Source organism: Actinomadura meridiana (assembly GCF_039537545.1).
GTDB classification, from domain to species: Bacteria; Actinomycetota; Actinomycetes; order Streptosporangiales; family Streptosporangiaceae; genus Spirillospora; species Spirillospora meridiana.
Window position 1 is genome coordinate 55210 of the sequence record NZ_BAABAS010000026.1, and the last position, 230686, is coordinate 285895.

Annotated in this window: 206 protein-coding genes, 2 tRNA genes and 3 pseudogenes (2 of these 211 running past the window's edge); 107 read left to right on the forward strand and 104 right to left on the reverse strand. The window is 69.9% G+C overall.

What is annotated here, in order from left to right:
• Together ABD808_RS32175 and ABD808_RS32180 are read right to left on the reverse strand one after the other, a co-directional pair.
• Positions 1–425: the 5' portion of a Clp protease N-terminal domain-containing protein gene (locus ABD808_RS32175; RefSeq protein ID WP_344904969.1), read on the reverse strand. It extends 316 nt beyond the left edge of the window; 425 of the gene's 741 nt are visible here — the first part of the coding sequence; its start codon is at positions 423–425; the stop codon falls past the left edge of the window.
• Between the two features lie 49 nt (positions 426–474).
• Positions 475–888 (reverse strand): SCO2583/SCO2584 N-terminal domain-containing protein, encoded by a 414-nt coding sequence (locus ABD808_RS32180; RefSeq protein WP_344904972.1) that lies wholly within the window; start codon positions 886–888, stop codon positions 475–477.
• Between the two features lie 220 nt (positions 889–1108).
• Between ABD808_RS32180 and ABD808_RS32185 the strand changes: the two genes are divergently transcribed.
• From ABD808_RS32185 to ABD808_RS32195, 3 genes are read left to right on the forward strand one after another with little or no spacing between them, the layout of a single operon-like run.
• Positions 1109–2332 (forward strand): glycosyltransferase family 4 protein, encoded by a 1224-nt coding sequence (locus tag ABD808_RS32185; RefSeq protein ID WP_425549008.1) that lies wholly within the window; start codon positions 1109–1111, stop codon positions 2330–2332.
• A 41-nt stretch (positions 2333–2373) separates the two neighbouring features.
• On the forward strand, positions 2374–3138 hold the full coding sequence (locus ABD808_RS32190; protein WP_344905925.1) for a class I SAM-dependent methyltransferase: 765 nt from the start codon (positions 2374–2376) through the stop codon (positions 3136–3138).
• Positions 3128–4240 carry a prenyltransferase gene (locus ABD808_RS32195; RefSeq protein WP_344904977.1) on the forward strand — a complete coding sequence of 371 codons (1113 nt, stop codon included), beginning with the start codon at positions 3128–3130 and terminating at the stop codon, positions 4238–4240. Before ABD808_RS32190 ends, ABD808_RS32195 begins: the two co-directional genes overlap by 11 nt.
• Here ABD808_RS32195 and ABD808_RS32200 read toward each other — a convergent pair.
• Complete coding sequence (locus ABD808_RS32200) at positions 4221–4901, reverse strand: class I SAM-dependent methyltransferase (protein ID WP_344904980.1); 681 nt, start codon at positions 4899–4901, stop codon at positions 4221–4223. The genes ABD808_RS32195 and ABD808_RS32200 overlap by 20 nt on opposite strands.
• A gap of 115 nt (positions 4902–5016) precedes the next feature.
• Here ABD808_RS32200 and ABD808_RS32205 point away from each other — a divergent pair, with 115 nt between their 5' ends.
• From ABD808_RS32205 to ABD808_RS32215, 3 genes are all read left to right on the forward strand, one after another.
• Positions 5017–5208, forward strand: a complete 192-nt coding sequence (locus ABD808_RS32205; protein WP_344904984.1) for a ferredoxin — start codon at positions 5017–5019, stop codon at positions 5206–5208.
• 96 nt (positions 5209–5304) lie between these two features.
• Positions 5305–6390, forward strand: a complete 1086-nt coding sequence (locus ABD808_RS32210; protein ID WP_344904986.1) for an alcohol dehydrogenase catalytic domain-containing protein — start codon at positions 5305–5307, stop codon at positions 6388–6390.
• A gap of 145 nt (positions 6391–6535) precedes the next feature.
• Positions 6536–6721, forward strand: coding sequence for a hypothetical protein (locus tag ABD808_RS32215; RefSeq protein WP_344904988.1), 186 nt, complete (start codon positions 6536–6538; stop codon positions 6719–6721).
• Positions 6722–6927: 206 nt separating this feature from the next.
• Here ABD808_RS32215 and ABD808_RS32220 read toward each other — a convergent pair whose 3' ends face one another.
• A complete protein-coding gene (locus ABD808_RS32220) occupies positions 6928–9465 on the reverse strand; it encodes a hypothetical protein (protein ID WP_344904991.1) in 2538 nt (845 codons plus the stop codon).
• Between the two features lie 111 nt (positions 9466–9576).
• Positions 9577–10140 carry a DUF1707 SHOCT-like domain-containing protein gene (locus ABD808_RS32225; protein ID WP_344904993.1) on the reverse strand — a complete coding sequence of 188 codons (564 nt, stop codon included), beginning with the start codon at positions 10138–10140 and terminating at the stop codon, positions 9577–9579.
• Between the two features lie 198 nt (positions 10141–10338).
• On the opposite strand from ABD808_RS32225, the gene ABD808_RS32230 reads away from it, so the two are divergent.
• Both ABD808_RS32230 and ABD808_RS32235 read left to right on the forward strand, forming a co-directional pair.
• Positions 10339–10923 (forward strand): Uma2 family endonuclease, encoded by a 585-nt coding sequence (locus ABD808_RS32230; protein ID WP_344904996.1) that lies wholly within the window; start codon positions 10339–10341, stop codon positions 10921–10923.
• A gap of 11 nt (positions 10924–10934) precedes the next feature.
• A complete protein-coding gene (locus tag ABD808_RS32235) occupies positions 10935–11621 on the forward strand; it encodes a cupin domain-containing protein (protein ID WP_344904999.1) in 687 nt (228 codons plus the stop codon).
• 27 nt (positions 11622–11648) lie between these two features.
• Here ABD808_RS32235 and ABD808_RS32240 read toward each other — a convergent pair whose 3' ends face one another.
• The 4 genes from ABD808_RS32240 to ABD808_RS32255 are packed head-to-tail and all read right to left on the reverse strand — an operon-like array spanning position 11649 to position 15623.
• On the reverse strand, positions 11649–12257 hold the full coding sequence (locus ABD808_RS32240) for a GTP-binding protein (protein ID WP_344905002.1): 609 nt from the start codon (positions 12255–12257) through the stop codon (positions 11649–11651).
• Positions 12238–12630, reverse strand: a complete 393-nt coding sequence (locus ABD808_RS32245) for a DUF742 domain-containing protein (protein WP_344905006.1) — start codon at positions 12628–12630, stop codon at positions 12238–12240. Before ABD808_RS32245 ends, ABD808_RS32240 begins: the two co-directional genes overlap by 20 nt.
• A 3-nt stretch (positions 12631–12633) precedes the next feature.
• Positions 12634–13080: a roadblock/LC7 domain-containing protein gene (locus tag ABD808_RS32250; protein WP_344905009.1), complete on the reverse strand. Its 447-nt coding sequence runs from the start codon at positions 13078–13080 to the stop codon at positions 12634–12636.
• A complete protein-coding gene (locus ABD808_RS32255; RefSeq protein WP_344905012.1) occupies positions 13077–15623 on the reverse strand; it encodes a sensor histidine kinase in 2547 nt (848 codons plus the stop codon). Before ABD808_RS32255 ends, ABD808_RS32250 begins: the two co-directional genes overlap by 4 nt.
• A 429-nt stretch (positions 15624–16052) precedes the next feature.
• Between ABD808_RS32255 and ABD808_RS32260 the strand changes: the two genes are divergently transcribed.
• From ABD808_RS32260 to ABD808_RS32295, 8 genes are all read left to right on the forward strand, one after another.
• On the forward strand, positions 16053–16898 hold the full coding sequence (locus tag ABD808_RS32260; RefSeq protein ID WP_344905015.1) for a sirohydrochlorin chelatase: 846 nt from the start codon (positions 16053–16055) through the stop codon (positions 16896–16898).
• Positions 16899–17108: 210 nt separating this feature from the next.
• Entirely contained in the window at positions 17109–18176 is a 1068-nt protein-coding gene (locus tag ABD808_RS32265; protein WP_344905018.1) for an NAD(P)H-dependent amine dehydrogenase family protein, read from the forward strand.
• 43 nt (positions 18177–18219) lie between these two features.
• Positions 18220–19131: a glutathione S-transferase family protein gene (locus ABD808_RS32270; RefSeq protein ID WP_344905021.1), complete on the forward strand. Its 912-nt coding sequence runs from the start codon at positions 18220–18222 to the stop codon at positions 19129–19131.
• A 62-nt stretch (positions 19132–19193) separates the two neighbouring features.
• A complete protein-coding gene (locus ABD808_RS32275; protein WP_344905025.1) occupies positions 19194–19865 on the forward strand; it encodes an AIM24 family protein in 672 nt (223 codons plus the stop codon).
• 106 nt (positions 19866–19971) lie between these two features.
• Positions 19972–23679: a multifunctional oxoglutarate decarboxylase/oxoglutarate dehydrogenase thiamine pyrophosphate-binding subunit/dihydrolipoyllysine-residue succinyltransferase subunit gene (locus ABD808_RS32280; RefSeq protein ID WP_344905028.1), complete on the forward strand. Its 3708-nt coding sequence runs from the start codon at positions 19972–19974 to the stop codon at positions 23677–23679.
• Between the two features lie 99 nt (positions 23680–23778).
• On the forward strand, positions 23779–23958 hold the full coding sequence (locus tag ABD808_RS32285) for a DUF6104 family protein (RefSeq protein ID WP_344905031.1): 180 nt from the start codon (positions 23779–23781) through the stop codon (positions 23956–23958).
• 84 nt (positions 23959–24042) lie between these two features.
• Positions 24043–24867: a DUF4097 family beta strand repeat-containing protein gene (locus tag ABD808_RS32290; protein WP_344905034.1), complete on the forward strand. Its 825-nt coding sequence runs from the start codon at positions 24043–24045 to the stop codon at positions 24865–24867.
• Positions 24868–24874: 7 nt separating this feature from the next.
• A complete protein-coding gene (locus ABD808_RS32295) occupies positions 24875–25600 on the forward strand; it encodes a PadR family transcriptional regulator (RefSeq protein ID WP_344905037.1) in 726 nt (241 codons plus the stop codon).
• 39 nt (positions 25601–25639) lie between these two features.
• On the opposite strand, the gene ABD808_RS32300 is transcribed toward ABD808_RS32295, so the two are convergent.
• The 4 genes from ABD808_RS32300 to ABD808_RS32315 form a co-directional block, all read right to left on the reverse strand.
• Positions 25640–26608, reverse strand: a complete 969-nt coding sequence (locus ABD808_RS32300) for a zinc-binding dehydrogenase (RefSeq protein ID WP_344905040.1) — start codon at positions 26606–26608, stop codon at positions 25640–25642.
• 66 nt (positions 26609–26674) lie between these two features.
• On the reverse strand, positions 26675–27466 hold the full coding sequence (locus ABD808_RS32305; RefSeq protein WP_344905043.1) for an amino acid ABC transporter ATP-binding protein: 792 nt from the start codon (positions 27464–27466) through the stop codon (positions 26675–26677).
• Complete coding sequence (locus ABD808_RS32310) at positions 27463–28401, reverse strand: amino acid ABC transporter permease (protein WP_344905046.1); 939 nt, start codon at positions 28399–28401, stop codon at positions 27463–27465. Before ABD808_RS32310 ends, ABD808_RS32305 begins: the two co-directional genes overlap by 4 nt.
• A 3-nt stretch (positions 28402–28404) precedes the next feature.
• Positions 28405–29277, reverse strand: coding sequence for an ABC transporter substrate-binding protein (locus tag ABD808_RS32315; protein ID WP_344905049.1), 873 nt, complete (start codon positions 29275–29277; stop codon positions 28405–28407).
• A 379-nt stretch (positions 29278–29656) separates the two neighbouring features.
• Here ABD808_RS32315 and ABD808_RS32320 point away from each other — a divergent pair, with 379 nt between their 5' ends.
• Positions 29657–30847: an NAD(P)-dependent malic enzyme gene (locus ABD808_RS32320; protein ID WP_344905052.1), complete on the forward strand. Its 1191-nt coding sequence runs from the start codon at positions 29657–29659 to the stop codon at positions 30845–30847.
• A 93-nt stretch (positions 30848–30940) separates the two neighbouring features.
• Here ABD808_RS32320 and sodX read toward each other — a convergent pair whose 3' ends face one another.
• Complete coding sequence (gene sodX, locus ABD808_RS32325) at positions 30941–31363, reverse strand: nickel-type superoxide dismutase maturation protease (RefSeq protein WP_344905055.1); 423 nt, start codon at positions 31361–31363, stop codon at positions 30941–30943.
• Positions 31364–31518: 155 nt separating this feature from the next.
• Here sodX and sodN point away from each other — a divergent pair, with 155 nt between their 5' ends.
• Both sodN and ABD808_RS32335 read left to right on the forward strand, forming a co-directional pair.
• Positions 31519–31920 carry a superoxide dismutase, Ni gene (gene sodN, locus ABD808_RS32330; protein ID WP_344905927.1) on the forward strand — a complete coding sequence of 134 codons (402 nt, stop codon included), beginning with the start codon at positions 31519–31521 and terminating at the stop codon, positions 31918–31920.
• Positions 31921–32161: 241 nt separating this feature from the next.
• A complete protein-coding gene (locus ABD808_RS32335; RefSeq protein WP_344905058.1) occupies positions 32162–32458 on the forward strand; it encodes a hypothetical protein in 297 nt (98 codons plus the stop codon).
• On the opposite strand, the gene ABD808_RS32340 is transcribed toward ABD808_RS32335, so the two are convergent.
• Entirely contained in the window at positions 32413–32913 is a 501-nt protein-coding gene (locus ABD808_RS32340; RefSeq protein ID WP_344905061.1) for a GNAT family N-acetyltransferase, read from the reverse strand. The genes ABD808_RS32335 and ABD808_RS32340 overlap by 46 nt on opposite strands.
• Before the next feature lie 343 nt (positions 32914–33256).
• On the opposite strand from ABD808_RS32340, the gene ABD808_RS32345 reads away from it, so the two are divergent.
• Both ABD808_RS32345 and ABD808_RS32350 read left to right on the forward strand, forming a co-directional pair.
• Positions 33257–33685: an ATP-binding protein gene (locus ABD808_RS32345; RefSeq protein WP_344905065.1), complete on the forward strand. Its 429-nt coding sequence runs from the start codon at positions 33257–33259 to the stop codon at positions 33683–33685.
• Between the two features lie 50 nt (positions 33686–33735).
• Entirely contained in the window at positions 33736–34494 is a 759-nt protein-coding gene (locus ABD808_RS32350) for an RNA polymerase sigma factor SigF (RefSeq protein WP_344905930.1), read from the forward strand.
• Positions 34495–34510: 16 nt separating this feature from the next.
• Here ABD808_RS32350 and ABD808_RS32355 read toward each other — a convergent pair whose 3' ends face one another.
• Complete coding sequence (locus ABD808_RS32355; RefSeq protein ID WP_344905068.1) at positions 34511–35047, reverse strand: hypothetical protein; 537 nt, start codon at positions 35045–35047, stop codon at positions 34511–34513.
• Positions 35048–35145: 98 nt separating this feature from the next.
• Here ABD808_RS32355 and ABD808_RS32360 point away from each other — a divergent pair, with 98 nt between their 5' ends.
• Positions 35146–36078, forward strand: coding sequence for a diacylglycerol/lipid kinase family protein (locus ABD808_RS32360; RefSeq protein ID WP_344905932.1), 933 nt, complete (start codon positions 35146–35148; stop codon positions 36076–36078).
• Between the two features lie 293 nt (positions 36079–36371).
• Positions 36372–36620: a WhiB family transcriptional regulator gene (locus ABD808_RS32365; protein ID WP_344905071.1), complete on the forward strand. Its 249-nt coding sequence runs from the start codon at positions 36372–36374 to the stop codon at positions 36618–36620.
• Between the two features lie 104 nt (positions 36621–36724).
• On the opposite strand, the gene ABD808_RS32370 is transcribed toward ABD808_RS32365, so the two are convergent.
• Complete coding sequence (locus ABD808_RS32370) at positions 36725–38380, reverse strand: sensor histidine kinase (protein ID WP_344905074.1); 1656 nt, start codon at positions 38378–38380, stop codon at positions 36725–36727.
• 73 nt (positions 38381–38453) lie between these two features.
• Here ABD808_RS32370 and ABD808_RS32375 point away from each other — a divergent pair, with 73 nt between their 5' ends.
• The 4 genes from ABD808_RS32375 (at position 38454) to ABD808_RS32390 (ending at position 41540) form a co-directional block, all read left to right on the forward strand.
• Positions 38454–39626 carry an 8-amino-7-oxononanoate synthase gene (locus tag ABD808_RS32375; RefSeq protein WP_344905077.1) on the forward strand — a complete coding sequence of 391 codons (1173 nt, stop codon included), beginning with the start codon at positions 38454–38456 and terminating at the stop codon, positions 39624–39626.
• A 96-nt stretch (positions 39627–39722) separates the two neighbouring features.
• Positions 39723–40466 (forward strand): GntR family transcriptional regulator, encoded by a 744-nt coding sequence (locus ABD808_RS32380; protein ID WP_344905935.1) that lies wholly within the window; start codon positions 39723–39725, stop codon positions 40464–40466.
• A 151-nt stretch (positions 40467–40617) separates the two neighbouring features.
• Entirely contained in the window at positions 40618–41253 is a 636-nt protein-coding gene (locus ABD808_RS32385; protein WP_344905080.1) for a Uma2 family endonuclease, read from the forward strand.
• An 11-nt stretch (positions 41254–41264) separates the two neighbouring features.
• A complete protein-coding gene (locus tag ABD808_RS32390) occupies positions 41265–41540 on the forward strand; it encodes a hypothetical protein (RefSeq protein WP_344905083.1) in 276 nt (91 codons plus the stop codon).
• 22 nt (positions 41541–41562) lie between these two features.
• Here ABD808_RS32390 and bioD read toward each other — a convergent pair whose 3' ends face one another.
• The gene (gene bioD / locus ABD808_RS32395; RefSeq protein WP_344905086.1) at positions 41563–42288 is read right to left on the reverse strand and encodes a dethiobiotin synthase; all 726 of its coding nucleotides are present in this window, start codon (positions 42286–42288) and stop codon (positions 41563–41565) included.
• 87 nt (positions 42289–42375) lie between these two features.
• Between bioD and ABD808_RS32400 the strand changes: the two genes are divergently transcribed.
• Both ABD808_RS32400 and ABD808_RS32405 read left to right on the forward strand, forming a co-directional pair.
• Entirely contained in the window at positions 42376–43152 is a 777-nt protein-coding gene (locus ABD808_RS32400; RefSeq protein WP_344905088.1) for a hypothetical protein, read from the forward strand.
• An 82-nt stretch (positions 43153–43234) separates the two neighbouring features.
• Positions 43235–43729: a GNAT family N-acetyltransferase gene (locus ABD808_RS32405; RefSeq protein ID WP_344905091.1), complete on the forward strand. Its 495-nt coding sequence runs from the start codon at positions 43235–43237 to the stop codon at positions 43727–43729.
• Here the strand turns inward: ABD808_RS32405 and ABD808_RS32410 are convergent.
• From ABD808_RS32410 to ABD808_RS32470, 13 genes are all read right to left on the reverse strand, one after another.
• Positions 43726–45054 (reverse strand): acetyl-CoA carboxylase biotin carboxylase subunit, encoded by a 1329-nt coding sequence (locus tag ABD808_RS32410; RefSeq protein ID WP_344905093.1) that lies wholly within the window; start codon positions 45052–45054, stop codon positions 43726–43728. The two genes, ABD808_RS32405 and ABD808_RS32410, sit on opposite strands and share 4 nt — an antisense overlap.
• A gap of 68 nt (positions 45055–45122) precedes the next feature.
• The gene (locus ABD808_RS32415) at positions 45123–46073 is read right to left on the reverse strand and encodes a catechol 2,3-dioxygenase (protein WP_344905097.1); all 951 of its coding nucleotides are present in this window, start codon (positions 46071–46073) and stop codon (positions 45123–45125) included.
• A complete protein-coding gene (locus ABD808_RS32420; RefSeq protein ID WP_344905100.1) occupies positions 46070–47116 on the reverse strand; it encodes a 4-oxalomesaconate tautomerase in 1047 nt (348 codons plus the stop codon). The genes ABD808_RS32415 and ABD808_RS32420 overlap by 4 nt, the downstream gene beginning before the upstream one ends.
• Positions 47113–47802, reverse strand: coding sequence for a 4-carboxy-4-hydroxy-2-oxoadipate aldolase/oxaloacetate decarboxylase (locus ABD808_RS32425; RefSeq protein ID WP_344905103.1), 690 nt, complete (start codon positions 47800–47802; stop codon positions 47113–47115). The genes ABD808_RS32420 and ABD808_RS32425 overlap by 4 nt, the downstream gene beginning before the upstream one ends.
• Positions 47799–48539: a PIG-L deacetylase family protein gene (locus ABD808_RS32430; protein ID WP_344905106.1), complete on the reverse strand. Its 741-nt coding sequence runs from the start codon at positions 48537–48539 to the stop codon at positions 47799–47801. The genes ABD808_RS32425 and ABD808_RS32430 overlap by 4 nt, the downstream gene beginning before the upstream one ends.
• Positions 48540–48680: 141 nt before the next feature.
• Positions 48681–49487 (reverse strand): VOC family protein, encoded by an 807-nt coding sequence (locus ABD808_RS32435; RefSeq protein WP_344905109.1) that lies wholly within the window; start codon positions 49485–49487, stop codon positions 48681–48683.
• A 90-nt stretch (positions 49488–49577) separates the two neighbouring features.
• Entirely contained in the window at positions 49578–50537 is a 960-nt protein-coding gene (locus tag ABD808_RS32440) for a DUF5954 family protein (RefSeq protein WP_344905112.1), read from the reverse strand.
• 114 nt (positions 50538–50651) lie between these two features.
• On the reverse strand, positions 50652–51878 hold the full coding sequence (locus ABD808_RS32445; protein ID WP_344905116.1) for a TIGR02679 family protein: 1227 nt from the start codon (positions 51876–51878) through the stop codon (positions 50652–50654).
• Positions 51875–55939: a TIGR02680 family protein gene (locus tag ABD808_RS32450; RefSeq protein WP_344905120.1), complete on the reverse strand. Its 4065-nt coding sequence runs from the start codon at positions 55937–55939 to the stop codon at positions 51875–51877. Before ABD808_RS32450 ends, ABD808_RS32445 begins: the two co-directional genes overlap by 4 nt.
• Positions 55936–57114, reverse strand: coding sequence for a TIGR02678 family protein (locus ABD808_RS32455; protein WP_344905123.1), 1179 nt, complete (start codon positions 57112–57114; stop codon positions 55936–55938). Before ABD808_RS32455 ends, ABD808_RS32450 begins: the two co-directional genes overlap by 4 nt.
• Entirely contained in the window at positions 57111–58658 is a 1548-nt protein-coding gene (locus ABD808_RS32460; protein WP_344905126.1) for a TIGR02677 family protein, read from the reverse strand. The genes ABD808_RS32455 and ABD808_RS32460 overlap by 4 nt, the downstream gene beginning before the upstream one ends.
• Positions 58655–59653: a CBS domain-containing anti-phage protein gene (locus ABD808_RS32465; RefSeq protein ID WP_344905129.1), complete on the reverse strand. Its 999-nt coding sequence runs from the start codon at positions 59651–59653 to the stop codon at positions 58655–58657. The genes ABD808_RS32460 and ABD808_RS32465 overlap by 4 nt, the downstream gene beginning before the upstream one ends.
• A complete protein-coding gene (locus ABD808_RS32470; RefSeq protein ID WP_344905132.1) occupies positions 59650–61395 on the reverse strand; it encodes a GmrSD restriction endonuclease domain-containing protein in 1746 nt (581 codons plus the stop codon). Before ABD808_RS32470 ends, ABD808_RS32465 begins: the two co-directional genes overlap by 4 nt.
• A gap of 122 nt (positions 61396–61517) precedes the next feature.
• Here ABD808_RS32470 and pglW point away from each other — a divergent pair, with 122 nt between their 5' ends.
• Together pglW and pglX are read left to right on the forward strand one after the other, a co-directional pair.
• A complete protein-coding gene (pglW, locus tag ABD808_RS32475) occupies positions 61518–65789 on the forward strand; it encodes a BREX system serine/threonine kinase PglW (protein WP_344905136.1) in 4272 nt (1423 codons plus the stop codon).
• Positions 65786–69463: a BREX-2 system adenine-specific DNA-methyltransferase PglX gene (gene pglX, locus ABD808_RS32480; protein ID WP_344905139.1), complete on the forward strand. Its 3678-nt coding sequence runs from the start codon at positions 65786–65788 to the stop codon at positions 69461–69463. Before pglW ends, pglX begins: the two co-directional genes overlap by 4 nt.
• Positions 69464–69477: 14 nt before the next feature.
• Here pglX and ABD808_RS32485 read toward each other — a convergent pair whose 3' ends face one another.
• Genes ABD808_RS32485 through ABD808_RS32495 form a run of 3 tightly spaced genes read right to left on the reverse strand, consistent with a single transcriptional unit; the run spans position 69478 to position 70207 of the window.
• Positions 69478–69651, reverse strand: coding sequence for a hypothetical protein (locus tag ABD808_RS32485; RefSeq protein ID WP_344905142.1), 174 nt, complete (start codon positions 69649–69651; stop codon positions 69478–69480).
• Positions 69652–69677: 26 nt separating this feature from the next.
• Complete coding sequence (locus ABD808_RS32490; protein ID WP_344905145.1) at positions 69678–70010, reverse strand: hypothetical protein; 333 nt, start codon at positions 70008–70010, stop codon at positions 69678–69680.
• Positions 70007–70207 carry a hypothetical protein gene (locus tag ABD808_RS32495; RefSeq protein ID WP_344905147.1) on the reverse strand — a complete coding sequence of 67 codons (201 nt, stop codon included), beginning with the start codon at positions 70205–70207 and terminating at the stop codon, positions 70007–70009. The genes ABD808_RS32490 and ABD808_RS32495 overlap by 4 nt, the downstream gene beginning before the upstream one ends.
• A 209-nt stretch (positions 70208–70416) precedes the next feature.
• Here ABD808_RS32495 and ABD808_RS32500 point away from each other — a divergent pair, with 209 nt between their 5' ends.
• Positions 70417–71211: a helix-turn-helix domain-containing protein gene (locus ABD808_RS32500; RefSeq protein WP_344905150.1), complete on the forward strand. Its 795-nt coding sequence runs from the start codon at positions 70417–70419 to the stop codon at positions 71209–71211.
• Positions 71208–71411: a DUF397 domain-containing protein gene (locus tag ABD808_RS32505; RefSeq protein WP_344905153.1), complete on the forward strand. Its 204-nt coding sequence runs from the start codon at positions 71208–71210 to the stop codon at positions 71409–71411. The genes ABD808_RS32500 and ABD808_RS32505 overlap by 4 nt, the downstream gene beginning before the upstream one ends.
• A gap of 143 nt (positions 71412–71554) precedes the next feature.
• Here ABD808_RS32505 and ABD808_RS32510 read toward each other — a convergent pair whose 3' ends face one another.
• The 4 genes from ABD808_RS32510 to ABD808_RS32525 all read right to left on the reverse strand — a co-directional run bounded on the left by ABD808_RS32510 (position 71555) and on the right by ABD808_RS32525 (position 76662).
• The gene (locus tag ABD808_RS32510; RefSeq protein WP_344905155.1) at positions 71555–73162 is read right to left on the reverse strand and encodes a hypothetical protein; all 1608 of its coding nucleotides are present in this window, start codon (positions 73160–73162) and stop codon (positions 71555–71557) included.
• A gap of 253 nt (positions 73163–73415) precedes the next feature.
• Complete coding sequence (locus tag ABD808_RS32515; protein ID WP_344905157.1) at positions 73416–75767, reverse strand: ATP-binding protein; 2352 nt, start codon at positions 75765–75767, stop codon at positions 73416–73418.
• A gap of 3 nt (positions 75768–75770) precedes the next feature.
• Positions 75771–76400: a DUF6879 family protein gene (locus ABD808_RS32520; protein WP_344905160.1), complete on the reverse strand. Its 630-nt coding sequence runs from the start codon at positions 76398–76400 to the stop codon at positions 75771–75773.
• Entirely contained in the window at positions 76393–76662 is a 270-nt protein-coding gene (locus ABD808_RS32525; RefSeq protein WP_344905163.1) for a hypothetical protein, read from the reverse strand. Before ABD808_RS32525 ends, ABD808_RS32520 begins: the two co-directional genes overlap by 8 nt.
• Positions 76663–77150: 488 nt before the next feature.
• On the opposite strand from ABD808_RS32525, the gene ABD808_RS32530 reads away from it, so the two are divergent.
• From ABD808_RS32530 to ABD808_RS32545, 4 genes and pseudogenes are all read left to right on the forward strand, one after another.
• The gene (locus ABD808_RS32530; protein ID WP_344905166.1) at positions 77151–80843 is read left to right on the forward strand and encodes a BREX-2 system ATPase PglY family protein; all 3693 of its coding nucleotides are present in this window, start codon (positions 77151–77153) and stop codon (positions 80841–80843) included.
• On the forward strand, positions 80840–83578 hold the full coding sequence (pglZ, locus tag ABD808_RS32535) for a BREX-2 system phosphatase PglZ (protein WP_344905169.1): 2739 nt from the start codon (positions 80840–80842) through the stop codon (positions 83576–83578). Before ABD808_RS32530 ends, pglZ begins: the two co-directional genes overlap by 4 nt.
• Positions 83578–84921 (forward strand): BREX system ATP-binding protein BrxD, encoded by a 1344-nt coding sequence (gene brxD / locus ABD808_RS32540; RefSeq protein ID WP_344905172.1) that lies wholly within the window; start codon positions 83578–83580, stop codon positions 84919–84921. Before pglZ ends, brxD begins: the two co-directional genes overlap by 1 nt.
• 14 nt (positions 84922–84935) lie before the next feature.
• Positions 84936–85421, forward strand: a pseudogene (locus ABD808_RS32545) (DEAD/DEAH box helicase); the annotation flags it as partial.
• A 98-nt stretch (positions 85422–85519) separates the two neighbouring features.
• On the opposite strand, the gene ABD808_RS32550 reads toward ABD808_RS32545, so the two are convergent.
• Positions 85520–86488, reverse strand: a complete 969-nt coding sequence (locus tag ABD808_RS32550) for a TIGR03557 family F420-dependent LLM class oxidoreductase (protein ID WP_344905176.1) — start codon at positions 86486–86488, stop codon at positions 85520–85522.
• A 185-nt stretch (positions 86489–86673) separates the two neighbouring features.
• On the opposite strand from ABD808_RS32550, the gene ABD808_RS32555 reads away from it, so the two are divergent.
• The 3 genes from ABD808_RS32555 (at position 86674) to ABD808_RS32565 (ending at position 88676) form a co-directional block, all read left to right on the forward strand.
• Positions 86674–86973, forward strand: coding sequence for a hypothetical protein (locus ABD808_RS32555; RefSeq protein ID WP_344905179.1), 300 nt, complete (start codon positions 86674–86676; stop codon positions 86971–86973).
• Positions 86974–87072: 99 nt separating this feature from the next.
• Positions 87073–87330, forward strand: a complete 258-nt coding sequence (locus tag ABD808_RS32560; protein WP_344905182.1) for a hypothetical protein — start codon at positions 87073–87075, stop codon at positions 87328–87330.
• Complete coding sequence (locus ABD808_RS32565) at positions 87330–88676, forward strand: hypothetical protein (RefSeq protein ID WP_344905185.1); 1347 nt, start codon at positions 87330–87332, stop codon at positions 88674–88676. The genes ABD808_RS32560 and ABD808_RS32565 overlap by 1 nt, the downstream gene beginning before the upstream one ends.
• A gap of 42 nt (positions 88677–88718) precedes the next feature.
• On the opposite strand, the gene ABD808_RS32570 is transcribed toward ABD808_RS32565, so the two are convergent.
• Genes ABD808_RS32570 through ABD808_RS32595 form a run of 6 tightly spaced genes read right to left on the reverse strand, consistent with a single transcriptional unit; the run spans position 88719 to position 94145 of the window.
• Positions 88719–89951 (reverse strand): PP2C family protein-serine/threonine phosphatase, encoded by a 1233-nt coding sequence (locus tag ABD808_RS32570; RefSeq protein ID WP_344905188.1) that lies wholly within the window; start codon positions 89949–89951, stop codon positions 88719–88721.
• Between the two features lie 56 nt (positions 89952–90007).
• Complete coding sequence (locus ABD808_RS32575) at positions 90008–90592, reverse strand: antibiotic biosynthesis monooxygenase (RefSeq protein WP_344905191.1); 585 nt, start codon at positions 90590–90592, stop codon at positions 90008–90010.
• A gap of 58 nt (positions 90593–90650) precedes the next feature.
• The gene (locus tag ABD808_RS32580) at positions 90651–91826 is read right to left on the reverse strand and encodes an ABC transporter permease (protein ID WP_344905938.1); all 1176 of its coding nucleotides are present in this window, start codon (positions 91824–91826) and stop codon (positions 90651–90653) included.
• A gap of 26 nt (positions 91827–91852) precedes the next feature.
• Entirely contained in the window at positions 91853–92578 is a 726-nt protein-coding gene (locus tag ABD808_RS32585; RefSeq protein ID WP_344905195.1) for an ABC transporter ATP-binding protein, read from the reverse strand.
• Complete coding sequence (locus ABD808_RS32590) at positions 92575–93630, reverse strand: peptidoglycan-binding protein (protein ID WP_344905198.1); 1056 nt, start codon at positions 93628–93630, stop codon at positions 92575–92577. The genes ABD808_RS32585 and ABD808_RS32590 overlap by 4 nt, the downstream gene beginning before the upstream one ends.
• Positions 93627–94145, reverse strand: coding sequence for a hypothetical protein (locus ABD808_RS32595; RefSeq protein WP_344905201.1), 519 nt, complete (start codon positions 94143–94145; stop codon positions 93627–93629). The genes ABD808_RS32590 and ABD808_RS32595 overlap by 4 nt, the downstream gene beginning before the upstream one ends.
• A gap of 194 nt (positions 94146–94339) precedes the next feature.
• Between ABD808_RS32595 and ABD808_RS32600 the strand changes: the two genes are divergently transcribed.
• From ABD808_RS32600 to ABD808_RS32615, 4 genes are all read left to right on the forward strand, one after another.
• On the forward strand, positions 94340–94996 hold the full coding sequence (locus ABD808_RS32600) for a response regulator transcription factor (RefSeq protein WP_344905203.1): 657 nt from the start codon (positions 94340–94342) through the stop codon (positions 94994–94996).
• Entirely contained in the window at positions 94993–96204 is a 1212-nt protein-coding gene (locus tag ABD808_RS32605) for a sensor histidine kinase (RefSeq protein WP_344905206.1), read from the forward strand. The genes ABD808_RS32600 and ABD808_RS32605 overlap by 4 nt, the downstream gene beginning before the upstream one ends.
• A gap of 321 nt (positions 96205–96525) precedes the next feature.
• On the forward strand, positions 96526–97038 hold the full coding sequence (locus ABD808_RS32610; protein ID WP_344905209.1) for a papain-like cysteine protease family protein: 513 nt from the start codon (positions 96526–96528) through the stop codon (positions 97036–97038).
• 1 nt (position 97039) lies between these two features.
• Complete coding sequence (locus ABD808_RS32615) at positions 97040–97834, forward strand: hypothetical protein (RefSeq protein WP_344905212.1); 795 nt, start codon at positions 97040–97042, stop codon at positions 97832–97834.
• Here the strand turns inward: ABD808_RS32615 and ABD808_RS32620 are convergent.
• Both ABD808_RS32620 and ABD808_RS32625 read right to left on the reverse strand, forming a co-directional pair.
• The gene (locus ABD808_RS32620; RefSeq protein ID WP_344905215.1) at positions 97831–98865 is read right to left on the reverse strand and encodes a LysR family transcriptional regulator; all 1035 of its coding nucleotides are present in this window, start codon (positions 98863–98865) and stop codon (positions 97831–97833) included. The two genes, ABD808_RS32615 and ABD808_RS32620, sit on opposite strands and share 4 nt — an antisense overlap.
• Before the next feature lie 196 nt (positions 98866–99061).
• A complete protein-coding gene (locus ABD808_RS32625; RefSeq protein ID WP_344905218.1) occupies positions 99062–99988 on the reverse strand; it encodes a helix-turn-helix domain-containing protein in 927 nt (308 codons plus the stop codon).
• A 186-nt stretch (positions 99989–100174) separates the two neighbouring features.
• On the opposite strand from ABD808_RS32625, the gene ABD808_RS32630 reads away from it, so the two are divergent.
• From ABD808_RS32630 to ABD808_RS32655, 6 genes and pseudogenes are all read left to right on the forward strand, one after another.
• The gene (locus ABD808_RS32630) at positions 100175–101506 is read left to right on the forward strand and encodes an ATP-binding protein (protein ID WP_344905221.1); all 1332 of its coding nucleotides are present in this window, start codon (positions 100175–100177) and stop codon (positions 101504–101506) included.
• The gene (locus ABD808_RS32635; RefSeq protein WP_344905224.1) at positions 101503–102042 is read left to right on the forward strand and encodes a roadblock/LC7 domain-containing protein; all 540 of its coding nucleotides are present in this window, start codon (positions 101503–101505) and stop codon (positions 102040–102042) included. The genes ABD808_RS32630 and ABD808_RS32635 overlap by 4 nt, the downstream gene beginning before the upstream one ends.
• Positions 102039–102446 carry a DUF742 domain-containing protein gene (locus ABD808_RS32640; protein ID WP_344905227.1) on the forward strand — a complete coding sequence of 136 codons (408 nt, stop codon included), beginning with the start codon at positions 102039–102041 and terminating at the stop codon, positions 102444–102446. Before ABD808_RS32635 ends, ABD808_RS32640 begins: the two co-directional genes overlap by 4 nt.
• Complete coding sequence (locus ABD808_RS32645; protein WP_344905230.1) at positions 102424–103020, forward strand: GTP-binding protein; 597 nt, start codon at positions 102424–102426, stop codon at positions 103018–103020. The genes ABD808_RS32640 and ABD808_RS32645 overlap by 23 nt, the downstream gene beginning before the upstream one ends.
• Positions 103017–104252: a cytochrome P450 gene (locus ABD808_RS32650; protein ID WP_344905233.1), complete on the forward strand. Its 1236-nt coding sequence runs from the start codon at positions 103017–103019 to the stop codon at positions 104250–104252. Before ABD808_RS32645 ends, ABD808_RS32650 begins: the two co-directional genes overlap by 4 nt.
• 423 nt (positions 104253–104675) lie before the next feature.
• Positions 104676–106043: pseudogene (locus ABD808_RS32655) on the forward strand (bifunctional copper resistance protein CopD/cytochrome c oxidase assembly protein); the annotation flags it as partial.
• A gap of 14 nt (positions 106044–106057) precedes the next feature.
• Here ABD808_RS32655 and ABD808_RS32660 read toward each other — a convergent pair.
• The 5 genes from ABD808_RS32660 to ABD808_RS32680 all read right to left on the reverse strand — a co-directional run bounded on the left by ABD808_RS32660 (position 106058) and on the right by ABD808_RS32680 (position 111378).
• A complete protein-coding gene (locus ABD808_RS32660) occupies positions 106058–107401 on the reverse strand; it encodes an HD-GYP domain-containing protein (protein WP_344905236.1) in 1344 nt (447 codons plus the stop codon).
• A 55-nt stretch (positions 107402–107456) separates the two neighbouring features.
• The gene (locus ABD808_RS32665; RefSeq protein ID WP_344905239.1) at positions 107457–108833 is read right to left on the reverse strand and encodes an HD-GYP domain-containing protein; all 1377 of its coding nucleotides are present in this window, start codon (positions 108831–108833) and stop codon (positions 107457–107459) included.
• 586 nt (positions 108834–109419) lie between these two features.
• On the reverse strand, positions 109420–110349 hold the full coding sequence (locus ABD808_RS32670) for an NAD-dependent epimerase/dehydratase family protein (protein WP_344905243.1): 930 nt from the start codon (positions 110347–110349) through the stop codon (positions 109420–109422).
• Positions 110350–110371: 22 nt separating this feature from the next.
• Entirely contained in the window at positions 110372–110668 is a 297-nt protein-coding gene (gene rsrA / locus ABD808_RS32675; RefSeq protein ID WP_344905246.1) for a mycothiol system anti-sigma-R factor, read from the reverse strand.
• Positions 110669–110721: 53 nt separating this feature from the next.
• Positions 110722–111378, reverse strand: coding sequence for a sigma-70 family RNA polymerase sigma factor (locus ABD808_RS32680; RefSeq protein WP_425549002.1), 657 nt, complete (start codon positions 111376–111378; stop codon positions 110722–110724).
• A gap of 270 nt (positions 111379–111648) precedes the next feature.
• On the opposite strand from ABD808_RS32680, the gene ABD808_RS32685 reads away from it, so the two are divergent.
• Positions 111649–112506, forward strand: coding sequence for a class I SAM-dependent methyltransferase (locus ABD808_RS32685; RefSeq protein WP_344905253.1), 858 nt, complete (start codon positions 111649–111651; stop codon positions 112504–112506).
• A 10-nt stretch (positions 112507–112516) separates the two neighbouring features.
• Here the strand turns inward: ABD808_RS32685 and ABD808_RS32690 are convergent, their stop codons facing one another.
• Together ABD808_RS32690 and ABD808_RS32695 are read right to left on the reverse strand one after the other, a co-directional pair.
• Positions 112517–112846 (reverse strand): TraR/DksA family transcriptional regulator, encoded by a 330-nt coding sequence (locus tag ABD808_RS32690; RefSeq protein ID WP_344905256.1) that lies wholly within the window; start codon positions 112844–112846, stop codon positions 112517–112519.
• A 33-nt stretch (positions 112847–112879) separates the two neighbouring features.
• The gene (locus ABD808_RS32695) at positions 112880–113695 is read right to left on the reverse strand and encodes an SOS response-associated peptidase (RefSeq protein WP_344905260.1); all 816 of its coding nucleotides are present in this window, start codon (positions 113693–113695) and stop codon (positions 112880–112882) included.
• On the opposite strand from ABD808_RS32695, the gene ABD808_RS32700 reads away from it, so the two are divergent.
• The 6 genes from ABD808_RS32700 to ABD808_RS32725 all read left to right on the forward strand — a co-directional run bounded on the left by ABD808_RS32700 (position 113694) and on the right by ABD808_RS32725 (position 119714).
• The gene (locus ABD808_RS32700) at positions 113694–114395 is read left to right on the forward strand and encodes a DoxX family membrane protein (RefSeq protein WP_344905263.1); all 702 of its coding nucleotides are present in this window, start codon (positions 113694–113696) and stop codon (positions 114393–114395) included. The two genes, ABD808_RS32695 and ABD808_RS32700, sit on opposite strands and share 2 nt — an antisense overlap.
• Positions 114396–114515: 120 nt before the next feature.
• Positions 114516–115100, forward strand: a complete 585-nt coding sequence (locus ABD808_RS32705) for a sigma-70 family RNA polymerase sigma factor (RefSeq protein ID WP_344905266.1) — start codon at positions 114516–114518, stop codon at positions 115098–115100.
• Positions 115097–115777 carry an anti-sigma factor family protein gene (locus ABD808_RS32710; RefSeq protein WP_344905270.1) on the forward strand — a complete coding sequence of 227 codons (681 nt, stop codon included), beginning with the start codon at positions 115097–115099 and terminating at the stop codon, positions 115775–115777. The genes ABD808_RS32705 and ABD808_RS32710 overlap by 4 nt, the downstream gene beginning before the upstream one ends.
• A 74-nt stretch (positions 115778–115851) precedes the next feature.
• On the forward strand, positions 115852–117123 hold the full coding sequence (aroA, locus tag ABD808_RS32715) for a 3-phosphoshikimate 1-carboxyvinyltransferase (RefSeq protein WP_344905275.1): 1272 nt from the start codon (positions 115852–115854) through the stop codon (positions 117121–117123).
• A 58-nt stretch (positions 117124–117181) separates the two neighbouring features.
• The gene (rsgA, locus tag ABD808_RS32720; protein WP_344905278.1) at positions 117182–118147 is read left to right on the forward strand and encodes a ribosome small subunit-dependent GTPase A; all 966 of its coding nucleotides are present in this window, start codon (positions 117182–117184) and stop codon (positions 118145–118147) included.
• 52 nt (positions 118148–118199) lie between these two features.
• Complete coding sequence (locus ABD808_RS32725; RefSeq protein ID WP_344905282.1) at positions 118200–119714, forward strand: serine/threonine-protein kinase; 1515 nt, start codon at positions 118200–118202, stop codon at positions 119712–119714.
• A 5-nt stretch (positions 119715–119719) separates the two neighbouring features.
• On the opposite strand, the gene ABD808_RS32730 is transcribed toward ABD808_RS32725, so the two are convergent.
• A complete protein-coding gene (locus tag ABD808_RS32730) occupies positions 119720–120571 on the reverse strand; it encodes a hypothetical protein (RefSeq protein ID WP_344905287.1) in 852 nt (283 codons plus the stop codon).
• Positions 120572–120706: 135 nt separating this feature from the next.
• On the opposite strand from ABD808_RS32730, the gene hisN reads away from it, so the two are divergent.
• The 3 genes from hisN (at position 120707) to lhgO (ending at position 123146) form a co-directional block, all read left to right on the forward strand.
• Entirely contained in the window at positions 120707–121510 is an 804-nt protein-coding gene (gene hisN / locus ABD808_RS32735; protein WP_344905291.1) for a histidinol-phosphatase, read from the forward strand.
• Positions 121511–121744: 234 nt separating this feature from the next.
• Positions 121745–121936, forward strand: coding sequence for a hypothetical protein (locus ABD808_RS32740; protein ID WP_344905295.1), 192 nt, complete (start codon positions 121745–121747; stop codon positions 121934–121936).
• Between the two features lie 22 nt (positions 121937–121958).
• Positions 121959–123146, forward strand: a complete 1188-nt coding sequence (gene lhgO / locus ABD808_RS32745) for an L-2-hydroxyglutarate oxidase (RefSeq protein WP_344905299.1) — start codon at positions 121959–121961, stop codon at positions 123144–123146.
• On the opposite strand, the gene ABD808_RS32750 is transcribed toward lhgO, so the two are convergent.
• The 7 genes from ABD808_RS32750 to ABD808_RS32780 form a co-directional block, all read right to left on the reverse strand.
• Complete coding sequence (locus ABD808_RS32750; RefSeq protein WP_344905304.1) at positions 123143–124486, reverse strand: cytochrome P450; 1344 nt, start codon at positions 124484–124486, stop codon at positions 123143–123145. The genes lhgO and ABD808_RS32750 overlap by 4 nt on opposite strands.
• Before the next feature lie 73 nt (positions 124487–124559).
• Positions 124560–127472 (reverse strand): AMP-binding protein, encoded by a 2913-nt coding sequence (locus tag ABD808_RS32755; RefSeq protein WP_344905309.1) that lies wholly within the window; start codon positions 127470–127472, stop codon positions 124560–124562.
• 56 nt (positions 127473–127528) lie between these two features.
• Positions 127529–129178 (reverse strand): AMP-binding protein, encoded by a 1650-nt coding sequence (locus tag ABD808_RS32760; RefSeq protein ID WP_344905313.1) that lies wholly within the window; start codon positions 129176–129178, stop codon positions 127529–127531.
• A 138-nt stretch (positions 129179–129316) separates the two neighbouring features.
• Positions 129317–129667, reverse strand: a complete 351-nt coding sequence (locus ABD808_RS32765) for a DUF3054 domain-containing protein (protein ID WP_344905317.1) — start codon at positions 129665–129667, stop codon at positions 129317–129319.
• Positions 129668–129842: 175 nt separating this feature from the next.
• Positions 129843–129916, reverse strand: a tRNA-Met gene (locus ABD808_RS32770).
• A gap of 70 nt (positions 129917–129986) precedes the next feature.
• Entirely contained in the window at positions 129987–131618 is a 1632-nt protein-coding gene (gene pruA / locus ABD808_RS32775; RefSeq protein ID WP_344905321.1) for an L-glutamate gamma-semialdehyde dehydrogenase, read from the reverse strand.
• 20 nt (positions 131619–131638) lie between these two features.
• Positions 131639–132547 carry a proline dehydrogenase family protein gene (locus ABD808_RS32780; RefSeq protein WP_344905324.1) on the reverse strand — a complete coding sequence of 303 codons (909 nt, stop codon included), beginning with the start codon at positions 132545–132547 and terminating at the stop codon, positions 131639–131641.
• A gap of 114 nt (positions 132548–132661) precedes the next feature.
• On the opposite strand from ABD808_RS32780, the gene ABD808_RS32785 reads away from it, so the two are divergent.
• The gene (locus ABD808_RS32785; protein ID WP_344905328.1) at positions 132662–133750 is read left to right on the forward strand and encodes a PucR family transcriptional regulator; all 1089 of its coding nucleotides are present in this window, start codon (positions 132662–132664) and stop codon (positions 133748–133750) included.
• 151 nt (positions 133751–133901) lie between these two features.
• Here the strand turns inward: ABD808_RS32785 and ABD808_RS32790 are convergent.
• The 4 genes from ABD808_RS32790 to ABD808_RS32805 all read right to left on the reverse strand — a co-directional run bounded on the left by ABD808_RS32790 (position 133902) and on the right by ABD808_RS32805 (position 136132).
• A tRNA-Met gene (locus ABD808_RS32790) sits at positions 133902–133975 on the reverse strand.
• 47 nt (positions 133976–134022) lie between these two features.
• Positions 134023–135069 (reverse strand): YlbL family protein, encoded by a 1047-nt coding sequence (locus tag ABD808_RS32795; protein WP_344905331.1) that lies wholly within the window; start codon positions 135067–135069, stop codon positions 134023–134025.
• A gap of 72 nt (positions 135070–135141) precedes the next feature.
• Entirely contained in the window at positions 135142–135588 is a 447-nt protein-coding gene (locus tag ABD808_RS32800; RefSeq protein ID WP_344905335.1) for a molybdenum cofactor biosynthesis protein MoaE, read from the reverse strand.
• Between the two features lie 10 nt (positions 135589–135598).
• Positions 135599–136132, reverse strand: a complete 534-nt coding sequence (locus tag ABD808_RS32805) for a PPA1309 family protein (RefSeq protein ID WP_344905340.1) — start codon at positions 136130–136132, stop codon at positions 135599–135601.
• A 108-nt stretch (positions 136133–136240) separates the two neighbouring features.
• On the opposite strand from ABD808_RS32805, the gene ABD808_RS32810 reads away from it, so the two are divergent.
• A complete protein-coding gene (locus ABD808_RS32810; protein WP_344905345.1) occupies positions 136241–139156 on the forward strand; it encodes a UPF0182 family membrane protein in 2916 nt (971 codons plus the stop codon).
• A gap of 26 nt (positions 139157–139182) precedes the next feature.
• On the opposite strand, the gene ABD808_RS32815 is transcribed toward ABD808_RS32810, so the two are convergent.
• Positions 139183–140265: an NAD-dependent epimerase/dehydratase family protein gene (locus ABD808_RS32815; RefSeq protein WP_344905349.1), complete on the reverse strand. Its 1083-nt coding sequence runs from the start codon at positions 140263–140265 to the stop codon at positions 139183–139185.
• Between the two features lie 89 nt (positions 140266–140354).
• On the opposite strand from ABD808_RS32815, the gene ABD808_RS32820 reads away from it, so the two are divergent.
• From ABD808_RS32820 to ABD808_RS32830, 3 genes are read left to right on the forward strand one after another with little or no spacing between them, the layout of a single operon-like run.
• The gene (locus ABD808_RS32820; protein ID WP_344905352.1) at positions 140355–141833 is read left to right on the forward strand and encodes a zinc-dependent metalloprotease; all 1479 of its coding nucleotides are present in this window, start codon (positions 140355–140357) and stop codon (positions 141831–141833) included.
• Entirely contained in the window at positions 141830–142024 is a 195-nt protein-coding gene (locus tag ABD808_RS32825; RefSeq protein ID WP_344905355.1) for a hypothetical protein, read from the forward strand. The genes ABD808_RS32820 and ABD808_RS32825 overlap by 4 nt, the downstream gene beginning before the upstream one ends.
• Positions 142024–142581 (forward strand): NUDIX hydrolase, encoded by a 558-nt coding sequence (locus ABD808_RS32830; RefSeq protein WP_344905358.1) that lies wholly within the window; start codon positions 142024–142026, stop codon positions 142579–142581. Before ABD808_RS32825 ends, ABD808_RS32830 begins: the two co-directional genes overlap by 1 nt.
• Here the strand turns inward: ABD808_RS32830 and ABD808_RS32835 are convergent.
• Positions 142571–143203 (reverse strand): hypothetical protein, encoded by a 633-nt coding sequence (locus ABD808_RS32835; protein ID WP_344905361.1) that lies wholly within the window; start codon positions 143201–143203, stop codon positions 142571–142573. The genes ABD808_RS32830 and ABD808_RS32835 overlap by 11 nt on opposite strands.
• 62 nt (positions 143204–143265) lie before the next feature.
• Positions 143266–143847 carry a M48 metallopeptidase family protein gene (locus ABD808_RS32840; protein WP_344905364.1) on the reverse strand — a complete coding sequence of 194 codons (582 nt, stop codon included), beginning with the start codon at positions 143845–143847 and terminating at the stop codon, positions 143266–143268.
• A gap of 278 nt (positions 143848–144125) precedes the next feature.
• Here ABD808_RS32840 and ABD808_RS32845 point away from each other — a divergent pair, with 278 nt between their 5' ends.
• Complete coding sequence (locus ABD808_RS32845; protein ID WP_344905367.1) at positions 144126–145457, forward strand: ABC1 kinase family protein; 1332 nt, start codon at positions 144126–144128, stop codon at positions 145455–145457.
• A gap of 236 nt (positions 145458–145693) precedes the next feature.
• Here ABD808_RS32845 and ABD808_RS32850 read toward each other — a convergent pair whose 3' ends face one another.
• The 6 genes from ABD808_RS32850 to ABD808_RS32875 form a co-directional block, all read right to left on the reverse strand.
• The gene (locus ABD808_RS32850; protein WP_344905370.1) at positions 145694–145963 is read right to left on the reverse strand and encodes a hypothetical protein; all 270 of its coding nucleotides are present in this window, start codon (positions 145961–145963) and stop codon (positions 145694–145696) included.
• On the reverse strand, positions 145963–146241 hold the full coding sequence (locus ABD808_RS32855; protein ID WP_344905941.1) for a WhiB family transcriptional regulator: 279 nt from the start codon (positions 146239–146241) through the stop codon (positions 145963–145965). The genes ABD808_RS32850 and ABD808_RS32855 overlap by 1 nt, the downstream gene beginning before the upstream one ends.
• 115 nt (positions 146242–146356) lie before the next feature.
• Positions 146357–146665, reverse strand: a complete 309-nt coding sequence (locus ABD808_RS32860; protein ID WP_344905373.1) for a hypothetical protein — start codon at positions 146663–146665, stop codon at positions 146357–146359.
• 262 nt (positions 146666–146927) lie between these two features.
• Positions 146928–148742, reverse strand: a complete 1815-nt coding sequence (locus ABD808_RS32865) for an alpha/beta hydrolase (RefSeq protein ID WP_344905376.1) — start codon at positions 148740–148742, stop codon at positions 146928–146930.
• 235 nt (positions 148743–148977) lie between these two features.
• The gene (gene tesB, locus ABD808_RS32870) at positions 148978–149841 is read right to left on the reverse strand and encodes an acyl-CoA thioesterase II (protein WP_344905379.1); all 864 of its coding nucleotides are present in this window, start codon (positions 149839–149841) and stop codon (positions 148978–148980) included.
• 83 nt (positions 149842–149924) lie between these two features.
• A complete protein-coding gene (locus tag ABD808_RS32875) occupies positions 149925–152036 on the reverse strand; it encodes an ATP-dependent DNA helicase UvrD2 (RefSeq protein WP_344905382.1) in 2112 nt (703 codons plus the stop codon).
• Between the two features lie 131 nt (positions 152037–152167).
• Between ABD808_RS32875 and ABD808_RS32880 the strand changes: the two genes are divergently transcribed.
• Positions 152168–152449 (forward strand): mycoredoxin, encoded by a 282-nt coding sequence (locus ABD808_RS32880; RefSeq protein WP_344905385.1) that lies wholly within the window; start codon positions 152168–152170, stop codon positions 152447–152449.
• Positions 152450–152516: 67 nt separating this feature from the next.
• Here the strand turns inward: ABD808_RS32880 and nudC are convergent, their stop codons facing one another.
• The 3 genes from nudC to ABD808_RS32895 all read right to left on the reverse strand — a co-directional run bounded on the left by nudC (position 152517) and on the right by ABD808_RS32895 (position 155562).
• The gene (gene nudC / locus ABD808_RS32885) at positions 152517–153431 is read right to left on the reverse strand and encodes an NAD(+) diphosphatase (RefSeq protein WP_344905388.1); all 915 of its coding nucleotides are present in this window, start codon (positions 153429–153431) and stop codon (positions 152517–152519) included.
• Positions 153432–153448: 17 nt separating this feature from the next.
• The gene (locus ABD808_RS32890) at positions 153449–154834 is read right to left on the reverse strand and encodes a dipeptidase (RefSeq protein WP_344905391.1); all 1386 of its coding nucleotides are present in this window, start codon (positions 154832–154834) and stop codon (positions 153449–153451) included.
• A 119-nt stretch (positions 154835–154953) separates the two neighbouring features.
• Positions 154954–155562 (reverse strand): HD domain-containing protein, encoded by a 609-nt coding sequence (locus ABD808_RS32895; protein ID WP_344905394.1) that lies wholly within the window; start codon positions 155560–155562, stop codon positions 154954–154956.
• A 189-nt stretch (positions 155563–155751) separates the two neighbouring features.
• Here ABD808_RS32895 and ABD808_RS32900 point away from each other — a divergent pair, with 189 nt between their 5' ends.
• The 5 genes from ABD808_RS32900 (at position 155752) to ABD808_RS32920 (ending at position 162934) form a co-directional block, all read left to right on the forward strand.
• Positions 155752–156903 (forward strand): ATP-grasp domain-containing protein, encoded by a 1152-nt coding sequence (locus ABD808_RS32900; RefSeq protein WP_344905397.1) that lies wholly within the window; start codon positions 155752–155754, stop codon positions 156901–156903.
• Positions 156900–158498: an IucA/IucC family protein gene (locus ABD808_RS32905; protein WP_344905400.1), complete on the forward strand. Its 1599-nt coding sequence runs from the start codon at positions 156900–156902 to the stop codon at positions 158496–158498. Before ABD808_RS32900 ends, ABD808_RS32905 begins: the two co-directional genes overlap by 4 nt.
• Entirely contained in the window at positions 158489–160117 is a 1629-nt protein-coding gene (locus ABD808_RS32910; protein ID WP_344905403.1) for an IucA/IucC family protein, read from the forward strand. The genes ABD808_RS32905 and ABD808_RS32910 overlap by 10 nt, the downstream gene beginning before the upstream one ends.
• Positions 160114–161193 (forward strand): alanine racemase, encoded by a 1080-nt coding sequence (locus tag ABD808_RS32915; protein ID WP_344905406.1) that lies wholly within the window; start codon positions 160114–160116, stop codon positions 161191–161193. Before ABD808_RS32910 ends, ABD808_RS32915 begins: the two co-directional genes overlap by 4 nt.
• A gap of 226 nt (positions 161194–161419) precedes the next feature.
• Complete coding sequence (locus tag ABD808_RS32920; protein ID WP_344905944.1) at positions 161420–162934, forward strand: AMP-binding protein; 1515 nt, start codon at positions 161420–161422, stop codon at positions 162932–162934.
• 21 nt (positions 162935–162955) lie between these two features.
• On the opposite strand, the gene ABD808_RS32925 is transcribed toward ABD808_RS32920, so the two are convergent.
• From ABD808_RS32925 to ABD808_RS32940, 4 genes are all read right to left on the reverse strand, one after another.
• Positions 162956–163246, reverse strand: a complete 291-nt coding sequence (locus tag ABD808_RS32925; RefSeq protein WP_344905409.1) for a hypothetical protein — start codon at positions 163244–163246, stop codon at positions 162956–162958.
• Positions 163247–163305: 59 nt separating this feature from the next.
• Entirely contained in the window at positions 163306–164085 is a 780-nt protein-coding gene (locus ABD808_RS32930; RefSeq protein WP_344905412.1) for a class I SAM-dependent methyltransferase, read from the reverse strand.
• A 496-nt stretch (positions 164086–164581) separates the two neighbouring features.
• Positions 164582–164770 carry a DUF397 domain-containing protein gene (locus ABD808_RS32935; RefSeq protein ID WP_344905415.1) on the reverse strand — a complete coding sequence of 63 codons (189 nt, stop codon included), beginning with the start codon at positions 164768–164770 and terminating at the stop codon, positions 164582–164584.
• Positions 164767–165579 (reverse strand): Scr1 family TA system antitoxin-like transcriptional regulator, encoded by an 813-nt coding sequence (locus ABD808_RS32940; protein ID WP_344905418.1) that lies wholly within the window; start codon positions 165577–165579, stop codon positions 164767–164769. Before ABD808_RS32940 ends, ABD808_RS32935 begins: the two co-directional genes overlap by 4 nt.
• Before the next feature lie 100 nt (positions 165580–165679).
• Here ABD808_RS32940 and ABD808_RS32945 point away from each other — a divergent pair, with 100 nt between their 5' ends.
• Positions 165680–166105: an ATP-binding protein gene (locus ABD808_RS32945; protein ID WP_344905421.1), complete on the forward strand. Its 426-nt coding sequence runs from the start codon at positions 165680–165682 to the stop codon at positions 166103–166105.
• A 23-nt stretch (positions 166106–166128) separates the two neighbouring features.
• Here ABD808_RS32945 and ABD808_RS32950 read toward each other — a convergent pair whose 3' ends face one another.
• Genes ABD808_RS32950 through ABD808_RS32965 form a run of 4 tightly spaced genes read right to left on the reverse strand, consistent with a single transcriptional unit; the run spans position 166129 to position 168178 of the window.
• Positions 166129–166674 (reverse strand): hypothetical protein, encoded by a 546-nt coding sequence (locus tag ABD808_RS32950; RefSeq protein ID WP_344905424.1) that lies wholly within the window; start codon positions 166672–166674, stop codon positions 166129–166131.
• The gene (locus ABD808_RS32955) at positions 166671–167318 is read right to left on the reverse strand and encodes a hypothetical protein (RefSeq protein ID WP_344905427.1); all 648 of its coding nucleotides are present in this window, start codon (positions 167316–167318) and stop codon (positions 166671–166673) included. Before ABD808_RS32955 ends, ABD808_RS32950 begins: the two co-directional genes overlap by 4 nt.
• Positions 167242–167766, reverse strand: a complete 525-nt coding sequence (locus ABD808_RS32960; RefSeq protein WP_344905430.1) for a hypothetical protein — start codon at positions 167764–167766, stop codon at positions 167242–167244. Before ABD808_RS32960 ends, ABD808_RS32955 begins: the two co-directional genes overlap by 77 nt.
• A gap of 1 nt (position 167767) precedes the next feature.
• Positions 167768–168178 (reverse strand): WXG100 family type VII secretion target, encoded by a 411-nt coding sequence (locus ABD808_RS32965; RefSeq protein WP_344905433.1) that lies wholly within the window; start codon positions 168176–168178, stop codon positions 167768–167770.
• A 160-nt stretch (positions 168179–168338) separates the two neighbouring features.
• Here ABD808_RS32965 and ABD808_RS32970 point away from each other — a divergent pair, with 160 nt between their 5' ends.
• Complete coding sequence (locus tag ABD808_RS32970; protein WP_344905436.1) at positions 168339–168920, forward strand: AAA family ATPase; 582 nt, start codon at positions 168339–168341, stop codon at positions 168918–168920.
• 122 nt (positions 168921–169042) lie between these two features.
• Positions 169043–169432, forward strand: coding sequence for a hypothetical protein (locus tag ABD808_RS32975; protein WP_344905439.1), 390 nt, complete (start codon positions 169043–169045; stop codon positions 169430–169432).
• Between the two features lie 22 nt (positions 169433–169454).
• Here ABD808_RS32975 and ABD808_RS32980 read toward each other — a convergent pair whose 3' ends face one another.
• The 5 genes from ABD808_RS32980 to ABD808_RS33000 form a co-directional block, all read right to left on the reverse strand.
• A complete protein-coding gene (locus ABD808_RS32980; protein WP_344905442.1) occupies positions 169455–172802 on the reverse strand; it encodes an ATP-dependent helicase in 3348 nt (1115 codons plus the stop codon).
• 95 nt (positions 172803–172897) lie between these two features.
• Entirely contained in the window at positions 172898–176008 is a 3111-nt protein-coding gene (locus ABD808_RS32985) for an ATP-dependent helicase (protein ID WP_344905947.1), read from the reverse strand.
• Positions 176009–176173: 165 nt separating this feature from the next.
• On the reverse strand, positions 176174–176482 hold the full coding sequence (locus ABD808_RS32990) for an MGMT family protein (RefSeq protein ID WP_344905445.1): 309 nt from the start codon (positions 176480–176482) through the stop codon (positions 176174–176176).
• 18 nt (positions 176483–176500) lie between these two features.
• Positions 176501–178348, reverse strand: coding sequence for a S8 family peptidase (locus ABD808_RS32995; protein WP_344905448.1), 1848 nt, complete (start codon positions 178346–178348; stop codon positions 176501–176503).
• Positions 178349–178395: 47 nt separating this feature from the next.
• Positions 178396–179166: a hypothetical protein gene (locus ABD808_RS33000; protein WP_344905450.1), complete on the reverse strand. Its 771-nt coding sequence runs from the start codon at positions 179164–179166 to the stop codon at positions 178396–178398.
• Between the two features lie 375 nt (positions 179167–179541).
• Between ABD808_RS33000 and moeZ the strand changes: the two genes are divergently transcribed.
• Together moeZ and ABD808_RS33010 are read left to right on the forward strand one after the other, a co-directional pair.
• Complete coding sequence (gene moeZ / locus ABD808_RS33005; protein WP_344905452.1) at positions 179542–180723, forward strand: adenylyltransferase/sulfurtransferase MoeZ; 1182 nt, start codon at positions 179542–179544, stop codon at positions 180721–180723.
• 73 nt (positions 180724–180796) lie between these two features.
• On the forward strand, positions 180797–181522 hold the full coding sequence (locus tag ABD808_RS33010; protein WP_344905454.1) for a hypothetical protein: 726 nt from the start codon (positions 180797–180799) through the stop codon (positions 181520–181522).
• Positions 181523–181615: 93 nt separating this feature from the next.
• Here ABD808_RS33010 and ABD808_RS33015 read toward each other — a convergent pair whose 3' ends face one another.
• Entirely contained in the window at positions 181616–181900 is a 285-nt protein-coding gene (locus ABD808_RS33015; RefSeq protein ID WP_344905456.1) for a hypothetical protein, read from the reverse strand.
• 187 nt (positions 181901–182087) lie between these two features.
• Between ABD808_RS33015 and ABD808_RS33020 the strand changes: the two genes are divergently transcribed.
• The 5 genes from ABD808_RS33020 (at position 182088) to ABD808_RS33040 (ending at position 185297) form a co-directional block, all read left to right on the forward strand.
• Positions 182088–182942 carry a helix-turn-helix domain-containing protein gene (locus ABD808_RS33020; protein WP_344905459.1) on the forward strand — a complete coding sequence of 285 codons (855 nt, stop codon included), beginning with the start codon at positions 182088–182090 and terminating at the stop codon, positions 182940–182942.
• Positions 182942–183193: a DUF397 domain-containing protein gene (locus ABD808_RS33025; protein WP_344905462.1), complete on the forward strand. Its 252-nt coding sequence runs from the start codon at positions 182942–182944 to the stop codon at positions 183191–183193. The genes ABD808_RS33020 and ABD808_RS33025 overlap by 1 nt, the downstream gene beginning before the upstream one ends.
• A 136-nt stretch (positions 183194–183329) precedes the next feature.
• On the forward strand, positions 183330–183956 hold the full coding sequence (gene darT / locus ABD808_RS33030; protein WP_344905465.1) for a type II toxin-antitoxin system toxin DNA ADP-ribosyl transferase DarT: 627 nt from the start codon (positions 183330–183332) through the stop codon (positions 183954–183956).
• Positions 183957–184012: 56 nt separating this feature from the next.
• Positions 184013–185065: a type II toxin-antitoxin system antitoxin DNA ADP-ribosyl glycohydrolase DarG gene (darG, locus tag ABD808_RS33035; protein ID WP_344905468.1), complete on the forward strand. Its 1053-nt coding sequence runs from the start codon at positions 184013–184015 to the stop codon at positions 185063–185065.
• Positions 185066–185123: 58 nt separating this feature from the next.
• Positions 185124–185297, forward strand: a complete 174-nt coding sequence (locus ABD808_RS33040; protein WP_344905471.1) for a hypothetical protein — start codon at positions 185124–185126, stop codon at positions 185295–185297.
• 686 nt (positions 185298–185983) lie between these two features.
• On the opposite strand, the gene ABD808_RS38710 is transcribed toward ABD808_RS33040, so the two are convergent.
• From ABD808_RS38710 to ABD808_RS33055, 4 genes are all read right to left on the reverse strand, one after another.
• Complete coding sequence (locus tag ABD808_RS38710) at positions 185984–186367, reverse strand: CPCC family cysteine-rich protein (protein WP_425549003.1); 384 nt, start codon at positions 186365–186367, stop codon at positions 185984–185986.
• Between the two features lie 704 nt (positions 186368–187071).
• Entirely contained in the window at positions 187072–193788 is a 6717-nt protein-coding gene (locus ABD808_RS33045) for an RHS repeat-associated core domain-containing protein (RefSeq protein ID WP_344905474.1), read from the reverse strand.
• 338 nt (positions 193789–194126) lie between these two features.
• Positions 194127–197654, reverse strand: coding sequence for a LamG-like jellyroll fold domain-containing protein (locus ABD808_RS33050; RefSeq protein ID WP_344905477.1), 3528 nt, complete (start codon positions 197652–197654; stop codon positions 194127–194129).
• A gap of 259 nt (positions 197655–197913) precedes the next feature.
• The gene (locus tag ABD808_RS33055) at positions 197914–198357 is read right to left on the reverse strand and encodes a MarR family winged helix-turn-helix transcriptional regulator (RefSeq protein WP_344905480.1); all 444 of its coding nucleotides are present in this window, start codon (positions 198355–198357) and stop codon (positions 197914–197916) included.
• Between the two features lie 115 nt (positions 198358–198472).
• Between ABD808_RS33055 and ABD808_RS33060 the strand changes: the two genes are divergently transcribed.
• Positions 198473–199486, forward strand: a complete 1014-nt coding sequence (locus tag ABD808_RS33060; protein WP_344905483.1) for an ABC transporter substrate-binding protein — start codon at positions 198473–198475, stop codon at positions 199484–199486.
• Between the two features lie 95 nt (positions 199487–199581).
• Positions 199582–201006, forward strand: coding sequence for an APC family permease (locus tag ABD808_RS33065; RefSeq protein ID WP_344905486.1), 1425 nt, complete (start codon positions 199582–199584; stop codon positions 201004–201006).
• Positions 201007–201042: 36 nt separating this feature from the next.
• Here the strand turns inward: ABD808_RS33065 and ABD808_RS33070 are convergent, their stop codons facing one another.
• Positions 201043–201729 (reverse strand): sulfotransferase family protein, encoded by a 687-nt coding sequence (locus ABD808_RS33070; protein WP_344905489.1) that lies wholly within the window; start codon positions 201727–201729, stop codon positions 201043–201045.
• Positions 201730–201818: 89 nt separating this feature from the next.
• On the opposite strand from ABD808_RS33070, the gene ABD808_RS33075 reads away from it, so the two are divergent.
• From ABD808_RS33075 to ABD808_RS33105, 7 genes and pseudogenes are all read left to right on the forward strand, one after another.
• Positions 201819–203345, forward strand: coding sequence for a class I adenylate-forming enzyme family protein (locus ABD808_RS33075; RefSeq protein ID WP_344905492.1), 1527 nt, complete (start codon positions 201819–201821; stop codon positions 203343–203345).
• 68 nt (positions 203346–203413) lie between these two features.
• On the forward strand, positions 203414–205003 hold the full coding sequence (locus ABD808_RS33080; RefSeq protein WP_344905495.1) for an NAD(P)-binding domain-containing protein: 1590 nt from the start codon (positions 203414–203416) through the stop codon (positions 205001–205003).
• A 5-nt stretch (positions 205004–205008) separates the two neighbouring features.
• Complete coding sequence (locus ABD808_RS33085; RefSeq protein WP_344905498.1) at positions 205009–206061, forward strand: alpha-hydroxy acid oxidase; 1053 nt, start codon at positions 205009–205011, stop codon at positions 206059–206061.
• Positions 206055–207443 (forward strand): cytochrome P450, encoded by a 1389-nt coding sequence (locus ABD808_RS33090; protein ID WP_344905501.1) that lies wholly within the window; start codon positions 206055–206057, stop codon positions 207441–207443. Before ABD808_RS33085 ends, ABD808_RS33090 begins: the two co-directional genes overlap by 7 nt.
• Positions 207418–208728 carry a cation:proton antiporter gene (locus ABD808_RS33095; RefSeq protein WP_344905504.1) on the forward strand — a complete coding sequence of 437 codons (1311 nt, stop codon included), beginning with the start codon at positions 207418–207420 and terminating at the stop codon, positions 208726–208728. The genes ABD808_RS33090 and ABD808_RS33095 overlap by 26 nt, the downstream gene beginning before the upstream one ends.
• Before the next feature lie 131 nt (positions 208729–208859).
• Complete coding sequence (locus tag ABD808_RS33100; RefSeq protein ID WP_344905507.1) at positions 208860–209546, forward strand: response regulator transcription factor; 687 nt, start codon at positions 208860–208862, stop codon at positions 209544–209546.
• 197 nt (positions 209547–209743) lie between these two features.
• Positions 209744–210400 (forward strand): annotated as a pseudogene (locus ABD808_RS33105) (sensor histidine kinase); the annotation flags it as partial.
• 37 nt (positions 210401–210437) lie between these two features.
• Here ABD808_RS33105 and ABD808_RS33110 read toward each other — a convergent pair.
• Positions 210438–211196: a TetR/AcrR family transcriptional regulator gene (locus ABD808_RS33110; protein ID WP_344905510.1), complete on the reverse strand. Its 759-nt coding sequence runs from the start codon at positions 211194–211196 to the stop codon at positions 210438–210440.
• A 161-nt stretch (positions 211197–211357) separates the two neighbouring features.
• Here ABD808_RS33110 and ABD808_RS33115 point away from each other — a divergent pair, with 161 nt between their 5' ends.
• From ABD808_RS33115 to ABD808_RS33125, 3 genes are all read left to right on the forward strand, one after another.
• Positions 211358–213529 (forward strand): MMPL family transporter, encoded by a 2172-nt coding sequence (locus ABD808_RS33115; RefSeq protein ID WP_344905513.1) that lies wholly within the window; start codon positions 211358–211360, stop codon positions 213527–213529.
• A 169-nt stretch (positions 213530–213698) separates the two neighbouring features.
• Positions 213699–214001: a hypothetical protein gene (locus ABD808_RS33120; protein WP_344905517.1), complete on the forward strand. Its 303-nt coding sequence runs from the start codon at positions 213699–213701 to the stop codon at positions 213999–214001.
• A gap of 143 nt (positions 214002–214144) precedes the next feature.
• Positions 214145–214663, forward strand: a complete 519-nt coding sequence (locus tag ABD808_RS33125) for a hypothetical protein (protein WP_344905520.1) — start codon at positions 214145–214147, stop codon at positions 214661–214663.
• A 67-nt stretch (positions 214664–214730) separates the two neighbouring features.
• Here ABD808_RS33125 and ku read toward each other — a convergent pair whose 3' ends face one another.
• Complete coding sequence (gene ku / locus ABD808_RS33130; protein WP_344905523.1) at positions 214731–215621, reverse strand: non-homologous end joining protein Ku; 891 nt, start codon at positions 215619–215621, stop codon at positions 214731–214733.
• A gap of 112 nt (positions 215622–215733) precedes the next feature.
• Between ku and ligD (ABD808_RS33135) the strand changes: the two genes are divergently transcribed.
• The 7 genes from ligD (ABD808_RS33135) (at position 215734) to ABD808_RS33165 (ending at position 221720) form a co-directional block, all read left to right on the forward strand.
• Complete coding sequence (gene ligD, locus ABD808_RS33135) at positions 215734–216714, forward strand: non-homologous end-joining DNA ligase (RefSeq protein ID WP_344905526.1); 981 nt, start codon at positions 215734–215736, stop codon at positions 216712–216714.
• 150 nt (positions 216715–216864) lie between these two features.
• Positions 216865–217776, forward strand: coding sequence for a non-homologous end-joining DNA ligase (gene ligD, locus ABD808_RS33140; RefSeq protein ID WP_344905529.1), 912 nt, complete (start codon positions 216865–216867; stop codon positions 217774–217776).
• Between the two features lie 48 nt (positions 217777–217824).
• Positions 217825–218016, forward strand: a complete 192-nt coding sequence (locus tag ABD808_RS33145) for a hypothetical protein (RefSeq protein ID WP_344905532.1) — start codon at positions 217825–217827, stop codon at positions 218014–218016.
• Positions 218017–218205: 189 nt separating this feature from the next.
• Entirely contained in the window at positions 218206–218835 is a 630-nt protein-coding gene (locus tag ABD808_RS33150) for a TetR/AcrR family transcriptional regulator (RefSeq protein WP_344905535.1), read from the forward strand.
• 92 nt (positions 218836–218927) lie between these two features.
• Positions 218928–219152, forward strand: coding sequence for a DUF3107 domain-containing protein (locus tag ABD808_RS33155; protein ID WP_344905538.1), 225 nt, complete (start codon positions 218928–218930; stop codon positions 219150–219152).
• Positions 219153–219331: 179 nt separating this feature from the next.
• Entirely contained in the window at positions 219332–219619 is a 288-nt protein-coding gene (locus tag ABD808_RS33160; protein WP_344905540.1) for a GlsB/YeaQ/YmgE family stress response membrane protein, read from the forward strand.
• A 460-nt stretch (positions 219620–220079) separates the two neighbouring features.
• Positions 220080–221720 (forward strand): DEAD/DEAH box helicase, encoded by a 1641-nt coding sequence (locus ABD808_RS33165; protein ID WP_344905543.1) that lies wholly within the window; start codon positions 220080–220082, stop codon positions 221718–221720.
• Between the two features lie 97 nt (positions 221721–221817).
• Here ABD808_RS33165 and ABD808_RS33170 read toward each other — a convergent pair whose 3' ends face one another.
• Complete coding sequence (locus tag ABD808_RS33170; protein WP_344905546.1) at positions 221818–222498, reverse strand: glycerophosphodiester phosphodiesterase; 681 nt, start codon at positions 222496–222498, stop codon at positions 221818–221820.
• A 188-nt stretch (positions 222499–222686) separates the two neighbouring features.
• Here ABD808_RS33170 and ABD808_RS33175 point away from each other — a divergent pair, with 188 nt between their 5' ends.
• The 3 genes from ABD808_RS33175 (at position 222687) to ABD808_RS33185 (ending at position 225829) form a co-directional block, all read left to right on the forward strand.
• Positions 222687–223946: an RNA-guided endonuclease InsQ/TnpB family protein gene (locus ABD808_RS33175; RefSeq protein WP_344905549.1), complete on the forward strand. Its 1260-nt coding sequence runs from the start codon at positions 222687–222689 to the stop codon at positions 223944–223946.
• Positions 223947–224050: 104 nt separating this feature from the next.
• The gene (locus tag ABD808_RS33180; protein WP_344905552.1) at positions 224051–224929 is read left to right on the forward strand and encodes an alpha/beta fold hydrolase; all 879 of its coding nucleotides are present in this window, start codon (positions 224051–224053) and stop codon (positions 224927–224929) included.
• Between the two features lie 63 nt (positions 224930–224992).
• Entirely contained in the window at positions 224993–225829 is an 837-nt protein-coding gene (locus ABD808_RS33185) for a helix-turn-helix domain-containing protein (RefSeq protein WP_344905555.1), read from the forward strand.
• Between the two features lie 2 nt (positions 225830–225831).
• Here ABD808_RS33185 and ABD808_RS33190 read toward each other — a convergent pair whose 3' ends face one another.
• From ABD808_RS33190 to ABD808_RS33200, 3 genes are read right to left on the reverse strand one after another with little or no spacing between them, the layout of a single operon-like run.
• Positions 225832–226611, reverse strand: coding sequence for an ABC transporter permease (locus tag ABD808_RS33190; protein WP_344905558.1), 780 nt, complete (start codon positions 226609–226611; stop codon positions 225832–225834).
• A complete protein-coding gene (locus tag ABD808_RS33195) occupies positions 226608–227546 on the reverse strand; it encodes an ATP-binding cassette domain-containing protein (RefSeq protein WP_344905561.1) in 939 nt (312 codons plus the stop codon). Before ABD808_RS33195 ends, ABD808_RS33190 begins: the two co-directional genes overlap by 4 nt.
• 12 nt (positions 227547–227558) lie before the next feature.
• The gene (locus ABD808_RS33200; RefSeq protein ID WP_344905564.1) at positions 227559–228209 is read right to left on the reverse strand and encodes a DUF4097 family beta strand repeat-containing protein; all 651 of its coding nucleotides are present in this window, start codon (positions 228207–228209) and stop codon (positions 227559–227561) included.
• 223 nt (positions 228210–228432) lie between these two features.
• On the opposite strand from ABD808_RS33200, the gene ABD808_RS33205 reads away from it, so the two are divergent.
• Positions 228433–229158 (forward strand): helix-turn-helix domain-containing protein, encoded by a 726-nt coding sequence (locus tag ABD808_RS33205; RefSeq protein ID WP_344905567.1) that lies wholly within the window; start codon positions 228433–228435, stop codon positions 229156–229158.
• A gap of 16 nt (positions 229159–229174) precedes the next feature.
• Here the strand turns inward: ABD808_RS33205 and ABD808_RS33210 are convergent, their stop codons facing one another.
• Positions 229175–229990 (reverse strand): S1 family peptidase, encoded by an 816-nt coding sequence (locus tag ABD808_RS33210; RefSeq protein ID WP_344905570.1) that lies wholly within the window; start codon positions 229988–229990, stop codon positions 229175–229177.
• 202 nt (positions 229991–230192) lie between these two features.
• Between ABD808_RS33210 and ABD808_RS33215 the strand changes: the two genes are divergently transcribed.
• Both ABD808_RS33215 and ABD808_RS33220 read left to right on the forward strand, forming a co-directional pair.
• The gene (locus tag ABD808_RS33215; protein WP_344905573.1) at positions 230193–230597 is read left to right on the forward strand and encodes a hypothetical protein; all 405 of its coding nucleotides are present in this window, start codon (positions 230193–230195) and stop codon (positions 230595–230597) included.
• Positions 230594–230686, forward strand: partial view of a hypothetical protein gene (locus ABD808_RS33220; RefSeq protein ID WP_344905576.1) — the start only. Its footprint extends 1641 nt past the window's final position; 93 of the gene's 1734 nt are visible here — the first part of the coding sequence; its start codon is at positions 230594–230596; its stop codon lies off the right edge, out of view. The genes ABD808_RS33215 and ABD808_RS33220 overlap by 4 nt, the downstream gene beginning before the upstream one ends.

Below are 230686 nucleotides of genomic sequence, written 5' to 3' on the forward strand. Positions count from 1 at the left end.
AGCGACTCCGGCTCGGCCAGCAGGCCGAGGACGAGGTGCACGGGACGGATCTGGTCGTTGCCCGCCGCCCGCGCCTCGTTCATCGACGCCACGACGACGTTGCGGGCCCGCGTGGTGAAGCGGGAGAAGTCCTGGGCGAGGTCGCCCTCGGACGCCCGCCCCTTGGGCACGAACCGTTTCTGCGCGGCCTGCTTGGTGACGCCCATGCTCTGCCCGATGTCCGTCCACGACGCGCCGGACCGCCGGGCCTGGTCGACGAAGTGGCCGATCAGGTGGTCGGCGACGTCGCCGAGGTGTTCGGCCGCGATGACGGCGCCGCTGAGCTGGTCGAGGGCGTCGGTGTGGACCTTCTTGATCGCGTTGATCAGGTCGTCGAGGCGGACCTGGGCGACCGCGGGAGTGGGCTCCGGAGTGGATTCCGTCATGCGTCAACCATAGGTTGACGATCAGTCCCCGTCAACCCAAGGTTGACGATCAGACCTCGGGGATGTCGGTCGGCGCGGCGGTCGTCGGGGCGGGGACGGGCGAGTTCGTGATCGTCGGGACGATCGGCCGCACCGGCTCCTCGTCCCTGGACCCCGAGTTCCACCACCAGAGCGCGAACGAGATCGCGAACAGCACCAGCACGCCCGCGACCACCTGGAGTACCGCCGTGCGATGGCTCGGCACGCGGTTCCGGCGGCGCCACGGAAGCCGGGAGCCGGTGACCCGCCCCTGGGCCCGCCCCTGGGAACGGCGCGCGGCCCGGCGGGCGCGCCGCCGTTGGCGCCTGCTGGGCGGCCGCGCCCGTTCTCGCGCGGACGGCTCGGTGAACGTGGCGCCCTTGACGAAGTCGTCATCGAACACCGGCTCGTCATCGAACAGCGGCTCGTCGAACTCTGCGGCCATGAGGGTCTCCGGCGCGGGGGCGGCGGTCGGATGTCCCAGGCTAGTTGACGCGGTGTCGCGCTGACCCGGAGTCAGCCGGGGTGTCGAACCGAGCGGTAACGTATGGAAGCTAAGGTCTAGTTCAGCGACGGACGGGAGACGTGTGTGGGCGGGGGCTGGCGTGGGTGAGTCAGGCGGATCGAGCACACCACCGCGCCGGGACGACCCGCTGCGGGTGGCGATGCTCTCCTACCGGAGCAAGCCGCACTGCGGCGGTCAGGGCGTCTACCTGCGGCATCTCACCCGGGAGCTGATCGACCTCGGGCACACGGTGGAGGTGCTGTCCGGGCAGCCCTACCCCGAGCTGGACCGCGACGAGATCGTCCTCACCAAGATCCCCAGCCTGGACCTGTACGCGGACGAGAACCCGTTCCGCACCCCGTCCCTGCACGAGTTCCGCGACTGGGTGGACGTCCTGGAGTTCGCGCACATGCGCACGGGCGGCTTCCCCGAGCCGCTGACGTTCAGCCTGCGGGCGCTGCGCGAGCTGCGGCGGCGGCGCCGCGACTTCGACATCGTCCACGACAACCAGGTCCTCGGCCTCGGCAACCTCGGCATCGGACGGCTCGGGCTGCCGCTGGTCACCAGCATCCACCATCCGATCAGCGTCGACCGCCGGATCGAGCTTGAGGTGGCGCGCGGCCTCAAGGAGCGGCTCGGCAAGCGCCGCTGGTACGGGTTCGTCGCGATGCAGTCGCAGGTGTCGCGGCGGATCGGGACGGTGCTGACCGTGTCGGAGTCGTCCAAGGTCGACATCGTCAAGGACTTCAAGGTCGACCCGCGCCACATCGAGATCCTGCCGCTCGGCGTCGACACCCAGATCTTCCACCCGCGCGGCGAGCGCGTCCCCGGCCGGATCGTCGCGATGGCCAGCGCGGACGCGCCGATCAAGGGCGTGGACGTGCTGCTGCGCGCGGTCGCCAAGCTCGCCACCGAGCGGGACGTGCACGTGATCGTCGTGAGCCGTCCGCAGAAGGACGGGCCGACCGAGCGGCTGGTGCGCGAGCTGGCGCTCGGCGAGCGGGTCCGGTTCGTCGGCGGCATCGGCGACGACGAGCTGGGCGAGCTGCTGGCGTCGGCGGAGATCGCCGTCGTCCCGTCCCGCTACGAGGGGTTCTCGCTGCCCGCCGTGGAGCACATGGCGTCCGGGACTCCGCTGGTCGCGAGCCGCGCCGGGGCGCTGCCCGAGGTCGTCGGCGACGCGGGCGCCCTCGTCCGCCCCGGCGACCCCGAGGAGCTGGCCGCGACGTTGCTGCGCCTGCACGACTCCGCCGCCGAGCGCGAGCGGCTCGGCGCGGCCGGGTTCGCCCGCGTCCAGGAGCGTTTCGCCTGGCCCGCCGTCGCCAAGGCCACGGTCGGGCACTACCGGGCCGCGCGGGAACGGACGCGGACGCGGGCCAAGTAAGGGCGCGCCTTCCGGCGTCCCTGTAAGGAAGGAGCACGACCCTGCTGACCGTGGATTTCGAGCGGTTCCGTGTCGGCCCCGGAGACCGCGTCCTCGACATGGGCTGCGGCGCCGGACGGCACGCCTTCGAGCTGTACCGCAGGGGCGCGCACGTCGTGGCGTTCGACCAGGACGCGGGCGAGCTGGACGGCGTCGAGAAGATGTTCGGCGCGATGCGCCTCGAAGGCGAGGTGCCCGAGGGCGCGTCCGCCGAGACCGTCCAGGGTGACGCGCTCGACCTGCCGTTCCCCGACGACCACTTCGACGCGATCGTCGCCTCCGAGGTGCTGGAGCACATCCCCGACGACATGCGGGCCATGCGCGAACTGCTGCGCGTGCTGCGGCCGGGCGGAAAGCTCGCGGTGACGGTGCCGAGCTGGCTGCCCGAGCGGGTGTGCTGGGCCCTCTCGGAGGACTACCACACCGCGCCCGGCGGGCACGTGCGGATCTACACGCGCGCCGAGCTGGAGGCCAAGCTGAAGTCGATCGGGTTCCGGGTCGGCGGCCACCACCACGCGCACGGCCTGCACGCCCCCTACTGGTGGATCAAGTGCGCGGTCGGCGTGAACAACGACGCACACCCGCTCGCCAAGGCGTACCACCAGGTCCTCGTCTGGGACATCATGAGACGTCCCCTCGCCACCCGCCTCGCCGAACGCGCGCTGAACCCGCTGATCGGCAAGAGCGTCGTCGTCTACTTCGCCAAGCCCGCGTCCCCGGTCGCGCCGCCCGCCGCCCCGGTCGAGGAGACGGCGGATGCGGGCTGAGACCGGCCCGCCCTCGCTCCCGGGCGTCGTGTCCGGCGCCGACGTCACCGCGACCGCGCGGAGCATCGCGGCGCAGCAGGAGGCGTCCGGCGCGATCCCCTGGTTCGCCCCGACGGCGGGCGTCCCCGGCCATGTCGACGTCTGGAACCACGTCGAGGCGGCGATGGCGCTGACCGTCACCGGGTTCGGCGCAGAGGCACGGCGGGCGTACGAGTGGCTGCGCGGCGTCCAGCGGCCGGACGGGTCCTGGCCCGCCAAATGGGTGCTGGGCGAGGTCACCGAACCGCCCGCCGAGTCCAACCACGCCGCGTACGTCGCGGTCGGCGTCTGGCACGACCTCGTCGTGACCGGCGACGAGGAGTTCGCGCTGCGGATGTGGCCGTCGGTGCGGCGCGCGATCGACTTCACGGTCGGGTTGCAGACCCGGCGCGGCGAGGTCATCTGGATGCGGGACGAGGACGGCCGCCCGTCCGACCACGCGCTGCTCACCGGCTGCTCGTCGATCTACCAGTCGCTGCGCTGCGCGGTCGCGCTCGCCGAGCGTCTCGGCGAGCCGAGGCCGGAGTGGGAGCTGGCCGCCGACCAGCTCGGCCATGTGGTCGCCGCGCATCCGGAGGCGTTCGCCGACAAGAGCCGCTGGTCGATGGACTGGTACTACCCGGTGCTCGGCGGGCCCGTCCGCGGCGGCGACGCGGCGCGCCGGTTCGCGGACCGCTGGGACGCCTTCGTCGTGCCGGGCCTCGGCTGCCGCTGCGTGTCCGACCAGCCGTGGGTGACGGCGGCGGAGAGCTGCGAGCTGGTGCTGGCGCTGGACGCGGCGGGCGACCGCGACCGGGCCCTGGAGCTGTTCACGACCATCCAGCACCTGCGGCACGAGGACGGCTCGTACTGGACGGGCTGGCAGTTCGAGCACCGGCGGCACTTCCCCGGCGACCGGTCCACCTACACGGCGGCGGCGGTGATCCTCGCGGCGGACGCGCTGGCGGGCGCCTCCCCCGGCGCCCGGCTGTTCAAGGAGATCGCCGGACGGCCCCTCGGACCGGCCGCCGCCTCCGACCCGATCGCGTGCGGCTGCGCCCTCGTCACGGTCGGCCGCCCGTGACGGGCCCCGGCGTCAGCGGGTCGGTGTCGCCCGTGCGCTCCAGGACGCGGAGCGAGCCGACCGCGCGGCGCTCCTCGAACGCGCCGCTGGCCAGGGCCCGCAGGTAGACGTGGTACGGGGGCTGCCCACCGTCCCTCGGGTCGGGGAAGACGTCGTGGATGACGAGGGCCCCGCCGACGGCGACATGCGGCGCCCAGCCCTCGTAGTCGCCCTGCGCGTGCTCCTCGGCGTGACCGCCGTCGATGAACAGCAGCGCGAGGGGCGTCCGCCAGAAGGCCGACACCGTCCTGGACTGCCCGACGACCGCGACCACCTCGCCTTCGAGTCCGGCGGCGGCGAGCGTCACGCGGAACGTGGGCAGCGTGTCCATCCGTCCGGTGCGCGGGTCGACGAGCGACGGGTCGTGGTGCTCCCAGCCCGCCTGGTTCTCCTCCGACCCGTGGTGGTGGTCGACGGTGACGACGACCGTCCCGGCCGTCCTGGCGGCGGCGCCCAGGTAGACGGCGGACTTGCCGCAGTAGGTGCCGACCTCCAGCAGCGGGCCGGTGCCCGCGAGGCGCTTCCCGTACTCCAGGGCCGTCTCGTACAGGGCGAGGCCCTCGTCGTCGGGCATGAAGCCCTTGGCGCTGCGCGCGACCCGCAACAGGTCCGTGTCGGTCATCGGCCCCCCTTCGCTGAGGCACTCTATAGAAAAACCGTGCCGGGGAATGTGGTGGGTCGCCCCTATGAAAGACGACGCGAAAGACGACGTGTTCTGACAGGCGACAGGAGGGGCGATGCGAGTACGAGTCGATCCGATGGTGTGCGAGGCGAACGCCGTGTGCGTGGGGCTCGCGCCCGACGTCTTCGACCTCGATGACGATGACCAGTTGCGGATCCTGACACCGGACGTCCCGCCGGAGCAGTGGGACCGCGTCCGGCACGCCGTGCGCTCGTGTCCGAAGCTGGCGTTGACGCTGGAGGAATGACCGTGGAGTGAAACGGGACACAGGGGCTTTGATCCTCCGTAGGCCCATGGATACTCTTTGTTCTCACGCAGACCATAGAGTATAGAAGGAGGCCCCATGGCACTCGCCGCGGTCCTGCATGCGGTCGGCGACGAACTCGATCTACGCGACGACATCACGACGGTGGACCCCGGCCCGGACCAGGTGAAGGTCAGGATCAAGGCCACCGGGGTCTGTCACACCGATCTGTCACTGATCAGCGGCATCCTGCGGCAGCCTCTGCCCATGGTCATCGGCCACGAGGGCGCGGGCATCGTGACCGAGGTCGGCGACCGGGTGACCGGCGTCCGGCCCGGCGACCACGTCGTGATCAGCTGGATGCCCGACTGCGGCGAGTGCGTCGAGTGCGTGCGCGGCACCCCGTGGCTCTGCACGACCCTCCGCAACGCGGCCCGCACCGACCCCCGGTTCCGGCTCGGGGACGGCGCCGAGGCCTACGGCATGTCGGGCACCGGCACCTGGGCCGAGGAGCTGATCACGCACCACCGCAGCGTGATCCCGATCGCGCAGGACGTCCCGTTCGAGTACGCGGCGCTGCTCGGCTGCGGCATCCCGACCGGCGTCGGCGCCGTCATCAACGTCGCGAAGGTGACGCCGGGCTCGACGGTCGCGGTGGTCGGCGCGGGCGGCGTCGGGCTCGCGGTCATCCAGGGCGCCCGGCTCGCGGGCGCGACCACGATCCTCGCGATCGACCCGAACGAGGCCAAGCACGCGGTCGCCGAGCGGTTCGGCGCCACGCACGCCACGACCCCGGCCGCGCTGGAGGAGACCAAGGAGCGGCTGACCGGCGGCGCGGGCTTCGACTACGCCTTCGAGGTCGTCGGGAAGTCGGTCGCGGTCAACACGGCGTGGAACGCGACACGGCGCGGCGGCGACGTCATCATGGTCGGCGCTGGCGCGACCGACGACATCTGGAACGTGCCCACGTCCGCGCTGCTGTTCGACGGCAAGTCCATGAAGCCCGCCATGTACGGCGGCTGCGACCTCAGGCGCGACATCCCCCGGTTCGTCGACCTGTGGCGGGCGGGCAGGCTCGACATCGAGGGCCTCATCACCGGCCGGATCGGCTTCGGCGAGCTCAACAAGGCCGTCCAGGCGCTGGCCGACGGCGAGGTCATTCGCCAGATCGTCCAGTTCGACTAGCGCCGCTGGACGTGTGACAGGCGAAGCGGGATTCAGGACGTACCGAAAGAACGTATCGACCTGACCCTAATTACGGTGGCGTTTTCTCCCGTTCCGGTGGGGCACCGACCGGTCGCCAGCCCCCCAACGGGAGGAGACGCCGCCCATGGCGACCCGATACCGTCCGCACATCGGCATCGTCGGCCTCCTTTACCTGGCCATTGGGCTGTTCATCGCCTGGGACCGGGGTTATATCGACGGGAGCCTGATCCGGCAGGTCGGCAGTGCCCTTCTTGCCGTTTTCCTCTGGTTCCTCGTCCTGCTGGGCGTGGACCTGCACATCCGCGCCTAGCTCGCCGACCGGGCATGGGCCGTCCACACCCCGCCATGGGGCGGCCCGTGTCCCGGGCGACAGGTCGGCGTCGCGGCTCAGCCATAGACCGCAAAGTCCGACAAGAGTTACTTTTCACCTCATGATGAAAAAAGACTGTAGTTGCGGACATGGCGGCGGCTGCTCCTGCCCGAAGGGATGCTCCTGCGGCTGCAACGGCTGACTCATCACTCCGGGACGGGCGCCCACCAGAGCAGGGGCGTCTCCGAGCGGGCGTCGACCATGACGCCCGTGCCCAGGACCGCGAGGCCCGTGGTGGTCAGCGCCGTGAGGTGCTGACCACCGGGCCCCGACAGGCCCGGTACCTGGAGGAGCCGCCACGAGACGCCGTCGGCGGACGCGAGGACGGCCCCGTCCTGTCCCGACGTGCTCGCCGCCAGGACGAACCCGGCCTGCGTGGCGGTGACGGCGGTGGCCGTGATGCCCGCCCCGAGGGGTTGCGGCGTCCAGGTCGTCCCGCCGTCCGTGGAGACCAGCGCCGTCGCGCCCGCCCCGATCGCCACCAGCGCGTCACCGTGCGCGGCGACCTGGGTGAGCCGGCCCGTGGCGAGACCGCTCGGAAGCTTGGCGGGCGTCCAGGACGCGCCGTCCGGTGACGTCCACACGGCCGGTGCGGTGTCGCTGCCGCCGACCGCGACGTACCCGCGGGTCGTCGCCGTCACGTCGGCCGCGGCTCCGGTCAGGGCGGTGCGCGTCCACGTGGTGAGGTCGGTGGAACGCCATGCCGCGCCGAGACCGACCGCGACATAGCCGGACGGTCCCGAGGCGGCGGCCACGGGCGGCGGTCCGCCGGGGAACTCCGATCGTTCCCACAACGACCCGTCCTGCGACGTCATCGCCAGCGGGCCGGGCGCCGAGCCGGAGGTGCGACCCACCGCGAGCCACCCCTTGCCTCCCCGGACGACGTCCGAGAGCCAGCCGGGGGCGGCGGGAAACCGGGCCCGGCTCCACGCGTGGCCGTCGGGGGCGGTCCAGATCGCGGAACCGCCGTTCGTGCTGCCCACCGCCACGCCCCGGTCGGGCCCGGCGGCGAGCGCCCTGATCGAGCGTTCCGGACGGACGGCCCCCGGCACCGTCCGCAGGTCGACGCCGGACAGGTAGGCGTCGCCGCCCTCCCGTCCGGCGATCACCAGCGTTCCGTCCGCGACCGCCAGGCCGCTGCTGTCCACCCGCGCGGCGACGGTTCCGCCGGGCCGCCAGGCGCGACCGTCGTCGGTGCGCAGCACGGCGTGCGCGCCCTTCGCGCCCCGGACGAGGACCGCGAGGCCGCCGTCCGGCGCCCCGCCGAACAGCTCGACTCCGGAGCCGCCGAACCGGCTCGCGGCCTGCCAGCGCTGACCGTCCGCCGAGGTGAACAGCACCCCGAAGCGGGCCAGCCTGCGACGATTCTTGGGCCCGGTCGCCCGCCTGCCCTCGCGGACGACGGCGAACCCGCCCGGCCCGAACGTCAGGCCCTTGATGGGACCGTACGAGCCCTGGGCCTGCGGGACCGTGACGGGCGTCCAGGTCTTTCCGGCGTCGGTGGAGCGCCAGAGGCCGTCGCTCCGCACCGTGCGCGTGACCTTCTTCTTGCCCTTCTTCTTGGTGACCTTCCGCGCGCTCGCGCCATGCGTCACCAGGATGTCCGCGAACGAGGTCACGCCGTCGAGGCTCGCGGCGCCCGGGATGCCCGCGGTGCGCTGCCAGGCGGCGCCGTCCGCCGACGTCCAGACGACGGCGCGCCCGCCGGAGACGCCGACCGCGACGAAGCCGCCTCGGGTGCGGGTCACGCCGGTCACCCGGTCGGACGGGGTGAACGCCGCGCCGAGCTGGTGCCGCGTCCAGGTCGCGGCGTCCCTGCTCGTCCAGGCCACGGCGCCGCCGCCGGACGACGTGCCGAACGCGATCCAGTGACCGGACCAGCCGGAGACGTGCCGCGGGCTGTCACCGGACGGAGGCATCGAACCGTTGGCCGCGCGCACGTCGGCGACGGACCACTTGTGTCCCGCGTCGGTGGAGACGAGGAAGCGGGCCCGTGAACCACCGGGGCCGCCCGCGCTCGCGCTTCCGGCGGCCACGACGGTCGAGCCGGTGGAGGCGACGTCGGAGAGTTCCTGGACGAGCCCGTCCGTCGCGGCGGCCGGATCGGCTGCGAACAGCGAACCCACCGCCACCACGCCCGGCAGGACCGTCTCCCCGGAGTCGATGGGCTCGTCGCCGCCCCGCCGGGACGCGCCGACGATCACACCGCCCGCGAGCACGACGAGGCCCACCACGACCGCCGTCCGCGTCCGCCGCTTCGAGGACGGCCCCGAGCCCCCAGGCGGCGCCACCGTTCTTGAAGAACTCGACGGCCTCGAAGGTCTCACCGGTCTCGACTCCGCGCGTCTCGAAGGTGCGGCGCTCGGTTGTCCGGCGCTCGGTTGTCCGGCGCTCGGCTGCTCAGGACTCGGCTGCTCAGGACTCGGCTGCTCAGGGCTCGGCTGCTCAGGGCTCGGCTGTTCGGGTTGTTCGCCGCGTTTCCGGGGCGGGGCGCCGTGGCCCCAGGTCAGACCGGCCGCGCGCCACGCCTCGTACGCGCGCTGCCAGGGCGACAGCGCGGCGGGCAGGCCCGCGAGATCACCGGCGACGCCGAACGTCAGCCGCCGCCGCGCCCGGCGGGAGTCCGCGGGCTCCTCCTCGGCCGTCCGCCGGGCCTCGTTCTGCTCCGGGGTCCTCGCCGTCACACGCGCTCCTTCACGGTCCTCTCGGACCACCATCAAATCGCGCCACGCTCATCCATGTGTGGACATCCGCGCGAACGGCGGCCAATGGGGCCGCTGGAGCGTTCTATCACTTCAAGCTCGGCGTATACGATCTTTTGCCTGGATCGACCCCTTGTAGGCGTATCCCCTGATGTGGACGACCGGGGCGTCGGCGGGCGGGGCGGCGTGCACCTCGGCGGAGACGCCGACACCGTCCGCCTCCACCCGGACACCCGGCGGCACGATGATCTCGACCGTGGACTTGTAGGCCAGCACCCGCAGGGTCGTGACGCGGCGGGTCAGCTCGGCGGCGCGCAGGTCCAGCAGGCCGGTGCCCTTGTACACCGCGACCGTGTACCGCTCGGGCGGCCGCCAGCGTCCGGCCCGCGTGACCGAGCTCTTGTACGCGACCTGGAAGCGGCCCGCCGGGGTGCGTTCGGCGTCGTCCGGGACGGTCCCGACGCACCCGGACGGAAGGTCGGCGGCGACGGCCCCGAGTTCCCCGTGCGTGCGGGCGGCGAGCACCAGGTCGATGCGTTCGTCCAGCTCAGGCTCGCTCAGCCGCCCCTCAGCGAAGGCCGTGTGCAGCCGGACGAGCATCGCGTCTCGATCTTGGTCCGAGGCTCGTACGGCCTGGGGATGTTGGTCGGCGCCCATCGCGTCTCTCCCTTCGGCCCGCACAGACTCCTCCCTCCACCGGCGGGAGAGTCAAGGCCAAGACGAGATGTATCTTAACCACCCGCCGCTCGGTTTTCGAGACATTGACCGCATCCCGACGCGCGATCATGAATGCGTCGCCCCCGGACGTCCGTCCGCTAGATTCGGAAACGGCGGTGGAGCGAGGGAGGACGACTCATGGGCGGGACGCCCGGCCGCGCGCACGGCCCGTACACGCTGTACGACCTGGACGCGCTCCCCGAGGACGGCCGCCGCTACGAACTCGCCGACGGCTGGCTGAGCGAACTGCCGGGCGACCTGTGGCACGACCACGCCGCCGCCCAGCTCAAGGCCGTGCTGAAGGAGGCGGCGAGTCAGGCGGACGCCGACGTCCACATCGCCGGTGCCCCGCAGGACGTGACCACCCCGGCGGGCGTCCGCAAGCCCGACGTCTTCGCCGTGACCCGCGACACCGCCCGCGCCGCCCTGGAGCGCCGCACCCGCACCTACTACGGCCCCGACCTCATCCTGGTCGCCGAGATCGTCACGCCCCGCACCGGCAGCGAGCGGACCGACCGCGTCCGCAAGGTCGACGAGTACGCCGCCACCGGCATCCCCCACTACTGGCTCGTCGACCTGGAGCCGCGCCCCACGATCACGCTCCTGGAACTCGCGGACGGCCAGTACGAGTTGACCGGCAAGGCACGCTCCGGCGAGACCGTCACCCTCGACCACCCCTATCCCATGACGTTCGACCCCGCCCGACTCTCCGAAATGGACTAATGCTGCTCCTGATGACGCTCGAAGGCTGGGAGGCCCAGCCGGGGCCTCGGTTCGTGCTGGACGAGGCGGGCGCCGTGTGGGCCCCCGACGACGAGGGTGCGCTGGCCGTCGCCGACGACGTGTTCACCACCGGCCAGGTCGTCGCGGTAACGCTCGATCCGGCGCCCGGCGCGATGCCGCCACGCGGGGTGATCGACCGGACGACGGCGTCCCGCGTCCGGTATGTCCGGCGCGGCCCGGACGGCGAACACGTCGCGCTCCTCGACCAGCCCGCCACCGCCAAGGCCCTGAACCTGCTGCCGCACCCGGAGGGCGGCTGGTTCCGTGAGACGTGGCGGTCGGACGTGACGTTCACACCGTCCGGCTACCCGGGCGAGCGGGCGAGCGGCACCGCGATCTACTTTCTGCTACCGCCGGGCGAGGAGTCGATGTGGCACACCGTCCGGTCGGCCGAGCTGTGGCTGTGGCACCGGGGCGGCCCGCTCACGCTGTTCCTCGGCGGGGACGGGGAAAAGGCGTCCGGCACTCGCGAGCCCGTCACGCTGGGCCCGGACGTGGCGGACGGCCAGACACCGCAGGCGGTCGTGCCGCCGGGTGTCTGGCAGTCCGCGCGTCCGGCCGGTCCGGAGGAGGTCCTCGTCAGCTGCGTGGTCTCGCCGGGCTTCGACTTCGGCGACTTCCGCGCGCCCGACCAGTAGCCGATCCGGCCCGGCGAACGACCCGCGCTAGTAGCTGATCGTCGCCTGCCGGGTGCTCATCGTCCGCATGATGTGCTCGATGAGGGTGATGAGCACCTGCTTGGCGTCCTCCCGGTCGCGCACGTCGCAGAAGGTCACCGGGATGTCGGGCGCCAGGTCGAGCGCGTCGCGGACCTGCTCGGCCGAGTGCTGCCCGGCCCCGTCGAACCGGTTCACCCCGATGATGAACGGGACGCCGCGCCGCTCGAAGTAGTCGACCGAGGCGAAGCAGTCGGCGAGCCTGCGGGTGTCGACGAGGACGACGGCGCCGAGCGCCCCCTTGGACAGCTCGTCCCACATGAACCAGAACCGGTCCTGTCCGGGCGTCCCGAACACGAACAGCACCAGGCCGTTGGGCAGGGTGATGCGCCCGAAGTCCATCGCGACGGTCGTCGTCGTCTTGGCGGCCACCGCGCTGGTGTCGTCGATCCCGATGCTCTTCTCGGTCAACGCCTCCTCGGTGCGCAGCGGGCGGATCTCGCTGACCGCGCTGACGAGGGTGGTCTTGCCGACACCGAAACCACCGGCGACGAGGATCTTCACCGTCAGCGCGGAGTCGCCTCGCTCGGCGTCCGCGTCAGAGCGCACGGATTCCATCGATCACATCCTTGAGTACGCGCTCGCTGGGGAACTGCGCCACCGGCGCGGGACGCCGGACCTGTATCAGCGAACGGTCGAGCAGGTCGCCGAGCAGGACACGGACGACCCCGAGGGGCAGGCCCAGATCCGACGCTATCTCGGCGACCGACAGCGGTGTGCGGCAAAGCTCCAAGATCATGTCATGTTCCGGCGCCCAGGACGGCTCGGAGACCGAATCGTCCACGGGTCCCGGAGCGGGGGCCACGGCGGAGATCAGGGCGACGAGGTCGAGGTCCTCGCCGTCGTAGTGCGTGCGTCCTCCGGTGAGCGCGTAGGGGCGGACGACCGGGCCCGCCGCGTCATCGTCGTCGTACCAGGAGCCGTCGCCCACGGGTCACCCGCCGCTCGTCTCGGCCGCGGCGACCCGCGGATTCGCCGACAGGTGCTGCCCGACGCGGGTGACGAGCATCGCCATCTCGTAGGCGATGACGCCGAGGTCGGCGTCGGCGTCGGCGAGGACGGCGAGGCACGCGCCCCGCCCGGCGGCGGTGACGAACAGGAACGCCGACTCCATCTCCACGATCGTCTGCCGGACGGCGCCGCCGCCGAACGACTCCCCCGCGCCGCGCGCGAGGCTCTGGAAGCTGGCCGCCACCGCGGACAGGTGGTCGGACTCCTCACGCGCCAGCCCGCTGGACGCCGCCATCCGCAGGCCGTCGCTCGACAGCACGACGGCGTTCTGCACGGGGGCCACCCGCTGGACGAGGCTGTCGAGCAGCCAGTCGAGCTCACCTGCGGCACCGCCCGGGCCCTCCGCGCCGGAGTACTGGGCCTCTGTCATGGGGTGTCGTCCTCCTGGTCGCCGGGTTTCCGCGCGGCCTCCGCCTCGGCGTCGGCCGCGTCCTGCCTACCGCGCTGCCAGCCGCGCTGCATGGCGGACAGCATGGATCGCATCGTCTCGGGCGAGCGTTCGTCCTCCGTGGCCGCCGGGGCCGTCTCGGGGGTCTTCTCCGTGGCCTTCCGCTCCGTGGCCTTCTTCTCCGGCGCCTGCTCCCCCGCCGTGTCCGCGGGGACGGGCGCGGCGAGCGGGACCGTCTCGCGCGTGGCCCGCTGGGCGGCCCGGCGCGCGTCGACCCGCTCCTTGAGCTGGGGCGCCAGATGCTGCTGGCGGCGCCGCTTGGGCAGTTCGCCCTCCTTCGACGGCGCGGCGGGCTCGGCCTTCGGCTCGGTGGTGGACCCGACCTCGGCCTGGAGCGCGGCCCTGAGCGCGTCGCCGACCTCGACCTCGGGCTCGGCCTCGGCGACCAGCCGGACCGTCCCGGCGGGGGCGGGCAGCGCGGGGGCCGGGCCGGGCAGCGTCTGCAACGGCCCGGTCGGGCGGCGCGGCGAGGGGTCCACGGCGCCGTCCACGACGATCGCGGCCGGGATCAGCGTGACCGCGGTCGTCCCGCCGTAGGGGGACGGGCGGAGCGTGACCGTGATGCCGTGCCGTTCCGCCAGCCGCGCCACGACGAACAGCCCGAGCTGGGCGGTGTCGGACGGGTCGAACTCCGGCGGCTCCGCGAGCCGCTCGTTGGCGGCGCGCAGCGCCTCCTCGGTCATGCCGAGACCGCGGTCCTCGACCTCGATCGCGAACCCGTTGGCGACGGCCTGGCCGCTGACCCGCACCGGCGACTGCGGGGGCGAGAACGTGGTGGCGTTCTCCACCACCTCGGCGAGCAGGTGGATGACGTCGGCGACGGCGGAGCCGAGCAGCGCGACCCGGGGCAGCGGCTGCACCTGGACGCGCGGGTAGTCCTCGACCTCGGCGACCGAGCCGCGGACGACGTCCACCAGCGGGACCGGACGGCGCCAGCCGCGCCCCGCCGTCTTCCCGGCGAGGATGACCAGGCCCTCGGCGTGCCGCCGCATCCGGGTCGCGAGGTGGTCGAGGCGGAACAGGTCCGACAGCTCGGACGGGTCCTCGGTGCGGCGCTCCATCGTGTCGAGCAGGCTGAGCTGGCGGTGCAGCAGCGCCTGGTTGCGGCGGGCGAGGTTGACGAACACCTCGCTGATGCCGCGCCGCGCCGCCGCCTCGCCCTCGGCGGACAGCCGGACGGCGTCGCGGGCGCGGTCGAACGACTCGGCGATCTGCCGGATCTCGTCGATGCGGTAGCCGATGTCCGGCACCGGCTCGAGCTCGACGGGGCGTCCGGTGCGGATCTGCTCGGCCATCTTCGGGAGCCGGTCGAGGGTGAAGTCGACGACCCCGGCGGCGATCGTCCGGCATTCCAGCAGCAGCCGCCGCGAGACGCGCGCAGCGATCAGGGTGGACAGGACGATCGCGATCAGGCCGAGGCCGCCCGCGAAGCCGAGCCGCAGGAACGCGGAGACCGCGATGTGCCTGGCGTGCATGGAGACGTCGTCGAGGACCTTGTTCTCCAGGGCGAACATGTCGGCGTTGACGGAGTCGGCGGTCGTCCGCCACACGAACGGGTCGATGACCTCGAGCTGGGTCGTGGCGAACCCGTCGGCCTGCCCGTTCACCTGCGCGTTCGGCTGCCCGACGGTCCGCTTGGCGCGGGCCTTGCGCGCCGCCTTGGCGGCCTGCGGCGTCGTCGCGCCCCGGATGACCGCGTCCTCCATCTCCCGGAGCCGGAGGGCCCCCGGGGAGGACATGAGACGTTCGTAGCGGGCGCGGTCGCTGACCGAAAGGTTCTCCGCCGTGTCGGAGTACATCATCCGCTGGGCCCCGACGAGCTGCGCGAACTGGCCCCGGTCCTCGGTGGAGATGCGCCCGACGGCGAGGGCCCCGGTCAGCAGCGCGTCCTCGCGGGCCATGAACTCGCGGGCCCGGCCGAACGAGGTGAGGGTGCGGGCGTGCGCGGTGACGGCCCCGTTGCCCGGCGCCGTCGCGTTGTAGACGGCGAAGCCCGAGTCGATGAGCGCGTTGTAGTCGCGCAGGACCTGGACGCGGTCGGAGACCCGCTCGTCGACGTTGCGGCGGAGCGTGCCGAGGGTGCCGAGGTCTTGGACGAGCCCGTCGAGACGGTCGACGATCTGGGGCAGGAGCGCGTCGCGCAGGCCCGAGTCGCGGCTGCCCGCGCGGACGTCCGCGATCGCCTTGTCGGTGGTGCGCCGCTGCTCCCGCATCGCCCCGGACGCGGCGAGCTGCGTGCCGCCGTACTCGGCCACCGACAGGCGCCGCTCCGTCTGGAGCCCGTGGATGACCCGCTGCAACGGCAGCAGCGTCTTCTGCTGGAACTTGCGGCTCTGGAGGAGCTCGTTCGCGTCGCCGTAGGTCGTGCCGGTGAGGAACACCCACAGCGAGACGAGTGCCAGCAGCGGCACGAGGACCAACAGGGTGATCCTCGTCCGGATCGAGGAGAAACGAGGGATCGTCACCGCGATGGCCTTCGGAGGCGGGGCATGCGAGGCATTCCTCCCGATCTGTGGGAGTAAGGGGGTCTGCCGGAGCCTACTACGTCACGGACGTTCCGGGCCGAAATCCCCACTTGCCGCACGGCGATAACCCGGCGCGCCGCCAGCCCGCCCTCCGCCCTGCCGACACTCCGCCGACACACCGCCGACGCACTCCGCCAACAACGCCGAGAACGGACGAATCACAACCAACGAGATAACGGCAAATCAGGACAATTTACATCATCTCGCTCTGTTGTCCCGGGCCATTGCGCCATACTCTGCTTCTTCACCCTTTGCCAGCCCCGCGGCCGGCACGGGAAGGAGACGACGATTCACACGAGCAGTCACGCAGACGGCGGGGGCCGGGACGGGAGGCCGACGTCCCGGGCCGAGGACGTTACGATGCCCGCCGTGAGTCCCGAAAGCCAGGCATCCGACGCACTGCCGTCGCGACGGCGCCGCGCACCGCGCGGCGGCCGACATCGCGGCGACGAGTCATTCCTGTTGCCCCCCGGAGCCCCCACCCTCGTCCTCGCCGTGCCCGGCGCGGCCCGGCCGGGCGCCGCCGACCTCGCCACCGAACTCGCCCGGCTCGTCGAGATCGAGCACACCGGCCAGCCCGCCCGCGTCGCGTTCCTCGAAGGGGACGAGGCGGGCCTGCACTCGGTCCTCGCCGGGCTGCGCGGCGAGGAGGACGACGAGCTGGAGGCGGTGGTCGTCCCGATGTCCACCGGCCCCGACCCGGTCATGGACGCGGAGCTGCACGCCGCCGTGGCGGACGCCCCGGCCCTCGCGGTCGCAGCCGAGCCGCTCGGCCCGCACCCGCTCATCGCCGAGGCCCTGCACGACCGGCTCGCCGACGCCGGGCTCGTCCGCGCCGACCGGATCCGGCTGATGACGATGGTGACCGCCGCGTCCGGCGTGATCGTCGCCACCCCCGGCGACGCGACCGCGGTCCGGCAGGCCGAGGTCACCGGGGTGCTGCTGGCGTCCCGGCTCGCGGCGCCCGTCTTCACCGCGTCGCTGAACGACGAGTCGTCGGTCAAGGCGGCGGCGGACCAGCTCAGGGCGGCGGGAGCCGCGTCCGTCGTGCTCGCCCCGCACCTGGTCGGCCCCGAGCCGGACGCCGCGCTCGTGGCGTCGGCGGCGGGGATCGTGGGCTGCCCCCACTCGGCACCGCTGGGCGCCCACCCGGCGCTCGCCCGCCTCGCCGCGCTCCGCTACGTCGAGGCGCTCTCCATGGCGCTGGCCGACTAGCGGCCGTTCGACCCACGGGCCCCCTGGTCGGGCAGGTCACCGTACGACCTGCCCGACCGGGGGGCCCTTTCGCTTCCCATGCCGCCATCCGCTGGACGGGAAATCTTGCCCGCGTACGATGGGACATAGAGAGAAAGTTGCATCGAAAGCCGCGTTTCGACTAATGCTCTGCGTAGGCTCCTCGCGAGGAGCAACGGAGGTCCCGTCCCGATGAGCACTTCCGACGCACTCCCTCCCGCACCCCGCACCCACCGGGTCGTCCAGTGGGCCACGGGCACGCTGGGACGCAGCGTGATCAGGGGCGTCCTGGACCGGCCCGACATGACCCTGGCCGGAGCCTGGGTGCACACCCCGGCCAAGGTCGGCGTCGACGCCGGCACCCTCGCCGGCCGCGACCCCGTCGGCGTCATCGCGACCAACGACGTGCGGGACGTCCTCGACCTCGACGCCGACTGCGTCGTCTACGCCCCGACCCCGGCGCTCGACCGGTACGCCGAGCTCGACCTGATCTGCTCGCTGCTGTCGTCCGGGAAGAACCTGATCTCCACCAACGGCTACGTCTACCCGCAGGCGCACGGCCCGCAGTTCGTGGACGAGCTGCGACAGGCGTGCAAGCGGGGCGGCGTCTCCGTCCACGGCACCGGGTTCAGCAGCGGGTTCATGACCGACGTCCTGCCGCTGGCGATGACGCGGCTGTCCCGGCGGATCACGCACGTCTTCATCCGCGAGTCCACCGACCTCTCGCGGCTCCCGTCCTGGCAGATGCTCCACCACACGCTCGGCTTCGGCAAGGACGAGGAGGCCTACCGGCGGCTGCTGCGGCCCGGCCGCACCGCCATGCGGGCGCTGTTCGCCGAGAGCCTGCACCTGATCGCCGCCGGGCTCGGCGTCGACCTCGACGAGATCGACATGGACGTCGAGTACCGCCTCGCCCGCGCCGACCTCGCCACCGCCGCCGGGCCGATCCCCCGCGGCACCGTCGCCGCCGCCCGCTGGACGTTCAGCGGCATCGCCGCCGGACGGCCCGTCATCACCGTCGAGGTCGTCCACAAGGCCAACGCCGCGCAACTGTCCGACGAGTGGGGCGGCCCCGGCTACTCGCTCCGGGTGGACGGTCACCCGCCCGTCACGCTGACGGCGGGCGAGGGCTGGGTCGCCGACCCGATCTCCGCCGGAGCCTCCCACGTGCTGAACTCCATCCCGGTCGTCTGCGCCGCCCCGCCCGGCATCCGCACCCATCTGGACCTGCCGGTGGTCGGCGGCCGCATGCGCGTCTGAGAGGGGGCCGATCCGACCAGCCATGTCCGCAAGGGAGCCAGCCATGACCGCACAGGAGATCGAGAAGACCGGACGGTTCGTCCGGCAGAAGAACCGCTTCACCGAGCGCATCACGGCGGACGGGGCCGGCGGCCCGCCCGCCGAGCCCGGCCGCTACCGGCTGTTCGTGTCGCACGCCTGCCCGTGGGCGCAGCGCAGCGTGATCGTCCGGCGGCTGCTCGGGCTGGAGGACGTGATCGGCCTCGCCGTCGTCGACCCCATCCGCGACGAGCGCGGCTGGCGCGTCCCCGGCCGCGACCCCGTCACCGGCGCCGAGTTCCTCTCCGAGCTGTACCTGCGGACCGACCCGTCGTACGAAGGCCGCTACACCGTCCCCTGTATCTGGGACACCGAGACGAAACGCCTGGTCACCAACGACTTCCCCGCCATCACCACCATGTTGGAGACCGAGTTCGCCGCGCACCACCGTCCCGGCGCGCCCGATCTGTATCCCGAACGTCTCCGGACCGAGATCGACGAGCTGAACGCCCACGTCTACACCACCGTGAACAACGGTGTTTACAAGGCGGGATTCGCCACGTCCCAGGCCGCCTACGACGAGGCCGTCGACGCCCTCTTCACCACCCTCGACGACCTGGAGGAGCGCCTCTCCCACCGCCGCTACCTGCTCGGCGACGAGATCACCGAGGCCGACGTGCGCCTCTACACCACGCTGGCCCGGTTCGACGCCGTCTACTACTCCCACTTCAAATGCAACCTGCGCCGCCTCGTCGACTACCCGAACCTGTGGGGCTACGCCCGCGACCTCTACGCGATCCCCGCGTTCGGCGGAACCACCGACTTCGATCAGATCAAGCGCCATTACTACGTGACACAACGCAACATCAACCCGTCCGGCGTCGTGCCCAAGGGGCCCCTCATCGACTGGACGACCCCGCACAACCGGGACCGGTGACCTCATCCCCTCGTTATGCTGGCGGTTCTCCGAGTAATCACCATGAGAGGTACGACCCGACCATGCGCAGCCAGTTCTTCGGAAACCTTGAGCAGGGACAACAGCTCCCCGGCCACTTCGCCCTTCAGAACTCCAAGATGCTCCGGGTGCATCTCAACGGGGACGTCCTGGCCCGGCAGGGCTCCATGGTCGCGTTCCAGGGACAGATGGAGTTCGACTACGAGGGTTCCGGCGGCATCGGCAAGTTCATGAAGAAGGCCCTGACCGGCGAGGGCGTTCCGCTCATGCGCGTCAAGGGCCAGGGCCTGCTGTTCTGCGCGAACGACGCCGACGACATCCACCTGTTCTACCTGGAGAACGAGGGCATCACCGTCAACGGCAAGAACATCCTGGGCTTCGACTCCCACCTCCAGTGGGACATCCAGCGCGTCCAGGGCGCAGGGATCGCGGCGGGCGGCCTGTTCAACACCACTCTCACCGGCACCGGCTGGGTCGCGCTCACCACCCACGGGACCCCCGTCATGCTCGACTGTGGCCGCGCCCCCACCTTCGCCGACGGCCAGTCCGCCGTGGCGTGGAGCACCAGCCTCCAGGTCGGCGTCAACCGCACCTTCAAGGCGGGCGCGCTCATCGGCCGGGGCAGCGGCGAGGCCATGCAGCTCGCCTACCAGGGTCAGGGCTTCGTGCTGATCCAGGCCAGCGAGGGCCCCACCGTCCCGCACCACACCCACTAGCCGCCGCCGTGGCCCCGCCCTTCTGGCATTCGGGTGGGGCAAGTGCGAGTAGCCTTGATTCGTCTCTAAACTCACCTGCGAGCTGCGGAAGAGGGCGATCTCCGCCGTGTCGACAGAGTCGTCGCAAACTAGTGCCGACCCCAAATTGACAGACTTCGGTGCCAACGAGTGGCTGGTCGACGAGCTGTACCAGAAGTACCTCGAAGACCCGAACTCGGTTGACGAGGCCTGGTGGAACTTCTTCGCGGACTACCAGCCGGACAGCCGTCCCGCGTCCGCGTCCCCACAGGCGTCCCCCCAGGCGTCGACCGAGAGCGCGGCCCCGAAGGCCCCGAACGGCACCGCGGCTGCGCCGCCGACACCGAAGCAGCCCGTGGGGCCCGCGAAGCCCCCCACGGCCGGGCAGAAGGCCGGGCCGAAGCCCGCCGCCGCGCCGCCGGTGCCCGCGGGCGCCGAGGAGGTCCGGTTGCGCGGGGTCGCCGCCAGGACGGCGGCCAACATGGAGGCCAGCCTCGGCGTGCCGACGGCGACGAGCGTGCGCGCCGTCCCGGCCAAGCTGTTGATCGACAACCGCATCGTCATCAACAACCATCTGAAGCGCGGGCGCGGCGGCAAGGTCTCGTTCACGCATCTGATCGGGTACGCGATCGTCAAGGCGCTCGCGGCGATGCCGGAGATGAACGCCGCGTTCACCGAGGTCGACGGCAAGCCGGTGCTGATCAGGCCCGAGCACGTGAACTTCGGGTTGGCGATCGACCTCCAGAAGTCCGACGGCACCCGCCAGCTGGTGGTGCCGAGCGTGAAGGCCGCCGAGGCGCTCGACTTCCGCCAGTTCTGGGCCGCCTACGAAGAGATCGTCCGCAAGGCGCGCGGCGGCAAGCTGACGCTGGACGACTTCCAGGGCACCACGATCAGCCTGACGAACCCGGGCACGATCGGCACCGTCCACTCGGTGCCGCGGCTGATGCCCGGCCAGGGCACGATCATCGGCGTGGGCGCGATGGAGTACCCGGCGGAGTTCGCGGGCGCGTCCAGCGACACCCTGTCCCGCATGGGGATCAGCAAGGTCATGACGCTGACCTCCACCTACGACCACCGGATCATCCAGGGCGCGCAGTCCGGCGACTTCCTGCGCCGCATCAACGAGCTGCTGCTCGGCGCCGACGGCTTCTACGACGAGATCTTCGAGGCGCTGCGCATCCCGTACGAGCCGGTGCGCTGGGTGAAGGACATCTCCGCCACCCACGAGGACGACGTCGCCAAGGTCGCCCGCGTCCACGAGCTGATCCACGCCTACCGGGTCCGCGGCCACCTGATGGCCGACACCGACCCGCTGGAGTACAAGCAGCGCCGCCACCCCGACCTCGACATCCTCAAGCACGGCCTCACCCTGTGGGACCTGGAGCGCGAGTTCGCGACCGGCGGGTTCGGCGGCAAGCCGACGATGAAGCTGCGCGACATCCTCGGCGTGCTGCGGATGGCGTACTGCCGGACGGTCGGCATCGAGTACATGCACATGCAGGACCCCGAGGAGCGCGCCTGGATCCAGGAGCGCGTGGAGGTCCCGCACGAGAAGCCGTCCCGCGAGGAACAACTGCACGTGCTGCGGCGGCTGAACAGCGCCGAGGCGTTCGAGACGTTCCTCCAGACGAAGTTCGTCGGGCAGAAGCGGTTCTCGCTGGAGGGCGGCGAGTCCGTCATCCCGCTGCTGGACGCGGTCATCTCCGCGGCGGCCACCGAGAGCCTCGACGAGGTCGTCGTCGGCATGGCGCACCGGGGGCGGCTGAACGTCCTGGCCAACATCGTCGGCAAGTCCTACGGGCAGATCTTCGGCGAGTTCGAGGGCAACCTCGACCCGCGCAGCGCGCAGGGCTCCGGCGACGTGAAGTACCACCTCGGCGCGGCGGGCGACTTCGTCGCCGAGGACGGCTCCAAGATCCGCTGTGAGCTGGTGGCGAACCCGTCGCACCTGGAGACCGTCGACCCGGTGCTGGAGGGCGTCGTCCGCGCCAAGCAGGACCTCCTGGACGTCGGCGAGGCCGGGTTCAGCGTGCTGCCGATCCTGGTGCACGGCGACGCGGCGTTCGCCGGGCAGGGCGTCGTGGCCGAGACGCTGAACCTGTCGCAGCTGCGCGGCTACCGCACCGGCGGCACCGTGCACGTCGTGATCAACAACCAGGTCGGCTTCACGACCGCGCCGGAGTACTCGCGGTCCAGCGTCTACTCCACCGACGTGGCCCGGATGATCCAGGCGCCGATCTTCCACGTGAACGGCGACGACCCCGAGGCGTGCGCCCGGGTCGCGGCGCTGGCGTTCGAGTACCGGCAGACGTTCAAGAAGGACGTCGTCATCGACATGGTCTGCTATCGGCGGCGCGGCCACAACGAGGGCGAGAACCCCTCGTTCACGCAGCCGCTGATGTACGACCTGATCGACGCGAAGCGGTCGGTGCGCAAGCTGTACACCGAGGCGCTGATCGGCCGCGGCGACATCACCGTCGAAGAGGCCGAGCAGGCCCTGCGCGACTACCAGGAGCAGCTCGAACGGGCCTTCACCGAGACCCGCGAGGCGGTCAAGCGGCCGCAGGAGCCCGGCTCGGTGGTGAAGCCGGACGTCGAGGAGAGCATCCCGATCGACCACGGCGGCGCCGGGTCGGCGATCCCCGCCGAGACCGTCAAGCGGATCATCGAGTCGCAGGTCAGCCTGCCGGAGGGCTTCACGCCGCATCCGCGGCTCCAGCCGATCCTGCAACGCCGCGCGCAGATGATCGAGGACGACGCGATCGACTGGGCGACGGGCGAGCTGCTGGCGTTCGGTTCGCTGCTGATCGACGGCCACCCGGTGCGGCTCGTCGGGCAGGACACCCGGCGCGGGACGTTCGGCCAGCGCCACGCGGTGCTCGTCGACCGCCGGACCGGTGAGGAGTACACGCCGCTCAAGCAGTTCGGGCAGGGCGTGTCGAAGTTCTACTCCCACGACTCGCTGCTCAGCGAGTACGCGGCGATGGGTTTCGAGTACGGGTACTCGATGACACGTCCCGACGCGCTCGTCTGCTGGGAGGCCCAGTTCGGCGACTTCGCCAACGGCGCCCAGTCGATCGTCGACGAGTACATCTCCTCGGGCGAGCAGAAGTGGGGCCAGCAGTCCGGTGTCGTGCTGCTGCTGCCGCACGGGTACGAGGGGCAGGGCCCCGACCACTCGTCCGCGCGGATCGAGCGTTACCTGCAACTGTGCGCGCAGGACAACATGACCGTGGTCTACCCGACGACTCCGGCGAACTACTTCCACCTGCTGCGCTGGCAGGTGCTGTCGGGTCGGAACAAGCCGCTGGTGGTGTTCACGCCGAAGTCGCTGCTGCGGCTGCGGGCGGCGACGTCGCCGGTCGAGCGGATCACGGGCGGCGCGTTCCAGCCGGTCATCCCGGAGCACGACCCGGCGATCGACCCCGCGGGCGTGCGGCGGGTGCTGCTCACCACCGGCAAGATCTACTACGACGTGGTAAAGGGGCGCGAGGAGGCGGGCGCGACCGACGCGGCGATCGTGCGGGTCGAGCGGCTGTACCCGCCGCCGATGGACGAGATCAAGGCGGAGCTGGCCAAGTACCCGGCGGCCGCGGAGGTCGTCTGGGTGCAGGACGAGCCCGCGAACATGGGCGCCTGGCCGTTCATGGGGCTGAAGCTGCCGCACCACATCAAGGGGCTGACGATGACGCGGGTGTCGCGCCCGGCGTCCTCGTCCCCGGCGGTGGGGTCGGGCAAGATGCACCAGGCCGAGCAGGAGGCGCTGATCGCCCGGCTGTTCGGCGCGAGCTAGCCGCCGCGACGGTCCGTCCCGAGGGCTCCGGTGCACGGCGCCGGGGCCCTCGGCGTCTTGGGACAGGCGTCTGCTGAGGAAGAAAGAAGAAGCGAGGCAATGTACTTCACGGATCGGGGCATCGAGGAGCTGGCGGACCGGCGCGGCGGCGAGGAGGCGAGCCTGGCGTGGCTGGCCGAGCGGCTGCGCGAGTTCGTCGACCTGAACCCCGAGTTCGAGACGGCCGTCGACCGGCTCGCCACGTGGCTGGCCAGGCTGGACGAGGAGGAGGACGAGTAACCCGGTAACGCGATACATCTTGACTTTCCCAAAACGCGACATATCGTGTTTGGGGAAGCCAGTCGGACGAAAGGGCAGATCGCGATGTCGCGCTGGACGATCGACGAACCGACCACCCTTGACTTCGACGGCGTGGTCGCCCTGCGCGCCACGCTGATCGCCGGGAACGTCTCCGTGCTCGCCTCCGACGAGCGTCCCTCCATCATCATCGGCGACCTCGAGGGCCCGCCGCTGGTGGTCACCCACGACGCGGGCATGCTGACGATCACCCACGAGAAGCCCTGGGAGGGCGTGCTGAGCTGGCTGCGCACGCAGCGCTGCCGCGCGGACGTCACGGTGACCGTCCCGCGCGACTGCCCGGTCGGCCTCAACCTTGTCTCGGCGGACGCGGTCGTGACCGGCACGACGTCCCGCGCGTCCATCAAGAGCGCCTCGGGCAACGTGACGCTCGACGGCGTCGCGGGTGCGATCGACGCCAACACCGTCTCCGGCGTGATCGAGGCGCAGGGCCTGGACGGCGCCGTCACGTTCACCTCGATCTCCGGCGACCTGTCCCTGGCGGGCGGCTCCGTCGAGCGGCTCGCGGCGCGGACCGTCAGCGGCCGCATCGCCGCCGACGTCGACCTGCCCGGCGACGGCGGCATCGAGATCACCACCGTGTCCGGCGACGTCGCGCTGCGCATCCCCGACTCCGCCGACGCCCGCGTCGCGCTCAACACGGCCGCCGGCCGGATCGAGACGACGTTCCCCGAGATCGGCGAGCGGGACGGCCTCGTCGGGCGCACCCGCGGGGGCGAACTCGGGAACGGCTCGGGCCGGCTCACCGTCAACACCGTGTCCGGTTCGATCACCCTGATCGGACGCGACGACGGCACCGCCGAGAAGACCACCCCGCGATTGGAGAAATGAGGATCACGTGAGCCCCGTATTCGGCCATGGTCGCCTGCGGCTGTACCTGCTGAAGCTGCTGGAGGAGAGCCCGCGCCACGGCTATGAGGTGATCCGGCTCCTCCAGGACCGGTTCCTCGGGGTCTACTCGCCCTCGCCCGGCACGATCTACCCGCGGCTCGCGCGGCTGGAGGCCGACGGCCTGGTCACCCACGAGGTCGTCAAGGGCAAGAAGGTGTACTCGCTGACCGACAAGGGCCGCGAGGAGCTGGAACGCCGGATGGACGAGCTGGCCGAACTGGAGGAGGAGCTGTCCGCCTCGGCGCAGGAGTTCGCGCGCGGCGTGCAGGAGGACGTGCGGCAGACCGTCCGGTCCCTGCGCGAGGAACTGACCCAGGCCGCCCGGACGATGCGCGACCAGGGCAAGGCCACGTCCAAGGACGCCTGGAAGGAGACGACCGAGCGCCAGAAGGACGAGTGGAAACGCCAGAAGGAGTACTGGCGCGAGCAGAAGCGCGCGTGGAAGGAGGAGTGGCGGCGCAACTGGGAGGACGCCTGGAAGACGGCGACCGGCACCCGCGAGGACGTCGCCCGCCTCAAGCTGGAGCGCCTGCTCCGCACGTTCGTCGAGGACGTCCGGGCCGCCGCGACGACCGCGCGGCTCGACGACGACGACCTCGCCGCCGCGCAGACCCTCATGGAGGAGACCCGCGAGCGCCTGCGCGCCGAGGTCTTCCGCACGGACGGGTCGTGACCGGGACGTCCCCGGCCGCGACCCGCGCCCGCGTCCCCGTCAGGGCGTGAAGACGACCTTGCCGAACAGGTCGCCCTCGTCCATCGCGGCGAACCCCTCGCGGGCCCGGCTCAGCGGCAGCGTCCGGTCGATCAGCGGCTTCGTGCCGGTCTTGACCAGGAACTGCGCCAGCCGTGCCAGCTGGTCGCGCGTCCCCATCGTGGACCCGACCACCGACAGCTGGAGGAAGAACACCCGGTTCAGCTCGGCGGGCGGCACCGCCCCGCTGGTCGCGCCGGACACCACGATCCGGCCGCCGGGCTTCAGCGACTTCAGCGAATGCGACCAGGTCGCCTGCCCGACGGTCTCGATGACGGCGTCCACCCGCTCCGGCAGCCGCGCGCCCGTCTCGACCGCCTCGTCGGCGCCGAGTTCCAGCGCCCGCTGCCGCTTGGCCTCGCTGCGGCTGGTGGCGTAGACGCGGAACCCCGCCGCCGACGCCAGCGCGATCGCCGCGGTCGCGACGCCGCCGCCCGCGCCCTGCACCAGCACCGTCGCGCCGGGCTCCAGGCCCGCCTTGTCGAACAGCATCCGGTAGGCGGTGAGCCACGCCGTCGGCAGGCACGCCGCCTCCTCGAACGACAGCCCGGCGGGCTTGCGGACGAGGTTGCGCCGGGGCACCGCGACCTTCTCCGCCAGCGCGCCCTGGTGGACCTCCGACAGCAGCGACCGCTTCGGGTCCAGGGTCTCGTCGCCGCCGCCCCGCTCCGGGTCGCCGATCACCGCGTGGACGATGACGTCGTTGCCGTCCTCGTCCACCCCGGCCGCGTCGCAGCCGAGGATCATCGGAAGGCGGTCGGCGGACAGCCCGACGCCCTTCAGCGACCACAGGTCGTGGTGGTTGAGCGCCGCGGCCTTCACCGTGACGGTCGTCCAGCCGTCCGGCACCTCCGGATCGGGGCGCTCCCCCACCGTCAGGCCGTTCAACGGATTGTCTGCGTCTATCTGCGTAGCCGTGACAGCGAACATGCAGGCACACTAACCGTCCGTCCAAAATGAAAACGGCCCGCCCCCGGCGTCAGAGCACCCCGGACATCAAAGGACCTTGGACAGGAAGTCGCGGGTGCGCTGGTGCCGGGGCTCGGCCAGCACGTCGCGGGGCGTGCCCTTCTCGACGATGACGCCGCCGTCCATGAAGACCAGCGAGTCGCCGACCTCCCGGGCGAACCCCATCTCGTGCGTCACCACGATCATGGTCATGCCGTCGAGCGCGAGTCGCTTCATGGCCTCCAGGACCTCGCCGACGAGCTCCGGGTCCAGCGCCGAGGTCGGCTCGTCGAACAGCATCAGCGCGGGCTCCATGGCGAGCGCCCGCGCGATCGCGACACGCTGCTGCTGCCCGCCGGACAGCTGCGCCGGGTAGGTGCCCGCCTTGTCGCCGAGGCCGACGCGCTCCAGCAGCGCCAGCGACCGCTCCCTGACCTCCGCCTTCGGCAGCCTCTTCACCCGGTACGGCGCCTCCATGACGTTCGCCAGCGCCGTCATGTGCGGGAACAGGTTGAACCGCTGGAACACCATGCCGATGTCGCGGCGCTGCGCGGCCACCTCACGGTCGCGCAGTTCGTAGAGCTTGCCGCCCGACTCCCGGTAGCCGACCAGGTGGCCGTTCACCCGGAGCCGTCCCGCGTCGATCTTCTCCAGGTGGTTGATGCAGCGCAGGAACGTGGACTTGCCCGACCCCGACGGCCCGACGACGCACATCACCTCGCCCGGCCGGACCTCCAGGTCGATGCCCTTGAGCACCTCCAGCCGTCCGAACGACTTGTGCACCCCCTCGGCCCTGACCATGAACTCGGCGGCGTCCGCTGTTTCGGCCGCTTCGGTCATGCCACTTCCTTCCTGCCGGCGCCGGGGACCTTCGCCGAGCCGCGCGAGAAGTGCCGCTCGATGAAGTACTGCCCCGCCAGCAGGAAGCTGGTCAGGATCAGATACCAGACGCAGGCCGCCACCAGCATCGGGAAGACCTTGAACGTCCGCGAGCCGACCGCCTGGAGCTGGAAGAACAGCTCGTTCGTGACCGGCACGAAGGCCACCAGCGACGTGTCCTTGAGCATCGCGATCGTCTCGTTGCCCGTCGGCGGGATGATCACCCGCATCGCCTGCGGCAGGATGATACGCCGCATGGTCAGCAGCCGCGACATGCCGAGGGCGCACGCGGCCTCGTCCTGCCCCGGGTCCACCGACAGGATCCCGGCCCGGACGATCTCGGCCATGTAGGCCGCCTCCGACAGCGCCAGCGCCAGCAGACCGGCCGTGAAGCCGCTCAGCAGCGTCCGCGCGTCGACGGTGAACAGGGTGCCGTCGATGTCGACGCCCATCAGGTCGCCGATCTGGCCCGCGAACGGCACCCCGCCGATGTGGTACTTGGCGTACAGGATGCCCATGTTGCCGAACATGATCGCGAGCACCAGCCGGGGCACGGCCCGGAAGAACCAGGTGTAGAGCCAGGCGACGCCGCTGAGGATCGGGTTGTCCGACAGCCTCATCACGGCGAACACGACGCCCAGCAGGACACCGATCACCATGGCGAGCACGGTCAACGCGATGGTCGTCCAGACGCCCTCGACGATGTTGGGACGGAAGGCGTTGTCGACGATGAACGACCACTGGAAGTTCTTGTTCGTCACCAGCATGTGGACGAACATCGCGGCGACGACCGCGATGACCGCCACGGCGAGCCAGCGACCCGGGTGCCGGACCGGTACGGCCTTGATGGCCTCAGGCCGCGCCCGGTCCGGCGTGTCCTTGGAGAGATCCGTCATGGGCTACGGGTTCACGGCCGAATCGTTGGTCGCACCAGCCTGGACGTTCCACTTCTCCAGGATCTTCTTGTAGGTGCCGTCGGACTGGAGCGCCTTCGTCGCCCCCGCGATGGCCTTGGCGAGCTGCTTCTGGTCCTTCTGGACGACGAAGCCGTACGGGGCCGCCTCGTAGATCTCGCCGAGCAGTTCGAGCTGCCCGCTCGTCTTCTTCACCGCGTAGGCGATGATCGGCGAGTCGGCGAGCCCGGCGTCGTCCTTACCGGACACGATCGCCGCGGTCGCCTGGTCCTGGCCCTGGTACTGGTCGATGGTGATCGCGGGCTTGCCGCTGTTCGTGCACTCCTTCGACCGCTTCTGGATGTCGTCCACCTGGACGGTCGCCTTCTGCACGGCGATCTTCTTGCCGCAGGCGCTGCCTGGCTGGACCCCCGCGGGGTTGCCCTTCTTGGTCGCCCACTGCGTGCCCGCGTTGAAGTAGCTCACCATCGCGACGGCCTGCTTGCGCTCGTCGTTGATGGTGAACGAGGACACCCCCGCCTCGTACTTGCCGGACTGGACGCCCGGGATGATGTCGTCGAACTTGCTCGGCACCCACTCGGTCTTCAGCCCGAGCTTGGCCGCGACCGCGTCGAACAGCTCCCGGTCCCAGCCGACGACGGTCTTGCCGTCGGTGTCGAGGAACTCGTTAGGGGCGTAGGTCGAGTCCACGCCGATGAGGATCTTGCCGTCCGACTTGATCGCGTCGGGAACCATCGCCGCCAGCGCGGCGTCCGCGCCGCCGGAAGCGGTGATCTTGGGGCCCCCACCCGTTTCGTCCTTCTTCTCGCCACACGCCGACAGCGCGAGCGCGCCCGTCAGCACAAGCGCGCCCGTCACGATCCCGTGACGACGCAGAGAACCGGTTATCACTGGTCCCCCCTCAGATGGTTGCGTCGGATCCGCGTAGATCCAAAGGTCAGGTGCACATCTTGGACTACAAGCTCCTTGATCCGGATAAAGGGTGCGAAACAAATGCGCAACGAGCGAGCCCCAGGACCGCCCTGTACCCTGCGATCAGTAACCGAACGGCTACAATGTGGCAACGGTCGCGTGACTGGCACCACCGTCCAGGCCCACAAGAACACGGCCCCGGGTATGGCACAATCGGACAACGGGCGACCCCCGTTTGTCGCGCACGACGATCACCGTGTGACCGGCCACCTTGACCACCGCGGTGGCATCCAACGAAAGCCAACTTTCACTGACAGGGGTCGCTGTGGCTGCTCAGCCCATTCCTTCCGAACCGTCCTCACTCGACGACGATCCGGCGTTCTCGCTGCACCGCGGCGGCAAGCTGGAGATGCGCTCCACCATCCAGGTCCGCGACAAGGACGACCTCTCCCTCGCCTACACCCCGGGCGTCGCCCGCGTGTGCACGGCGATCGCCGACCGTCCCGAACTCGCCTATGACTACACCTGGACGTCCAAGGTCGTCGCCGTGGTCACCGACGGCACCGCCGTCCTCGGCCTCGGCGACATCGGCCCGGCCGCGTCCATGCCGGTCATGGAGGGCAAGTCGCTGCTGTTCAAGGAGTTCGCGGGCGTCGACTCCGTCCCCATCGCGCTGGACTGCACCGGCGTCGACGAGATCGTCGACACGGTCACCCGGATGGCCCCGAGCTTCGGCGGCATCAACCTGGAGGACATCAGCGCCCCCCGCTGCTTCGAGATCGAGGACCGCCTCCGCGCCGAGTTGGACATCCCCGTCTTCCACGACGACCAACACGGCACCGCGATCGTCGTCCTGGCCGCCCTCACCAACGCCGCCCGCCTGGTCGGCCGCCCCCTCTCCGACCTCCGCGCGGTCGTCGCAGGCGCGGGCGCCTCAGGCATAGCGGTCTCCCGCATCCTCATTGAAGCGGGCATTGGCGACATAGCCCTCTCAGACAGCAAGGGCATCATCTACAAGGGCCGAGACGGCCTGAACCCGATAAAGCACCAGATAGCCGAAATCACCAACCACGCGTCCCTGAAGGGCTCCACTGAAGAGGCCCTCCACGGCGCCGACGTCTTCATCGGCCTCTCGGGCAGCACCGTCCGCGAATCCTGCGTCGCCACGATGTCCCCGGACGCCATCGTCTTCGCCCTCTCCAACCCGACCCCCGAGGTCCCCCCGGAAGTCGCCCGCCGCCACGCCCGCGTGGTCGCCACCGGCCGCAGCGACTTCCCCAACCAGATCAACAACGTCCTGGCTTTCCCCGGCATCTTCCGAGGCGCCCTGGACGTAAGAGCCCACAGCATCACCGAGGGCATGAAACTGGCGGCCGCCACGGCCCTGGCCGACATAGTCGGCGAAGACCTGACCCCCGACTACGTCATTCCGGGCCCCTTCGACCCCCGAGTCGCCCCCGCCGTCACCAAGGCCGTAGCCGCCCAGGCCCGCCGCGAAGGCGTCGCCCGCCTCTAACCCCCCAAAGGCCCGTGTTCCCCCCAGAGCACGGGCCCCCCACACTCCCCCCGCGCCAAGCGAGAAGCCTTCCCCACCGCCGCGGGTTCAGGCTCAGGGCAGCTTGGCCTTCTTGCCCACGCGGAAGGCGGGGCGTAGGGAAAAGGGTCGGGGTGGGGGCCAGTAGCGGGCGAGGACTCGGCCGACGATGAGGGCGTCGGGGACGGCGCCGAAGTCCCAGCTGTCGCGGCGGCCTCGTGCGCTCTGGTTGTCGCTTTCCAGCCACCAGCCGTCGCCCGAGCGGTGGGCGGCCCGTTTGACGATGAGGAGTTCCCGTCGTTCCGGGTGCCGTGCCACGACGACGTCCCCGACACCCGGGCGGACGCCCTTGCGCACGAGCAGCCAGTCCCCCGGCCGCAGGCCCGGCAGCATCGAGTCGCCGGTGACCTCCACGGCCAGCAGCCGTTCGCGCGCGCACGCCAGCGCGAGCACCGCCGCCCCGGCCAGCACACAGCACACCGGCGTCGGGATCCGCATGTTCCTCCTCGTTCGCCCGAATAGAGCGCCGGGCAGCGGTCATGAACTCTGGGTCTTGGGCCGAATTACCGAGCGCCCTGGCCGGACGGGCTCAGGGCCACAAGGGTAATGTCGGTGACCTGAGCATGATCCGCAACGAGGGAAGGGAATCGCAGGTGTTGCTCAAGCTTCTGCGCCCGAAGACAACGGTGTCCGCGCACTGCGACCTGCCGTGCGGCGTCTATGACCCGGCGCAGGCCCGGATCGAGGCCGAGTCGGTCAAGGCGATCGCCGAGAAGTACGCGGCCAACGACGACCCGGAGTTCCGCGCCCGCGCGATCCTGATCAAGGAGCAGCGGTCCCAGTTGGTCAAGGAGCACCTGTGGGTGCTGTGGACCGACTACTTCAAGCCGCCGCACTTCGAGAAGTACCCGCAGCTCCACCAGCTCTTCAACGAGGCCACCAAGCTCGCCGGCGCGACCGGCACCAAGGGGAGCATGGACGTCGGCGTCGCGGAGCAGCTGCTCGGCAAAATCGCGGAGATCGACAAGATCTTCTGGGAGACCAAGCAGGCCTGACCGGCAGAAATACTGAGGCCCGCCCCTACGAGGGCCGGGCCTCAGTCATGTCCGAACAACCCCGCGGGCGCATGCCTCATCGGGCCGTCCTCGCCAACGCGGGTGTGCAGCCTGTGATTTTCTTGAATCTCAGAGTTATCTTTGCACTCTGGCGTCCAAGCCCGTTGCCGCGCGGGCGCGGGCACGCCATCCTTCTAGGTGGGGTGTCCGGGCAAGACCGTGCCCGGCACGGACTGCGAACGTGGCGGTGCGTGTGAGCAACGAGATCGAATGCCCGGAATGCGGCGGGACGGGCGAGCAACGCCTGGGCCCGCTCCAACTGCTGTGCCAGTACTGCCACGGCCGCAGAGTCGTCGGCGGAACGCCACGGAACGCCCCCCAGGGCGACGAGGACCATGACCCGCTGCCGCCCGTCTGGGAGCACCCGGCGGTCCGAAGCTCGGGCCTGTGCACCCATTGCCTGGGCGCCGGTGTGGTGGTCGCCGAGGGCACCTACGCGGAGGCGCCCTGCCCCGTCTGCGCGGACGGCGGCCGGTAACCGGACAGCGCGTCACCGGCCAGCCGGTACACCGTCCACTCGTCCTGCGGCCGAGCTCCCATGGCCTCGTAGAACGAGATGGCGGGGGTGTTCCAGTTGAGCACGGCCCACTCGACCCGCCCGTACCCACGCTCGTCCGCGATCCGCGCAAGCTCGCTCAGAAGCGCCTTGCCATACCCGTGCCCGCGAACCCCCGGCTCGACGAAGAGATCCTCCAGATAGATCCCATGCGTCCCGTTCCACGTCGAGTACGTGAGGAACCACAGGGCGAACCCGACAACGCGCCCCTCATGCTCAGCCACATGCGCGAAGACCTTGGGCTCGTCCCCGAACAGGCTCTCCCGCACCTGCTCCTCAGTGGCCCGAACCTCATCCAGCGCCCGCTCGTACTCGGCCAACTCCCGAATGAGCCGAAAGATCGCCGGAACATCCTCAACAGTCGCACCCCGAATCACCACCCCACCCTAAAACACCCCCAGGCCGCGAAAGCGAGCCGCTAGGCGAGCTGAGCCGTGTTCACCTGCGCGGCCAGCCCAGCCACCTTCCGTGACCGGGCTGGGCCTGAACCGTTGCGATCGCGACCGAAGGCTGGGGCAAGCGAAGCGAGACCCAGATCGCGAAGCGAGCCGCCAGGCGAGTCGAGAGCGATGCAGCGATCGCACGCAGGGCACGACGATGGAGGGCGTTCAGCGCCCGAAGGAGGAGTGCACTGCAATAAACACAGCGCGGCGGAGTCTCTAAGAGGGTCTCTCAGGCGGTAGTTTCGGAAGCAGCGGGACCATCCTGCGAGGGAGTGACGTGACCGAGGAAACCGCTGCAATGCCGACCAGTACGAAGTTGTCCGTCCGCGACGTGGTGACCGTGAGGTTGCCCGCCGCGAGTGCCTACCTGTCCGTGCTGCGGACGGCGACGGCGGGTTTGGCGGCCAGGCTGGACTTCACGCTGGACGAAATAGAAGATCTTCGCATCGCCGTGGACGAGGCGTGCGCGATGCTGCTCGCCCAGGCCCTTCCGGGGACCGACCTGGCGTGCGAGTTCGAGTTGACCGGTGACGCGATGCGCATCTCCGTGTCGGTGCTCACCGTGGACGGCGAGGTGCCGAGCCGCGACACGTTCGCCTGGACGGTCCTGTCGTCGCTGGCGGGCGCGGTGGACGCCCAGGCGGGCACCGACGACCGGGTCACCGTGACGTTGCAGAAGCGCCGCGGTTCGGCGGGGGCCTCGTGACGGAGAAGACGACGATCGCCGGCGCGGGCAACGAGCGGTCCGACAGCGGCGTGCCGGACCGTGCCAGGGCCCGTGCGCTGTTCGAGCGCCTGACCGAGCTGCCGGAGGGCGACCCGGAGCGGCAGCGCATCCGTGACCAGCTCGTGGAGCTGCATCTGCCGCTGGTGGAGTATCTCGCCCGCCGGTTCCGCAACCGGGGCGAGTGGCTGGACGATCTCATCCAGGTCGCCACCATCGGCTTGATCAAGTCGATCGACCGGTTCGATCTGGAGCGGGGCGTGGAGTTCTCCACGTACGCCACGCCCACGATCGTCGGCGAGATCAAGCGGCATTTCCGCGACAAGGGCTGGGCCGTCCGGGTCCCGCGCCGGTTGCAGGAGCTGAAGCTGTCGCTGACGAAGGCGATCAGCGAGCTGGCGCAGCGGGAGGGGCGTGCCCCGACCGTCAGCGAGCTGGCGGCGCACCTGCAGATGAGCGAGGAGGAGGTGCTGGAGGGCCTGGAGTCCGCCAACGCCTACTCCACGGTGTCCCTGGACGCGCCCGACTCCGGTGACGAGGACGCGCCCGCGGTGGCCGACTCGCTCGGCATGGTGGACGAGTCGCTGGAGGGCGTCGAGTACCGCGAGTCGCTGAAGCCGCTGCTGGAGAAGCTTCCCGCGCGGGAGAAGAAGATCCTTCTGCTGCGGTTCTTCGGCAACATGACGCAGTCGCAGATCGCGGCCGAGCTGGGCATCTCGCAGATGCACGTGTCCCGGCTGCTCGCCCGGACGCTGGCGCAGCTCCGCGAGGGCCTCACCGCCGACGAGTAGGGCCCGGTCGGGTCGGTCAGTCCTTGGTGGGCTGTTCTTTCAGGCGGTCCTTGAGGCGTTGCCCCAGGGAGCGCGGTTCGGCGGGCGTCTGCGGGGCTTCGGGCTGAGCCGGGGCCGCAGCCGCTTCGGGTATGTCCTCGCCGTGTTCGGTGTCGTCGTCGTGTTCGGTGTCCTCGTCGTCTTCGAGGAGCCACGCGGTGGTGGGCGAGCTGAGGACGCTGATCAGCGCGAGGACGGCGACGACGGCCATGGGCAGTGCGATGGCGGGGCGGTCGCTCTGCCACAGTGACCATGCGATGGGCAGTGCGAACAGCTGGGTCAGCACCGTGGGGGCGCGGCTCCACTGGTCGGCGCGCCGGAGTCCGCGGGCGCAGGCGAGCATGCCGAGGCCGCCCGCGAGGGCGAGGACGGTGACGCCGATCGCGCTCGCCGCGTCGAAGGCCTCACCGGTGGCCGTCTCGACGCCGGTGTAGGCGCCGAAACCGATGGCGGCGACGCCCTCCACGGCTTCGAGGACGGCGGCGGCCTGCACGGTGACGGGACGTTTCGACACAACCCGAAACCCTACCCGCACGGTGCCGAGGCCCGTTGCGGGGGCGAACGGGGGGAGAACGTGTCCGGAACGGTCGGTACGCTCGTGGCGTGCGCGCCATGCTCATCGCCAATCCCAAGGCGACATCCACCTCCCGGCGGGCCCGTGACATTCTCATCCGGGCGTTCTCCGGCGATCTCGACCTCGTCCTCGCCGAGACCGGACATCGCGGGCATGCGACGGAGCTGTCCCGGCAGGCGGCCGTGGACGGCTACGACGTCGTGATCACGCTCGGCGGCGACGGGACGGTGAACGAAGCGGTCAACGGGCTTCTCGCCGAGGGGCCGTCGCCGGAGCTGCCCGCGCTGGCGGTGCTCCCGTCGGGCAGTACCAATGTCTTCGCGCGGACGCTCGGCCTGCCGGGCGATCCGATCGGCGCGACGAAGGCGGTGCTGGAGGCGCTCCGCGCGGGTCGGCATCGCACGATCGGGCTCGGCACGGCCTCCCATCCGGGCGGCACGGAGCGCTACTTCACGTTCTGCGCGGGCGTCGGGTTGGACGCGGAGGTCGTCCGGGAAGTGGAACGGCGCCGCGCGGCGGGTGCCACCGCGTACAACTCGTTGTACGTGCAGACGGCGATCCGGCATTTCTTCTCCGGCACGGATCGGCGCCATCCGGCCCTCACTTTGGAACAACCTGGACGTCCGGCTAAAGCGGGACTGTTCCTCGCTTTCATCTCCAACACGTCGCCCTGGACTTTCATGGGTCGCCTTCCGGTGAATCCGAGTCCGAAGGCGAACTTCTCGCGCGGCATCGACGTGTTCGCATTGGGTTCACTGGCGCCCCTGCCAACGCTCGGCACCGCGGCGCGCATGTTGACGGCGCGGCACCGCCCCGTCCAGGGACGACACGTGGTGAACGTGCACGACGCGGCCGAGGTGACATTGCGCGCGGACCGTCCGATGGCCTTTCAACTGGACGGCGACTACCTTGGCGAGCAGAGCGCGGTGACGTTCCGGTCGGTCCCGAAGGCGATACGCATCGTCATTTGACGTCGCGTCGCCTGCCAGGTGAGAGCCAAGTAACACGCCTGACCTCCGGGTGTGACACATGCGACACCCATACTTTGAGAATCCTTTCTCAAAGGTCTTGCGCCGCTTCACCCCCCCTGACACGCTCAAAGTGCGCCCGCCGAGGAGAGACCCCGACGCCGTAGGTCTCCGTCTCGCGGCCGCCGCCGAACATTCACCCCTGGACCTGGCTACAGCCACCCTGGGTGTTCGCGACATGTGAAATCGTTCACAAAGGTGGAGCATCTCCACCACCTGACGAAGGAGTGGACCGCATGGACTGGCGCCATCGCGCAGCCTGCCGTGACGTGGACCCCGAGCTGTTCTTCCCGATAGGCAACACCGGGCCCGCGATCCTGCAGATCGAAGAGGCCAAGCAGGTGTGCCGCCGCTGCGACGTCAGCGGTGCCTGCCTGCGCTGGGCGCTGGAGTCCGGGCAGGAGTCCGGCGTCTGGGGCGGCATGGGCGAGGACGAGCGCCGCGCCCTCAAGCGCCGCGCGTCCCGCATCCGCGCCCGCGTCTGACCCCGCTCGCGCCTGACCGAGCCCGCATCTGACCGAGCCCGCGTCTGACCCAGCACTTCCCCAACCGCGTCCACGTCCGGGCGGCACCCTCAAGGTCGCACCGGTCAGGCGTCGCGGGGCGGTGGCTGGCGGCGCTGGAACCTCGGGTCGGTGAGCGGCACGTCCACGACGACCTCGGTGCCTCCGCCGGGACGGGGCCGGAAGTCGAGGCGGCCGCCCAGCTCACCGACGATCAGGGTCCGGACGATCTGCAGCCCGAGGCTGGTGGTGCCCTCGGCGTCGAAGTCCGCGGGGAGACCGACGCCGTCGTCGGCGACGATCGTGACGAGACGGCCGCCCTCGGCCGGGGCCTCCCGATCCTCCGCCGCCCCATTGTCGGTACCGCTGTGCTCGTTGTCAGTACCGCTGTGCTCGGTGGGACGGTCCTCGCCGTAGCGGCGCGCGATGACCTCCAGCGTCCCGAAGCGGTTGACGAGGCCGTGTTCCAAAGCGTTCTGGAGCAGTTCGGTCAGCGCCATCGCCAGCGGCGTGGCGACCTCGGCCGGTAGCACACCGAAGCTGCCGGACCGTTTCGGCGCGACCTTGGTCTCCGGGATGGACACCTCCCCCGCCATCGTGATGACGCGGTCCGCGATGTCGTCGAAGTCGATCAGCTCGTCGGGGGTGTGCGACAGCGTCTCGTGCACGATCGCGATGGACCCGACGCGGCGGACGGCCTCGTCCAGCGCCGCCCGCCCCTCCGGGATCTGCAACCGCCGCGCCTGGAGCCGCAGCAGTGCCGCGACCGTTTGCAGATTGTTCTTCACCCGGTGGTGGATCTCGCGGATGGTGGCGTCCTTGGACATCAGCTCGCGGTCGCGCCACCGCAGTTCGGTGACGTCGCGGCACAGGACGATCGCGCCGATCCGCGTCCCGTCGACGACCAGCGGGATCGTCCGCAGCTGCATGATCGACCCGTGCGACTCGACCTCCACCTCGCGCGGCGCCCGGCCGGACAGGACGACGCTCAGCGCCTCCTCCCTCGGCTCCCCCGTGTCGCACAGCGCGGCGGTGACCTCGCCGAGCGCCTCCCCGACCAGGTCGGCGGGGTAGCCGAGCCGCCGGTAGGCCGACTGCGCGTTCGGGCTTGAGTAGGTGACGTTGCCGAAACGGTCCAGGCGCATCAGGCCGTCGCCGACGCGCGGTGAGCGGACGAGGTTCGGCTTCTCGCTCGGCGACGGGAACGCGCCGTCGCAGATCATCGTCGCGAGGTCGCTGGCGCTCTGGAGATAGGTCAGCTCAAGGCGGCTCGGGGTGCGCGCCGAGCTGAGGTTCGTGCTGCGCTGGATCACGCCGAGGAGCTTGTCACCGCGCCGCACCGGGATCGACTCCTCCCGGACGGGGATGCCACTGCCCCACTCGGGGTCGCCCTCCCGGACGATCCGCCGCTCGCGCCACGCCACGTCGATCAGGCCGCGCCGTCCGGTCCGGACGATCTTCCCGACGAGGTCCTCCGGGTAGGCGGTCGGCCCGGTCGTCGGCCGCATCTGCGCGATCGCCAACCAGCCGGGGACGGTCTCCCCGGTGTCCGGTACCGGCCGCCGGCCGCGGGACGAGTCGTCCGGCACGCCCTCCACCGACGTCAGCGGCACCCAGAGCAGCAGGTCGGCGAACGACAGGTCGGCGAGGAGCTGCCAGTCGGACACCAGCGCGTGCAACCACTCCAGGTCCTGCTTGGTGAGGTCGCTACGACCCCGGGTGAGATCGGTCAAGGTAGGCACGCCACCATCATCGCCGATGGGTTCTGGTGCCCCGCGCGTCCCCCATGGCGGGACGAACTGGCAGGATGCGCGCATGACCGCAGTACGGGACCCGCTCGCCAGGCTCCGCGACGCGGCGGCGCGCCGCACCGAGGCCGGGCTCCGGCGGACGCTGCGGCCCCGCTCCGACCGGCCCGGCGGGCTCGTCGACATGGCGTCCAACGACTATCTCGGGCTCGCGGGCGACCCGCGTCTCGTCGCGGGAGCCGTCGCCGCCGCCCGCACGTGGGGCACCGGTTCGACGGGCTCCCGGCTCGTCACCGGGACGACCGAGCTGCACGCCGAGCTGGACCGGCGGCTCGCCGCGTTCACCGGCAGTGCCGCCGGGCTCGTGTTCTCGTCCGGGTTCATGGCCAACCTCGGCGCTGTCACGACCCTCTCCGGGCCGGGCGCGCTCGTCGTCTCGGACCGGGTCAACCACGCCTCGATCGTGGACGCCTGCCGGTTGTCGCGCGCCCGGGTCGTGATCGTCCCGCACCGCGACCCCGCCGCCGTCGAACGGGCCCTCGCCGACCGGGACGAGGAGCACGCGGTCGTCGTCACCGACGCCGTGTTCTCCGTGGACGGCGACCTCGCGCCGCTGCGGGCCCTGCACACCGCCGTCCGGCGGCACGGCGCGCTGCTGGTCGTGGACGAGGCGCACGCGCTCGGCGTCGTCGGCGACCACGGCCGGGGCGCCGCGCACGCCGCCGGGCTCGCGGGCGAACCCGACGTCGTCCTCACCGTCACGCTGTCGAAGTCGCTGGCCGCGCAGGGCGGCGCCGTCCTGGCCGCCCCCGAGGTGATCGACGCGCTGGTCGACACCGGCCGGTCGTTCATCTTCGACACCGGTCTGAACCCGCCCGCCGCAGGGGCCGCTCTCGCCGCTCTCGACGTCCTCGAAGGCGACCCCGAACTGCCGGGCCGCGCTCGCTCCCGGGCCCGCCGTCTCGCCGAGCTCGCGGCCAGTTCCGGCCTGGAGACGACCGACCCGGCCGCCGCCGTCGTCCCGGTGTTCCTGGGCGAACCGCACGCGGCCGTCGAAGCCGCCGAAACCTGCGCGGAACAAGGGCTTCGCGTGGGTTGCTTCCGTCCGCCGTCCGTTCCCCCAGGCCGGGCCTGCCTCCGCCTCACCGCGCGGGCGACGCTCGGCGAGTCGGACCTCATACGGCTCCGGGAGGCCCTGGCGAAGATCGCCTGCTCTACCGGCCGTAGTCTGCACACGTAACATCGGGAAAACCGATGATGAACGTGAGGAGATGCCGTGACGGAGGTCAGGGGCGGGCCCCGGCACGGGGGCGGATTCGAGCACGGCTACGACCGGATCCCGCTGGGCGACGTCGGTAAACGGCACCCGAACCAGGCACCCCGCATCCCCAAGTACTACAAGCTCAAAGAGCTCCTCGTCGAGCTGATCCAGTCGATGCCGCCGGGCAGCCCGCTGCCCCCCGAACGGACCCTCGCCGAGAAGTACGAGACGTCGCGCACCACCGTCCGGCAGGCGCTCGCCGAACTGGTCGTCGAGGGACGCCTGCAACGCATCCAGGGCAAGGGCACCTTCGTCGCCAAGCCCAAGGTGTCGCAGGAACTCCAGCTCGTCAGCTACACCGAGGACATGCGGCACCACGGCCTCCACCCCGAGACCCGCATCCTGGACGCCGGGTACGTCAGCGCCGACGAACGCCTCGCCACGCTGCTGGCCATCCGGCCCGGCGGCCGCGTCCTGAGCGTCCACCGGCTCCGCCTCGCCGACGGCGAACCGATGTCCATCGACACCTCCCACCTGCCCGCCCGCCGCTTCCCCGGCCTGCGCCGCGAACTCCCCCGCCACCGCTCCCTGTACGAGACGCTCGCCACGGCCTACGACGTCCACCTCACCGAGGCCGAGGAGACCATCGAGACCGTCCTCGCCACCCCCCACGACGCCCAGCTCCTCGGCGTGGACGTCGGCCTCCCCATGCTCCTGCTCTCCCGGCACGCCTTCGACACCACCGGCCAGCCCGTCGAATGGGCCCAGTCCCTCTACCGAGGCGACCGCTACAAGTTCATCACCCGCCTCCGCCGCTAGCCGGTGCCCCCGCAGCCTCCCAAGATTTTCGACCACAGGTTCGAAGGATCTGGCTACGCTGGGTACAACCCTTCTCTACGATGACCGGGAGCAGATCGTGAGGGAAAGGTCGCACGACGTGACGAAGACTCTGATTTCCCATCTTGACGGCGTGTCCGATGACACGCTGTGGGGCATGTGGGTGCGCGGCGAGGTGGAGGACCTTCTCGATCTTCCGTTCGAGGGAATGCGGATCGAGATCATCGGGGGTCAGATCGTCGTGTCACCGGCACCCACCCTGGGGCATGCGATGATCCTCCACGACCTCGCCCTGGCAGTGACGACCGCCTCGATGAGCGACCCCGACTACCCGTGGGTGGCCGCACAGGGCGTCAACCTATGCCGGGAGACGGCGGGCAAGTCCTTGATCCCCGACCTCGTCGTCCTGGCGGGGGACGCCCTGGCCGCGGCCGGTGACGCCGACACCTTCGGGTTGTCGCCGGACGAGATCGAGATGGTGGTCGAGGTCAGCTCGCCCAGCAACTCCGAGCAGGATCGGCCGCCGAAGGGCGGGCGCCGGTTGGCGGAACCGAACAAGTGGTCGCAATGCGCCCGCGTCGAGGTTCCCTACTACCTCCTCGTCGACCGAGCGCCGAAGGAGGCCAAGACGACTCTTTACTGCATCCCCGACCCGTCCACGGGCGCTTACCTGCACCGGGAGTCATGGGACTTCGGCCAGACGATCCAACTGCCGGAGCCGTTCAACATCGAGGTCGAGACAAGCCGTTGGCGTCCGTGGAAGAAGTAGAGCGGGAACCCATGGCCGAACTCCCCCCCATGGCGACGACCGTCGACCAACGGACGAAGATCGTGCTTCATGGCGTGGTCTATCCGGCGGATCCTCGGGACATGACCGTCGAGGAGATCCGGGAGCACCTCTACCTACCGGACGAGGCCGATGTCGAGGTCCTCGATCACCAGGGCGAGGGGGACCTGACCGAGGTCGGCATCTCCTGGGACGAGAGTGTCGACGGCAAGGTCGTACTCGATCACATCCGACGCATCATCCATGAACACCTGATCCACATCGTGTGAGTTGGCGGGTGTTTGTGTGGGGTTAGTTCTGGGGTGGGTCGTGGTGGGTGCGGAAGGTGGTGGGGTTGAAGGTGCCGCCCAGGGCGGGGGCCAGGGAGCTGTGGGCGGTTAGGAGGAAGTCGGGGGGGTCTAGTTTTGCGGCGTCTTCGGGGAGGGCGCCTGACAAGGGGCGGGCGGCGATTGTTTCCAGGTCGCGGATGTTGCTGCGCATCGCCAGGTCTGGGGTGTTCGGCCAGGCGCCGATGACTATGCCTGCCAGTTGGATGCCTCGGTGCGCCATTGCTTCCAGTGTGAGGGCGGTGTGGTTGAGGGTGCCCAGGTCGGGGCGGGTGACGACGACGGTCGGGGCGTTGAGGTCGTGGGCCAGGTCGGCGATCGTGGTGCCCTCGTCGTCGTAGCGGACGAGGAGGCCGCCCGCGCCCTCCACCAGGACCAGGCGGCGGTCGGTGGCCAGGTCGCGGATGTGGTCGGCCGCGTCCGTCAGGCGGACGGGTGGGACGCCCGCGCGGCGGGCCGCGGCGGCGGGTGACAGGGGGTCGGGGAAGCGGGCGAACTCGTGCACGTCGTCGAGGGCCGCCAGGCGGCGGATCTCGTCCAGGTCGCCGGGGTCGCCGGTGTGGGCGCCGGTCTGGCCCGGTTTCACTACGGCTACGGACGCGCCCCGGGCGGCGGCGACCGCCGCCAGTGCCGCGGTTACGACGGTTTTTCCGACTCCGGTGCAGGTCCCGGTCACGATGAGCACGGTCACGAAGCCGCACCCTAGCGTGAGGTGGAACCGGGTCGGGTCGTTGGGCGTCCAAGTGTCATGGCCGGTTCATACGTACGCTCCCACCGGGTGCCGGCACTCGCCTGCGCGGCCTTCACGGCCTGCGCGGCGCTGACTTCCTGCGGCGACGGCTCCGCCACGACCGGGCCGCCGCCGTCGTCCCCCGCACCCGCCCCGTCCACGACGTCCCCGACCGGGACGCCCGCCAACGACTCGCCCGCTGGTGAGAAACTCGTCCTGCGCTGGCGCAAGACGGGTGGCTTCGCCGGTGTCGGCGGGCCCGGAAGTGTTCCCGAATTCTCCCTGTACTCGTCCGGGCGCGCGGTCGTGTCCGCCGGGCCGCCGCAGAACAAGCTGACCGAGTATCGGCTCAAGCCGGAAGCTCTCAAGGCTCTTCTGGACGGGGCTCGTGCCGCCGGGCTCGGGCGGTCTCACACCGTTGGCTCCGAGAAGATCATGGACGCTTTCGTGACCGTGATCACTATGGGCGGCGCCACGACGCGGGTCATCCAGGCCGAGTCTCAGGGTGGGCCCGAAGCGGCATTTCTCAAGCGGCTCGACCCGCATGGTTGGGGCCCGGCTGAGCTGGCTTCTCCCGCCAAGCCGTACGCGCCGGAAAAGACGGCCGTGCTGGCGGGGGTGGCCGGGGGTGGCGCTGCCAAGAAGTGGCCGCTCGGGCCGCTCGCTCACGGCGCGCGGGTCGGGGGTGCGACCTGCACGCTGGTGCCGTCCTCGAAGGTCCCCGCCAGCGTTCCGGGGACGGTCTGGAGCAGCGACGGGCAGTCGTACTCCATCCGGCTGCGTCCCCTGCTTCCCGCCGAGTCCACTTGCTCGGACATCGCCTGACCCGTCCTGATGCCGATATTCTGGTAGGACGTGGGTCGGTGGATGCTCTGGTGGGTGAAACGCGGGATGTGCGAGTTTCTTCGTGACTGAGTCGGTGGTCGTCCGGCAGGCGCGGGCGGACGAGTACGAGCTGATCGGCGAGCTGACCGTGGAGGTGTACGTCGCGGGCGGCCTGGTGTCGGCGGCGTCGTCCTACGTCGGCACGCTCCGGGACGCGGCGGCGCGCGCCGTCGCGACGGAGTTGCTCGTCGCCGAGATCGGCGGTGAGGTCGGCGGGGCCGTGGCGTACTGCCCGCCGGGCAGCGCGTACGGCGAGCTGGCAGGGCCGGACGAGGCGGAGTTCCGGATGCTCGCCGTCCGGGACAAGGCACGCGGCAGGGGCGTCGGACGTGCCCTCGTGCACAGGTGCCTCGACCGGGCCCGCACGACGGGGCTGAGCGGCGTGCGGCTCTCGACGCAGCGGAACATGGTGGACGCGCACCGCCTGTACGAGCGCATGGGGTTCGTCCGCACACCCGACCGTGACTGGGCGCCCGTACCTGGTGTCGACCTGCTGACGTACGCGTTCGCGTTCTAGAGGCGGCCCACGATCCCCGTGTCGTGGGTTCCCTTGGCGAACTCGGGGTCGTCGAGCAGCGCGCGCAGGAACGGCAGGTCGGTGCGCGGCCCCTCGATGTGGAAGGCGTCGACGGCGGCCCGGGCCCGGCGCAGCGCGTGGTCGCGGTCGTCGCCGTGGACGCACAGCGTGGCGAGCAGCGGGTACGCGGTGACGGTGTTGCCCTCGGCGTATCCGGCGTCGATGCGGATGCCGTCGCCGACGGGCTCCTCCCACACCTTGATCTCGTCCTGGCTCGGGCCCTCGGCGTGAGCGTGGAACTGGAGGGCGTGGACGTGGAACTGGAGGGCGTGGCCGCGCGGCGCCGTGCTGGTGAGGGACACGGCCTCACCTGCGGCGACGCGGAACTGCTGTTCGACGAGGTCGATGCCGGTGACGGCTTCGGTGAGCGGGTGCTCGGCCTGGAGGTCGGTGTTCAGTTCGAGGAAGAAGAACTCCCGCCCGGCGGGGTCGACGACGAACTCGACGGCGCCCGCGCCGCGGTGGCCGACCGCCTCGCCCGCGCGGACGGCGGCGGCGAGCATCCGGGCGCGCAGCGGCGGGGTGATGCCGGGCGCCGGGCTCTCCCCCGCGATCTTCCGGTGGTGGCGCTGGACGGAGCAGTCTCGTTCGGGGAACGCGACGACGGTTCCGTCGGCGAGGCCGAGGATCGGCACTTCGATGTGCCGGGCGCCGGGCACGTACCGTTCGAGCAGGATGTCGGGCCGTCCGAAGAGGCGTTCGGCGTGGTCGCGAGCCGCCAGGTAGGCGGCGTGGAGGGTCGTCTCGTCGTGGGCGGCGGCGATGCCGACGCCGCCAGCACCGGCGGCGGGTTTCACCATGACCGGGTAGCCGATGCGCTCGGCCTCCTCGGCGGCGGTCCGCGCGTCGGGCACGGGCTCCCACACGCCGGGCGCGACGGGGACGCCCGCCTCCTTCATCAGGTTCCGGGCGTTGATCTTGTCGCCGGTGCGGGCGATGGTGAGCGGCGGCGGGCCGATCCAGACGAGCCCGCGGGCGGTGACGGCGCGGGCGAACTCGGCGTCACCGGCGAGGAAGCCGTGCCCGGGGTGGACGGCCCGCGCGTTGGTGCGGTGCGCGGCCTCCAGGATCGCCGGGATGTTCAGGTAGCCGTGCGCGGGGTCGGCGACGCCGATCAGGACGGCCTCGTCCGCCTCGGCGACGAACGGCAGGTCGGCGTCGGCGTCGGTGTGCACGGCGATGGTCTTGACGCCCATCGCGCGGGCGGTGTGGACGACCCGTCCGGCGATCTCCCCGCGGTTCGCCACGAGCACGGACTCGAACACCTGCGGACCCCCTGTCAGCTTCCGGGCGTGCCCCCGCCCCGGCCGAGACTAGTGGGTTTCTGGTCCGCTCAGGGGTCGACCGGCGGGGTGCCGTGGGTGTGGAACGACTCGATCGTCTTCAGGCCCCACGCCTGACCCTTGGCGCGTTCGGCCTCGGTCCAGGTGATGGTCTTCCAGTCGGGCGCGAGGATGAGCCGGGCGCACGGGTTGCACAACTCGATGCGGTTGCCGCCCGGTTCGTACACGTAGAGGAAGAACGTCTGTTGGATGGCGTGCTTGTGCGGTCCGGTCTCGATGAAGACGCCCTGGTCGAGGAAGATGTCGGCGGCGCGGAGGATGTCCTCGCGGGTGTCGGTGGCGAACGCGATGTGGTGGAGGCGGCCGTGGCTGCGCGTCCAGTCGCGGGTGTAGACGAGGTCGTAGGACTTGTTGGTGAACGTGACCCAGCGTCCCGCGATGGTGCCGTCGTCCAAACGAATCTGTTCGGTGGGGTGGCCGCCGAGGACGTCGCGCAGGAAATCGGTGGACGGTTCGACGTCGGCGGCCAGGAAGTTGACGTGGTCAAGGCGGCGGACGCACACGCCCATGGCCGGGTACGCCTGCGCCTGGTTCTTCAGGGACGGCGCCAGTTCCGGCGGCGCCTGGTACCACTCCGACTCCCAGTAGATCTCCAGTTCGTGGCCGTCAGGGTCGCGGAACACGTATGTGGGTCCGATACCGGGGTCGCCGTCGCGCCAACCTATGCCGAGGCCCGCGTCCTGAATGGCCTTGACTCGCCGGTCCAGCGCCTCTTGCGAGGACGCGCGCAGGCCGGTCCGTTTGATGCCGGACGTGGTGTGCGCGGTGAGTTTCAGGGTGTGGTGTTCGTAGTCGTCCCATGTCCGCAGGTAGACCGAGTCGCCGTCGGTGCCGTTCTGGGTGAGGCCCATGACACGGGTGAAGAACCACAGGCTCTTCTCCGGTTCGGGCGTGAGCAGTTCGACGTGCGCGACATGCGCGATCTCGTGCTTGATGGTCATGCGGCGCTCCTGGGGAAGACGGTGCCGTCGAACAGCTTGCGGGCGGTGCGGACGACGCCCGCCCGCCGGACGGTCGTGCCGTCGAGTTCGACCGCCACGTCCAAGCGGCCGGTGGGGTGTTCAACGCTCAGCGGGTCGCCCTGCGGTGGGAACGCGGCGAGGTCGCGGCCGACCGCGCCGTCGAGCAGCAGCGCGGTGGCGACGGAGACGGCGCCGAGCACGCCGATCGAGGTGTGCACGCGCAGCGGGATGAACGTGCGGGTGCAGATCATGCCGCCGTCACGGGGCGCCGCGACGAGCGTCGTCTTCGGCACGGAGGCGGCGGACACGTCGCCGAGGCCCATCAGTTCCCCGGCCTGGAGCCGCAGCGACTGGACACGATCGCGCAGCGCGGCCAGCTCGTCCGAAGTCTCGTAGCCGGTGACGCCGAAGGACGACGCGGCGGCGACGACCACCGGCATCCCGTTGTCGACGCAGGTGACCTCGATGCCGTCGATCGTGTCGCGGATGTTTCCGGTGGGCAGCAGCGCTTCGCGGGGCTTCTCCGTCCCGCCGAAGTCCAGGACGATCGGCGCGGCGGTGCCCGGCACACCGGAGATCGCGGCGCCCCCGGCGTAGTCGACGACGCCGCCGGGCGTGGGAAACGTCGCGGTCGCGATGCCGCCGGTGTTCACCATCCGGATGCGGACGCTCGTGCGTTCCCGGCCCGCCGCGACGAGGCCGCGCTCGACGGCGAACGGCCCGATGCCCGCGAGGATGTTCCCGCAGTTCTGCTTGTCGGAGACGGTGGCCTCCTCCACGCCGAGCTGGAGGAACAGGTAGTCGACGTCGGCGTCCGCGCCGTCCGAGCGGGACACGACGGCGACCTTGCTGGTCAGCGGGTGCGCGCCGCCGATCCCGTCGATCTGCCGGGGGTCGGGCGTGCCCATGACGCGCAGCAGCAGGTCGTCGCGTTCGTCGGCAGACGGCGGCAGGTCGCCCGCGAGGAAGTAGGCGCCCTTGGACGTGCCGCCACGCATCATCATGCACCGCACGCCGTTCATGACTCGTCGTACTCCACGTACTCGACGCCCAGCCCAGGGAGCCGCGCGCGCAGTCCGTAACGGTCGAGACCCAGCTCGCCGCGCCGGAACGCCTGCCGGGTGGCCTCCTCCTTGTCGGCGCGGGCGCGGGAGGCGGCAACCGCGTCCTCAGCATCCTCGCGCGGCACGCACAGGACGCCGTCGTCGTCGGCGAGGACCGTGTCACCGGGCCTGATCTGCTGCCCGCCGATCGTCACCGGGACGTTCACGGCACCCGGCGTCGCCTTCACCGTGCCCTGCGCGCTCACGGCCGCCGACCACACGGGGAAGCCCATCGCGTCCAGTTCGGCGACGTCCCGGACCCCGGCGTCGATGACAAGCCCCCGCACACCCCGATGCTGGAGCGCGGTCGCGAACAGTTCGCCGAACATCCCGTCGGTGGACGGCGACGTGGTCGCCACGACCAGCACGTCACCGGGACGGCACTGTTCGACCGCGACATGGATCATCAGATTGTCACCCGGCCACGACAGCACCGTCACCGCGGACCCGCCGATCCGCGACCCGAGATGCACCGGCCGGATCGTCGGCCCGAGATACCCCGTCCGGCCCATCGCCTCGTGGACGGTCGCGACCCCGTATCCGGCGAGCGCGTCGACCAGGGCGGCGTCCGCGCGGGGCGGGTTCGTGACGACGACCGTCCTCACGCCAGCGCGCCCGTCGTCTGCGGGTACAGCCGGACGTACGCCTCGGCCATCGTCTCGTGCGGCAGACCCAGGTTCGGCCCCGCGTTCCGTTTGAGCTGGACGCCCCGGCGCCGCGCGAGGTCGGTGTAGTAGTCCCACATGTGGACCTGCGCGGGTAGGCACTCCATCGCCTTGCGCTTGCGTTCGAACACCGGCGTGATGTCGAGCAGCACGTCCGGCTTGAAGTCGCACTGCTCCGGCTGGTGCGGCTCGAAGAAGAACACCGGCGGCGCACCGAGCGGCTCACCGGGCGCGTCGTACCCGATCGCCTGCGCCAACACCCGCGCCTGCAACGCCATCCGCGCCGCCGCCGGGTGGTCGCCGTTGTACGGATCGGCGAGGGTGTGCGTCAGCACAACCGCGGGCTTGAACTCCCGGTACACCCGGACGAGCCTGTCCACGAGCTCCGGCGTCTCGCGCAGCGGGTAGTCGCCCGCGTCCAGGAACTCGATCTCCGCGCCCAGCTCGGCGGCGGCGGCCTCGGCCTCGCCACGCCGCAGCTCCTTGATCTCCGCCAGCTCCCGGCCCTCACGCCACGCCCGCGCGGACTCGCCGCGCTCACCGAAGCTGAGGCACACGACCTTCGCGCGGTCGCCACGCGAGGAGGCCAGCGCGATGGCGCCCGCGGCCCGCCACACGAAGTCGCCCGCGTGCGCGCTGATCACAAGAAGGGGGCTGGACGGAGTGTCGTCGCTCATGCCCACACCGTGCCCCTTGTATCCCAGATTGTCAACAATCCTGCGCACATCCTGGGCGACTGCCGCACGTCCTGGAAGAGGATCCAGCACATGTAGCGGGACAGTTCTTGCCGCGTCCGGCCACCAAAACGCGACCTCGGGTCAGGGGCGGATGCGGGCGGTGATGCGGTCGGTGACGTTCGGGGTCGTCAGGCCCAGGTGGGCGCCCAGGGGGTCGGTCAGGACGGCGAAGCGGCCGAGTTCGACCTCGACGGGCGGGATGTCGATGCGGGCGCCCAGCTCGGCGGCGCGGCACGTGGTGGCGTCGCAGTCGGCGACCCAGAAGAAGGGCATCCACTGCGACGGCAGTCCGGTCGGACGCACCTTCGCCGACACCAGTCCGGCGGTGGACCAGTTCCCGGCCTTCCACTCGGTGTAGTCCGGCGAATAGTAGGAGCGTTCGACCGGCGTCCACCCGAAGACGGCGCCGTAGAACCCGCGGGCCTCCTGGAGGTCGGGGCAGGCCAGCTCCACCCAGCACATCGTGTTCGGCTCGTCGACGACCCCGGCGCCCTGGAGGTTGTAGGGCAGCCAGAGGGCGAAGTCGGCGCCCTGCGTGTCCGAGCACTGGGCCATGCGGCCGAGGTCGGCGACGTCGATGGGCTCGACGGTCACCCATCCCCCGGAGGCGCGGACGGCGTCGATGGTGGCGTCGAGGTCGTCGGAGCGGAAGTAGCACGTCCACGACGCGGACTCGGCGTCGTCGGCCAGCGACAGCGCCCCGGCGACCTCCGGGCCCTGGACGCCGCCGAGCGTGAAGATCTCGAAGTCGCCGAGGGCGCCCGTGGTCAACGTGTAGGAGTACCACCCGAAGACGCCGTGGTAGAAGTCCCTGGACGCCGCGACGTCCGGGGAGGCGAGCTCGACCCATGACGAGGTGCCGGGTGCGTGCGTGGTCACCTCGGGCATGGCTCCACCGTAGGAAGAGCCGCGCAATCTCCGGTGCCGTGAAGGGCCAAGACGGCACCAACTAGGCACTCCGGACCAGAAGCGCCCGGCTCAGTCGTCCTCGGTGAAGCCCAGGCCGTACGCCTCCTCCGGGTCATAGTCGGACGGACGGGGCGTTTCCGGACCGTCCGGCCCGACACGGACGACGTACTCGACGCGGATGACGCGGAAGCGGCGTCCGAGCACGGTCACCTCGGCGCGGCGCGTCCCGTCGCGGAGCAGGTGGGCGGCGGCCCGGTACTCGGCGAGGACGTCCGGCGACGACGGCAGCATCATCGGCACGATCGTGTCGAAGTACGCGGCCAGATGGTCGCGGACGGACGCCGGGCTGTGCAGGAACGGTCCGTGCGGCGGCCACGTCCCGCTCTCCTTCTCGGCGGCGGCGAACCGGACGGCGAGCCGCGCGACACGCGGATGGGCGGCGAGCGCGCGGCGGGCGTCGCGGGTCACCTCCGGCGGGACGATCGGCCCCTCGGGGACCTTCTCCCACCGTTCGCCGAGCAGTTCCGGCGAGCCGGGCTCCAGCGCGGGCGGCAGCAGGCCGTGGTCGAACCGGTGCGCGTCGCGGCGCGTGCGGGGCTCGGGAACGTCGTCGGGGTCGGTGGGACGCGGCGGCTCCGGCCCGTCCACCCCGGAGCGGCAGAACCGGTCGGCCCGGACGACGCGGAACACCCTCCCGGCGACGGTCACCTCGTTGGGACGGGCGCGTTCCAGGAGCGCCGCCCCTTCCCGGTATTGCTCGCGGTCCGCGTCGGGCGTCCCGGCGGTCCGCGCCATGTTCCGGAACCACCAGGCGAGGGAGTCGCGGGCGTCCTGCGGGGTCAGGCGCTCCATGCCGGACATCATCCAGCCGTCGGCGAGGCGCTCCATCACCCCGTACGTCGGCCCGTACCAGAGCACGAGCGGATGGGTCCGCTGGGCCCGCAGCTCGCCCTGCCGCGCGGACGTCGCCCCCGCCGCGAGGCCGGACGGCAGGTCTCCCGCGAGCGCCGCACCATCACTTCCGGTCATACGCCCATCGTCACAGGGCCCACCCCGTCACCGCTCGCGAATGCCCGAGTCGACCCCAGACGAGGCATTCGCGAAGCCAACAGAAGCCACCCGGATGACACGATCCCCCCTCGCTCAAGACTGTCCCAAGCCGCCGAGGTCCACCAGCAGGTCCTCAACGACCATCTCCTCCAGGACGGCGGCATCATGCTCCCTCATGGTCCGCGCGAGTTCACAGTCCCAGGGAGCTTCGGTGATCCTCCCGGGGCCGGGGCGATCCCACGTTGCATCCTCCAGCCCTGCCAGATAGTCGCTCGCCGACATCCGCCACGGCCGTGCGTTGGTCTTCGCCATGACGTAGGCCGCGATTCTCAGCCCTTCACCGTCGAAGTCGCCGTGATAGTGAAGGGTCGTCCCGGTACGGCCTAGTGCGCGCAGCAGCCGGATGACGGCGCTGTTCGGCCAGCCCGACGAGCACACCAGCGGCGGGCAACGCTGTCCGAACCGCTGAAGCGCCAGGGCAAGGACGGTCGGGTTCTCGGTCACCCAGACGTCCGAGTCGGGGACGAGCGGGGAGGGCTGGTCGCGAAGCTGCTGGAGGGTGACCGCGCACGCGTGCCCCGCATCGGACCACATCCTCAGTGTCCGTGCGAGGGCATCGTTACCGGCGGGCCTCAGACCCGCGGCGAGGACGGTGGTGGACAGCGCATCGCATTCCACTCCGGAGCTTTCCCAGAGCGCCCTCCGTTCCTGCGCGTCCTTAGGTGGTGCGGCGTCAAGGAGGAATGCCTGCGCCCTCAGGACGAGTCCGGACAGCCGCCCGCCGTCGTCGAGCGCATGCGAGTCGCTCAGCACGTCGGTGGCGAAGGCCGCGAGCGGCTTGCCGTCGGCGGGCAGGGCCGCCAGGACGGCGAGAGCCTGCTCCAGAACTCTGCGCGTGGACGGCACCGAACCGGCCACCAGCCCTCGTCGCCGGACGTCCGCAGCCCACCCAAGGAGCACGGGTTCACCCGAGACGACCGGGTGCGTTTCGAGCCACGCCCACAACGCGTCGCGCTCACGCTCCCGTTCTTTTCTGTCGCGCGCCCTGTCGCCGATGGGCCCGCAGATCATCTCCGTCACCGTCCTGCTGTCGGAGTCGGCGAGTTCGCGGACCGCCGCGTCCAGGCGGGCGACCGCGACGGTCACCGTCGACGGCGGGTAGCGGTCCAGGCCGAGGAGATCGGCCAGCGCCGCTCGCTGGGTGTCGTCCAAGCCCTTGAGGGTGATCCGGCTGACCGGGATGCCCGCCGAGAAGCGCCGGTGCAGTTCCGTCCACAACGGACGCAGGTCGGCGCCACGCAGCCGCTCAGGGACGGTCATCCGGGCACATCCACGTCAGCGGCCTCGGTGCGGTGCCCGTCCCACAGGAACCGCGCCGTCGTCACGGCGTTGTCGCCGTCGCCGTCCGCGCCCGTGATGAGCTGGTGGATGGCGATGCCGTCCAACTCCCGGTAGTCGCACCATTCGTGGTCGGAGGTGAGCACCATGTCGAGCTCCAGGTTCACCAGCAGGTCGAAGACCTGGCCACGGTTCGCGGTGTCGACGCCGACGAAGACCTCGTCGAGCAGGATGAAACGGGGGCAGCCGGGGTCGGTCTGGTAGTGGGCTGCGACCGCCGCGAACAGCGGCAGGTGCAGCGCGATCGCCTTCTCGCCACCGGACAGGGCGCCGTGCAGTTTGCGGGTGAGGTCCTGCCAGCCACGGCCGTCCGCGCGTTCGAGGCGGACGGTGAAGCGGTGCCACGCCGTGTAGTCGAGCACCTCCATGAGCTGCTCCTCCCAGCTCGCCGCCGTGTTCGCGGCCCGCGCCTCCTCCACCCGGTCGCGGAAGAACCGGTACAGGGCGTCCCGGTCGTCGGCACTCAGCCGCGCGGGGTCGCGCAGTAGGAGGTCGCGGGCCGCGCGAACACCGGGCGGTTGCTGCGGGTCGATCTGCCAGACGAGCCGGACGGCCACCTGGGAGGCGGTCCGCACCCGTTCCAGCCGGGCGTTCATTCCGTCCACGAGGTCGTGCGCCTGCCTGATGCGGTCGGCGAGGTGACGGCGGGTGTCCCCGGCGAGCGTCCGGTCGAACAGGTCGCGCTCCTTGGCGGTGATGTCGCGGCGCCGCTGGTCACGCTCGCCGCGCAGCGCCGCCCTCAGTTCGGCCGCGCCGACGCGCACCCCGTTCATCGTCGCGGTGAGCACCTGGACGTCCTCGTCGGGGACGAGTTCCAGATCGGCCTGGTCGGCGAGGACGTCCCTGGCATGGTGCATCACCTCGGAGAGCTGTGCCTCCGCCTCGCGAACGTTCCTCGGCTCGTGCGGCGTCCGGTCGAGCCGTGCGGACACGGCACGGGCGCGTTCCAGAGTCGCCTTGACGCCGCCCCCGTCGCCGGTCCGCGCGTCGTCGAGTCCCGCGTCGGCCGTGAGGTGTCCGGCGGCGAGGTGCCGGAACCGCGCGGCGGCCTGATCACGGGCGGCGACCGCTGCGTCCCTGTCTCGTTCCGCGGCTTCGACGTTCTCCGTCAGCCGACCGATCAGGCCCCTGAGGTCGCCCAGTTTCGCGTGCAGGGCGCGGCAGCGCCGACGGTTGAGGTCGGCGTCCGCCTTGACCTTCCGCAGCCTGTCCAGGACGTCCCGGTGTTCCGCGCCGATCGTGGCGTCGATGGTGGCGAGCCGCTCGGTGAGTTCCGCGGCGGCCCGCGCGTCTTCGGACGCCCGCTCCCGTGTCTCCGCGGCGGTGCGCTCGTAGTCGTGCGCGGTCCGGTCGGCGTCGGCGGCGCGGGCTTCGGCCGTGAACAGGGCGGCGGTGTGCTCGACCCACGTGTCCCCGGTCCTCCGCGTGTCGCGCAGGGCGGCGGCGAGCGTGTCCAGGGCCGCCTCGTCGACCGGCAGGCCGTGTTCGGCGCCCCGTACGGTGAGCGTCCGCAACGCCGTGGTGACCGCCTTCTCCCGTTCGCGGACGCGTTCCTCCGCCGCGCGCAGCTCGTCCCCTCGATGTGCGAGGTCGCGTTCCGCGGCCTCCAACGCGTTGACGGCGGCGTTCAGCGGTGCGTGCCGGGGGCGGCGGCGGAGTTCGGCGTCCAGCGCCGTCTCCGCCTCCGCCAGGTCATCGAACGCGGCCGCGCAGTCGGCCGCCTCCGCCTCCAGGGCGCCGATCCGCGTGTCCAGCTCAGCGATCCGCAGGCGGCGCGCCCGCTCACGCGCGGACGCGCCGATGTAGGCGGGCTCCGGTTTGTGCCAGCGGCCGGTGACGGTGCCGAGCCGCCAGGACCCGTCGGCGCCGACGGCGGCCGGGTGGTCGGCGTCCAGCGCCGTCCCGGCGAACGCGACTGCGGCCAGCACCGCCCGCAGCACCGGCGGCGGCACACCGGTGTCGGGTTCGGGGACGAGCACGTCGGCCACGCTGCGACCAGTGCAGGGCCGAGCGAGCAGCGTCGGGGCGAAGGCGTCGTGCTCGTCGCGGAGCAGACCACCGTCGGGCAGCACCCAGATGTCCAGCAGACCGGCCGCCTCCAGCGCCGCTTCGATACCAGCCTGCTCCCCAGGGGGCACCGCGTCGGCGAACGCGACCAGTTTCCACAACGGCGCGCCGGGACGTCCCGCGCGGTCGGCAGGACGGGTCCGCGCGGGGTCCGGGGCGATCGCCTTCCGCCGGGTCAGTTCGTCGCGCTCGCGCTTGCGCTCCGTCAACTCCTCCTCGACTCGACGGCGCCACGCGTCGAGTTCGCCGCGCGTCGACGCGAACCGTGCGACGGCCTGCGCCCGCGCCGCGAACACGATCTCGCCGCATTCGTTCTCGTCGTCGACGGCGGCGCGCAGCGCGTCCGGGTCCAGAGGTGCGAGCCGCACGCAGGCGCGCGCCCAGACGGCCAGTTCTTCGGCAAGGGCGTCTCGCGCCCGCTCGTGGTCGAGGCGCGCGGTGTCGCGGGCGCCCGTGGCCTCGTCGAGCCGCCCGCGGCGGGTGTCGCGGTCGGTCTCGGCGTCGGCGCGCCGCTCGACCGCCTCACGGTGTCGTCCGATCGCCTTCCGGAGATCGTCGACCTGCCGCTCGCGGCTGTCCACGGCGGCGGCCGTGAGTTCACGGGCTCGCTTCACGGCCGCGTCCATAGCCGCGACGTCCCCGGCGGAGGTGACGGCGTTGATGGCGGCGGCGGCCTCGTGGTGGACGGCCGCGAGCCCCGCCCGTTCCGCGGCGCGGGCGGCCTCGGCGGCGGCCCGGTCGGTGAGGGAACGCCGTGTGGTCGCGTCCTGGTGCGCCTGCTCGGCCTCCTCGCGGCGGCGTCCGGCTTCCGTGGCGTGCCGGTCGGCGACCCGGCGCGTCTCGGCCGCGTCGGCCGTCGCCTTCCGCGTGCTCTCCCGGAGGGTGTCGACCTCGTGGCCCGCCCGGTACGCCTCGCTCTCCACGAGCGCCTCACGTTGCGCACCGAGCCTCCGGCCGAGTTCCTCCTCCTCGTCGAGCTGCTCCGAGGTCCCCGCGTGGTCGGTCTCGGCCTTCTCGTGCGCCTCTCGTCCGGTGCGGGCCTTGGCGGTGAGACCGTCCATCGTGCTGGTCGCCGAGATCAGCCGCTGCGCGGCGGCGCGCAGGACGCGCTGCGCGTAGGTGCGCTGGCGTGCGGCGAGCTGGTCGGCCTCCCGGACGTGGTCGTCCAGGACCCGCAGTTCTTCGCGCTGCCTGTCGAGGCGCTCGAATCCCTCGGCTATCTCGTGGATCTCGCCCTCGCCGAGGGGCGGCAGCGCGCTGGACAGCAGCTGCGACAGCAGTCCGGGGTCGAGGCGCTCGGACAGCTTCGGGGTGCGGAGCTGCCGCAGCGCGGTCAGCAGCGAGTCGTAGCGCTGCTCGGTGAGGCCGCTGTAGAGGGTCCGCCGGACGGTGGTCCGGTACGCGTCCGCGGAGTCGTGGACCTGGCCGTCCGACCCGATCGCCTCGTCGAGCCGCGCCCGGGTGAGCGGCCTGCCGCCGTCGGTCAGGGAGAGACCGCCCGCGACACCGACCCGTCGGCTCGTGGTGAAGTAGGCGGGTGTGACGTTCCTGGTGTTGGACGTGGCCTGGAGCCGCGCGCCGCACGTGAACCACTGCCCGCCCCGGGCGAACTCCAGCCAGACGTAGCCGACGCGGGTGGTGCCGGTGTGTCCGTCGCCCATGAGGTTCCAGTGCATGGTGCGTTCGCTGCCACCGAACGTGGACAACCGGGACGGCTTCAGGCTCCCGTCGAGCAGATACGGGAGCAGCAGTTCCAGAACCTTGCTCTTCCCGCTGCCGTTCGGGCCGCGCAGCAGCAGCCGCCCCTTGTGGAACTCGAAGATCTCGTCGTAGTAGCGCCAGACGTTGAGGATGCCCGCGCGGACGGGCCGCCACCTCGGCGGCGCACCGCCCTGGACGAGTTCGGTGACGGTCATGCTTCCTCTTGCCGGACGGCGTAGCGGTGAGCGGCGGGCAGCGGCGCGACCTGATCGTCATCGCGGCGGGCGAGCCCGAACCCGCACAGGACCGCGACGGCGTCTTCGGCGAGCCGCAGGGCGCCGCCGTCCGATCGGTAGGCCATCGCCCAGCGCGGGAAGCGGCCAAGGACGCTCTCGGCCTCCTGTTCGAGCCCCGCCATGGAAGTCGGGCCGTCCCGGGTCAGCACGTCGAGCAGCAGCAGCGCGGCCACCTTCGCGTGGCCTCCGTCGTCGGGGAACCTGGAGTCGGTGGCGAGGCCGTCCGGGTCGACGAGCAGGTAGCCTTCGGCGCGTTCCTCCAGTTCCAGCCCCGCCTCCTGCGCGGCCCGGCGGAGGATCTGGCGGCCGGTCGGCGAGGCCGCGTAGGCCCGCTCGGCGTCGGTGAGGTCCGCGCGGTAGACGACCGGGTCGTCCAGCAGCCGCCGCAGCAACGCGTGCCGGGCCCACAGGTTCCGCTGGGTCTCGGTGGCCTCCCCGCCTCCGTAGCGGCGTTCGACGGTCAGTTCCGCGAGGTCGGGCCGGTCGCCGCCCGGGAGCCGCGACGGCGCGACGGGCGCGGACAGCAGCCGGATCACGCGCGTCGCGTCCACCCTGTACAGCACCTTGGCCTCCGCGCTGTCGAGGAACGCGTCGGTCGCGCCGTCGACCGCGGTCACCGCGCCGTAGTGCTCCAGCAGTTTCAACGCGTCCACGAAGGCGGCCCGCTCGTCGCCCCGCACCGGGTCGAAGGCGGGAACGTGCTCGTCGGTGGCCGAGCCCTGCACGACGCGCTGCGCGAGCATGCCGATCGTCGTCACCGGCCCCGCGAGCGCCTCCGCGGCGACCAGGCACAGCAGCGTGTACCGGCGCCGGTCGAACGGCGCGCGGGTGGTGCGCCGCCGCCGCGCAGGACGGGACGGATCACCCACCCGCACCTTGACCAGCCGCGCGTACCCGAGTCTCGGCTCCAGATACAGCCGCCAACCGCAGTAGTAGTCGAACCACTGAGCGAGCGTCCGGTGCCGCAGCCGGATCAGGCCGAAGCCGTCGGGGTCGGCATGCTGGGAGATCAGCGGGCTGCCGAGCAGCAGCCGGATCGCGCGGGACAGGTCCTCCTTCTCCGCGCGGACCAGCTCGTTCTTCAGCACGCTCATGCGCCCGCAGCCTCTCGCGACCCGGCGGGCGAGGCCGCCGTGAAACGGATGTCCACCAGGTAGTCGGGGCCGCTGAACCGTCCCCTCGGGGTGCGCAGGACGGCCGTGCGTCCGTCCCGCGCGGGCCGCAGCAGTACCTCGATGCGTCCGTCCGTGGTGAGCGCCCGTCGTCCGCCGTCGGAACCGGGCCGGGCTGCCAGGGCGCGCCCGAGGAGGTCCAGGAGCCGCTTCAGCGTGTCGTGTTCCAGCCGCGCGAATGACGACAGCCGGATCGGACCGCCCGTGGCGAGCCGCTGCCAGGCCGCCTCCATCTCGGCACGCTCCCGCCGCGCCCGCTCCTTGCGTTCGGCCCGCAACGCCTGGACGTCCCGTACGCCGCCCGTACGTCCCATCCGCTCCGTGCGGCCACTCGTGCGCAGCAGCGCCGACACCTGGACCGAGGGCGTCTCCTGCCACCCCGCCCCGGTGGGAATGGGCTCGGCGTCCGCATGGGCGAGATGGGCGTGCCGCGCGGACGCCAGTCCGAACGCCGTCCCCCAGAGTCGGTGCGCGTCGTCATCGCTCGGCGCGTTCGCGAACCAGCGGGCCAGGACGCGGAAGTCCGCCGCCGCGCTCGACGACCGCCGCCGCGACTCGGTGATGCGGTCCAGCACCTGGAGCAGCGAGACGATCGCCCTGCGTGCCACATCGTGCAACTGCCGGACGCGCGGCGTGCCGTCCTCGGGCCGGAACCACAGCCGTAGCCCCTCCCATTTCACCGCGCGCGCGGACAGCCAGGCCGCCGCCGGATCGGTCCCCTGCACGGGCGGCAGTTCCGCCCCGTCCAGCGCGCGCCGGTGCAGGACGCTGACACCCCGCTCCTCAACCTCGCCGAGCGCCACGCGGATCGTGTCCGCGCGCACGTCCAGGTTGGTGACGAACTCCTGGAGGTAGGCGACGGTGGCGCTCTTCACCTCGTTGAACGTGGTGAGGTCGGCGCCCTCGGCGCGCATCAGCCGCTGAAGCTCGCCGTTGAACTGTTTGGTGTTGTTCCGAAGCGCGTCGAGATGCCCTTCGAGCTCCTGGAGGGTCGTGAAGATCCGCCGGTTGACGGTGGGATCGTCGTTCCCGAGCAGCTCGCCGAGTTCCCCGAGCCGATCGACGATCGCGTCCAGGACGGCGGTCTGGAGCGCGCCCGACGAACTCAGCACGGCGAGCGCGTGCTGGACACCGGCGAACGCGGCCTCGCCCCTGCGCGTCAGCGAGTACTGAAGGTTCTTGCGCTCGTACTCCTCCGCCGTGGCGTAGCTGCCCGCGTGGTTCTGCACCACGTCGAGGAGCTTCCATTTGACGAGCTGCGCCAGCGTCCGGGTGAGCCCGTCGTCGTCCACCGGCGCGTAGAACCCGACCGCCCGCAGCCTCTCGCGAACCTGGTCGAAGGCCAGCGACGTCTCCAGCCGCTCGTTCGCCTCCCCGAACGCGTACATGACGGCTGTGTGCACATCCGCGCGGTCGGTGGTGGTGAACGAGAACATCCCCTCCGGGAGCCGCGGCAACGCCGTCACGACCCGCCGTCCAGGCCCTTGATGAACTTGATGAAGGCGTTCAGGGTCCGGGTGTGCTCGTCCCGGACGCCTTCGGGGCTGAAATGCATGACGTCGTTGCGGATCACACGGACCCGGTCGAGCTTCTCGACGAAGACATCGTGGTCGATGTCCGCCCAGCCGCAACGCAGGAAGAGCGTCTCGTCCTCGAAGATCTTCTTGTAGTCGCCGAACATCAGGTCGTCGGCGCCATCGGTCTTGTTCGGATACCGGGCCTTCGCCCGCATCTCCGCCAGATCGCAGATCCTCCTGACCAGCCGTCTGAGCCGCTGCTCGATCTCGCTGAGCAGCACGAACGGGTTGGCGAGGCCGACGAACTGCTGCGCGAGATCGGCGAGAGTGACGATACCGACCAGCGTCCGGTTTTCGTCCTCCACGAACGCGAACCCCGCGGTGTAGATCCGTGGTGCGTGCCGCAAGAGGTCGTCATCGCATTTCAGCACCTCGGGAAGCGGATCCACCGCTGACCGCAGGTCGCCGCTACCGCGTGCCCTGGCGAGGCGGATGGAATCCCATGTGACGGCGCCGCGCAGCCGCCCGTCCTGGAGGACGGCGAGCTGGGAGAAGTCGTCGCTCAGCATCGTGGTCTCGGCCTGCGCCAGCGTGTCGTCCAAGGCCACGGACGTGACGCCGCCGGTGGCGCTGGGCAGCTCCCGCACCCGCAGCGACACCCGCACAGGCGCCTCGTCGTCCACCTCGGGCTCGGCCGACGGCGACTCGGGCTCAGTGTCCACCGGGATCGGCACGATCTCGACGGTGCGGCCCGCGTCCGCCAGCGGCGGGACGGTGGTGAGCCCGTGCGCGGCCAGATCGGCGGTGACGTCGGCGACCACGGCGTCACTCCGGACGGCATGGCCCCAGTGCCCGAGCAGTTCCCGGACGCCGATCTCCACCGGTGGGGTGGCTTGGCAACGCTCGGCGGCCTCCTTGAGGAACTCCGACGCGGCGCCGCTCATGTCGTCGCCCTCTTCGCCATGGCCTGCTTGATCAGGTGGACCAGGTCTGTCATGCGGCTGTGAAAGAAGCCGTCGAACTCGGATGCGCGCAGGAAGGCGGGGTCGATGACGTGGGAGACCAGCGCGTCGTCCAGCCAGTTGGGCCGGATGCCGGTCTCTCGTTCCAGCATCTCCAGACCCGTACTGGGCGCGTTCTTCCCGAGCGTCTTGGCCGCGCGGCCGGAAAGCAGAGTCTTGTTCACCACGCTGTCCCGACGCTGGACGTCGATCCTGTTCTTGTCGCACCAGGCGGCCGGGAAGATCCGGTGAATGTCGACGGTGCCGTCCGCGACCTGGTCGCCGCTGATCGGCTTGTCGGTGTAGTACCAGTCGATGCACCCCCACTGGAGGAGCAGGGCGAACACGCCCTTGTAGGCGGCACTGTTGCGGCTGTTCATGGTGAGCAGGCGTTGGTCGACAAACGTGGCCTCCTGAATCGACTCCGGCTCCCGGCCGCCGCGCAGCCAGGTCACCACCTGTTCGACATCGCGCGGGAAGCGGCTGTCGGCCGTGCCGCCGTACTGCTCGCCGAACACACCGCACCAGTACCATTGCGCGAGCTTCTCGCGCGCCTCGGGAGTGTCGGTCTCGCGGCCGAGGACGGTCCGTATCGCGGCGAGCGGTGGAAGCTGCGTCCGGTAGGGCAGGTCCTCGGCGCGGACGATGCACTGGTCTGTGAGGAACTCCCCAGCCCAGTGCAGCGCGTCGGTGATCTTCGGCGCCCACTTCAGGTAGTCCGCGAGTTCCAGCTCAAGCAGGTCACGCCGTTTGCAGCTGATCGGCGCGCGCGGCTTGTGGTAGGTGGACGCCAGGCACACGGCCTGGAGGAAGTCGGTGTTCTGGAGACCGCCCAGCACGGGATGGGCGGCGGTCAGCTCGTCGCGAGTGTCCTTCCAGTGGTCGGGCAGGTGGAACTCGCCGTGCTGCCCGGTGTACTCCTCATCGCCCGCGAAGGTGGCCGTGAGCAGCTCGAAGACCGTGAGCTGGACGCCCTTCGTGTTCACCTTCTCGAAGACCGTGCAGACGGCGTCCCGGGGAGTCTCCTTCTCCAAGGTGATCAGCGGCACCCGGTAGTCCCAGATATTGTCCAGCGCGGCTTTCCGGAAGGCGACCCACGCCGCTCGGCGCTCAGGATGGCCGTCGGTATAACCCCACTGCCATTCTTCGGCCCTGTCCCGGTCGAACGCGTACCAGAGCGGGAAATAGCCGTTCTCGTATTCGCGGCCGATTGTGGTCAGATCAAGCCCGAGCCGCCGCCCCAACGGCTTGATGATCTTGTTTTCGGGAAGTGACCGGATCGCGGACTCCCGGTCGGCCTTGGGATCGATCGCCGTCTCGATGTGGATGTAATACCAGAGGTTTCTCGGGTCGTCCCGTTGGTCGAACGTGTCGACCGGGCGCCCCGACTTGAGCGCCTGGTACAGCGCGGTCATCCGCTGCTGCCCGTCCAGCAGGAGCTGCTCTGGTCTGACGTCGTCCGCCGGTTGGACACCCTGCAAGGGGCGGGTTTTGAACTTCCCTCCCGGCCCGCCCGTGGCCAGGGTCATGACGACGCCCATCGGATAGGCCATCGTCACGGTCGCGAGAATCGAGATGATGTGCTCGTCGTCCCACTTCCACTCCCGTTGGAAATCGGGGAGCTGGATGTGACCGGCGGCGACCTCGTCGAGCATTTTCCCCAGCGGACGGCTGTCCAGTGCCATACCCGAACGGTACCGAGTCAGAAGCAGTCAGTGCAGACCTTTCGAGTGAGCGCCGAGTGGCTGGACGGTCGTATGCTGACCGCCACGGGTCAGTGCGGACGTCGGTGAAGAGGTGGCGCGGGGTGTCCAACCGGTGGTGGGGGCCACGGTCCGACTTCACCTGGGAGGAGGAGGCCCTCCAGCACGTCCGGGCGCGGATGCCGGAGACGGAGCCGTACCGGGCATGGCAGACGTTCTCGTTCGCGGCGCGGTCGGGCCACGTTCCGCAGGTGGACCTGCTGATCGCGACCCGCGCCGGGCTCTTCCTCGTGGAGATCAAGAGCCATCCGGGGCGCGCGGTGAACAGCGGCAGCACGTGGATCTTCCACGGGGACGACCGGACGCGCTCGTTCGAGAACCCGCTGTTCGGCACCGACCTGAAGTGCAAGCAGCTCCGCGAGCAGCTCGAATGGGCCCGCGACCAGCTTCCCGGCATGCGCGACCTGCGCATCCCGTTCATCCGCCCGGCGGTGTTCCTGTCGGCCCCCGACCTGCGTTGCCTGTTCGACGACTCCCAGAAGCTGAACGTCTACGGACGGGACGGCCGGGAGCAGGAAACCGGTCTCCCGGGCATCTGGACCGGGCTCCTCGGCGGCGCGCCCCGTGGCCGCCGGGACGTCGTCGAGCCCGCCTTCTCCAAGCAGTTGCACAAGCTCCTCACCAAGATCGGCATCTCGGGGCTGCGCAAGCATCGCAAGATCGGCCCGTTCGAGCTGGCGCCGCAGTCCTTCGACGCGGGTCCCACCTGGGAGGACTATCTCGCCGAGAACACCGCGCTCCCGGACGACCAGCCGCGCCGCATCCGCGTCTACCTGTCGGAGCTGCGGGCCGACCGGGAGGAGCGGGAGTCGACGCGCCGCGCCGCTCGCCGCGAATACCTCGCGTTGCAGGGCATCTCCCATGAGGGAATCGTCCAGGCGGAGCAGTTCAGCGACGAGCACGAGGCGGGTCCGGCGGTCATCTTCCGGCACGGCGCCGGGTGGACGCGGCTCGACCACTTCATCGCCGAACGCGGCACGGACCTGCCCATCGAGACGCGGGTCGAAATGGTCAGGCAGCTCGCCGAGGCCCTCGACCACGCGCACCGCCGCCATCTGTTCCACCGGGCGCTGGCGGCCCGCAGCGTCTACGTGGAGATGGACGGGCACTACCCGCGGCTGCGGATCTGCGACTGGCAGGTGTCGGCACGCCCGAACTCGGGCTCGTCGGGCCGCCCCACCGCCCTGGGCGGGCAGAGCACCCTCTCCGGCGCGGGCGGCGCCGCATCGCTCGCCGCGCATCTCGAGACCTCGTCCGGGCCCTACCTCGCGCCGGAGTTCGGCAACGGCGACGCGCAGGGCACGCCTCTCGACATGTTCGGCCTGGGAGCGCTCACCTATCTGATCCTCACGGGGCGTCCCCCGGCCCGCAGCCGGGCGACCCTCCAGGCCAGCCTGTCAGATCAGCAGTCGCTCGTCCCATCGGCCGTGTCGGACGCCGTCACCCCGGTGATGGACGGCCTCGTCCGGGGTGCCACCGCCGTCCAACCGGTGGACCGGCACGAAACGGTCCGGGAGTTCCTCGACTGGCTGGAGCAGGTCGAGGAGGAGATCACCGCGCCCGACGAGTCGGACGAGCCCGACCTGCTGGAGGCGGTGACCGGAACCGTCGTGCAGGGCTGGAAGGTCGTTCGGATCCTTGGCAAGGGCTCGACGGCGAAGGCGCTGCTGGTCGAGCGGGACGGTCACGAGCAGGTTCTCAAGGTCGCGTTGAGCGAGGCGAGCCGCGAACGCCTGGAGCACGAGGCCAGGCGGCTCCGCACCCTTCCGGGCCCGCACATCGTCCGCTGGATCAAGGGCCCGATCGAGATCGGCGAACGGCACGTGCTGGTCCTGGAGCAGGCGGGACAGCAGACGCTGTCGCAGTTCCTGCGCGCTCAGGGCCGCCTGACGATCGACGACCTGGAGAACCTCGGCGCGCACCTCTTCAACGCGGTCGGATACCTGGCGGACGAGGGCGTCTGGCACCGCGACATCAAGCCGGACAACCTGGGCATCAAGGAGCTGCCGAAGAAGGGGCGCCGCCTGGTCCTGTTCGACTTCTCGCTCGCCAACGCCACCGCCCGCGACATCGGCGTCGGCACGCCGCCGTACCTGGACCCGTTCCTCGGCACGGAGCGCCGCCCCGAGTACGACGACGCGGCCGAACGGTACGCGGTGGCGGTGACGCTCCACGAGATGGCCGCCGCCGAACTGCCGTCCTGGGGGGACGGCATGGCCGCGCCGAACCTCCTGGACAGCACCGAGGAGGTCCCGCAGCTCGCCGAGGACAGTTTCGACCCGCTGCTGCGCGAACGTCTCGTCGACTTCTTCCACAAGGCGCTCCATCGGGACGCCGCGCGACGCCACGCGACGCTGCGCGAGATGGAATTCGCCTGGCTGGACGTGTTCCGGGGCTTGGACGAATCCCTGCCCCCGACCACCCCGCAGACGGTCCACCGCCAGTCGGACGACCCGGAGTCGGCTCGCGAGCAAGCCGCGACCGCGGTGGCGGCGGACACCCCGCTCCTCGCCGCGGGCCTCACGTCCCGCGCGCTGTCCATCGCGTTGCAGCAGCTCGAGGTGTCCACGGTCGGGGAGCTGAGCAAGGTCCCGTCCGCGCGGATCCAGCGCCTGCGCGGCGTGGGCCTCGGACCGCGCAACGAGCTGGTGAAGCGGGCCCGCGAGTGGCGGCGACAGCTCGCGATCGCCGAGAAGGCCGCCGACCCCGGCCGCGCTCCCGCCGCAGACCCGCGCACCCTGAGCCTGGACGAGGTCGCCGAACGGCTCGTCCCAAGGGACGTGGGACGCAACGGCATAGAGATCCGGGTGATCCGGGCGGTGCTCGGGCTCCCCGACGACGGCGAACCCGCCCCCGTCCCGCAGTGGTCGTCGCAGGCCATGGTCGCGAAGGAACTGGAACTCGGCCAGCCGCACGTCGCGCGCCTGCTCGGCAACGCCCGCACGCGCTGGTCAAAGAGCGTGCCCGCCGTCACCGCGCTCCGCGCCACCGTGCTGGACGTCCTCCAGGCGCACGGCCGGGTCATGGAGGCGCACCGCCTGGCCGCCGCGCTGCTCGCCGAACGCGGCTCCGACCTCGACGACCCGGCCGCGCGACGCGTCCTCGCGGCGGCCTGCCTGCGCGCCGCCGTCGAGACCGAGGAGCATCTGGAGAATCCGCGCCTGGCCCGCCGCCGCGCCGGGGACCGCGTGCTGATCGCCTCCGTCGCCGAGGACGACCCGTCCGCCCCCACCGAGGAGGAGCTGCTCGACTACGCCGTCGATCTCGGCCTCCGCGCGGACGCCCTGGTCGACCTGCCCGACTCGGCGCCGCTCCCCGGAACGGCGTCGGTGCTCGCCGCGCTGAACGGGGCCCCGCGCCCCGAGGGCATGCCGCCGCTGTCGGACCTGGCCCTGGTGTCGCTCGCGGCGGACGCGTCCCGCAACGCCGCGATGACCGCCCGGCTGGAGCTGTATCCGCGTGACCTGGCACCGCGCAAGGCGCTCCAGCTCGCGCAGGCCGCCAGCTACCTGGGGCCGCCGGGCCTGCGCCCCGCCGAGCTGCGCGACCGTGTCCTGGCCCGCTTCCCCGAGATCGCGCACCTCCCCGAGCCGGACGAGCTCCGCACTCTGCTGCGCCGCGAGCTGCACATCACCGTCAACGTGACGCGCGGACCGGACGGCGAACCCCGCTACGTGGTGCCGAGCCGCGACCTGCTCACCACCGTCAGCGGGCGCGGCAGGCCCGGCCGCACGACGAGGCTCGCGACCGCGTCACCGAGCGCGGAGACCTGGGCACGCCTCGCGGGCGCCGCCGAGGAAGGCGGCTTCCTCGCCGTCAAGGCGTGGATGGACGAGGCGACGGCCGTGCTCAGCGTCCTGACCACCCTGCCGGACGTCACCCCGATCAACATCGCCCGGACGTTCCTCACCACCCTCCGCGCCATCGTCACCGAACGCGGCAGGCCCCGCTGGGAGACGGTGCTCGCCGCGGACTCCCCCGACGCGTCCCCCACAGCCCGCGCGGGCTTCGAGAAGCTCGTCGCCCTCGTCTGGGACCGCATGGAGGACGAGATACACGCCGCCCCCGGAACGGTGTTGCTCCACGACGCCACCCCCCTCGCCCGCTACAAAGGCGGCATGGAGCTGCTGACCCGCCTCAAGCTCGCCGCCCTCGCCCCGGACGAGGAGCCGCACGGCCTGTGGGTGTTCTGCCCGATGCCCGACCCGAACGCGGAGGCCGCGCTGGACCACACGGTCGTCCGCGCCATGGGTGAGAACGAACAGCTCGCCGTCCCCGGCGGGTTCGCGCTGCACGACACGAGGAGTACTTCATGATCGCCCCGGACGCCCTGCTCACCGATCTGAAGCCGCGGGTCCGGGCGCTGGAAGACGATCTACGCGAGCGCGCCAAGGACCCCCAGTTCGCGGCACTTCTCGACCTATCGTGGAACGTGGCCGGTCGACGCGGCCGGACCGCCGCCGCGTACTCGTCCTGGCTTGAGGAGCAGGTCACCCAGTCCGCCGTCGCCTGGGTGCTCGGCACGGTCTTCTTGCGCTTCTGCGAGGACAACCACCTCATCACCGACGTGTTCCTCTCCGGCCGCGGCGAACGCCTGGACCTCGCCAAGGAACGGCAGCAGCTCTACTTCGAGCAGCCGGACAACGCCAGCAAGACCGACCGGGAATGGATCGAAGAGGGCCTGGACGCGATGGCCAAGGCGTCCCCGGTCGCCGCCGGTCTCTTCGACCGCGACCACAACCCCATGTGGCGGATCACGCCGTCCCTTGAGGGAGCGAAAGCTCTCATCGACTTCTGGCGCCAAACCCGCCCGGCCCGACCGGAGGACGGTACGGAGGCGGCGGGCGTTCCCGTCCACGACTTCACCGACCCGTCCTGGAACACCCGCTTCCTCGGCAACCTCTACCAGGACCTGTCCGAACACGCGAAGAAGAAATACGCCCTACTCCAGACCCCCGAGTTCGTCGAAAGGTTCATCCTCGGCCTCACCCTGGACGAGGCCATCGACGAGTTCGGACTCGACCCCGAACCCCCGGAAGCCTGCCCCGAGGAACTCGCCCTCCCCCGCGGCCTCCGCGTCATCGACCCGACCTGCGGCTCCGGCCACTTCCTCCTCGGAGCGTTCCACAAGATTCTCGAACGCTGGCAGCGCCAAGCCCCCGGCACTGACAAATGGGACCTCGTAGACCGCGCCCTCTATTCGGTGCACGGCGTCGACAAGAATCCCTTCGCGGTCGCCATCGCCCGCTTCCGCCTCCTTATCGCCGCAATGCGGGCCGGTGACATCAAGACCTTGCGGGAAATCCCGGACTTCACCCTCAACATCGCCATCGGCGACTCCCTCATCCACGGCCGAGGCGGCCCCGACCTCGACCAGGGTGGCTGGGAGTTCACCAAAACCGGCGAACTGGCCGAACCAGAACCGGTCTACACCTACGCCACAGAAGACGTCAGCGACTACGTGAAAACGGTGGACCTCCTCGGCGTAGGCAGCTACCACGTCGTCGTCGGCAACCCGCCCTACATCACCGTCAAGGACAAGACAGAGAACAAGAACTACCGCTACTACAAGAGCTGTTCAGGCTCATACGCCCTCTCGGTACCTTTCGCCGAACGCTTCTTCCAACTCGCCATCCGAGCGGGCCAGGACCGCCGAGGCTCCGGCTACGTCGGCCAGATCACCGCCAACTCGTTCATGAAGCGAAAGTTCGGAAAGAAGCTCATAGAAGAATTCTTTCCCACGATCACACTAGTTCATGTAATTGATACATCTGGCGCCTACATTCCAGGGCATGGCACACCAACCGTAATTCTGATTGGCCGTCGACTTTATCCTCGCAATGAGCCAATCCGGGCTGTACTCGGAATTCAAGGCGAACCAGGAATTCCATCCGACCCCGCGCGCGGTCGAGTTTGGCGCGCCATTCAAGAAAACGTTGAGCGGCCCAGCGCCAGCAACCAATGGGTTAGCGCACGCGAACTACCGAGTGACTCATTGCAGCGTCATCCATGGAGCCTCAGCGGCGGCGGCGCGGACACTCTGCTGCGGTTCCTAGAAAAAAGCAAGGCCGGGTCGCTTCAAGATCTCATCGTCGACATCGGATATGGTGCGGTCACTCGCGAGGACAGTGCATATATGCTCGGCGAGGGGACTCTGCGTCGACACAGGATTCCGAAAGCATATCAACGGGATATCGTCGAAGGCGACTCGACCAGAGATTGGGCAATCAATGCACCAATCAAGTCTTTGTGGCCATACAATTCCTCAACGCTAAGAGCCGAACTTCACCCAGCCGCTCATAAGCTCCTCTGGCCAAACCGCACAAGCCTGCGGAGGCGAGTTGCATATGGCAAAACTCAAATCGAACGCAATCTCCTTTGGTTTGAGTACTCAATGTTCTTCGCCGACAGATATCGCACACCACATTCCATCGCCTTTGCATTCGTCGCAACCCATAATCATTTCACGCTAGATAAAGGCGGAAGGGTTTTCAAGCAGACATCGCCCATAATTAAGCTGCCCGCCGAGGCTTCACTTGATGAACACCTTCAACTGCTAGGAGCCCTTAATAGTTCAATTGCTTGTTTTTGGCTCAAGCAAGTTTGCCAAAATCGCGGTAGCACCGTCGACATAAAGGGTGCGCGACAAACAACAGCGCCATGGGAAAATTTCTATGAGCTGCCCGGAGAATTCATCAAGCTCTTCCCACTTCCAAACACACTCTCATCCGAGCGAGCGAAACAACTGGACGCTTGCATATCACAGTCAGGTTGGCCACCCCCACAGAACCAAAATAGTCCGGGTATCCCCAGCAGGATGGATCTAGAAGAGACGCGAAAACAACATGAACAGACCGTTCAGAAGATGATCGCCCAGCAAGAGGAGCTAGACTGGGAAATGTATGGGCGCTATGGCCTGCTGACAGCGCAGGAGGAGGCCGAGCTGGTTGTTGAAGCAGACGCGGTGCCTGGGGTGAAGTTGGGTGAGCGGGCGTTTGAGATTGTGTTGGCGCGGAAAGTGGCCGCGGGTGAGGTAGAGACTCAGTGGTTTGCGCGGCATGGGTCTATGCCGGTCACGGAGGTTCCGGAGTGGTGGCCGGAGGAGTATCGGCGGGTGGTGGAGAAGCGGATTGAGGCGATCGAAAAGCTTCCGCAGACCATTGGGTTGATCGAGCGGCCGGAGTACAAGCGGCGTTGGGCGTCTGAGCCTTGGGAGAAGAAGGAAAAGGACGCTCTTCGGAACTGGTTGTTGGATCGGTGTGAGGCTGAGGAGCTGTGGTTCGCTCCGGATGAGGTTGGGCAGGAGCGACCCAGGATGATGACGGTCGGGCGGCTGGCCGACCGGCTTCAGGACGATGCCGACTTCGTGTCGGTGGCTCGGTTGTACGCGGGTGAGGAAGTCGAGCTGATCGACGTGCTCACCGAGATCTTGGACGCTGAGCATGTCCCGTTCATCCCGGCGCTTCGGTACAAGGACTCTGGCCTGCGTAAGCGGGAGCAGTGGGAAGAGATGTGGCGGTTGCAGCGGCAGGAGGACGAGAACGGCGAGCGGCTCGATATCCAGGTTCCGCCGAAGTACTCCGGCGCGGATTTCCTCAAGCACTCGTACTGGCGGAATCGCGGGAAACTGGACGTGCCCAAGGAGCGGTTCGTCTCGTATCCGGGGGCCAGTCCGGACGGGGACAAGACGCTTCTGCTCGGGTGGGCCGGGTGGGATCACGCTCAGCAGGCGCATGCGCTCGTCACGCTGATCGAGGAGCGGACTACTCGGGATGGGTGGGAGCTTGAACGGCTTATGCCGCTGCTGGCTGGGCTGGACGAGGTCCTTCCGTGGGTGAAGCAGTGGCACAGCGATGTTGACCCGGTGACCGGGTTGAGCCCGGCCGTTGCCTACGAGGGGTACCTGTCCCAACAGGTGGAGCGGTACCCCGAACTCTCTCGGGAGGAGCTTGCCACGTGGCGGCCTCCCAAGAAGGGCAAGAAGAAGTAGTCGGACTGCCAGGCTCATTGGCGGGTGATCTCCAGGAGCCGCTGGCGGAGGACGTGAGCGTCGCTGGCCCTGATGAATATCTCGTTGCCCTTGACAGCCATCCAGGCGGGACGTGCGGGGTCTGCGACGATGCCGAAGGTTGGGAACTCCGCCCGCAGCGCGGCCAGGTCAGGGGCAGCCTGTTCCACCCTCCAGGAGCCGGTGCCGGGGGGATTCAAGCGGGGGCTCCCAGATAGCCCTTGATCATCACCAGGGCGTCGGTGATGCGTTCAGTCTCGGCGATGGGCTGCTGCCAGGACGTGAAGTACCAGTAACGGCCTTCGTCCTTCTCGTACGGACGGCACGTGATCGTGTCACCGGCGACTCCTCGGGCACCGCTACAGGTCCGCGCGGTGGACGTCGTGTTCCGGACGACCAAGCCTCCCGCCACCTCGTGGATCGTGAACCCGTGGGCCCTGAGGTGCATGCCCAGCATCTTCAGCCGGACGTAGGACTCGACGACCGGGTTCTGCTCGTCCTGTTCGTCCCACTCGTCCAGGGTGCTCACCGCCGCCTCCTCGTGGACTCGGCGAGCGCGACCCGCTCGGACAGGCGCGTCTGCGCGTCACAGAGAAGCCACAGCTCGCCCTCGTCCTGTGCCCGCACCTCGTCCAGGCACCCGTTGAGGAGCTGGTAGTCGCTGAGCTTGCCGAGGCGGCGCGCAGCGAATCCGTCGTCCATCTGCTCGCAGTGCCATTCGGACATTAGGGGTATTCGTCCCACTCTCGGGGAATTGGTCGATATCGGCCTCTTGTGCATCTCCGGAACCTCGTCGTGTGTCGTTGCGTCGAAAAGCTTGCAATCACACTCGCGGTCCGGGTTAAAGTGCGGTAGTGACCGTTCCACACCGACGGTCAAGCCACGCCAAGATCGAAACAACCTAACCCCTGGTTTACCTCCCGGAGGTTCTCAAAATGAGTGAGAATCAAGCCCGCATCTTCTTCGGAACGGAACTCCGGCGCTTGCGCGACGAGGCTGGACTCACAGGAAAGGAGTTGGCCGATGCGCTCGGCTGCACGCCGCAGTGGATCAGCACCATGGAGAGCGGCCGCAAGGTCTCCGAGCAGAGCGCACTCGACCTGGACACGTTCTTCAAGACCGGCGGCCACTTCCATCGCCTCTGGAAGCTCATAAAGGACGTCGAGCTCCAGACCACCCTCCCCCCTGGCTTCTCCGAGTACGCTCAGCGCGAGCAGAAGGCGTCGTCCATGCGCGTCTTCTCAGCGCTACTCGTGAACGGTCTCTTTCAAAACGAGGAGTACGCCCGTGCTGTGCTTGGAGCTGATAGGTCCACCGGTTTAGACGAACTGGTTCTACAGCGTATGGAGAGGCAAGCGGTCCTCTTGCGTGACCCTCCGCCCTTCGTATCGTTCGCCATAGACGAAACTGTGCTCCACCGCATGGTGGGCGGCACCGAAGTAATGAAAGGTCAGATCGAGTTCCTGCTTGAACTCGAGCAGCGGCCTAACATCATGCTCAACGTAGTACCGCAGAGCGTCGGCTACTACGCTGGACTGGGTGGGAGCTTCACTCTCCTCAACGTCGACGGTGCCGACGTCGCATATTCGGAGTCCGCCGGAGTCGGAATTCTGATCGAACAGCCCGACAGAGTTCCGGGCTTCGCTCTACGCTGGGAACTACTCAAAGGCCACGCGCACTCCGCAGCGGAGTCGCGAGCCATGATCAGAGCCGTGTTGGAGGGCCTATGAAGGACACGCCCAGCGTCCGCTGGCGGAAGAGCAGCTATAGCGATCACCAAGGTGGCGACTGTGTCGAGGTGGCGGACTTCTCCCCCGTGGTCGGGGTTCGGGATTCCAAGGACGTGGACGGGCCGAAGCTGACGTTCAGTGTCGCGGCGTGGTCGGCGTTCACGCGCGAGGTCAAGAGCAGCGTGCACGACCTCGCCTGACGTCCCCCTAGCACTTCCGCGAGCCCTCGACCGTCCGAGCACCAGGCGGCCGGGGGCTCATTCATGTCCGGGGCGGCTCGGGTCGGCGGGTGGACGGTGGACCGGCCCGCGCTCCGCTGGACGAACGCCGGGCCGGGTGCGTGTCACGTTCCGAGGAGTTCGTGCAGGTTCCAGCCGTCCGGGTCGTCGACGATGCGCATGGCGACCTCGGCACGGCTCGCCAGGTCGAGCGGGGCGACGTCGGTGGCGGCGTAGCCGTGCGCGATGCGGTCCAGGGCTGCGCCGACCAGCGGCCCGGCGGTCCGCAGCGTGGCGCGCAACGCCACCGACCTGGTGGACCCGCCGTGCAGAACGATGTTCCGCTGCCGGTACAGCCGCCGCAGCGCCCCCCGCAGGTACCCGTTGACGCGCCCGAGCGTCGGGCGCGGACGGGCGACGAGTTCGCGCATCCGGTCCAGCGCGGCGAGGTCCGGGGGCGGCAGGGCGGGCGCGGACGGGCGCGCGGCGAGCCAGCGCACCATGATCTCCACCCTGGCACGGTTCTCTCCCCCGGCACGGTCGAGCTGGGCCCGCAGCCGCGCGTCCGTGCCCAGCAGCCCGTCCCGGTGGCTGATCGAGGTCAGCTCCGCCCGTGGCCAGCCCGCCGCGACCAGCGCGGCGGCCCGGTCCGCGGCGACCGCGCGTCCCTCCTCCCGGTCCGCCTCGTCGGTGTCGCAGAACAACAGCGACTCCAGCGCGGCCCAGGCGCCCGCGACCGCCGTGCTCGGTGAGCTTCCCGTCAGCGGCGCGGCCAGTTCCAGAGCATCGTCGAGCCGCGAACCCTCCGCCACCGCGACCGGCCCGTCATACAGGACGCCCGCCTTCGCCAGCGACTGAACCGTCACCGCCGGATCACCCCGCTGGAACTCCTGCGGCCGCGACACCCCATCGACGAAGAGCATCGGATACGCCGACAGCTGCTGGCGTCCCCGCAGGTACCGCGCCCGGTTGCGAAGTCTGTCGAACACCTCCGTCATCTCCACCACGGCCATGTGCGGATCCCGCGCCTTCACCTGAAGACGAAGGCCGCCGCTGGTCCTCGGCGCCGGATAGTCCGGAAACTGCTCGGCGAGCAGGACGCTGACCGCCGCCTTGTCGAGCCAGCGCGCGGAGTTCTGCGCCACCTGGGCGGCCGGTACCCGGCCCTCCAGGAGCACGAACCCCGTGAACTCCCTGTCCCCCTCGGCCTGAAGCTCGATGAACAGTTCGACCAGTTCGCGGACGTCGGCGTCGGCGTCGGCGTCGAGTCGCCCGTTGATCTCGCGCCGGAGATGGTCCTGGTGAAACCCTTGGTCGAGCATGTGCGACGTGATGCATCTGGCGGCCCGCTCGACGTCGTACCCCGAACCCGCCGTGATCAGCGTGTGCCACCGGTGCAGGTATCCTTCCTCCACTCGGTCGGCGAGCAGACCCAGGGAGCGTTGGCCGCGAGAGCCCGCCCGGATCGGCCGCTTGCAGACCTCGTTGAGATGCCTGCGGATCTGCCCGTCCCCGATGGCCGGGTCCGTGCCAAGCCGGGGCAACAGCGACTCGCGTGCGTACCAGGACGTCGATCCCTGCGACAGCACGTGCCGGGAAACCCAGTCGGCGGCCTCGACCGCCTCCCGCAGCGCCAGCACCGTGCCGAGATCCCACAGCCGCCGCTGCCACGGCTGCCACGACTCCAGGAGCTCGCAGATGCGCGCCTTGAGGAGTTCGCCTTGCTCGATCATGCGCCGCCTACTCTGTGTTGGTTGCCGTCACGCTGGGCGTCGGCTACTCTGTAACCACGCTTAGGCAGGGGAGCCGCCCGTGAGGGCCGCTCCCCATCGCCTTTTCTGGGCCACGTGCCATCCGGTTCGCGCCCGATCGCAATCTTCGACCATACGTTGACGTTTCGCTACCGATTCATGACTCTTGGTCATCTTGATAGCGGTCCGGTCGCGGCTGGGCCGATCTGATCGGGCGCGAGTAGGTCTTCCAGTTTCAGCGGGTCGCGTCCTGGATGCGGGCACGGAGGCGGGCCGCCGCCGGGTCGGTGAAGACGGACAGCTCGTCCAGGGCGTCCGACCAGGCGTCGGCGGCCTCCGCGCGGCGGTCCCGCGCGGTCAGGGTGACGGCCAGGTTGTCCAGGGCCAGCGCCAGCGGCCAGCGGTTGCCGCCGAATCCGCGCAGGATGTCGACGGCCCTGCGGTGGCATGTCTCGGACTCCTCCAGCAGGGACAGGTCCCGGCGGGCCTCCCCCGCGCCGTCCCAGGCGAGGGCCTCCCGTACCCGGTCGCCGAGCGGTCGCTGGAGCTCGATCGCCCGCCCGCATGCCTGGAGGGCGTCGCCCGGTTCGCCCGCGGCCCGCTGCGCCTTGGCCAGCTCCAGCAGCCAGTACCCCTCCCAGGCCGGGTTGCCGTACCGCCGCGCGATCCCTACTGCTCGGGCTGCCGCATGCAGCGCCCCGGGCACATCGCCGCGTTCTCGCCGCACCATGCTGAGCAGCCGCAGCGCGTTGCCCTCCCCGCCCCGCTCCGCCCGCTCGTCAAACACCGCCAGCGCGTGCCGCACCATGCTCTCCGCCCCGTCGAGGTCGCCGAGTTCGGCGCGGGCCTCGCCGAGGTTGGCCGCGAGGACGGCCTCCCAGTGGGTGTCGTGCAACGCGCGGTAGACGTCCATTCCGCGCTCGAACATTTCGCGCGCCTCCCGGAGGCGCCTGCTCCGCAGGTAGACGAGGCCCAGGGCGTTCAGCGACAGCGCCTCTCCCTCCCGGTCACCGGACTCGCGGCGGATCAGCAGCGCGGCGCCGTGCGACTCCGCGCCCCGCTCCAGTTCGTGCGACTGGGTGTAGGCCATGCCGAGACTTTCCAGCAGCTCGGCCTGCCCCTGCCGGTCCCCCGCGCCGCGTGCGGCCTCCAGGCCGATCCGGCTGGTCGCCACCCAGTCCTCGAACGGGTTGAACCGCATGTAGATGTTGCGCAGCACCACCGACAGTTTCCATGCGTGCTCCAGCAGTTCGTGGTCGGCCGCGTCCCGCGTCACCGCGACCAGGTTGGCTCGCTCCCGCTCGTACCAGTGGACGGCGCTGTCGTAGGAGTCGAACTCCAGCGGCTCCACGCCTTCCTCCGCCTGCGGCAGCGCGACCCTTCTCTCCTGCGGGTTGATCCAGGTCTGTGCGGCTGCGGCAGTGTGGAGATACCAGGTCAGCATTCGCCGCACCGCCCTGTTCCGGTCGTCTCGCGCGTCCTCCCGCCTGGACCTGTCCATCGCGTATCTCCGCAACAACTCGTGGAACTGGAAGCGTCCTCCCGGTCCCGGTTCGATCAGATGAGCGCCGGTCAGCGCGTCCAGCGGGCGTCGCGCGGCGCGCGGGCCCGTCCCGGCGAGCGCCGCTGCCACGCCCGCGCCGAACTCCGGGCCAGAATGCAGGGACAGGGCCCTGAACAGGGCCGCGGCCTCCACCGGCAAGGCTCGGTACGACCACGAGAACACCGCCCGGATGGCGTCCGCGTCGTCGCCGTGGCCGGACGAATCCAGCAGGCCGCGCTCGCCACGCAGCTCCACGATCAGTTCGCCGAGCGGCGTCCACGGATGCGCGGCGACGCGCTCGGCCGCGACGCGCAGCGCCAGTGGAAGCCCGGCGCACACGCGCGCGAGTTCGGCGAATCGGCCCCGCTCGTCCCGGCGCGCGGCCAGGCCCGCCTCCTCCAGCAGCGCGACCGCGTCCGCCTCCGGGAGCAGGCGCAGCGTGACCCGGCGGGCCCCGTCCCTGGCCACCAGGCCCGGCAGCGTCCCGCGGCCCGTCGCGACGACCGCGCAGCCGGTGGCGCCGGGCAGCAGCGGCCGGACCTGCGCGGGTGTGGCGACGTTGTCCAGGACGATGAGCATCCGGCGTCCGGCGAGAAGCGACCGGTACAGCGCGGCGCCCTGGTCCACGTCCCCGGGGACCGCCTGCCGGGCGACGCCGAGCGCCGTCAGGAACCCCTCCAGGACGCGCAGCGGGGTGACCGGTTTCCCCGCGTCGTGTCCGCGAAGGTTCGCGTACAACTGGCCGTCGGGGAAGCGGTCCTGCCTCGCGTGCGCCCAGTGCACGACCAGGGACGACTTTCCCACCCCGGCGGTGCCGACGACCAGGGTGATCCGGTTCTGGTGATCGCCGTCGAGCGCCCGGTCGAGCAGGAGCAGCTCCCCCGATCTGTTGACGAAACCGTGCACGTCGCCGGGCAGTTGCCTGGGCGGCGGAGCGGCTTCACGGACCCGATGGACGTGCACACCGCCGCTGACGTCCCGCGCCTGGACGACGCTTCCGACGTCGGCGGCGGACAGTTCGGAGCGGAAGTCCTCGCCGGGCACCGGTCACCTGGCGAGCGCGTTCCGGTGGGGCGGCGGCAGATCGGCGACCCTCCGCTGGAAGAACGACTCCATGTCCTCGCCCCGGTCGAACAGCTCGCGGGTCAGTTCGGTGGCGGCCGCGACCAGCTCGGGCGCGGTGAACCGGACGGCTCCGTCCAGAGCGCCCTTCTCGTCGTAGCGGACCCGGTACAGGGTGGACGTGCCGAGCGTGACCAGCTCCGGCAGCGGCCCGGACCGTTCGAGCGGCGCGACCGCAGCGGCGTCCAGCACGCGGATGGCCTCGCCGCACTGGGCGCGCAACCTCAGCAGGTGCAACTCCCATTGGAGATAGGGACTGATCGGTTCCTCGACCACCCGGACCCGGTAGAGGCTGATTCCTTTCTCTTCGGCCTGGGCCGAGAACTCCTCAATCCACTCCCGCTCCTGCTGCATCAACCTCAACGCGGCCTTCCAGTCGCCACGCGAAAAGGCATCCCAACTGGGGACACCGGGCTCGACGAAGTGCTGGGCGCGTTCCAGCTTCCAGGAGTCCTCGCCGTCGATGGCCCACTGCCGACCCCTGAAATCGCTCCGATATTCTTCGAGAGAAAGGCGTGTACCGAGTGAATCGTCAAGCCGCATGAGCTCAGACATCGGGAATATCATGCTTGGCCGCGATAATCGTCCCGCGCGGAACGATCACGATACGCTCGCGAGCAGCGACCACGACACCTTCCGGAAGCCGCGACCTGTACGAGTCCGTGAGATCTTGCCCGATCACCGCGACATCACCGTTGTCGAGTTCCCAGATGTCGGGGCAACCATCCCGACCATTGGTGTTGCCCAGCTCTTTCGATGATTTCCCGAGGCGCCGCAGGAACGACGCCGAGGCATCGGCTTGCCATGCCTGATACATCAAACCAGCTCCAAGGAAAGAAGACCTTGCGCTCAATCTATATCCGTCTCGGTGCACGGTCAAGGAAGTCCACTATCTCCTGGCATCCGAAAAACCATTAAAGGACGACAGCTATCGGCACATCTCCGGCCTGTTCCAATATCATACAATTCAAGATCAAGTGCGGTTCGCGCGATGCGTCAGGTGCCGAGCGGCCCGTGCGGGCTCCAGCCCATCCGGGTCACCGACGACCCCCATGGCGTGGCCGCGCGCGTGCGGTGAGGTCGACCGGGGGCGGCGTCGACCCGCCATGAAGGACGATGTTCCGCCGCCGGGACTACCCGCGACAGCGTCCAGGTGGGGCAGGAGCGGGGCATCGCCGCCTTAGACCACCGAAACCCGCACAGAACGTCAAGCGGTGGTGGTCTGAGAGATTCGCTCCTATAGCCTGGCCAACGTTGTAGTGCCTGGTACTACAAATTTCGGTACGCGGATGGAGCGGGGCGAGGATGGCGGTTCGGCTGCTGCGGGATCTGATCGACATCCCTGAGCGGGTCCTCGCCGGGGACTTCGTCCTGATGCTGGCCAAGGGCGTCGAGACGGACTCGACCCTCCGGGACTATGTGGTCACCAAACAGCTGGAGGGGTGCTTCGCCGAAGCGCTCGGCATCATCCAGTCGACCGTGGAGGGGCGGCAGTCGCGGGCCGTCTACCTGGACGGGTCGTTCGGTTCCGGCAAGAGCCACTTCATGGCGGTGCTGCACGCGATCCTGCGCGGGGAGCCTGAGGCACTGCGCAAGGACGGGCTGAAAGACGTCGTCCGGGATCATCGTGGATGGCTGGCGGACCGCAAGTTCCTGCTCGTCCCCTTCCACATGATCGAGGCCGTGTCGCTGGAGTCAGCGGTCCTGGGCGGCTATGTCCGGCACGTGCGGGAGCTGCGTCCGGACGCGCCGCTGCCCGCCGTCTACCGGGACGAAGGGCTGCTCGCCGACGCGCGGGAGCTGCGCGCGACACTCGGCGACGAGGCGTTCATCGCGGGCATGTCCACGGGCACGGCGGAAGAACAGGAGTGGGACGCGGTCGGCTGGACGAGCGCCCAGCTCGACGCGGCCCTCGCCGCGCCGCCTGGTGACGACGAGCGTAGGCGGCTGGTCGGAGACCTCGTCGCGACGCACTTCAGGCGGTACGCCGACGCCGTCAGCGGGACCGACTCCTTCATCGAGCTCGACCGCGGCCTGGCCGAGATCAGCCGGCACGCCAAGGAGGTCCTCGGCTACGACGCGATCGTCCTGCTGCTGGACGAGCTGGTGCTGTGGTTGTCCGGCTACATCGGCAACATCGAGCGGGTGCAGGCCGAGGCACAAAAGGTGTCAAAGCTGGTGGAGTCGGCCGAGCACAACCGGCCCGCGCCGATCATCAGCTTCGTGCCCCGTCAGCGGGACCTGCGGGAACTCGTCGGACGGGACGTCGCCGGAGCCACCACGGCGAGCCTGTTCGACACGCTCAAGTACTGGGACGGCCGGTTCGACACCATCAAGCTCGAAGACCGGAACCTGCCCGCCGTGGTGAAGGCCCGGCTGCTGCGCCCGAAGAACGCGGAGGCGCGCGAGGCTCTCGACACGGCCTTCGAGCGGATCACCAACGCCCGCTCGGACGTGTGGGAGGCCCTGCTCGACGCCCAGGGCGGGGCGTCCGACGCGGACGCGTTCCGCGCGACGTACCCGTTCAGCCCGGCGTTCCTGCACGCGATGGTCGACATCTCGTCGGCACTGCAACGGCAGCGGACCGCGTTGAAGTTGATGCAGCAGCTCCTCGTCGACTACCGCGACATCCTGCCCGTGGGGCAGCTGATGCCACTCGGCGCGATCTATGACGTATTGGCGCGGGGCTCCGACCGTCCGTTCACCGACAAACTGCGCGGCGAGTTCGAGCAGGCCAAGAACTTCTACACCGGGCGCCTGCTGCCCTATCTGCTGGACAAGCACGGGCTGACGGCTGAGCAGGTCGCGGACCTGCCGTCGCGGCACGCGTTCCGGGCGGACGACCTCGTCGTCAAGACGCTGCTGCTCGCGGCGCTCGTGCCGAACGTGCCCGCACTGCGCACCCTGACGGCCGGGCGGCTCGCCGCGCTCAACCACGGCTCGATCATCACGATGCTCCCGGGGCAGGACCGGGTGATGGTCGCCAAGACGTTGCGGGACCTGGCCGGTGAGTTCGGCGAGTTCCAGGTGTCCGGCGGGGACGACCCGACAGTCGAGGTGTCGCTGATCCGGGTCGACACGGCGGGCATCCTGCGCAGTGTCGTCAACGTCGACGACGACGCCGCCAAGCGACGTCTCGTCAAGGCCATGCTGTGGCAGGAGTTCGGCGCGCAGGACAAGGGCGAGTTCGTCACGTCACGTCCGATCGTGTGGAAGGGCACCGAACGGGTCGTCGAACTGGTCTTCGGGAACGTGCGCGACCGTGAGCGGCTCCCCGACGAGCAGTTCGAACCGGAGATGCCGGGCGCGCTTCGTGTCGTGGTGGACTACCCATTCGACGAGGGCGACAAGGGCCCCGCCGAGGACCGGCGGCGCCTCCAGTCGCTCCAGGAGAAACCCGACCCGCCGCTGACACTCGCGTGGGTGCCCTCGTTCCTGTCCCGGGCCCGGCTCGTGGAGCTGGGCGACCTGATCCGCATCAACTACCTGCTGGAGCGCGCCGACAGGCTGGACGAGCTGACCGCCACGCTGAGCGTGAGCGACCGTGAACACGCGCGCAACCAGCTCCGTAACCGGCAGGCGGCGCTGAGCGAGAAGTTCCGCGCGGCGCTGCGCCGCGCGTACGGGCTCGCGAGCCCGGAGGAGGCCGACCTCGGGGCCCGGTCCGACGACCCGGTCATCGCGCTCGACTCCCGGCTCGAACCGCGCATCCCGGCGGGCGTCGAGTTCGGAGAGGCCCTCCAGCGCCTCGCCGGTCAGCTGCTCGACCACGCCTATCCCAAACACCCCGACTTCGACCCGACGGGCCGCCGCCATGTGATCCGCAGGGGTGAGCTGTCCACCGTGCTGCGGACCGTGGAAGAGGCGGTACAGAACCGGATCGGTCGGCTGGAGGTCCCCCGGACGGACCTCCCCGTACTCAAACGCATCGCACACCCGGCGCAGATCGCCACCGTCAGCGAGGTCTTCGTCCTGCGCGACGACTGGAAGATGCTCCTCGGGCGCAGGGCCGCGCACAGCGGCCGTCCCGTCCAGGAGGTCACGGTTCACGACGTACGGGCGTGGATTCTGGCCGAACAGCCGGGCCTGCCACCGCTCATCGTCGACCTGATCACCGCCTGCTACGCCCTCCAGGACAACCGCTCCTGGTTCCGCAGCGACCAGCGGATCGCCCCGCCGGAACCCGGCGAGATCCAGTCCGACATGAAGCTGCGCCGCCAGGAGCTACCGAGTGAGGAGGAGTTCCAGCGCGCCGGTGCACGAGCTGACGCGATCTTCGGTGTGGTGCGGCAGCCGGTGAACACGGCGCGGGCCGTCCAGTCCATGGCGGGCGCCGTTCGCGGCCAGGCGGGCGACCTGCTCAGCGCCTGCGAGACCCTTGTCACCTTCCTCACCGACCATCGGAACACCCTGGGACTGGATGACGACTCCCCCCGGCTCGTCACCGCCAAGGCGACGTCCGCGCTGCTCAACCGGGTGGCGGGGGAAACCGATCCGACGAGGCTCCTCAAGAGGCTGGCGTCCGCCGACCTCGCCGATGAGGGCGAGGTGTACCGGGCCGTCCTGACGAGCGCCCGGAGCCTCGTCGACGTTCTCCCCGCCCTCCAGTGGAGGATCATCGACCAGCTTCCCGCGCTCGCCGGGGTCCCCGGTCCGAAACAGGAACGCGCGGCGGCCCTGCTGGAGCGACTGCGCAACGCGGCCCGTCACGACGAGTACACGGTCCCGCTCAAGGAGCAACTCCAGGAGATCGAGAATCTCGCCGTCGACCTCATCGTCGAACCGACCGTGCCCACAAGGGGGCTTGCGAAGGAGGACTCACCCCAAGTCCTAAGAATCGAGAACCTGTTCGCAGGGGCGCGTCGACGTGGCAAGGGCAACAGCCGGGCCCGGGTGGTCTCGGCGCGTGAGGTCGCGCGGGTGGCGGAGGAGTTGTGCGAGGACGCCGACGCGAACCCGGACGCCACGTTCGAGATCACCTGGCGGATCGTGGAATGAGCGAGCACACCGCTGCGCGGCACGCGGTGCCGGAGGCGAATCCGGGTGTCGTGGAAGGTGCGCTGCGGCATGCGCTGCGCAAGGCCGACGCGCACCGCGCGAGGTTCGGGCCGTCCACCGGGCGGGAGAGGGTCCTGCTGCTGCGCGCCGCGCCGGAGTGGCGGCATCTGTCGCGGGAGGTGGCCGTCGCCGTGGACGGCGACGAGAAGGTCACCGCGTTCGTGCGGCCCTGCCGCACCGTGCTGTCCGTTCTTGAGGCACTGGACGAGCCGCCGGATGAGCCGAGGGACGCGCAGACGTACCTGGTGGTGCTGACCCCGTGCGAAGGCGAAGAACTGGGTGACTCGGTGCTCGCGCGGGCGCTCGGCAACGAAGTCCGGACGATCAACCGGTGGGATCTGGTCGCGGACGCGTTCGGAGCGCGGCGGCTCGATCCCCGGCTCAGCGGCCGGGAGTACCGCTGGGTGGCCGAGGCCCTCATCAGCGCGCAGCCCGGGTCGGGCTGGAAACAGGTCAACGCGCCCGTACTGCGGCTCGAAACGGTACTGCGGCGGCTGGCGGCCGTGCGGTTCGGCAAGGACCAGGACGAGGAGGAACGGCTCGACGCGGCGGCGCTGCTGGAATGGAGCCGCGACGGGGCGCGCGTCAGCCGGTTCACGGTGCTGCCCGCCGAGGAGCGCGCCGGTCTCGCGAGCTGGTTGGAGACATCGGTCGGCCCGGTGGCCAGGGTGGTGTTCCGGCTGCTGGCCGGCGGGCAGGTGTGGGACGCCGTGCCGTTCGGTCTCGCTGCGGCGGAACTGTACGCGCCGACGGCCAGGCGGAGGAGACCCCTGGCCGAGGCCCGCGTCCGCGCCGAGGAGCGTTTCCTCGGCGGGACGGCACCTGACGAGGCGTCGCTCCGGGCGTTCGCCGAGGCGGCCGAGTCCCTCGTGCTGCGCTGGAACGACAACGGTCACACGGCCGAGGCCGGGTTGGCGTGCTCGCGCGCGGAGGAGATCCTCGCCGAGTTGCGCGCCGGTGACCTGGCGGGCACGAGCAAGGTCCTGGACGCGGGCCTGGACGCCCGGCTGACAGCGCTGGCGGCGGAACTCACGGCCGTGCTGCCCGCGCCGCGCGCCGACGATCTGGCCGAGCTGGAGGCGGCGCTGGACGCGCTACTCGAACACCGGCGCCCAGGCGGTCGAGCGGCCGAGGTTCAGGCGGCGCTCTGCGCCGTCCGGCTCGTTCGCTGGTTGGCGGTCCCGGAGCACGCGCCCGCCACCGTCGCCGACGGCGTCTCCCGGCACATCCGCTCCTGGGGCTGGGTGGACAGGGCCGCGACGGTCGTGTTCAACGCCGACACGAACCGCGTGCCGCGTGCGCGGACCGCCTACTCCGAGGTCTTCCATGCGGCGAGAGCCCGTAGAGCGGAACTGGACCATGCCTTCGCCGACCGGCTCGCCGCGTGGACGGCCGCGTCCGCCGAACCCGGACGGCTGCTGCTCGCCGAGACGCTCCTCGCGGGGACGGCCCGTCCGGTGGCCGAGCGCACCGCACCGCTGATCATCATTGTGGACGGGATGAGCGCCGCCGACGCCTGCTCGCTCGCCGAGGAGATCACCGCGCACCGGGTCTGGCGGGAGGTCGGCCGCGAGGCCGACGGACGGGAGGGTGCTCTCGCGACCATTCCGTCCGCGACGGTCTTCTCCAGGGCAAGCCTGCTGTGCGGCACTCTCACATCCGGTGGGCAGTCCAGGGAGCGGAGCGGCTTCAGCACGCTGTGGCGAGGTCGGCGCAGCGCGCTGTTCCACAAAGCGGGTCTCGGTACCGGCGCGGGCGCACAGTTGTCCGACGACGTGCGCCGCGCCATCGCGGACACCGGAACCGTCGTCGGTGTTGTTCTCAACACCATTGACGACGCCCTCGCCGACGACTTCCGGGTCAACGCGCCGACCTGGCGACTCGACGAGATCGACTACCTGCCCGGCCTGCTCGCCGAGGCGGCCGGTGCGCGGCGCCCCGTCATCCTCACCTCCGATCACGGTCATGTGCTCGACCATCGCGACGGTGTGCGGCCGGTGGCGGCCGAGTCCGCGCGCTACCGCTCCGGCCCCCCCGCGGACGGCGAAGTCGCCGTCCGCGGGCCGCGCGTTCTCGCGACCGGAGGTGAGGTGACCGTTCCCTGGGACGAACGGATTCGCTATTCGCCCCGGCGCGCCGGTTACCACGGCGGCGTGTCGCCCGCCGAGACGGTGATTCCGGTCCTGGTCTTCGTCCCGCCCGGCGTGCCCGCTCCCAAGGGCTGGTTCGAGTACGACACCGCTTCGCTGCACGAGCCGCTCTGGTGGAACCCGGTACCGGCGGTCCCCGCGACACCGTCCGCGCCCCGCAGGACCGCCATCGAGGACGACGACGCCCTGTTCAGCGTGACCGAGGCCGCAGCCGCCACTGCCGGGCTGGGAACCCAGATCGTCGTGTCCGCGATGTTCGCGGCGCAGCGCCGGTTCGTGCGGAAGGCGCCGCCGGACGACGAGGTCGCGGCGCTCCTCGACGGGCTCGTCGAGGCGGGCGGGAAGCTCCCGACCGGGCAGGCGGCGGCACTTGTCGGCCAGCCCGCGTTCCGGATGGCGGGCTACCTGTCCACGGTCGGCCGGTTGCTCAATGTCGACGGCTACCAGGTCATCAGCGAAAGTGACGGCGGCCGTACGGTGGAACTCGACGTCCGCTTGCTGACGCTCCAGTTCCTGGAGGGCTGATGGACGTCACCGGGATCAGCGCGGCACGGCGCCGGGAGGTCATCGACGCGCTGCGGCGCGGCACCGTGCCGCATGCCGGTCTGGATCTTTTCGCGGTGGGGCTGGAGCGGTTCGAGAACGCCCTCGACGAGGAACTGGCCACGGTCGCCGCGAAGGGATCGGTGTTCAAAGCAGTCCGCGGAGAGTACGGCTCTGGAAAAACGTTCTTTGCCCGGTGGCTGGCGGAGCGGGCGAAGCGGCGCGGGTTCGCCGTCACCGAAATCCAGGTTTCCGAGACAGAGACCCCGCTGCACCGTCTGGAGACGGTGTACCGGCGGCTGGTGGAGCGGCTCGCCACGGCGTCGCACCGGCCGAGCGCGTTGCGGGACGTCATCGACGGCTGGTTCTACACCCTGGAAGAGGACGTCCTCGCCGCCGCTTCGGTCCCGTACGACGCGGACGGGATGCCGGACGCCGACGCCCTCCAGCGGGGTGTCGACGAGCTCCTCGAACGGCGGCTCGCGTCGGTCGCCCGCACGACTCCCGCGTTCGCCGCCGCGCTGCGCGCCTACCGCCGGGCGGCTCTCTCCGGCGACACCGCCACCGCCGAGGGCCTCGTGGCCTGGATCGGTGGGCAGCCCAACGTGTCCGCGGCGGCCAAGCGGACGGCCGGGATCAAGGGCGACCTCGACCACTTCGGCGCCCTCGGATTCTTGCAGGGGTTGCTGACCGTCCTGCGCGACTCCGGGCACCCGGGCATGCTCGTCGTCCTGGACGAGATCGAGACGTTGCAGCGGGTGCGCGGCGACGTCCGGGAGAAGGGCCTCAACGCCCTCCGACAGCTACTGGACGAGATGGACGGCGGTCGTTTCCCCGGCCTCTACCTGATGATCACTGGGACTCCGGCGTTCTTCGACGGGCACCAGGGCGTGCAACGCCTCCCACCCCTGGCACAGCGGCTCGCGACGGACTTCGGCGATCCGAGGTTCGACAACCCGCGGGCGGTGCAGATCCGGCTGACCGGCTTCGACGTGGACGAGCTCGTGCGGCTCGGCGGCCGCGTCCGCGACCTCTACGCGACCGGCGCGGACCCGCGTGTCGCATCGGTCGCCGACGACGCCTACGTCGGCGAGTTGGCGCGCGCCGTGACCGGTGAGCTGGGCGGTCAGGTCGGGATCGCCCCGCGGATCTTCCTGCGCAAGCTCGTCGAGCAGGTACTCGACCGGGTCGACCAGTTCGAGGATTTCGATCCGCGCCACCACTATTCACTCACTCTTTCGTCCGCTGAACTATCGGACGTGGAACGCAACGCCTGGCGCCAGCACGCAACCGACGCGGACGACGTCGAACTCGACCTGCCGTGAGCCTCGCAGGCTCCATGAGCAGGCTTCACCCATCCCTCACACACCACATCGTCAACAGCCTTGGCTGGACCAAGCTGCGTCCGCCGCAAGACGAGTCGATCGGGCCACTGGTCGCGGGCGCCGACGCGCTCCTGCTCGCGCCGACCGCGGGCGGCAAGACGGAGGCCGCGGTCTTCCCGCTCCTGACACGGGCGCTCTCGGCCCCCCGAGGGGCGCCGGCGCTGGTCTACGTGGCACCGCTCAAAGCGTTGCTCAACAATCTTTTGCCGCGTTTGGAGACGTACACGGGATGGCTGGGAATGCGGGCCGGGATCTGGCACGGCGATGTCACAGGCGGGCAACGCGCGCGCCTGCTGCGCGAGCCCCCCGACCTTCTGCTGACCACTCCGGAATCACTGGAGTCCATGCTGGTGAGCACGAAGGTGGATCATCGCCGCTGGTTCTCGGGTGTACAGGCCGTCGTGGTGGACGAGGTGCACGCCTTCGCCGCCGACGACCGGGGATGGCACCTGCTGGCCGTCCTGGAGCGACTGACGCGCCTCACGAACGGCCCGATACAGCGATCTGCGTCTTTGACCGCGGTGTCTCGGACAGCGGGTCAGCCGAAGCGTTCGCGGAGGGTGGGGAGGAGGTCGGCCTCCGCCCAGGTCCGGAAGTCCTTCTGGTGCTCGGGACCGGACTGGCAGAACGCGATGTGCGTGAAACCCGCGTCCGCCCACTGCTGGACCGCGCGGACGTAGTCGTCCAGGTTGTTCCCGCACGGCACGGACTCGGCGACGTCCTCCGGGCGGACGGTCTTGGCCGCCGCCTCGAAGTTCACCGGCCCGGGAAGCTCGGCCATCACCTTCCACGCGGGAGCCGAGAACCTCCAGATCCGGTGGGCGCGGCGGACGCACTCGTCGTAGTCGTCGCCGTACGCGATGGGGATCTGCCCGTACACGGGTTTGGTCGCGCCGCCCTGGTCGTGGAAGAGGTCGACGACGTCCTTGACGGGCTGATCGGAGATCAGCGCGTCGGCGTGGCGGGCCGCGAGCCGTCCGGCGCGCGGGCCGTAGGCGGCCATCCCGATCGGGACGGGACGCTCGGGCAGATCGTAAAGCTTCGCTGAATCCACGGTGAAGTAGTCGCCCCGATAGTTGACGTAATCGCCGCCGAACAGGGCCCTGATGATCTCCACGGCCTCCTCGAACATCTCGTGCCGGACGTCCGCCGAGGGCCAGCCCCGGCCGACGACGTGCTCGTTGAGGTTCTCGCCTGCGCCGAGGCCGAGCGTGAACCGTCCGTCCGACAGGACCCCCATCGTGGCGGCCTTCTGCGCCACCACCGCCGGGTGGTACCGCATGATGGGGCAGGTCACGAACGTCATCAGCGGGATGCGGTGGGTGGCCTGGGCGAGCGCCCCGAGCACCGACCAGGCGTAGGCGGAGTGCCCCTGGTCCTCCAGCCACGGGAAGTAGTGATCGGAGATCACCGAGTAGTCGAAGCCCGTCTCCTCGGCCTCGACGAGGTCGGCGACGAGCTGTTTGGGCGGTGTCTGCTCGCAGAGCAGCGTGTATCCGAATTCCATGACGGGTCGCATACCCGTCGGCAGGGGCCGAATCGTGACCCGATGCGATGGCTGTGCCGTGACACAGTTGGCCACTGTCCGTCACATCTGCTATACGTAGAGCTACCTCACTCCGACCCGGGGTGAGGAAAGGACATCCGGTATCCACCTTGAGATCCGGGCGTGACAAGGAGAAAAGGAACCACATGAAGTCCTACAGCTACACCGAGCTGGACAAGCTGGTCGGCGAGGTCCTGCCGGAGCGCGCGGTGCTTTCCACCCTTCTCATCGGTGGCGGCAGCGACAACGAGAACGGCAACTTCAACCTCAACGCCAACCACGGTGGCGGCGGCAGCGACAGCGGCACCACCGCCGTCGTGCCGAACTGCCAGGCCATCAACAACCACTCGCAGGGTGGCCTCGTCGGCGGTCTGGGCCTCAGCTCCGAGAACCCCAGCAGCTCCTTCACCTGCGCCAGCAGCACGGTGGTTGCTTCGGATCACTGATCCGGCATGGCATGACAACGGGCCTTCGGTCCGTCTGGGAAGGGCCGGCGTTCTCCCGCCGGCCCTTCCCCCTCTTCCGGCCAACGTGAAAGTGAACCGATGAGCGACACGCACCCTCACACCTTCAGCTACGCGGACCTCGACCGGCTCGCCCCCGAGGTCCTGCCCGAGCGGCTCGCGCTGTCGGCCGCCGCGCCGTTCGGCGGCGGCGGGGACGGCGGCAGCACCACGATCGTCTACGCCTGCCAGGCGACCTACTCGCCGGGCACCACCGGGCTCCTCGGGACGGGCCTGTTCGCCCAGGCGCCGTACTCGTCCCTGACCTGCGTCCCGGGCACCGTCGTCCAGCAGCACTGATGGGCACGCCCACCACGTCGGCCGTTGACGGCGCCGAGCCGCCCGCGGCCCTCACGCTGCCCGCGCTCGCCGACGGCACGGAACTGCTCGGCGAGTTCAAGAACTCCGGCTATCGGGAGCCGCCGCAGCTCGTCCGGCTGCCGAACGGCCAGCTCGTCCGGCTGCCGCCGCTGCTGTTCCTCGTGGCGAGGTCGCTGCACCGGCACCGCGAGCTGGCGGACGCCGACGTCGCGCACGCCCTCGACCGGGTGGCCGACTCGGTCAGCGAGGAGGCGGGCGCGCGGCTGACCGCCGAGCAGATCGTCTACCTCGCCGACCGCAAGCTGGCCCCCCTCGGCGTCACCACCTACAGCGACGGCACGCCGCCCGCGGTCGTCAAGGCCGACCCGTTCCTGGCGCTGCGCTGGCGGGTCGCGGTCCTCCCCGAGTCGTTCACCTGGTTCGTGGGTGGCCTGTTCTCGTGGCTGTTCCGGCCCGTGGTCACGGTGCTGATGGTCGTCGCGTTCCTGGCCACCGAGGCCTGGCTGATCAGCACCCGGTCGCTGGCGGACGCGATCTCCGCCGCGATCATGAATCCGGTCAGCATCCTGCTGGTCATGGCGCTCGGGATCGCGTCGTGCGCGTTCCACGAGGTGGGCCACGCCACCGCCTGCCGGTACGGCGGCGTCCGGCCGGGCGCCATGGGCTGCGGCATCTACCTGGTGTGGCCCGCGTTCTACACCGACATCACCGAGTCGTACCGGCTCGGACGCGGCGGACGCCTGCGCACCGACCTCGCCGGGGTCTACTTCAACGCGATCTTCGTGCTGGGGCTGACGGCGGCGTATCTACAGACGGGGTTCGACCCGCTGCTCGTCGCCGTCCTGTACGTGAACCTGGAGATCTTCCAGCAGTTGCTGCCGACGCTCCGGTTCGACGGGTACTACATCATGTCCGACCTGATCGGCATTCCCGACCTGTTCAAGTACATCGGGCCGATCCTGCGCCGGACGCTGCTGCGACGCCGCGCCGACGCGCGGCTCGCCGATCTCAAACGGTGGCCGCAGGTCTTCCTCACGTTGTGGGTGCTGACCGTGATCCCGGTGCTGGTGTTCCAGGTTCTCCTGATCATCAGCCAGGTCCCCGGGCTGGTCTCCAAGGACTGGTGGATGATGCGGCGGCTCGCGTCCGAGGCCTCGCACGGGGCGGGGCCGCTCGAACTGGTCACGTCCGGGTTGCAGATCGTCCTGCTCGTGCTGCCGCTGGCCGGGGTCGCGCTGATCCTGTTCGGGGTGGTGCGCGGGCTGGTGATGTGGGCCGTCCGCTATGTGCGGGGGCCCGAGGCGGAGCCGGTTCCCAACGCCTGATCCCGTCGCCGCGCGTCCCGCTGGGAGGGGCGCGCGGCGCGGTCAGGTCTGCCGCATCGGCGCCATGGCGTCCTTGGGCATCTCGGGCGGCCCGTGCCATTCGAGGAGCAGGACGGTCGCGTCGTCGTCGAGGCGTCCCGCGTGGTGTTCGAGGATGCTGCGGACGAGGCGCCGCAGCGTCTCCGGGACGGCCCTCCCGGCGGCGTTGCTGCGGATGATGAAGTCGACGAAGCGCTGGAGGCCGAACTCCTGCTTGTTGGGGTCGCGGGCCTCCACGATGCCGTCGCTGTAGAGCAGGATGCGGTCGCCCGGTTCGAGCTGCTCGGAGCACAGCTCGGGGACGACGCCGAGGCCCGTGCCGAGGGGCGTGCCGGGGCGGCACTCCAGCGTGCTCACCCACCGCCCCCCGCGGATGATCACCGGGGCGGGGTGGCCGTGGGTGATCCACGACAGCACGCCCGACTGGAGGTCGAGTTCCATCAGGACGGCCGTGACGAAGCGCCCGTCCCGCTCCTGCTCGATCAGGGTCTCCTCGATCGCCTGGCCCGTCCCGACGAGACCGGCCCCCTGGAGCCGGTAGTTGCGGCAGGCCGCGACGGCGAGGCTGGACGTCAGACCGGCGGTGGTGTCGTGGCCCATCGCGTCGAAGATCGCGAGGTGCACGGTGTCGTCACCCAGCGTGTAGTCGAAGGCGTCGCCGCCCAGCATGTACGCCGGTTCCAGCGCGCCGCAGATGACCACCTGGTCGTTGGCGAAGGTCATGGGGGGCGTCAGCCGCCACTGCATCTCCGCCGACACGGTCATGTTCCGCGTCCTGACCAGCCGGGACATCGAGTCGCTGTACGGGCCCTTGCTGACGATCATCAGGGCGACCAGCCCGGCCAGGTACTCGGCGTCGTCCTTGGCCTTCGCGTCGTCCGCCCGGATGGTGACCCTGATCACGCCGATCCGCTCGGACCCGTCGAGGATCGGCACCCAGTAGTGGCAGCGCTCGTCGTCGAAGACCTGACCGACGAGGGGCTCCATGGTCTGGAACGCCCGGCCCGCGATCGTCCGGTCGATCGCGAGCTCCGGGGGCTCGGGGTCCGGGTCCGGCGCGGCGCCGTGCTCCACATGGCGTCCCGTGCCGGTCAGCAGGCGGAGCACCGTCTGCTGCAAGTCGGCCATGTAGATCACGGCGCCGTGCAGGCCCGCGTCCGCGGCGTGCCGGGCGACCGCGCCCGGCAGCTGCTCCATGGACATCAGGTGGCTGGCCGCCACGAGTTCTCGCAACATGTCCGAACAGGCCTACCCGCACGCGCCGCGCCTATGTGGCGGCGACGGTTCCGGAGTCAGCGACCCGGTTTCGCCGGACGGTGCGCCCGCCCGATCGGGTACAGCCAGCGCCGGAGCAGCCTGCTGAGCACCGGCATGACCAGCAGGGTCAGCAGGGGGACGACGAGGACGGGGAACGTCACGGCCTTCAGGGGCACCGGCCACTGTTTCGTCAACGGGGTGACGAGCTCGTTGAGCAGCAGGCTGATCGGGTAGACGGCGCAGAACGTGACGACGATCATCTTGAGCTTGGACGGCGGCGGAACCGACTCGCCGGGCAGGCTGAACCAGGTCTCCAGGCCGGTCGTGTCGCGGTGGTGCTCGGTCGCGATCCCGTGGAGCCGGCCGATCCGGTCGGCGCGTTCCCGTGACCCGAGCCATGTGTCGAGGCTCTCCTGGTCGGCGAAGTTGACCACGGTGTAGTACCGGTGCCGCGACCCCTCGGCGCGCAGCCAGGTCGCGCCCTGGTGCCCCGCGTACCGGGACGCCGTCCGGTGCAGGTCCTCGGCCCACTCCTCGAAGTCGCGTTCCCGGCCGGGCCGGACGTCCCAGGTGATCACGATCGTCACCGGTTCGCCGTCCGTTTCCTCCGTTTCTTCCATGGACCGACTCTCACCGGTTCCGCGCCGTCCATTCGCGTCAGGTCGTCGTGCATTCGCGTCAGGTCGTGGCGAGTGCCTCGGTGGGGCTGAGGCGGGACGCCCGGATCGCGGGGTACAGCCCGGCCGCCGCGCCGATGACCAGGGTGGCCGCCACGCCGCCCAGCACCGCCCACGCCGGGATGACGACCGGCCATCCCTGGTACAACGCGTAGATGCTCGTCACCACCGTCCCGATGACCGCGCCGCCGACGCCGCCGAGCGCCGACAGCAGTAGCGACTCGGCGAGGAACTGGGTGCGGATCTGGCCGCGGGTCGCGCCGAGGGAGCGGCGCAGCCCGATCTCCGACCGGCGTTCCAGCACCGAGATGACCATGGTGTTGGCCACCCCGACGCCGCCGACGAGCAGCGCGACCGCGCCGAGGCCGAGCAGCAGGCCGGTGAACGCCTCGCCCGCCGCCTTCCGCGCGGCGAGCGCGTCCGACGGGCGGGACACCTCCACCTCGTTCGGCGCCTCCGGGTTGGCGGTCGCGCCGAGCACGTCCCGGACGTCCTCGACGTTCGCGTCCCGTGACCGGGTGTAGATCGTCGTCGGGTGCCCGTCGAAGCCGAGCACCGACCGGGCGGCGGGCCAGCCGACCAGTGCCGCGCTGTCGAGTTCGGGGGCGAGCGGCGCTGGATCGAGGATGCCGATGACGGTGAACCAGCGGCCGCCGATGAGGATCCGCACGTCCGGGCCCGCGTGGCCGATCCCGAGCCGGTCCGCGGCGGCCGACCCGAGGACCGTCGCGGGGAAGCTTCCGGTCGCGGCGTTCAGCCATGTTCCACCGCGCAGCTCCGCGCCGATGGCGTCGCGCAGGTCGGTGCGGGCCGCGTAGGCGGCGATGCCCTTGGTCTCGGTCTCGGGGACCTTGCCCGTGCGGTAGATCTTCGCGTCCGCCAGCAGGCCGATGGCCGACACCTCGCGGACCGGCCCGATCCGCGCCACCATCGCCTCCGACTCGGCGGGAAGCTGCGCCTTGTCCCCGGTCAGCGTGCTGCCGGGCGAGACGGTCAGCAGGTTCGTGCCGAGCGCGGCGAGCGCCCGGTCCAGGTCGGCGCGGGACGACGACGACACGCCGACCACGGCGACCATCGCCGCGATTCCGATCGCGATGCCGAGCGCGGACAGGAACGCCCGCATCGGACGGGTCCGCAGCCCCACCGCGCCGACCCGCACGACGTCGCCCGGCCACATCCGCGCCGGTGCCAGCGTCCCGGCCGTCACGACGCCGCCCCGGTGGACGCGGTGGAGGCGGCCGCCGTGTTGGTGGGCGCCGTGTCGGTGGACGCCGTGTCGTGCACGATGAGGCCGTCGCGCATCCGGACCTGGCGGGGCAGACCGGCCGCGATCTCCCGGTCATGGGTGATGATCACGACGGTGGTGCCCGCGGCGTGCAGGTCGCGCAGCAGCGCCATCACGCCGTCGCCGGACGCCGAGTCGAGCGCGCCGGTCGGCTCGTCCGCGAGGAGCAGCGGGGGCTCGCCCGCGACGGCCCGCGCGATCGCGACCCGCTGCCGCTCGCCGCCGGACAGCTCGTGCGGCTCGTGGTCCAGCCGGTGGGCGAGGCCGACCCGTTCCAGCGCGGCCGTGGCCGTCCGCCGCCGGGCCGCCGGACGCAGGCCCGAGTACAGGAGCCCGTCCGCGACGTTGTCGAGCGCCGACGTCCCGGCGGCCAGGTGGAAGTGCTGGAAGACGAACCCGATGCGGCTCGCCCGCAGCGCCGACAGCCTGGCGTCCGGGACCCGTCCCACGTCGTGCCCGTCGATGGTGACCGTGCCGGACGTCGGAAGGTCCAGCGTGCCGAGGATGTTCAGCATGCTCGACTTGCCCGAGCCGGACGGCCCGACGATGGCGACCAGTTCCCCGTGGGCGATGTGCAGCGTCACCCCGGCGAGCGCGTGGACGCCGCCGGTGTACTCCTTCGTCACGTCCGTCAAAGTGATCATTTGGGGACCCCCACGACGGTGCCCGCGGCGATGCCCCGGCCGGACACCTCGACCCGGCCGTCCGCGAACAGGCCGGTCTCGACCGGGACGTAGGACGACGCGCCGCCCTTCACGACCTCGACGCCGAAGCCGCCCTCCCGCAGCGCGACGAGCGCGGACACCGGCACGGTCAGCACGTCCGCCCGCTCGCCCGCGGTGAACGTGACGTCCACGGACGCCAGCACGTACGCGGCGGCGGCCTTCCGCGCCTTGGCGGAGTCGAGCCAGATGGTGACCTCGACCTTGGTGGCGGGGTCCTCGCCCTGCTCCCCCGGCTCGATCACGGTCGTGACCTCGTCGATCTTGGCGCTGACGGTCTCGTTCTCGGGCAGCGTCACCTCGACGGCCGCGCCCTCCTTCGCCATCCGCCGGGAGGCGGTGTCCAGCTCGACCGTCACGGCCTTCGTGGTGCCGGTGTAGTCGAGGACCTTCCTGCCGGGTGCGGTCGGTTCGCCCGCGTTGGCCTGGACGGCGTCCACCCGGACGGCCCCGGACGCGAACGCGACCCTGCCGAGATCCACGGTCCCGGTCTCGGCGACGCCGATGTCGTCCTGCCATTCCCGGACGGCGGCGGCGGTGTCTCCGGTGTATTCGTCGTCCACGGTGAAGCCGTCGTAACCGAGCGCGCTGAGGTTCGCCTCGAACCGCTTCACGTCGGAGCCCTTCGTGCCGATCCGCAGCGGCCGGTACGACGGCCTGGACCCGTACATCAGCACGACCGGGTCCCCGTCCACCTCGTACAGCGTGTGGCCGCGGGTGATCTCGTCGCCGCTGTCCGGCAGCTTCGTCAGCGTGCCCCGCGTCTGGCTCGTCGCCGGACGCACCGGGCCGTAGCCGAGCTGCCCGTCCTCGGTCTGGGTGTCCTTGAGCGTCTGTTTCGCCACGTTCGCGGTCCTGGGCGGCAGGCCGGTCGCCGCCTCGCCGTCGGAGTCCCCGCCGCTGCCGAGCACCGCGACGGCGGCGGCTCCCCCGGCCACGACCAGCACCGCGACGGACAGGGCCCTCCTCCTCACTTGCGCCCGCCCCGCAGAACGTCCTGGCACTTGCGCTGCGCCGGTTCGAGGTCCGGGTCGTCCCCGACCGTCCTCTTGTCGATCATGATTCCGCGCTGGCCGGGCTTCGGGTCGGGGAACTTCTCGACGCCGTTCTGGCGCATGCACTCGGCGAACTTCCGGGCGCGTTCCTGCTGTTTCGGATCCGGCGCCCCGGTGGCGTTGGCCTGCGGGTTGTACTGGCGGCAGGCCTCCATCGCCTTGTCCACGGTCTCCTTGTCGCCCTTCTGGAGCTTGAGCCGAATGCCCTCGCCCGGCTTCGGGTCCTCCATGTCGATGCCGTGCTCGCGCATGCACTGGGCGAACTTCACGCCCATTTCGTCCGGGTCCTGTTTCGCGCCGCCGCCTCCGGGTGAGGCGCTCTGGTTCGCGCCGCCCGCCGACGCCACCCCCGTCTCGCCGCCGTCGTCGCCGCACCCGGTCGCCAGCGCCAGGGTCAGCGCGAGCGGCAGCACGGCCATCGTCCGCAGTCGCATGGGACGTCCTCCTCGTCTCCCCGGCCGGAACGGCTCCGGCCGGACGGAGAGCGATGCAACCCGCCCGCGCGTTTCCCCGCCGTTTCCCCCGCGGCGACCTGGCACCCGGCGATCACATACGGAGCCGATCACTAACGGAAACGAAACAGACGATCCGGCACCATCACGCGGAGAGAGCTGAGGGAAGGGGCACCATGCGGGTGCTGGTGGTGGAGGACGAGCGGCTCCTGGCCGACGCGATCGCCGAATGGCTGCGCGGCGACGCGCACGCCGTCGACCTCGCCTACGACGGGGCGTCCGCGCTGGAACGGGTCGGCGTCAACGACTACGACGTCGTGGTCCTCGACCGCGACCTGCCGCTGGTGCACGGCGACGAGGTCTGCCGCGAGATCGTGGACGGCGAGACCGCCGCGCGGGTGCTGATGCTCACCGCCGCCGCGGAGGTCACCGACCGGGTCGACGGTCTCGGGCTCGGCGCCGACGACTATCTGACCAAGCCGTTCGCGTTCCCCGAGCTGGCGGCCCGCGTCCACGCGCTCGGCCGCCGGTGCCGTCCGGCCGCGCCGCCGACGCTGCGCCGCGCGGGCATCACGCTCGACCCGGCGCGCCGCGAGGTGTTCCGGGACGGACGCTACGTCCCGCTCGCGCGCAAGGAGTTCGCCGTCCTGGCCGAGCTGCTCCTCGCCGACGGCGCCGTCGTCTCCGCCGAGCGGCTGCTGGAGAAGGCGTGGGACGAGCACGCCGACCCGTTCACCGGGGCCGTGCGGCTCACCGTACTGAAGCTGCGTCGCAAGCTCGCCGACCCGCCCGTCGTCGAGACCGTCAAGGGAGCGGGATACCGGATCCGATGAGAATGTCGCTGCGCGCCCGCCTGACGCTCACCTACGGCGGCCTGTTCCTCGCCGCCGGGATCGTGCTCCTCGGCGTCGCCTACGCCCTGGTCGACCAGCAGCTGTCCGGCTCGGGCACGAAGGTCTTCGCCACCCGCCTCAACCCCGCGCCCGGGACGACCCCCGCTCCCGGCGCGACGGGCCGCCCGGCCCAGCGCGTCACCGCCGAGGAGCGCGAGTTCGTGGCCGGGACGGAACGGCTGATGAAGAAGCAGCGCGAGGAGCTGCACGACGCGACCGTCACGTCCCTGATCACGCGGGGCTCGGTCGCGCTCGGCGTGGTCGGCGCGGCCGCGGCGGCCCTCGGCTGGCTCGTCGCCGGACGGGTCCTCGGCCCCCTGCACCGCGTCACCGAGACCGCGCGCCGCATCGCCGCGTCCCCCGCCGCCGACCGGGGCCTGCACGAGCGCATCGCGCTGCGCGGGCCGCGCGACGAGGTCAAGGAGCTGGCCGACACCTTCGACACGATGGTCGAGCGGCTCGACCGGTCGTTCGACGGCCAGCGCCGCTTCGTCGCCAACGCCTCCCACGAGCTGCGCACGCCCCTCACCCTGGGCCGCGCGCTGGTCGAGGTCGCGATGCACCGGGAGTCGGCGTCCCCGGACGTCCGGCAACTCGGCGAGACCCTCCTCCAGATAAACGCGCGCCACGAGCGGCTGATCGGCGGGCTGCTGCTACTCGCCCGCTCCGAGAACGAGATCACCACCCGCGCGCCCGTCGACCTCGCCGACGTCGTCGGGCATGTCGCGTCCCAGGCCGCGCCGGAGGCCGCGAGCACCGGAGTCACCATCGAGGTGGACGCCGCCGAGGCCATAACGACCGGTGACGCCCTCCTTCTCGAAAGAGTCGCGCAGAACCTCGTCGAGAACGGTCTGCGCCATAACAGCTCGTCCGGCTGGGTCAAGGTGTCATGCGGGACGTGCCGGGAGGGCGCCGTCCTTGACGTCTCGAATTCCGGGCCCGCCGTCCCGCCCTATGAGATTCCGGCCCTGTTCGAGCCGTTCCGTCGTCTGGACGGCGACCGGGTCGTCACCGCGAAGGGCGCGGGTCTCGGCCTGTCGATCGTGCGGTCGATCGTCCGGGCGCATAACGGCAGCGTGACGGCCGTTTCGCGCCCGACCGGCGGGCTCCGCGTCACCGTCACCCTCCCGTCTGGCGAGGTGGCGTGAAAGTGCCGTATTTCTGAGGTTATAGAGGTTCGTTATGACCTGCTGGCATTACCCGGATTCGGCCACGGGTGAGACTTTTATCGCGTTCCCTCTGCCTCTCGCGCGGGGTTCTCCCCCCGGAACTCCCCGGCACCGGGAGGGAACGCCCGGTGGGCGTCATTCATCGCGGCGGCCAGGCACCGCCCAGCCCCCGGATGACGGCACGCGCACCACCCGCGCGAGAGGCTGCACGACTCCTGTCGGGAGAAAAGGCGGAAGCCAATGACAACGCGTACCCGACCCGCCCGGGCGCGCCGGCGACTCGCGGTCGGAATCGCGGGGGTGGCAGCTGCCACCTTCGCGGCCTCGACCGGTGTCGCCTCCGCAGGTGTACTCCAGATCCAACAGCAGGTCCAGGAGCAGAACCAGTGGTGCTGGGCCGCCAGCGGGCTGACGATCGCCAAGTTCCACGGAAAGGGGAACGTCACCCAGAACGAGTTCTGCAACCTGGCCCGCGGCCGTTCCAGCGGCCAGTGCCCGAACCAGGCCGGATACCTGGAATGGGACGTGGTCGCGTTCCAGAAGCTCGGCATGTCGTCCGGCGGCCAGGTGAGCGGCCCCATGGGGTACCAGCAGGTCGTCACCGAGATCGACGCCAAGCGTCCGATCGAGACCGGCATCTACTGGACCGCCGGCGGCGGCCACGCCCAGGTGATCTACGGATACACCGGCCAGACGCTCTCCTACGGCGACCCGTGGCCCGCCAGCCCCAGGTACGGGGAGATGAGCCACAGCAGCTACAACAGCAACAGCCAGTTCCGCTGGGGACAGGCGCTATACGGAGCGGGAGCCTGACATGCGCAATTCTGCGAAGGTCACCGCTGCCGCCCTGATCGGCGGAACCGTCCTGATGGGCGGGAACGCGGCGATGGCGGCCGGACCCACGTCCGACGAGGCCGCCGCGGCGAAGGTCGCGGCCTCCCCGGCCGCGCAACAGCGGCTCGGAACGTTCTTCGTCCACCTCGGCCAGCACCAGAAGGGACAGTCGACCACCCAGGGCGTCTCCAAGGCCGCCGCCGCGGCGACGGCCCCGACGCTCCAGGGCGACGTCCAGCGCGTCTACTCGCTCAACCCGGCGTTCGTGAAGGGCACGAGCAACGCGCCCGTCGCGAACTTCGTCTACATGGCGGTCGCCGCCAAGTCGGCGTCCGGGCAGCAGGCGACGCTGTGGCTGACCAAGTCCAACAAGAGCTGGACGATCATGAACGTGATCTCCGGCACCGACGAGGCCGCCTACCCGGCCAGGGCGAACGGCGGCACGGTGTTCACCGAGCCGCAGATCCACGCCTGGTACCGGCTGAAGGACGGCCGCGTGACCGCTCTGAACGACACAGCCAAGACGTCCGTCGGCAAGGGCATGACGGTCGGGTCGTACCAGAAGCTGGTCAACACCCGGTACGGCGACAAGCTCGCCGGCTCGGCGTACCAGAAGTCCGGCAAGCTCGGTGGCGTCACGCCGACCACCGGCGTCAGCGACCGTTCGTCTGACGGTGGCACCTCGCCGGTGCTGCTGGCACTCGGCGCGAGCGGCGCGGTGGCCGCGGCCGCCGGCATCGCCGTCGCGCGGCGCCGCCGGTTCGGCAGCTACTAGCCGCTCGTGAGCGGGTTCCGGGGACCGCCCCCCTTCCCGGAACCCGCCTCCCGGCCCGTGGCGACCGGTGCCGCTCCGACCGGTGCCGGGGCCGCCGGGAGCGCGGGATGCGCCTCGGGATGGTCGTCCCACCAGTCGCTGAAGACCGGCTGGGCCCGGACGAGGCGCAGGTAGTTGTCGCTGAACACGTCGCAGAGCCGGCGCGCGGCCTGCTCGGCCTCCGGTCGCCAGACAAGGACGATGCGCTGGCTGATCGGGTCGCCGGAGATGCGGCGGAACGCGATCCCCTCGCGGGCGCTCGCCGTCGGCTGGTACAGGCCGACCGCGCGTCCCGACCGGATCAGGGAGGAGGAGATCTGCCAGTCGCTCGACCAGTACCGCACCCGCGGCTGGAAACCCGCCCCGGCGCACACGCCGCGGACGTAGGCGGGCCACGGCCCGTCGTCCAGCGGGTCGTCGAGCCAGTCCTCGTCCGCGAGGTCGGGCAGGTCGACGGTGAGCCGGGCGGCGAGCGGGCTGGACGACGACATGCCGATCAGGATCGGTTCGCGTTCCACGACGACGAGCCGCTCCAACTCGTCGCGGGGCCGGGGTACATGGTCGACCGGCTCCTGGAACAGACCGACGTCGAGCGCGCCTGAGGCGAGGAGCGCGGGGATGCGCCCGCCGCCCTGGTCGACGCGCAGGTGCAGCCGCGACGCCGGTGACAGCGCGCCGAGATGGTCACCGAACCCGGTCAGCGCCGGACAGGCCTGCACCCCGACGCGAAGCAGCGGCATCGCCGAGGGATCGCGGATCCGGTGCGCCAGGGCGGCGTTGAGGTCGTCGATGCTGGCCAGGGCCGCGCGTGCGCGGGTGGCGACCTCAGCGCCGACCGGGGTGGGCGTGACGCCCTCCGGGGACCGGACGAACAACTGCACGCCCAGATGGGTCTCCACGCGTCGCAACATCGTGCTGACCGCGGGTTGGGTGAGGCCGAGCCGCGCCGCGGCCTTGCTGATGCTGCCGGTCGCGGCGATCGCCTCGATCATTCTCAGATGGTGGGGTCCGAGGTCCACGAGCATGCTCCTGTACCGTCTTCGCCCCGTTCACTGAAGTCAGTCGAATGTTAACCCCGGATTGATCCACGCAATATGGAAATGCGTGCCAACCGGATGGGAGCATCCCTTTGCAGGGGAAACACGGCGCTGGCGCAGGGGAAACACAGCGCCGGCAAGGGGAACAGGGTTATCGCGCGATGCGCCGCCGCTCGCGTTGTCGCAGTTCGCGGGGGCTGACGCCGAAACGCCGCCGGAAGGCGTGACTGAGCGCGCTCGCCGACGAGAAGCCGGTGGCGTGCGCGAGGTCGGTGATGGTGACGTTCACGTCGAACGGGTTGCGCAGCCTGTCCCGGACGACCCGGAGCCGTTCCTCGCGGATCAGTTCGCGCGGCGTGGTCCCGGCGCGTTGCAGCGCGAGCTGGATCTGGCGCAGCGACCAGCCGAGGTCCTGCGCCATCGCCGTGCCGGTGAGGCCGGGGTCGGTGGCGTGCGCGCGGACATGGCGGCGCACGACCGTCTCGACCTCGGCGAGATGGTCGCGGGCGGGTGGACGTTCACCGCCCGCGGCGCCGTCCGCGACGACGATGCACAGCAGTTCGGTGATCCGGTCGCAGGCCGCCTCGAACTGCCGCTCGGTGAGGGACTCGCGCTCCTCGCCGACGGCCCGGACCATGTCGGCGACGACGCGGCCGAGCCCGCTGGACAGGTCGAGGTCGGCGGCGAGCGGCGGGGCCGGTGGGGTGACGCGGGGCAGCCGTCCGTCCACCTCGTGCGCCGGGATCGTCAGGACCAGCGCCCTGGCGGGCCGTCGCGGGACGACCCGGACCGGCGCGGCCGGAGAGATGAGCCCGCCCGTGCCCGGCCGCAGCCGCGCCTCGGCGGCGTCCCCACCGAGCATCAGCATCTCGCCGTGCAGCGGCAGCAGGAACCGGTACGCGGCGGCGGACCCCCGGTCCGGGCCGGGACCAGTGCCGGGATACGCGCCGGGATCGGTGCCGGAATCGCCGTGCGGCGGGCCGGTCGTCCGGATGTGGTCGCCGCCGTCCGACCGGTAGAGGACCAGGCGGTAGGCGGTGCCCCTCCGCGGGACCGGCCCGCCGAGGAAGTCGTCCACCGCAGGCTCCTCCACCGATCCGACCAGCGCAGAGAGCGTATCCGACCAGAAAGCTTCGTTTCAGACGAATCCTGCGCAAGGTGACGCGGCTCGGACGCCGGGTGATCATGCGATGCGTCCGGACGCAAGTTCCTTGCGCGCACGCACAAGCGTGCACGTGCATTTCCGTCCTACGGTGCCGGGACTGTGGAACTCTTCCTGCTGGTGACGGCGTTCGTCATCGTGCTCGGCGCCGGTGTCGCCGCGGCGGTCCTGTTGGTCCGTGAGCGCCGGGAGACGGACGTCCTACGCAAACGGAACGCGGCGCTGACGTACGGCCTCGACCTGCGGGACGCGGAGCTGCGCCATCTGGCGGACGTCCGGCTGCCCGAACTGCTGGAGTCGCTGACGACCCCGGGCATGGACGTCGCCGGACCGCTGCGCGACCTGGCCCGCGAGGCGCCCGCCTACGACAAGGCCCTGCTGGCCGTCATGGACCTGTTCGCCGGGTCGGCCGAGGGCGTCCGCGAGCGCTCTGACCAGGCCGCCAAGTCGACGCTGCGGGCGATGATGCGCGCCGTGCAGAGCCTGGCGAACGAGCAGCAGCTCGCCATCTCCACCATGCAGGAACGCCACGACGACCCGGACGTGCTGGAGGGCCTCCTCCGCATCGACCACATGAACGCCCAGCTCGGACGGCGCGCCCAGGCCACGGCGGTGCTGTGCGGGTCGTGGCCGGGGCAGCAGCGGTCGGCGTCCTCGCTGAGCGACGTGGTGCGCGGCGCGACGTCCCGCATCCGCGACTACCTGCGCGTCAACCTGGAGGGGACGGCGGGCAGCGCCGTGACGAGCCGCGCCGTCGAACCCATCGTGCTGACGCTGGCCGAGCTGCTCGACAACGCCGCGCGGCACTCCCGTCCCGACACCACGGTCGAGGTCAACTTCCGGCCCACGCACAACGGCGTCGCCATCATGGTGGACGACGCGGGCGTCGCGATGGAGGCCGAGGAACTGCAACGCGCGGCGGACCTGCTGTCCGGTGAGGTGTCGGTCGACGTGCACCGGCTCGGCGACCCGCCGCAGATCGGGTTCGCGGTCGCGGGCGTCCTCGCGGCCCGCTACGGGTTCCGCGTCACGGTCGACAGCCGCTCGCCCTACGGCGGGGTGCGGGCCGTGGTGTTCGTGCCGAACTCGATGCTCACCACCGTCCCGGACGACAAGCCGCGATCCGTGACGGCGCCCCGTCCGGTGGAACCCGAACCGGAGGGCCCCGCTGAGGGCCCGGCCACCGCGGGCGGGCTGCCCAAACGCAGGCGGGTCCCGGCCGCCGGACGGGAGCCCCGCGACGGGGAGCGACCGCCGTCCAGACCCGCGCGGGAGACCGCGGCGGGGCTCGGCGCCTGGCAGCGCGGGACGCGGTCGGGCCGCGCGTCCGCGCCGTCCGACCCGCCGCCCGAACCGTCGACCAACCCGCCACCCGAACTCGACCGGACCAGCGACGGCACCCCCGCCACAGACGGCGGGGACCCGCGCACATGAACCGCGCACAGAACAAGGGGTTGAACGGCGCGATGGACGACGCTAGGAACCGGCTCGGCTGGATGCTGGACGACGCGCTGCGGATGCCGGAGACGCGGTACGCGGTCCTGCTGTCGGCCGACGGCCTGCTCATGGCGCACTCGGAGCGGATCGGCAGGGACGACGCCGAACGCCAGGCGGCGGGCATGGCGGGGCTCCAGTCGCTCGCCCGCGCCACCGCCGAGTTCTGCGGCGACCCCGGCACGACCTGGCGGCAGACCGTGAACGAGTTCGACGACGGGTACGTGTTCCTCGTCGCCGCGGGCCCCGGCGCGTACCTCGCGGTGTCGGCGACGCAGGACGTGGACATGGAGACGGTGTCGTTCCGGCTGCACGAGCTGGTGCAACGGCTGGGCAAGGAGATGACCAGCCCGCCACGGCCGGCCCCGGACGATCCCGGGGGGCGCGGGGAGTCGTCCCCCCACAAAGAACCGGCCGATACCGGGGAGCGTGGGGGGTCGTCGTCGCCCCGCAAGGGGCCGGACCGTCCCGCATGACCCCGCCGCGGCGCAACGAACGAGCGCTGGTCCGCCCGCACGTCGTGACCGGCGGGCGGGCCCATCCCTCCCGCAACGTGTTCGACGTCGTCACCCTCGTCATCGGCACCGGCGACCTGCCGCGGACCGGGCTCACCCCCGAGAAGGTGCGGATCGTGGAGCTGTGCTCGGGCGGCGCGCTGTCGGTCGCGGAGATCGCCGGACATCTCGCCCTGCCCGTCGGCCTCACCAAGGTGCTGCTCTCCGACCTCGTCGACAGCGGGCATCTCAGCACCCGCGCCGGTCCCTCGTGGGGGGACGACCCCCCACGCCCCCCGGAACGGCCCGGTCAGCCCTCCGCCGCCCAGCAGTCGAAGGCTCGGCTCCTTCAGGAGGTGCTCGATGGACTCCGCGCTCGTCTCTGACGCGTCCTACCTGCCCGACACCGTCAGGACGGCCGTCAAGATCCTCATCGTGGGCCATTTCGCGGTCGGCAAGACCACCTTCGTCGGGACGCTGTCGGAGATCCGCCCGCTGCGCACCGAGGAACGGATGACGCAGGCGGGCGCGTCCGTCGACGACCTGACCGGCGTCCCGGACAAGACGACCACAACGGTCGCGATGGACTTCGGGCGCCTGACGCTGACCGACGAGATCGTCCTGTACCTGTTCGGGACGCCCGGACAGGAGCGTTTCGCCCGCCTCTGGGAGGATCTGGCGCGCGGCGCGCTCGGCGCGCTCGTGCTGGTCGACACGGCCCGGCTGGAGCAGTCGTTCGCCGTCATGGACCTCGTCGAGAAGCAGGGCCTGACGTACGCGGTGGCCGTCAACCACTTCGACGGGTCGCCCGCCTACCCCGAGGACGAGGTCCGCGAGGCCCTGGACCTCGCGGACCGCACCCCGCTCGTCATCTGCGACGCCCGCGACCGCGGCTCGTCCACCGAGGCGCTGATCGCGCTCGTCGACCATCTCGTGACCCTCGACTCGGAGACACCGTGACCGCCCCCGCAGAGCAGGCCCAGATCCCGACGCCCCTGTACGGACCGGAGTTCACCGAGACGCCCGGCCTCGTCTACGACCGGCTGCGCGCCCACGGCGACCTCGCGCCCGTCGAGCTGGCACCGGGCGTCCCGGCGACGCTGGTCCTCGGGTACGACGCGGCGCTGGAGATCCTGCGCGACCCCGGCCGGTTCCCCCGGTGCAGCGAGGTGTGGGAGGAGGAGGTGGGCCCCGAATGTCCGGTGCTGCCGATGCTCCAGGCCCGGCCGAACGCGCTGTTCACCAACGGCGCCGTGCACGCCAGGTTCCGGTCGGCGATCGTCGACGGGCTGAACCACGTCCACCCCGTCGCGCTGCGCCGGTACGTCGAGGACGCCGCCGACGGCCTCATCGACAAGTTCGCGGGCGACGGCCGGGCCGACATCATCGACCAGTACACCCGCCCGCTGCCGTTGCTCGTGTTCACCGAGCTGTTCGGCTGCCCCCGCGACATCGCCGGACGGCTGGAGAAGGGCATGACCGGCATGCTCGAAGGCGTCGACGACCCCGCCGAGTCCCTCGCCATGCTCACCGAGGCCGCCCGCGACCTGGTGGCGCTGAAACGCGCGAAGCCGGGCACGGACGTGACGTCCTGGATGCTGCGGCACCCCGCCGGGCTGGACGAGGAGGAGGTGATGAACCAGGTCGGGCTGCTGCTCGCCTCCGGCACCGAACCGGAGAACTCCCTCATCGCCAACGGCATCCGGCTGCTGCTGTCGGACGACCGGTTCTTCGGCGACCTGTCCGGCGGCAGCCTGCCCATCGAGGACGCGCTCGACGAGATCCTGTGGACCGACCCGCCGATCTCCAACTACGGGCCGACGTTCCCCCGCCGGGACCTGAACTTCCACGGCTACCGGCTGCCCGCCCACCAGCCCGTCATCATCAGCTACACGGCGGCGAACACCGACCCGAAGCGTTCCGGGGGGTATGGGGGGTCGTCCCCCCATAACGAAACGCGTTCGACGGCGAACCGGACGGGCAACCGCGCGCACCTGGCGTTCGCGGGCGGCCCGCACACCTGCCCGGCCAAGAACCACGCCCGGCTGATCGCCTCGGTGGCCATCGAACGGCTCCTGGACCGCGTCCCCGACATGGAGCTGGCCGTGCCCGCCGACGAGCTGGAATGGCGCCCCGGCGCCTTCCATCGCGCGCTGACCGCTCTGCCCGTCGTTTTCCCGCCTGTGGGCTGAACCGTCCGGGCGGGTGGGCGCGTACGTCCACCTGTGGCGACACGTGTGCGGCAGGCTCCGGCGACCGACAGGCTCATGCTCGCGATCGGGGCCGGGACGGTCTCGCTGGTCGTCCTCGCGCTGGTCGTGCGGGTCGGCGGGGCGTTCAGCGCCACGGCCGCGCCCGGACTGTCGCGGGCGGGCGCGCTGACGAAGGTCGGGCTGTCGGTCGCGACGCTGGGAACGCACGCGGCGTCGGTGCTCACCGTTGGGTGGCTGCTGGTCGCGGCGGTGTTCGTCCGTTCCCCGTCGGCCACGGCCGGACGCTGTGTGCGGGCCGTCTCGCTGACCGCGCTGGCCTGGGCGCTGTGCACGCTCGCGCTGATCGTGTTCAGCGTCCTCGACCTGTTCGGCACCGGGTTCACCGGCGTGACCGGCGACATGATGCGCACGTTCCTCCTCGAACTGCCGCAGGGCCGGGCGCTGCTGCTCGTCCTCGCGGGCACGGTCGCGCTGGCGGTCGCGGCGAGCCTGCCGCGCGCCGCCGACGGCGCCGGACACCTGCTGGCGGTCGCGCTCGCCGCGCTGCTGCCGCCGCTGTTCACCGGGCACGCGGCGAACGCCTCCAGCCACGCGCTCGCCGTCTACAGCCTGGCCGCGCACGTCGTGGGCGTCGCGCTGTGGATCGGCGGGCTCGTCGCCCTCATCACGCTCGCGCCCGACATCCGGGGCAGGCTTCCGGGGGTCGTCCGGCGGTACAGCGGGCTGGCGCTGGCGTCGTTCGCGGTCGTCGGCGTGAGCGGCGCGGTGAACGCCTGGGTGCGACTCGGCGGCGTCCATCTCGGGTCGCGGTACGGGACGCTGGTCGTGGCGAAGATCGTGGCGCTGGCCGTCCTCGGCGGGTTCGGCTGGTGGCACCGCCGCACCACCATCCCCGCCCTCGCGGACGGGACGGGCCCGCGCCCCTTCGTCCGGCTGGGCGCGGTCGAGATCGTCATCATGGCGGCGACGACGGCCCTCGCGACCGGCCTCGCCCGCACCCCACCGCCCGAGAACCCGCCGGGGACCCTCGACGTCGTCGCGTTGCGGCTCGGCTTCCCGCTGCCGGGCCCGTCCGGCCTCGTCCCCTACCTGCTCGACCGGCGGCTCGACCCGCTGTTCCTCGCACTGATCGTGACGGGCGCGGCCCTGTATGGGATCGGCGTCGTGCGGGTACGGGACTGGCCCCGACGTCGGAACGCCGCGTGGGCGGCCGGGCTGCTCGTCCTGCTATTCGCCACCTGCGGCGGGCTCGCCCGCTACAGCATGGTCCTGTTCAGCGCGCACGCCGTCCAACACGTCCTCGTCGGGCTGGTTGCGCCGCCCTTGCTCCTGTACGGGTCACCACTCCAGCTGGCACTGCGGTCGGCACGCGGCGAGGGCCCCGCCCTCCTCACCGCAGCTGCGACCAGCAGAAGCATCCAGACGTTGACCAACCCGTTCGTCGCATCGGCCCTGCTCCTCCTGAGCCTGTACGGGTTCTACGTGTCGCCCCTGTTCGGGGCATCCCTCTCAGACCACGCACTACATCCGCTCGCCATGGCCTGTTTCGTCGTCATCGGCCTGGCTTACTTCCACGGGACGGCCCGGACGCTCCTGCCCTTGGTCGTCCTCCCGCTGCACATAGCGGCCGGGGTCGCGTTGATGCGGGACGGGACCGTCCACGGCGGCTGGTACGAAGACCTCGGCCGCCACTGGGGCGCGTCACCCCTGGACGACCAGCGACTCGGCGCGCTGCTCCTCTGGACGACCTCCGTCGCCATCACCCTGGCGGTTGCCACCGGACGTTACTGGCGGGGCAGGCGGTCCACGACGCGGCTGAGCGCCTCCACGACGGTCGGGTCGTACTCGGCGGCGGAGTCCAGCCTGAGCCGTTCCAGCACGGCGGCGCCCCGGTCGCGGTCGGAGGAGTCGCCGACCAGGTCGTCGTAGGCGTTCGCGACCTTGATGATGCGGCCCGCGAGCGGCGGCGGGATCGGCCTGCCCTCGCCGCCCCCCGCCTGGTCTCCGTTGGCGGGGTCGAGGCCCGTCCGGTACGGGTGGGACGAGAGCTGGACGATGTGCGCGACCCGGTCCAGCACCCCGGTCTGCTTGATCACCTCGGCGCCCAGCTCGGCGATGCGGCGCTGCTCCGCCGGGGACGCCAGCACGGTCGCGCCCCCGGGGATCGGGTCGCCGAGGGACAGCTGCCCGATGTCGTGCATCAACGCCGCGTACTCCAGTTCGAGCAGCTCCTCCTCGATCATCCCGAGTTCGCGGCCCATCGCGACGGCGAGCTGCGACACGCGCCGCGAATGGCCCGTCTCGACGTAGCCGCCGACCTCGGTCACCCGCGACAGCGCCCGGACGGTCTGGAGATAGGTGGCGCGCGTCCCGGCGTAGCGGCGGAACGCGAACTGCGTCACCAGGATCGGCACCGTGAAGATCAGCAGCGCGGCCTCGCCCATCGCGGTCGTCGCGACCGCGATCAGCAGCGCGGTCGCGCTGGTCGCCGCGCACAGCGCCAGCTTCGCCTCGACCTCGTCGCGCAGCGCGATGCCGAACCTGGCGTGCACGGTCTCCGCCCGGATCACCGCGGCGATCAGCATGTCGGCGCAGGACGAGGCGACCACCACCAGGCTCATCACGGCGAGCAGCAGCTCCCACGGCAGGTCGAGCGTCAGCACCGGACGGAAGCACAGCGCGACGGCCGTGACGGTGAACAGCCGCCGGGCCATCGCCTCCGGACGCGCCGACCGGCCGACCGCGATGTGCGGCAGCGAGCCGACCAGCATGCCGACCGCGGTGACGGCCACGACCTGCAACGCGGAGTGGTCGGCGGCGACGACGCCGAGCCGCGCGTCCGGCGGGGCGTTCTCGGGGCCGACGCCGACCAGCAGCGCGTACCCCAGGGCCCCGGCGGTGGCGATCGGCGCGACCTCCCGGTTGCCGGGCATGACCATCCGGAACAGCTCGCCGAGCGCGATCAGCACCCCGAAGATGATGGCGACGTTCGGCTGGCGGAGCCCGGCGGCGGCGACCTGCGCGATGGCGACGACGACGAACAGCCCGGCGGTGCCGATCAGCAGCAGCTGACCCGCGTCGACGTTCTGCCAGGCGTTCCGCCCTCGGGCGTGACTCTCACTGCTCATCAACGAGCCCTTCCGGGGGCCGTGGGGGGTCGTCCCCCCACCTGAAAGCGCTCCGTCACCGCCGCACCCCGTCGCCTGGGCGTACCGCGTCGTCGGCGGAGCCGCCCGCGACGCGCAGGGGGGTGCTCGGGTCGTCGTGGTCCTGGCTGGTGGTCTCGACGACGTCGTCGTCCGGCAGCACCACGGTTCGCGGCGGCTCCCAGCCGTCGCGGTCGAGGGCCCGCAGGAACGCCTCGACCATCGCCGGGTCGAAGTGGTCGCCCATGCAGCGGCGCAGCTCCGTGACGGCGTCCTCGACGCTGCGGGCGGGCCGGTAGGAGCGGGTGGACGTCATCGAGTCGAAGGCGTCGGCGACGGCGATGACGCGGGCGAACTCGGGGATCTCGTCCCCGGCGAGGCCCATCGGGTAGCCGCGGCCGTTCATCTTCTCGTGGTGGTGCATGATCCCGGCGAGCGCCTCGTCCAGGAACCCGATCTCGCGGACGATCTCCAGCCCCCGCATCGGGTGCAGCTGGATCGCGGCGAACTCCTCCTCGGTCATCGGACCGTTCTTCTGCAACACCTTCGTGGGCACGCCGAGCTTGCCGACGTCGTGCAGCATCCCGGCGTAGCGGATGGCCTCGACCCGGTCGGCGCGCATCCCGATCTCCTGCGCGATCATCACCGAGCCGCGCGAGACCCGCTCGGAGTGGCCGCGGGTGTAGTAGTCCTTGGTCTCGACGGCCTGGCACAGCGCGGCGAGGGTGGCGGCGTGCGCCTGCTGCTGCACGTACGCCTGGTCCATCGCCCAGCGGGCGATGAGGAGCGGCAGCAGGACGAGGACGGCGGCGAACGGCCCGACGCGCGGCCACAGCCCGGCGATCAGCAGCCCGACCATGCCGTACCCGAGGCACCCGACGGCGAGCTGCCCGTACTCGTGCAGCAGCTCGCGCGGCTTGGCCTGCCTGCTGAGCAGCAGGACCCCGGCCATCAGCGTCAGGTTGACCGCGACGAAGGTGACGAGCGCGCCGAGGAACGGGCCGATGACGTTCTCGACCCAGCGGGCCTGCCCGGCGTGGAACCGGTCGCCGCCGAGCAGGTCGAACACCGTCCCGGCGACGAAGCCGCTGAGCGCGAGCTGCGCGCCGTTGAAGACGCGCTTGACCGGCGCGAAGAACCGCTGACCGGTGATCACGGCGCAGACGCCGAGCAGCGCGGCGCCCGCGGGGCCGAGCAGCACGACGGTGGCGAGGCTCGCGGCGAAGCTCATCGACACCCGGGCCCGCGCGACGTTCAGCCGGGCGGGCGCGGAGTCGCAGACCAGGAACAGCAGGGCCAGCACGGCGAGTTTGGCCCAGTCGATGTCCGTGAAGGACGACGTCGCCATGAGGACGCCCGCGAGAGCGACCACACCACAGACGTACGCCCAGGCAGCGAGAGGTAGTCCTCGCATTGCCGCCCCCTCGGGGAGTGAACGCCTCTCGCCTGGTGGGGCCGCGTCGGCGCTCACCGCGCGGGGCCCGCCGGGGACGAAAGGCGTTCGGTGACGATTGGCGGGCCGTCACCGGGCTGCCGCGTGCCTGCCGGCACCTACACCCAGGAAACGCCCTCGAGCATCATCAGCGACGACGCCGAGGCGCTCTGGCGCCGGGCGTGTCCCGCCGACGTCACGCGCTTGAGCATTGCTCCCTGCCTCCCCCCGCGAACCGGGGCCGTCCGGCCTCGCGGCCGGTCACCGGGACCGGGACGGTCCAGGCTACCGGCCGAGCACATACCCCGAATTCACGGGGATGCACGTGCTCTCGTCGCTGATTCCGGCACCAGCCTAACGCGGACCGCCGAGGTCACACAGGCATGAAGGGAAACGTGAACAAAGCGTGAACCGATCGTCACTTTTAGTGATCATTTGTCCCCGCGGAATACCGGTTCCGCATGAGCATCAAATCCCCGGTCGACGGAAATCACGTGCAAATGCAATAGCAACTGAATGACCACTACGGGGAATCGTACATAAGGGCGACAACCGGCAGGACGTGCATTCAGCGGCCAGGCCGGGCGTTCCGCTCGCGGGCCCACGCGACCGTCTCGGCGAGGCCGTCCCGCAGCGCCACCCGCGGCTCCCAGCCGAGCGCGTCCCGGGTGCGGGCGGGGTCGATCGCCATGGCGGGCAGGTCGCCCAGCCGGGGCGGCGCGAACTCCGGGTCGTCCGGCGCGTCCGCCGCCTGCGCGACCAGGGTGTGCAGGTCGCGGTCGGTGGTCTGGAGGCCGGTCCCGACGTTGAGGCGCACCCCGCCGCCCCCGCCCTCCGCCGCGCGGGCGAAGGCGTCGACCACGTCGAGCACGTACACGTAGTCGCGGGTCTGCGTGCCGTCGCCGAAGATCCTGGTCTCACGGCCGGACAGCAGCGCGTCGGTGAAGATCGAGACGACGCCCGCCTCGCCCTCGGGCGTCTGCCTCGGCCCGTACACGTTCGCCAGCGTCAGCGTCGTGTGGTCGATGCCGTGCAGGGCGCCGTACATCCCCACGTACACCTCGCCGGACACCTTGGACGCCGCGTACGGCGACGCGGGCCGCAGCTCGGCGTCCGGCGGGACGGGCAACGCGTCCGGCACCCCGTACACCGCGCAGCTCGACGTGAACACGACCTTGCGTCCGCCCGCCGCCCGCGCCGCCTCCAGCACGTTCGCGGTGCCGACCACGTTCGTCCGGGCATCGCGCAGCGGGTCGGCGACGCTGGCGCGCACGCTCACCTGAGCCGCGAGATGGCAGACCACTTCCGGCCGCCGCACCGCCGCCTTCTCGACGAGACCGGGGTCGGCGACGTCCATCTCCCACAGCTCGACGCCGGGGCGCACGTTGTGACCGGTCGACAGATCGTCGACGCCGATGACCTCGTGGCCGTCCGCGACCAGGCGATCGACGAGATGGGATCCGATGAACCCGGCCGCGCCGGTGACGAGTGCGAGCACCCGCCAAGGATACCGGCGAAGGTCAGGCCCCGCCGGGCTTCCCGGCCCCGCCGGACGCCTTGATCTCGCCGCAGATCTCCTCGATCCGGCCGAGCACCTTGGCGCGCAGATCGGTCGGCGCGGACTCGCAGGCGCAGGACTTGTTCACCAGCTTCTTGACGGCCTCCTCGAGCCCGTACTCGCGCAGGCACGGCCCGCACTCGTCCAGGTGCTCGCGCACCTCGCCGCAGCCGCCCTGGTCGAGCTCGCCGTCAAGGTAGGTGTAGACCCGCGCCAGTACCTCGTCACAGGGGGTCTCATGGTGATTGCCACAGCCCATGGCTCACTCACCCTTCTCGCTCACCGCGCCGCGGCAGGCCGCGGTGTCCAGCATCATTTCGCGCCACCCGTGCGCGTGAGACCACGATCCGCAGCGTAGTCCTCCAGCATGACGCGCAGTTGCCGCCTTCCGCGGTGCAACCGCGACATCACGGTGCCGATGGGCGTGCCCATGATCTCGGCGATCTCCTTGTACGCGAAACCCTCGACGTCGGCGAGGTAGACGGCGATGCGGAACTCCTCGGGCAGCTCCTGGAGAGCCCGCTTCACGTCGGAGTCGGGCAGGTGCTCCAGCGCCTCGGCCTCGGCGGACTTCAGCCCGCTGGAGGTGTGCGACTCGGCGCGAGCGATCTGCCAGTCCTCGATGTCCTCGGTGGCGGCCTGCTGGGGCTGGCGCTGCTTCTTGCGGTAGGAGTTGATGAACGTGTTGGTCAGGATCCGGTAGAGCCACGCCTTGAGATTGGTGCCTTCCTTGAACTGGTGGAAGGACGCGAACGCCTTGGCGAAGGTCTCCTGAACGAGATCTTCGGCGTCCGCGGGGTTACGCGTCATCCGCAGCGCGGCCGAATACAGCTGGTCCAAGAACGGGAGCACGTCGCGCTGGAAGCGTTCCTGGCGCTGCTCCACGGTCTCCGTGGTGCCCTGTACCTGACCCACCTCCTCGGCTGTGGCGCCCTTGGCCGGGAGCCGGCCGGCGGCGTCGTGTCCCACAGACGATATCGGTCCGCGCGGACCGCCCACGCGGGCGGGCACCCGCGCGTCACCGCGCGCTGTCGGCCGCTGATCGGCAACGGCTGTGGTCATCGGTGTGCACCTCCGCTGTACTTACCTGTGAGACTGTGCAACACCGCGACGTCCCCGCCGATTCCCCGTCAAGGAGTGACGAAACGAACACGTGTCCCCTCCGACTGACACGGAGGGTGATGACCACCCCGGATCGGGGAAAGACGTGACATATACGGCGAGAACAGGAGCAAAGCGGTGCATCCGGTACTACCGCCGCGGCCACCCGAGCCCACCATCGCCAGTCTGCGTGACATCTCCGGGGACTCCCTGGCGCGCTACTGGACGTTCTACTGGACGGTTTCGGCCGCCCAGCTGACCCGATGGCTGCCGCGCAGACCGTCCCGCATCCTCGACATCTCGGGCGGACGCAGCGCGGCCCAGGCCGCCGAGGCGGGGCACACCGTCCTGGAGGTACGCGACCCGGCCCGCGCGGACGAACCCGCCCGTGCCGGGGGGCGTGGGGGGTCATCCCCCCACAAGGGACACGCCCGTGCCGGGGGGCGTGGGGGGTCGTCCCCGCACAAGGGACACGCCCGCACCGCGAAGGGCACCGCCATCCCCCTGATCGGCGACACCGGCACCCTGACCTTCCTCGCCGACGGCTCCATGGACGCCGTCGTCGCCGAGAACCGCGTCCTGTCCCGGCACCTCGCCACCGAGACCACGATCGCCGAGATCGCCCGCGTACTGCGCCCGGGCGGCCGCGTCCTGCTCTGCGTCGACTCCCTCACCCTCGGCATGGCGCTGCTCGCCGAACGCAACTACTGGGCGCACCTGTCGGACGTCCCTAGCGCCGAGGTCGTCCTCGTCCCCTGGCCCGACGGCACGATCACCCGCTCGTTCTCCGCCCACCAGCTCCGCGAACTCCTCGCCGACGCGGGCCTCGAAGTCGAATGGATCAGGCCCCGCACCGTCCTGTCCCCCTCGACCGTCGAACACGTCCTCACCGAATCCCCCCGCGCTCTCCCCCGCCTCGTCCGCACCGAACTCAACACCCCACCCCCCGACGAATCCCTAGGAATTCACCTGCTCGCCAGTGCCCGGCGGCGATGAGGCGGGCTGGTCAGCGGGCGCGGTCGTGTTTGGATTGGCAGGGGATGCAGCGGGACGCTTCGGGGCGGACCTCCAGGCGGCCCTCGGGGACGGGGCGGCCGCAGCCCAGGCATCGGCCGTAGGTGCCCGCGCCGATCCGGTCCAGGGCGGCGGCGACGCCGCGGCGATGGCGGGCCAGGGACTCCAGGGCGGCCTCCATCCGATCGTGGTCGGTGAGGCCGGCCCCGGCGTCCGCGGCGGAATTCTCGCGCTCGGCGCTTTCGCCCCGGAGAATGGCGATAGAGCGGTCCAGATCGTGGAGCATGGATTCAAGGCGGGAGCGGGCTGCGGCGGTGTCCACGATGTGCGAACTCCTCCCGGTGGGGGTTCCGGGTCAGAACAAGCCGTCTGAATGGTTGCCAGAACTATCCCCAGAAGTCGCCGGATCTATGAGTTCGGGACCGTTGTTTCTGACGTTGTTGACGGCTTTCGACACCGGGAAGGCGTCCATCGTTCCGGCCATGGCGGGGACGAGAAGGCCGCGGACCTGTTCGGTGTCGGTCAGGTCGGGGTCGAGCCAGGCGTCCCAGCGGGACGGCTCGACGACCATGGGCATGCGGTCGTGGATGCGGCCGAGGTCGTCGGGCGCGTCGGTCGTGATGACCGTGCACGTCCAGACCCATTCGTCCTCGGGCGACTTCCAGAGCTCGTAGAGGCCCGCCATCGCCATGATCGCGCTGTCGTTCGGACGGATGAAGAACGGTTGCTTCTGGGGCTTCTTCTTCGCACCCTCCTGCTGGAGCGTGTACCACTCGAAGTAGCCGTCGGCGGGCAGCAGGCAGCGGCGCCGGGCGAAGGCGCGGCGGTAGGACGGCTTCTCGTGCGCCGTCTCGACCCGCGCGTTGATCATGCGGGAGCCGATGGACAGGTCCTTGGCCCAGGACGGGACGAGGCCCCAGCGAACCGTCCTGAGCTGCCGGACGGCGGGCTCCTCCTCGGGGGCGTCCTTCGGGCGCCGGTCGAGCACGACCGGGACCTGCTTGGTCGGCGCGACGTTGTAGTCGGGCTGGAGGTCGCCCTCGACGGCGTCGAGCTGAACCTGGAACTCGTCCAGCAGCTCCTGACGCGCGCGGGTGGTGGCATAGCGTCCGCACATGGGTCCCATCCTGCCGCGCTTGAGGCTCGGTGCGCTGGGCATGTAGCGGGTCATGCGACCCTTCACGACTCTGGCTCGCCCGTTCGTGGCGGCCCCCTACATCATGAACGGCCTGGACTCGCTCCGCGATCCGCGCGAACGCGCCGACCGGGTCGGTCCGGCGGTCAAGCCGGTCGCGGACCGGATCGACTGGCTGCCGAAGGACCCGGAGACGCTCGTCCGGATGCAGGGCGCGCTCAGCCTCGGCACGGGCGTGCTGCTGCTGACCGGCAGGTTCCGCAGGCTCACGACGCTGCTGCTCGCGGCGCAGCTGGTGCCCGTCCTCGCGACCGAGCACCGGTTCTGGACGGAGGACGACCCCGAGCGCCGGGCCAGCGAGCGCTCCCATCTGCTGAAGAACGCCGGGATGTTCGGCGCGCTGCTGATGGTGGCGTCCGAGCCGCGCCGTCCACCGCGCATGGCGGAGGTGCGGCGGCAGGTGCGGGAGGCGCAGATCAAGAGCGGCGCCGAGACGAAGGCGTTGCGCCGCGAGGCGGCCGTGGCGCTGCGGGACGCGCGCCGGGAGGCGGCCCGGCAGGTGCGCGTCGCCCGCGCGGAGGGCGGACGCAAGGCCGCCAAGGCAGCCAAAGCGGGCAAGGTGGGCAAGGTGGCTAAAGCAGCCAAGGCGGGCAAGGTCCGCAAGGCGCGCGGCGGGACGAAGCCGAACCGTGTCGCGGCGCAGGCGGGCAAGGTCAAGCAGGCCGTCAAGCGCTGACATCCCGAAGACAGCCTTAACGGGGCTTCAAATCCGTTGAACCACGGTCGGGGGCCGTCTCGTACTGCCAGATGACCCCCCTTCCTTCCGCCCGTACATGAGGACGGAGACGCCCCGGCCATGGCAGTTCCCGGTTCGACCGGTCGGCTGCGGAGCCTGCTCCGCCGCCCCGGCACGCGCGACGAGGACAGTTCCGACGATCCGGCCGACGACATCGCGGCGGAGCTGTACCGCGAGTACCACCGGCCCCTCTTCGGTTTCGTCCTGCGGCTGACCGGCGGTGACCGGTCGTGGGCCGAGGACGTGGTGCAGGAGACGATGATCCGGGCCTGGCGCAGCGCGGACCGGCTGGACGACCGCACGTCCTCGCTGATGCCGTGGCTGGCGACCGTGTCCCGGCGTATCGTGATCGACAATCGGCGGCAGCGCGAGGTCCGGCCGCCGGAGGTCGGCGACGCCCCCCTGGAGAACCTGCCGATGGCGGACGAGATGGACGGCCTGCTGCGCAAGGTCGTCGTGACGGAGGCGCTCCGGTCGCTGTCCCCGGCGCACCGGCAGGCGTTGACGGAGACGGTGCTGCGCGACCGGACGGTGAACCAGGCCGCCGAGCACCTCGGCATCCCGGTGGGGACGGTCAAGTCCCGCGTGTACTACGCGCTGCGCGCGTTGCGCGTGGCCCTGGAGGAGAGAGGGGTGACCTCATGAGCTCCCGGGTCGAGCACACCGATGTCGGCGCCTACGCGCTGGGCCTGCTGGAGGACGACGACCGCCGGGCGTTCGAGGCGCATCTGCACGGATGCGCGGCATGCCAGGCCGAGCTGGGCGACATTTCGGGAACGGCCGGGATCCTCTCCTCCCTCGGCGAGGCGGAGGAGGAGCCGCCACCGGCACCGGTGATCGACATGGTGCGCCGCAGGCGGCGCGCGGACCGCCGGTCCCGGCGCATCGCCTACGCGGTCGGAACCTCCGCGGCGGCCGTCGCGCTGGCGGCGGGCATCGGCGTCGGCACGATCCTGAACGACGACGGCACCGTCCAGAAGACGCCACCGGTGCAGGCGATCACGGGCGAGAAGTTCCAGGCGTCGGACGCGAGCACGGGCGCGTCCGGCACGGTCGGTCTGGTCGACAAGGGCTGGGGCACACAGGTCGGCTTGGAACTGCGCGGCATCAAGGGCCCGCTGCGCTGCCAACTGGAGGCCGTGTCCCGGGACGGAAAGCGCAGCGTCGTCGCGGGGTGGCGCGTTCCCGCCAAGGGGTACGGCGTGCCGGGGCAGCCGAAACCGCTCGTCATGCAGGGCGGGACGGGCCTGACCCGCTCGGAGATCAGCCGTTTCGAGGTGCGGCTCGACGGCGGCAGGACGCTGCTGACGATCCCCCTCTGATCGCGGCACCGGGTCGGTTCCAGGGGGTGTGAGGGACCGTCCCCCACAGAGGCTCGCCCGGATAGCCTTGGATCATGCCGTCTCCGTCCTGGTCCGCCCCCGTCGCGCACGCGCCGGTGGACGCCGTCGTGCCGTTGCCCGGGTCCAAGTCGATGACGAACCGGGCGCTGATCCTGGCCGCGTTGGCGGGCGGACCGTCCCACATCGTGCGGCCGTTGCGCAGCCGCGACACCGACCTGATGGCGGCCGCCCTGCGCGCCCTCGGCGTGGGCGTCACCGACGAGGGCGGCGACTGGCGCGTCCGTCGGAGTGATCTCGCGGGCCCGGCGCAGGTCGACGTGGGCCTCGCCGGGACGGTGATGCGGTTCCTGCCGCCCGTCGCGGCGCTGGCGTCCGGCGAGGTGGCCGTGGACGGCGATCCGCGCGCCAGGGAACGTCCGATGGGCCCGATCATCACGGCGCTGCGGGCGCTCGGCACCACGATCGACGACGGCGGCCGGGGCGCGCTGCCGTTCACCGTCCACGGGACGGGCGCCGTGCCGGGCGGCCCGGTCACGATCGACGCCTCGGGTTCGTCGCAGCTGGTGTCGGGGCTGTTGCTGGCCGCGCCGCGTTTCGAGAAGGGCGTGGAGGTCAGGCACGAGGGCCCGCCCGTGCCGTCGGCGCCGCACCTGGCGATGACGGTCCGGATGCTGCGGGACGCGGGCGCCACCGTCGAGACGGAACCCGACCTGTGGCGGGTCGCGCCGGGCCCCCTGCTTGGCGGCGACAAGGTCATCGAGCCCGACCTGTCGAACTCGGCGCAGTTCCTCGGCGCCGCGCTCGTCACCGGCGGCCGCGTCACGGTGCCCGGGTGGCCGTCCGACACGACGCAGCCCGGCGACGCGCTGCGCGGACTGCTCGCCGCGATGGGCGCGGAGGTGTCGAGCGGCCCGGACGGGCTCACGGTGCGCGGCACCGGCGAGTTCCGGGGCCTTTCCGCCGACCTGCACGAGGTCGGGGAGCTGACCCCGGTGCTGACCGCCCTCGCCGCGCTCGCGGGCTCGCCGTCCCGGCTGACGGGCATCGCGCACCTGCGCGGCCACGAGACCGACCGGCTCGCCGCGCTGGTCACCGAGATCAATGGGCTGGGCGGCGACGTCCGGGAGCTGCCCGACGGGCTGGAGATCAGGCCGGCGAAACTGCGCGGCGGCGTGTTCCACACCTACGACGACCACCGGATGGTGATGGCGGCGGCCGTGCTGGGCCTGGCCGTTCCGGGCGTCGAGGTGGAGAACCCGGGCACCGTGGGCAAGACTCTTCCGGACTTCACCGGGCTGTGGGCGTCGATGCTCGCGCCCGACTGAGAGCAGGGACAGGACACTGGCACGACGAACGCGCGACTACGACGAGGACGACGTCCGGGTGCGCCCCGGGCGGCGCGGGTCGCGGCCGCGCACGCGGCGGCGTCCGGCGCACGATGACGCCTCGTCCGGGTTCGTGACGGCCGTCGACCGGGGCCGGTACCGCTGTCTCGTCGCCCTCGGCACCGGCGACGAACGCGGCGTCACCGCGATGCGGGCCCGTGAGCTGGGCCGCAAGGGCGTCGTCGTGGGCGACCGGGTGGCGCTGGTCGGGGACGTGTCCGGCGCCCCGGACACCCTGGCCCGCATCGTCCGCGTCGAGCCGCGCACGTCGTCGCTGCGCCGCACCGCCGACGACAGCGACCCGTTCGAACGGATCGTCGTCGCGAACGCCGACCAGCTCGTGATCGTCACCGCGCTCGCCGACCCCGAGCCCCGGCCCCGCATGATCGACCGGCAGCTCGTCGCCGCCTACGACGCCGGGATGGACCCGCTGCTGTGCCTCACCAAGGCCGATCTCGCGGGCCCCGACGCCCTGATCGCCGAGTACGCGCCGCTGGGCGTCCCGTACGTCGTGACGAGCCGGGGCGGCGACCTGGACGAGCTGCGCGGCCACCTCGCCGGACGGACGAGCGTGCTGGTCGGCCACTCGGGCGTCGGCAAGTCGACGCTGGTGAACGCGCTCGTCCCGGACGCCGAACGGGCCGTCAGCCACGTCAACGCGGTCACCGGCCGCGGGCGGCACACCTCGTCGTCGGCGATCGCGCTGGAGTTGCCGGACGGCGACGGCTGGATCATCGACACCCCCGGCGTGCGCAGCTTCGGCCTCGCGCACGTCAAGCCCGAGCACGTCATCGAGGCGTTCGACGACCTGGCGGAGGGCGCGGCGGAACGCTGCCCGCCACTCTGCGACCACCTCCAGGACAGTTGCGGGCTCGACGGCTGGGTCGCCGACGGGCACGCCAGCCGCGCCCGCCTCGACTCCCTGCGCCGCCTGCTCGCCGCCCGCGAGGGTGACGCCGAGTAACGCCGAGCGAACGGGGCGACTCGCCCGGCTCGCGTCGGTATCGTCGCCTTCCATGGTCCAATTGATCGCAGCGCGCTACGAGCTGGTGGAGGTGCTCGGGCGCGGCGGGATGGGCGCCGTCTGGCGGGCCCGCGACCGCACGCTCGGCCGCGAGGTGGCGGTCAAGGAGGTGTCGCTGCCGCAGGGCCTGGACGACGCGCAGGTCGAACGGACCTACGCGCGGACGTTCCGGGAGGCGAGGTCGGCGGCGCGGCTCGACCATCCCGGCATCGTGACCGTCCACGACGTCGTCGAGGAGGGCGGCCGCCCCTGGATCGTGATGCAGCTCGTCCGCGCCGAGAGCCTCGACAAGCTCATCGCCCGCGAGGGCCCGCTGCCGCCCGCCCGGGTCGCGGCGATCGGCGCCGACCTGCTGGACGCGCTGCGCGCCGCGCACGCCGCCGGGGTCGTGCACCGCGACGTCAAGCCGGGCAACGTCCTGCTGCCGCCGGGCCGCGCGGTCCTCACCGACTTCGGCATCGCGACCGTCGCCGGTGACGAGACCCTCACCCAGGCGGGCGCCATCGTCGGGTCGCCCGCCTACCTGGCGCCCGAGCAGGCCCGCCACCAGAAGGCCACCCCGGCGTCGGACCTGTGGTCCCTCGGCGCGACGCTGTACGCCGCCGTGGAGGGCCGTCCCCCGTACCGGCGGCCCGACGTGTGGGGCGTGATGGCCGCCGTCCTGTCCGATGACCCGGACCCGCTGCGGCTCGCCGGGCCCCTCACCCCCGTCCTGCACGGCCTGCTCCACAAGGATCCCGAGAGGCGGATGTCCCCCGACGACGCCGGACGGCTGCTCCGCCAGGTCGCCATGGACGCCTCCGTCGCGGCGCCGCACAATCTGACGCTCCCGCCACCGGTGGCGCCGCCGACCGTCCCTTCGGCCTTCCCCCCTCCGCCGCCGCCCGCCACGTCCCGGCGCGTGCCCTGGCAGTTGATCGTCCCGGGCGGCGTGTTCACCGTGGCGCTGGTCGCCGCCGTTGTCGCGGTCGTGATGTTCATCAACTCCGGCGACGACGATGGCGAAGGCGCGGGCACGACGACGTCCCCACCGGTGTCGGCCTCGCAGTCACAGGACGGGAACGTCCCACCCGGGTACCGCCAGTACCAGGGGTCGGCCTTCGTCGCGGCGATCCCGAAGGACTGGAAGGACGAACGCGACGGAGACGACGTCACGTTCCGGAGCCCGACGGACGGGGGCCTGGCGATCCAGCGCATCGCGTCCACCACCTTCGCCGACCCGGGGAACGGCCTCGCCGACGCGCTCAGCAAGATGAAGGACGACACCGACCAGTACCCCGGGTTCACGCAGGTGCGGTTCGACCGGAACGTCCCCTACCAGGGAGACCTGGCCGCCGAGGCGGAGTTCACCTTCGCCAAGGACGGCGTCGCCCGCCGGGTCCGCATCCGCGTGTTCAAGTTCGACAGTGCCATCTACCAGGTGCTTCTCGGCACGAGCCAGGACCACTGGGACGCGTCCGTCCCCGTCTACACCACGTTCCTCGCAACGCTGCGCGGCACCGGGTGAACGCGCTAGCCGTTGGACGGCTCGTCGAACAGGCTCCGCGCCCGGCTCTCGGCGTCGTTCAGCGCCTTGATGTGGTCGGGCGCGAGTTCTTCCACGCAGCGGGTCATCTCCTCGGTGACCCGGCTGAACGCGCTCTCCTCCGCGCCGCGCAACGCGGCCCGCACCCCGGCGGACCGGGCCCCGAGCGCGGCCCACTCCAGTTCGAGCCGCGCGACGGCCTCGTCGAACGCGCGGGCGGTCTCGGCGCCCGCGTCCTTCAGCTCGTCCGGGATCGGTCCACGTCCGGCCTTGCGGGCCTGGCCCGACAGCGTCGAGATCCGGCCGGCGAGCGCGAGCCCCTCCCGGGCCAGCGGCAGCACGTCGTGGATCAGGTCGGTGACGGCCTTCGCCAGCTCCTCCACACGGGTCAGCAGCGTCTGCGTCGCGTCCTCCAGCGCCGTGGAGCTGCGTTCGGCGACCCGCTCGGCGACGTCGCGTTGCCGCTGCGACAGAACGGGGACGATGTCACGGTCCAGCCGGAGCCGCAGCTCGCGCTCGCGCACCCCGCGCTCGGTCGGCTCGGCGCGCCCGGCCCAGTCGGCCACGACGCGGTCGATGCGCTCCTCCCCGGACGCGGCGATCTCCGCGGTGATCTCGTCGAGGGCCTCGCCGACGCGCGCCTTCAAGCGTTCCACCCGCCCGTACAGCGCCTCGCGTTTGAACGGGTCGTTGAGCTCGTTCAGTTGCGACTGGAGCCGCCGGGACACGTCGATGGCGTGCTCGGCCAGCGGGACGAGGCGGTCGGCGAGCTCGTCGAGCGTCTCGGCCCGGCGCGGGTCGGTCAGCTCGGCCACCCACGCGGGAAGGTCGTGCGCCATGCGCCCCATGCTGCCATCACCCAGGCCGCGAATCGGGCTGGAACGCCACGGCGCGCCCGACACGGACGACCGAAAAGCCGGAACGGCCGGGTAAGTGTGTCTGGACCGGCGGCGCTCAGGGTAGCGTTGCACGCCGTGGCGGGCTATTCCGATGACCTTCGTCTCGCGCATGTGCTGGCGGACGGGGCCGACGACATCACGACAAGGCGTTTCCGCGCCCTCGATCTCGACATCGAGACCAAGCCGGACCTGACGCCGGTCAGCGACGCGGACCGCAGCGTCGAGGAGCAGATCCGCGGCACGCTGAAGCGGGCCCGCCCGCGCGACGCGGTGTTCGGCGAGGAGTTCGGCCGGACGGGCTTCGGGAACCGCTGCTGGATCATCGACCCGATCGACGGGACGAAGAACTTCGTCCGGGGCGTCCCGGTGTGGGCGACGCTGATCGCACTGATGGAGAACGACCAGATCGTCGTCGGCGTCGTGTCGGCGCCCGCGCTGAACCGCCGCTGGTGGGGGGCGCGCGGCGGCGGAGCCTGGACGGGCCGCAGCCTGACCCGCGCCAGCCGGATGACCGTGTCGTCGGTGTCGGAGCTGACGGACGCCTCCCTGTCGTTCTCCAGCCTCAGCGGCTGGGAGGAGCAGGGTCGCCTCGACCGTTTTCTGGACCTGACCCGCGAGGTGTGGCGGACGCGCGCGTTCGGCGACTTCTGGTCCCACATGATGGTGGCCGAGGGCGCCGTCGACATCTCCGCCGAGCCCGTGGTGTCGCTGTGGGACCTCGCCGCGCTCCAGGTCATCGTGGAGGAGGCGGGCGGCACGTTCACCGACCTGTCCGGCGAGCCGGGCGCGGACGGCGGCAGCGTCGTCTGCACGAACGGCAAGCTGCACGCCGAGGTCCTGCGCACCCTGGGCGGAGGCCAACTCTCCCTGCGCATCTGAACTACTTGCGCATCTGAACTACTTGCGCATCTGAACTACTTGCGCATCTGAACTACTTGCGCATCTGAACTACCTGCGCATCTGACGACCCGCGCATTTGGCGACCTGCGCGTTCGACGACCCGCGTATCCGGGCTCCCGGTGGTGGCCATCGGGTTGACTCGCGACATATCGTGGAACAGCGGTCGCCGAACGGCCGTTGTACGGTTGGGCGGCCCGCTATCGGAGGTACCAGATGTCGACCCAGACAAAGTTCGTGATCGGCGGCGTCGTCGTCGGCCTTCTGACACTGTTCATCTTCCCCTGGTGGCTGACCACCCTGATCATCCTCGGGGTGCTCGGAACGCCGGTCGTCGGCTACCTGATGCTCGACCCGTCCCAGCGCAAGCGGGTGCGCAACCAGGGCCGCAAGCGGCTGGGGAGCTGACCCCGCCCGCTAGGGTGCGGGGGTGGCGGACGTACAGGTCGGCGTGGTCGGCGCGGGCATTCTCGGGCTCGCGATCGCCCGCCGCCTGACGGAGACACGCCCGGATGCGAAAGTCACAGTCCTGGACAAAGAGGACCGAATCGCGGCGCACCAGACGGGTCGCAACAGCGGCGTCGCCCACGCGGGCCTCTACTACGCGCCGGGTTCGTTGAAGGCGACCCTGTGCCGCCGTGGCATCGTCAGGCTCAAGGAATATTGCACTGACCGGAATCTCCCGTACGAGGAGTGCGGCAAGATCGTCGTGGCCCGTGACGCCACGGAAGTGGCCGCCCTGGACGAGATCGAGCGCCGCGCGACCGCGAACGGCGTCCCGGGGCTGCGGCGGCTGACGGCGGCCGGGCTGCGTAAGCTCGAACCGCACGCGGCCGGGGTCGCCGCGCTGCACTCCCCCACCACCGCGATCACCGATTTCGCGGCGGTGGCCCGCGCGTTCGCCGAGGACGTGACGGCGGCGGGCGGCGAGATCAGGCTCGGCTTCGAGGTGGTCCGCCTGGGCCGGGCGGGCGACCGGGTCACGGTCACGTCCCCGCACGACCGGCTGACGTTCGACCGCCTGGTGGTGTGCGCGGGCCTCCAGTCCGACCGGGTGGCGCGGCTGGCGGGCGACGCGGCGGCACCGGCGATCATCCCGTTCCGGGGTGAGTACCACCGCCTGGTCCCGTCCCGGACGGACCTGGTCCGCGGCCTGATCTATCCCGTCCCCGACCCGCGCTACCCGTTCCTCGGCGTGCACTTCACGCGGCGAGTAGGGGGAGGCGTGGACATCGGCCCGAACGCCGTCCTGGCCCTGGCCAGGGAGGGTTACCGGTGGCGCGACATCCGCCCGGCGGACGTGTGGGAGACCGTCCGCTGGCCCGGTTTCCGCCGCCTCGCCCGCGAACACTGGCGGACGGGCGCACGCGAACTGTACGGCTCGGCGATGAAGCGGGCGTTCATCGCGGAGGCACGCCGCTTCGTCCCAGAACTGACGGCATCGGACGTCGCGCCCGCACCCGCCGGTGTCCGCGCGCAGGCCGTGGACGCGGACGGCTCCCTGGTGGACGACTTCCGCATCGGCCGGGTCGGCCCCGTCATCACGGTTCGGAACGCTCCGTCCCCCGCCGCGACGTCCAGCCTGGCCATCGCGGAACACGTGACCGCCACGTTCTAGGCGACGACCAGGTGGACGGGCAGACCGTCCTTCGGCGACGGCAGGGACGTGGTGTCCAGGGGCATGACGTACCCGTCGGGGACGCTCCACCGGTAGCGCCGCAGCAGCCGATACATGATCGACTTCACCTGCATCCCGGCGAAGTACATGCCGACGCACCGGTGCGCTCCCCCACCGAACGGCGACCACGCGAACCGGTGGACCTTGTCCTCGCGGCGCTCCGGAGCGAACCGCCCGGGGTCGAACGTGTCCGGATCAGGCCACCAGTCGGCCATGCGATGGTTGCTGAGCATCGGCACCACCACGGTCGTGCCCGCCGGGATGTGGAAGCCGAGGATGGACGTGTCCCTGACGACCCTGCGCGGCAGCGCGGGCACCGGCGCGACCAGCCGCATGGACTCCTTCATCACCATGTCCATGCCGGTGAGGGCGTCGAGGTCCGCGTAGGCGAGGTCGTCCGTCCCGAGCGCCAGCGCCTCGTCGCGGAGCCGTTCCTGCCATTCGGGAAACCGGGCGAGGTGGTACGCCATCGACGTGAGCGTGATGGTGGTCGTGTCGTGCGCCGCCATCAACGCGAAGATCATGTGGTTGACGATGTCGGCGTCGGTGAACCGCCGCCCGTCGTCGGACTCGGCGGCGCACAACGCGGCGAACAGGTCGTCCCCGCCGTCCCGCCGCTTGGCGGGCAACTGCCGCTGGAAGAACTCCTCCAGCACTCTCCGGGCCCGCAGCCCCCGATGCCAACGCAGCCCAGGGACGGGAAAGCGCACGTAAGCCGTCCCGGCTCGCACAGCGGCAATGAACGCCCCATTGACGCGCGCACGTTCGGCGTCGTCCAACTCAACGCCCATGAACACGTCCACGGCCAGATCGAGAGTGAGCCGTTTGAAATGGTCGTACATCGTGAAGCCCGGCCCGACCTGCCACGCCCCAACACCCTTGACGACGCCGGGCGCCATAGCGTCCATATAGGCGCGCAGCCGAGGACGAGTGAACGCCTGCCGCATGATGCGCCGGTGATGCAGATGTTCCTCGAAATCCAGAAGCATGAGCCCTCGGTTGAAGAAGGGCCCGACAAAGTAGCTCCACGCGGGCCCGCTGGCGAACGCCTTGTCCCGATCGACGAGCACGGCCTCGGCGGCCTCGGGCCCGTGCACGGTGACCGTCCGCTGTCCGAGCAGCCACCCCCACGCGACCGGCCCGTACTCGGCATACCGCTTCCGAGCCATCCCGACCGGATCCCGCATCACAGCGAAAGTGCTGCCAATAAAGGGAATCCCACCCACACCAGGAACCCCCTTCAACCCACTCCCAGCCGGAGGTGCGGCAAGAACCCCCATCACACCCTGCCCTTCTGGGGGACGCCCCCCAGACCCCCGGAGAAGGGCCCTGAAGATCCTCGCTCCGCTGCGGTCATCGGACCCCCTTGAGAAGGCGCCGCCGAGCCGCACCTGTCAACAACCGATACGCGCCCGCCTTGTCGCGGTAGAACGCCCTCCCATCAGGGACGGGAACGCCCTCCTCACGCAAGGGCGCCGTCCGTGGCCGCCGCCCAGCCGTGAAGGGCACCTCATCCACCACCCGAACAACAGCGGGCCGCAGCCCAACCTCCAACCGTCCCAACACCTTCGGCAGATCCGCGGCCCCGCCCACATCACGCAGGCTGACAGCAGCGGCGACCAGCTCCGACTCCCCAGCCGGAATCCCATAGACGGCGACGGAATCGACGCCCGGAAGGTCGCTGAGCGCGTCCCGGATCGGCCCAGGCGGCACAACCCCACCAGCCGTACGAATCAATTCGCTCTCCGCCCCAACGAGCCAGAAGTCGCCGTCCGCGTCCCGGCGGAAAAGGTCGCCGGTCACGATCCAAGCGTCCTCGGGCGCGAACACGCCCCGCAGGCCGACACCCGCCCCAGGGGACCGCACCCGCGCGAGGAGCATGCCGACCTCACCGGCCCCACACTCGACCGCGAACCCGTCGGCCCCGAGTTCCAGCCGTCCAGCCTCCAGGTCGTACCGGACGAGCCGCACCCGCGCGCTACCGGGCAGCGGTCGTCCCAACGACCCGAGCTTCTTGCCGCTCAGGTTGACCAGCACCGCCTCGCCTTCCGTCGAGGCGTAGAACTCCAGCACCCGGGCCGGGGCGAACCGCTCCTCGACACGCCGCCACAGCCCGCGCGACATCCCGGAGCCGATGAACAGCCGGACGGCGTGATGCCGCTCCGCCGGGTCCGGCGCCGCGTCGACCAGGTCGCGCAGCAGCGACCACGTGTAGGACGCGACGGTCACCCCGTACCGGCGCGCCTCGTCCCAGAAAACCTTCGGGTCGATCCCGTCGTCTCCGTCGCCAGGAGCGGCGAGCGCCAGCCGGGCCCCACCCGCGACGGCGCCGCCGAGGCTCATCAGCAGCGCGGACGGGTGCTGGAGCGGCGTGACGCTGTACACGGTGTCGGACGGCGACAGCCCCGCGGACGACGCCGTCCCGAACGCCGACAGCGCCCACCGCCGGTTCGTGATCCGGCTGGCACGCACCCGTTCGCCCTCACCGCGAAACACCACGAACGCGAGATCACCGGCCCGCCCAGGATTCGCCCGATACCAGCCGGGAACTTCCACCGTCTCCGGGTCGATGTCCTCCATATCCACCAACGACCCGCGCGGGCCTTTCCCAGGCCCCCCGAGGAGATAAGCCTCAACGCCACCCAACCGCTCAGCAACGTCAACATGCTCGGGATCAACGATCACCCGCCGAACCCCGCTCACGCGAACCTCGGCCGCCGGGTCACCATCAGGACGCAGCAACACGGCAACGGCGCCAAGCCGACTCAACGCCGCCACGAGCGCGAGCGCCGTGGGCCGCGTCCCCATCAACACACCGACCGCGTCCCCCTGACGCACGCCAATGGAAATCAGCCCGCGCACAATGGCGTCGATACGACGAGCAGCCGCCTCATACGTATAGGGCCGTCCCTTGTACAGAAAGAAGACCTCACCGGGCATCCGCCGGGCCTGCTCGTCCAGAAGCAGCCCCAAGGACATTCGGGTGTCCGGCTGGATGCGCTCCAACCGCGCCAGCCGTGGCAGGTTCCGGGCGGCGGCGCCGGTGAACTGCCGACCCCCGTCCACCAGCCGCGAGGCCATTCGCACAGCACCCTCACCGGCGCCCACGGCAAGCTGAAGCCCGTACGCCACACGCCCCCCGACCGCCCCCGCCGACGCGACGTCCCGATCCCCGTCCACCCGCACCACGATCTCCGGCAGCTCCCCCTCGCCCTCAAGCCACCGAACCCACCCACCCACGGCGGGCCAGGTCCGCGCGACAGCGAGCCCACCGACAACAAGCCCGAAATGCCCAGCCTGCAAGGACGCCTCGTACACGTCCGCACGCGGTGCCGCCCGCCGAATCCCCCGCACAGTAGGCGGCGGCGCGATCTCGTCCGTCTCCCCCACGAACGTCAACACAGGGCAGCTGATGTCAGCCAGCGTGACGAGCCGATCGCCAATCACAAACCCACCGGTCAGCATCCGGTTGTGCTGAACGAACTGCCGCACGAACTCCGCCAACGCCGGACCGGGCCACGAAACCCACCCCTCCCGCTCCAGAAACCGCCGCTGCCGCTCCCTGGACGCGAGCCGCTCCCGATCATGCATCTGCAACACAAAATCAACTCGCGACCGCACCGACTTCACAGGACTCAAGGCCTGGAACCCGAACCGAGTCACCCACCCCGGCACCGCGAACCCGCCCAGCACCCAGTCGGGCACCCCACCGGCGAGCCAGCCCGGCACCCCGAACGGAAGGGCCGCACCGATATCGGTAGGGCTCCCGAACGTCACGACCGAAGCGATGCCCTCACCCCGCCGGTACGCCGCCGCCTGGTAGACGAACATGCCGCCCTGCGAGTACCCGGCGAGGTGGACGGCCCGTCCGGTAGCGGCGCGGATCCGGTCGACAGCGTCACAGACCGCCAGCACATGGTCGGTGACGGTCCGCTCCAGCCCGCCCGGCTCCCGCTCCGGCGCCCCGAAGTCGACGACCCACGGGTCGACGCCGAGGTCCCGCAGCACCCGCACCGCGCTGACCCGCGACGAGATGTCGTACACCTCCGCCGTGATCATCAACGGCGGCACGAGCAGCACAACGGGCCCGCCCCCACTCGTGAAGTAGTGCCGCAGCCGATAAACGGGCTGCTCGGTCACCACCTCGAACGGCGAGGCGTCCTCCCCGGTGTCGAACCCGCCGAACCGGGCGACCTCCATTGCGTTCTGGGCGGTGGCGCCCAGGCGGCCCCCCAGTCGGAGCAGCGCGTTGACAAAACCCGGCATCGTCGACCTTTCACAACGTCAACGCCATCGTGTCCCGCCGCGACCGACTTAAGCAATCAGGAGAGGACTCGCGCCCCGTCCAGTTGCCCAGCCCGCAGCCGCTCCCACATGTAGCGACGACGAGGCTTGCCGCTGGACGTCCGCTGGATCAGCCCGGCCCCCACGACCACAGTGAGCTCCACATCGCCCCCCAGCCTCCGCCGCAGCATCTCCCGCACATCACCGACCCACGCCTCGTCCCGGGTCTCGGCGAAGAGAGCAAGCCCCTTCTTACCGGCCCCGGGCACGCCCACCACCACGATCCGCCCCTTCCCGAGCCCACTGGCCTCGGCGATCTTCGCCTCCAGATCCTCGACGTAGACGGACCGCCCACGCACCTTGATGCTGTCGCCCATCCGCCCGAGCACGAACCACTGCCCCGAGTAGAAGAACCCGGCGTCCCCCGTATAGACAAGCCCGTCAGCGAACCGAGTCGACCGCCCCTCAGCCCCCGCGTAGTACCCAGGACAGACAGAAGGACCCCCCACAACAATCTCCCCGAGCAGCCCTTCCCCCAGCTCCCGCCCGTCATCGTCCACAACCACCACCGGAACACGAGCCTCGGGCATCCCACACCCGACAACCCACCCCGCCTTGGCACCAAGCGACGACGCGCCCAGCGTGTGCTCCTCCAGCACCCGAACAGGCTCACCAAACGCCAACGACTCGGGATCGGGACGCACAGTGAGCGGATCGCGCCGCTCCCAGTCCATCGTGACAAGCAGAGTCGTCTCCGCCATCCCATACGCGGCCTTGAACGCCGTCCGCGAGAACCCGAACGGCTCCACAAGCCGCGCGAACGACTCCAACGCGTGCGGGTCGATCGGCTCGGCACCAACGATCGCCGTCCGCCACCCCGACAGGTCGACGCCCTCCAACTGCTCCGGCTTGACCCGCCGAGCCGCGAAGGCATACGCGAACGGCGGCGCGGCCGTATGCGAGGCCTCTCCAAAACACCGAATCCACCGAGCGGGATCCCGGATGAAGTGATCGGGCCGCATCAGTCTCAACGACACCTGCAACGAGATCGGCGTAAGGAAACACCCGATCAACCCCATGTCGTGATACAGCGGCAGCCACGACGCGGCGGAGTCGTCACCCACGAACCCAGCGGCCCGCGAGATCATCTCGCAGTTGGCCTCCAGGTTCTCCCAGGTGACCATCACCCCACGAGGCGCCCCACTGGACCCCGACGTGAACTGGAGAAGCGCCAACTCCCCAGTACTCCCCAGCTCAGCGATCTCAGCCCCCTGCCGAGGCAGCCAAGGCTCCCCGCTGAGCCCCGCCTGATCCATGGCCCGCCCGGCGTACTCGGCGAGACTCTTGGACGCGACAACGAGCACCGGCGCCGCCTGCCGCAGAATCGCCGCGACATGCGCCACATACTCGTCCCCGTCCTGGAACAGGGGCGGCGTGATCAGACAAACAGTCGCCCCAGCAGCCCACACCGCGAAATAAGTCTCAATACAGGTGAAGTCCGTAGGCAGCACGACACAAACAACGTCCCCGGGCTGCACGCCCTCCTCGATCAAGGCCCCCGCAGTACGCCGCGCGGCCGCGGCCAGCTCCCCATACTCGCGGAACTCCCAGCCTCCGTCGTCATCAGCCAGGTAGATGCCGCGTCCAGCAGCAGGCGTGGTCATCCAGTCGCGCAGCGCAGATGCCATCGTGTCCCTCTCACCGTGCCCGCGGCCAACCCACGTGACTCGCCGGTAACTTCATCAGCACGCCAGCCCAGGGTCAACCGCGCCAAAGGGCAAAGAGCAGACAGCCACTTTTGGAGACACCCCACAACAAACCAGCCCTTACCGGACCCCAACCACCCGAGCCAAGACTCGCCACCCGAGCATCACACCTCCCAGAAACAAGCCGGCCACCACCACAAACGCAACAGCAGTCCCCTGCCCAACCAGAGCCCGCAACCCCATCCCCACAGCAACAGTCAAAACCCAAACGACAACCCCAGTAGGCACCAGAGCCACCGCCCGCCGCCACCCGCGACAAACAACCCATCCAACCCCAACCCCAACAACAAACGGCCAGCTCACACCAAGGAACCCGAGGACACTGCCCCCCTCGTCATGAGACCCCCGCCCAATCCCAACAAACACAAGCACACAGACCACATCAAGCACAAACCCCCATCCCCACCGCACCAGAAAACCCTAACCCACACCACGCAGGGAGGGGGGCCAGGGGCGAAGCCCCGGGGGGGCGGGTGGGGGGTGGTGGAGGAGCGGGGGGCTCCGGGGGGTCGTCCCCCCGGGCGAAATGCGAAGGGTCCGTAGGGAAGGGCGCCAAAAGCGCCCGACCACACGGACCCCAGACCAGTAGCGGGGGCAGGATTTGAACCTGCGACCTCTGGGTTATGAGCCCAGCGAGCTACCGAACTGCTCCACCCCGCGGTGATGGGTTAACTGTATGGGGCGGGGGGTGGTTGCGCAAACTGGGTTCGGGTGGCCGGCCGGGGGCGGTTCAGCCCATGTGCGGGTATCGGTAGTCGGTCGGTGGGACGAATGTTTCTTTGATGGAGCGGGTGGAGGTCCAGCGGAGGAGGTTGAACACGGATCCGGCTTTGTCGTTGGTGCCGGACGCGCGTGCGCCGCCGAAGGGTTGTTGTCCGACGACAGCTCCGGTGGGTTTGTCGTTGATGTAGAAGTTTCCGGCGGCGTAGCGGAGGACGTGGGCGGTGTGGGCGGCGGCGGCGCGGTCGTTGGCGATGACGGCGCCGGTGAGGGCGTAGGGGGCGACGGATTCCATCTGGGTGAGCATGGCGTCGTACTGGTCGTCGTCGTAGACGTGGACGGCGAGGATGGGTCCGAAGTATTCGGTGCGGAAGATCTCGTTGTCGGGGTCGCCGGAGACGAGGACGGTGGGCCGGACGAAGTATCCGACGCTGTCGTCGTAGGTTCCTCCGGCAATGACGTCGACGTCGGGGTCGGCTTGGGCGCGGTCGAGGGCGGCCTTGTTCTTGGCGAAGGCTCGTTCGTCGATGAGGGCGCCCATGAAGTTGCCGAGGTCGGCGACGTCCCCCATGGTGAGCCCGTCGGTTTCGGCGGCGAGTGCGTCCTTGAGCCCACCGTCCCAGATGGACCGCGGCACATAGGCACGCGACGCCGCGGAGCATTTCTGCCCCTGATACTCGAACGCCCCGCGCACCAGCACGGTCTTCAGAACAGCGGCATCGGCGGACGGATGCGCGACGACGAAGTCCTTGCCGCCGGTTTCCCCCACCAGCCGCGGATATCCACGGAACTTCTCGAGGTTCGTCCCAACTGTCTTCCACAGATGCTGGAACGTAGCCGTCGACCCGGTGAAGTGGATCCCGGCCAGCTCTGGATGCTGAAGCGCAACCTCCGAAACGGCCTGGCCGTCCCCGGTGACAAGGTTGATGACCCCAGCCGGAAGCCCAGCCTCCTCAAGCAACCGCATCAAAAGCACCGCGGAATACGTCTGCGTAGGCGACGGCTTCCACACAACGACGTTGCCCATGAGCGCGGGCGCGGTGGGCAGATTGGCGGCGATCGCGGTGAAGTTGAACGGCGTGATGGCGTAGACGAACCCTTCGAGCGGCCGGTGGTCGATCCGGTTCCAGACGCCGGGGCTGCTGATGGGTTGTTCGGCGAGGATCCGACGCGCGAAGTGCACGTTGAACCGCCAGAAGTCGACCAGCTCACACGGGCTGTCGATTTCGGCCTGCTGGACGGTCTTGGACTGTCCGAGCATCGTCGCGGCAAGCAGGGTCTCCCGCCACGGCCCGGCGAGCAGGTCGGCGGCCCGCAGCAGGATCGCGGCCCGGTCGTCGAACGACAGCGCCCGCCAGGCCGGAGCGGCCTTGAGCGCGGCGTCGATGGCGTCACGCGCATCGTCTTCGGTCGCGGTCCCGAACGTCCCGAGCACAGAAGCGTGCTTGTGCGGCTGCACAACGGCGATTTTCGCGCCCGCCCCCAGCCGCCGCTGCCCGCCAATGGTCATGGGCAGATCGATCGGCGCTTCGGCCGTCAGCTCGGCGAGCCTGGCCTCGAGCCGGGCCCGCTCGGCGCTGCCCGGGGCGTACCCCCGCACCGGCTCGTTCACCGGTGTCGGAACATTGGTCGCGGCGTCCATGAAGGCAACCTCCTTGTGAGTCAGCGGGACACGAACGATCGAAGAAAGAAAACAAGATTGGCGGGACGCTCGGCCAGCCGCCGCATGAAGTACCCGTACCAGTCAGCGCCATAAGGCACATAAACGCGCATCTGATGGGTCTCGGCCAGCCGCCGCTGCTCCTCCGTCCGAATCCCATACAGCATCTGGAACTCATAGGACGTGGGCGACCGCTCGGAAGCCAACGCGAGCGCTATCTCGATAAGCCGCGGGTCATGGCTGGCGATCATCGGATACCCGTCGCCCCGCATCAGAATCCGCAGCCCCCGCACATAAGCAAGGTCGACGTCCCGCTTGCTCTGAAAGGCCACCGAAGCAGGCTCGGCATAAGCCCCCTTGACAAGCCGCACCCGCGACCCGCTCCCCGCCAGATCCCGGAGATCCCCTTCGCTACGCCGCAGCATCGCCTGAACAGCGACACCAACCCAAGGGAAATCAACACGCAGCTTCCCGAGGATCCCCAACGTAGAGTCGACGGTCGTGTGGTCCTCCATATCAAGCGTGACGGTCATCCCGACCCGTCCAGCCGCCGCACACAACTCCCGCGCGTTATCCAGAGCAAGGTCCCCACCAAGCACCTGCCCTAGCGCCGACAACTTCACCGAAGCGTCGGCACCCCCCGCAAGCCCCTGCTCCTCAAAGGCGGCGAACATCTCCAGATAGGCATCCCGAGTAGCCCGTGCCTGCCCCTGATCGGTGGTGTCCTCCCCAAGATGATCAAGAGTCACACGCAGCCCGTCCGCCCCCAACCCACGGGCGACACCAATGGCGGCGTCCAGGTCCTCCCCAGCGACAAACCGGTCGACGACTCCCCTGGTCAGCGGCACGGACGTGACAAGCCGACGCGTCCGCACGCTACGGGCGGCAGCAAGCAGCAAAGGGCTCAGCATCAGAACCTCCAGCGACGAGGAACACCTGCACGCTAGAAGCCGCCACCCCTCCCCCCGTATAGCCAGACGCCACTTTCAGAGCAGCCGATCTTCATACAAACGTACAATATTCAGATGGACCTCCAGGAGATCACCGAACAGGCGGCCGACCTGCTCCGCGCCCCCGCCACCATGGAGGACCGCGATTTCCACCTGGTCGCCTACGCCCCGCACGGCGACACCATCGACCCCGTCCGGATGGACTCGATCCTCCACCGCCGCGCCACCGCCGCCGTCCGCGCCCGCTTCGAACGCCACGGCATAGCCCGCGCCACCGGCCCGATCCGCATCCCGCCAGACAAGACACTCGGCCAGTTGGCCCGCCTCTGCCTCCCCGTCCGCTGGAACAACGTGACCTACGGCTACCTCTGGCTCCTGGACGACCAGGAACGAATAACCAGCGCCCAAGCGTCCCGAGCGATGCCCCTGTGCGAACGCGCGGGCCTCCTCATGGCCCGCCAGGCCCGAGAACGCGACGACCTGGGCTGGAAGGTGGCCGACCTCCTCTCCACCCACCCGGACGTCCGCACCCAGGCGGCCGACGACCTGGCCAACGCTGGAATCTCCGACCCGCCCTACACAGTGGCCGTCCTCCGCACCCCAAGCCCCGAACCCCTCAACCCGTGGCTACTCCCCCACTCCACCCTGACGACGGTCTGGCAACGCGACCACGTCCTCCTACTCCCAGCCGAAACATCCACAACCATCGACCGAGCCCGCCGCATCCTGGAGGAACGCAACGTCCCCGTCCAAACAGGCGTCTACACACCCTGCCCCACCCTCGACCACGTCCACGAGGGCTGGCAACGCGCCCGAGTAGCCGCCCGCACCGCCACCCCAGGCGAAACCCGCGACTGGACAACCTTGGGCGCCCTACGCCTCCTAAGAACAGCAGGAGACGAGGCCCTAGCCCAAGCAACCCAAACCAAGGGAACCCACCGCCTACAAGACCATCCCGTCCTACAAGAAACAGCCCGCACCTACCTAGACCAAGCAGGCAACGCCCAAAAAACCGCAGAAACCCTAAACATCCACCGCCAAACCCTCTACCACCGCCTACACCGCATAGAAGCCCTAACGTCCCTAACCCTCACAAACGGCCAAGACCGCCTAACCCTCCACCTAGCCCTAACCCTGACCCCCCACCTAGAAAACAAGACTTGAAGGAAGCCCAACCAAGGGGGGCCAGGGGCGAAGCCCCGGGGGTGGGCGGGTGGGGGTGGCGGAGGAGCCGGGGGTCCGGGGGTCGTCCCCCGGACGAAATGCGAAGGATCCCCGCGGAAGGCCGAAGGCCGACCACGGGGATCCGGATCCGTAGCGGGGGCAGGATTTGAACCTGCGACCTCTGGGTTATGAGCCCAGCGAGCTACCGAACTGCTCCACCCCGCGGTGATGGGTTAAGTGTATGGCATGGGGAGGGGTGGTGCGAACGGGTTTCAGGGGCAGGCGGGGACGGGGCCTTTGCCGCTGGTGAGGGCGTTGATGGCCTGGACGGCGCCGTGGAGGGTGTCGGCGCGGACGAGGCGGAGGCCGTCGGGCCGGGCGGACTTGGCGTCGGAGCAGTTGTCCTTGGGGGTGAGGAAGATGGTGGCGCCGGACCGGCGGGCGGCGATCATCTTCTGCTGGATGCCGCCGATGGGGCCGACCTCGCCGCTCGGGGTGATGGTGCCGGTGCCGGCGATGAAGCGGCCCTGGGTGAGGGGGCCTGGGGTGAGTTTGTCGACAATGGCGAGGGAGAACATGAGGCCGGCGGAGGGGCCGCCGATGTCGCCGACGCTGATGTCGATCTTGAAGGGGAACTTGTACTCGTCGGAGATGACGATGCCGACGGCGGGGCGGTCGCCGTTGGGGGTGGCGACGGTCTTGAGGGTGGCGGTGTTCTGCTTGCCGTCGCGGGTGTAGGCGAGGGTGACGGTGTCACCGACCTTGTGCTTGTCCATGGTGCCGGTGACCTGGGCGACGTTGGTGATCTTGGTGCCGTTGACGGCGGTGATCTCGTCGCCGGGCTTGAGGACGCCGTCGGCGGGGCGGCCCTTCTGGATGCCGTCGATGACGACGCGGGTGGCGACGGGGATGCGGAGTTCGTGGAGGGCGGCGGCTTCGGCGTTCTGCTGGGAGTCCTGCATCTGGCGGGTGTTCTCTTCGTCGACCTGCTTGGGCGACTCGTCCTGCGGGAAGATCGTTTCTTCGGGGACGATGGCGGTGTCGCCCTTGATCCAGCCGCGGAGTGCGGTGAGGAGGTCGATGCGTCCGCCGGGGCCGCCGCGGTAGGTGACGGTGGTGAAGTTGAGGTGGCCGGACGCGGGGTAGACCTGGCGGCCGTCGATCCTGATGAGGGGCTGGCCCTTGTCGTTGGTGCCGAGGGTGTTGCTCGTGGGCCCGGGCATCAGCGCGACGTAGGGCACTTTCATGACGGAGCCGATGAGGGCGAGCACGAGGACGATCACGCTCGCGGCGGTGAGCGTGGCGGCACGACGAGACATGCCCGGAACTCTATGCGGTCCGGGGCGATCTTTTGTGGGGGGCCGACCCCCCACACCCCCCGGGTGAGCGGGTTAGCACGCGCCGACCCATTCGTTCCCGCCGTCGGCGAAGGTCTGGTGTTTCCAGATCGGCACGTCCGCCTTGAGGTCGTCGATGAGGCGGCGGCACGCGGCGAACGCCTCGTCGCGGTGGGCGGCGGACGCGGCGACGACGACGGCGAGGTCGCCGACGCGCAGGTCGCCGACGCGGTGGACGGCGGCGAGACCGAGGACGGGGTGGTCGGCGGCGACCTTGTCCATGACGGCGCGGAGCTGTTCCGCGGCGGTGGGGTGGGCGGTGTAGCCGAGGGCGGTGACGGCTCGGGCGTGGTCGTGGTCGCGGACGGTCCCGATGAACAGGGCGGTGCCGCCGGCGCCGGGGGCGGCGACGGCGGTGAGGACCTCGTCCACGGACAGGGGCTCGGCGCGGACGCCGATCAGCCTGATCACACCGTCCCGGCCGATGCTGTCGTGGCTCACGTCCCGCAGGCTACCCCTCGGTGGGTTCGCCCTCGGGCTCGAGGGTGGCGGCGAGGGCCTCGGGGAAGGCGCGGACGAGGTCGGGTCCGGTGAGGACCTCGTCCTCGTTGTCGTGGCTGCGCATCCGGATGGCGGAGAGCCGGGCGCCGCCGCGCAGGACGCCGATGACCATGCGCACGTCCTCGCGGGCGGGGTGGCTGCCGACGAACGCCTGGGCTTCGGCGGCGTCGCCGGGGATCTCGGCCTCGACGTCGGAGGGGAGGACGACCCGTTCGAGGACGAGGGCGCACCCGTCGACGGTGTCGGGCCAGACGATCCCGGCGAGGGCCTTCTCCAGGTCGTCGGGTTCGGGGAGGGCGTCCTGTTCGACGGGGACGAGCGCGTCGGGGTCGGCGGGGAGCTGGTCGGCGAGCCCTGGTTCGGCCCGGCGGAGCTCGCCGCTGCGGACGAGGGCGTACAGGCTCGGCGCGGCGTCCCAGCCCTTCTCGGCCGAATGGCGTTCGAGGTCGAGGACGACTTCTTCCAGATGGTTCACGGGGCCCATCTTTCCCCCTTTCGCCCCATGGACATGCGGGAACCCCCGTCCCAGTCGGTAAGTTGCTTAGACAGCACCGGCGGGCCGCCGGTGGCGCAACTCGATCGGAGGGGTCAGTTGACCTTCCGGACTCCCGGCTTCGGGCGCCGGCTCGGTACGGGACGGACGCGGCTGGTGCTGCCGACCCTGGTGGTCCTCGCCGTGCTTCTGGCTGCCTTCATGGTCTTCACGGCGACGTACACGAACCTTCTGTGGTACGACTCGATCGGCTTCAAGAAGGTCTACACGACGCAGCTTCAGGCGAAGGTGGTCCTGTTCTTCGGGGCGGGGCTGCTGATGACGCTGGTGGTCGGCGCGAACGTGGCGGTGGCTTACCGGTTGCGTCCGGCGTACCGGCCGTTGTCGGTGGAGCAGCAGGGCCTGGAGCGGTATCGCGCGGTGATCGATCCGCGCCGACGGTTGATCTCGTGGTCGCTGCTGGGGCTGCTCGGTGTGCTGACGGGTTCGTCGGTGGCGGGCCAGTGGGCGGTGTGGCTGGCCTTCCTCAACCGGACGTCGTTCGGCGTCGAAGACCCGCAGTTCCACAAGGACGTGTCGTTCTACGTCTTCACGTATCCGTTCCTGCGTCTCGTCCTCGGCGTGGTCTTCGCGACGATCATCCTGTCGATCCTGGCCGCGGTGATGGTGCACTACCTGTACGGCGGGCTGCGGTTGCAGGGGCCGGGTGACAAGGCGAGCCCGCCCGCGCGCGCCCATCTGTCGGTGCTGTTCGGGTTGTTCATCCTGTTGAAGGCGGTCGCGTACTGGTTCGACCGGTACGGCCTGGTGCATTCGGAGCGGGGCGTGACGACGGGCGCGTCCTACGCCGACGTGAACGCGTTGCTCCCGGCGAAGACGATCCTCATGATCATCGCCTTGCTGTGCGCCGCGATGTTCTTCAGCAACCTGTTGCGGCGCGGGATGATGCTGCCGGGCGTCGGGTTCACGTTGCTGGTGCTGTCGGCGATCCTGCTCGGCGGGGTCTATCCGTTGCTGATCCAGCAGTTCCAGGTGAAGCCGGACGAGCTGGCCAAGGAACGGACGTACATCCAGCGCAACATCGAGTTCACCCGGCGGGCGTACGGCGTGGACGGCGCGAAGGTCGTCCCGTACGGGTCGCAGCCGGTGACCGACAAGTCGAAGCTCCTTCAGGAGGCCGACCAACTGGAGCAGGGCGGCGTGCGCGTTCTCGACCCTGCCGTGGTGGGCGAGACGTTCCAGCAGTTGCAGCAGATCAGGCCGTTCTACCGGTTCCCCGACACGTTGGACGTCGACCGCTACCCGGTGGACGGCAAGATGGTCGACACGGTCGTCGCGCTGCGAGAACTGTCCGGCGCGCCCTCGGGGCAACGCTCCTGGGTCAAGGACCACATGGTCTACACGCACGGCTACGGGCTGGTGTCCGCGTACGGCGACCGCTTCGCCGAGGGCAACGTCCCCGAGTTCATCACCAAGAACATGCCGGTCTCCCCCACCCACAAGATCAAGGTGGCGAAGCCGGAGATCTACTTCGGGGAGCGGTCGCCGAAGTACTCGGTGGTCGGCGGGAGTGGCCAGCAGGAGCTGAACTACCCCGACAACAGCAAGGCGGGGCAGAAGAGCAGCAACTACGACGGTGACGGCGGCGTCCCGATCGACTCGTTCTTCCACCGGCTGCTGTACTCGGCGAAGTTCCAGGACAAGAACCTCCTGCTGTCCGGCGCGATCAACGGCGGCGCGAAGATCCTCTACGACCGGTCGCCGCGCGAGATGGTGCAGAAGGCGGCGCCGTGGCTGACGCTGGACGGCGACCCCTACCCGACTGTGGTGAACGGCCGCATCCTGTGGATCGTGGACGGCTACACGACGTCCAGCAGCTACCCGTACTCGGAGAAGATGGGCCTCGGGGACGCGACCCGCGACACGATCACCGACACGCGGTCGGCGGTGGCGCGGCAGGCCGACGCCCACATCAACTACATGCGCAACTCGGTCAAGGCGACTGTGGACGCCTACGACGGTTCCGTGCACCTGTACCAGTGGGACGAGAACGACCCCATCACGAAGACGTGGATGAAGGTCTTCGACGGGACCGTCCAGCCCAAGTCGTCGATCCCGCCTGACCTGGCGGCGCATTTCCGCTACCCGCAGGACCTTTTCAAGGTGCAGCGGAAGGTTCTCACCAAGTACCACGTGACGGACCCGTCGGCGTTCTACAACGGCGAGGGTTTCTGGGAGGTGCCGGAGGACCCGTCCTCGAAGGACAAGCGGCAGCCGCCGTACTACCAGAGCCTGCGCATGCCGGGCCAGAGCACGCAGTCGTTCTCGCTGACGACGGTGTTCAACCCGCGCGACAACTCACAGCTCGCCGCGTTCATGGCGGTCGGCTCGACGCCGGGCCAGGACTACGGGCAGATCCAGATCCTCCAGATGCCACGGGACGCGCAACCGGCGGGGCCCGGCCAGGTGCAGAACCTGTTCGAGACCGATCCGCAGGTGAAGAGAGACATCAACGACCTGCGTATCGGAGGCACGAAGACCTTGCCCGGCAACCTGCTGACGATCCCGTTCGGGGGAAGCCTGCTGTACGTCGAGCCGATGTACACGAAGGCGGCGGGCGGTAAGGAGCAGCAGCCCTACCCGGTCCTCGGCAAGATCCTCGTCCAGTACGGCAACAGCAGGGCGGCGGCGAACAACCTGAAGGACGCGCTGAAACAGGTCCTCGGCGGCGCGAGCGCGGCGCCGCCGACAGCGCCGGGGAAGGGGCTCACCCCCGACGCGCAGAAGGCGCTCGGCGATCTACAGAAGGCCATCCAGGACTTCGAGACCGCGCAGAAGAGCGGCAACTACGCGGAGATGGGCAAGGCCTGGCAACGGATCAAGGACGCGCAGGCGGCGCTGTCGGCGGCGGGAGCGGCCAAACCGCCCGCCACGACGTCGCCGAGCCCGTCGCCGAGCCCGTCCGGTTCCCCCACCCCGACCTCGACCCCGTCCGCGACGCCGTCGACGAGCTGAGCCCGCCCCGCACCCGCGGCGGGAAGTCAGCGGCGGCGTTTGCGGGCGCGGCGGATGGCGGCGGCCGCGCCGATCGCGGCGACGGTGGCGCCCGCGGCGGTCGCCATGGTGGCCTCCTTGCCGCCGACGCGACGTCCGACGACGGCGTGCCGTCCCGCGGTCTCCTCCATGACGGAGCGAAGCGCGGCCGCGTTGTCGTACAGGGGTTTCCAGCCCGCGGCCCGCAGCCGCGCGCAGTCGACGACCCACGGGTAGGCGACGTAGTGCAGATCGGTCGCGGGCGCGGGCGTCATGCCGAGCCGGTGCAGCCGCTGCGCCATCCCGAACGTGAGCGCGGCGGGCAGCTCGAACGTCCGCTTCCCGGTGATCTCGGTGACCTCGTCGGGGCCGAGCCAGCCCTCGCAGCCGACGGCGAGCGGGCCGGTGACGTGCTCGGTGACGACGACGTCCAGCGCGGACGCGAGGTCCTCGATGTGGCAGAACTGCCAGCCGGACGTGCTGCCCTTGACCGACAGCAGCCGGGGCGCCTCGAAGTGCCGGGTGACGACGGTGTCGACGCCGGGCCCGGCGAGCGCGGCGGGACGCACCACGGTGACCTCGAGCCCGGGATGGGTGATCGGCGCGGTGACGGCCAGCTCCTCCATCTCCAGGTAGTCGCCCGCGATGCTGGTGCTGGCCTCGGCGAGCAGCGGCGCGTCCTCGTCCAGCGGGATCTCGTTGCCGGGTTCGGCCCCGTAGACCATCGCGGACGTGACGAGGATTACCCGGCGGACGCGGGCGGCCGCGGCGGCGGTGACCACGGTCTGGGCGCCGCGCACGTTGTGGGTGCGGCGCTCGCGGGGGTCGGCGTCCGGGGAGTGCTCGACGTCCAGGTTGACGATCACGTCGACGTCCGACAGCCGGTTGGACAGCAGCGGGTCGCGGATGTCGACGACACGCCAGGTGACTCCGGGCACATCGCCGCGCTGCCCGTCGATGGCGACGACCTTGCGGATCCCCTCCCGCTCGGCGAGCCTGGCGGCGAGCAGCCGTCCCGCACCGGTGGCGGCACCGGTGACGGCGACGACCGGGCCCTTGCTACGCCGAGGGCGAACCTTGCCCGTTGCCACGGAGGTGCCCCCTTCCTTGTGTACGCGACCTTGCCGGGACCGGCTAACGTTGCGGATATGAGCCCATCATGCATCCCAGGGGCAAACCGATGAGTGACAACCCGTTCGGTTTCAACCGTCCCGGCGACGGTGACGACGACGACCGGCCCCAGGATCCATTCAAGGGCATGGGCGGCGACATGGCGCAGTTCGCCGACATGCTGCACCGGTTCGCCGACATGATCGGCGGCCAGGGCGCGGGCGGCGCCACCGCCGGTGGCGGCCCCCTGAACTGGGATCTTGCCAAGAACATAGCGCGGCACCAGGTGGTGGAGGAGGGCGACCCCTCGGTCGTCGACGCCGAGCGCCGCCAGGTCGAGGAGGCGCTGCGCCTCGCGGACCTCTGGCTGGACGAGAGGACGACCCTCCCCGCGGGCATCCGCACGCCGCAGGCGTGGAGCCGCTCGGAGTGGATCGAGCAGACGCTGCCGGTGTGGGCGAAGGTGTGCGACCCGATCGCGAACCGCATGGTCGACTCCATGGGCGGGGCGCTCGGCGGCGCGGGCGGCGACATCCCCGACGACATGCGGGCGATGGCGGGCCCGCTGATCGGGATGGTCAAGCAGATGGCGGGCGCCATGGTCGGCGGCCAGGCGGGGCAGGCGCTCGGCGGGCTGGCCCGCGAGGTGACCGGCTCGGCCGACGTGGGCCTGCCGCTCGCACCGGACGGCGTCGGGGCGCTGCTGCCCGCCGGGGTGGAGGCGTTCGGCTCCGGACTTGAGGTCTCCGGCGACGAGGTCCGGCTGTATCTGGCGCTGCGGGAGGCCGCCCATCAGCGGCTGTTCACGCACGTCCCGTGGCTGCGGTCGCATCTGCTGGGCTCCGTCGAGGAGTACGCGCGCGGGATCACCGTCGATCTGTCGGGCATCGAGCAGGCCGTGCAGGGCCTCGATCTGTCCAACCCGGAGGCGATCCAGGAGGCGCTCGGCGGCGAGATCCAGCTCCAGCCGGAGGAGACGCCCCGGCAGAAGGCGGCGCTGGCCCGGTTGGAGACGACGCTCGCGCTGGTCGAGGGCTGGGTCGACACGGTGGTCAACGAGGCGGCGCGGAACCGGCTGCCCGGTTCGGTGAAGCTGGCCGAGGCGGTGCGGCGGCGGCGCGCGACGGGCGGCCCGGCGGAGCGGACGTTCGCGACGCTGGTCGGCCTGGAGCTGCGGCCCCGGCGGCTGCGCGAGGCGGCGGCGCTGTGGCGGACGCTCACCGAGGTGCGCGGCGTCCAGGCCAGGGACGCGATCTGGGATCACCCGGACCTGCTCCCGACGTCCGACGATCTCGACGACCCGGACGGCTATGTCCACGGCCGCGACGAGATCGAGGGCCTGTCCGACCTGGACCTGTCCCGGCTCACCAAGGGCGAGGACGTCACCGCCACCGACGCCGACAAGCCCGACAACTCGGACGAGCCCGAGGGGCCGGACAAGCCCGACGACAAAGGCCCCGGTGAGGACGAGGGGCCCGGCGAGGACGAGGGGCCCGGCGAGGACGAGGGGCCCGGCGAGGGTCCGGCCGAGGGCGGGCCCAGGGCATGAGCCGGTCCCGTGAGTCGCACCGGACGCCCGGGGTGCGCGTGAACGGCTGCGGGTACGAGCCGCGGTCGTCCACGAACGCGATCAGGCGGCGCGTGGCGCGGGCGAGCCTGTGCTGGCACCGTCCGGTCGACCAGGAGCGGCGGCGCCGCCATCCGGCGAACTCCCGTTACCCGCGCGTGGGCCGTCTGTGATGCCACAGCCCCAGGCCGGGGGCACGCTGTACGACGACGCCGTGCGCGTCCTGTCGTCGTGGGAGGCGCCCGACGCTGAGCAGGAGGACGTCCGGCTCGGGTTCCTGCGCCATCTGGAGGAGTATCCGGCGGACGGCATGTGGCGGGAGTGCGCGGCCGGGCACATCACGGCCAGCACCGCCGTGCTCGACCCGTCCAGGACGCGGGTGCTGCTGACCCTGCACGCGAAGTTCAAGGCGTGGTTCCAGCTCGGCGGGCACTGCGAGCCCGGCGACGCGGCGCTGGCGGGCGCGGCGCTGCGGGAGGCGACGGAGGAGTCCGGCATCGGCGATCTGCGGCTCAGTCCGGTGCCGATCCAGCTCGACCGGCACGCCGTCCGCTGCCACCCGCAGGGCACCTGGCACCTGGACGTCCAGTATGTCGCGATCGCCCCGGAGGACGCGCGGCACACGGTGAGTGACGAGTCGGACGCCCTCGGCTGGTTCCCGGTGGACGCCCTGCCCGACTCCACGGACGACGCCCTCCGCAGCCTGGTGACACGTGCCGTCAGAAGCTGAGCGCGTGCCCTTCGAGAAGCGCGCGGGTGTTCTCCCAGCCTTCCAGGCCCGGATCGAGAAACCGCAGGTCACCGGCGACGCGGAGCCGATGCCACCCGGGTCCCTGCGGGACGAGCCCGGGGCGGGGCGCGGCGCCGCGCAGCCGGGCGAGCGCGTCCGGCGTGTCGAGGTCGACGTCACGCAGGGCGGCGGCGAGCCAGCCGGGCAGCGGCAGCCGGGCGGCGAGCGCGACAAGGCCCTCCGGTTGGGCGGGGCAGGCGGAGGCGGGGGCGTGGCCGAGGGCGCGGAAGAGCTTGCCGAGCAGGAGCGGGGGCAGGTCGGGGGCGTCCGGCGCGACCAGCGCGGCGGCGTCGGCGCCGAGCGTGTGCAGCGCGGCGAACGCCTCCGCGAGTGTCGGCTCCCGGACGATCGGCGTGCCGGGCCAGGTGACGGCCTCGGCGTCCGGCTGGTCGGGCGGGTCGAGGACGAGCGCGGAGGTCACGAGCTGGAGCCCGGCGACGACCTCGTAGGTGTCTTCGAGCATCGCGAGCCTGAACTCGTCCGGATCGACGCCCGGCGGAACGGCGTGCGGGCGCGCGGGAGACGACAGTACGGCGGCGAACCGCGCCCGGGACCCCGGCACCTAGGCCGTTCCGGAAGCCGCGGGCGGCCCGGCCCCCGCAGGGGGCCTGTCCGAGGCGGTGATCATCCGGCGACCTCGTGCGGGAAGTCGTCGCCGTGCCGGATGGCGTCGTCGGTGATCTCGCCGTCCGGCGCGTCGGCCTCAAGGGGCAGGTGCGCGGCGGCGGCGACGCCCTCCAGGTAGCCGCGGGCCCGGTCGGCCTTCGGGTAGTTGCCGACCAGCTCCCAGAAGTCGGCGCCGTGCCCGGGGATGAGCAGGTGCGCCAGCTCGTGGACCAGGACGTAGTCGACGACCCAGCTCGGCATGCCGCGCAGCCGGGTGGACAGCCGGATCGTGCCGTCGTCGGGGGTGCACGACCCCCAGCGGGCGCGTTGGTTGGCGACCCAGCGGACGCTGACGGGGTCGGCGCGTCCGTCCAGGTAGCGACGGGACAGTTCCCTGGCCCGCGACTGGAGGTCGGCGTCGCTCGGACGCCGGCGCCGTTCCCGCTCTTCGAGGCGTTCGAGGATGGTCGCGATCCATTGCTCTTCTTCGGCCTTGCTCAGCCTGGACGGAACCATCACCACCACCTTGTCGCCATCGCGGTAGGCGGACACGGTCCGTCGGCGCCTGGCGCTGCGGCGAACCTCAACGTTAGGGGGCACGCCTGAACCGTACTCGAAATTTTGCCCCCACCAAAGGGGGTGTTTGACGTTACCGCAGGTCAGGCCCCTGGTTTTTGGCGGCATTTCACTCCCCGATGAGATGGGGGAAGGCGCCGCGCCAGGGACCCGAGCCCCTGTCGCGACCCTTTTCGGGGCCCGCGTGAGAAAGCGCACACTTACCAGATCGCCGCAGGTCGGGCCGATCCGGGAGGGGCGCCCCAGCGATACTTCCCGATGGTTGTGGCGTGAACGACAGCCGATCACGGACAATGGTCGGCGTGAGCGATCTTCCCCGCCGCGCGGTGACGCGGTCAGCAAAGCTGGCGTCCCTCCCCATCGGCTTCGCGGGGCGCACCGCCCTCGGGGTGGGGAAGCGGACGTTCGGCCGCCCGGCCGAGGCCGTCGCGCTGGAGATCCAGACCCGGACCGCCGAGCAGCTGTTCAAGGTGCTCGGCGAGCTCAAGGGCGGGGCGATGAAGCTCGGCCAGATGCTGTCGATCTTCGAGGCGGCGCTGCCGCCGGAGATCGCGGGCCCGTACCGCGCCACGCTGACCCGGTTGCAGGAGGCCGCTCCCCCGCTGCCCGCCGCGACCGTCCACACCGTCCTCGCGGAGTTCCTCGGGAACGACTGGCGCGACTATTTCGAGGCGTTCGACGACGTGCCCGCCGCGGCCGCGTCCATCGGGCAGGTGCACCGCGCCGTGTGGCACGACGGCCGCGACGTCGCCGTCAAGGTGCAGTACCCCGGCGCCGGGAAGGCGCTGATCAGCGACTTCAACCAGCTCGCCCGCCTCGGCCGGCTGTTCGGCGTGCTGATGCCGGGGCTGGACGTCAAGGCGATGCTCGCGGAGCTGAAGCAGCGGGTGGCCGAGGAGCTGGACTACACGATCGAGGCCGAGTCCCAGCGGATCTTCCGGGAGGCCTACGACAACGACCCCGACTTCCTCATCCCCGAGGTCATCGCGCAGAGCGGCGACATCCTGATCAGCGAGTGGATGGACGGCACCCCGCTCTCGAAGATCATCAGTGAGGGCGACCAGGAGACCCGGAACCACGCGGCGCTGCTGTACTGCCGGTTTCTGCTGTCGGGGCCGAAGCGGAGCGGGATGCTGCACGGCGACCCGCATCCCGGCAACTTCCGGTTGCTGCCGGACGGGCGGCTCGGCGTCCTGGACTTCGGCGCCGTCGACCGCATCCCCGGCGGGTTCCAGCGGCGGCTCGGCCTGCTGCTGCGGATCGGCACGATGGCCGACATCGACGAGATCGAGGAGGCGCTGCGCCGCGAGGACTTCATCCGCGCGGGCGTCGAGGTCGACGCCGACTCGCTCCAGGCGTTCCTCGCCCCGATCACCGAGCCGTTCGTCACCGAGACGTTCAGGTTCAGCCGCGAATGGCTGCGCGACATGGCGGCCCGCGTCACCGACCTGCGTCCGTCCAACGTGGTGCGGCAACTGAACCTGCCGCCCGGGTACGTGATCATCCACCGGGTGCTGTCGGCGGGCACCGGGGTGCTGTGCCAGCTGGAATGCGAGATCCCGGCCCGCGCCGAGTCGCTGCGGTGGGTGCCGGGCTTCGCCGACGACGAGGACGGCGAACTCGTCTCCGGCTGAGCCGCGAAAGCCCTGATACTCCGCAAGCCTTTGGTTCTCCGAAAAGCTCGGGTTCTCCAAAAGCTCTGGCTCTCCAAAGCTCTGGTTCTCCGAAAGCTCAGCGGGCCCCGCGCAGTGATGGTGCGCGGGGCCCGCTCGCGCGCGGCCGGTGCGTGGATCACCGGACGCGCTCCATGAACCCGCCGGGAGGCGCGACCGTCCGTCAAACCATCCAAGAAAGAACGGACGGAGGCCTGCTACCAGCGCGGGTTCGGGGTTTCGTTGGGGGTCGGCGCGAGGAGGACGCGCCGGACGCGCGACGCCCTCGTCCGGGCGTCACGGCGGGCGCGCCGCATCGCGTGCAGCCGCCGGGCGGTCGCCTCGGCGGCCGTGTCGGCGTCCATTTCCTGGGCCCGGCCGGACGGGTCGGATCCGGCCGCCCGGAGGCGCGGTCCCCACGCGGGGGCCGCGCCTCCGGGGTCGTCGACGGGAATCGGCGTGGCCGGTTGTGCTGGCAGTACCGACATCAGACGGCCACTTCGTCCGGCCGCGGGTGCTTACGCGGGCGGCCACGCGGCCGCTTGCGCGGGACGATCACGCCGCGGACGAACAGCTCACCGCCCCAGACACCCCAGGGCTCCTTGCGCTCAAGTGCCCCGGCGAGGCACTCCCTGCGCAGCGGGCACTCCTGGCACAGGGCCTTGGCGAGCTCGACGTCGGCGGGAGCCTCGGCGAAGAACAGCTCCGGGTCGGTCCGGCAGGGAAGAGTGAGGTCCTCCTCGCATATCGCGAGAGCCCCCTGCATCACAGTCACCCTTGTTCCTCTCGTTGGTTCTCAACGGGTGTTCGGTGGGTCTGGGCAAACAAGAAGGCCGCGGATCCGGTTCGGATCCGCGGCCTGGGGGCTTGCCGGTCTGTTTCTAAACCGGTGGCCTCCAGGGGTACGGACCCGACTCGTCACCCGTGTCGGTGACGCCCACGTGGGTCGTGGCCGGAGCCGGGACGGTCGCGTCCTCGAGTAGGTGGTCGAAGACACTCCGCCCCTGGTCCTGGATTCGCTGCTGCTCAAGGAGCAGCTCGCGCAGGTCATTGCCGCGCAGGGCGGTGCCGCGCACGTTCGATCCGCGCGTGTCGCGCGGTCGCGGCTCGGACGACGTCGCATAGACGGACGGCATCGACGAGGAGCCGGGGCAGGCGGCGGTCCAGGACCACGCGGGTTTGTTCATCATGCTGATCACCGGACTACACACCACCTTTCTCGCTCCTCGGGGCCGCACCGGCGGATCAAGATCCGCATCGGCGGGCCGGGCTGTTTGCTCGCGTTCGAGCGTACGGGGATCTTGCCGAATCAAGCAAGATATTTTTGACCTGCGATTTTGTGGGTGACTTCACTCTGTTTCCCGAGCGACCCCACGCCGTTTCGGGGACGCGGTCTCCCGTGAGGATCGTCCTCACGGGTGACCGCGCCGTCCACCATCGCGGAGGCTCAGGTCACCGGGTTCCGAGCAGGATGGACGTCGGTACCGGCGTCGCCACCGGCGGCAGCGACGTCGCCTCGCCGTTCGCCCGCGCGGCGGCGGAGGGGCGGGTCGCCAGGGCGGCGGCGCCCACGGGGGCCCTGGTGCGGAGCGCGGACTCGGGGGCGTCCTCGAACGGCTGGAGGTCGCCGACGCACACCTTGCCCGCGGGCGGCAGCGTGCCGTCGAGGAGGTAGCCCTCGACGGCGTTGGTCACGCAGGCGGAGGTGCCGAGGGCGGTGTGCCCCCAGCTGTCGCTGGACAGCAGCCGGCTGTTCGGCAGCAGCTTGCTGGACGACACCGCGGCGTCGTAGTTCGTGGCCGGGTCGTAGTAGTTCCCGACGAACAGGACGGGCGCGTTGGTCCGCCGGTTGAAGGGGCCGGTGTAGGCGTCCTCGTCGCGGACCTTCCAGGCGTCACCGGCGCACTGGACGCTGCCCCAGCCCCACGCCCGCCCGAAGTAGGGCGCGCGCTTGTCGGACTTCGCGGTCATCGCGGGCCAGTCCCCGGCCTTCTTCGGGTGACGGCCGTCGGTGCAGACGACGGAACTGAAGGCGTCGGTGCCGTTGTCGTAGGGGAAGTCCATCGCGGTGACCTGCCGGGCCGCCTCCCGCTGCCGCCGGACTTCGGCACGGCGCTCGGCGATGTGGGCGGTGAGGGTCTTGCGCGCCGCGACCGCCCGCGCCGTCGAGCCGGACGAGGTCGCCTTCCACAGCTCGGTGATCATCGAGTCCATGACGGCGGAGCCCTCGGGGTAGTACAGCAGGGCGAGCATGTAGCTGACGAAGTCGGCGTAGGTGACCTTCTCGCCCTCGAGGTCGGCGGGCTTGGCCTTCAGCCGCTCGGCGAGGACGGCGAAGTTCTTGACGGGGTCGCCGTACTCCGCGAACTCGCACCTCTCCTTGCCCGCCTTGCCGCAGCGGACGAGGATCTCCCTCATCGCCTTGTAAGCGCCGTCGGCGGACCGCAGCCGGTCGTCGAGGAGCTGGTTTCCGGTCTTCTTGGTGCCGGTCCAGGAGACCGGGTTGAGGACGCCGTCCACGACCACGGCGCGCAGCCGGTCGGGGAACATGTTCGCGTAGTACTGGCCGAGCGCCGTGCCGTAGCTGAAGCCCAGGTAGGTCAGCTTCTTGTCACCGACCGCGCGGCGCAGGACGTCCATGTCGCGCGCGACCTGCGCGGTGGACATCGCGCCCGCGAGCTTCTTGCCGGTGGTGGAGCAGCCCTTGCCGAGCGCCTTCGCGGACTTGATGTAGCCCGCCTCCTGCTTCGCGCCGACGGGGAACGCCATGTCCATCCCGGCCAGCGCGAGCGTCTGCTCCTTGGTGGACGTGAAACAGGCCACGTTGTCGCTGAAGCCGATCCCGCGCGGGTCGAAGCCGACGATGTCGAAGCGGTCGAGGACGTTCGCGCCGAGGAACAGCGACGCACTGTAGGCCATGGTGGTGCCCTGCCCACCGGGCCCGCCCGGGTTGACGAACAGGCTGCCGATCCTCTTCTTGGGATCACGGGCCTTCATGCGCAGGACGGCGACCTCGGTGGTCGCGCCCTTCGGGTGGTCATAGTCCAGGGGCAGCCGGACGGTCGCGCATTCGGCGGTGCTGTAGCACTTGTACCAGCCGAGTTCCGGCGTGGGCACGCCGTCGACGCGCTTCTTCTCGACCGGGCTCGTCGTGTCGCCGACCGGCGCTGTTCGGACGCCCGGATCCGCGAACGCGGTGACGGCCGCGACCGGCACGAGCGTCGCGGCGGCGACCCCGATCGCGAGAACTCTGGTTCTGAGGCGCATGCGGTCCCCTTATGGGAGATCAGTGCCTTTATCCGCACAAGATGCGGAATGGACCACCTGATCCTCATGCTGCGCCGGTTTCCACGGGATCCACCAATGGACCACTCATCCGAATCGGGAGATCAACCTCAGGGAGGATTGACGCGCGCCGTCAACGCTGGTTCGCCAGGTCTTGACGCCGCCGCGCACGGCGCGGACCGCGGGGCCGTTTCGAGTCCTGTCCTGATCCGGTCAATCAGAGGTCGTTGACCCGGATCAGGCCCTCCTGCATGACGGACACGACCAGTTCGCCGGAGCGGGTGAACACCTGACCACGGGCGAGACCTCGGGCACCGCCCGCGAACGGGGTGTCCTGGTAGTAGAGCAGCCAGTCGTCGGCGCGGAACGGCCGGTGGAACCACATCGCGTGGTCGAGGCTGGCGCCCATCGTCCGCTTGTCGCCCCAGTGGAGGCCGTGGTTGAGCAGGACGGTGTCGAGCAACGTCATGTCGGACGCGTACGTCATCAGGCACACGTGCAGCAGCGGGTCGTCGGGGAGTTCGCCGTCCACCTTCAGCCACACCTTCGACTCCGGCGTGATCAGCGCGGGGTCCTTCGCCGCCTCCCAGGACAGCGGTGTCGCGTGCCGGATGTCGAACGGCCGCCGGGTCACGAACTCCCGCGCGCCGACCTCGCCGAACAGCGGCGCCATGCGGGTCAGGCTGTCCGGCAGCGTCTCGGGCGCGGGCGCGTCCGGCATGGCCGCCTGGTGCACCGGGCCCGTCTCGACGATCTGGAACGACGCCGACAGGGTGAAGATCACCTTGCCGTGCTGGACGGCGGTGACCCGCCGCGTGGTGAAGGACCGTCCGTCCCGGACCCGGTCGACGATGTAGACGATCGGGATCAGCGGGTCGCCCGGACGAAGGAAGTAGGCGTGCAGCGAATGCACGGGCCGGTTGACCGGAACCGTCCGCCCGGCGGCGACGAGCGCCTGCCCCGCGACCTGCCCCCCGAAGACGCGCTGCCGACGCTCATCGGACGTGCGCCCGCGAAAGATGTCGTTCTCGATCTGTTCGAGGTCAAGCAGGTCCAACAACGCCTTCAACGATTCCTTCACGCGCGTCAGTCTTCCTTATCGCACAGTGTGATCCCGGTCTCACCCCCCGAAACCCCACAAGCTCAGCGCCGCCACGGAGGTCGTCAGACTCCGCACAGGGTCAGGACGGCGTCGCCGTAGCGGTCGAGCTTGACCTTGCTGACGCCGGGGATGCGGGCAAGGTCCTCAACGGATTCGGGGTCGTGTTCGGCGATCGCCTGGAGCGTCGCGTCGGTGAACACGACGTAGGTGGGCACCTTCTGCTCTTCCGACACCTGGGCGCGCCACTCCTTCAGCGCGATGAGCAGTTCTTCGTTCAGCTCGGATGGACAGTCCTCGCAGCGGCCGAGCTTGCGTTCGACGGCGGCGGTCAGCGGGCGTCCGCACACCCGGCAGGGTTGCGGGCCCTTCGCGGCGCGGCGCTTCGTCCGGTCGGCGCGGGCGGGGGTGGGCGTGCCGGCGCGGCCCGTCAGCCCGGTCAGGAAGCGGGACGGGCGGCGGTGCCGCGCCCCGCCCGGCGACCGCGACAGCGCCCACGACAGCGACAGGTGCACGCGCGCGCGGGTGATCCCGACGTAGAGCAGCCGCCGTTCCTCCTCGACCTGGGCGGGCGTCTCGGCGTAGATGATCGGCAGCGTCCCCTCGACGAGGCCGACGAGGAACACCGCGTCCCACTCCAGGCCCTTGGCGGCGTGCAGGGACGCCAGGGTGACGCCCTCCAGCGGCGGCGCGTGCTGGGCGGCGGCGCGCTCCTCCAGTTCGGCGACGAACTCGGGCAGGCCCGCCTGGGGGTCGTCGGCGGCCATGTCCTCGGCGAGCTGCGCCAGCGCGGCGAGCGACTCCCATTTCGCGCGCGCGGCGCCCGCGCCCTCGGGCGGCCTGTCCGAGAACCCGGCCCCCAACAGAACGTGCCGGACGGTCTGGATCAGCCCCAGCCCGTCGGTCTCCGCGTCGGCGCCGGCCCTGGTGGCCGCCTTCAGCATGAACACGGACTGCTTGACCTCGGGCCGCTCGAAGAACCGTTCCGCGCCGCGCAGGACGTACGGGACGCCCGCAGCCGCCAGCGCCGCCTCGTACGCCTGGGACTGCGCGTTCACCCGGAACAGGATCGCCATCTCCCGCGCGGGGACGCCCTCGTCGATCAGCTTGCGGGCCCGCCGCGCCGCGTCGTCGGCCTCGGCGATCTCGTCGTCATACTCGTTGAACACCGGCTCGGGCCCGGCCTCTCGCTGGGCCACCAGCTCAAGCCCGCGCCCCTCGGGACCCGCCTGTCCGGGCCCTGCCTGTCCGGGCCCTGCCTGGCCTCGCCCCGCCTGCCCGATCACGCCGTTCGCGAGCCGGACGACCTGCGGCGTCGACCGGTAGTCGCGGACGAGCCGGACGACCTTCGCGCCCGGATGCTCTCGGGTGAAGTCGAGCAGGTGCGACGGGCTCGCGCCGGTGAACGAGTAGATCGTCTGGTTGGGGTCGCCTACGACGCACAGGTCGTCGCGGTCGCCGAGCCAGGCGTCCAGGAGCATCTTCTGCAACGGGTTGACGTCCTGGAACTCGTCCACCACGAAGTGCCGGTACTGCTCGCGGACCTGGTTCGCGACCTCCCGGTGCTCGGTCAGCACGGCGGCGGTCAGCTCCAGCATCCCCTCGAAGTCGAGCAGGTTGCGTTCGCGTCTGAGTTGCTCGTACATGGCGTAGACGCGGGCGACGTCGACGACCTCGGTGGACGGTTTGCGCCCCGCCTTGGCGACGGCGGCCGGGTAGTCCTCGGGACGGTGCTGGGTGGCCTTCGCCCATTCGATCTCGCTGGCGACGTCGCGCAGCTCCGTCCGCCCGAACGGCAGGCGGCACGCCCGCGCCGCGTCCGCCACCAGCGTGATCTTCGAGTCGATGATCTTCGGTGGTTCGCCGCCGACGACGCGCGGCCAGAAGTAGGTGAGCTGGCGCAGCGCCGCCGCGTGGAACGTGCGCGCCTGGACGCCGGGCGCCCCGAGCATCCGCAACCGGCTGCGCAGCTCCCCCGCCGCCCGGGTGGTGAACGTCACGGCGAGCACCCGCTGCGGCGTCACGACACCGGTCAGCGCGGCGTAGGCGATGCGGTGCGTGATGGCCCTGGTCTTGCCCGTCCCGGCGCCCGCGAGCACGCAGACCGGCCCCTGCACCGCCTCGGCGACCTCACGCTGTTCGGGGTCGAGCCCCGCCAGCACCGACTCAGCCATCATCCCCCCATAGTGGCAGCCCGCCCCACCCGTCCCGCCACTATCTCCACCTGTGGACAACCTGGAATGCGCGGCGCGCGTCCACTGTTGTCGGGTACGCCGACACAACGACGAGCAGGGGAGACGACGCAGCGATGGCGACGCCGACGGTTGACCGTGCCAAGGACCCGACCGGCCAGCTCACCATGTACACGACGACCTGGTGCGGTTTCTGCCGACGGCTCAAGAGCCAACTGGCCCGCGACGGCATCGAGATGGTGGAGGTCGACATCGAACGCGACCCGGCGGCCGCCGAGTTCGTCATGAGCGTCAACGGCGGAAATCAGACCGTTCCGACCGTTCTGTACCCGGACGGCACGGCCGTGACCAACCCGAGCGCGAAGGCGGTCAAGGCCAAGCTCGCGTCACTCGCCTGACCTTGCTCAAAGGGCCGCCGTCAGAAGGGCCCGCTGTCAGAAGGGCCCGCTGTCAGAAGGGCCGCCGTCAGAAGGGCTGCATCTTTGGGAGCTGGTCGCCGTACCAGCGGATGATGAGTTGGGCTGCGATGGAGAGGGGGCCGGGGGCCACCAGGTCCCCGGCGTCGATGGCGGCGCGGAGTTCGGCGCGGGTGTACCAGGCGGCGTCCAGGATCTCTTCCGGGTCGGGACGTAGCGGGGTGTCGCCGTCCGTCGTGGCGGTGAAGCCGAGCATCAGGCTCTGCGGTAGCGGCCACGGCTGGCTGCCGACGTAGCGGACGTCCCGGACGGGCAGCCCGACCTCCTCGTGCACCTCCCGCGCGACGGCCTGTTCGAGTGATTCGCCTGGTTCGACGAAGCCCGCGAGGATCGAGCGGCGGTCGGCGGGCCACTGGGGCCCGCGCGCGAGCAGGATCCGGTCGTTCTCGTCGGTGACCAGCATGATGACGGCGGGGTCGACGCGCGGGAAGTGCTGCGAACCGTCCTCGGGGCAGACGCGCACGTGTCCGGCGGACGTGACGCGGGTCACGGTGCCGCAGCGCGGGCAGTGCCGGTGGGTTCTGTGCCAGTGCTCCAGTGCCACGGCGTGCGTGATCAGGCCGGAGTCGCGGTCGCCGAGGATCGCGCCGACGCGGCGGAGCCCGGCGGTGCCGGTGCCCTCGATGGTGGGCAGTTCGCCGGACACGCCGAAGTAGACCGTTCCGGCCTCGTCTTCGCCGAGGAGCCAGCGGTCGCCGTCCGGCGCCTGGTCGGGTGAGACCAGGACCAACGACGGGTCTGGTTCGTAGGTGACGAGCGCGCGGCCGTCGTCAACGACGACCACGCGGGTGTCCGGCGCGGCCCAGGCGGCGTCCAGCCAGGCGTCGTCGCGACGGTTCAGCGCGACCCTGTCGAGCGTTCCACGCGCGAGCGCGAGCCACTCCAAGGGTGCTGTGTCAGCCATGCGTCCTCCGGGATGTTCTAGCGCAGCGCGGTCGCGAGTTCTTCCCACAGGTACGCGACGGCTTCCGCGCCCTTGAGGAGGAGCGGTATCTCGACCTTCTCGTTGGGGGCGTGGATGCGGTCGCCGTTCAACCCGACCGCGACGAAGATGAGCGGTGCTTCCAGCACGTCGGCGAGGTCGGCTTCGGGGCCGCTTCCGCCTTCGCGGGTGAACAGTACGTCCGTTCCGAACGCGCGTTCCATGGCGCGGCGCGCCGCGCTGACCCCGGCGGAGTCGATCGGCGAGAAGCACGGGCGGACGCCGCTGCCCGGAACGTCCACGTCGGCCTCGATGCCAGGCGGGACATGCTCGTTGACCCACGCCTCGAACGCCATCTGTATTTTGCGGGGGTCCTGACCCGCGACCAATCGGAACGACACCTTGGCGTGGGCTTCGCTGGGGACGATGGTCTTGCCGCCCGGCCCGGTATGTCCTCCCCACATGCCGTTGATCTCGGCGGTGGGACGGGCCCAGATGCGTTCGAGGGTCGTGTAACCCTTCTCGCCGTGGGTGGCACGGCTGTCGCCCGCTCCGCGCAACCACTCGTCCTCGTCGAACGGGAGGCGCGCGAACAGTGTCCGTTCCTCGTCGGTCAGCGGGACGACGTCGTCGTAGAAACCGGGCACGGCGACACGGTTGTCGGCGTCGTGCAAGGCGGCGAGCAGTTCCGCCATCGCGTGGAGCGGGTTCGGGACGGCGCCGCCGAACGATCCGGAGTGCAGGTCGCGGGACGGTCCGCGCAGCGTGACCTCGGCTTCGGTGAGCCCGCGCATTCCGGTGCACATGGACGGGACGTCCGCGGCCCACATCGTGGTGTCGCTGATGACGACGGCGTCGCAGCTGAGCCGTTCCCGGTGGGCCCAGAGCAGGTCGGCGAAGTGCACCGACCCCGATTCCTCCTCGCCCTCCACCAGCAGTTTGATCGTGACGGGCGGGGCCTGCCGTCCGGACGCGGCGATACCGGCGCGGAGCCCGAGCGTGTGGAAGAAGATCTGGCCCTTGTCGTCGGACGCGCCCCGCCCGATGAGCTGTTCGCCCCGTTCCACGGGGTCGAAGGGGTCGGTGTCCCACTCGTCCAGGGGTTCGACGGGCTGGACGTCATGGTGGCCGTACACGACCACGGCGGGAGCGTCCGGGTCTTCGGCGGGCCACTCGGCGTACACGGCGGGGTGCCCGGGCGTCTCCCAGATCTCAACGGTGGGGAAACCGTGCCCGCGCAGATGGTCGGCGAGCCAGTCCGCCGACCTCCGCACGTCCGCGGCATGGGCCGGGTCCCCGGAGATGGACGGAATCGTCAGCCACTCCTTCAAGTCGGCGACGAATCGCTCCTTTCGGGCCTGAATGTATGCGACTACCTCGTTCACCTGCATGCCCCTTCGCATGTCGTAGTGCCAGGCAGAACTTTCGTTTTCGGGGGTTCTTGGGGGCCCTGCGCGGCCAGGGTTTCCAAGACAGAGAATCTCACAGTAAGGGATGTTGTTAACTAGGCGCTCAGGAGCAGCAGCTCCGTTCGAATGTTGGTGCGCGCGTGTTGTTCGTAGCGTTCATGAGCCGTGTCGGTGTGGAAGAGCTGCGGTAGCGCGAGTAGCCCGTTGAGGACTTCGGACCGTCCGGCACGGTAGAGCTCCTCGGGGACGAACCCGTACTCCTCGCGGACGTCGGCGGCATAGGCGGCGTACCGGTCGGGGTCCGCGCCGAGGATCGCGAGGTCCGCGTCACAGAGCACCTGGCCGTCGCGGTCGTCGTCGTCCGGCGCGTGCGTGGCGGTCAGCTCCACGAGGCGGACGACCTCGTCGACGACCGTCGCCGGGAGGTCGGTGTCGGCGAGCATGCGGGTGGCGAGGCGGGCGCTGCGCTCCTCGTTGTCGGCGCGTTCGGGGTCGTAGACGGCGTCATGGAACCAGGCGGCGAGCCGCACGGTGTCGGGGGCCTCCGCTTGCCCGGCCAGCTCGTCCACCAGGTCGAGGACGGCGGCGAGGTGCTGCCGCGTGTGGTAGCGGCGATGCGGCTCGCCATAGCGCTTGTCCAGCTCCGCCCCGATGTGCCGGGTGTGCGGCCCCGCGAGGGCGACCCACCGGTCGACAAGATCCATGGCCACATCCTGACCGACGGGCCGCGGACGTGGAACACCCCGTCCGGGACACGCGCGCCGTCGTCCTTGCCCCCACGGTGCGGCCCCGCCACTATGGAGTGGCGAGTTAGGCAAGCCTTACCTCACAGTCCGGTTGAACTTATGCACTGGAAAGGCCGATCGTGGCCGCCTCTCCATCTATGTCCGCTTATGTCCTCTGGTAAGGCGACTTATCTGGTCGCCGCGAAGCCGACCGACGCGGTGACGCACGGTTTCCTGCCCGCCGCCGCCCGGCTGGGCCTGGACGTGACGCTGCTCACGGATCGCCCGGCGGCGCACAGCGGAGCGCATGCTGGACGGGTGGTCGAATGCGACGTTTTCGACTTCCGGGAGATCATCGCCGCGGTCGACCGCGAACCGGCGGCGGTCTTCTCCAACAGCGACTTCCTCCAGGCGCCCACCGCGCTCGCCGCCGCCTACTTCGGGCTACCCGCCAAGGACTGGCGGGCGGCGACCCGGACGAAGAACAAGGCGCTCATGCGCCGCCACCTAGCGTCACACGACCCGGTCTTCTCGGCGGACGCCCGCCAGGTGCCGGACGACGCGCCGTACCCCCTCGTGGTGAAGCCCCGTGAGGGCGTCGCCAGCGAAGACGTGTTCCTGGTCAAGGACGCAGTGGAACTGGCCAGACGAGCCGACGAGATCGCCGCCCACCGGGACGATCCGCTGGTGGCCGAGGAGTACCTTCCGGGTCGTCTCCACACTCTCGAAACACTCGGCGACGGTCGTGAACTGCGCGTCCTGGGTTCGTTCCGCACGACGCTGTCTCCGCCACCCTCCTTCGTGGAGGAGCGCCTGGAGTGGACGGCCCCGCCGCCGGAAACCCTCCAGGTTCTGGAGCAGCTCGACGCGCTGGGCGTCGGTTTCGGGGCGTGCCACACGGAGTTCGTCGTCCATGAGGGCAGGGCCCGCATCATCGAGGTCAACTACCGGCTGATCGGTGACCACTGTGACTTCCTCTTAGCGGAACTGTTGGACGTGCCCTTGTTCGAGCAGATCCTGACCGTGCACCTGGGCGGGCACCTCTCCGGCTGGCTGCCTCGCCACCCGCGTCACGCCGTCGCGGAACCGGTCATCGCCGACCGCTCCGGCACGTTGACGTCCGCGCCGGGCACGATCCAGCTGGACGACGGCCCGGTCCGGCTCGCGTACCGCCCGCAACGCACGGTTGGAGACCCCGTCGTCGTCACCCGCACGAACCGCGACTACCTGGGCACCATTCACGCCATCGGCCCCGGACCGGACGAGGTGGACGCCGCCCTCGCGCGCTTCCGCGCCGCCCATGACTGGACGATCGCGTGACCGGCGACCCGGTCGAGAGCCCACTCGCCGCGCGCGTCCTGGACGCGCTGCTCCGCGAGAACTACGCGGGCCTTGTCGGGTTGGTCCAGCGGGAGACGTTGCGGTTGCCGAACCGTTCCGTCCGCCTTCTGCGAGCACGTCCGGCCTTCCTGTCCGAACTGGTCGTGGACCCGGCGCAGGGCCTGACGCTGAACGACGTGCTCGTCGCCGTCCGCGCACTCGCCGACCCGCGCGACGAAACGGCCGCTTTTGAGCGGGAATGCCGGGACGCGCTCGCGACGATCAAGCTGCACCGGGACGCGCGACCGGCGGTGCACCGGCGGCTGGCGCGGCTCCCGGACGAGTTGCGGACCGGCCCGGGGGCGTTCTACGAGACGCTGGCGGCCTACAACGACCATCCGGTACACCCGACCGGGCGGAGCCGCGCCGGGCTGTCCCTGGCGGATCTGAGCCGTTACGCGCCCGAGTTCGGCCCGTCGTTCACGCTGCGCTGGGCGGCGGTGCGGGACGCGACGCTCGCCGGGTCGCCGCCCGTTTGGTGGCCGACGCCGTCCGACGTCGGCCTGGACGCGCCGGGCGCCCTGTCCACTTTCCGCCTGTTCCCCGTCCACCCGCTGGCGGTGCGGCAGGTCGCCGAGCACCGGGGCGCGATCCTCGCGCCTGACCCGTACTTGCAGGTCACCCCCACGCTCTCCATGCGGACCGTCACCGCCGCACCGCTCGACCATCTCAAGCTGCCACTGCCGACCAGCACGCTCGGCCTCCGCAACCGCCGCACGATCGTGCCCGGCACACTTCCCGACGGCGCGCTCGTCGAACGCGTCCTCCGCGACGTCCTGGCACGGGAATCCGATCTCCCGATCCTTCTCGCCGACGAACAGACCTACGGCCACGCACAGGACCCGCTTCTCGGCTACCTGGTGCGGCGTTTCCCACCCGAGACCGCACACGCGCACATCGTCCCTGTAGCGGCCCTGCTAGCTGAGTCCCCCGACGACACGAACGCCTATGTGATCGAACGCTGGGACATCCGTTCCCTCTTCGACGCGTACCTGTCGGCGCTGTTCTCCTTTAACGTCACGCTGTTCCGCTACGGCATCGCGCTAGAGGCACACCAGCAGAACGTGGCCCTGGTCTTGGACGACGCCCCGCTGCGCCTACTGCTCAAGGACAACGACGGCGCGCTCATCAACACGTCCCGCCTCCGGGAGCGTCTCCCGCCGTCCCCCACCGCAGACCCGCGCGACCTCATCGACCGGCGCATGACCACCAGCGACGACGAGGCGCTCGCCCGCGTCTTCGTCACCATCACGCTGCACCTGTGCGCCGCCGCCCCGGCCCTGGGCCTGGCCGAGCGGGGCCTGCTGCCGTGGCGTACCGGGCTGGCGATGATCCGCGAACGGCTCGACGAGGCGCTCGGCCCGGGCGAGACGTTCCTGCGCGCCCGCACGCTGGACGCCGACACGCTGCCCGGCAAGGCCATGGTCACCGCCGGAACCCTCGTCGACAAGGCCAGGACAGGCGCCGCCGACATCAACAAGCACTACGGCCCACCAGGACCCAACTACCTACTACCGGACGTGAAGTGCTGCTGACAGAACCCACCGAACTGACCGAACCGGCCATGTCCGCCGACGAGGCCACCTCCACCGCGCTGCTCAACTGCCTGATCCGCGAAGTGTGCGGACCGGAGCAACAAACCTGGCCGGACGGCGCGCATCTGGTCGCCCGCCTCCCCCGCGCGGGCGTCATGCTGCGCACCGGCCTGACCCGTCCACCGGTGGGCGCCGCGCTCCGCCTGGCCCCGCCGTACGAGGAGCAGCGGGGGGACGGCTGGGTCCCGGCGTCCTGGGACAGGCTGGCGAACCTCGTCGCCGGTGAACTGGAACTGGCGACCGGCCGCCCGAACCCCGAGTTCCTCAGCCAGGTGCACGACAGCCACACCGCGTTGGCGGCCATCCTCACCGCGCGTCGCGACATCGGCTTCCCGGACGACGCCTACATCGACTCCGAGCAGTCGTTGGTGGCGGGCCACAGGTTCCATCCATCCCCCAAGTCGCGGCAGGGTTCACCGACTGACTGGCTCCAGTACGCGCCAGAGACCAGGGCTCGTTTCCGCCCACTGTGGCTTGCCGTCGCAGAGCACCTCATAGCCGAAGAGGGGGCTAGCGAGGCATTCACGGCTCTGGAAGCGTTCGCCCCTCGCGTTCCCCCGGGCCGCAGGTTGCTTCCCGTCCACCCGTGGCAGTTCTCCTTGCTGGCGGACAACCCCGTCTTGCAGAGGGCCCTGGCGGAGGGGGCTGTGCTCAACCTCGGGCCGTCCGATATGGAGGCGGTGCCGACGTCGTCCGTCCGGACGGCGTACCTGCCGGACGCGGACGTGTTCTGCAAGTTCAGCCTGGACGTGCGCATCACGAACTGCGTCCGCAAGAACGCCTGGTACGAGTTGGCCGGGGCGATCACCCTCAACGACCTCGTACCGCCCATCTTCAGGAAGCTGAATTCTGTTTCCTTTCTCACAGAACCCGCGTACCGCACCATCGCGCTCGCCGACCGCCGCCTGTACGAGGGCTTGGGCGTGATCCTCCGCGAGGGCGTCAAAGCCCTCCCCGGCACGCCACTCCTCGCGGGAGCCCTCGCCGACCCCTACAGCACGACTCTCGCCGACCTGCCCGCACTGGCGACCCCGGACGGTGCCCTCGCCTGGTGGGACGCCTACGTGGAGCACGTGGCGCCCCCGGTCCTGAGCGCCTATCTCGACTACGGCGTCGTCCTGGAACCACACCTCCAGAACGTCCTCATCTGCGTGGACACCGAGGGCATGCCCGTCCACGGTGCGTTCCGAGACCTGGAGGGCACCAAGCTCACCGCGGGCCGCTGGGACCTCTCGCACCTCCCGTCCCCCGTGGCCGAGAGCCTCACCTACACCCCCGACCGAGGCTGGAACCGCGTCGTCTACTGCCTCGTCGTCAACCACCTGACGGAAATAGCCGCCGCGATAGCCGACCTGCACCCCGTCCTGGAGAAAAGACTCTGGCGAACCGCCAGAAAACACTTCGCCGCCCACGACCGCCACCCGCAGGTAAGGGCACTGCTGGCCGGTGTACCGCTACCGGCCAAGGCGAACCTCCGCACCCGCTGGTCCCGTACAGCCGACCGCGGCGCGACCTACGTTCCCACTGCCAACCCCTTGGCCACGCCCCGACCGCTATGAACGAACACGCCACCCGGCTCGACAGCTACCCGGCCTACATCTACGACCTCGCCGGTCTGAAATCCCACGCCGCGTCCATCCGCGCCGCGCTGGGACCCACCGAACTCTTCTACGCCGCCAAAGCCAACCCGGACGCCGAGATCCTCCGCACGCTGGCGCCCCACGTGGACGGCATAGAGGTCTCGTCCGGCGGCGAACTGACCCACGTCCGGAAAACCCTTCCCAAAATCCGCACCGCCTTCGGTGGCCCCGGCAAAACCGCCGAAGAACTGGCCCTCGCCCACAGGGTCGACCGAATCCACGTGGAAAGCCCCAGCGAACTGGCCCGCCTGGCCGCACTGGGCTCCTCCAACATCCTGCTCCGGGCGAACCTCCCACTGAAAACACCGAACGCCGCCCTGACCATGAGCGGCCCCTTCGGAATGGACGAGGACGCCCTCAACGAATGCGCCTACCTCCTCGCGGACCATCCCCAACTCACCCTGCACGGCGTCCACGCCCACCTCGCCTCGGGCATGGACGCGCGCACCATGCTCAAACTGGCGTACCGCATAGCCGAATGGGCACTCCCCTGGCTCAAGGACCACGGCGTCGACAACCCCGAACTGAACGTGGGCGGCGGCATGGCCGTCGACTACTCACGCCCCCAAACCCGCTTCGACTGGGAGACCTACGGCGCGGGCCTCAGCCTCATCCCCGCCAAGGTCCGCGTGGAACCCGGCCGATCCATGACCGCCTACCACGGCTGGTACGTCACCGACGTCCTCGATGTCAAAACAACCCACGGCGAGACCTACATCATTCTCCGAGGCGGCACCCACCACCTGAGAACCCCCGTAACAAAAGGCCACAACCAACCTTTCAAGGTCCTCACCGCAAGCGGCATAGGAAGCCCAGCCACCCTGGTAGGCCAACTCTGCACCCCAAAGGACGTCTTCGCCCGCAACGTCCTGGTCCCACCGCTAACCCCAGGCGACATAATCGCCTTCACCATGGCAGGCGCCTACGCCTGGAACATCTCCCACCACGACTTCCTCATGCACCCAAAACCAAGCTTCGTTTACTGGGAAGGTTAGTATTCACAGGTGGCTGACCCCTCAAATCTTTCGACTGCGCGGTTTGGGCGAGGGCGGTATGAGCCATAGCTTGCGTGAGGCCGGGTAGACCCTCGGATGCAGGGCTCGTTGGTGCGGGCGGGTGTGGATCTTTGAGGGGAACGGGTCGGTGTTGTTGGTGGATCGGGCGCGGGGTTTGGCGGGGCTCGGGGTGCGGACGACGCGGGCGTTGTGGGACGTCGGGGTCATGCGGCCGGTGCGGCCGGATCGGGCCGCGCGTGTGTTGTTCGCCTGTGCGCGGTTCGGGGCCGTACCGGCGACGGTCGGTGCCGTGGCCGCGCTGCGGTTTCCCGACCGGACGGCGTTGATCGACGAGCGCGGGTCGTTGTCGTACCGGGAGCTTGAGCGGCGGGCTGCTTCGCTCGCCATCGCTTTTCGCGATCGGGCGGACGGCCGCAATGTGGGGATCTTGTGCCGCAACCATCGAGGATTTGTGGAGAGCGTTCTCGCGGCGTCACGCTTGGGGAACGACGTGGTCCTGCTTAACACGGATTTCTCGGCCGTGCAGCTCGGGCAGGTTCTTGAGCGCGAGGGTATTGGGTTGCTCGTCCACGATGAGGAATTCGATTCGGTCGTGGCCAACTCGGGATTCAAGGGGCGGAGGCTGCTTGCGTGGACGGACGATGGTGAGTCGATTGAGTCATTGATGGACTGCACTGAGGCTGAGCCGATTTGGACGGAGAAAGCCGGGCGTCTGGTGGTGATGACCTCGGGAACTACGGGGACGCCTAAAGGGGCTCGGCACGATCTGTCGGTTTCGGTGTTGCTGCCTGTGGCGCTCAGTCATCTTCTGCGAGTTCCGGTGCGGTCGGGTGCGCCCATTGTGATCGCGCCGCCGTTGTTCCATGTGTTGGGGCTCGGCTACTTGGTGTTTGGGCTTGCTGTGGGGATGCCGGTCGTCCTGTCTCGGCGGTTCGACGTCCGGGAGACGGTGGACGCGGTCGCGGACTGTGAGGCGGGAGCGTTGGTCGCGGTGCCGGTGATGCTCCAGCGCATCTTGGAGTTGGAGGACGTGCCCTGGTCGCCCTCGCTTCGTGTTGTTGTTAGTGGCGGGGCGGCGCTTCATCCGCATGTGTCGGACGCCTTTATGGACAGGTTCGGCGACGTCCTCGTGAACGTGTACGGGGCCACCGAGACGGGGTGGGCCACGATCGCTACGTCCGATGATCTGCGGGACGCTCCCGGGACTGTCGGAAGACCGTCCTGCGGGATCAGCATCAAGATCCTCGGCGAGGACGGGCGCGAGCTTCCGGCGGGCGAGACCGGTGAGATCTACACCGGCGGAGGACTGCGGTTCGCCGGATACACGGGCGGTGGCGGCAAGCGGGTGTTGGACGGTCTGACCGGGAGCGGAGATGTCGGGCACTTCGACAAGGCCGGGCGACTGTTCATCGACGGGCGCACGGACGACATGATCGTTTCCGGTGGGGAGAACGTGTTTCCCGGCGAGGTCGAAGGGCTGCTCGGAAGCCATCCAGGCGTCGCGGAAGTGTCGGTGCGCGGGGTCGATGACGCGAAGTTCGGGCAGCGGCTCGTCGCGTACGTCGTCCGAAAGGATGGGGCGCGGCTTACCGAGGACGAGGTCAAGGCATATGTGAAGGAGCACCTCGCCCGGTACAAGGTCCCGAGGGACGTCAGGTTCGTCGACGAGCTTCCGCGTACCAGCACCGGCAAGGTGAAGGCCGGGGAGTTGGACGGCTAGGGCTCAGGCGGCTCAGGCGGCTCAGGCGGCTCCGACGCGGTTCTTGGCGGCCATGCAGATGCGGGCCAGGTCGTTGAGGGCGTCGGCGCGGCGCTCGTCCAGGGACCGGGAGTCGCCCGGGCCCGCCTCGGCGAGAGTGTCGATGACCAGGGAGAACACGGGCCATTCGGCGGGGCCGATGGCGCCCTCGAAGTCGACGCCGTCCTCCAGGTCGTCGACGTCGAGGTTGCGGGCGAAGGAGGCCAGGGCGGCCTCCGCCGCGACGACGCCGATCCGCATCGCCAGAGCTGCCGGTTCCTTGTTAGAACTCATGTTCGACAACTTAACTTAGGCGAGTGACAGTCGTCGAACATTTGATCGAAAACGTTACCCTACTCCGCGATCGCCTGCTGGAAGAGGTACGAGTGCGTGAAGTGCAGGACACCGTCCTTAACACTCGGACGCATCCCGGTGGGAGGTCCGCCCGCCAACTCGTCCTCCAGTTCCTGCCTGATCTGCGCGGCGACGTCCTCGGGGGTCTGCGAGAACTCCAGCCAAGGGTCGAGCGGGCGTACGTAGTCGAACCGCTCGGCCCGCTTCACCTCAGCACCCGCCGCCGCGACGAGCCCCGTGATCCGGGACTCCGTCAGCGCGGTGCCGTGTGAGGGGTCGCGGAGGCGCTCGATCCGATCGGGGTCGCCCACGAGGTCGTCCGGACGGATCAGGTCGGCGATGACCAGCGCGGCGCCCGGCCTGCTGACCCGGACCATCTCCCGGACGACGGTCTCGGGGTCGGCGACCTGGTGCAGCGAGAACCGGGTGACGACCAGCGTGAACGACCGGTCGACGTAGGGCAGCGCGCTCGCGTCGCCCTCGGTGAACGTGATGTTGGTGAGGCCCGCCTGGTCGGCGTCGCGTTTGCCCTCGGCGAGCATCGCGGGCGTGAGGTCGAGGGCCGTGACGTGGCGGACGCGGGCGGCGATGGCGCGGGAGACGATCCCGGTCCCCGCCGCGACCTCCAGGACGACGTCCTCAAGGTCGAGTTCGGGGTCCATGAACCGGACGAGCCGGTCCAGGTGACGGGTGAACGCGGCGTTCAGCCGGGGGTCGGCGAACCCGGCCGCCTGCTTGGAGAACTCGCGGACGACTCTCTCGTCATGCGTCACGGTCACGTTCGCCTCCTTGGATGTTTGCCCGGATCATGCCTGAAACCACCCACGGTGACCAGGGGTGAGTGAGAGTCATCACCTGGCCTGCGGCGGGGCCTTCGTCACATTCGTCCCTAGCTGGGAAGGTCCAACTCGGGAGCCAGAGGTCGGGACCAAGGCGTTTGAGCCGGGCGCGCCGGGCTTGATAGTCGGGCAGCGAGGTCGCCAAGGTTGATCGTCCGGACGGCGACGCGCAGCCCGTTCCTCCAGCAGCACTTCCATGAACGACCCGCGCCCGGATGCGCCCAGATCCTCGGCTTGAACGCCCCGTCCGGCGCGCCCTCCAGATACTCCCAGCCCATGCCTTCAAGCTGGCGGAGCAACGGAGCTTCAACCTGCACGTACTCGGGCCCGGACACGACCACCTCTCGCCTCCCGTTAGCACGCGGTCACAGGAAGCCCATCATTCCGCGCCCTTCACCCGCCACGGGAATTCCCAACCAGCCGGGCATTCCGACCACTACAGGCCGAGATCTCCCCGCTTCACCCGGCCCAGCAACCCGGCGAACGCCTCCCGCCCGAACTCCAGCCGCTCACCATCCGGCTCCTTGGAGTCGCGCACCCAGACCCCATCGTCGAACTGCGCCAACTCCACACACAGATCATCGTTTCCGCCGCCGCTGTGAGAGCTCTTCCGCCACTCAGTCACTCGTACATCCTTAAGATCTGCTCGATCAGGGTCTTGGAGTCCGCTCGGGGGAGCGCAAGCGCCCCAATCTGGTCGAAACGGAACTCTAGGATGGCAGACTCGTCGCCAGCTTCGATCAGCCGCCCGGCCACCTGCGCCACAGCGTACGAGACTCCTCTGCCACTAACCGTCATGACGTGAAAATGGCCATCCTGACCTGGATGCCACCCGACGGAACGCGAGACGACACGCACGCAGACACACTCCAAGTCGGCCAGTTCGAGTAGGTAGCGCAGTTGACCGGCCATAACCTCCGGACCGCCGACCACATTCTCCAAAACCTCCTGGTCGATGAGAACCCAGAGATAGGGCGGCCGCTTTCGTTTCAAGATCTCCTGTCGCTTCATCCGCGCCTGGGTCTCTGACTCAATCTCAGCCGCGCGACCCGCAGCCTTCAAGATCGCCTTAGCGTAAGCCTCGGTCTGCAACCAGACCGGCACGCTCTTACCGTGAAAGACCTTGATGACCTCCGCAGCCATCTCGTACTGAACGCCCTGGTTGTACCAGTCGGGGTCATGACCGCTGGTAGCGAACATGTGTAGCCGCTCGAAGTGGCCGCCGGTGTCCCATGCCTGGTCCAGGAGCGTCAAGCACTTGTCGTTCGGACGCAGGCGACCTGCTTCCCAGTTGGATACAGTCCCCCGCGTCACGCTCGCGATAAGGGCGGTCTGGGCCAGCGACAGGTTCCGCCGAGTACGGTAGAACCACAGGTCAAAGGCCATCCAGGCCCAGAGGGAAGACTTCGGGTTGATCAGCTCTCGGGCGCTCATCACTTCCCCCTACTGTATCGCGTATTTCTCAATCCACTTCAGGTTAGCTCAGAGATGCACAGAGTGTGGGCACGTTCTACCAACTCGCAGGACGGCCCCAATGAACGATCAAGACCTGACCGCATTCGCTCCAGTCGCTCCGCCCACGCCCGAGATCCGGCTGACTCTGCTGGCGGCGCCGTCCTCGGTCGTCCTAGCTCGCCACCTCGTCCGCTACTCCCTCACCTCGTGGGGCTGCGACCGCGAACTCGTCCAAGACTCCATGCTCGTGATGAGCGAGATCGTCACCAACGCCGTGGCCGCCGCCCGAGGCCGCGAGATCCGCCTCCGCTGCACCTTCCAGGGCGAAGCTCCACTCCTGGAATGCTGGGATCCCAACCCCACACTCCCAACCTTCACCGACGCCCCGGAAACCGCCGAAACCGGCCGCGGTCTCGCCATAGTCGCGGCCTACGCCAAGGCCACCGGCACCCGCCCCTCCGCCACAGGCCAGGGCAAGGTAATCTGGGCCCTAATGCCCACCTGAAAACTCAGACCCGCGGTCGACCCCTACGTGTACTCGGTGAAGTCTCCGACCACACGGCAGTCGCGACCGCTCAGCGAGACGACCACCGCACGGCGATTGATGGAGTCATGGTCGTCCTCATCGGTGAGAACTGTGGCAGGGCCCTCGGGAAGAGGACCGCCCAGGGTCGCCGCCATCTCACGAAACTCGGCGGGCGGCGACGAGCCGCGCAGACTCTCGCCCACCTGGACGAGGTCGTTCCCATCCCGGAACTCGGCAATGGACGAGCACGGCATCACGAAGGAGAACTCCAGAATGTAGGGGCGAGAGTCATGCCGGGCGGCGTACCGCAGCCGGGACACAGTGCCAGGAAGGGCCAGCGACAGATCACGTGCCGCCTGCTCGAACGTGATCCTCGGGTCGCTGCCCCGCGCCGCGCGCGGGCCGACGCCGCCCTCCCCGGCGGGAGACGGTTCCCAGGCCATCAGCGTGTACACCACCGCCGCGACACCGACGACTAGTACGCACCCGACAACCGCGGCGACGGCGAGCAGGATCACGACGCCAGGCCTGCGCGGGGAGTCCGTCATCGCGGAAAGCTCGACGAGCCGTAGACGTCGAAGTCACGCGCTAACCCGGCAGTGTGCAGGCGGGAGATGTCGGGCTGCTTGATCGAGCCCAGCAATGGCGCGTTGATAGGCAGGCGATTCTCTTCCGAGGTGCCGAAGTTGTAGCGTTTGTAGAATTTCACCTTGTAGTGCCCGTCCTCTCCGACCACCCGGTACTGGTAGCCGTTGAAGGCGTAGTACATGTCCAGGTTGGTGCGGTAGTCAAAGTTCGCGCTGCGCCAGCCTGAGTCGAAACGCCCAGACCCGTGGTGCTCGCTCAGAGTCTTCGCTATCTCGCGTTTCATCTCCGGGCTCCGCTCCATGATCTCTGAGACGTTGACGTGCTTCGTTTTCCCGTTTCCGTCAAGCCAGTGGCCGAGCAGTGCCGAGGCGGTGGGCCAGCCCTTGACGGCTCCGCCGAGAACCATCAGTTGCAGCTTCTCGTAGATCTCCCGGTCGCGGCCGGTAGGAGCCTCTACTCCGTAGAGACGCCCGAAGTCGGTCCCCGACCACAACGGCGGACGGTCCGTGAGGTCCGTCGGCAGTTCCTCATGCCAGGCACTCTCCGCGAAAAGCTTGGGAAGCACCGCGGCGAACTGCTGGTCCGCCTGCGTCGCCGTGCTCACGGGCGCTCCTCATACGCTCAGCTAGGCGCTGCACGGTGGAGTTCCACGCGCGCAGGCTCTCCGGGTCGTGCCGGTCGGCCGTGTTGAGCAGCGGCGGAATCAGTGCCCCATCGTCCCCGACCCTGATGTGCAGGCTGTGCGCCTCGTCCATCGCGTCTCGCAGTTCCCGCTGCGCGCCCCTGAACTTCTTCTCCGCGACCGACAACGCGTTGTAGATGGTGAACGCGGTGAACGCGGCGCGTTTAAGGCGCGTATGCTCGGGCAGGAACTCGTTCCTCGCGACCGTCGCCGCACGTCCCCTCCACCCGGATTCGTCGACATCTCCAATGACGTCGTCACCGTACACTTCCGCGCATCCGCGAAGCCGATCCGAGTAGTCGCGCCACGCTCGACTGGCGGCTTCCAGGTCGTCCAAGCTGGCGTCCCGAAGCGAGATGAAGTCGACCACGTCAGCCGCCGATACCCCAGATCTCGTTGATCCTGGCGCGAATCCTTTCCTCTGTCCCCCGGTAGGCGGCGGCGGTTCCACGCAGCCGCGGCGCTATACCGTCGATGTGATCGGCCAGCCGTTTCCCATTCGATCGCCATGAGTCGACGAGCACGGACAGTTCCACGGACGAGGTGAAGCCGGTGATGCCCTCGGCTGCGGCATCGGTGGGCTGCCCCGTAGCGCCGAGTCCACGCCGCACGAAATCCGCGACGTTCTCACATGACCGAGCAGCGTCTTTGAGTAACTTCAGCTCGTGATATTCGAGTTCGCCCGGATCGTCCAGGACGGGGCTGGGAATCGGAGGGGCCGGCGCCCGAGACGGGAACCCCTCCGGATTCGGGTATCTTTCCAGCCCAGACCGTTCTGACATCCCAACCTCCAGCGAATCGAGGCAAGCTGCTGGACATCCTCAGCAAGATCAATATCTTGGTCGATGAACAATCAACCCGATCATACTCACCCCCCCGTCAATACGTAACTGGTCAGGTCTGAAGTGATCAGTGAGCTGCTGAGGGTAGCCAGGGTTGGCCGTGGGTGAGCTGGGTGAGTGCTTCGAGCATGGTGAGCCCGTTGCGGGTGCAGGTGGCCAGGTAGCTGCGGATAGTCAGCTCCATCAGGTCCACGGGGCCAAAGCCACTTCCGTAGAAGCGCTGGCGAACACACCCGGCGTCGTCCTCATCGATGAGATTGACGTCCACCTACATGTGAGCTGGCAGAAGAAGATCGGTGAATGGCTGAAGAGTCACTTTCCGCGAATTCAGTTCATCGTCAGTTCACACAGCCCTTACATCTGCCAGAGCGCCGACCCTGGAGGCTTGATTCGGCTACCTGGGCTCGGCGAAGACGTACCGCCGCGTGTGGTGGACGAAGACCTCTTTGAGCGTGTCGTGTATGGAAGTGGCGACGACGCACTGCTCACCGACCTGTTCGGCGTCGACTCGCCATACTCGGGCCAGGCCGAGGAAATGCGCCGTCGGCTCACGTCGCTGGAACGAGCCGTCCTGCATGGCCGAGCGAGCGAAGCGGAAACACAGGAGTACGAACAACTGCGCGACCGGCTGACCAGTTCACTCACCGCCCGGGTGGACGAGGTCGCCGCGAGGATCGCCTGACCGAATGATCCCCATCCAGCGGACCACGCTTCCGCCCGAGGCCGCACGATCGGTTGCAGGCGCGCGCGGCAAGTCTGCACGCGACCCTTGGAAGCTTTCCTCGTGGGGAGAATGGAGAGCCGTTGCTCATCGATCCGTCCAACGGGGACCCCTACGACCATCTTGAACTCATGCCGAGCACCGGCCGCTATGAGGCGGTTACCGACTGCGGCGAAGCGACGATCGAGGTCTTTCGGCTGAACCGGGCCGACCTGGAACGAGGCCGGAAATCCGCCTTCGTTCGAATCAAATCGATGCTGCGGGACCACGCCCAACTGACTGAGGATGGCAGGGACGAGGAAGCCCACGAGATAGTGGCCTCCCTCCAGGACCAGCCCTTCGCCGACGTGCTGTACGCGATGCTGCGTTTCCGTGACTCTCCCGGGGCTTCCACGGTGCTCGGAGATCCGAACCTGCCTGCGCTCTTGGACAACCCGGTCTTCCACTTCTGGCCGGAGGCCCGATCAGCGTAGCCAAGCTACCTGCACGCTCCGGCTAGGCGGCGGGGACGGTCTCCAGTAGGGCGGCGAGGCCCGCCGCGTCCAGGAGGTCGGCCGGGCGGACGGTGACGTTCGCGGCGACGTAGTGGAACGCGGCACTGACCTGGTCGACGTCCAGCCCGCGCAGTTCTGCCCAGGCCAGGCGGTACGCGGCTAGCTGTACCGAGACGTACCGGGCCTCGTCGCCGGACGGGGGTGCGCCCGTCTTCCAGTCGACGATCTCGTACCGGCCGTCGCCCGTCCGGAAGACGGCGTCCATGCGGCCCCTGATCAGCCGGTCACCGATGATCGTCTCGAACGGGACCTCGATGTCGAGCGGTTCCCGCGCCGCCCACTCCGACTCCTCGAAACGGGCGCGCAGCCGGGCGAGTTGCGCGTCGTCGGCGGCGCCCTCGTCGGCGGCGCCGGGCAGTTCGTCCGGGTCGAGGAGGCGTTGCTGCCCCCAGCGGCTCTCCAGCCAGGCGTGGAACGCGGTGCCACGCCGGACATAAGGCGCGGGCGGACGCGGCATCGGGCGGCGGATCTGGCGGGCGAGCGCGGCGGGGTCGCGGGCCAGCGACACCAGCGACGACACCGACAGATGCGCGGGGAGTTCGACGAGCAGCCCGTCACCGCCGCGGCCCCGGTCGCGTTCGGCGAGGAGCAGTTCGACGTCGCGCGCCCACGCGGTCATGCGGGACCGGTCGGCGTCGGACAGTCCGTCGTGCCCGGCCCAGTGCCTGGTCCGTCCGGCGATCTCGTCCTCGACCATCCCGGCGGCCTCGACGATGGCCTCGTACCGTTCGCGGGCCGTCCGGTCGCCGCGTTCGCCGGGCGCGACGGGCCACTGGGCTTCGTCGGCGTCCGCCAGGAGGGGGTTCGCGGCGCCCTCCTCTGGTGGGTCGGCCCAGGCGGCGACGGTTCCGGCACCCGTCACGCACACGGCGCGGATCTCCTCCAGGAACGGGGAGGGCCCGAGCGGGCGCGACGACGTCCCCCACCAGTAGCCGGTGGCGATGAGCAGGCTGGACGCGCGCGTCACCGCGACGTAGGCGAGCCGCCGTTCCTCCCGCAGGTCGCGCTCGGAGCAGGCCCGGTCGAACGCGGCGAGTTCGTCCTTGTCGAGGCCGGTCAGGGGCGGCAGGTCGGCGCGGTCGCCGCGCAGCATGAACGGCAGGACGCGCGGGTTCGCGGTCCAGCGGGTGGCGTTCTGCGGCGGCGACGGAAAGATCGACCCCTTGGCGGGCGCGCCGCTCTTCTGCGGGACGTACGACAGCCCGGGAACGATCACCACCGGCCATTCCAGCCCCTTCGAGGCGTGGACGGTGAGGAGTTTCACGCTGTCGGTCTCGCCGACCCGTCCGGCCTCCAAGCCGAACTCCTCGGTCTCGGCGGCCTTGAGGTAGGCGAGGAACGCGCCGAGGGTCGGGTCCTCGGCGTCACCGGCGAAGGTGGCGGCGGCGCCGATGAAGGCGTCCAGGTCGGCGCGGGCGGTGACGGGGTCGAGGCCGGAGCGGGCGGCGACCTCGATGTCGAGACCGAGCGCGCGTTCCACCTCGTTGACGAGGTCGGGCAGCGGCAGCCCGACCTGGCCGCGGAGATTGCGCAGCTCGTCGCGGAGGCGCCGGAGCCGCGCGTGGCCCTCCGGCGAGTACACGTCGGGCGGGCCGAGGTCGTCGAGCGCGTCGATGAGGCTGCCCGTCTCCTGGTTCAGCTCGGTGACGAGTTGCCGCAGCGGATCGTCCTCGGCGTCGGGGGCGGCGGGCACGGGTTCGTCCGGCGGGTCCTCGGTCTCGGGTGGGGTGACGTCGCGCGCGGAGTCCTGGGCCAGGACGCGGGCGCGCCGTCCGAGGGCGACGAGGTCACGCGGGCCGAGCCGCCAGCGCGGGCCGGTCAGAAGCCGGGCCAGGGACGCACCGGCCGTCGGGTCGTGCATGACGCGCAGCGTGGCGACGACGTCCTGCACCTCGGGGACGGTGAGCAGCCCGCCGAGGCCCACCACCTCCACCGGGACGCCGCGCGCCTCCAACGCCCGCCTGATCAGCGGGAACTGCGATCGTTTCCGGGCGAGGACGGCGATGTCGGCGTACCGCGGCGGCTCGGGCTGCGGCCCGCCGTCGGGCGCCGTGCCGGGCTCGGCGGCGCTCATCAACCGGACGATTCGGGCGGCGATGCGGTCGGCCTCGTCCTCGACGGTGGCGAACAGCGCGCATTCGACGCGTCCCCGGCCCTCGCGCCCGGCGCCGGGGACGAGGCGCGGCACGGCCTGCGTGTCGGCCCGCAACTCCTCCTGGACCTTGGCAGCCGCCTCCAGGATCTGCTCCCCGTTCCGGAACGACCGGCTCAGCTGCACGACCGGCGCGGGCACCGGACGCCCCCCGGACGCCAGTGGGAAGTCGTGGGCGAACCGCAGCAGGTTCCCGGCGCTGGCCCCTCGCCATCCGTAAATCGACTGGCACGGGTCACCAACCGCCGTCACGGGGTGCCCACCCGCGAACAGTGACTTCAACAGGACGAGCTGTGCCTGAGACGTGTCCTGGTACTCGTCCAGCAACACCACCGAGAACCGGGACCGTTCGATCATCCTGACCTCGGGATGCTTGTAGGCGATGCGCGCGGCGAGGGCCATCTGGTCGCCGTGGTCGACGACCTCCCGGTCGGCCTTGACGCGCCCGTACGCCTCGATAAGCGGCAGCAGTTGTTCGCGAACGGCCTGCTTACCGAGGATGTCGCGCTGCGCCTTGAGGGGCTTCTTCAGCGCGGCGAAGCGTTCGTCGAGCCAGATGCCGACCTTGCGGACATCGTCGGCGGTCCGCAGATGTTCCGACAGGTCACCGGAGAGTTCCATGACGGCCTTCGTCACGGTGTCGGGCTGCCATTCGACGAGGTCCATGGGCCCGTCGTAGGCGTCGACGGCCCGCGAGCAGAGCTGCCACGCGACGGCCGGTGAGATCAGCCGCATCGTCGGCTCCAGCGCCTCGCGAAGCGCGTGGTCGCCGAACAGCCGCGCCGCGTACGAGTGGTACGTCGACACCATCGGCTCGCCGTCGAACAGCGCCTCGCCGCCGAGCCGGTCCAGCTCGTCGCCGGGCAGGGCCTCGCGCAGCCGGTCCAGCCGTTTGCGCACGCGGACGCCCAGCTCGGCGGCCGCCTTGCGGGTGAACGTCAGGCCGAGCACCCGCTCGGGCCGGACGAACCCGTTCGCGACCAGCCAGACGACGCGCGCGGCCATCGTCTCGCTCTTGCCGGACCCGGCGCCCGCGATGACCGCCATCGGCGCCATCGGCGCGTCGATCACCCGGGCCTGTTCGTCCGTCGGCTCCGGGATCTCCAGCAACCGGGCCAGCTCTCCCGGCGTGATCACCTCGCTCCCCCCGAGCTAGTCGTTCTCCGCACCCCGTCCACCTACGGCTACTCGCCGACGCGCGCCCGCGGCTACTCGCCGACGCGCGCCCGCGGCTACTCGCCGACCTGGCCGCCCTCGTCGTGGACCGGGCAGCAGGAGCGTACGGGACACGTCCGACACTTGTCGTTCGCCTTCGCCTGGAAGACCTCGCCCGCCATCCCGGTCGCGACGATCTCGATCAGCTTCTTCGGCCACTCCGGGTCCTCGTCGTCGGCGGGCGGCGGCTGGCCCTGCTCGCGCGCCGCCTTCGCGAACGCGCCCTTCCCGACCTGGACGAGCTTGGCCCCGCCCGGCTCGATCAGCCCGTGCCGCTCGAACGCGCCGAGCATCACCGCGTACTGGTACACGCCGAGCTGCGGGTGCCGGGCCAGGTCGTCCGAAGGGACGGCGGTGGACGACGTCTTGATGTCGATGATGACGGCGCGGCCGTCCTCGTCGCGTTCGGCGCGGTCGATGCGTCCCTTGATGACGACGCGGCCGAGGTCGACCTTGAACGACTCCTCCAGGGCGACGACCTCGTTGGGGTTGTCGCGATGCCAGGCGAGGAACTTGTCGACCATCCGCGCGGCCTGCTCGCGTTGCTTCTGCGAATACCAGGAACTGCGGAACTCCAGGTCGTTCCAGATCTCGTTGAGCCGTTCGGCGACATGGGTCTCGTCGAGGCCGTCGTCCGCGCCCGCCATTTCGGCGACCGCGTGGATGACCTTGCCCATGGTGCTGTACTCGTTGGGGCCCCCCTCCTGCGCGCCGACCGCCGACGCCAGCAGCCAACGCAGCCCGCACGTGGTGAACGCCTCGACCTGGGACGGCGAGATGGTGATGGGCTCGTCCTCGGCGAACGCGGGCCCCGAATTGGACAGCGCGGTGATCGCGTACCAGCTCTCCGGTTTCGCGCCGCGCACGCCTGAGCGCGCCAAGCGTGCCAGGTGCCCGGCGGCGGCTCGCCTTAGCGGTTCCGGACGGGACGGGTCAGCGACAACGGAACGCAGATCGGCGACCAACGCCGACAGGGACAGCCACCGCGTCTTTTCATCCAACTGCGATTGTTCGATGGCGCCCGGCAGCAGTTCGTTCAGGAACCGGGACGGACGCTCCTCGGTGTCGTCGCCACCCACCGCCGTCACAACGAGCCGTTTACGCGCGCGCGTGACCGCGACGTAGAACAGGCGGCGTTCTTCGTCCATCATCTTGGCCGCCATGGACGCGCCCGCTGCGGCCTCGCCGTCCGGTTCGGCCCCTGCGGCGTGCTCGATCAGTTCTTCGACGCCGAGCAGCGAACCGCGCAGCCGCACGTCCGGCCACACGCCCTCCTGGACGCCCGCGACCACGACGACGTCCCATTCCAGCCCCTTGGAGCGGTGCGCGGTGAGGATCCGGACCGCCTCGCCATCCGGGGACTGCTCGGCGAGCGTGTCACCGGCGATCTCCTGGGACGCGATCGTGTCGACGAACAGTTCCGGCCCCGCCTGCGGCAGTCGGTCGACGAACCGTGCGGCATGGTCGAACAGCGCGACGACGGCATCGAGGTCACGGTCGGCAGCCGCACCCCGCGTCCCGCCCTTGACGCTCTGCGCCAGAAGGACATCCGCTTGCCCGCTCTCCTGCCACACGGCCCACAGCACGTCCTCGGCGGTTCCGCCTTCATGGACGCTCTTTCGCGCCACGTCGATGAGATGCGCGACCCGTTCGGCGGGTGCACGAACCTTCTCGTGGACGAGAACCAGCTCGCGCGGGTCGTTCACAGCCGCCACGAGCAGTTCCCCTAGCGGACGCTGCCCTCCCGACAGCTCTTCCAGGTCACGCAGGGCCCGTTTCAATCTCCGCATGGCCAGCGCGTCGGCACCACCCAACGGACCTGTCAGCAGGTCGTCGGCGACGACCTCGTCCAAGAAGCCCTTCTTCAACGCCGCCCGAAGCAGCACCAAAAACGGCCGGACGGCAGGCTCACCCATCAGGGGAACCTCGTCACCGGCCACGACCACCGGCACACCGGCCTGCGCGAGCGCGCGCCGCAGCACCGGGACCTGCCTCACCGCGCTGCGTACGAGGACCGCCATCCGCGACCACGGGACGCCGTCCAGGAGGTGCGCGCGGCGGAGTTCGTCCGCGACGAGCGCCGACTCCTGGCTCTCGGAATCGGCGATCACGGCCCGCACTTCGCCGTCGAGATCCTCCAGGGGACGCAGGTCGCGGTGCTCGGCGGCCCCCGCCGACCCGGCCGGAAGACGCCGCGCGATCCGCCGCGACGCCGCCAGGATCTCCGGACCCATCCGCCGACACGTCCGCAACGCCACCACTGGCGCGGGATCGCCGTTCAGGGTGCGGAACCGGTCGGGGAACTCCTGGATGCCGCGTACGTCGGCGCCTCGGAAGCCGTAAATCGACTGGTCCGGGTCGCCAACGACGACGAGGTCGCGACCATCGCCAGCAAGGTGTTTCAGCAGGGCTTCTTGCGCTGGGTCGGTGTCCTGGTACTCGTCGACGAACACGGCGTCGTAGGCGTCCTGCTCGCGGATCCGCAGTTCTTCATTGGCGAGCATGTTGGCAGCCACGAAAATCAGCTCGCCGTAGTCGAACGTCTGGACGGGGTCGAGCGCGAACCGCTCCGCGTACCGCTCCATGAAGTCGCCAATGGCGGGCCAGTCATCGCGGCCGCGCATGCGTCCGAGCCCAACGAGGTCTTCGCCGACGTAACGTCGCTCAGTCGCGCGCAAGGCGAAGTCACGCAGTTCTTCGGCGAACCCGCGTGTCGCCAGAGTGGCCCTCAACCGTTCGGGCCAGTCGCGCGCACCGTCCGCCAACTCGCCTTCGAGAAGCCGCCGCACTTCGAGGAGCTGCTCCGGCCCCGACAGCAGCCGGGGCGCGGGCTCCTCCTCCAGCACGGCGTCGCGGCGGAGCAGGGCGTAGGCGTAGCTGTGGAACGTGAGCGCCAGCGGTGTCCGCGTCGTCCGTTGCAGGCGGCCCGTGATCCGCTGGCGCAGCTCCCCCGCCGCCTTCCGGCTGAACGTCAGGACGAGCACACGCTCCGGATCGACGCCCCGGTTCTCGATGCGGTCGACGACCGCCTCCACGATCGTCGTCGTCTTCCCGGTGCCGGGCCCTGCCAGCACCAGCATCGGCCCGCCCGCATGGTCGACGACCCGCTGTTGCTGCTCGTCGAGCATGGGCGGGACGGCGCGCGCGGGACCGGCGCGGCGCACGAGACGGTAGCTAGCTGGCGGCACAACAGTTCATTGGAACAGATCACCGGGACGGTTCTGACAACAACGCACGCATGTCGCGCGAGAAACACCCTGTCAGTCGGAAACACCGCCTCAGGCGGAAACGGGTCAGGTCTGTCCGGCCCAGCGCGCGCGGGCCATGTCGACGCGGCGACCGTCCGGACGCAGCGGCGTCCCCTCGACGCGGTACTGCTCGTGCGCCTCGATCTCGTGGCCGCTCGCCGGGCTGCCGTCCGCGCGCGTCACGCGCCACCACGGCACGGCGCCCCCGTACAGCGACATCACACGCCCCACCTGCCGGGGCCCGCCCCGTCCGACCAGTTCGGCGACGTCACCGTAGGCGAGGACACGGCCGGGCGGGATCCGCTCCACAGCGTCCAGGACCGCCTCGGCGTACTCGTCGGGTTCAGACCACATCCGACGATTCTCGCGCGCTCACGACGTCCCGCCAGGCGGCGCCCACCCAGACGACGACCCGTCCTGCTCCTCAGGCGGCCCAAACGAAGGCGACTCCCCCTGCGAATCAGATGGCGCGTCCTGCGAATCAAACGACGTGGCTGGCGGCGCACCTTGCGGCTCAGGCGGCCCAAACGAGGGCGGCGCACCCTGCGCACCGGACGGCGCACCCTCCGGCTCAGGCGGCTGGAACACCGGCGGCGCCCCTTGCGCACCGGGCGGCGCACCCTGCGGCTCGGGCGGCCCGAACGACGGCGGCGCGCCCTGCGCACCAGGCGGCGCGCCCTGCGGCGGGCCCTGCGGCGCGGGCGGGGGGCCCTGCGGCGCACCGAACGGCGCGTCCTGCGGCTCGGGCGGCCTGAACGACGGCGGCGCACCCTGCGCGCCGGGCGGTGGGCCCTGGGGCGAACCTGGCGGCGGGCCCTGTGGATCGGGTGGCCGGAACGACGGTTGTTGCCCCGGCGCTCCGGGCGGTGGCTGCTGACCGAGGGGACGGCCGGGCGGGGGTGGCCCCTGCTGGCGTGGCGGGCCGTACAGTGGCGGCCCCATCTGCCCGGCGGGCTGCGGCGGGCCGGGGCGTTGGCCGCCCATCGGTGGGCCCATCGGCATCGGGCCCATCAGGCCGACCTGCGGGCCGCCCGCGAGTCGCGGATGGCGGCGCCGGAACGTCATCGCGATCATGACGGCCATGGCCGTCCCGACGATCCCGGCGACCACGATCCCGACGATCAACGGCGTGACCCAGCCCGGCCGGTCGATGACCTCCACCGGCCCCGGGTCGTCCTTCCCGAACCGCTGTCCGGCGGCCTTTCCGGGCTTTCCGCCCGAACCTCCTGCGGCCAGCGCGTCCGCCGCCGACAGCGCGCGGGGGGCGTGCACCTCGCCGAACCCGATCTCCGCGTTGTATCCGCCGGACGGCGTGTGCCGGACGCTCTGCAACAGCGACTGCGCGACCAGCGCGGGCGCCATCTTCGGATGCTTGGCGCGGATCAGAGCGGCGATCCCGGACACGAGCGCGCTGGAGTCACTCGTCCCAGCGCTGGAGAAGTACTCGTCGCCAGGCCCCGCGACGGGGATGTCCACCCCGGGCGCGGACAGCAGCACCGAGTAGTTGCGGTTGGAGAACGGCGCCCGAGCATGACCGGGCTCAGTCGCCGCGACCGCGATGACCCCTGGGTACGACGCGGGGTACGAGTACGGCGCATACCCGTCCCCGTCAAGCACGCGCTGGTCGTCGCCGTCGTTGCCTACTGCGGAGACCACGACGACGCCCTTACCGATGGCGTAGCCGATGGCCTCCCGCTCCTCGGCGACCTCTTCGTCCTTGCCCAGCGACAGGTTGATGACGTCGGCGCCATGGTCGGCGGCGTACCGGATGCCCCGCGCGACCGCCGTGTCCGCGTTCTGGGACGTCCGATAGCGGGCGTAGCTCTTGTCCTCCGGCTCACCGATCGCCCGGACGGCGAGGATCCGGGCCTCCGGGGCGATCCCGATGACACCGTCACGGTTCCCCGCGCCGTGCCCGTGGCCCGCGATCAACGACGCCATCCCCGTCCCGTGCAAACGGGCGGGTTTCGTCCCCGCGTCAACGTCGGCGAGCATGTTCGGCCCGGTCGTGACCGATCCCGCTAGGTCAGGCTGCCCGGCGTCGACCCCGGAGTCGACAACCGCGACCGTAACGCCCTTCCCCTTCGTGATTCCCCATGCGGCCTTCACGCCGAGGACGTTCAGAATGGGCTGCTGCCGGTCGCGGACGATATCGGCGCGCGCGGGAACAGGAATCAACCACGTCCCGGCCAACGCGACCGCCGCGACCGCACCGGCCACAGCCCTCGTCCTACCCGTTGCTCCCCGCCCCGACATCCGTACTCCCGTCAGCATTCCCACTCGGGTTTGTCGCAGTCCGGCAGCGCCTTCGCGGACAGCGCCCGCGCGACCGCGTGCCCCAACTGCGCCGCCAGGGCGAACGGCTCACCCGGCCGCTGCTTCTTGATCGCGGCTGCCGGACGCCCGTCCGTCTGCCCGGACGTCGTCAGCACGACATACGGACCCCCGCGGTCGGTCGTACGGTCCTGCCGGGCCGGGTCGGTGAACTTGGCGGCCGCCGTCCCGGGGAACGCTGCCGCGTGCAACGCCGGACGGACCGGCCCCGTCCCGTCCACGCTCTGCGAACCGGGAAGCTCCTTGAACGCCTTGTCGGCGCTCCACGGATCGGCGAACACCACCACGCCGACCGTCGTCACGATGCCCTCAAGCTGATCGACGTACGTGGCGCGCAACACGGCCCGGCAGCCGTGCCTGCCGATCGTCGTCGCGATCTCCGCGTCGACGGCCTGCGCGCAGGTCGTGTCGGGGACGATCCCCATCCGCGTCGCGTACTCGCTGTGCCCCACCGTCGGGGCGTAGCTGATCCGCTCGGGGAAGATGCGCTGCGCGGACCACGCCTGCCACCGCCGCTCCACCTCCTTGTTCGCGGCCTGTTGCAACTCCGCGTTGGTGGGGTCGCGGTTCAGGGTCGTCCAGGCGCCGGTGAGGGAAATCACGGTCGAGACCAGGTAGCAGCACCCGACGACGAGCGCGATGACCATCCACTGCCGTCCGCGCAGCCCGAGGACCGTCGGGGGCGGCGGGCCGACCGGCCCCATGAAGGGCATGGACGGTGCCCCGGGCGGGCCGTGGAACCCACCGGGTGGGCCACCGGGCGGGCCGCCAGGAGGACCACCGGGCGGACCACCGGGAGGCCCGGCGGGCGGACCGCCGGGCATCATGCCGGGCGGCCCCCCGGCGGGCATGCCGGGTTGCTGAGGGGGCCGCGGCGGGGGCGGCTGCTGAGAGGGGGGCAGGAATGCCACAACAGTCAAGATTAACTGTGCTTCACGACATTCCGCCCTGACATTGCGGTGAGGAGACCGTCCGAGTTGGGGAACGTCCGGGAATGCACCAGCGCATGGCAAGGTTGTGCGGTGGTAGGACGAACACGTCCCCGCCCCAAAACCAGCGTCAGCACAGGAGCACCCACCGTGTCGTTGCCACCTCTGGTCGAGCCCGCAGCGGAGCTCACCCGCGACGAGGTCAACCGCTACTCGCGGCACCTGATCATCCCCGACGTGGGCATGGCCGGGCAGAAGCGCCTCAAGAACGCCAAGGTCCTGGTCGTCGGCGCGGGCGGACTCGGCTCACCCGCCCTGCTCTACCTCGCCGCCGCGGGGGTGGGCACCCTCGGCGTCATCGACTTCGACGTCGTGGACGAGTCCAACCTGCAACGCCAGGTCATCCACCGCCAGTCGTCCCTGGGCAAGCCGAAGGTCGAGTCCGCCGCCGAGACCGTCCGTGAGATCAACCCGCTGATCGACGTGGTCGTGCACGACCTCGCGCTCGACCGCGACAACATCATGGACATTTTCTCCGGCTACGACCTGATCTTGGACGGCACGGACAACTTCGCGACCCGCTACATGGTGAACGACGCGGCGGTCCTCTTGGGCAAGCCGTACGTGTGGGGCTCGATCTACCGTTTCGATGGGCAGGCCTCCGTGTTCTGGGCGGAACACGGCCCCTGCTACCGCTGCCTCTACCCGGAGCCGCCGCCGCCCGGGATGGTCCCGTCCTGCGCCGAGGGCGGCGTGCTGGGCGTCCTGTGCGCGTCGATCGGTTCCATCCAGGTCAACGAGGCCATCAAGCTCCTCACCGGCATCGGCGAGCCCCTCGTCGGCCGCCTGATGATCTACGACGCCCTGGAGATGACCTACCGCTCGGTCAAGGTCCGCAAGGACCCGGAATGCCCCCTGTGCGGCAAGAACCCCACCCAGACCGAACTCCTCGAGGACTACGAGGCGTTCTGCGGCGCCGTCTCCGAAGAGGCCGCCGAGGCCGCCCAGGACTCCACGATCACCGTCCACGACCTCAAGGCCATGCAGGACCGCAACGACGACATCTTCCTGGTCGACGTCCGCGAGCCCAACGAGTACGAGATCGTCTCCATCCCCGGGGCGACCCTCATCCCGAAGGGCGAGTTCCTGAACGGCTCCGCCCTGGAACTCCTCCCCCAGGACAAGAAGATCGTCATCCACTGCAAGTCGGGCGCCCGCTCCGCCGAGGCCCTGGCCGTAGTGAAGAACGCGGGCTTCTCCGACGCCGTCCACGTAGGCGGCGGCGTCCTGGCCTGGGTCAACCAGATCGACCCGTCCCAGCCCACCTACTGACCGGAGGCGAAGGCCCCCGGACCCCCGGAAAATAAGGGGTCCGGGGGTCTTCGTGGTGGCATGATCTTCGTTCATGACAATTGAACACCGAGTCGTGTCCGGCGTCGCGGCTCTGGCCGTCGGCGCGGGATTGCTGGTCGGCGGCGTGGCCGCCGCCAACGCCGAGACACTGACGTTCCGCGTCCAGGTGCCGAGGCATCTGTCCGTCAGCAAGGGCGAGTACAGCAAGTCCTGCGCCATGGACGTGTGGGTCTGGGGCACCGAGGGGCCCACGGTCGCCTATTCCAAGGTGTCCGTCATCGCCCCCAACGGCCATAACCCACCCCCGTACAACAGAGTCCTCCCCGGTGAACAGGTCGGATATGGAGTCGGTTGCGCGACCGTCCCCGACCACGCGGGCAAGTACCGCATCCGCGTCGTCGCCTACAACAAGAGCGGAAAAGCTCTCGGCAGCCGCGAGGACTACTGGTACGAGAAGCTCGACACCGTAGTCCAGAGTTACAACGCCGCACCAGAACCGGTCCGCAAGGGCAAGACCCTGTACGTGTCAGGACGCCTGCGCCGTGTGAACAACATCGGTACCGGCTACACGGCGTACTCGGGCAAGACGATGCGGATCTATTTCCTCCCCAAGGGCTCCAAGACCTGGACCTACATGGGTTCCACCACAACGAACAGCAGCGGCAATTTCCGCAAAGGCTTCAAAGCCAAGGCATCGGGAACGTGGCGCGCCTACTTCCCCGGCACAAGCAGATTCGACAAGCAGCCGTCCCGAGACGACTACGTCCAGGTCCGCTGAACTGAGTTCGGCCGCACCGCGACGGACGAGGGCACGGGCCATGTGACGGGCGCCACCGTGTCGGTCGGTGGCGCCCCATCGGTCGTCCGGCTACTACCGCGAAAGCCAGACCACCTCCGACCCCATCCGCCTCGAAGCGCTCTCCGGCGTGAGCCACCGCGCGAACCAGTGCCCACTGAGCGGCACGGTCGCGGCCGACCCGTCCGGCATGACGATCCCGTATGCAACGAGTTCGTCCAGCACCGCGTCACCTTCGCCGAGGTCCTCCCGCACGAGCGCGAACAACCGAGGCGCCACACCCCCACCCAGCTCGACGGCCCACTTCGCCACGTCGGCGTGGTAGACAGGCATCAGTTCGGATTCCTGGATGTCATCCATCACGGGTGCTCCTCTCCGAGCAACCGGCCGGGACGGACAAAGCCGCCAAGCACACATCCGTCCCGGCCTCTTGAGTTTTGCGAAACTCCCTGCATCCATCCGGACACAGTCGGTATAGTCGCACTGCACCAACCGTGAGGCAAGTTGCTTCACGTAATTGAGACCGCTCATTTTGGGAGGCCGAGAGATGGCTGCCACCCCCAGGCCCGGGACCCTGCGCTCGCAGTGGCTGGGGCAGCAACTCCGCGAACTTCGCGACAGCAAGGGCATCCTTCTCAAGGAGGCCGCCGAGTACCTCCAGCGCGACACCGCAACACTCAGCCGCTACGAGACGGGCTTCTACCCGATCCGCCGCCCCGACCTCTTCGCCCTTCTCGACCTGTACGGCATCTCGGACGCCTCGCTACGCGACAAGCTGCTCAACCTGAGCAAGGACGTCTGGCAAAAGGGCTGGTGGGACGGCTACGCCGACGATGTGGCCGGTCACCTGATCGACTACATCTGGCTGGAGTCCCGCGCCACCCACATCCGCTCGTACGCCGCGATGGTGGTCCCCGGCCTGCTCCAAACACCGGATTACGCAAGAGAAGTGATCCGGATCAACGAGCCCGGAGCCACCTCCGATCAGATCGACCGATGGCTCGAACTACGTCTGACCCGCCAGCAGATCCTGGCGGGCGACACCCCAACCCGCCTCTCGGCCGTCTTGGACGAGGCAGTCCTCCATCGCCAGATCGGCGACCCCCGAATCATGGAGACCCAACTCCGCCACCTCGCCGACCGTTCGACCGCCGCCTCGGTTGACGTCCGGATCCTTCCGTTCCGCGCTGGCACACCGGCGAGCACGAACGGCAACTTCTCGATCTTCGAACTGCCAGACCCCTTTCCAGAGGTCGCTTACACCGAGACGTTGGCCGGAGCCCTCTACATCGAGTCTCCCGAGAACGAGAACTTCACCCGAGCGTACGCTGGTCACAAGAGGCAGGCCATCGAACCCTCCGACTCGATCAACATGATCTTGTCAGCAGCTGAGGAATGGTAATGAGCACGTCAGAAACGCACACAACACTCACCCCCCAAGAACGCGCAGACGTCGCCTGGCACATCAGTACCTTCAGCCCCGACCATGGCGGCAGTTGCGTAGAAGCAGGCCCGCTAGCGGACGGCACCGACCGCGTCGCCGTCCGCCACAGCCACCACCCAGACGCCGAGGTGATTCTCTACACTCGCGCCGAGTGGGAAGCCTTCATCCAAGGCGTCCGCAACAACGAATTCGACTTCTTCGCCAAGTAGGCCTCCAACGGCGCGCGGACGGGCACCGTACGACCTGTCCTAGCGAACCCGATCCGTCTCCCGGACCTAGCACGACGCTCCGCACGGGACCGTGCGACAGCCCGCTGTCGGTGACCACCGTTAGGCTCGCAGCCTCATGATGGACTCGATCGATCCCTGGTTGCTGCACTTCACGCATCTCAACAACCTTGTTGAGATCGCGCGTACAGGGCTGCTCGCCGACAACCGCCGCGGGGCCGATGTCCGCGAGTGTGGTCAGCCCACCATCAAGCAGCGCCGACGGACGCGCCAAGTACCGTTGCCACCCGGAGGGGTGGTGGCCGACTACGCGCCGTTCTACTTCGCTCCGCGCTCCCCGATGCTCCGGAGCATCCTCGGCGGCCGAGTGGAGGAGTACGACAGCGATCAGACGCACCTGGTGTATCTGTTGGCGCAGCTCTCACGGGTGGAGAGCGCCGGACTAGCATGGGTGGCGACGGACCGTAACGCGGTCCTCCAAACGGCAAGATTCACCGGCGATGCGGCAGACCTGGCCGAACACATCGACTGGGAGATCATGAGCGCCCGTTACTGGGGGAACACACCGGAGGACGGTTCGCGTCGCGAGCGGCGGATGGCCGAGTTCCTCGTCCACGGCAGCGTCCCATGGAGCGTCTTCAGCCATCTCGCGGTTTGCTGCGATGAACGAGCCACCGAGGTGGCCGATCTGCTCGGCGAGGCGCAGTCCAAACTCAGTACTCGTGAAGCCCGATTGGTACTTTGACGTACCCACGGGTTGCCCCTGTCAGGGACTATGGAGCCGGGGAGGAGGCGAGTCGGATGATCGTTGAACGGACCGGGAACCTCCTGCGCGACGATGCCCAGGCCCTCGTGAACACGGTCAACACCGTCGGCGTGATGGGCAAGGGGCTCGCCCTACAGTTCAAGCGGGCCTTCCCCGCCAACTTCAGGGCATACGTTCAAGCGTGCGCGGACCATCGGGTCCGTCCCGGAAAGATCTTCGCCACCTCGATGGACGGAGATCGGTGGATCCTCAACTTCCCCACAAAACGCCATTGGCGAAACCGGTCCCGGATCGACGACATTCGCGCCGGACTGGACGACCTGGTACGGACTCTGGTCGATTTGAGAGTCACCAGCGTGGCGATCCCGCCGCTGGGCTGTGGCAACGGGGGGCTCGATTGGGACCAGGTCCGTCCCTTGATAGTCAACAAGCTCGGCGGCCTGGATGTCGAAGTCCGCTTGTACGGCCCAGCCACGCCAGCACCCGAGGAAATGCTGGTGGGCCTGGAGCGCCCACGTATGACAAGGAATCGCGCTCGACTACTCGCCGGGCTACGCCGATATGCGGAAACAGCTTATGAGGCCGGGGTAGCCGTCGACGTCAACACTTCTCTGCTGGAAACTCATAAGGTCGCTTACCTCTTCCAAGGCGCTAACCTCACCTTGGGGTATAATTTCGAACGTGGCCACTATGGCCCTTTCTCCAACGACCTGAACCGTGATCTTTCCAGCATGGAAGGCCATTATCTCATCGGATACGGCGACGGCACTGGAGGCGCGAAAGCCGACCTACGGCTGCTGCCTGCGGCGGACGCGGCAGAGACGGCCATCGCGGACGACCAGATGTTCCGGCGCTCCTGGCACAAGGTCTCTCAAGCCGTGTCGGGTTACGAGTATCCCGATGGCATGGAGCTGTTGAGTACAGTGCACTACCTCGCCGCGCTCCGAACTGATCCTTTCCACGATCAAGACATCGCCACAGAAGTCGCCCAGTGGAGCCCCCGCAAGAGCCGCCTCTTCAGCTCCGACGACGTCCACACCGCACTTCGACGTCTACGTGAGGTCGATCTCCTTTATCTTGGCAACTGACGCACGGTCACGTTCCGCTACCCCACGCCTTGCGGAGGTCCCTCATCAGCAGGAGAAGGTGCATCAGGTCGCTGGGGCCGGGGTCGAACTTCCCGATCACCTCGCCTGCGGGCGTGACCCCTCGCAATACGTCGACAACCAGGGCGCGACCGAGACCACTCCCCTGGACAGCCACCTCGACGCCAAGGCGGGTGAGTACGACGGCTGGCTGGTGACATCAGCCGACCCTTGAGCAAGCCTCTGCGGAGCCTGAGCCGCCACCACAGAGGCAGGCGCAAACGCGCAGTAGCCAACCGCCCACCTTTGCTCGTCATCCTGGTCGGTCACGACGCATACCCGAGAAGACCACAACTGGTTCCCAGGGCTGGGTCTACCTTAAAGGCCGTTCCCTTACCCGCTGTAGAGGGCACGGAAGACGCCTAGTCACCAATATTCATCGACGAATCAAGAGGATCGATGTTCCTGGCATCATAGACCCGGATCTTCAACGAACTCGGACCGCCAGAGGTTTCACAAGCCGTTGACGGATTCGTCTTTTGAGCTCTCACTCGACGCCCCGTTATCATCCACCCTCCTCAAGGAACACTCAACGGCAGATGCAGGTGCCTTCTTGCGTCACCTGCATCTGCCTTCTCAAGCAAGGCTGATAGGAAAAAAGAATTCGGATAGCCATTTACTTCTTCATCATTCATTGCCCCAGATCTGCGACCAGACGGAGATCATCATCTCGTTACAGGGCCCTGACCTGCCGTATGGCCTGAGGAGCCTCCTCTGAGAAGGCGTCGCGCACTGAGATCCCCAGGCGGTGCCCAAGGGCCAGCAGGAACACCTCCTTTTTATTGGAGTTCAGGATCGCCAGGACTTGATCTCGGGTATTCATTACTGCGCGCCGATGTGGGCTGCGACTCACACAACCTCTCACGAGTCGCCGCCGGGGCGCCAAAATTCTTTGCGCCACCAGTAAAGGCGGGTGCGGTCAAGAGGCCATGGCAGTCGACTCGAAAGGTCTTCGAAATTGTCTTTGCTCGGGTCTGCCGGCCGCCAGCCCGGGTCAACGGACTCGGACTCCTCCGGCGCTCTCACCAGGTCAATGAACTTGCGGCGCGATGCCCCGAACTCTATGAATTCCTGTTGTGATTCGAGGAGCGAGAGACGATTGGCCCCCCCCGCGAGCTGCGGCCAGCGAAGCTGTACGTTGTCGTCTTCCCAGAAGCAGACCGGACAGATCTCGTAGGAGCCTGGTGGCTGCGTGTGAACCCTGCGTCCACAACAAGGGCAAGGAAACCTCTCCACTCGACTCACCCCCCGAGCTCAAACCCCGACTGCCGTCCGAAATAGGCTGCCGGATCGTCCGGTATGAAGTAGGTAATGATTCCGTGCTCGCGCTTCATTCCGAACTCACCAGTTTCTTCATCAAGATAGTACGTGACACCTTCATCGCGTCTTATCGGTGAAGGACCTGTAACTCACCAGTACGGCGAGGAAGCCCGGGAAGCCCCAAGGAGGTCTAACGAGTTCGACTTCTTTATGTAGAACGATCCCCAAAGAATGGGCCGGGCGATCTTAATCGGTTCACCAAATGGATTCGAACTGGCATCCCTCGGTTACGCCGCCGAACATCGCAGATACTACCCTTTTCAGGTCACTCGCTGAAGACAATTCCGGAAGAGTCTCGAAGAGCTTTTTTCTGACATCAACAAGCGTCACACCTTTAGACTTCGGCCTTTGCTCCATCGTAAACCAAAGCCAGCAGCGGTAAGACTCTATATCATCGACGTAACCACCGTTTCGAAATAGTGGACAAAGGAACATTTCTCGGGAAGAAGATATTTGCCGAAGAAGCTCTCCTTCAGAAGACCAGCGCCTACTCAAGCGATGTGCAACGTCGTCGTTCTGAATCTGAACCAGATGATCCAACGTCACACTCCGGACAATAAAATCGTCGTCGCTCCACCGTACCGTCGTCCGGCGCCTGATCTGTGAACTTCCTGGCGTCACAGCCTATCCTAACCGTGCTCATTCGGGTCGAACCACTTCAGGGTGATCGGCGTGTCAGGATCTATTCTTCCATCTTGCACTCGCCGCCTGAGCTCATCGATGCGATGATGCCCGCCCAACTGACGTCCATCACGCAAGACGAGGATCTCATCCCCATCCGCAGGGTTTTGAATCGCCCTAAGGAGATCATCATTCGAGAGGCCTTCGAGAGCCGCCTCCTGCTCCCAATTTCGAGTCTTCTGGGTCGGCTTCAGGAAGGTGACTGCCTCGCCGGCAGTGGTGCTGTAACAGCTGTTATGAACCAAGAGCGGCTCATCGTCTGCCAGCGCGTAGTAGGTGTGGACCTTGGCGATGGTGAGGTTGTGGACACGTTGCTGATGAGCGGTTCGATACTTGGTGGCGGTGATCTGAACGTAGGTGCCGGTGCTGGTGCGGAGCCACATGCCGGGTTTGAGGTCGGCGGCCTCGACCCAGGCGTTGATGTCACCTGCGACCCAGAAGGGGTGGTTGTTGGTTGCGATCAGGACGCCGCTCTTGGTGAGTTCGGTACCGGTGACGCTTGCGGGAGCGGGTTCGTCGCCGGTCAAGCGAAAGCGGATCGGGGCGTCGGAGTCGACTGTGATCTGGACGAGGTTCTTGTCGCCCTTGCTGGTGATGGTGGCCAGGACGGGTTCCGCGCTGGTCTGGCCTGTCTCAGGGTCGGTGGCCAGCACCTTGTCACCGACGCGGACGTCTTGAATAGCCTTGGTGGTTCCGTCGGCAAGGACGACCCTCGTACCTGGAACGAAGCTGCTGGCACATCCCAAGAGCTTCTTAAGTGCGGCTCTTCCTGTCTGTCCTCCTCCGGTGCCGCCCGTTCCCCCAGGTCCGCCGTATCCTTCGGTGACGGCGGTTCCACCCGCCATCCCGATGCCCGCAAGGCGAAGGCATGCCATGATCCACGCCATGCAGGCGCCCGTGGCGGTCTCTCCCGCGACTGCGGCGGCCTCACAGCCACCGAAAACACAGATGGCTACTGCGATGACCGCTACACCGACGATCTTCTCGAATGTGGATGAATGGCTGGGCTTGTAGGTGTTGTAGCTGGGCACCGGAGAGCCGACGCTACAGCCGGTGTGGAGGGCCAGCCCCCCGTTGCAGGTCAGATGAGGTGGCTGTCGTTTTTGGGGGTGACTACGCCGCCACGAGGAGCTATTGATTCCGGTGCCGGGTGAAGGGTGTTTCGATGCGCAGTCCAGGCCACACCCACCTGTTGTGGCGGGTTTCGTATGACCAACATTGACGACCCCTGAGCCGCAGCGGTCAGGTGGGCAGAGGCCGGAGGGGTCGGCGCTGGTGACAGGGCCGTTGCCAGCGTAAGTGTAGCCGTTGAAGGATTGGTCGTCGGCCAGGTCGAGTAGGGGGTCGACGGAGATGAAGCGGCCAATGTCGGGGTCGTACTCGCGGGCGCCCAGGTGGGTTAGGCCGGTTGGGTCTTGGGTGCCGCCTACGAAGCCCTTGTCGTTGGGCCAGGTGGCGTCGTCGTCGAAGCCGCGGACGGCGCCGAAGGGGGTGGTGCGGCGGATGGTGGATTGTTGGGTGGTGGCGTTGACGGCGATTTGGGCCGTGCCCTGGTGGTCGCCGGTGAGGTAGGTGAGAGTGCCGTCGGAGGTGCGCATCGCGACGGTCTGACCCGCGAATGTGTAGTAGCGGGTGCCGGTGGCGGTGTTGGCGCCGCTCAGGGCGTTTAGTTCTGTGCCGTCCGGTAGGTAGAGGGTGGTGCCGGTGGGGTCCTTGCGGATGAGACGGTTGCCGTCTGTGTCGTAGACGAAGGTTTCGTCGTTTCCGTTCTCGGTGACCTTGGCCAGTTCGCCTTCGGTGTCCCATTGGAGGGTTTGGCCGGTGTTGGTGGTGCTGGCGTCGATGGTTCGGTGGGTGGTGTTGCCGGTGGCGTCGTAGGCGTAGGTGTCGGTGCGGTTTCCGGTGGGGCCGGTCTGGGTCACCTGGTTGAGGCGGTTGCCTTGGCCGGTGGGGGCGTAGGTGTAGGTGCGGGCGGTGTCGGCGATCCCGGCGATGCCGTGGCGGGTTTCCTTGGTGCGGTTGCCCGCGGTGTCGTAGGTGAAGGTCTGCCAGTAGGGAGCTGGGCCGCCGATGAGGGCGGTGGTGGGTTCTGATGCGCAGGTGTCGGTGGTCTGGGTCCAGGCGTCGGTGAGGCGTTGTAGGTGGTCGTAGGTGAAGCATTGGTTGTCGGTGCCGTCTCGGGAGACGTCGGTGATGGAGGTGATGTTGCCCGAGTCGGTGTAGTGGTAGGTGGCGTAGCGGTCGTTACCGTTGATGCCTTCGCGCAGGGTTTTGGCGGTGGAGAGGCGTTGGGTGCCGTACTCGTAGCTGAAGGTCTGCCAGGCGCGTTTGCCCGTAGTCCCGAACTCGACCATGTTCGGCTTGTTGGTCTTGGTGTAGCCAACTGCGCCGATGTGTGGCGTCTGGTTGGTCGGGCTCGTACCGCCGGTCAAGGTGATGGGGCGGAGGAGGTCGTCATAGCCGTAGAGAACTGACTCGGCAGGGAGGCCACCGCCGCCTGGGTGTCCCTGGGAGCGGATGGTTCCGTCCAAGTCGTAGCTGGTGCCGAACACGTAGGTGCCCGCCAGGGGGCCCAGCGACGCGGGAGCAGTGAGGGCCATCACGTCAGCGCGGCCCAGCTGGTCGTAGTGGCGGACGGTGCTGACGTAGTTGCCATCAGGGGTGTGGCGGGTGGCGGTGGCGAGTTTGCCCTTCCCGCGCAGGACGGTGTCGTAGGTGAAAGACGTCAGAACAGACCCGTCGGCCGCGTCGGCGCGGGTGGCGGTCTTGCGGCCGAGGCCGTCGTAGGTGGTGAAGACCTTCTTGCCACGGGCATCGGTGGTGGAGGTGACCCGGTCCAGGTCGTCGTAAGTGAGAGTGGTGATGCCCTTGTCTGGGTCGGTGGTCTTAACCTTGCGTCCGCGCAGGTCGTAGGTGGTGGTGAAGACGTTGCCGGACGGGTCGGTGACCGAAGCGAGCTCTCCGGACGGGGTGTAAGCAAAACCGGTGGCGTCGTAGTCGCCGGTAGGGGTGGCCGCCTTGTACTGGCGACGTTCGACGACCTGGCCCAGGGCGTTGCTGATTTGGGTGGTCGGAGTGCCGCCTTCGGGTGGGGTGACCGAGACGCGGTTGCCGCCGCCGTAAGCGTAGGTCGTGCGCCACAGTTCCTGGTCGGGTTGGGAACCGTTGCCCTGGGTCAGCTTCTCGACGGTCTTGCGGCCCAGGCCGTCGTACTCGGTCCGGGTTTGGGATTCGATGTTGCCGGGAGTGCCGACGCCGAAAAGGGCGGGAGCGGGGTCGCCTTCGGCTGCGTAGGGGGCGTAGGTCTTGACGACCTGGCCGCGCTCGTCGTGGAAGGTGTCGCTGATGAGGCGTCCGGTCTGCCCGGGTACCTGGGTTTGCCGGGGGCGCAGCCAGCCGTCCAACAGCGCGATCTGCTCGAGGCGCGGCATCCCTGTGGCCGTGATGCCCTTGGTGATGACCGCGACGATTTGTCCGTCTGTCACCTGGTATTGGAACTCACGGTTGGGGTCTTGGTTGTTGGCCTTGGACCTGTTGGGCAACCACACCTTGGTCAGTCGGCCGAGGGCGTCGTAGGCGAGGTCAGTGCGGAGGTTGAGGTTGGACTCGTCCACCTTCCTTACCGGGACGCCCCAGGCAGGGTCGATTTCCTGGTGGGTGGTCAGCGCGGTGGACGAGTTCCCCGGGGTGGCGGGAGGGGTGGTCGTGGTGACCTTGGTGTTCAGGCCTTGTGTGTCGGTGTAGGCCGTCGTGGTCGTCTGGTTGGCGGCATCGGTGACCTGGGTGGGCCGCCCGAAGGTGTCGTAGGCAGTCCGCGCCTTGGTGACGTAGGTGGGTGACGTTCCGTCATAGGCCGCGAGCGTCTCGACTCTGGTGATGTCGCCGATCGTGGGGGCGTCGCCGAAATCGCCGTCGTCGTAGAGAGTGCGGGCGTCGGCGACAACCTGACTGGGCCGATTGGGAGTGGCGGCGCACGCGACCGAGACGGTTTCCACTCGGGACTGGAAGTTCAGCATCCAGGCGCCGGTGTTGTCGGCGTATTCGGTGCGGGTGCATTTGTCGTCGGTGTTGTCGTTGACGTCGCCCAGGTCGTCGACCGCGGTGATCCTGCCGGTTCCTGGCCCGGAGTCCTTGTAGGTGTTGTCCGTTCGGGTTTCGAGCCAGCCGCCGCCGTCATTGACCGTCCACGATCTCTCGGTCTTGGTCGCGACCACGTTCGCGGTGGTCGTCCCCCACGAACGGGCTCGCGAGGCGGTCTGGACGCGCCAGGGGGTGTTGACCGTCTTGGCGTGGACACTGCCGCCTGGCGCGGTGTACTGCTCCGTCCTCAACGTGAACCCGGCGAAGGCGTCATGGTCGGTGAGGGTTCCGCCCGCACCATCGGGGACGGTCACCGATTTCTCGCCACCGTCCTTGTTCTTGCGGTCGCCGTCCATGCCGCGCAGGTAGTAGGCGTCAGCCTGGGTGGACGGATCGTCGAACGAACCCGTGAGCGTGCGGACGTGGCCATATCCACGCCATTGGGACCAAGTCTTGTTCTTTTCCTTGGTCAGCCCGTCATCGTCGTCGAAGTGCCAGGCCGAGCCGCCCAGGTACTGGTACTTGGTGGTCATGTCCGGAGAGAGCCCGGTGCGGTCGGTCTGGATCACCGAAGTCACCACGTATTTGTGGAACCAGTCGGTGATGGGGTCCTCATGGCCCGGCGGCGTCCAGATCACCGGCATGCACCGGGTCGTGTTCGTCTCCGGTGTCGGAAGGTCGGACAACGTACAGTCGGGCTCGGAGTAGTCGATGTCGAGCTGCCCGCCGGATTCGTCGTAGATCGCGCCGAGCCTGTAGCGGACATAGCCCAGAATGTCGTCGCCCGCCTTGTCCAGCCGGTTGTCCAGTTGGATGGAGTTGAAAGTGACCTTCGGCAGAGTGGCGGTGGTGCCGTCTGCGGCGTGGCCCGTGTGCTGGATGGCGTGGAGGAGGAGGTCCCTTTCGACGTCGGCGAGGCCCCATTCGTGGTTCAACGACCAGGAGTCCACCGGCCGGTACCCCGAACCGTCGGGCTTGAGGATCTGGGTGGTGACGTTCGTGAGGCGCTTGCGCGACCAGAACGTCGGGGAGACCGCTCCGTGGTCGTCCTTGCATTCCTGGCCGGAGTTGCAGTTCAAGTCCCAGGGGACGTCCCACCAGTAGTCCGGCTTCTCACCGATCTTGGACGGGTCACAGTTGAAGTTGGCGTCCGGGATACAGCGCTCGGACGTGGTGAAGGTGACCTGGGCGGGCGCCTTGGCGAACATGGCGTCCTTACGAAGACCGTACGAGATCGTCTTCAGATACCCGCCGCGAACATAGGCCGTCTCGTCTGTGGGGGTCAGGTTGCGGCCGTAGTGGTTGGTCTCCTGCCCGTAGGTGTACAGGATCGCGTTGCCACTGCGGTCGACGACATAGTCCAGGTTCCAGCGGTACGCCTGCTGGCACCACGAATCCTTGAACGACGACCCGTGGCAAGGCTCTCCTGAATCGTCGCCGAACACGGGGGCGGTCCAGGTCGAGTCGGTCTCGGGCTTGCCGCTCACCCAGCCGGGCGCCCGGTTGAGGCCGAAGAAGTACTGGGTCCCGTCGGTCGTGGTGACCTTCCAGTACTCGCCGTCGTTGTCACCGTTGTTGTTGGACGAACCGGTCAGTTTCTCGTACTTGGTGCCGTCATCGGCCTTCGTACGCCATGTGCCGTCGGAAGCCTTGATCAGCTCCCCGCCCTTGCCATTCCAGGTGACCGTCGCGTTGTCGTAACCCCAGCATTGGTCGCCCGGCGAGTTGCCCCACTCGTCTTTCGGAGCGCCATCGTCCTCGCACGCCTTGTACCGCCGCTCGATGTAGCCGGGCCACATCGAGAAGCCCTCACCGATCCAGGACGGCTGCCCATTGGTGTTGGCCGTCCGCCCATCGACGCTGCCCGACGAGTAGGAGATCTCGACATTCGGCGTCAACCCGCTCGGCACCGGCGGCACCCGCATCGGGTATGACCACGTGAAGTCGCCGTCATTGCCGCCGCCCTTCCACGTCGCCGATGCCTCCAGCGACGTGGCCTTGTAGTCGCCCTGCGAACTGTCGGAACCGGCGGTGGCGACAAGTAGCGTCACGTTCTGTCCCGCCGCTCCGGTTGCCGACGCCCCTGCCCTGGACACGGGAGCCGCCTCGACGTCGGCGGTCAGCGTCCGGGAAACTCCGTCATTGACCGCGTCAACTGGCACGGCCGCGCCGCACCTGGGGTCTGACGGAGTCGTCAGAGCGCACGACGGCACCCGCATCAGCCGCAACCGTGGACCGTAGGCACCGCCGAACGCCTGCGCGAACTTCGAATAGTTGAGCCGAAGCCTGACCCGTCCAGGCTCGGTGGCGTCGGTGCGCGCGACCGTGAACGCCAAACCGTTCACGCCAAGATTGCGCGCCTCCTGTCGCGACAAGACCTGCACCCGCACCCGCCCCGCCGCCGGGACAGCCCTCGCCGCGCGTTTCTCCCCCGGCGGAAGGATCTCCACCGGCAGCCCGCCCGCCTGAGCGCCCGTCCGGGACTCCTTCTGCGCACTCAGCGACGAGCTTGTCCCGGACGGCACCGCCACCTCGGCGACACCGGGCTTCGGCCACGCCGCCCTAGCAGCGGGCCCGGGCTTCACAGGGTCCGCCTTCCGTGGACGAACCTTCAACGGTCGGCCATCTACCGTGCGCTCGTGATCGGCGACCTTCGGACGATGGGAGTTCGGAGAATCCGCCATCGCCGGTGGCACCGAGGCAAGACCGGCCGCCATGGCCACCGCCATCACGATCACAACAATGCGCGCTGCCCGGCGCGGCTCAAGCACCAACGTCCTGCGACGGAACGTCACACGGCTTGCCTTCACGAAATCCTCCATTGTTGTGAGCTCTCATCGAGCACACGCAGGGCATGTTCGGCGAATTTCCGACAGGATATGAAGCGCGCATCACCCGGAAGGAGACGGCCCGCGCAGAACAACTATGGATCGGTCTGGGGCGGAATTTCTGTATCGTTGGCGAGATTGGCGACCTGTTGTTGGGTGAGCGCACCCTGGTAGACCCATACGTCGTCTACGGCGTCCGGCCAGAACTCGGTGCCGTCTGCTGCGCCCAGCTTGTTACGTCCAACTTGGAGGCCCCCATTACCTTCCGCCTTGAAGGCAATCGCCTGGTCTTCCTGCGAGATCCCACCGGCTGTTTGGTCAAGTCGACCGTTGACGTACAAACTGACACGGTCGCGCAGCGCATCGTAGACGACCGTGAGATGCACCCAGTCTCCCACCACAAAGTACGGATTCGATGCCACTCTTGGTTCGGATGACGAACTGTCCGAGTTCTGTATGACGGCCTGCCAGACGCCCTGTTCGGTCGGATCCTCACCAGGCATATATCGCAGGACAAACGCATTGGCGTTCGCGCCCGGTTGCGAGAAGATCGTGGCCGCCTGCTGCGGACGTCCCACATTGCGCACCCACCCGGCCACGGTGAAGCTGTCATCAGTCCACACCGGTGGTGTCGCTGTCTCGGCGAACGCCTTTTCGGCGCCGAGCAGCAGCCCTCCGGCCGACACGCTTTTGAAACCTGCGGTCGGGTCGATGACCGCACCGTTGTGAAGCACCAGTCCGGGCGCCCCCACAGGGAATGGGTCAGCTCCACTGTCCTGGTTGAGACCCCACCTCGCCTTGAGCACCGGGTGCTGAGTCACCATCTCCTCAGCTTCCCGGTCACCGATGATCCGGTCGTAGACGCGGACGTCATCGATTTGACCGGGCCAGTGGTCTGCCTGCTGACCAAACCATTTACTGCGGCCGATCTGAAACCCTCCAGTTGCGTTCCATGCTGCTGGAACTTCCTGCCCCAGCGGTCCCGGCTCACCGTTGACGTAGACCCGAAGTCTCCTCGTAATCTGGTCGTACACACCAACAAGATGCGTCCAACTGTTCAGCTTGGCCTGTTGCTGGGAGTACGCCTGATAAGAATCAGTGCCGGAGTTTTCCGGGCCGACCATGGACAGCGCCCACTTTTGTGTCGCGGGTTCATATTTGAGAAAGAACCCGCTTCTGTTCTCACCGTCCTGGCTCAGCAGTGTACGAGTGCGCCCGTCAGGATTGTCGAGACGGACCCAGGCCGACACGGCGAAGCTCTTACTGGTGTCGATCAAAGGGATACTGGTGGAGGCGTGGCCAGTGGTTCCGTCCAGTTGAACCGCTTGGCCGACCTGTCCGACGGTGCCCGTCGTGAGACCACCCTGCGCGGAGGCGGACACGGCAGGCTCGCCCTCGCGGGTCACCGCCTGCAATGTGGTGGCACCGGCGGGCTCGTCAAGCTTGAACCAGGCCACAGGTTCCGAGCCGGTGTTCGCATTGAACTCGTACGAAACGACTGGGCCGTTCTGATTGGAGGGCGCGAGCGCTTGGACGGTCAGAATGTTGGGGCCGGAACGGGTCGGTGCGATCTGCGCCGGCTGTGGTGCGCCAGCGGTTGTATGGAGCGTGGTCACGGGTTCGTTGTTCAACGTAATCACGTATCGGTCGGCAACGCCCTCGGAGTCAGAGATGGTGAACGTTCCGGCCTCGCCTACACCACCGTGCCAGCCGTCATCGGCGGGATAGTCGACCGAGGTGATGGCCGGGTTCCCCGGCACTGCCGGGTCGTAGAAGAAGTAGCAGCCGGTCTGGGCCCCGTTGTAGCTCCAGGCGCTGTACTGCTCGCCGTCCCAGGCCCGCACACCCCAGCCGATCTTGGTGCCCTGCGGAATCGTGGACGGAACGGTCACCGAGAACTTGCTGCCGGTCGTCTTCGCCGGTGTCAACGCCGACGTCCACTTCTCACCCCAGTCCGACCCGTCGGGGTTGTTCGCCCAGTGCAGCGTGAACTGGCCCTGCACCTTGTTCTTGTCCTCGTCGTCAGGGTCCTTCAGATACGCGTTCAACGTGGACAGGTCGTTCACGGTCTTGGCCTGCCCGCTGGGCAGGCACTTGGTGCCCGGGTTGGCGTACATCGTGTCGGTGTCGGGCTGCAACGGCGGGTTGTTGTACTGCACCTTCAGGTACGCGTCCTCGGAGAACCGCTTCCACCCCGACATCGACGACTCGTTGTCCGCCTTCAACCCGAACGTGATCGTGGAGTGGCCCTTGTTGATCGCGTCCTGTACATGCGCCCGGACCAGCGACCCAGTGAACTCCACCGGTGTTTTGGAGCAGTACGCGACGTTGCGGTAGGTCAGCTGCGCGCCCCACTCGTCACCGGTGTTGTTCCAGGTCGCCGACGACTTCAACGCCGAGGTCCGCCACAACTCGATCGACGCCGGGTTGTGGCAGTCATACGCGCTGGTCTCATAGGCGATGAACTCGACCTTCTGCACGTACCGGCCCTTGATCGGCGGCAACGGCATCCGGTAGAACAGGCGCTTGGTCTGGTTCTTCACACAGTTGGCGTCCTTGGCGACCTCACACCGCCCGACGCCCTCGGTCGACTTGCCCGCGAACTCGTAATACGTCTGGGTCGGCCAACCTGAGGACACCATCCCCCACGACGACGCCTTCAACGTCCGATACATCGGGTCGATGTACACCGGGAACGTGGTGTCAGACGCGGTCAGCATCCTCTGGTCGGGTGTCAAGGTGAGCGTGCCGTCGCCGACCGTCATCGCGATCGGTGCGGTCTTGGCGCCCATCGGCGGTTCCTCTACCGCCTTCTTCGCCTCGGCCTCGCCCGCCGCTTTGGCGTTGGGGGCTTGCGCGGACTGCGCTTGGGAGGAGTCCCACATCAAGGGTGGGGGCGCCTCGAACACTCCGGCGCCCGAGCTGGAGGCTGCGGTGAGCAGTCCGGTGGCCTTGTCCTGGCTCAACGACAAGCCCGACGTCGACAATCCCAAGGCCAGCTTCGCCACCCGGGGGTCCTTGGCCGCCTGCGCCGTCTTGATGACCAGAACGTGGGAGAAACCGTCGGCGAGAGCACGCAGGCGCAGGTCCACGTCCGGGCCCGCGACGCCGTTGTAGACCGCGGTGTCGCCGTCCAAGGTCGGGGCGGGCAGCGCCTGCGGCCATGACAGCGCGAGCTTCCGGCCCGAACGGGTCATCTGGGCCATCGGACCGTTCCCACCCGGGGAGAAACTCAGGTCCACGGTCGTCGCGGTGGGCACGATCATGCCGTCCGAGCGGCGCAGGGTGGTGTCGATGTCAGCCCATGTGCCGTTGTGACGTGCGTGAATGGGCTGAACGTGCTGCTCGACCTCGATGCGGCCGTTCGGCAGTGCCCGGACCGTGCGAGATTCACCGCGCTGCGACAGGATCTCGACGGGTTCACCGGTCCGCCGCGCTGCCGCGAACGCCTTTTTCTCCGACCCCGCGCCTTTGGGTACATCGGCGTGAGCTGCGGTTTCTGATTGTGCTACCGCAAAGGGAACTTGGAGTAACCCGGCGGTCAACGCCAGTGTGAGAACTCGGGCCCACCAGGCCGGGCGGCGCCAATACAGCGACGTGAGAACGGACGCGAAGCGACGCACGACTCGACCCATATGTACCCCAAGGCGTAAAGGGTTTGTTAAAGCGGCCTTAACGTAACCCGAAGATCGAAGCTGGGGAAGAGCCAAGACCGATCCCTGCCACAGTGATCTAGATCACACACCATTGTGTAGCCAATGGAGTACGGACACGTGACCTAGTCTGAACGTTCACTGAATGTCGCGACAGACTGTGATGATCTGCATCCGCAGTGGGGTCAGGTGTCTGACCGGACGGGCCCGAGCCGTCCGCGAGCCTTGTTCAGCGGGTTGGGGTGAGGCCGTTCCAGAGGGTGGTTAGGAGGGTCGTTAGGGCTTCGGTTGTTTCTGTGCCCAGGTTTGTGGCGAGGGTGCGTTCGTGGGCGCGGGCCAAGGACTCCAGGCGGGCCAGTTTGGTGCGGCCTCGGTCGGAGACGTGGACGGAGACCCGGCGGCGGTCCCGGGTGGAGTGGGAGCGGTACAGGTAGGCCGAGTCGGCCAGGGAGTCGACGATGCGGGTCAGGGTCGGGTGGGGGATCTCGACCACGACCGCCAGTTCGCCCATGGAGATGTCGTCGGCTCGGGCCAAAGCGCGGAGGACGCGCCACTGGTCGACAGTCGTGTGCTCCTCTTCGAGGACGCCGCCGAGATCGCGGGCCAGGGCCCGTTGGGTTCGGGTCAGGAGGTCCACCAGTTCGGTGCTCGCCGTCGCCGTGTCCTGAACCACCCTGACGCCTCCCCTCGCAGGCCGCCCCAGCGCAGAGCATACTTGCCTGGTCATGGACGGTTCGGCGGTACTGCGGGATAGCGCGGAGTTGTTGGTCTCCGGGCCGGATCCCTCGGTGCTCCGACTGGGGTTGCTGCTGCCGCTCTCAGGGCCGCTCGGGTTGACCGGGCCGTCCGGGTTGAGTGCCGCCTGCCTGGCCGTGTCCGAGGGGGACGCGGGGCGCGCGGTCGAGCTGGTGCCTGTCGACGCCGGACGGGCGCCGGGCGTGGTGGCCGCTGAGGCGCGGTTGCTCGCCGATGCCGGGCTGGTGGAGGGGTTCGTCGGGTTCCATACCAGCGACGTGCATCGGGCCCTCGACCCGGCGCTCAGCGGGCGAGTGCCGTATGTGTTCACGCCGCCGCATGAAGGCGGATCGCGGGGACGTGGCGTGGTCCTCCTCGGGGACTCGCCGGGACGGCAGCTCGGCCCGGCGGTCCGGTGGTTGAGTGAACGGCGCGGGCTACGGCGCTGGGCGTTGGTGGGCAACGACTACATCTGGCCTCGGGCGGTACACCAAGTCGTCTCGCGTGTTGTGCGGGCGTTGGGCGCGGACGTGGTGCTCGACCGGCTGGTGCCGTTTCCGTGGGCGGCCGGAGAGGCGGGGTTCGAGCCGCTCGTCGACGAGGTGCGGCAGGCGCGTGCGGACGCCGTGTTGCTCAGCCTCGTGGGACGGGATCTGGTCGCCTTCAATCGCGTGTTCGCCGCGTCCAGGATCTCGTCGCGGGTCGTACGGCTGTCGGGCGCGCTTGAGGAGAACGTGCTGCTGGCCTCGGGTGGGGACGACACCGGTGAGCTGTACTCGGCGATGCGGTCGTTCGCCGGGCAGGGGGACGATCGGCAGCTCGCGATGGCCGAGCGGTATCGGACCGTGTTCGGGGACGCCGGGCCGGTGCTCGACGCCTACGCGGAGGGGTGTTACGACGGCGTCCACCTGCTGGTGTCACTCGCGGCCGCGGGCGCGTTGGACGCGCGCGGCGCGAACGAGTGGCTCGCGGACGGCTGGGCTGGGACGCCGTTCGGTGCACCCCGTGAAGAGGGTCAGCTGGCCCGGGCAGACGGGCTCGACCTCCGGGTGATCGCGCGCCTCTGAGAGGTTCTCTTCATCTAGAAGCTTTTCATTTGAAAAGAATGATTCTAGGCTGCGCGCTGGTATCGCGGTGCGTCACCGCGACGGAGGAGGACACCGTGACCCTTGAGGACGCGCGGCCGGAGGGTATCGAGCGCTACGGGTACAAGCAGGAGCTGCGGCGCTCCCTCGGGTTCCGGGACCTGGTGGTCTACGGCCTGGTCTTCATGGTGCCGATCGCACCTTTCGGGATCTTCGGCAGTGTGTTCCAGGGCTCGGGCGGCATGGTCGCGCTCGCGTACGCCGTGGGCATGCTGGTCATGCTGTTCACCGCCGCGTCGTACGCGCAGATGGCACGGGCCTTCCCGATGGCCGGATCCGTGTACACCTACGCGGGACGCGGCATCTCCACGCCGGTCGGGTTCCTGTCGGGCTGGATGATCCTGCTCGACTACGTGCTGGTGCCGAGCCTGCTGTACCTGATCGCCAGCGTCGCGATGAACTCGCTCGTGTCGAGTGTGCCGGTGTGGCTGTGGCTGGTCGGGTTCGTCGTCCTGAACACGGCGGTCAACTTCTTCGGCATCGAGATGACGGCACGGATCACCCGCGTCATGCTCGTCGCCGAGCTGATCGTGCTGGCGATCTTCCTGGTGATCGGCGTCGTGGCGCTGGCGCAGGGCAAGGGCCATGACGGCGGCGGGTTCACGCCGATCTACAACGACGCGACGTTCTCGTGGAGCCTGGTGTTCGGCGCGGTGTCGATCGCCGTCCTGAGCTTCCTCGGCTTCGACGGGATCTCGACGCTGGCGGAGGAGAACCGCGAGTCCTCCCGGGCCATCGGACGGTCGATGGTGGCCGCGCTGCTGCTGGTCGGCGTCCTGTTCATCGTCCAGACGTGGGTGGCGTCGCTGCTGGTCTCCGACCCCGACAAGTTGATCGCGAACGGCGACGCCGAGGGCACCGCGTTCTATGACGCCGCCGACGTCGCGGGCGGGGTCTTCCTGGCCAAACTCACCGCGGCGGCCACCGCGATCGCGTGGGGTTTCGCCAACTCGCTCGTCGCGCAGGCCGCGACCTCAAGGCTGCTGTACGCGATGGCGCGCGACCGGCAACTGCCCGGTTTCCTGGCCAAGGTGGACGTCAAGCGGCAGGTGCCCGTGAACGCGACGCTGCTGGTCGCGGCCGTGTCGATGGGCCTCGGGCTCTACATGGAGCACCGGGACGACGGCATCACGCTCCTCAGCTCGCTCGTCAACTTCGGCGCGATGACCGCGTTCCTGGTGCTGCACGTGTCGGTCGTCGTGCACTACGTCATCCGGTCGGGCAGCCGGAACTGGTGGCCCCACCTGATCGCCCCGGCGTTCGGGTTCTGCATCCTCGGCTACGTGGTCTACAACGCCGACGTCGCCGCGCAGGAACTCGGGTTCGTGTGGCTCGGCATCGGCGTCGTGGTGCTGATCGTCCTGCTGGCCCTGCACCGGCGTCCGGAGCTGGCGGGCATCGCTCCAGACGCCCCGGACGCCGAAACCGACAAAACCGAGTGACCCACCGTCAACGAAGTAGGGGCGGCCGCACGCGAATCAGCGTCCTCGGACGATGAGTTCGGCCAGGCGGCGGGAGCGTTTGCCGTGCCAGGCGGCGCGCTCGTTGGTCTGCGGGAAGGGCTCGTCCGGGACGGGGACGCCGAGGAACTCGCACAGTGGTTCCCACCCTTCGGTGACGTCGAACACCAGCAGCCGGTCGGACGGGATCTCGGCCTTCACCTCCGCGATGTGCTGGTCGAAGACGGTGATGACGTGGTCGCGCTCGTCGATGCGGCCGTCGAACACGCGGTCGATGACGGTCGCGCGGGCCATGCGGGGGTAGAGGACGAAGTCCGGTGACCGGCGCGCGACCAGCCATCGGGTGATCCGGCGGCGCAGCGGCAGGTGACGTTCCGCCAGGGCGCGGGCGAAGATCGTGGACGCCATGCTCTCGTACCACCGGTCCCGGTCGCGGACGGTCAGGATCACCTTCGCGTCCGGGTAGTGGTCGGCGAGGTCGCGCCAGTAGGACGCGGCCGGCCAGTCCAGCGCCGAGTGGAAGCCGGTGAAGACCTCGTCCCAGTCGGCGGGGCGGCCCTCGCCGATGTCGAGCCACTGCCGGACGCGGCGGGGCTCGGCGATGACGCTGGACATGTGGTAGCAGGGGCCGAGGTCGAGCCGTTCGAGCGCCGCCTTGAGCGAGGCGGTGCCCGTCCTGCCGAATCCCGCGCCGATGACCTTCATCGCGTCTCCTCCTCTGATCGGGCTCTGATCCACGCCGTCTACGTTCGGGGTGAACGACCGAATTGTCAGCGGAATCGAGGAGCGGATCAATGAGCCTGTTTCCCGCACCCCTGCTGGACGCGCTGGCGGACTCCCCCGCGACGGCGGCGTTCGAGTACCGCGGACGGACCGTCTCGCGCGGCGAGTTGTCGCAGCTCATCGCCACTTTGGCGGCGGAGCTGAGGGACGCGGGGCTCGGGCCGGGCGACGGGCTCGCGATCCGCACCGCCGTGTCGCCGGAAGCGTTCGCCGCGCACATCGCGGCGCACGTGGTGGGCTGCCGCGTCGTCGGCGTCCGCCCGGGGTACGCGGCCGGGCAGCTCGCGCACGTGCTCGGCATGGGCCTGGACGCGCTGCTCGTCGACCCGGGGACGGCGACGCCCGGCCTGCTCGACGCGGCGGGCCCGGTGCCGGTGCTGTCGCTCGGGCCGTGCCCGGGCGCGCGTGACCTGCTGGACGGGCCCACCAACGAGTGCTCGCTCGACATCACCGCGCGTCCGGACGATGTGGCCCTGCTCGCGTTCACCAGCGGCAGCACCGGACGGCCGAAGGGCTGCGCCACCACCTACCGGGCGTTGAGCGAGCACTGGGCGTGGCAGCCGCGCGTCTGGGGGCCGGTCGCCGCCGGGCTGGCCGAGGCGTTCGAGCGGTATCTGCTGTTCGGGACGCTGGCCAGCATGGTGGTGTTCGAGTTCCTCGCGCCGTGCCTGCTGGGCGGCGGCACCGCGGTGATCCCCGAGGACGACGGCCGTCCCGTGTTCCCGTACGCGATCGAGCGGCACCGGATCACCGGGTCGATCATCACGGTGCCGAAGTTCAGCCGGATGCTCGACCTGCTCCGCGACGAGCCCGCCGACACGGGGAGCCTGCGCGCGCTGATGGTGTCCGGATCGCCGCTCGCGCCGCATCGGCTGGCGGAGGCGGTGCGGCGGCTCGGCCCGGTCGTCTACAACGGGTACGGGCAGACGGAGGCGGGCTCGGTGTCGATGCTGACGCCCACCGACATCGCGGCGGGACGCCTCGCGTCGGTCGGACGCCCGCATCCCGGCGTCGAGATCAGCGTGCGCGACGCCCGCGACAAGGACGTCGGCCAGGGCCGCAGGGGCGAGATCCACGTCCGCAGCCCGTACATGATGGCGGGCTACTGGGGCGACCTCGTGGAGAACCGCGACACGCTCCAGGACGGCTGGATCCGCACCCGCGACCTCGGACGTCTCGACGGCGACGGGTTCCTGCACCTCGACGGTCGCGCCCGCGACGTGATCATGGTGAACGCGATGGTGGTGTACGCGGGCCCGATCGAGCGGGCGCTGGCCCGGCATCCGGACGTCGCCGAGGCGTACGTGGTGGGGACGCCCGACGAGCGTACGGGCGAGGCGGTGCACGCGTTCGTCGTCCCGGTCGCCGGACGCTACCCGGACGGCACGGCGATGAAGGAGATGGCCGCGCTCGTCCTGGGCGAACTCGGCGAGGACAGCATCCCGCAGACGATCACGACGGTGCCGATGGTGCCCGTCACCCCGGGTGGGAAGCCGGACAAGAAGGGGCTGCTGCGGGCCCGCCGCATCGGTTTCTGATCAACCTCTGAGATTCGCGGCCAAGACTGTGTTGAGGATTCAACCATCTAGCCGTCGTGGAGGTCGTCGTGGCGAACCAGGTCCTGGACTACCTGATCATCGGTGCCGGTCCGGCCGGACTACAGCTGGGCCACCTGCTCGAGAAGGCACGGCGCGACTATCTGATCCTGGAGGCCGGGTCCGGCCCGGGGACGTTCTTCCGGACGTTCCCGCGCCACCGCACGCTCATCTCCAACAACAAGAAGCACACCGGGACGGACGACCCGGAACTCAACCTCCGCATGGACTGGAACTCCCTGCTCTCCGACGACCCGGAGTTGCTGTTCACCCGGTACAGCGACCGGTACTTTCCGCCCGCCGACGAGTTCGTCCGCTACCTCGGTGACTTCGCCGAACGCTGCGAGCTGAACGTCGCCTACGGGACCCGCGCCGTCCACGTTGAGCGGACGGAGGACGGCCGGTTCCGGGTCACCACCGACCACGGCGAGACCCACGAGGCGGAACGGCTGGTCATCGCGACGGGCTTCAGCCTGCCGAACGTCCCACCGGTCCCGGGCATCGAGACCGCCGAGTTGTACGGCGACCACCCGACCGACCCGTCCGAGTACGTGAACAAGCGGGTCCTGGTCATCGGCAAGGGCAACTCGGCGTTCGAGACGGCGGAGAACCTGATCGAGTCGGCCGCGGTGATCCATGTGGCGGGGCCCCACTCGGTGCGGCTCGCGTGGCGGACGCACTTCGTCGGGCACGTGCGCGCCGTCAACAACAACTTCCTCGACACCTACCAGCTGAAGTCGCAGAACGCCGTCCTGGACGGCGAGGTCAGGCGGATCGAGCGGCGCGCGGACGGCGGCTACCTCGTCACCGTGGCGTTCACCCGCGCCGACGAGGTCACCAAGGACATCCCCTACGACCGGGTGATCGTCTGCACCGGGTTCCGGCTGGACGCCTCGATCTTCGCCGAGTCCTGCCGTCCGGCGCTGACGATCAACGACCGGTTCCCGCTGCTGACCCCCGCCTACGAGTCCGTCGACGTCCCCGGCCTGTTCTTCGCCGGGACGGTCACGCAGTCGCGCGACTTCAAGCGCGGCACCAGCGGCTTCATCCACGGCCTGCGGTACGGGACGCGGGCGCTGCACCGCTACATGGAACACCGGTACCACGGCAGCGAGTGGCCGGGCCGGGCGCTCGGCGGCGACCCGGCGGAACTGGCCGCCGCGGTGCTGGCGCGCGTCAACCGCAGTTCGGGGCTGTGGCAGCAGTTCGGCACGCTCGCCGACATGATCGTCCCGGACGGCGCTGGCGGCCTGCGCTACCTGGAGGAGGTCCCGGCCGACCTGCGGGAGGCGCCCGTCTCCCCCACCGCGCCCGAGGGGTACTTCACGATCACGCTCGACTACGGGAAGGGCCACGACGAGGTCGACCCGTTCGACGTGAACGTCCGGCGGATCAGGCAGAACGACGCGGGCGGCGCGCACGAGGGCCATTACCTGCATCCGATCGTCCGGCACCATCGGGGCGGCGAGGTGACGGCCGTCCACCATGTGACGGAGAACCTGGAGAACGAGTGGACGTCCGAGGAGGTCCACGTCGAGCCGCTGCGGGAGTTCTTCGCCCGGCAGACCGCGGCCGCCCCCTCTCAGATGCGCCCGGTGTGACGGCCATGCGCGCACCGGTCAGCGTGCGGGAGTTCGAGGCGGCGGCCCGGGAACGCCTCGACCCGGCGCACTACGACTACTTCGCGGGCGGCGCGGGCGAGGAGGTCACGCTCCGCGCCAACGAGGCCGCGTTCGGACGGCTCGCGCTGCTCCCCCGGGTCCTGCGCGGCACGGACAAACCGGAACTGGGCGTCACGCTGCCGGGTGGCAGCGCGTCCATGCCGGTCCTGGTGGCGCCGACCGCGTTCCACCGGCTCGCCGATCCCGAGGGCGAGCGGGCCACGGCGCGGGCCGCCGCCGCCACCGAGACGATCATGATGCTGAGCATGGCGTCGACGGTCGCCCTGGAGGACGTCGCCGCCGCCGCGCCCGGGGCCCGGCTGTGGTTCCAGCTCTACGTCCAGCCGGACCTGGCGTTCACCAAGACGCTGGTCCGGCGGGCCGAGGCCGCCGGATGCCGGGCGCTGGTCGTCACCGTCGACTCGCCCGTCCTCGGCAGTCGCCTGCGGGACGAGCGCAACGGCTTCCACGACCTGCCGGACGGCCTGTGCTGCGAGAACATGCGCGACGGCGACCGGGTCCGGCCCCTGGAGTTCTCCCCCACGATCTCCTGGGAGCATGTCGGCCGCCTCATCGAACTGACCTCACTTCCCGTCGTGCTGAAGGGCGTCCTGCATCCCGAGGACGCCGGGACGGCACTCGACCTCGGCGTGTCGGGCCTGATCGTCTCCAACCACGGGGGGCGCCAGCTCGACACGGTCCCGGCCACCGTCGACGTCCTGCCGGAGATCGCCGCGGCGGTCGCCGGGGCGGTGCCGGTGCTGCTGGACGGCGGTGTCCGCAGCGGCACCGACGTGCTGAAGGCGCTGGCGCTGGGCGCGGCCGCGGTCGCGGTCGGACGTCCGGTGGTCTGGGGCCTGGGCGCGGACGGCGAGAGGGGAGCCGTCCGCGTCCTGGAACTCCTGCGGGCCCAGATCGAGGAGGCGCTGGCGCTGTGCGGCGCGGCGTCCGTCCACGACCTCGGTCCCGGCCTGGTGCGGCGGGTGCCGCCATGCTGATCGCGCTCATCGCGGCCGGGGCGTTCGCCGTGCTGGTGAGCCTGCCGTGGTGGCTGCCCGGCCGGATCGTGGCGCTGCGCGGACGACTGTTCGCGCGGATCAACGGGGACGAGGGCATCGCCGTCCCCGGCGACCTGATCGGCGTCGAGCGCTTCCGGGAGGTCTACGCGCACCCGGCGGCGGGTGGACGCAGCAAGGGCGCCGCGCTGTCGGACCTGTTCTGGTACTGGCTGTCGCCGGGCGCGCACGTCCACCAGGAGCACCTGGAGGCGGGCGAGCTGTACGACGAGGTCGCCCGCACGACGCGCCGGTTCCTCGCCGTCCCGCGCGTGGACGCCGAGGAGCTGACGCGCCGCCGCGTCACCAACGTCCTGGACGAACGGGTCGGGCGCGGCGACGGAATCCGGTTGGTGCGGCTCCGCGACCTGATGATGCCGATCTGGGCGGAGGTGTACTACGAGCTGGTGTTCGGCGAGCCGTGCCCGCGCGCGGCGCGCGACCTGATCGTCGGGAACGCCGACGACGTCGTCACCGCGCTGAAGTGCTGCGGCCTGCGCCACATGGACCGCCGCCACCGCCTGACCCGCTACCTCGCGGGACGGCTGGACGACGTCCAGCATCCGCTGCCCACCGGGCTGACCGACGAGGAACGCGCGTTCTACCTGCAAGGAACGTTCTTCAACACGGCGGTCGTGCAGATGTCGGAGGCCATGGGGCACCTGCTGATGGTCCTCGCCCGGCACCCGGACGCGGCGGCCACCGCCATCGCGGACGACGACCGCGCCTTCGACCGGGTGATGCAGGAGACGATGCGGCTCTACCCGCTGTTCGGCGTCGCGCACCGCATCACCACCGGCGACATCACCGTCGGCGACGGGACGGAGATCCCCGAGGGGTCGGTGCTGTGCTTCAACTACCCCGATTTCCACCGGACCGGGTTCGCCGACCCTGACCGCTTCGAACCGGACCGGTTCCGCGACGGACCCGCCGCCAAGGATCTGAACCACATCCCGTTCGGCATCGCGGAGAATCGGCCCTGCCCCGCCTGGCGGCTCGCGCCGATCACGATGCGGGTCGCGGCGCGGGAGGTGCTGCGCCGGTACGCGCTGGCCACGTCCGCGTCGCACACCAGGTCGATGCCGAACCGGGGGCCCTGCCTGCTCGTCCCGCGCCACCCCGGCGGGACGCGCGGGCCGCGGCGAAAGGTACGGGCCCGGCTGCTGTTCCTGCGAGCGCGTGACCGGGTCGAGGACGTCTGGCGCAGCCTCGTCCAGCTCGTTCTCGGCACCTACATGGTCTGGGACGCCCGCAGGCAGCGGCTCTGCGAACACCACTTCGCGCGACTGGAGAACCCCCATGCTTCCACTGGCAGCTCCCGCTGAGGATCCCAACCTCGAACTGACCCTGAAGGTCCTGCCCGCCCTGGTCGTGATCCTGATCGCCGCCGCGGTGTGCGGCCGCCTCGCGCGGACGGTGGGACAGCCGCGCGTGCTCGGCGAGATGGTCGCGGGCGTCCTGCTCGGCCCGACACTGTTCGGTCAGGTGTGGCCGGACGCGCAGGCGAAGGTGTTCCCCGACGAGGTCGTCCCCGTCCTGTACATCCTCAGCAACATCGGCCTGACCCTCTACATGTTCCTCGTCGGCGCGGGCATCGACCACGGCTCGAAGGTGCCCGGCGAGGGCAGGCGGGCGGGGCTGCTCGCGGTGTCGGGGATCGGGCCCGCGATCGCCCTCGGCTTCGTCACCGGCGCCCTGCTGTGGGGCACCCTGTCCCGCGACGACGTCGGACGGTGGGAGTTCGCGCTGTTCCTCGGCGGCGCGCTGTCGCTGACCGCGTTCCCGATGCTGGCGCGGATCCTGTACGAGCGGGGGCTGGAGAACGCGCCGCTCGGACGGCTGTCGCTGCTGGCGGCGTCCGTCGACGACGCGGCGGCCTGGTGCCTGCTCGCGATCCTGTCGGCGTGGCACCTCGGCACGGGCCCGGGCGGGGCGCTGCGCACCATCGCGCTCGCAGCGCTGTTCGCGGCGGTCATGCTGGTGGTCGTCTCCCGCTTCCTGCGCCCACTGGGCCGGGAGGTCGCCCGCACGGGCAAACTCGGCCCGAACGCCCTGTACCTCGTCATCCTCGTGGCGCTCGCGTCCGGCTGGATCACCGACTGGATCGGCGTGTACTCGGTGTTCGGCGGGTTCATCGCCGGGTTCGCCATGCCCCGCGACGCGGCGTTCCGGGAGGCCCTGCACTCGCGGATGATGGGCGTCGTCTCGACACTGCTGCTGCCGGTGTTCTTCGCCTTCTCGGGCCTGAACACCGAGCTCGGCGGCATCACCGGCGCCACGATGCTGCTCGCGTTCGCCGCGATCATGGCGGCCGGGTTCTGCGGGAAGTACTTCGGCTGCGCGTTCGCGATGCGCGGCCTCGGCTTCGGCTGGCGGGACGCCTACGCGGTCGGCGGGCTGATGAACGCCCGCGGCCTGATGATCCTGATCTTCATCAACATCGGGCTGGCCCAGGGCATGATCACCCGGGAGCTGTTCGCGATGCTGGTGCTCGTCGCCGTCCTCACCACCGCGGCGGCCGTCCCGCTCTACCGGCTGGCGCTGCCGGAGCGGCTGGAGCGCGCGGCCCGTGCCCCGGACGAGTCGGAGCCCCTCGTGGAAGCCGCCTGACCCCCCGCGCGGACCGGAGGGGTGCTGGGCCCAAGACGGCTCAGGCACCCCTTCGGTTCAAATTTAAAGAAAGTTGTCCACTACTGACCGGCCCTATGGTGGTCCGCGAAAGCCGGTGGGAGCGTGGGGCTGTGGCCGATCCAACGGGCCCCGGCGACCCGCCACGCCGGCTGTTGATCGTCGAGGACGACCGCGAGCTCGCCCGGATGCTCGGCGGACTGTTCGCCGAGCAGGGCTACGCGGTCGACCTCGCGGGCGAAGGCCAGCGGGGCCTGCATCTCGGGCTCAGCCGGGGCTACGACGCACTGATCATCGACCGCGGCCTGCCCGTGCTCGACGGTGTCGAGTTGCTCCGGCAGCTGCGCGGCCGGGGCGTCACGGCGCCCGCGCTGGTGCTGACCGCGTTCGGCTCCCTCGCCGACCGGGTGGCCGGGCTGGACGCGGGCGCCGAGGACTACCTCGTCAAGCCGTTCGAGATCGACGAGCTGCTCGCCCGGGTGCGGGCCCTGCTGCGCCGCCATCTCGACCGCGCCCAGGAGCTGCCGCTCGGCGCGGGCCGCCTCGATCCGCGCTCACGGCTCGTCAGCCTCCCGACCGGCGAGCACGTCACCCTGTCCGGCCGGGAGGCACGGCTCCTGATGGCGCTCGCGACCCGTCCGGCACAGGTGCACACGCGCGCCTCGCTGCGGCAACGGGTGTTCGACGAGGCCCGGACGGAGTCGATCGTCGACACCTACGTCTACTACCTGCGCAACAAGCTCGGCGCGGACGTCGTCCGCACCGTCCGCGGCGTGGGCTACCGTCTGGGAGAACTGTGAACGGAGAACAGGCCGTCGACCCGGACCAGCGGTTGCTCGCCCGCGCGCGGTGGCGGGTCGGCGTTCAGGTCGCGGGAGTCTCTGTTGGCTTGGCCGGGGCTCTCGGGGCGGCCGTCTACCGGGTGGCGGCGGGTGGGCTGGGCGTGGGCGAGCGGCGGAGGTTGGGGCGGCGGGTCGTCGCGGCGCAGGTCGCGGGGGTGCCGGTCGCGTTGCTGGCGGGGCGTCTGATCGCGGATCGGGCGCTGGCGCCGCTGGACGAGGCCCTCGCGCGGCGGCGGCGGTTCGCGGCGGACGTCGGGCACGAGCTGCGCGCGCCGCTGACCCGGCTGCACACCCGCGCGCAGCTCACGGCCCGGAGGTTGAAGAGCGGGACGGACGTCGGCGCCGACGTCGACCGGCTCGTCATCGGGACCCGGCAGCTCGGCGAGATCGTCGAGGACGTGCTGGCGTCGGCGCGGCTCGGCCGGGTCCCGGGCGGGCTCGACACGGTCGATCTCGGTGCGCTGGCGGCGGAGCTGGCGGCGGCCGAGTCGGCGCGGGCCAAGGAGCGCGGCGTGACCATCGACGTCGGACGCCCCGGCGATGGTCACGCCGTCCAGGGTTCGGAGGCGGCGTTGCGGCGGGTGCTGTCGGCGCTCGTCGACAACGCGCTGCGCCACACTCCCCCGGGCGGCCGGATCCGCGTGACGGTGGCGGGGACGCCGACGACGGTGGAGCTGGCCGTCCGCGACGACGGCGACGGCTTCGACCCGCGGAACGCCGACCGGCTGTTCGGCAGGTTCGCGAGCGGGACGGGCGGTTCCGGTCTCGGTCTCGCCCTCGCCCGCGAGGTGGTGGACGGTCACGGCGGCACGATCATCGCCGAGGGCCGTCCGGGCGCGGGCGCGGTGTTCACCGTCCGGCTTCCGGCCGCCCCTCGTCCGGGGGCGGGCCGTCCGGGGGCGGGGTGTAGGTCAGGCCGAGGACCGCGCCGACCTCGGCGAGCATCAGCTCGAACATGGGCTCGGCGTCGTCGAGCGCGAAGTCGAGATGTCCGAAGACGTCGAGGCTGACGCCGCCCTGGAGCCTGATCCAGCACTGGAGGAACTGCCTGATCGCGCCGAGCGGAAGGGTCACGCCGATCTGGTCGCGGTAGCGGCGTAGCTGGTCGCGCAGCCCGGGGTCGATCTCGTCGTCGGGCACGACGGGGAACGGCTCCTTCTGCCACAACTCCAGGAACAGGCTCATGAACAGCCCGCCGAACCGCCGGGCGCACTCCGCCGCGAAGTCGGGCCGGTCATCTTCGCTGTTGTTGCCGGGCATGGGCGCGCCGAACAGCAGACCGTACTCGCGGCTGTTGGCGCGGGCCCAGCGGCGGAACTGGCGTGACGCCGCCAGGAACTTGCCGCTCATGTCGCCGCGCGGGACCGTCTCGATGGCGTCCCACAGTTCGCCGACCAGCTCGGTGTACAGGTCGCCGACGATGTGGCGCAGCAGCTCCCCGTGACTGTCGAAGTACCGGTACAGCGCGGGAGCGGTCATGCCCATCTCGCGGGCGATGGCGCGCAGCGTCACCGCCTCGGGCCCCTGCTCGACGAGGATTCGCCGGGCCGTCTCGGAGATCTCCCTGACCGTCGCCGCCCGCAGCCGGTCACGCCGTGATTCCGCCACGCCGCCCCTTCCTTTCGTGTCCGCCGCCGCGAACGCGCTCCTCCGCATGATTCCGCAGAAACACCCTTGACGATAGCTAACGGAGTATGCAAAGTTAACACCGTTCGCAGTTTACAGCGTTCACGATTGTTAGCGGAAGTCACCAGGCAGGAGGAAGGGCGATGTTCGATCGGTGGGGGCGTTGGGTGCATCGGCGCCGCAGATGGGTCCTCGCGGTCGCGGGCGCGGCGCTGGTCTTCGCGGGAGTGTGGGGCACGGGCGTCTTCGGCGCGCTGTCCTCGGCCGGCGGCTTCGACACGCCGGGCAGCGAGAGCACACGGGCCGTGCAGATCGCCGAGCGCGACCTCGGTCGCGACTCCGCGGACATCGTGATCCTCTACGAGGGTCACGCGAACGTCGACGACCCGGCCTACCGGACGTCGGTCGAGCGGGCGCTGGGCGCCCTGCCCAAGGACAAGGTCGCCCACGCGGCCACCTACTGGACGACCAAGTCACCGCAGTTCGTCAGCAAGGACCGCACGGACACGTACGCGGTCCTCCAGCTCGCGGGCGCCGACGACTCGGCCCGCCAGGACTCCTACGACGCCGTCAGGGACGACCTCACCGAGGTCGGGGGCGGGCTCACCGCCAAGGTCGGCGGGACGGTCGGCACCGGCGTCGCGATCAACGACCGGGTCTCGTCCGACATCGCCCGCGCCGAGAGCATGGCCATGCCCGCGCTGCTCGTGCTGCTGGTGTTGATCTTCGGCGGGCTGGTGTCGGCGAGCCTGCCGCTGCTGATCGGCGGCTTCGCGATCCTCGGCTCGTTCACCGCGCTGCACGCCCTCACCTATGTCACCGACGTGTCGATCTTCGCGGTGAACATCACGACGTTCCTGGGGCTCGGGCTGGCGATCGACTACGGCCTGTTCATGGTGACCCGTTTCCGCGACGAGATCCGGAAGGACGGCGCGTCCCGCGAGGACGCCCTGGCCGCGACGATGGCCACGGCCGGACGGACCGTCGCCATCTCCGGCGTCACGGTCGCGGTGTCGCTGTCCGGCCTGCTGCTGTTCGACCAGAAGTTCCTCGTCTCGATGGGCTACGGCGGCATCGCGACCGTGCTGGTCTGCATGGTCGGCGCGCTGACCGTGCTGCCCGCGCTGCTGGCCGTCCTCGGCCCGAAGGTGAACGCGCTGTCCATCCGGCGCCGCCGCCGGGCCGTGGGCACGGAGAGCCGGTTCGACGCCTGGTGGGGACGGCTCGCGCACAGCGTCATGCGCCGTCCGGTCATCTACATCGTCGCCACCGTCGCGCTGCTCCTCGCGCTCGGGTCCCCGTTCCTGAGCATCAACTGGGGCGGCACGGACGCCAAGGCACTGCCCGAGGGCACCGACGCCAGGGTCGTCGCCGAGGCGCTGGAGACGCGGTTCCCGGGCAACGCCACCAGCCCGATCCAGGCGGTGGTGTCGGGAACGTCCGACCGGGCCGCGGTCCAGGCGTACGGGGACCGCCTGGCCGCGGTGCCGGGAATCACGTCCGCCACGGTCACCGGCAGCAACGGCGGCACGACCCGGATCGCGCTGAGCTACGACGCCGACCCGAACTCCGACACGGCCCGCACCCTGGTCAAGGAGGTCCGGGACGTCCCGGCGCCACCCGGTGCGCAGGCCGACGTCGGCGGCAGCACGGCCGAGATCGTCGACCAGCTCGACAGCATCGGCGCGAAGCTGCCCTGGCTCGCCCTGTTCGTCGGCGGCGCGACGTTCGTCCTGCTGTTCCTCGCGTTCGGGTCGATCCTGCTGCCGCTGAAGGCGATCGTGATGAACATGCTGTCGCTGTCGGCGACGTTCGGGGCGGTGGTGCTGATCTTCCAGGACGGCCACCTGTCCGGGCCGCTCGGGTTCACCGCGACCGGCGCGCTCGACCCGTCCATGCCGATCCTGATGCTGGCCATGCTGTTCGGGATCTCGATGGACTACGAGGTGTTCCTGCTGTCGCGGATTCGCGAGCAGTACGACAGGACCGGCGACAACACCGCCGCCGTCGCCTCCGGCGTGCGGCGCACCGGCGCCATCATCACCAGCGCCGCGCTGCTGTTCATCGTCGTGATCGGCGCGTTCTCCACCTCCGGCGTCACCTTCATCAAGATGACCGGTGTCGGGATGGCCATCGCGATCCTGCTGGACGCGACCATCGTCCGGGCCCTGCTGGTGCCCGCGACGATGCGGCTGCTGGGCCGCGCCAACTGGTGGGCGCCGGGACCGCTCGCCAGGCTCTACGGCCGGTTCGGCATCCGTGAGGGCGACGCCCCCGAGGCGCCGCAGCGGCCGCCGCTGGAGTCCGTCCACTGACCCTCCGGGGCCTTCCGCGCGCATCGGTGGCCGGTACGTGACACGCCGGCCACCGATGCGCGCAAACCGCTTGTGATCTACTTCACCTCCCAGGACACTGATCTGCATTCCACCCCCCGCAGCGCCCGTTTCTTCGCGCGCGTTCCGTTCGGCAGTCCTTGGAGGAAGCATGTCCACGCAGGTGATCACCGAAGGGGAGGAGGCGCTCGGGCATCTGGAGCGCCTCACCGCCGAGCTGCGCTCCCGCGGCTGGACGGTCGAGGTCGCCGCCCCGCACGACCGCCGTCCGTCCGCGCTCGTCGCCGACCCGCGGACCCCGGCCGTGACCGAGAGCCTCATCGCGGCGCGCGAGACGCCCGACGGCGGCTGGTCCTACTTCTACGCCTGGGGCGAGCGGATCGCCTCCTGCGCCGACCCCGCGGCCGTCGCGGCGTCGCTCGGCCGCGAACTCGCCGCCCATCGCGGTCGCTGAACCGCTCGGCGCACGGACACGCGCTCCCACAGACGGACGGGGTGACATTCGCCACCCGGTCGGCATGATCGTGAGCCATCGAAGGCGGGCGCCGGTCCGCAGGTGGCTCCCGCCGACAACGCACGTAACGGAGAGGATCCGTCATGCGACCAACCGTCCGCGCCGCACTCCCGCTGGCGGCGGCAGGCGCCGCGCTGATCACCCTGTCGGCACCGGCCCTGGCGCTGCCCATGCCGGACGAGCTGAAGGTCGAAGGGCCCACGAACGTCTACGACCAGACGTACAAGGACGTCAAGACCCAGATCACCGTCGTCCGCACGGGCGACACCACGAGCGTGATCCTGGACGCGACGGGCTTCCCGGCCGAATCGGCGGGCAAGACGTACGGCGTCCACGTGCACGTGAACCCGTGTGGAGAGAAGGGCGAGGACGCCGGGCCCCACTACCAGGACCCGAACGCCGCGCCCGACGCGCCGATGCACGACAAGGAGATCTGGCTCGACATCATGGTCGGGAAGGACGGCCACGCCCGCTCCGGCACCGCCGTGCCGTGGAAGGTCGCCGCGAAGGCGGCCGGTTCGGTGATGATCCACGCCCTGCCCACCAACCACGACGACGGCAGCGCGGGCGCCCGCAACGTCTGTACGACCGTCCCGTTCTAGCCCGCGCGTCAAAGCCGGGCTCCGGCGGATCACGCCGGCTCGCGGCCGCAAGCCGACCTGTGGCGGGTCAGGCCGACTTGCGGCCGCGGCCCTTCGCCGGTTCCTTCTTCGCCCCGGTCTTCGTCCCGGACTTCGAGGACGGCGTCTTGCGCGCCGCGGGCTTCTTGGCGCCCTCCTTCTCGCCGCGGCTCTTCTTGGCCGCCTCGACGCTGGCGCGCAGCGCGCTCAGCAGGTCGGCCGCGGGTTCCCGCTCGGCCTCCTCGGCGGGCCGCGCGACCTCCCGGCCCTCCACCTTGGCGTCGATCACCGCCTGGAGCGCCTCGCGGTAGGCGTCCTTGTACTCGCCCGGGTCGAACTCACCCTCCATCGACTCGATCAGCGAGGTCGCCATCGACAGCTCCTGCTTGCGGACCTCGATGTCCTCGTCCAGGAACGGGAAGTCGGGCGCGCGGACCTCGTCCGGCCACAGCATCGTCTCCAGGACGAACACGCCGTCGCGGACCCGCAGCGTCGCCAGCGACTCCCGCTGCCGGATCGCGATCTTGACGATGGCGACCTGGCCGGAGCTCTCCAGCGCGTCCCGCAGCAGCACGTAGGGCTTGGCGCCCTGCGCGTCGGGCTCCAGGTAGTACGACTTGGCGAAGTAGATCGGGTCGACCTCCTCGCGTTCCACGAACTGGAGCACGTCGATCCGGCGGCTGGACGACAGCGGCAGCTCGGCGAAGTCCTCGTCGGTGAGCACGACCATCTCGCCGCTCGGCAGCTCGTACCCCTTCGCGATGTCGGCGTAGGCCACCTCCTCGCCGTCGGCCGTGCACACGCGCTTGTACTTGACGCGCGCGCCGTCCTCGCGGTGGACCTGGTGGAAGCTGACGTCCCTCTGCTCGGTCGCCGAGTACAGCTTCACCGGTATCGTCACCAGCCCGAACGAGATGGCGCCCTTCCAGATACTGCGCATGACCAGTCCCTACCCAGCGCGTTCCCGCCCCTAGCCTCGCAATGTTGCTCGAATCGCGCTACAACGCCCCCTTGATCCTTTGCCTCGCGGCGGTATCGGGTAGGACGGCGGTATGACCATGCCGTGGCCCGTTGAGCCGATGATGGCCGCCACCGGGGACCTCCCCTCCGACGGTGGGCGATGGGGTCTGGAGCTGAAGTGGGACGGGGTCCGCGTCCTGTCCCATGTCTCCGCCGACGGTGTCCGGGCGTGCGGACGGCGCGGCGGCGACGTCGCCGGACGCTACCCGGAGCTGTCCGCCCTGACCGACCTCCTCCCCCACCACGACGTGATCCTGGACGGCGAGGCCGTCGCCTTCGACGAGGGACGACCGAGCTTCGAACGCCTCCAGCGCCGCATGCACGTGACCCATCCCGACCCCAGACTGATCCGCGAGGTCCCCGTCCGGTACGTCGTGTTCGACGTCCTGTACCTGGACGGGCACCTCCTGTACGACATGCCCTACGCGGAACGCCGCACCCTCCTCGCCGAACTGGACGTCGCGGGAACCGGCCCCGTGGAGGTGCCCCCCTACCTGGACGGCAGCGACACCGCCCAGGTGAACGAGCTACTGGCCTTCACCCGGGAACAGCATCTAGAAGGACTTCTGGCCAAACGTCTCGACTCCCCGTACCGGCCCGGGCGCCGCGTCGACTTCTGGCGCAAGGTGAAGAACTTCATGACACGCGAGGTCATCATCTGCGGCTGGAAACCCGGCAAAGGGCGACGCGAAGGCGGCGTGGGCTCCCTGCTCCTCGGCGAGTACGACGTCAAGGGGCTGCTGGGCTTCGTCGGGCACGTCGGCACGGGTTTCAGCGACCGCGCCCTGGACGAGCTGTACGGAACGCTCTGGCCACTGCGCCGCCCCACCAGCCCGTACGACGAGCCCGTCCCACGCGAGTTCGCCCGAGACGCCCAGTGGGTCGAGCCCCACCTCGTCGGCGAGGTCGCCTACAGCGCCCGCACCAGAGACGGCCGCCTACGCTTCCCGTCCTGGCGCGGCCTCCGCGACGACAAAGACCCCTTGGAGGTCACGAGTGAGGAGACCCGATGACCGCAGCGAAGCGAGGATCTTCGGGTCTCCCCTCCGGGGGTCTGGGGGTCGCCCCCCAGAAAGGCAGAGTCCGATGACCGCAGCGAAGCGAGGATCTTCGGGTCTCCCCTCCGGGGGTCTGGGGGTCGCCCCCCAGGAGGGTAGGGCCCGATGAGCAGCGGACGGACGAATGTGGAGGTTGAGGGGCGGCGGTTGTCGTTGTCGAACCTCGACAAGAACATGTATCCGGAGTTCACCAAGGGTGAGGTGATCGACTACTACGCGCGGGTCGCGGCGGTGATGCTGCCGCATCTGAAGGATCGGGCGGCGACGCGCATTCGGTGGCCGGACAGCGTGGACGGGGCCAAGTTCTTCGAGAAGAACGCGCCGTCCCATACGCCGGGTTGGGTGCGGACCGCGACGATTCCGACGCCCGGCAGCTCCACGGGGCGCGACACGCTCGACTTCGTCGTCGTCGACGATCTGCCGACGCTCGTGTGGTGCGCCAACCTCGCGGCGCTGGAACTGCACGTCCCGCAGTGGAAGGTCGGGCCGCGCGGCAAGGTGCACGCACCCGACCTGATCGTCTTCGACCTCGACCCGGGCGCCCCGGCGACGATCACAGAGGCGTGCGAGGTGGCGCACCTGCTGCGCGACCTGCTCGCCGAGGACGGCCTGGAGACGTACCCGAAGACGAGCGGCAAGAAGGGCCTGCACCTGTACGTGCCGATCAAGGAGCCGACGCAGGCGGAGCGGACGTCCGAGTACGCCATGGCCGCCGCGCAACGCCTCGCGGAGGAGCATCCCCGTCTCGTCGTGGCGAAGATGGACAAACGGCTGCGCAAGGGCAAGGTCTTCGTCGACTGGAGCCAGAACAACCCGGCCAAGACGACCGTCGCCCCCTACTCGCTGCGCGCGGCCAACCGCCCGTCGGTCTCGACGCCCGTCACCTGGGACGAGCTCGGGTCCTGCGAGGACGCCGCCGACCTGACCTTCACGCCCGCCGAACTCCTGGACCGCGTCGACGAGCACGGCGACCTCCTCGAACCTCTCCTCAAGGAGGGCCACGAGCTCCCGGCATAGACCCGCGCGCCGCCGGGTACGAGACGCGGGCGCCTGAGGAGGATCGTGATGACCGAGACCGACGACCGTGAACCGCCGGAGCGGGACGAGGAGGCGAACGAGGCCGACGCCGCCGAACAGCGCGCCGCGATCGAGGAGGAGCCGCCGGAGTCGTCCGGACGGCTCCCCGACGACGCCGACGAGGCGGACGTGGCCGAGCAGCGCCGCGAGGTCCGGCTCGACGAGGACGACTACCGCTGACGGGACGTCCACCGAAGATCGGAACCGACCCGTTCGGCGGCCCCGCCGGAAATACACTGACCTGCGCGAAAGAACGCCCGCGGCCACCGTTCCGTGACCAACGGAGTTACTCGCGCGTAGGATGAGGGGACTGTCCCCGCGCGGCGGAACGACCCGCACCGCCGCGCCGATGGCTGAACGGAGAGTGCGGTGACCGCGACCCCGGACGCACGCCCACGCGGCACGAGGCTGCCGCGGCTGGCGCGCCGCAGGCAACTGCTCGGCGCTGCCCAGGAGGTGTTCGTCGCGCAGGGGTACCACGCCGCCGCGATGGACGAGATCGCCGAACGCGCCGGTGTCAGCAAACCCGTGCTCTATCAGCACTTCCCGGGCAAGCTCGAGCTGTATCTGGCGCTGCTGGACGAGCACGCCGAGGCCCTGGTGAAGATCGTCCGGGAGGCGCTCGCGTCCACCACGGACAACAAGCTCCGGGTGCAGGCGAGCATCCGCGCCTTCTACGACTTCGTGGCGGGCGAGGGCGAGGCGTACCGGCTGGTGTTCGAGTCCGACCTGCGCAACGTGGCGCCCGTCCGGGCCCGCGTCGACCGCGCCAACCAGCAGTGCGCCGAGATGATCGCCCAGGTCATCGCCGAGGACACCGACGCCCCGAGCGACGAGGCGCACCTACTCGGCATGGGCCTGGTCGGCATGGCCGAGGTCAGCGCCCGCTACTGGCTGTCCCAGCACCGCGCCATCCCCAAGGACACCGCCGAGAAGATCATCGCCCGGCTGGCCTGGCGCGGCATCTCCGGCTTCCCCCGCACGGGCGACCCGCTCTAGGCGGGCCCGGCGGCGCGCGGGGCGGTCCGCGTGCGACGATCAGCAGGGGCCCGCCGACGGTCGGCGGACCGCCGCGACGACGGGAGCACAGCGTGCAGGTTCACATCGGCGTGCGGAACATCGCGAAGGAACTCGTGGTCGACACCCGGCAGACGGCCGACGAGGTGCAGGCCGCGCTGGCGGACGCGCTCGCCGGGCCGCGCGGGGTGTTCGTCCTCCAGGACCGCCGCTCCGGACGGGTCGTCATCCCCGCCGAGCACGTCGGCTACCTGGAGATCTCCGAGGACGAGCAGCGCAGCGTCGGCTTCGGCTCCTGACCCGCCGTTCGCGACCCGACGTTTCCCCCGACCCGCCGTACCCGACCGGCCGCTCCTGACCCGTCGTACCCTGCGCCGATCGTTCTCGACCACCGCTTGACCTGCGCTTTGTTTGTTTCTGGCACGGGGGGCACAACGATCTTCGACCATGGGCCGCGCGCCCAACGGAAGAAGAATGGATGATCGACATGCTCACGACGATCCTCTGGTTCATCGTCGTCGGTGCCATCATCGGAGCCCTGGCACGGCTGCTCGTCCCCGGACGCAACCCGATCGGCGTCCTGCTCACGGTGCTCGTCGGGGTCGGCGGGTCCATCGGCGGCGGCGTCATCGCGGACGCGCTCGGCGCGGGCACCCTCATCGCCTTCGTGTTCGCGGTGCTGATCGCCGCGCTCGGCGTCGCCGCACTCACCTCCGCCAACACCGGAGGCCACGGCCGCTGGCGCCGCCGTCGCAGGAGTTTCTGAGGCACACCACCCGATGCACACCCTTGAAAGAACAACATCTGACACATCGTCTGACATCAGGCGTCTTCTGGCATAGGGTGCGAATTACCCCCAAGCCCCCGGAGCCTGCGCAATCTCCGGAGAGGGAAGGCCCCCGCACCACGCGGGGGCCTTCCCATCGGGGACGACAGGACTGTCCGGATGTGGCCGCCGCGTCCCCCACCCTGACACTGCCCCGACCGGTGCCCCGCGCGGATACCGCCCCGCCAGTACGTGCTGGCGGGCAAGGTTCGGAATAGAACGAACCAGACGAACGTTGACTCCAGTGATCGGCTATTGGTGTATGCAATCAACGGTCGGTACACTGCGTCGCGGAGTGTGACCGCACGCAGCCACTGTGAGTGACTGCTTTCAACCCCTGACTGCGGTCGCCGAGAGATTTTGAGCAACGGCTGGTCCCTCCCGCGCGAGCGCGCGGCCGATGGAACGATCGGCGGGCACGCCCGTACGGCTGAAACCGTGCGCTGGGCGCCCTTCGCCGGGCCGCGGCGCACCCGGGAGCGGAGACCCCGCATATTGGAGGCTGAAAGCCCTGACTACCTTTCGTGAACTCGGGGTCGTCCCCGAGATAGCAGATGCCCTCGCAGCAGAGGGCATCGTCGAAGCGTTCCCCATCCAAGAGCTCGCCCTGCCGATCGCGCTGGGCGGCCACGACATCATCGGCCAGGCCCGTACGGGCACCGGCAAGACCCTCGCGTTCGGCGCCGCGCTGCTCCAGCGCATCGAGCACGGCGGCCGCGCGCCTCGCGCGCTCGTCGTCGCGCCGACCCGTGAACTGGCCCTCCAGGTCACCGACGACCTGCTCGTGGCGGGCGGCAAGCTCGGCACGCGCGTGCTGTCGGTGTACGGCGGCCGCGCCTACGAGCCGCAGATCAACGCGCTGCGCGGCGGCGTCGAGGTCGTCGTCGGCACGCCGGGGCGGCTGCTCGACCTGGTCAAGCAGAAGCACCTCGACCTGTCCGAGGTCGAGATCCTGGTGCTGGACGAGGCCGACCGCATGCTCGACCTCGGGTTCCTGCCCGACATCGAGCGGATCGTCGAGCGGATCCCGGCGCAGCGGCAGACGATGCTGTTCTCCGCGACCATGCCGGGCGAGATCGTCGCGCTGTCGCGCCGGTACCTGACCCGTCCCACCAACGTGCGGGCCGAGTCGCACAGCGAGTCGGACGCGACGCCGCAGGTCGTCCAGCACGTCTTCCAGGCCCACCAGATGGACAAGCCGGAGATGCTCGCCCGCCTGCTCCAGGCGGAGAGCCGCGGCCTGACCATGGTGTTCTGCCAGACGAAGCGGGCCTGCGACCGGGTCGCCGCCGACCTGGCGACGCGCGGTTTCGACGCCGCCGCCGTGCACGGCGACCTCGGGCAGAGCCAGCGGGAGCGGGCGCTGCGCGCGTTCCGCAACGGCAAGATCGGTGTGCTGGTCGCCACCGATGTCGCCGCCCGCGGTCTCGACGTCGACGACGTCACCCATGTCGTCAACTACGAGTGCCCCGACAGCGCCGACACCTATGTGCACCGCATCGGCCGCACCGGCCGCGCGGGCAAGGAGGGCGTCTCCGTCACGTTCGTCGACTGGTCCGACCTCACCCGGTGGAAGCTGATCAACGGCACGCTCGATCTGCCGTTCGCCAACCCGGAGGAGACCTACTCCACGTCCCCGCACTTCTTCGAGACGCTCGGCATCCCCGCCGGGACGAAGGGCCGCCTGCCCGTCGACCAGCGGCACGGGCGCGCCGGGCTTGACGCGGAGGAGCTGGAGGACATCGGCGAGACCGGCAAGGTCCGCAGCCAGGGCCAGGGCCATAGCCGTGACCGGGAGCACGACCGGGAGCGTCCGCGGCCCCGCCGCCGCAAGCGCAACCGGACCCGCACCCGCGCCGGTCAGCCGGTGGAGGCGACCGCCGCGCAACCCGAGAAGACCGCCCCGGCGGACGACAACGTCGTCGACGCCGTCGCGACCGAGCGCAAGCGCAGCCGGAGCAGGCGCCGCACCCGCTCGGGCAAGGCGACCGGCACCCCGCCCGCGGCCGCGGGCGACACCGCCGAGTCGCAGACCGCCTGAGAACGACCGTCTGAGAGCCGACCGTCTGAGAGCCGACCGCGAGACTCCCGCCCGTCTCGCGGTGGCCGCGGTCTATCCCGTCTTCGCCCCGCTCGCCTTATCCGTCGCGCAGTTTCAACGCGATCGTCGGGTGGTCCGTGACGAGGACGGCGACGCGCGGGTCGTCCAGAAAACGCTGCATGACGGGTTCGGCGTTGACCGTCCACACCATGGCGGGGATCCCGGCGCGGCCGCACTGCCGTAGCACGCCCACGCGGGCGAGCCGGTGGTTGACGGCGACCATGTCGGCCCCCGCCTTGCGGATCAGGCGCAGCGGCGCGAAGTCGTGCGCGGCGCCCCGCTCCCACAGGTTGCGGCCGACCGACAGCGCCGTCCGCACGCCGGGAAAGCTCTTCTTGATCTCCACCAGGGAGAGCACCTCCCGGGTGGTGACGACGAACCCGTCGCGGCCGAACGCCTCCACCGCCAGCGCCACCGTCTCGTGCTCGCAGCCGCGTTCCTTGAGGTCGAGGTGGCCCATCGCCCGGCCCGCGATGATCTGCATGGCCTCGCTGACCAGCGGGACGGGACGCGGCGACAGCTCCTGCGCCCGCGCGTAGGTGAGCCGTTTCAACGGCAGCCCGGCGAGGACGGGATCGTGGTGGACGACGAGCCGCCCGTCCCCCGTCCGCCGGATGTCGATCTCCACGTACTCGGCCCCGGACTCGACGGCCTCGCCGAGGCCGGTCAGGCCCGCTTCGTCGCGGCGATGCGCGGAGACGGCAGGCTTTCTACGCACCCTGCGACGCTATCACCGGCGGATTTCCCCCATGGGCCTGCGGGGGGAGGTATTGACCTGACGTTCTTGGGCGCAAGGCCGGTCCTTCAGGGCCGGGTCAGCCCATTTGTTGGGTTGTTGAGGTGATGCCGGACACCGTGGGATGACCTTGAGTGATTTGGTCGTACCGCACCGTTATGATGATGATCATGTCCCCCGCCCCCGTGGACCCGGCCTCCCCTGAACAGGAGAAAGAACCGGGGTCGGCCCGGTTCACCTACCGGGCGCGTCTGTCGGCCACGGCCGAACGGCTGCTGCTGGCCGAATGGGACCGGGACCGGTGGGTGTGGAACATGTGTGTGGAGACCTCCAAGAAGGGCCACGCGCACAACCGGGCGCATCCCGGGAACAAGCAGACGTGTGGCCCGGCCCGGCTGTGCCGGGAACTGGCCCGGTGGCGGGCCGAACACGCCTGGTTGCGCCGGGGGTCGAGCGTGCCGCAGCAACAGATCATCCGGGACTTCGCCACATCCCGCGCTAAGGCGCTCAAGGACATCAAGGACCGGATCCCCATGCGCAAGCGGGCGGGGATGCCGAAGTTCAAGGCCAAGGGCCGGGCCCGGCCGTCGCTGAACTACAACCGGCAGGGATTCCGGCTCAAAACAGACGACCAAGGCCGCACGAGGGTGCATCTGGCGGGCGGGATCGTGGTTCGGCCGGTGTGGTCGCGGGCCCTCCCTGCCGACCCTTCGAGCGTGCGGGTCTACCAGGACTCGCTCGGGCACTGGTACCTCTCGTTCGTTGTTCCCACCCAGGTCCGGGAGCTGCCCGAGACCGGCGCGGTGATCGGGGTCGACTGGGGGGTGTCCGAGGTCGCCACCACCACCAGCGACGCCCATGATCTGCCGCATCCCGAGTTCGGTAAGAAGGCCGCCGACCGGCTGGCCCGGTATCAGCGGCAGATGGCCCGGCGCCGCGCCCCGAAGGGCAAGAAGGCCACCAAGGGCTATCTGAACGCCAAACACCACGCCGCCAAGGCACACCGCAAGGTCGCCCGGCAACGTCAGGACCACGCCCGCAAATGGGCCAAGAACGTGATGGTCAACCACGACCGGATCGCGGTCGAGGACTTCAAGCCGAAGTTCCTGGCGACAACGACGATGGCGCGCAAGGCCGCGGACGCGGCGATCGGCGCGACCAAGGCCGCCCTGATCGAGATGGGCCGCAAACACGGCCGGGACATCCGGCTCACGCATCCCGCATACACCACGATGGACTGCGCGGCATGCGGCGCGAGAACCAAGCACCGCCTACCGCTCGGAGAACGCACCTACACCTGCATCGTATGCGGAGTGTCCCGGCCCAGGGACAAGAACTCGGCGCATGTGATGCTGGTCAGGGCCGGTTTCGTCCCTGCTACCGCTGATCGCACAGGACCCGCTCGTCCGCCGGACGAGAAGGCAGCGTGAGGTAGAAATCTCCACACAGCACGACCCGAGAAGGGCAGGCACCCGGAACCCACCCGGGAATCCCCTCCCCGCAGGGAGGGGAGGATTCAATAGGGTGGACACCTGTGAGTACGCCCCGGTTCCTGAAGCTGCCTCCCGGCGTTCGCCGGACCGCCGTCGCGACCTCCCGCGGCTCGTTCGCCGCCCTGGAGGCCCTCCCGGGCTCAGGCGTCCCCGAACGCCGCCCCGCGCTCCTGGTACCGGGTTTCACCGGCTCCAAGGAGGACTTCCTCGGTGTCCTACAGACGCTCGCCGCGTCCGGCCGCCGTGTCGTGTCGATCGACATGCGCGGCCAGTACGAGTCGAGCGGGCCTGACGACGAGTCCGCCTACACGCGGGCGGCGCTCGGCGAGGATCTCATCGCCCTGCTGGACGCCCTCGGCCCCGAACCCGTCCATCTGGCCGCGCACTCGTTCGGCGGGCTGGTGAGCCAGGAGGCGGTGCTCGTCGACCTGGTCCCTCCGGCGTCGCTGACGTTGATGAGTTCGGGCCCGTCGGCGGTCGGCGGCCAGGCCGCTGGTAAAGCGCAGGCGCTGCGGGACGCCATCCCGCAGCTCGGCATGCCCGCGATCTGGGAGATCGCCCTGGAGCCCGACTACTCCAAACGCGGCCTGGAGCCCGAGATCGTCGAGTTCATCAAGGCCCGCACGCTGGGCAACTCCGAGACGGGCCTGGTCTGCATGGCGAAGGAGATCCTCACCGCCCCGGACCGCGTCGACGACCTCGCCAAGCACTGCGCCGACACGGGCCTGCGCACCCTCGTCATCTACGGGGAGGACGACGACGTGTGGGAGCCGTCCGCCCAGGCGTCGATGGCGGAGCGCCTCAACGCCGCGAAGGTCGTCATCCCCGGCGCCGCGCACTCCCCCGCCTGGGACGCGCCCGAGACCACCGCGATGGCGCTGACCTCGTTCTGGAACAAGTGCGAGAACCCCGCTCGCTGATGTGAATACGGTCGGCTACCGGAAGACCGCGCACCGGAGCCGAATCCGTCCTAGGGTGGGCTTATGCCGGTGGATTACCGAGCCCCGAACATCAACGCGCGGAGTCTGGGGCAACAGCTGCGGAAGATCCGGGAAATCCTCGACCTGTCGTACACCGACGCGGCGTCCCTCCTCGGCCGCGACGCCGACTGGCTGGCCCGCGTCGAGACGGGCTTCGGCCAGGTGAGCCCCGACCAGGTCGGCGAGATCCTGGACGCCTACGGCGCGCCGCTGCGGGTCCGCGACTTCCTGGTCGACCTGGCGACCCGTCCGGACGGCCCGCCGTGGCTCGCGCGGCATGTCGGCAGGCTGAAGGCGCTGGTCCGCGACATCTACACCGTCGAGTCGGAGTCCGCGCTCGTGCACACCTTCGGCATCGTGCGGATGCCGGAGCTCGTCCGCTGCGAGGCGTACGCGCGGCTGATCTTCGAGCACCACATCCCCGAGGTCGACGTCGACGAGGAGTGGGATCTGCTCCGCGAGCGCCAGCGGCACCGTCCCGGCGGCGAGCCCCGCACCTACGACGTGATCCTGGACGGCTACATGCTGGAGCATCACGGCGGCCCCGCCGACGTCATGCGCGCCCAGCTCGCCCACCTGCTCGACCTCGGCGACGACGGCCGGTCGACCGTCCGGGTGATTCCGATGTCCACCGGCGTACACGCGGGGCTCAACGGCTCGTTCGACGTCCTGGAGTTCCCCGGCATCACCGACCGGATCTCGATCGTCCACACCGCCCTCGGCATCGACGCCGCCCGCGCCGACCTGTGGGGCACCTGGAACGATCTCGAAGCGGTCACCCTCTCCCCCGCCGACTCCCGCACCCTTTTCGAAACCCACCGCGCCACCCTCGCCGAGTAGCGTCACGGCGTCGCCTTGTTGAAGGTGCGCTTGGCCCACAGGTAGGAGAGCACGGTGATCCCGGCGCACCAGGCGAGGGCGATGGCGGCGCTGTTCCCGATCGAGCTGCCGAGCAGCAGCCCCCGGACGGTCTCCATGATCGGGGTGAACGGCTGGTAGTCGGCGAACCAGCGCAACACGGTGGGCATGGAGTCGGTGGGGACGAACCCGCTGCCGAGGAACGGCAGCAGGATCAGCGGCATCGGGGCGTTGCTCGCGGCCTCCGGCGTCGACGACTTCAGACCGAGGGCGACCGACAGCCAGGTGATCGCCACGGCGAAGAAGGTGAGCGTCCCGGCGGCGGCCAGCCATTCGACGACGGTGGCGTTCGGCCGGAACCCGATCGCCAGCGCGATGCCGATCAGCACGGCCATGCCGAGCAACTGCTGCACGACGCTTCCGACGACATGCCCGGTCAGGACGGACGCACGCCAGATCCGCATGGTGCGGAACCGGGCGATGATCCCCTCGGTCATGTCGGTGGCGACCATGACGGCCGTCCCGGTCGCGGCGGTGGAGGCCGCCATGAGCAGGATGCCCGGGACGACGTAGTCGACGTAGGCGTCGCGTCCGCCGCCGATCCCGGCGCCGAGGGTGCCGCCGAGGACGTAGACGAACAGCAGCAGGACGATCACGGGCGTGACGACGAGCTGCACGGTCATGGACGGGTAGCGAACCAGGCGCTTCAGCTGGCGCCTGATCATGGTGGACGAGTCGCGCATGGCGAGGGCGACGGTGCTCATCGGGTGACCTCCTTCAGCGGTCCGGTGAGGGTGAGGAAGACGTCGTCGAGGTCGGGCATGTGGACGCTCATGTCGGCGACGTCGATCGAGTGCGCGTCCAAGCGGACGAGCAGTTCGCGGATCTCGCGGACGCCGCCCCCGCTCGGCACCTGGAGGGTGAGCGCCTCGGGGTCGGCGATCCCGGTGCCGAGGAGGTCGCGGGCGGCGTCGAGCAGCCGCGTGTCGGTGAAGGTCAGCTCGATGTGGCCGCCGGGGATGCGCCGTTTCAACTCGTCCGGGGTGCCCTCGGCGATGAGCCGCCCGTGGTCGAGCAGGGCGATGCGGTCGGCGAGTTCGTCGGCCTCGTCCAGATACTGGGTGGTGAGGAAGATCGTGACGCCGCCGGTGACGAGTTCGCGGACGATCTGCCACATGGCGCGGCGGCTGCGCGGATCGAGGCCGGTGGTGGGTTCGTCCAGGAAGATCAGGCGGGGGTCGCCGACGAGGGTCATCGCCAGGTCGAGCCGTCGCCGCATCCCGCCGGAGTAGTTCGCGGCCGGTTTGCGCGCCGCGTCGACCAGGTCGAAACGGTCGAGCAGTTCGGCCGCCCTGCGCCTGCCGTCCTTGCGGGACAGGTGCTTCAGGTCGGCCATGAGGAGCAGGTTCTCCTCGCCGGTGAGCAGCTTGTCGACGGCCGAGTACTGCCCGGTGACACCGATCGCGCCGCGCACGTCGTCCGGCTCACGGGCCAGGTCGTGCCCGGCGACCTGGACGGTTCCGCCGTCAGCGGCGATCAGCGTGGACAGGATCTGGACGGTGGTGGTCTTCCCGGCGCCGTTGGGCCCGAGCAGGGAGAAGACGGTTCCTTCGGGGACGGCGAGGTCGACGCCGTCCAGGACGACCTTGTCGCCGTAGGACTTGCGCAGCCCGTCCGCCGCGATGGCCAGGGTGGTCATGGTGGTCGCTCCTCAGAGGCTGCGGGCGGCGATGTCGCCGTGGTCGGTGGTGGCGTGGACGTCGAGCCCGGCGGTCCCGTCGTTCTTGAGGGCGTTGCTGACGCGGCCGTGCCCGGTCCCGGCGTCCAGGGACGCCGAGACGCCGGTGGCGGCGCCGACCGAGATGTCACCGGACCGGGTGCGGAGCACGACCTTTCCGCGCGTGGCCTCCGCGATCCGGATGTCGCCCCGCTGGGTGCTGATCTCCGCGGGCCCGCCGAGTCGTCCGACCTCGACGTCGCCGTCGCTGGCGGTGAGGCGGAGGGTCGCGGCGTCGTCCACGCTGATGTTCCGGTACGCCCCGTCGAAGGCGACGTCACCGAGACGCCCGACGGCCCGGAACTCGGTGGCGGCGGCCTTGGCCTCAACGTTGGAACCGGCGGGCAACTGAACCGTCACCTCAACGGACCCGGACCGTCCGGTCGACGGAGCCTCGATCCGCAGGACGCCGCCGCGGTACTCGACCTCGGTCTGCTGCGCCGCCCTCACGTCGCGGCCCTTCGAGGCGTCCGCGGGCCGAACCTCGACCACGGTGTCGGCCCGGTCGGCGCCGACGATCCGAACCCGTCCGGCGGGGACGGCCAGGACGGTCGAGATCGGGGTGGGGGTGTCGAACGTGTGCATCGCGCTCTCCTGCGACTCGTTGTTTCCGATGACAGAAACGCTACGTTGCGTTCCAAAATCCTGCAACATATTCGTTGCATTAAGAACGCATCATCACAGGTGAGAGCTAGATAATCATTGCAATGAACATCAAGACAACGCAACGACAGCCGTTCCCGATCGTTGCAATGTGGAGGTGTGAACGCTATGGTGGGGCGGCAGGGAGTCGGTGGAGGAGGTCGCGATGCCGGGAGGCAGGCTCACCCAGCAGGAACGGCAGCAGATCGTGCTGGGGCTGGCCGACGGCCTCGCCTACGCGGAGATCGCCAGACGCATCGACCGTCCGACCTCGACGGTCACCCGCGAGGTGACGCGCAACGGCGGCCCCACCGCCTACCGGGCCGACCTGGCCCACCGCGCCACCGAAGGCCGCGCCCGCCGCCGCAGGCAGCCGTCCCCCCAGACCCGGGGGACGAGCCCGCAGTCCCACGGGCGCGATCCCGAGGCCATGCGCGAGTTCGAGGAGCTGTTCACGACCGTGCTGATGCGGTCGGGTCTGCCGAAGATGGCGGCCCGGGTCCTGGTCTGCCTCTACACCACCGACACGGCCAGCCTCACGGCGGCCGAACTCGTCCAGCGGCTCCAGGTCAGCCCGGCGTCCATCTCGAAGGCGATCACGTTTCTCGACCGGATGGCCCTCGTCCGCCGCGAACGCGACGAACGCCGCCGCGAACGCTACGCCGTCGACGGCGACCTCTGGTACCAGGCGATGATCCGCAGCGTCCAGGACAACACGACGTTCGCCCAGACCGCGCGGCAGGGCGTCGACGTCCTCGGCCCCGGCACCCCGGCCGCCGCCCGCATGGAGGAGGCCGCCCGCTTCCTCGACTATGTCACCGCGAGCCTCACCCGCGCAGCCGAAGAGGCACGCGAGGCCCTCGGGGTCTCCCCCAAGGGCCTCGCGCAGTAGCTCGCGTACCGCCTCGCTACGCGGCGGAGATCACGCTCTCGATCCAGTCCTTGTGCACGGTCACGTCGGTGTAGATGCCCAGCCCCGTGGTGCAGTCGACATCGTGAGGGTCGGTCCGGACCTCGACGCGGCTGAACGCGCCGTCCAGCCGCCAGCCGTCCGCGGTCCGCCGGATGAGCGGCCCACCGGAGTCACCGATGCACGCCCCCGCCTTGGTGTCCGGATTACCGGTGCACAGCTCGTGGTCGGCCTCCATGGGCAACGTCACGCTCACGCACTCCCCGGAGTCGCGAACCGCCGAGTCGAGCTGCCGCAGCATCGTCGGCCTACCCCCGGCGCAGCCGAAGAAGATGTCGGAGGGCGCCGTGCACCCCCAGCCGAGCATCCGGACCGGGGCACCGGCAGACTGCCGGACGTCCATCGGAATCGGCGTGTTGGAGACCGGCGCGTCGAGTTGGACGAGCGCGATGTCGAAGTGCCCCGGATTGCCCTCGGGATTCAGAACGATCCGCTTCGCGCCCCGGACACTCCCGCCTTCCCCTCTGTTGAGGCTCCCGATGCGGAGTCGGACGTCCTCGGGCTTCGTACCGGCGTCCAGGCAGTGGAGCGCGGTGACGACCCATTCGGCGGCGATCAGGCTGCCACCGCAGAAATGCCCGTCCGGCTCCTTCTGCAACGACACCATGAACGAATACGGTTCGGTCGCCTCCTCTCCACCAATGATCATGGTGGAGACGTCCGGCTCAGGCTCGGCCACCGCACTCGGCGTGCCGAGCCCGAGACACAGCAGCGCCGCGCCGAAAGCGACCAGCGCAAAACGAAGATTGCGCACGATGAATGTCCTCCCGTCGATGATCTTGCGATCTCGACGCTAGGCGTCCGGGGCCCGCCGAAACGATCCAGCCACCACGCCAACCCCGGTACGGCAGCCTGTACCCGCGCGTCCGAATCCGGCCTGGGTCCGTGCGGCGGGCCAGGACGTCTGACCGGTGGAAGTGTGCGCCAATGGATTCCTGACCACGAGGAGGCGGCCGGTGACCGGAATCGAGTTAGCGGCAGGAGCGGCGGTCGGCTACCTGGTGCGAAAACTGCGCCGAGTAGGCAACCAGGCAAACGCGGAAGTGGACCGAGCACTGGAGGCCGGAATGGACGCGATACACGACCTGGTGACCGTCCGACTCGGCCCCGACCCGGCCCTCGCCACGCTCACCGAACAGGTCCCGACCGGCCTGGTGAACGACCGCACACTACGCCGAGTCACAGACGCGGTAACCGACGCGGCCGAGGCCGACCCCGCTTTCGCCGAACGCCTGAAACAACTCGTGGACGACCTCCAGAAGCACGAGGGCGGCGTGACCAACGTGACCCAACAGGCCAAGGCGTCCGGCCACGGCCGCGTCTACCAGGCCGGACGGGACCAAACAATCAACGAACAATGACCAGCCGCATAAACCAGCACGCAACGGCATCAGGCTTCGCCCGGATCTTCCAGTCCGCCGGAAACATGACGGTCTACGAGGCCACGAAC

Excerpts from the sequence above, each read along its gene's own strand:
- ABD808_RS32310 (WP_344905046.1), bottom strand. The coding sequence starts at position 28,401 with ATGACGGATCTCTCCAAGGACACGCCGGACCGGGCGCGGCCTGAGGCC.
- ABD808_RS33000 (WP_344905450.1), bottom strand. The coding sequence starts at position 179,166 with ATGGGGCCGGTCGGCCCGCCGCCCCCGACGGTCCTCGGGCTGCGCGGA.
- ABD808_RS32860 (WP_344905373.1), bottom strand. The coding sequence starts at position 146,665 with ATGATGAACAAACCCGCGTGGTCCTGGACCGCCGCCTGCCCCGGCTCC.
- ABD808_RS32605 (WP_344905206.1), top strand. The coding sequence starts at position 94,993 with ATGAGAATGTCGCTGCGCGCCCGCCTGACGCTCACCTACGGCGGCCTG.
- ABD808_RS32640 (WP_344905227.1), top strand. The coding sequence starts at position 102,039 with ATGACCCCGCCGCGGCGCAACGAACGAGCGCTGGTCCGCCCGCACGTC.
- ABD808_RS33200 (WP_344905564.1), bottom strand. The coding sequence starts at position 228,209 with ATGCACACGTTCGACACCCCCACCCCGATCTCGACCGTCCTGGCCGTC.
- ABD808_RS32495 (WP_344905147.1), bottom strand. The coding sequence starts at position 70,207 with ATGTCCGAATGGCACTGCGAGCAGATGGACGACGGATTCGCTGCGCGC.
- pglZ (WP_344905169.1), top strand. The coding sequence starts at position 80,840 with ATGAGCGAGCACACCGCTGCGCGGCACGCGGTGCCGGAGGCGAATCCG.
- ABD808_RS32695 (WP_344905260.1), bottom strand. The coding sequence starts at position 113,695 with ATGACCCGCTACATGCCCAGCGCACCGAGCCTCAAGCGCGGCAGGATG.
- ABD808_RS32595 (WP_344905201.1), bottom strand. The coding sequence starts at position 94,145 with ATGCGACTGCGGACGATGGCCGTGCTGCCGCTCGCGCTGACCCTGGCG.
- ABD808_RS32550 (WP_344905176.1), bottom strand. The coding sequence starts at position 86,488 with ATGGAATTCGGATACACGCTGCTCTGCGAGCAGACACCGCCCAAACAG.
- ABD808_RS32785 (WP_344905328.1), top strand. The coding sequence starts at position 132,662 with ATGGACCTCCAGGAGATCACCGAACAGGCGGCCGACCTGCTCCGCGCC.
- ABD808_RS33020 (WP_344905459.1), top strand. The coding sequence starts at position 182,088 with ATGGCTGCCACCCCCAGGCCCGGGACCCTGCGCTCGCAGTGGCTGGGG.
- ABD808_RS33205 (WP_344905567.1), top strand. The coding sequence starts at position 228,433 with ATGCCGGGAGGCAGGCTCACCCAGCAGGAACGGCAGCAGATCGTGCTG.
- ABD808_RS32660 (WP_344905236.1), bottom strand. The coding sequence starts at position 107,401 with ATGAGCAGTGAGAGTCACGCCCGAGGGCGGAACGCCTGGCAGAACGTC.
- ABD808_RS32940 (WP_344905418.1), bottom strand. The coding sequence starts at position 165,579 with ATGAGCGCCCGAGAGCTGATCAACCCGAAGTCTTCCCTCTGGGCCTGG.
- ABD808_RS32895 (WP_344905394.1), bottom strand. The coding sequence starts at position 155,562 with ATGGATCTTGTCGACCGGTGGGTCGCCCTCGCGGGGCCGCACACCCGG.
- ABD808_RS32300 (WP_344905040.1), bottom strand. The coding sequence starts at position 26,608 with ATGTTCGCTGTCACGGCTACGCAGATAGACGCAGACAATCCGTTGAAC.
- ABD808_RS32290 (WP_344905034.1), top strand. The coding sequence starts at position 24,043 with ATGTCGCGCTGGACGATCGACGAACCGACCACCCTTGACTTCGACGGC.
- ABD808_RS32575 (WP_344905191.1), bottom strand. The coding sequence starts at position 90,592 with ATGGAAGAAACGGAGGAAACGGACGGCGAACCGGTGACGATCGTGATC.
- ABD808_RS32805 (WP_344905340.1), bottom strand. The coding sequence starts at position 136,132 with ATGGGCCCCGTGAACCATCTGGAAGAAGTCGTCCTCGACCTCGAACGC.
- ABD808_RS32580 (WP_344905938.1), bottom strand. The coding sequence starts at position 91,826 with ATGTGGCCGGGCGACGTCGTGCGGGTCGGCGCGGTGGGGCTGCGGACC.
- aroA (WP_344905275.1), top strand. The coding sequence starts at position 115,852 with ATGCCGTCTCCGTCCTGGTCCGCCCCCGTCGCGCACGCGCCGGTGGAC.
- ABD808_RS32240 (WP_344905002.1), bottom strand. The coding sequence starts at position 12,257 with ATGGAATCCGTGCGCTCTGACGCGGACGCCGAGCGAGGCGACTCCGCG.
- ABD808_RS32440 (WP_344905112.1), bottom strand. The coding sequence starts at position 50,537 with ATGACCGGAAGTGATGGTGCGGCGCTCGCGGGAGACCTGCCGTCCGGC.
- ABD808_RS32615 (WP_344905212.1), top strand. The coding sequence starts at position 97,040 with ATGCGCAATTCTGCGAAGGTCACCGCTGCCGCCCTGATCGGCGGAACC.
- ABD808_RS33120 (WP_344905517.1), top strand. The coding sequence starts at position 213,699 with ATGTCCACGCAGGTGATCACCGAAGGGGAGGAGGCGCTCGGGCATCTG.
- ABD808_RS32645 (WP_344905230.1), top strand. The coding sequence starts at position 102,424 with ATGGACTCCGCGCTCGTCTCTGACGCGTCCTACCTGCCCGACACCGTC.
- ABD808_RS32185 (WP_425549008.1), top strand. The coding sequence starts at position 1,109 with ATGCTCTCCTACCGGAGCAAGCCGCACTGCGGCGGTCAGGGCGTCTAC.
- pglX (WP_344905139.1), top strand. The coding sequence starts at position 65,786 with ATGATCGCCCCGGACGCCCTGCTCACCGATCTGAAGCCGCGGGTCCGG.
- ABD808_RS32825 (WP_344905355.1), top strand. The coding sequence starts at position 141,830 with ATGAGCCGGTCCCGTGAGTCGCACCGGACGCCCGGGGTGCGCGTGAAC.
- ABD808_RS32555 (WP_344905179.1), top strand. The coding sequence starts at position 86,674 with ATGAAGTCCTACAGCTACACCGAGCTGGACAAGCTGGTCGGCGAGGTC.
- ABD808_RS32665 (WP_344905239.1), bottom strand. The coding sequence starts at position 108,833 with ATGCGAGGACTACCTCTCGCTGCCTGGGCGTACGTCTGTGGTGTGGTC.
- ABD808_RS32500 (WP_344905150.1), top strand. The coding sequence starts at position 70,417 with ATGAGTGAGAATCAAGCCCGCATCTTCTTCGGAACGGAACTCCGGCGC.
- ABD808_RS32925 (WP_344905409.1), bottom strand. The coding sequence starts at position 163,246 with ATGAGTTCTAACAAGGAACCGGCAGCTCTGGCGATGCGGATCGGCGTC.
- ABD808_RS32985 (WP_344905947.1), bottom strand. The coding sequence starts at position 176,008 with ATGCTCGACGAGCAGCAACAGCGGGTCGTCGACCATGCGGGCGGGCCG.
- ABD808_RS32830 (WP_344905358.1), top strand. The coding sequence starts at position 142,024 with ATGCCACAGCCCCAGGCCGGGGGCACGCTGTACGACGACGCCGTGCGC.
- ABD808_RS32210 (WP_344904986.1), top strand. The coding sequence starts at position 5,305 with ATGGCACTCGCCGCGGTCCTGCATGCGGTCGGCGACGAACTCGATCTA.
- ABD808_RS32710 (WP_344905270.1), top strand. The coding sequence starts at position 115,097 with ATGAGCTCCCGGGTCGAGCACACCGATGTCGGCGCCTACGCGCTGGGC.
- darT (WP_344905465.1), top strand. The coding sequence starts at position 183,330 with ATGATGGACTCGATCGATCCCTGGTTGCTGCACTTCACGCATCTCAAC.
- ABD808_RS33115 (WP_344905513.1), top strand. The coding sequence starts at position 211,358 with ATGTTCGATCGGTGGGGGCGTTGGGTGCATCGGCGCCGCAGATGGGTC.
- ABD808_RS32365 (WP_344905071.1), top strand. The coding sequence starts at position 36,372 with ATGGACTGGCGCCATCGCGCAGCCTGCCGTGACGTGGACCCCGAGCTG.
- nudC (WP_344905388.1), bottom strand. The coding sequence starts at position 153,431 with ATGGCTGACACAGCACCCTTGGAGTGGCTCGCGCTCGCGCGTGGAACG.
- ABD808_RS33025 (WP_344905462.1), top strand. The coding sequence starts at position 182,942 with ATGAGCACGTCAGAAACGCACACAACACTCACCCCCCAAGAACGCGCA.
- ABD808_RS32265 (WP_344905018.1), top strand. The coding sequence starts at position 17,109 with ATGAGCACTTCCGACGCACTCCCTCCCGCACCCCGCACCCACCGGGTC.
- ABD808_RS32360 (WP_344905932.1), top strand. The coding sequence starts at position 35,146 with ATGCTCATCGCCAATCCCAAGGCGACATCCACCTCCCGGCGGGCCCGT.
- ABD808_RS32200 (WP_344904980.1), bottom strand. The coding sequence starts at position 4,901 with ATGACCGACACGGACCTGTTGCGGGTCGCGCGCAGCGCCAAGGGCTTC.
- ABD808_RS32415 (WP_344905097.1), bottom strand. The coding sequence starts at position 46,073 with ATGACCATCAAGCACGAGATCGCGCATGTCGCGCACGTCGAACTGCTC.
- ABD808_RS32435 (WP_344905109.1), bottom strand. The coding sequence starts at position 49,487 with ATGCCCGAGGTGACCACGCACGCACCCGGCACCTCGTCATGGGTCGAG.
- ABD808_RS32950 (WP_344905424.1), bottom strand. The coding sequence starts at position 166,674 with ATGACGGACTCCCCGCGCAGGCCTGGCGTCGTGATCCTGCTCGCCGTC.
- ABD808_RS32520 (WP_344905160.1), bottom strand. The coding sequence starts at position 76,400 with ATGTCTGAGCTCATGCGGCTTGACGATTCACTCGGTACACGCCTTTCT.
- ABD808_RS32420 (WP_344905100.1), bottom strand. The coding sequence starts at position 47,116 with ATGAACGGCGTGCGGTGCATGATGATGCGTGGCGGCACGTCCAAGGGC.
- ABD808_RS33075 (WP_344905492.1), top strand. The coding sequence starts at position 201,819 with ATGAGCCTGTTTCCCGCACCCCTGCTGGACGCGCTGGCGGACTCCCCC.
- ABD808_RS32795 (WP_344905331.1), bottom strand. The coding sequence starts at position 135,069 with ATGTCTCGTCGTGCCGCCACGCTCACCGCCGCGAGCGTGATCGTCCTC.
- ABD808_RS33125 (WP_344905520.1), top strand. The coding sequence starts at position 214,145 with ATGCGACCAACCGTCCGCGCCGCACTCCCGCTGGCGGCGGCAGGCGCC.
- ABD808_RS32700 (WP_344905263.1), top strand. The coding sequence starts at position 113,694 with ATGCGACCCTTCACGACTCTGGCTCGCCCGTTCGTGGCGGCCCCCTAC.
- ABD808_RS33070 (WP_344905489.1), bottom strand. The coding sequence starts at position 201,729 with ATGAAGGTCATCGGCGCGGGATTCGGCAGGACGGGCACCGCCTCGCTC.
- sodX (WP_344905055.1), bottom strand. The coding sequence starts at position 31,363 with ATGCGGATCCCGACGCCGGTGTGCTGTGTGCTGGCCGGGGCGGCGGTG.
- rsrA (WP_344905246.1), bottom strand. The coding sequence starts at position 110,668 with ATGGGCTGTGGCAATCACCATGAGACCCCCTGTGACGAGGTACTGGCG.
- ABD808_RS32945 (WP_344905421.1), top strand. The coding sequence starts at position 165,680 with ATGAACGATCAAGACCTGACCGCATTCGCTCCAGTCGCTCCGCCCACG.
- darG (WP_344905468.1), top strand. The coding sequence starts at position 184,013 with ATGATCGTTGAACGGACCGGGAACCTCCTGCGCGACGATGCCCAGGCC.
- ABD808_RS32560 (WP_344905182.1), top strand. The coding sequence starts at position 87,073 with ATGAGCGACACGCACCCTCACACCTTCAGCTACGCGGACCTCGACCGG.
- ABD808_RS32730 (WP_344905287.1), bottom strand. The coding sequence starts at position 120,571 with ATGGCGCACGACCTTCCCGCGTGGGTGGCCGAGCTGACCGACCCGCGC.
- ABD808_RS32705 (WP_344905266.1), top strand. The coding sequence starts at position 114,516 with ATGGCAGTTCCCGGTTCGACCGGTCGGCTGCGGAGCCTGCTCCGCCGC.
- ABD808_RS32820 (WP_344905352.1), top strand. The coding sequence starts at position 140,355 with ATGAGTGACAACCCGTTCGGTTTCAACCGTCCCGGCGACGGTGACGAC.
- ABD808_RS33165 (WP_344905543.1), top strand. The coding sequence starts at position 220,080 with ATGGAACGATCGGCGGGCACGCCCGTACGGCTGAAACCGTGCGCTGGG.
- ABD808_RS32750 (WP_344905304.1), bottom strand. The coding sequence starts at position 124,486 with ATGGGGGTTCTTGCCGCACCTCCGGCTGGGAGTGGGTTGAAGGGGGTT.
- ABD808_RS32600 (WP_344905203.1), top strand. The coding sequence starts at position 94,340 with ATGCGGGTGCTGGTGGTGGAGGACGAGCGGCTCCTGGCCGACGCGATC.
- ABD808_RS32565 (WP_344905185.1), top strand. The coding sequence starts at position 87,330 with ATGGGCACGCCCACCACGTCGGCCGTTGACGGCGCCGAGCCGCCCGCG.
- ABD808_RS32725 (WP_344905282.1), top strand. The coding sequence starts at position 118,200 with ATGGTCCAATTGATCGCAGCGCGCTACGAGCTGGTGGAGGTGCTCGGG.
- ligD (WP_344905526.1), top strand. The coding sequence starts at position 215,734 with ATGACCATGCCGTGGCCCGTTGAGCCGATGATGGCCGCCACCGGGGAC.
- ABD808_RS32215 (WP_344904988.1), top strand. The coding sequence starts at position 6,536 with ATGGCGACCCGATACCGTCCGCACATCGGCATCGTCGGCCTCCTTTAC.
- ABD808_RS32740 (WP_344905295.1), top strand. The coding sequence starts at position 121,745 with ATGTCGACCCAGACAAAGTTCGTGATCGGCGGCGTCGTCGTCGGCCTT.
- ABD808_RS32250 (WP_344905009.1), bottom strand. The coding sequence starts at position 13,080 with ATGACAGAGGCCCAGTACTCCGGCGCGGAGGGCCCGGGCGGTGCCGCA.
- ABD808_RS32585 (WP_344905195.1), bottom strand. The coding sequence starts at position 92,578 with ATGATCACTTTGACGGACGTGACGAAGGAGTACACCGGCGGCGTCCAC.
- ABD808_RS32450 (WP_344905120.1), bottom strand. The coding sequence starts at position 55,939 with ATGACCGTCACCGAACTCGTCCAGGGCGGTGCGCCGCCGAGGTGGCGG.
- ABD808_RS33145 (WP_344905532.1), top strand. The coding sequence starts at position 217,825 with ATGACCGAGACCGACGACCGTGAACCGCCGGAGCGGGACGAGGAGGCG.
- ABD808_RS32850 (WP_344905370.1), bottom strand. The coding sequence starts at position 145,963 with ATGTCGGTACTGCCAGCACAACCGGCCACGCCGATTCCCGTCGACGAC.
- ABD808_RS32285 (WP_344905031.1), top strand. The coding sequence starts at position 23,779 with ATGTACTTCACGGATCGGGGCATCGAGGAGCTGGCGGACCGGCGCGGC.
- ABD808_RS33090 (WP_344905501.1), top strand. The coding sequence starts at position 206,055 with ATGCTGATCGCGCTCATCGCGGCCGGGGCGTTCGCCGTGCTGGTGAGC.
- ABD808_RS33160 (WP_344905540.1), top strand. The coding sequence starts at position 219,332 with ATGATCGACATGCTCACGACGATCCTCTGGTTCATCGTCGTCGGTGCC.
- ABD808_RS32620 (WP_344905215.1), bottom strand. The coding sequence starts at position 98,865 with ATGATCGAGGCGATCGCCGCGACCGGCAGCATCAGCAAGGCCGCGGCG.
- ABD808_RS32375 (WP_344905077.1), top strand. The coding sequence starts at position 38,454 with ATGACCGCAGTACGGGACCCGCTCGCCAGGCTCCGCGACGCGGCGGCG.
- ABD808_RS33195 (WP_344905561.1), bottom strand. The coding sequence starts at position 227,546 with ATGACCACCCTGGCCATCGCGGCGGACGGGCTGCGCAAGTCCTACGGC.
- pruA (WP_344905321.1), bottom strand. The coding sequence starts at position 131,618 with ATGGACGCCGCGACCAATGTTCCGACACCGGTGAACGAGCCGGTGCGG.
- ABD808_RS32455 (WP_344905123.1), bottom strand. The coding sequence starts at position 57,114 with ATGAGCGTGCTGAAGAACGAGCTGGTCCGCGCGGAGAAGGAGGACCTG.
- ligD (WP_344905529.1), top strand. The coding sequence starts at position 216,865 with ATGAGCAGCGGACGGACGAATGTGGAGGTTGAGGGGCGGCGGTTGTCG.
- brxD (WP_344905172.1), top strand. The coding sequence starts at position 83,578 with ATGGACGTCACCGGGATCAGCGCGGCACGGCGCCGGGAGGTCATCGAC.
- ABD808_RS32855 (WP_344905941.1), bottom strand. The coding sequence starts at position 146,241 with ATGCAGGGGGCTCTCGCGATATGCGAGGAGGACCTCACTCTTCCCTGC.
- ABD808_RS32530 (WP_344905166.1), top strand. The coding sequence starts at position 77,151 with ATGGCGGTTCGGCTGCTGCGGGATCTGATCGACATCCCTGAGCGGGTC.
- ABD808_RS32915 (WP_344905406.1), top strand. The coding sequence starts at position 160,114 with ATGAACGAACACGCCACCCGGCTCGACAGCTACCCGGCCTACATCTAC.
- ABD808_RS32505 (WP_344905153.1), top strand. The coding sequence starts at position 71,208 with ATGAAGGACACGCCCAGCGTCCGCTGGCGGAAGAGCAGCTATAGCGAT.
- ABD808_RS32990 (WP_344905445.1), bottom strand. The coding sequence starts at position 176,482 with ATGTGGTCTGAACCCGACGAGTACGCCGAGGCGGTCCTGGACGCTGTG.
- ku (WP_344905523.1), bottom strand. The coding sequence starts at position 215,621 with ATGCGCAGTATCTGGAAGGGCGCCATCTCGTTCGGGCTGGTGACGATA.
- ABD808_RS32470 (WP_344905132.1), bottom strand. The coding sequence starts at position 61,395 with ATGGCACTGGACAGCCGTCCGCTGGGGAAAATGCTCGACGAGGTCGCC.
- ABD808_RS32920 (WP_344905944.1), top strand. The coding sequence starts at position 161,420 with ATGCGGCCGGTGCGGCCGGATCGGGCCGCGCGTGTGTTGTTCGCCTGT.
- ABD808_RS32510 (WP_344905155.1), bottom strand. The coding sequence starts at position 73,162 with ATGATCGAGCAAGGCGAACTCCTCAAGGCGCGCATCTGCGAGCTCCTG.
- ABD808_RS33095 (WP_344905504.1), top strand. The coding sequence starts at position 207,418 with ATGCTTCCACTGGCAGCTCCCGCTGAGGATCCCAACCTCGAACTGACC.
- ABD808_RS32755 (WP_344905309.1), bottom strand. The coding sequence starts at position 127,472 with ATGCCGGGTTTTGTCAACGCGCTGCTCCGACTGGGGGGCCGCCTGGGC.
- ABD808_RS32275 (WP_344905025.1), top strand. The coding sequence starts at position 19,194 with ATGCGCAGCCAGTTCTTCGGAAACCTTGAGCAGGGACAACAGCTCCCC.
- ABD808_RS32390 (WP_344905083.1), top strand. The coding sequence starts at position 41,265 with ATGGCCGAACTCCCCCCCATGGCGACGACCGTCGACCAACGGACGAAG.
- ABD808_RS33085 (WP_344905498.1), top strand. The coding sequence starts at position 205,009 with ATGCGCGCACCGGTCAGCGTGCGGGAGTTCGAGGCGGCGGCCCGGGAA.
- ABD808_RS32780 (WP_344905324.1), bottom strand. The coding sequence starts at position 132,547 with ATGCTGAGCCCTTTGCTGCTTGCTGCCGCCCGTAGCGTGCGGACGCGT.
- ABD808_RS33010 (WP_344905454.1), top strand. The coding sequence starts at position 180,797 with ATGACAATTGAACACCGAGTCGTGTCCGGCGTCGCGGCTCTGGCCGTC.
- ABD808_RS32880 (WP_344905385.1), top strand. The coding sequence starts at position 152,168 with ATGGCGACGCCGACGGTTGACCGTGCCAAGGACCCGACCGGCCAGCTC.
- ABD808_RS32635 (WP_344905224.1), top strand. The coding sequence starts at position 101,503 with ATGAACCGCGCACAGAACAAGGGGTTGAACGGCGCGATGGACGACGCT.
- ABD808_RS33015 (WP_344905456.1), bottom strand. The coding sequence starts at position 181,900 with ATGGATGACATCCAGGAATCCGAACTGATGCCTGTCTACCACGCCGAC.
- ABD808_RS32525 (WP_344905163.1), bottom strand. The coding sequence starts at position 76,662 with ATGTATCAGGCATGGCAAGCCGATGCCTCGGCGTCGTTCCTGCGGCGC.
- ABD808_RS32305 (WP_344905043.1), bottom strand. The coding sequence starts at position 27,466 with ATGACCGAAGCGGCCGAAACAGCGGACGCCGCCGAGTTCATGGTCAGG.
- ABD808_RS33175 (WP_344905549.1), top strand. The coding sequence starts at position 222,687 with ATGTCCCCCGCCCCCGTGGACCCGGCCTCCCCTGAACAGGAGAAAGAA.
- ABD808_RS33185 (WP_344905555.1), top strand. The coding sequence starts at position 224,993 with ATGCCGGTGGATTACCGAGCCCCGAACATCAACGCGCGGAGTCTGGGG.
- ABD808_RS32875 (WP_344905382.1), bottom strand. The coding sequence starts at position 152,036 with ATGATGGCTGAGTCGGTGCTGGCGGGGCTCGACCCCGAACAGCGTGAG.
- ABD808_RS32225 (WP_344904993.1), bottom strand. The coding sequence starts at position 10,140 with ATGGGCGCCGACCAACATCCCCAGGCCGTACGAGCCTCGGACCAAGAT.
- ABD808_RS32965 (WP_344905433.1), bottom strand. The coding sequence starts at position 168,178 with ATGTCAGAACGGTCTGGGCTGGAAAGATACCCGAATCCGGAGGGGTTC.
- ABD808_RS32570 (WP_344905188.1), bottom strand. The coding sequence starts at position 89,951 with ATGTTGCGAGAACTCGTGGCGGCCAGCCACCTGATGTCCATGGAGCAG.
- ABD808_RS32760 (WP_344905313.1), bottom strand. The coding sequence starts at position 129,178 with ATGGCATCTGCGCTGCGCGACTGGATGACCACGCCTGCTGCTGGACGC.
- ABD808_RS32465 (WP_344905129.1), bottom strand. The coding sequence starts at position 59,653 with ATGAGCGGCGCCGCGTCGGAGTTCCTCAAGGAGGCCGCCGAGCGTTGC.
- ABD808_RS32205 (WP_344904984.1), top strand. The coding sequence starts at position 5,017 with ATGCGAGTACGAGTCGATCCGATGGTGTGCGAGGCGAACGCCGTGTGC.
- ABD808_RS32195 (WP_344904977.1), top strand. The coding sequence starts at position 3,128 with ATGCGGGCTGAGACCGGCCCGCCCTCGCTCCCGGGCGTCGTGTCCGGC.
- ABD808_RS32270 (WP_344905021.1), top strand. The coding sequence starts at position 18,220 with ATGACCGCACAGGAGATCGAGAAGACCGGACGGTTCGTCCGGCAGAAG.
- ABD808_RS32180 (WP_344904972.1), bottom strand. The coding sequence starts at position 888 with ATGGCCGCAGAGTTCGACGAGCCGCTGTTCGATGACGAGCCGGTGTTC.
- ABD808_RS32900 (WP_344905397.1), top strand. The coding sequence starts at position 155,752 with ATGTCCTCTGGTAAGGCGACTTATCTGGTCGCCGCGAAGCCGACCGAC.
- ABD808_RS32235 (WP_344904999.1), top strand. The coding sequence starts at position 10,935 with ATGACGCTCGAAGGCTGGGAGGCCCAGCCGGGGCCTCGGTTCGTGCTG.
- ABD808_RS32445 (WP_344905116.1), bottom strand. The coding sequence starts at position 51,878 with ATGACCGTCCCTGAGCGGCTGCGTGGCGCCGACCTGCGTCCGTTGTGG.
- ABD808_RS33190 (WP_344905558.1), bottom strand. The coding sequence starts at position 226,611 with ATGAGCACCGTCGCCCTCGCCATGCGCGACTCGTCCACCATGATCAGG.
- ABD808_RS32430 (WP_344905106.1), bottom strand. The coding sequence starts at position 48,539 with ATGAGCGACGACACTCCGTCCAGCCCCCTTCTTGTGATCAGCGCGCAC.
- ABD808_RS32865 (WP_344905376.1), bottom strand. The coding sequence starts at position 148,742 with ATGCGCCTCAGAACCAGAGTTCTCGCGATCGGGGTCGCCGCCGCGACG.
- ABD808_RS32230 (WP_344904996.1), top strand. The coding sequence starts at position 10,339 with ATGGGCGGGACGCCCGGCCGCGCGCACGGCCCGTACACGCTGTACGAC.